Origin of the sequence: Spongiibacter taiwanensis, assembly GCF_023702635.1 — a bacterium.
GTDB lineage: Bacteria > Pseudomonadota > Gammaproteobacteria > Pseudomonadales > Spongiibacteraceae > Spongiibacter > Spongiibacter taiwanensis.
The window spans coordinates 1085414-1316099 of the sequence record NZ_CP098455.1 but is presented as its reverse complement, the minus strand read 5'-3'; the positions used below and the strand labels follow the sequence as shown (position 1 = coordinate 1316099).

The following is a 230686-nucleotide window of genomic DNA, read 5'->3' as shown; positions in this document are numbered from 1 at the left end:
GGCAAAGAAATACTGGCGGAAAAACTCGCCGAGATGTTCAAACAGGTAGCGAAAGCGACCGATGACCGGGTAGTTGCGGCGCACGGCATGCTGGGTTTGGGTAACGTCGCGGACATACAAGTAGGCGATGTAGGCGATACCCACGCCAAAGGCCACCAACAGACTGAGCGCGCTGTATTCGATAAAACCGCTGGCGATGCGTTGGAGGGTGTCCATTGTTCCGGTGTCCACGGTGTTCTCCCTGTCAGCTAAGGCGTCAGGTCAGTGTAGACCGCGCAGATACGCGGAGTTCAGCAGCATTAACGCGTACATGCAATACGATGTGGGGAAAAGCGTGAGGCGGCGGGAGCATGAGGCAGGGGGCAGCCCTGCCTCATGTAGATCAGTTGACCTCGTGGCGGTTGTGGCGCATCCGCAGCAAGTGTATCTGCCGGTTGTCGGCATTCACCACCTTGAATTCAAAGTCATCCAGGCGAGTGGTTTCATTGCGCGATGGCAGGTGCCCAAAGGCTTTGAGCAGCAGGCCACCAATGGTGTCGAACTCCTCATCGCTGAGCTGTGCCTTGAAGTACTCGTTGAAGTCTTCGATGGGTGTGAGGGCTTGCACCACGTAGTCGTTGTCGGCGATCTTGCGAATGGGCAGATCGTCGTCCTCGTCGTATTCGTCTTCGATGTCGCCGACGATCTGCTCGAGGATGTCCTCAATGGTGATCAGTCCCGCTGCGCCGCCGTACTCGTCGATGACCACCGCCATGTGGTTGCGCTTCTCCCGAAAATCCCGCAGCAGCACATTGAGTCGCTTGCTCTCGGGTACCAGGGTGGCGGGACGGATGATGGTGCTGAGGTCGATTTCTTCGCCCTTGTCTTTCTGCCACAGCAGCGGCAGCAGGTCTTTGGAGAGCAATATGCCGTGCACATCATCGAGGGTGTCGCCAATCACGGGGTAGCGGGAATGGCCGGTGTCGACAATGATTGGCAGCAGCTCGCTGAGGGGCTGATTGATTTTGACCACCACCATTTGCGGGCGGGGCACCATGATTTCCCGGGCCTGCATATCGCTGATATGCATGGCGCCCTCGACAATGCTTACCGCATCGTCGTCGATAACCTCGTTCTGCTTGGCCACGGCCAGCATTTCCAGCAGGTCTTCTCGGGTTTTGGGTTCAGATGAAAAAGCATGGGCAATTTTTTCGATCCAAGACTTTTCACTTGGATCGGTGCTAGATCGATCTTCACTCATGATTTTGGGTGCTGTCCTCACACAGTGGGGTATAGGGGTTGGCAATGTGCAGTTGGTCGAGCAGGCGAATTTCTAATCCTTCCATTTGCTCGGCCTCTGCGTCGTTAGTATGGTCGTAGCCGAGCAGGTGGAGTGTACCGTGAATCACCATGTGCGCCCAGTGGTGGTCCAGCGCTTTGCCCTGGGCTGAGGCTTCCCGCTCGACCACCTGCTTACAGATAACCAGATCACCCAGCAGCGGAATATCCAGCTCGTCTGGCAAGTCGGCTGGAAACGACAGCACATTGGTAGGGCCGGCTTTGCCCCGGTACTGACTGTTGAGCTCGGCGCTCTCGGCCTCGTCGACCAAGCGAATTGTCATTTCGGACTGGGGGCGATCGGCGGGCAGAGCCGCCAGCGCCCAGCGATAAAAATCGGCCTCGGCGGGCAAATTGTCCTCGGCGCAGGCCAGCTGCAGGTCCAGGTCCAGCGTCTGACCGGGGTGGGTGGGCTCAGGTGCGGGCATGTTGTTCGTCGAAGGCGGCGTAGGCTTCAACCACGCGCTGAACCAGTGGGTGGCGAACCACATCGCGGGATTCAAAGTAGTTGACGCTGATTCCCTCAATGTCCTTCAAGACCTGCATGACATGCAGCAAGCCTGATGGCGTGCCCCGGGGTAAATCGATCTGGGTTGCGTCGCCGGTAATGACGGCGGTCGAACCAAAGCCGATCCGGGTGAGGAACATTTTCATCTGCTCCCGGGTGGTGTTCTGGGCCTCATCGAGGATGATGAAGGAGTCGTTGAGGGTGCGGCCGCGCATGTATGCCAGTGGCGCAATTTCAATCACATTGCGCTCAATCAGCTTGGTTACCGTTTCAACGCCGATCATTTCATACAGAGCGTCGTACAGTGGCCGCAAATAGGGGTCTATTTTTTGGGCCAGATCACCCGGCAAAAAGCCGAGCTTCTCGCCGGCTTCCACCGCTGGGCGAACCAGCAGGATGCGCTGTACGCCGTGACCCAGCAAGGCTTCAACGGCGCATGCCACTGCCAAATAGGTTTTACCGGTGCCGGCAGGGCCGATGCCGAAATTGATATCGCATTCGCGAATCGCCCGCACATAGCGCTGCTGATTCCCGCCCCGGGGCTTGATGCTGCCCTTTTTGGTATGGATTACCACGGGGTTACCCGGGTCGCCCTGGCTGATTTGTTCCAGCCCGGCCTTTTGCAGGTGTAAGTGGACCGATTCCGGGCTGAGATGGGCGCCGCCCTGGACTTCGAGATACAGCTGCTTGATGAGCTGAACAGCATCGTCGACCGCGTCGTCGTCACCGCTGATTTGAAAGGTATTGGCCCGGGCGGCAATGCGCACGCTCAGTCGCTGCTCGATCAGCTTGAGGTGTTCGTCGAGCTGGCCGCACAGGTCAGCCAAAAGCTGGCTGTTGTTGGGCTCGAGGGTCAGGATGCGTTGTGCTGCCTGAGTTTGCGCAGTCAATGGATCACCAATCGCCAGGATTGCGGCGTAAGTCTAGGATGAACGGGGAGCATAACGCTATTGGGAAATTTCTCAAAATTCAATGGCGCTGCTGGCACAGGCTGCCGCGCAGGGAGTTGGGCAGGGCGTCATCGATGACCACGTTAACGAACTCGCCGATCAAGGCGTGATCGTCGCTGCGGAAATTCACCACTCGGTTGTTTTCGGTGCGGCCCTGCAGTTCGCCGGGGTCCTTTTTGGAAACACCGGTGACCAGAATGCGCTGTTCGGTGCCCACCATCTGGCGGCTGATCTGGGCGGCCTGGTTAAGGATGGTGTGTTGCAGGCGTTGCAGCCGGGCCTTTTTGACTTCTTCCGCGGTGTCATCGGCCAGCTGGGCGGCCGGCGTGCCGGGCCGGGCGCTGTAGATAAAGCTGAAAGAGTGATCAAAGCCGATATCAGTGATCAGTGTCATGGTGTCTTCGAAGTCGTCGTCGGTCTCGCCAGGGAAGCCGACAATGAAATCGGATGACAAACTGATGTTGGGGCGAATGGCCCGGAGTTTGTCGATTTTTGCCCGGTATTCGGCGTTGTTGTGGCCGCGCTTCATGGCGCTGAGAATGCGGTCGCTGCCGCTTTGTACCGGCAGGTGAAGGTGGTCTACCAGTTGCGGCACGTTGGCGTAGGCTTCTATCAGCGCATCGCTGAATTCCACTGGGTGGGAAGTGGTGTAGCGAATCCGCTCGATGCCGGGAATGCGGCCGACAAAGCCGAGCAATTCGGCGAAATCGACAATGTCGCCCTCGTGATTTTCGCCCCGGTAGGCGTTGACGTTTTGTCCCAGCAGATTGACCTCGCGCACGCCTTTGGCGGCCAGCTGGGCGATCTCGGCGATGACATCGTCAAAGGGGCGGCTGACTTCCTCGCCCCGGGTGTAGGGCACCACGCAGAAGGTACAGTATTTGGAGCAGCCTTCCATGATGGAAACGAAGGCGCTGGGGCCATCGACGCTGGGCTCGGGCAGGGAGTCGAATTTCTCGATTTCCGGGAAGGTCACGTCCACTACAATGGGGCCATCGACTTTTTTGCTGGTCAGCATATCCGGCACCCGGTGCAGGGTTTGGGGGCCAAAGACCACGTCGACATAGGGTGCCCGCTTACCGATATCGGCGCCTTCCTGACTGGCTACGCAGCCACCCACGCCGATTTTCAGATTAGGGTTTTTGTCCTTGAGCTTTTTCCAGCGGCCAAGCTGGTGGAACACCTTCTCCTGGGCCTTTTCCCGAATAGAGCAGGTGTTGAGCAGCAGGACGTCAGCCTCCTCCGGATTGTCGGTGGGCACCAGGCCATGACTCACCCCCAGCAAATCCTGAATACGGGCGGAGTCGTATTCGTTCATCTGGCAACCGTGGGTCTTGATGTACAGCTTTTTGGGTGTGTCTGACATAGTGGCTCTGGTATCGCTTCCGTCAAATTTGCAGTGTCGGACAAATGGCGGCGTATTATACCGATGTTGCCGCCTAAAACCCACAATTGCGGTGCAGATGGGGATTTTGTGCTATTATCCGGCGCCCCGATTTTCAGGGGGCGCAGCGCGGCGAAGCCCCCTCCGGAGAGTGTTGATGAGTATCGTAAAATCCCCCATCTATAAGGTGATTTTCCACAATAACAACAAGGTGTACGAATTGTATGCCCGGGCCATCTATCAAAGTGATATGTACGGCTTTATTGAGGTTGAGGAATTTGTCTTCGGAGAGCAGAGCCAGTTGGTGGTAAATCCGGGCGAGGAGAAGCTCAAGACCGAATTCAATGGCGTTACGCGCAGTTATATCCCCATGCACGCCATTGTCCGCATTGATGAGGTAGAAAAAGAAGGCGCGGGTAAAATTGTCGAATCGGAAGGCGGCAGCAATATTCGCAGTTTTCCCATTCCAGGCGGTCGGCCGGTCAGCAAGGGGCCCGACAGCGAGTAAGCGCTTAGCGCCAAATCCACATTGTCTGGCGGCCTGCGTTGCCAGCGAAACAAAAAAGCCCCGAACTCGGGGCTTTTTTGTTTTTGCGGGCTGGGTGCGTGGAGATTTAGGCTTGGGCCAGCTTTTGCCGCACCGATGCCAGCTTCACGCAATTGACGAACACCTTCATTGCCCGGTCGATTTCCTCTTGGGTCGGCACGCTGGGCGCAATACGGATATTGCGATTTTCCGGGTCTTTGCCATAAGGGAAGGTTGCGCCCGCTGGTGTGAGTTTTACCCCCGCTTCTGCCGCCAGGCGAACCACATCCTGGGCCAGCCCCGGAAGCGTATTCAGGGAAATAAAGTAACCGCCCTCGGGCGCGGTCCACTCCGCCATGCCGGTGCCGGCCAGGCTCGCTTCCAGATTCTGCAACACGATGTCAAAGCGGGGTTTGAGCACGGCGGCATGTTTGCGCATATGGGCGGTGAGGCCCTCGGCATCTTTGAGCAGGCGAACGTGGCGCAGCTGGTTGACCTTGTCCGGGCCAATCTGGGTCATGCCCAGGTGCTTGCTGAAGGCCTTTAGATTGGCCTTGGACATGCCCATAAAGGCCACGCCAGCACCGGCATAGGTGATCTTGGAGGTTGAACCAAACAGGTAGACGCTGTCTTCTGTGCCAAATTGTTTGCACTTGGCCATCAGGCTGGCAACGTCAGGGGCGCTATCGGTGAGGGCGTGAACGGCATAGGCATTGTCCCAGAACACCCGGAAATTGCTCCCGGCGATACTGCCGAGTTTGGCGATCCGCTCTACCACTGCATCGCTGTATACCGTGCCAGTGGGGTTGCTAAAACGGGGAACACACCAGATGCCCTTGATGCTGCTGTCGCCCTTGATCAGCGCTTCAACCTCATCCATGTCGGGGCCATCGTCATTGAGCGCGACCGGGATCATCTCGATACCCAGGTGTTCGCAGATGCTGAAGTGGCGGTCGTAACCAGGTACCGGGCACAGGAACTTGACGGTGTTGCCCTCGCTGAGCCAGCTCTTACCCAGTTCGCCAAAACCCTGGCTGTGAGCAAATAATACGGCAAAGTACATCAAGGTCAGGCTGCTATTGCCGCCAATCAGAATCTCGTCGGTGTTCACATCAAGCACGGGGGCAAACAGCGCCTTGCATTCGGCAATGCCGTCCAAACCGCCATAGTTGCGCAGGTCAATGTTGGCTTGATTGCTCAAGTCACCGCCAAGAATTTCAACAATCTCGTCGGAAAGTGAGAGCTGTTCGGCGCTGGGTTTACCGCGGGTCAGGTCCAGGTTGAGGCCGGATGCCTGGTAGCGCTGGTATTCTTCCGTCAGGGCCTTTTCCCAGTCGCGGAGTTGTTCATTTGACGCTTGATTAAGTTCCAAAATCATCACCTTGGGAGCGTTGCTGAATTGAGGGTGTTGCGAACCCGGGGCGGCTTGCCCGTCCGTAACCAGGGCGGGGCATGTGCCAGAGGCCCGAGTGCGCGGGGCTGCAAAGTATAACGGGTTCGGCGCGGAACGTCAGCTGAGGCGGGTGCTGATCCCGCCTGGATGGGAAGGGTGAGGGGCGCTCTGAGGCGCTTTAGCTCGCCGGCGCGGACTGACTGCTCACATTGCCTCGGGCGGTCAGGGCGGCAAGGCGACATTGATGCAGGTCGCCGATAATGTTGTTTGCGAGGTTGGCGGGCATATTGATACGCGCCATGCCTTCGAGCATGTCGTGCTCAATTTGGCTGGCCATGCCTTTGGCGCGGCGCAGGTCCCGCCAGTCACTGTGGGGAGTGATATACCAAATAATATCGTCGACAAAGTGCAGGCAGCGTTTTGCGGCGTCGCTGTCGCGGCCGTGGCGCAGCCAGTGGTACAACATTACCGAACTCCAGGGCCCGAGGAGCATCTCTTTGACGCTTTTGGGTAGGGCATGGCCGGCGGTTTTGCGCTCAATAAGCTGATGAATGCTGTCGCGAAGTTGGTCCAGGCGTTTGTTCTGGCTGGCGACCGCGCGTTTTTCGGTGCGCTGATCGTCGACAGCGTCGTTGAAGTGCCGACAGGCAAACTCCAGCTGGTCAGCGACACGGAGCAATTCTTTGGTGCTAATGCTGGGGCGTTGCTCCAGTGCGGCAGTGAACTTCTCTACGCCGACTTCAAGGGCGCGGCGTGCGGTGGTGGTGCCCCGGTCCCACTGGGCCAGGGTGGCCACCAGTTGACGGCATAAACGTCGGGCCGGATGCAGGGCGTTGGTGAACAGCCGCTGCTCACGAATGGCGGTATCTCGCAATTGCAGTTTCAGGCGCGCCAATTTGGCGTTCATGCCCGTTGACAGCTCCGGCAGTGGCGCTGTTGTGGCAAACATGCTGTCGGCAAGGGCGATCAGCTGTTGGCGGGTCAGGGTAACGCAGTTACCGCTGGCGCCGCGCAGCTGGCCAAGGCGTCGTTCCGCCAGCGCCCGCTTTTCAGCGCTGAGCTGATCGTTCACCAATTGGGACTCAATGTGGCGAATCCATTGCTGGGTTTCGTTGCCGACAACGGCCCGGGGGGCTTCCTCAATCAGTTGGCCATAGAGCTTATCGAGCTCACCCAGGACCAGAATGTTGAACAGGGTAACGGCCTGGTCGTAGTGGTCAGCGTGGATTTCCAGGGCGTCGCTCAGCTCTTTAAAGCCGGCAAATACGCTCATGGGAGAGATGGCGCGGCAGAGATCGTCGAGCTCACCGCGGCTGCGAAGGTTTTTGGCCAGTCGGTCCAGTTGCGGGTGGGTGCCGTCCTGGTAGGGCCGACCCTGGTCCAGTTGGTATTGAATATGCTCGGCAAATAGCGTGAGTGCCCGGCGATGGTGCTGATTAATCCGTTGGTGCTGGTCCAGCAAACTTTTAGCCTGGGCGATGGGGAGATTCTGGGCGCGTCGTTGAAGGTTGTCGGCCAGGCGAACGGTGTAGTGGCGACAGGCGCGGTGAAACCACAGTGTCACGCTTTCCTGTAATTGCTGGTCCAGCTGGCTTTTTTGCATGTTGGGCAATCCTTGCCGACGGCTGCGGTCTGTGAGGGCCGCTTGGTCGACGGCGTTCCAGTTGTTTTTATCTGGGGATTAATCTAACACATAAATTCAATGGTGTGTGCAAATATGGATGAAAAATGACCGTTTTTTTACAGAAAGTCAATTTCAGGGCGCTGTGGCAACGAAAGTGGCCCGGCGCGGTGCGGGATAGCCTTCAACGGTTAGCGCGGGATTCTCTGGGTGCAAAAAATCCGCCAGGGAATGGAATTGCATCCACTCAGTGCTGCGTTGCTCTGCCGTGGAGGTTTGGTTGATATCGACGAGCTTAACCTCCTTGAAGCCGCATTTTCGCAGCCAGGTCATCATGCTGGCCGGGCTGGGAATGAACCAGACGTTGCCCATTTTGCTGTAGCGCCCCTCGGGCACCAGTATTTCGCCCTCGTCGCCTTCGATTACCAGTGTTTCCAGCACCAGTTCTCCACCCGGGCGCAGACAATCGCGCAGGGCGTAGAGGTGGTCAATGGGGGAGCGCCGATGGTAGAGAATCCCCATGGAAAAAACCGTGTCGAAACATCGCAGGTTCTCGGGCACATGCTCGATGCCCAGCGGCAACACTGCCACCCGCGAGTCCTGAATGTATTTTTGCAGGGCAAAATATTGCACGACAAACAGGGGGGTGGGGTCGATGCCCACCACCAGATCTGCCCCGGCGCCACGCATACGCCAGCAGTGGTAGCCGCTGCCGCAGCCCACATCCAGGACCTTGCGGCCGCTCAGGGGGGAGATATGGTCTTCAAGGCGATCCCACTTCCAGTCTGAGCGCCACTCGGTGTCGATATGCACGCCGAACAATTCAAAGGGGCCTTTGCGCCAGGGGTGCAGTTTTTTGAGGGTGTCCGTTAGTTGCTGCTGGCCAGGGGTATCTAGGGGGCCGCTCACACCCACTCTGGATTGATTCAGGTTGACTGACTCAGCCCTTAATTCGGGGAGCTCTGCCAGCGCGGATTGCCAGCGCGGCAAGTCGCCGTAACGTTTGGGGTTCAGTCCTGCGGCAATCTGCTCGGGAAGGGCGGCCCGCCAGCGGGCAAACTCCTCTCCGTCCAGATGCTGGAGAAAGGTTTGGTAGTCCATCATTTAATGGCCACCATTGAGGCGAAGTTGAAACATTGGAACCACACGTCAACGCTGCTGAAGCCCGCTCCGTGAAGGCGCTGCTTGTGCTTGGCCAAGGTTTCCGGGACGAGGACGTTTTCCAGGGCGCTGCGCTTTTGGGCGACCTCCATCTCGCTGTAGCCGTTGGCTCGCTTGAAGGCGTGGTGCAAATCGGTGTTGAGTTGCTGGAGGTGGGGGTCGTCAAACTGGATCTTTTCGGACAGGACCAATACACCGCCAGGCAGCAGGGCATCAGCGATTTTGCGAATCAGCGCGTCTCGGGCGGGGGCGGGCACAAATTGCAGGGTGAAATTCAGCACCACCACCGAGGCGTTGCGAATATCGGTGTCCTCGATACTTTCGCAGCGTAAGGCGATGTCACATTGGGCCTTGCCAATGTGGCTGCGACAGCGTTCGATCATGGCAGGGGAGTTGTCCACCCCGATGATTTGGAACTCGCGGCTGGCCAGTTCCCGGTCCATCGCCAGCGAACTGGCGCCCAGCGAGCAGCCCAGGTCATAACAGTGACTGCCGGCCTGGGCGTACCGCCCGGCGATAACGCCGGTCATGGCGATGATCGTGGCATAGCCCGGGACAGAGCGTTGAATCATATCCGGAAACACGTCGACCACCTGCTCGTTAAAGGCAAATCGATCCAGGCGCTCGTGTTTGTCGGCGTAGTAGGTGTCGCGCTTGTGGTCCATCGCGGTGTCCGGGCTCAAAAGGAGCGGGATTTTACCACAGACCCCGGCGGGCGAGGATTTAGAAGCTCCAGCGCACACCGAGCTCGTAGGAGCTCAAGTCCAACTCGTCGTAGTCGCGCACCCGGAAGGTGAAACCAACACTGTCGAAGGGCTGGTAGAGGGCCTCGACGATAAAGGTCGTGTCGTCTTCCACAATCAGGTCGTGCTCACCGGCTTCCAGCGTCAGGCGCCACTGATCGTTGAGGTCGTGGCGAATACCCACTTTGTATTCGCCGCCGTCTTCGTCAGTTTCACTGGGTCGGCCGCCATAGCCGTCGAGCTCATGCTTGTCAAAGCCGAAGAAGACCGAGGTGGCGCCTGAAAGGTAATAGTGAAAGCCGATACCGTAGGTCAGCCAGCCGTCCTGGCGTTTTCCTTTGGGGAGGCGCGTGTCGCCGTTATTGTAGCGGGCATGGACGTGGATATATTCGTGAATTGAGGCGCTGGCCAACAGCGTAACGTTGTGCTCCTCCTCGAAGGGGCCCCAATCGGTGCTCTGGTAGGCATAGGCTGCTTCCAGATAGTTGTAGTGCTGGGGGACGTCGAGACTGTTGGCGTGGGCGCCAAGGGCGATGGCTGACAAGGCAGCGCCGAGGAGGGGTATTTTCGTTATCCGTGTCATGGTCAGTCCTGAAGTTACGGTAGGTTGGGGATCGCGATGCAATAATTATGCTGACTCGCCTTCCTGATGAAAGGGGAGCCAGCATGAGCGAGGGGCAACTACATTTAAGGGGTAACGGTTTGTACTACATCGGCAAAGTCCGATGAGATAACCCCTCTGGGCGTGGTGACCTTGACTGTGAAGGTCCCGTTCCCCGCTTCGTCGCCGGGCTTGACGCGGAAGAAGAAGGAGGACGGTCCCGCCGCGTTGGTCGACAGCTGGGTAAATGACGAATCCCCCTCAATAGAGCCCTGACTGGTGCTGACTTCGATAATGCTGCCCGCTGGTGGCACTTGACCTTGCGCGTCAACGACGTTGACGGTGACGTTGACGATGCCACCGTCCAGATCGATCAGGCCTGGCTGCGTGTCAATAAAAAAGCTCGAGCCGGACAGCACAATCACAATGTTTTGGCTGAGAGTTACGGTGGTCTGGTCCGGGTTGCATGAGCTGGGTCCTTTGCACAGCAGGCCTTCGTAGAGGCCACTGGCGGCGTCGTAGGTTTCATTAACGTCGTCGTCAAAATTGACATAGGGTTCATTGCTGTCGCGAACGCCATTTTCGTTGTCGTCCCGGAATGCTTCGGGCAGGTCGATAAAGGTTTCGGCGTCGTCAAAGCGTCCATTGGATGGGTTGCTATCGGTGAAACTTTCCTCACCAATGCCTGAGGCAAGCACGGTCACTCGACCGTCAGCAGGGCGGGGGCGTTGAGAGGTCAGCTCGACCGAGCAGGCACCCGCTGACGTGACGCAGCTGCCCTGCACCGACGCGCCTTCAGCCTGAAAAGCGATGGCGGTGCCATCGGGAACCGGGTTGTTGAATCGGTCAGCCGCGCGCAGTGTCAAGGTGGTGGTGATGCCGTCGTAATCATACCCTTCAATATTGAGGGTGGTTGCGCTGAGGGAGAAGCTGTCGTGGTCTGGAATGCCAGTGGTAATCGCCAGCGCGCTTGATTGGGCTGAGCTGGTGATGGCATCTCGGATCGCTGTCGCGGTAACTCGGACTGAAGTTGCTACGGTTCCCGAGGCGACCGTGGTGCTGGCAATACCGCTGGCATTGGAGGTGTCGGTGGTATTGCTTAAGGTGATGCCACCGCTGGTGTTGTTAAGGGTGAAGGTCACGTCCTGGTTGGGCACGGGGTTGCCAGTTGCGTCAGTAACCAAGAAAGAGACGACGGACTGTTCTGGTATGGCACCTGAACCCTTGATGCCGATGATGGCAGGTGTGGCAGAGGCAAAGCTGATCGAGCCGAGCGGAGCCGGTGTGGTCGTAATCTGAACGCTGGCGCCATAGGTTGTGCCGTCCAGCGCGGTCTGGGCGCTGATTGTATCCTGGCCGCTGCAACCGCGGGCAGTGTAAGTGACACTGACGGTGCCGGTGGTGTTGTTAATGATGGCGGGGGTGACTTCAGACAGGCCTGAGGCAATACAGGCAGAAGTAAAAAGGATGCTGGCATCGTCGGTGACCAGGTTGGTGTTTTGGTCGACGAAAGAAACGCTCAGCGTGGCGCTCTGTCCCGCTTCCAGAGCGGTTTTGTTGCTGGCGATTGCGCCTGCGGTAAAAGTGCCGCTAGTGAATGACCCAAAGCGGACCACCGTTTGCTGGGTAGAGCCATCGCCAGAGCCGCCGGTGTCACCGCCGGTTGAGCCGCCATCGGTGCTGCCGTTATCTTCTCCGGGACCGATGGTGGGGTCGCCGTCGCCGCCCCCTCCGCCGCAGGCCGTAAAGAATACCGCTGCCAGCAGTAGCAGCCATACGCGAAGAAACAGCTTCATACCCTCGTCCTCTTGTGTCATTGGTCTCGCCGGACCTTATAAAGGCTTAAGACTACAACGATCTTTAGGTCAGTGCAGTAAGTGACTAACAATTAAAGCATGTTTGTGTTGGAGAATTGTTGGGGCTGGGTGTTGGAGGGTGTTAGTTGGGGGCTGGTTGCTCAATAGTGGAGTGATTGAAGCGGGCTGATTGCTTTTAGGCGGATTGATCAAAACAGGCTAGGGCCTGTTTTGCCCCTTCGGGCGCCTCCGCGTTGCTGCGGCGTCTAAAAATGCTGGCGCATTTTTGTCGAACCGGGGGCGGTTCTCACCGAGCCTGACCACCAGATACCAAAAAGGCCACCCTTGTGGGGTGGCCTTTTTGGTATCTGGTAGCAAGGGGCGGATTCGAACCGCCGACCCCAACATTATGAGTGTTGTGCTCTAACCAACTGAGCTACCTTGCCAATGTGTTCTCGTTTTCGGGTGATCTCGAATTTGAGAAGGCGCGCATTTTCACGGCTAACGGGCGCCTTGTCAAGTCTCCTCGGTCAGCGCTAGACGTTGAAGCGGAAGTGGACGACGTCGCCGTCTTTGACGATGTAATCCTTGCCTTCAAGGCGCCATTTGCCGGCGTCTTTGGCGCCTTGTTCACCTTTGAGGGTGACGTAGTCGTCGTAGCCGATCACTTCGGCGCGAATAAAGCCTTTTTCAAAATCGGTGTGGATTTTGCCGGCGGCTTGCGGGGCGGTGGCGCCAACGGGGATGGTCCAGGCGCGCACTTCTTTCACTCCGGCGGTGAAATAAGTTTGCAGCCCCAGCAGGTCGTAGCCAGCGCGAATAACGCGGTCCAGGCCGGCCTCATCCATGCCCAGGTCGGCCAGAAATTCGCCTTTTTCTTCGTCGTCCAGTTCGGCGATTTCAGATTCGAGCTTATTGCAAATGGTCACTACAATCGCGTTTTCGTCGGCGGCTATCTGGCGAACCACGTCCAGGTAAGGGTTATCCTCAAAGCCGTCTTCGTTGACGTTGGCGATGTACATGGTTGGCTTGGTGGTCAGCAGGTGCAGCGAGTCGACCAGCTTTTGTTCTGCTTCATTCAGGCTCAAGCCGCGTACGGGTTTGCCCTGGTCGAGCTGGGTCTGCAATTTTTCTAGCACAGCCTTCATGGCGATGGCGTCTTTGTCGCCGCTCTTGGCAGTACGCGCCACTTTCTGCAGCTGCTTTTCGACGCTATCGAGGTCGGCCAGGGCCAGCTCGGTGTTGATGACGTCGATGTCGCTGGCCGGGTCAACCTTGTTGGCGACGTGGATGACATTGTCGTTGTCAAAGCAGCGCACCACGTGGGCGATAGCATCGGTTTCGCGGATATTTGCCAAAAACTTATTGCCCAGGCCCTCGCCCTTGGAGGCGCCGGCAACCAGGCCGGCGATATCGACAAACTCCATAGTGGCGGGGATGACTTTTTCCGGCTTGACGATGGCGGTCAGTGCAGCGAGTCGGGGGTCGGGAACCGCAACGATGCCGGAGTTGGGCTCGATGGTGCAGAAGGGGAAGTTCTCTGCGTCGATGCCCGCCTTGGTCAGGGCGTTAAATAGGGTGGATTTGCCTACGTTGGGGAGGCCAACAATGCCGCAATTAAAACCCATGACTTATCCTTGCTTATAACTGTGTAGTTGATTCATGGCCTTCGCCATATCGCCCTTGATGGCATCGGGAAGGCAGCGAATGGCCTCCTCAATGCAGGCATCGATGCTGACTCTGTCGTCGGCAGAGGGCTTGCCCAGAACGTAATTGGTGACTTGCGCTGCGCTGCCGGGGTGACCGATGCCAATGCGCAGGCGTTGGAAGTTACTGTTGTTGCCGAGTTGCGCAATGCTGTCCCGCAAGCCGTTGTGACCGCCGTGACCGCCGCCTTTTTTGAAGCGTGCGCTGCCCGGGGGTAAGTCCAATTCGTCGTGAACGATCAGGATGGCTTCTGGGGGAATTTTGAAGAAGTTGGCCATGGCGGCAATGGCCTGGCCGCTGCGATTCATAAAGGTGCTTGGAATCAGCAGTCGAAGATCGTGGCCGTAAAAGGTCAGTCGGGCGGTGTCGCCAAAAAAGCGGGCTTCGCCAGACAGCGAGACACTGTGCTGTCTGGCGAGCTCCTGAACCAGCCAGGCGCCGGCATTGTGACGGGTGTCCTGATATTGTTGGCCGGGGTTGGCCAGCCCTACAATCAGTTTTATCGTTTCCAATGCGCTACCTGCTGGCGCCGTGACGGCTTATCAGGATTCTTCGCTTTCGCCTTCTTCGGCAGCGCTGTCATCGTCGCTGCCGCCGCGTGGGGCCAGAACGCTGGCGATGGCCTGGTCGTGATCGGCACCCAGTGCCAGCGCAGTGGATTCAACACCGGCGGGCAGGGTCAGGTCGGAAATGTGCAGGGTCTGACCGGCATTCACGTCCTTCATGTCTACTTCGATGAACTCGGGCAGATCTTTAGGCAGACACGCTACTTCCAGTTCGGTTGCGGCGTGAGTGATTTTACCGCCCTGCATTTTCACGCCGACACAGCTCTCTTCGTTGAGGAAGTGCAGGGGAACATTCAGGGTGAGTTTGGTATCAGCGCTGACACGCATGAAGTCGGCGTGCAAAATTTGCGCTTTGGCCGGATGGCGGTGCAGGTCTTTCAGCACTACTGACTCGGCGGCGCCGTCGATGTTCAGGTTCAGAACAGAGGTAAAGAATGCCTCTTCACCCAAGAACCATACCAGGTCCTTGTGGGCCAGGCTGATCATTTGGGGCTCTTTGTCGCCACCGTAGACGATACCAGGCACTTGGCCTTCCAGACGACGCAGGCGGCGGCTCGCACCTTTCCCCACGTCTGCACGCGCTTTGGCGTTTACATTAAATTCGCTGGACATTTGTTGTCCTCCTATAAAAGCGAAAAACCGCCGCACTCGCGACCAGTGCAGCGGCAGGCTGTCTATCAGGGCTGGCTAGAAACTAGCGGAACAGCGCGCTGATGGACTCTTCATTGCTGACCCGTCGCATGGACTCGGCCAACAGATTAGCCAGGGTAAGCTGGCGAATTTTTCCTGAGTTTCGGGCGGCGTCAGACAGCGGGATGGTATCGGTCACCACCAGTTCGTCCAGCTCAGAGTTGCTCAGGTTGTCAATTGCGGGCCCGGATAATACAGGATGTGTACAGTAGGCCACAACCTTTGCCGCGCCGTGTTCTTTCAGTGCGGTGGCGGCTTTGCAGAGGGTGCCGGCGGTATCGACCATGTCGTCAACCAGCAGGCAGGTCTTGCCGCTGACTTCACCGATAATATGCATCACCTGGGCAACACCCGCCTGGGGGCGGCGCTTGTCGATAATGGCCAGGTCGGCATCATCGAGCTGTTTGGCAACGGCTCGGGCGCGAACCACGCCGCCGATATCGGGTGAAACCACAATCATGTTGTCGTAGTTCTGCCGGGAGATGTCGTCCAGCAGTACGGGTGAGCCGTAGATATTGTCCACGGGCACGTCAAAAAAGCCCTGAATCTGCTCGGCGTGAAGATCAACTGTCAGCACCCGGTCGATGCCAACGCCGCTGAGAATATCGGCTACCACTTTGGCGGAAATGGGCACCCGGGAAGAGCGCACCCGGCGATCCTGTCTGGCGTAGCCGAAGTAGGGCACAACTGCGGTAATGCGACCCGCTGATGCACGGCGCATGGCATCGGCCATGACCACCAGTTCCATCAGGTGATCATTGGTGGGGGCGCAGGTAGATTGCAGCAGGAACACGTCGGCGCCGCGAACGTTTTCGTTTACTTCAACGAAGACTTCGCCATCGCTAAACCGGCTGACGGTGGCATCGCCCAAGGGAATGCTGAGATTTTCGACAACTTTTTTTGCCAGTTCGCGGCTGGCGTTGCCGGTAAAGACCATCATTCTAGACACGGTGGGATCCTGCCTTGCTTTTCGGTTAACGGGTTGGCGAGATGTTTAGCCTGCCGAATGAGAAAGGGGGGGAGTTGCCCGGCCCATTTCAGTTTTCGGCAGTGTATCGCCAATCAATTCAGGGCTGGTGGGGGAGGCCGCGTAGTGCAGACGGTCTGTCGTCTGTTGGGCTTTACCCGGCCGCGTAGAAATGCGACGCCCAATTGCTGCGCTTTGGTCTAAGCTTTCGCTTCGACGCCTGCCGTGAAGGCGCGTGGCCTAACCCAGCGATAGCCGAAGAAACTGTCTTCGGTTCTTTTCTATCGTTGCTGGGGTGGGAGGGTTGAAAGCGCGACGCCTAAATGCTGCGCATTTATCGAACCTGGTTCGATCCTCCCGGTTCCGGCTGTCTCGCCTTTCCCAGCAGTAAACCGCCAAACTAATTAGCAGTTCTTTAATATGGCTGGGGTGGGAGGATTCGAACCTCCGAATGCTGGGATCAAAACCCAGTGCCTTGCCGCTTGGCGACACCCCAATAAACTTCAGTTTGATTGCAGCAATTGATGCACGGGTGAGTGCTGCAATCCCCGGGCGACAAATCCGCTCAGCGAGTCTGGTCGCTGGGCCAGGACCGCTTCTGCGCTGGCTTGGTCTGCGAAGCTTGCAAAGATGCAAGCGCCGGTTCCGGTTAGCTTGGCGGGGGCAAATTGATCCAGCCAAATCAAGGCTTTATCAACTTCTGGATACAGCTTTCGAACCAGTGGTTCGCAGCTGTTAGGGGACCCCCCCTCAAGAAAGGCCGCTATTTTGATGGGTGAGTCATGGCGTGTCAATTGCTGATGGGAAAAAATTTCCGCGGTGGAGACTTCGCATTCTGGCTTGATGACGACGTACCAGCGCGAGGGCATTTCCACTGGTTGCAGTGTCTCGCCAATTCCTTCCGCCCAGGCGGTTTCTCCGCGGACAAAGACGGGGATGTCGGCGCCTAATCCCAGGCCGAGTTCGCAAAGCGCGTCAATCGGCATGGCTGTTTGCCAAAGGTGATTCAGGCCGAGCAGGGTTGTGGCTGCATTGGAGCTGCCGCCACCGATTCCGCCGCCCATGGGCAGCCGCTTGTCGAGATGAATGTCGGCGCCGAGTTTGCACCCGCTGGCTGCCTGCAGGCCTCGAGCCGCCCGGACCACCAGATTATCCTGATCCGGAACGCCCGGCAGGGGGCTGAGCAGGCGAATCTGGCCATCATCTCGAACCGTCAGCGTGATCGAGTCACCATAGTCGAGTAGTTGGAAAAGGGTTTGCAGGGTGTGATAGCCATCGGCTCTGCGCCCGGTGATGCGCAGAAACAAGTTGATTTTGGCGGGGCAGGGCAGCGTGATTGATGCGCTCATGGCTGCTGGCAATACTCCGGCGCAGCGATCCATTCCCGTATCAGTAGCACGACCTTCTGATCTTCAGTGACCGCCTCAAGCCGATTGGGGAGCTGTTGGTTTTCCCCATAGTTGAAGTCAATCTCCCAGCCCAGTTGTTGAAGGTGGCGCAACTGTCCCTGGGGGCTGAGCTGGCTCTCTTGAGCGGAGGTGGGGGCGGCCATGCCGCGGACCCAAAAGCTCAACGCCGATACAGGAATAGGCCAGCCGGCCTCGAGCGCCAGCTGCTCCGCGCTGTCTGCCGTGCGGCTGTCGCCCCCCTGGCGCAGCGTGACCTGCCCTGGCTGCTGAACGATTTCGATCGCGCCGCTGCCGAGGGGGCCGCTCAGGCGGAGCCGGCCACTGGCTGGGCTGCAGTGTTGCCAAGTGATACTGGCGCTTTCCTGCTGGTCCCCCATCCACAGTCCGATTTTGCCGGACAACTGCCATTGGCTTGCCTGGCTGTCGGGAGGGGTGGCAGGGGTCATGGAGCAGGCGCTGGCAACAACGGCGAGCGCGAGCAGGGAGAGGCGGCGCAGTGCGCTATTCATTGACGTCATCTATCAGGTTCAATCGCTGTAGTGTGTCCAAAATAATTGGGCTGTCGGGGGTGTCCTGAAGTCCCTGCTGAAACACCTGCCTTGCGCGGTCCTTTTCCCCCAGCAGCCAGAGGGCTTCACCCAGGTGGGCGGCAATTTCGTGATCCTGTACTTTGCGAAAGGCGCGATCAAGGTGGGTGACGGCTTCTTCGATATTGCCCCGGCGAAATTGAATCCAGCCGTAGCTGTCGATAATGGCGGCGTCTTCGGGCTCTACCGCGAGAGCCTTTTTGACCAGGGCCTCGGCCTCATCGAGCCGATCGGTGTGATTTGCCAGGGTATAGCCCAAGGCATTCAGCGCTGCGGCATTGTCGGGTTCTTTGGCCAGGATGTAACGCAGGTCACTTTCAACCAATGACAGGTTGCCCAGTTGCTCGGCGAACAGGGAGCGACTGTAGCGCAGGTCGTTGCTGTCGGGCAGGGAGGTGATCGCACGATTGAGCAGCGCCATGCCTTCCTGGTACTGGGCGGTTTTGCGCAGCACCTCGGCGGCTAAGAGAGTGAGTTCCTCTGTGTGTTGGGGGTAGTGGTCGAGCATCTTGCGCAACCGGTTGAGGGTGGCTTCTTCGCCCTCAGTGGCCAGGCTGATAGCGGTGAGGCGGCGGGCGGCAATGGCGAATTCGGGGGCGCCAGTGACTTTGGCGTAGTGCCCAATGGCCTGTTGCCAGTCGCGGTCTTCTTCGGCGACCCGGCCGAGAATGTAATTCACCCGGCTGCTGTTATCGCTGTTGTTTTCCAACTTGGCCAACTGGGCGTCGGCTTCGTCGGCGTATTCGAGCTCGCGATTGATCAGCATCAACTCCAGCAGCAGGTCTTCATCCCCCGGGTTTTGTGAGACGAGCACTTCGTACTGGGCCTTGGCCTCGTAAACGTTGTCGCTGACCAGGTTGCGCGCCAGGTCATGACGCAGCCGCTTGTTATCCGGATTCTGGTCAACGGCATAACGAAGGCGTTCTCGCGCCTCTTTGTCGCGCCCCATTTGCGCCAGGGTGCGCGTTTCAATAAGCAGGGCGTGGGTATTATCTGGATCTTTGCTCAGCACTTTGCGCACCAGTGCCAGGGCCTGCTCCTCGCGCTCTTCGTATTGAAGTTTTAGTGCGGTGGCAATTTGAATAGAGCTTTCATCGGGATAGCGCTTGGCCACCCCGTCGAGCTCGGCAAAAAACGCATCGCGCTCGGCGGCGGGCAATGACAGGGCCGTTGCCGCCAGGGCGGCGAAGTTACTCTCGCCGCCGAGTGCCTGAACCTGGGTCATGTAAGGCAGCGCCTCCAGGGGGCGGTCTTGCTTTGCCAGTTGTGATGCCAGGGTAAAGAGGGCCTCAATATTATCGGGCTCCAGGGCAACCCACTGTTGGGCCAGGCTCAGGGTGCTATCGTCCCGGCCCATAAATTGGGCCAAACGGGTTGCAGTTGAGACCACACCCGGGTCTTGGGTTTGTTTTGCCTGGTAGGCGTAATTATCCAGTGCAGTGCCAAAGTCGTGCTGACGCATGGCGAACTCGGCTACCAGCAGGTCGAGAAAGGTGTCTTCGGGGAAGGCGCGTGCCGGTGCGGCTTCGTCACTGACCTGGGGCTGTGTGGGTGGGGTTTCCTCGGCCACGGGGGCGGTGCTGGCGCAGCCTGACAGGAGCGCCCAAGTAAGGGCAATGGAGGCAAAAACGAAGCGCATTGTGTCTCGGGTCCATCAATCGGAAAGTTATGGTAGCACGCCTTTCGTGACCGGCGGCAGAGGGAGGCTGTCGTCTGCCCGGCTTGACTCCGGTGGCAGAGCTCGGTGGCATTTTTCTGAATTCGATTGAGGTGGTCTCCGTGGGGGTTCGTGCTAATAAAATCCACTTTTCTACGGCAACTTGCTAGAATTGCCCGCTGTTTTTAACGTCCTGTGCAGGGCCAGCGGGTGGCTCGGGGTTTAATGAATCTGCTAGTGATCGGCATTAACCACAATTCGGCCTCGGTCGAAGTGCGCGAGCGCGTGGCTTTTGTGCCTGAGCAGATGGAGCTTGCCCTTCGGGACGCCCTGGGTCGCGCCGGGGTAAATGAAATGGCTATTCTGTCGACTTGTAATCGCACTGAGCTCTACGCGGTGGCAGGTGAGTCGGCGGAGGGTAGCGTTCAGCAGCTCACCCAATGGCTGGCAGACTATCACCACGTTCCCGCACCGGAGCTGGCCCAAAGCACCTACGGTTTTTCCGATAGGGCCGCCCTCGAACACATGATGCGGGTGGCCGCCGGGCTCGACTCCATGGTGTTGGGAGAGCCTCAAATTCTGGGGCAAATGAAGTCGGCCTACGCCCAGGCGGTGGAGGCGGGCACGGCTAACGGTGGCCTGCATCGGGTGTTTGCCCAGGTGTTCTCGGTTGCCAAGCGGGTGCGTACCGATACCGCCATTGGCGAAAACCCGGTGTCGGTGGCCTTTGCCGCGGTGAATCTGACCCAGCATGTGTTTGCCAAGCTCAGTCAGTGCAGCGCACTGTTGATCGGCGCGGGCGAGACCATTGAGCTGGTTGCTCGTCACCTGAAAGAGAAGGGCATCAAAAATATTGTGATTGCCAATCGCACCCTGGAGCGAGCCCGCCACCTGGCGGAGGAGCTGGGCGCAGAGGCGGTCATGCTGGCCGATATTCCCCAGTATCTGCCCCAGTCGGATATCGTGGTCGCCTCCACTGCCAGCCAGTTGCCCATTCTGGGCAAGGGTGCGGTGGAGTCAGCGCTGAAAAAACGCAAGCACCGGCCGATGGTGATGGTGGACATTGCTGTCCCTCGGGATATTGAGCCCCAGGTGGCCGAACTCTCGGATGTTTACCTGTACACCGTGGATGACCTGCGTCAGATTGTTGACGAGAACAAGCGCGCCCGCGAGAGTGAGGCGCTGAAAGCCGACGACATAATCGTCGCCGCGGCGGCCAGCTGGGATGCCCAGCTGCGAGCGATGGACGCGATCAGTACCGTCAAGGATTACCGCGCCAAAGCGGAACAGCTGCGCGATGCCGAGCTTGACCGGGCGCTGCGGCAGCTGGCCAAAGGCGACAGCGCGGAGGCCGTTCTCGAGCAACTGGCTCGGGGGCTTACCAATAAATTACTCCACAGTCCCACCACCCAGTTGAAGGAGGCGGGCGCCAAGGGGCGCAATGACCTGATTAGCTGGGCGCGAGAGCTATTTCAGTTGAAAGATCCAGAGTCTTAGGGCCTGTTCACACTAATTGGATTACGCCTGTTGTGGCTAAAAATTCGCCAATCTAGCGGACGCCGCGCGGGAATGAGGAGAGAGGTTTGGTTATTCCAAATGAACGAGGAATGACGACGAGTGGTGGATTTTTAGCCACAACCCGAAGGGCCGGGCGGCGTTCCGCTGGAGCCATTTTTGCCCCCAGCGTCGTTCTCGGTCGCTTATTTGGAATAACCAAACTGCGCTTCCTCCGCCTAGCTGGAGGCAAAAATGACCGCCAGCAGGTGCAATTCAATTAGTGTGAACAGACCCTGGCCCGTCGACCCAATTCCGGCAGGCATATATCACCCGAACACCCAGAAGATGAGAACTCTATGAAAGCATCGATTGTCAGCAAATTGGACAATTTGAGCGACCGTTACGAAGAGGTTTCTGCGTTGCTCAGCGACGCAGAAATCATTGCCGACCAGGAGCGTTTCCGCAGCTTGTCCAAGGAGTACGCTGAGCTTGAAGAGGTGGTCGGTGCCTACGGCCGCTACCGCCAGCTGAAGTCGGATATGGCCGAGGCGACGGCATTGCTCGACGAGGATGATCCGGATCTGCGCGCCATGGCGGCGGATGAGTTGGCTGAGTCCAAAGAGCGCCTGGCAGCCTTAGAACTGGAGTTGCAGACCCTGTTGCTGCCCAAAGACCCCAACGACTCCCACAACGTGTTTTTGGAAATTCGCGCCGGCACCGGGGGTGATGAGGCCGCTATCTTTGCCGGTGACCTGTTTCGCATGTACAGCCGCTACGCCGAAACCCGGGGCTGGAAAATCGAGGTGCTCAGTGAGCGCCACGGCGAGCACGGTGGCTATAAGGAAATCATCAGCCGGGTAGCTGGTCAGGATGTGTACGGCAACTTGAAGTTTGAGTCCGGCGCCCATCGCGTGCAGCGGGTTCCAGAGACCGAGTCCCAGGGGCGAATTCACACTTCTGCCTGTACCGTGGCGATCATGCCCGAGCCCGAGAACGAGGACGAGATTGAGATTAACAAAGCGGATCTGCGCATCGATACCTTTCGGGCCAGTGGCGCCGGTGGCCAGCACGTTAACAAAACCGACTCGGCGATTCGCATCACCCATATTCCCAGTGGTTTGGTGGTGGAGTGTCAGGATGAGCGCTCCCAGCACAAGAACCGCGCCCGGGCGATGTCGCTGCTGGCGGCCAGATTAAACGACGCCCGTCAGGCCGAGCAGCAACAGGTGCAGGCGGATCAACGGCGCAACCTGGTGGGCAGTGGTGATCGCTCCGAGCGCATCCGGACCTACAACTTTCCCCAGGGACGGGTGACAGATCACCGTATCAATTTGACCCTCTATAAGCTCGATGAGGTGGTTGCCGGGGACGTGGATCAAATTATCCAGCCCCTGCGACAGGAATATCAGGCCGATCTCTTGTCAGAGCTGTCCGCCGCCTCATGAGCAATGCCAGCTCACTGACAATTCACAGCGCCCTGGCCTGTCAGCAACAGCTGGCAGATGTCAGCGATTCGCCGCTAGTGGATGTGGCGCTGCTGCTTTGCCACTGCCTGGATAAACCGCGCAGCTATTTATATACCTGGCCGGAAAAGCTGCTGACCGAAGATCAACAGAGCGCCTTTTATGCCATGCTGGCCCGCCGAAAGACGGGCGAGCCAGTGGCTCACATTTTGGGGCAGCGGGAGTTCTGGTCACTGCCGCTCAAAGTCAGCCCGGTCAGCCTGATTCCCCGGCCAGATACCGAAACTCTGGTGGAACAGGCCCTTGCCTGGGCTGGCGAGCGCCCCAGTGGCCGGATTTTGGATCTGGGCACCGGCACGGGTGCCATCGCCCTTGCTCTGGCCTGCGAACTGCCCGATTGGAGCGTGCTGGGTTGCGACCGGGTGCCTGAGGCCGTGGCCCTGGCTGAAGAAAACCGCCAAACGCTGGAATTAGAGAATGTCCAGTTTGTGCAATCCCACTGGTTTAGTGCCGTCACCGGCCCATTCGATCTTGTCGTGAGCAATCCGCCTTATATCGAGGCTGATGACCCTCATCTGGAACAGGGCGATGTGCGCTTTGAGCCGCGCTCCGCCCTGGTGGCCGGGGCGGACGGTCTCGACGATATTCGGCAAATTATTGCCGAGGCGCCCGGTGTCCTGGTGCCTGGGGGCGTGCTAATGCTGGAGCACGGCTTTGCCCAGGGGGCTGCGGTTGCCGCCCTGCTTGCTCAGCACGGCTACGTTGATCTTGGTTGTTGCCAGGATATTGCCGGCCACGACCGGGTGAGCTGGGGAGTGTGGCCCAATGAATGATGAACAGCTGCTGCGCTACAGTCGGCATATTCTGCTGCCGGAAATCGATGTGGCGGGCCAGGAGAAGTTGCTGGCCAGCAAGGTCTTGATTGTCGGCCTTGGCGGGCTGGGCTCGCCGGTGGCGCTGTATCTTGCCGCAGCCGGGGTTGGCGAGCTCCATCTGGCCGACGACGATACGGTCGATCTGAGCAATCTACAGCGCCAAATTGCCCACCATACCGCTGCAATCGGTCAGGCCAAGACCGAATCGGCCGCCGAGCGGGTGGCGGCGTTAAACCCCGGTACCCGGGTTGTTGTTCTACCAGCGCGCCTCGAGGGGCAAACGCTCACGGCCGCAGTCTCTGCGGTGGATCTGGTGGTCGATGCCAGTGATAACCTCGCCACCCGGTTCGCGGTCAATCAGGCCTGTTTTGCGGCGGCCAAACCGCTGGTCTCTGGCGCGGCGATCCGCAGTGAAGGGCAGTTGAGCGTCTACGATTTTCGTCGTGCCGATTCGCCCTGTTACCGCTGCCTATACCACGATGCCGACGACAGTAACTTGAATTGTTCGGAGAGCGGGGTGCTGGCGCCGGTGGTGGGTGTCATCGGAAGTCTGCAGGCGCTGGAGGTAATCAAGTGCCTGACCCAGACCGGCCAGAGCCTGTGCGGCAGGCTGGTGCTGTTTGATGGCCTGGCTTGCCAGTTCCGTGAATTGGGTTTGAGTAAAGACCCGGACTGCCCCGTCTGCGGCAGGAGTGAATTGGTACGCTAGTTTACATTCACCCCTTTGCGTGGCATAACGTCCCTGCACCGCGCTTGCCCGCGGCCTAAAACAATAATGCAAATGGGGAATCACGATGGGGCTAATCTACCGGGCTTACTATTTCGTGCACGATGGCCTGTTCGGGCTGTTTGGTAAATTGAGTGGCCTGGCGCCACTGTTAATGCGGCTTTATCTGGCACCGGTCATGATTGTGGCTGGCATGCATAAACTGCAAAACCTCGATAGCATCATCAGCTGGTTCGATAAGGGTTTGGGTCTTCCCTACCCCGATGTAATGGCGGTGTTAGCCACTTACACCGAGCTGGTGGGCGGCTTTTTACTGCTGTTCGGCCTGGCGGTACGCTGGGCCAGCATCCCTTTGATGGTGACCATGCTGGTTGCCGCGATCACCGTACATTGGGAGCACGGCTGGTTTGCCATTGCGCCATCTGATCCGGCTACCAGTGCAGCCAAACCGCTGGCAGACATGGGGATTCCTGCGGCCAAAGAAAGTCTGAATAATTCTGTTGAGGTTGCCCGGCGGCTGGAGATGGGGCGGAGCATCCTCAAGGAACACGGCCACTACGACTGGTTAACTGAAAAGGGCAGTTTCGTTATTCTCAATAACGGCATCGAGTTCGCCGCGACCTACTTTATTATGCTGCTCAGCCTGTTTTTTACTGGCGCGGGGCGTTGGTTCAGTCTGGACTATTATCTGGATCGCCATGCGCGACGGGTTGCTGCCAGCAAACCCGAGACTGCCGAAGCGTAAGCCGGCGAACTTTGCGCTGGTAACCCCACCATGGGTTAGTGATAGAATGCGCGATTATTGATCAATTGAGTCGAGCTGAATTTTGCTAAGCAAGTCTGAGTCACAAGTGTCCAACCCATCAGAAAATGCCGCGCCCCAGGAGAACGGGGCGCCGGAAAATACTGCCAACTCAGGCAGAAAATCCTCCTCCCAGCGAAACCGTCGCGGTCGCGGCAACAAAGCCAGTGGCGGTGCGCCCTGGAGTGTCGCCCAGTTTGAGGTGCCTGAGGAGGCCGGCAAAACTCGCTTTCACGACCTGGACTTGGACGAGCGTCTGATGCACGGGATTGCCGACGCGGGCTTTAAATATTGCTCGCCTATTCAGGCTGCCTCCCTGCCGCACACCCTGCGGGGTAACGATGTGATCGGCAAAGCCCAGACCGGTACCGGTAAGACTGCCGCCTTTTTGATCACAATTTTTAACGACCTATTGGCCAACCCCATTGAAGAGGAGCGCTACGCGGGCGAGCCCCGGGCATTGATCATTGCGCCGACCCGGGAGCTGGTGGTGCAGATTGGCGACGACGCTCGCCAGCTGGGCAAACACTGTGGCCTGAATGTGGTGACCCTGATCGGCGGTATGGATTACCAGAAGCAGCTGGACCGACTCGCTTCAGACCTGGTGGATATTGTGGTTGCCACACCGGGGCGCCTGTTGGATTTTGAGAATCGCCGGGATATCTACCTGGATCAGGTTGAACTGTTGGTGATTGATGAGGCCGATCGGATGCTTGATATGGGCTTTATCCCCCAGGTGAAGCGCATCGTTCGTTCTACCCCGAAAAAGACCCATCGCCAAACCCTGCTGTTCAGTGCCACCTTTACCGAAGATATTATCCGCCTGACCGAGCAGTGGACCCTCGACCCGGTGCGGGTGGAAATCGAACCGGAATCTGTTGCCACCGATACCGTTGACCAGAAGGTTTATCTGGTTGAGTCCCAGGACAAATTCAAAGTGCTGCGCAACATCGTGCAGCAGAAGGATGCCAAGTCGGTGATCGTATTTGCTAACCGGCGTGATGAGACCCGGCGCCTGTTTGAGCGGCTGTGCAAATCCGGTATCAAGTGCGGCATTCTCTCGGGTGAAATCCCTCAGAACAAACGCAGCCGGACCTTGCAGCAATTCAAAGACGGCGAAATTGCGTGCCTGGTTGCCACCGACGTGGCGGGCCGGGGTATTCACGTGGACGGCGTTAGCCATGTGGTGAATTACACGCTGCCCGAAGAGCCCGAGGACTACGTTCACCGGATCGGTCGTACCGGGCGGGCCGGTGCGACGGGGACGTCCATCAGTTTTGCCTGCGAAGACGATGCTTTCTTACTGCCTGCCATTGAGGCGGAGCTGGGTATGAAGCTCAACTGCGAGCAACCCCCCGAAGAATTGCTGGGATAATGTTTGCCTGACGGCGTGGCGGTCGCCTGTCGCGCGACCGTTAGGGCGCGGTCAGGCGGTCACTCTTCATTCTTTCTACCCACATCTTGGTTCCGCCGCAGACAGCGGCGGGCATGATGATCAAATTCAGAATGGGCACCATGGTGCCCAGCATCACCACTGCACCGAAACTGAAGCTGGTCGCCCGCTGGCGGCCCAGTCTACGGCGGGCCTCGGCAAAGCTAAGCTTGTGGTTGTCCATCGGGTAGTCACCGTATTCCACTGCCATCATCCAGGCATTCAGGCAAAACCACAGCACGGGCGCCAGTGGCGAGATAATAAAGCTGGCAACTAAGGTCAGCACGGCAAACAACAGGTAGTACGCCAGTTTGTGGCATTCCCGGCCCAGGCTGCGGGGGAAGCTGGCCAGTGCTTGCAGCAAGGTTTCCCGACCGGCGACCTCTTCGCCGGTGAGGCGTTCTTCCACTTTCTCTGCGAGCAGGCCGTTAAAAGGCGCTGCGATGAAATTGGCGACGCTGCTGAAAATGTACATCACCACCGCCAGCACCAGGATCACCGCCAAAGGCCAGAGAATCCAACGCAAAAAATCCAGCCAAGTGGGCAGCCATAGCATGGCCTGATCGATCCAATCGGAGAATTTGCCCAGGGTAAAGGTCATGAAAAAGCCGAAGATCAAGATGTTGATCGACAACGGAATGAGCACAAACAAGCGCAGGCCGGGCTCCCGAATCAGCTTGAATCCTTCCATCAAGTAAGCGGGGCCAGCGTGTTTGGTTTGTGCCATGGGGGTAACTGCCTGTTAGTCTGGGAGGCTCAAGTTTACGTGGCGAGATTGCGGCTTCCAAGGGCGGTGGGGGCATCGTATGATCGGGTTCCCAATTGAACGTGTCGCTCACCAGGAGTGGTGCAAACCCCAGGGCATGAAAACATTAATTGCAGAGGATGCAGATGAAACAAGCGATAAAGATCACGGCGGCAAGCTTTTTAGCGGTTTTACTCACTAGCGTGGCAGCCCATGCCGATGATTTGGGCGATGAGGTCACCGCTCTGTGCGAAAAAATGAAGCAATGCACCCTCGACAGTATGGCTGAGGCGGAGATGGCGCCTGAGATGAAAATGATGATCACCCAGCAGCTCGATATGGCCTGCGTCGGTCTGCAGGCGCGCTTTGGCGCGGCGGCTCAGGCCCATTCGTTGTATCAGCCAGCGCTGGCTTGTGTGAAATCCATGCAGGCCATGAGCTGTCAGGAGATTGAAGAAAGCGATGACAGCATAACCCCTGAGTGCGACCGCTATCAGGAGCTGGCCGAGGGCTATTGATCCGGGTCGTTTGGTTGATCTGAATGACTTGCCTGGCTCGAATACTGGGTCGGTATTTCTGCGCCGCAGCGTGAGCAGAGGCAGCGGTCGCCCTCACCATGAAGGTGGGCCGCCTCTCTGGCGGCGGGGCTAATTGGGGTGTCCATGCACCAGCAGTTACCGGCGGGCAGTCCTGCGGCGATCGCGCAGTGGTTTTGCCCTTGGCACAGGGGGCAGTAAGCGTTTGGATTTTGCGGTTTCATCGGGGGATAATACCGGTTTTACGCGCTGGCGGGAGGGCTGAGATGAACCCCGAGGATGATTTGTTTGCCGCAGAGATGGCCGGGGTGAAACCCTTGGTCAACGACGTGCGCGTTGCCCTCAAGCGCGGCGAAATCAGCAAGCTCAGCGCTGAGGCCCGGCGCGATGCGGCTCAGGCCAAAAGTGGCCCCCAGCACGGTTTCAGCACCAGTGATATCCCGATCCTCGATCCCTACTACCTGTTGGAGTTCCGGCGGGACGGTTTGCAACACGGCGTATTTCGCAAGCTCAAGCAGGGGCGCTACGATATCGAGGCGCGGCTTGATTTACATAAAATGACCGTCGAGCAGGCCGGGCAACAGGTGTTCAATTTCATTCGTGATGCCATGGCCATGGACTTGCGGACGGTGATGATTGTTCACGGCCGGGGGTTTCACAATCGGGAAGGCGGTGCGGTGCTGAAATCCTACATTAATCACTGGCTGCCGGAGCTGGAAGCGGTGCAGGGGTTTTGCAGTGCTCAGCCCCAGCATGGCGGCGCCGGGGCGGTATATGTGCTGCTGCGCAAGAGTGAGCGCAAAAAGCAGGAGAATCGGGATCGATTTAGCCGGGGGCGGTCAACGGTCTGATTTCGGAAAGCGCTGGATGATTAACGCTGGACGGGAGACGGGAGACGCAAAGGCTTGACCCTGCCCGGCCGGCGGCAACACTAAGCTGCGTTCTGCGTTCTGCGTTCTGCGTCTCCCCATAGCCTTACGCGGCGCCGTTCTTTTCCAGCGCTGTCACAAAGTCGGCGGAGTTACGGTGCTCTTTGGCGTAGCTCAACACGCTGCGACCCGCTTTGTCGGTTGCGTTGATATCACCGCCCGACTCGAGAAACATGCCGATGAACAACTCGAAATCGTCGGCGCGCATGCTTTGATAGGCCTTGAGCAGTTTGTGAAAGTCGGGGTTGGTGCCGGCTTTGGCTTCCACGCTCAAAAACTCCCGAACCCGGTCTTCAGTCCAAACCTCGTCAAGTACCTTTTCTTTGTCTTTTGCCATTGCTGTAAAACCTTGTTGTATTCAGTGTGGCTGGATTAACCCAACAGCTTTTCGTTGAGCAGTTTGTTAACCATGCCTGGGTTGGCCTGGCCTTTGGAGACCTTCATTACCTGGCCGACAAAATAGCCAATCAGCTTTTTGCGCTTACCTTCGTCGGCGGCGCGGAATTGTTCCACCTGAGCGGGGCTGCTGGCAATGATCTCGTCGATCATGGCTTCCAGGGCGCCGGTATCCGAAACTTGCTTCAGGCCTTTCTTCTCGATTACCTCATCGGCGCTGGTGCCCTCGCCGGCCCACAGGGCGTCAAAGACCTGCTTGGCGATTTTGCCGGAAATGGTGTCGTCGATAATCCGTGCAATCAAGCCGCCGAGCTGCTCGGCGCTGACCGGGCTGGCCGATAAGTGCAGATCATCACGGTTGAGGGCGGCGGATAATTCAACATTGACCCAGTTGGCGGCCAGCTTCGCGTCGCCAGCCGCGGCGGCGACTTGCTCGAAATAGTCCGCCACCGCGCGCTCGCCGGTCAGCAGGGCGGCGTCGTAAGCCGACAGGCCGTACTGGCTTTCAAAGCGAGCGCGCTTGGCATCGGGCAGCTCGGGCATGTCACCGCGCAATTGTTTAATCAGCGCATCTTCAATATGAACCGGCAATAAGTCGGGGCAGGGGAAGTAGCGATAGTCGTTGGCTTCTTCCTTGCTGCGCATGGAGCGGGTTTCGTTCTTATCGCTGTCGTAGAGGCGGGTTTCCTGAACAACGGTGCCGCCGTCCTCAAGCAGATCAATTTGCCGCTGGGCCTCGACTTTGATCGCGCGTTCGACAAAGCGGAAGGAGTTGATGTTTTTCAGTTCGGCCCGAGTACCAAGTTTCTCCTCACCCTTGAGGCGCACCGAGACGTTGGCATCGCAGCGCATCGAACCTTGAGACATATCGCCATCAGAGATGCCCAGATAGGTAATGATGGAGTGAATCTTGCGGAGGTAGGCCACGGCTTCCTCGGCACTGCGCATATCGGGCTCCGAGACGATCTCGATGAGCGGGGTGCCGGCCCGGTTCAAATCGATTCCGCTCATGCCGGAGAAGTCTTCATGGAGTGATTTGCCGGCATCCTCTTCGAGGTGAGCGTGGTGGACGCGAATTTGCCGCTTGCTGCCGTCCTCCAGTGCGATCTCGACCACACCGGGCCCGACAATCGGGTGATCCATTTGGCTGGTCTGGTAGCCCTTGGGCAGGTCGGGATAGAAGTAATTCTTCCGCTCAAACACCGATGCGCGACAGATGTCAGCGTCGATGGCCAGGCCGAACAGAATGGCGTCTTTTACTGCTTGCTCATTGAGCACCGGCAGCGTGCCCGGCAGGGCGAGATCAACGGCGCTAGCCTGAGTGTTGGGCGCCGCGCCGAAGGCAGTGCTGGAGCCGGAAAAGATTTTTGATTTGGTGTTGAGCTGGACGTGAATTTCCAGGCCGATCACGGTTTCCCACTGCATGTTTATCCCTCCTGGCCCGGTTGCCGTGTGTGCCAATCGCTGCGCAGTTGATACTGGTGCGCGGCTGCCAGCAGGCGGCCCTCATCAAAGTCCTGGCCAATAAGCTGCAGGCCGACGGGCTTGCCATGGGTGAATCCTGCAGGCAGTGACATGGCGGGCAAGCCGGCGAGATTGACGGCAATGGTGTAAATGTCTTCCAGGTACATGGTCACTGGGTCGCCGGTTTTTTCGCCCAGGGCGAAGGCGGGGTTGGGTGTTGTCGGCCCCGCGATCAGGTCTACTTCTTTAAAGGCCTCGCTGAAATCCTGCTTGATCAGGCGGCGAATTTTCTGAGCCTTGCGGTAGTAGGCGTCGTAAAAACCGGCTGAAAGGGCATAGGTACCCACCAGGATGCGGCGTTGCACCTCTTCGCCAAAGCCTTCGGCCCGGCTGCGGCTGTAGAGATCATTCAGGTCTTTGGGGTTGTCACAGCGATAACCGTAGCGGACGCCATCGAAGCGGGACAGGTTGCTGGAGGCTTCTGCCGGAGCGATCACGTAGTAACAAGGCACGGCCAGCTCGGTGTGGGGTAGGCTGATTTCCTTTAGCGTGGCGCCCATGGCTTCGTACTCGCGCAGTGCGGTTTCGACGCTGGCCTGGATTTCCGGGTCGAGGCCTTTGCTGAAGTATTCTTTGGGGATGCCAATTCTGAGGCCGCTGAGATCTTGCGTCAGCGCACTGCGAAAATCGGGTACCGCCAAATCCATGCTGGTGCTGTCGCGTTGGTCGAAGCCCGCCATTGCCTGCAGAAGCAGGGCGCAGTCCTCGGCGGTTCTGGCCATTGGGCCCGCCTGGTCCAGGCTGGAGGCGAAGGCGATCATGCCGTAGCGGGAAACCCGGCCATAGGTGGGCTTCAGGCCGGTAATGCCGCACAGTGCCGCCGGTTGGCGGATGGAACCGCCGGTGTCGGTGCCGGTTGCCGCCGCTGCCAAGCCAGCCGCAACGGCGGCGGCAGAACCGCCCGAGCTGCCGCCGGGAACGCACTCGGTTTGCCAGGGGTTGCGCACCGGGCCGTAATAACTGGTTTCGTTGGATGAGCCCATGGCGAACTCGTCCAGATTGGTCTTGCCGAGCATCACCGCGCCCTGGGCGGCCATTTTGTCGACCAGGGTGGCGTTGTAGGGGGAGATGAAATTATCCAGCATTTTCGACGCGCAGCTGGTGCGAACGCCCTCGGTGCAGAAAATATCCTTGTGGGCCAGTGGAACACCGGTCAGTAGGCCGGTATTGCCTTTGCTGCGCGCCTCATCGGCGAGGCGGGCCTGAGCCAGCGCGCTGTCGGCGGTGACGGTAATGTAGCTGTTGATCAAGGGGTCGCGCTCGGCGATATCCTTCAGATACTGCTGGGTAAGCTCTTCGCTGGAGTAGGCCTTGTCGGCCAGTCCGGCAAGAATGTCGCTAACCGTGAAATGGGGCATGGGCTATCAAACTCATTATTCGGCGTGAACGGGGATGCGCTTGCGGCGGGTTACTCGATTACCTGGGGAACCAGATACAGGCCGTCTTCTGTTTGTGGGGCGATTGCCTGAAAACGATCCCGCTGGTTTTCTTCGGTCACCAGGTCCGGGCGCAGTCGCTGAGTGGCATCGTGGGGGTTGGCCATCGGCTCGATATTGTCGGTATTCACCGCCTGCATGGTGTCCACCATACTAAGAATGTCGCCGATGCGTTGGCTCAGTTCTGCGCTGTGATTTTCGGAAATATCGATGCGCGCCAGCCGGGCTAGCTTGGCAATATCGGATTGCTCAATAGTCATCTTTCACCTTGGGTCCATGTCCGTGGCAAATCACGGTTGGGCCTTTCTGTCTTTAACTTTGCTTGAACGTTAATTGTGACCGGCGGCGCATTGCAGGGAAGGGGCTGCCGGAGAGCAGCAGAATCGCCGCTTGCTTGTGCAAGCCGCTAAACTTATCACATTTGCGCCTTGCCCTAAATCCCTGCCATTGATAGAGTGGCAAAGTTTTTAATTCTGGGCCCTGCAGGTCAGTCGGAGGCCGCGAAAACGCTCGGGTTCAGCCAGCCTAGCCCTGCCCAGAACGGGGCTGTACAAGGTGATATTCGCTCATGCTTAAACGTATCAGGGGCATGTTCTCCAACGATCTGTCTATTGATCTGGGAACGGCAAACACACTTATTTATGTTCGCGGCCAGGGCATTGTCCTGGATGAGCCCTCGGTAGTGGCGATTCGCGTTCACAATGGTCAGAAAACCATCGAGGCGGTAGGTATCGAGGCCAAGCGGATGCTGGGTCGGACACCGGGCAATATCACCGCCATTCGTCCCCTTAAAGATGGTGTTATCGCCGACTTTCAGGTGACTGAAAAAATGCTTCAGCATTTTATTAAGCTGGTGCATCAGAACAGTTTTATTCGACCAAGCCCTCGGGTTTGGGTCAGTGTGCCCTGTAAGAGCACCCAGGTAGAACGTCGCGCGATTCGTGAGTCAGTGCTCAGCGCTGGCGCGCGGGAAGTGCGCCTGATTGAGGAACCCATGGCTGCTGCCATTGGTGCCGGGCTGAGAGTTGAAGAGGCGGCGGGTTCCATGGTGGTTGATATCGGCGGCGGTACCACCGAGATTGCCATCATTTCGCTTAATGGTGTGGTGTACTCCGATTCGGTGCGCGTGGGCGGTGATCGCTTTGACGAAGCCATTGTCACCCATGTTCGCCGCACCTATGGCAGCTTGATTGGCGATGCCACTGCCGAGCGAATCAAGCAGGAAATTGGTTGTGCCTACCCCGGCGCCGAGCTGCGCGAAATTGATGTACGGGGCCGCAACCTGGCCGAGGGGATTCCCCGTCGGTTCACGCTCAATAGTGATGAAATCCTCGAGGCATTGCAGGAGCCGCTGCAGGTGATCATTCAGGGCGTGAAACGCGCGCTGGAGCAATCACCACCGGAACTGGCAGCCGATATCGCCGAGACTGGCATTGTGCTGACGGGTGGTGGTGCGCTGTTGCGGGGAATCGATCAACTGTTGGCCGATGAAAGTGCCTTGCCAGTCATTATCGCCGAAGATCCGCTATCCTGTGTGGCAAGGGGCGGTGGTAAGGCGCTGGAAATGATTGATCGCCATCATCTCGATATACTGTCTGCTGAGTAAACGGGTGCAACCCAACGCTAGCGGAGGCCGCAATTAAACCGGTTTTCTCTAATCGGTCCTCCTCCTCGGTAGGATCGCGATTGCTGATATTCGGTGGCTTGGCGCTAGCCTTGATCCTGCTGGGTCATCGGCTGGAGATTTCTCAGCAACTGCGCGGTCAATTGTCGGTAGTGACCGCGCCCTTCTATTGGCTGGTAGACGTGCCCAGCCGCCTCAGTGAGCAATTCAGTGGCATGTTGAGCAGCCGCAGTGAATTGCTCGCTGAAAATGAGCGACTCAAAGCTGAGGCGCTGATCCTCAATGCCAAACTGCAAAAATTCGTTGAGCTGCGGGCGGAGAACGTGCGTCTGCGCGAGCTGATGAATTCGGCCGAGCGTCTCAGTGATACCGTGGTGGTCACCGAGGTAATCGGGGTCGCTACCGATCCCAACCGGCAAAAACTGGTGGTCGACAAGGGCAGCCGCGACGGTGCCTATGTCGGGCAGCCGGTGATTGATGCCCACGGCCTGGTCGGTCAGATAACCGAAGTTGGCGCCATGAGCAGCCGGGTTTTGCTGCTGACCGATAGTGCCCACGCGCTGCCGGTGCGGGTCAGTCGCAATGGCTTGCGGGCCATTGCCGAAGGCACGGGCCTGATCAATCAATTAACCCTGACCCATGTTGCTGCCACCACTGATATCCAGGTGGGAGACTTGCTGGTCAGTTCCGGTCTGGGTGGCCGTTTTCCTGCGGGCTATCCGGTGGGCGAAGTCACTTCCGTGTCGGTGGACCCAGGCAAACCCTTTGCCGAAGTCACTGCCAAACCTCTGGCTGAGTTAGACCGCAGCCGTAACGTGTTGCTGGTGTTTAGCGATCGTCAGAGCACCGATGGGGAATAGTGATGGATCCCCATGGCCACGGCACCTGGTTTATCATCCTGTCTCTGTTGGCAGCCCTGCTGCTGAGTATTGTCCCCCTCGATGGCGGTTTTGCCTGGGCGCGACCTGACTACCTGCTGGTTGTGCTGGCCTATTGGGTGCTGGTCTTGCCGGAGCGGGTGGGTGTGATTGTGGCCTGGCTGTGCGGTTTTCTGCTCGATATATTGATGGGTGACGTGCTTGGTCAGCATGCCTTTGCACTGGCGGTGATTGCCTACATTCTGCAGGTGTCTTATCAGCGCTTACGCATGTTCACCCTGGTCAAGCAGGCTGGCTTGATTGCGGGGCTCAGCCTGTTCCATGTGTTGATTAATCAATGGTCCCAAGGCTTGAACGGCGGGACACAGTTTCATTGGTTGGTATTTCTGCCAGTGCTCTCCACCGCCCTGGCCTGGCTGCTTGCCAGACCCGTTCTGGCCTGGTTTCAGCGGCTGGCGGGAGTGAATTGATCGTGTCATCTTCTCCTCGTTTGGTGTTGGCTTCCCAGTCGCCGCGGCGCTTGGCCTTGCTGGCGCAAATTGGGATTGACGCCGAACCGCGCCCGAGTCATGTCGATGAGACGCCTCTGGCCAATGAGGATGCGGCAGCGTACGTGCTGCGGGTCGCGCGGGAAAAGGCGCTGGCCTGTAACTCGGCCGGGCCCGATGACATCGTGCTGGCGGCGGATACCGCGGTGGTGGTCGATGGGCAGATTTTGGGTAAACCTGTAGACCGGATCGATGCGGCCAATATGCTGCGGCGTCTGGCGGGTCGTAGCCATCAGGTCATGACCGGGGTGGCGCTGGGCAAACAGGCGCGCAGTGAGCGCTTTCTGGTCACCACCGAGGTGACCTTTGGGCCGATTGGCGAAGCCCAGATTCAGGCCTACCTCGCCACCGGTGAGGCCGATGACAAGGCAGGCGCGTACGGAATTCAAGGTTGGGCCGCCCAGTTTGTCAGCGGGATATCAGGTAGTTACTCTTCGGTGGTCGGTTTGCCGCTGTATGAGGTAGCTGCCAAGCTGCGGGAGTGGGGGCTGATGGACCACGGGGCGAGACAAGAGTCGGGCGATGAGTGAAGAGATATTAATTAACGTGACTCCCGTGGAGACCCGGGTTGCCACCGTTGAAAACGGCGTGCTGCAAGAGGTGTATATCGAACGCAGTCGCTCCAAAGGCATAGTTGGCAATATCTACCAGGGCAAGGTGGTTCGGGTGTTGCCGGGGATGCAGGCCGCCTTTGTTGATATCGGCTTGGAGCGCACGGCCTTTATTCACGCGTCGGACGTCGCCGCCCTGGATACCGCCAGTGGCGAGCATGCAGATATTCGCAGCAAAGTGCGTGAAGGTCAGTTGCTGACCGTGCAGGTGACCAAAGACCCGATGGGGACAAAAGGGGCTCGCTTGACAACACGGTTGTCGGTTTCTTCCCGGTTTCTGGTCTTTATGCCGGGGGCTGCGCATATTGGCGTGTCTCATCGCATCGACGATGAGCAAGAACGTCTGCGCTTGCGCGCGCTGGTGGAAAACCTGGCGGGTCAGGGTGATGAAGGTGCGCCACTGAAAGATGGCTATATTATCCGCACCGTCGCCGAGGGAATTGGTGAAGACGAGCTGGCCTCGGATGTGGCATTTTTAAAGCGACTGTGGGCGGCGGTTGAGCGGCGGATGAAACGGGATCCGGCGCCGAGCATTATCTACGAAGACCTGCCGTTATTTATGCGCACCATGCGAGACCTGGTGCGCCCCGGTTTAGAAAAAATCCGCATCGACTCCCGGGAAAGCTTTCAGCGCGTCAGCCAATTTGCCCAGGACTACCTGCCAGAGATCAGCGCGGGCCTGGAGTACTACCCCGGCGAGCGGCCGATTTTCGACCTATACAGCGTTGAGGATGAAATTCAAAAGGCCCTGGGGCGCAAAGTCGAATTGAAGTCTGGCGGCTACCTGATCATTGACCAGACCGAAGCGATGACTACCATCGATATCAACACTGGGGCCTTTGTCGGGCATCGCAACCTGGAAGAAACCATCTTCAAAACCAACCTGGAAGCCGCGGCGGCCCTGGCCCGGCAACTGCGACTGCGCAACCTTGGCGGCATCATCATTATCGATTTCATCGATATGAAAGATGTAGAGCACCGTCGTCAGGTGTTGCGGGCCTTGGAAAAGGCCATGGAGAAGGACTACGCCAAAACCAGCATTACCGGTGTGTCAGAGCTGGGGCTGGTGGAAATGACCCGCAAGCGAACCCGGGAATCCCTGGAGCATATCCTCTGCGAAACCTGTCGTTACTGCCATGGCCGGGGCTCGCTGAAATCGCCTGAAACGGTGTGTTATGAAGTGTTCAGGGAGATTTTACGGGAAGCCAGAGCCTACGAAAGCAAGCGGCTGCTGGTGATGGCATCTCAGGAGGTGGTTGACCGGCTGCTGGATGAAGAGTCGGCCAATGTCGCCGATCTCGAGGAGTTCATCGGTGCCAGTATCCAGTTCCAGGTAGAGGCAATGTACACCCAGGAGCAGTTCGATGTGGTGCTCCTTTAAGGCTGGGGTGTCTGAGTTGCGATGAGGTTGGCCTTCCGTTCGCTTTACCGGATGACCTGGGCGCTGGCACTGATTGTGCTGGTGTTGCTGGCTTTGTACGCCAGTTTGGGACGGCAATACATCGGTCTGGTAGGCGAGTACCGGGGGTGGATTCTTGAGGAAATCCGGGCCCGCACCGGAGTGGAGGTCACTCTAGACAGCCTTGGGGCTCGCTGGTCTGGTCTGGCGCCGGTCATTGAGGTGGGTGATCTGAGCATTGGCAGCCAGGATGCGATTCACATTGACGCCGCCAGTATAGAGGCCAATGTGCTCAGCTCTTTGCTGCTGGGTCGCCCGCAATTCAACAAGATACGGCTTCGCCAGCTCCGCCTGGACTTGGTGCAGCACGATGACGGTACCTGGACGGTGCCCGGTTTGTCTTCGGGAGGTGACACGGCGCCCCCCAATTGGTTGATCGATACCGCGCTGGGCATCCAATCGGCCCACTTCGACCAGCTGTCCCTGAACCTGCTTTACGCCAGTGGCGTGAACAAATCGGTTGTGCTGGAGGGCTTCTCCCTGGAGGGGGATGGCGAGTTTCGACGTGTGTTCGCCAGCCTCAACACCCAGTCCAAGGGCGCAATTTACCTGTTGGCGGAGGCCTACGGTGACCCCAGAGATACCCGGGGTTTCTATGGCAACGGCTACATCAAAATTGATCAGAGTCGGTTTTCGGCCCTGACCCCACTGTTTCAGGAAGAAGCCCTGCTGGTCGACAGTGAGGTCAGTGGACAGCTCTGGCTGAGTTGGCGGCGGGGCCAGCGCCTGACGCTGCAAGGGGAGCTGAACTCCCCAGCGCTGCCGGTGGGGGCGCTGTGGAACGCACCGGACTACCGGCTGGAGCAGGTCAATATGCGCTTTGTCGGCAACCACGCCGACAATAACTGGCAGATCAGTTTTGCTGATTTTGATGCCCTGTGGCGGGGAAACACCCTGGACCTGGCGGGGCTCACGCTGTTTCACCCGGAGCCGGATCGCTGGGGGCTGAGCCTGCCGCAATTTTCGGTTGGCGCCTGGGCGGCATTGCTGAGCGAGGCGGAGCCCTTTCCCGGTCAGGAGGTACTGCTGGAGCTTGCGCCCAAGGGCGCATTGAAACGCATTCGGCTGGATTGGCAGCGACCGGAAACGCCAGAACAGCCGGTGGATTTTCGAATGCGGGCCGAGATGCATGCCGTCAGCGTGCAGCCCTGGCGGGGGGCACCCGGCGCTGAGGGTGTCGATGGCTATGTGGAGCTGACCGCAGACAGCGGGATGGTTGCGGTATTGTCCGAGCGGGCAACCTTGAGTTTTCCCGAGCTCTACGACAAGCCCTTTGAGCTGGCCGACGTGAATGCCGAGTTGCGTTGGCACATTGCGGATAAGCGTCTCGGGCTGCAGTCGGGTGCAATTCACGCCAAGCATCTGGGGCAGCCGATGACGGCGTCGCTGGCGCTGGATATTCCCCTGGAGCACGACGAGGCGAAGGGGCCGGCAATGACCCTGGCGATCGGCGCTAAGGATGCGGATGTTCGCCGCCATGCCTGGTACACCCCTAAAATTCTGAACGCCTCCTTACTTGAATGGCTGGACACGGGATTGCAGAGTGGTCGCGCCAGTGAGGCGGCGTTTTTGTACCACGGGTCGTTGCGCAAGGCAGAGGAGGATCGTCGGTCGATTCAGCTGGCGATCAACCTTGCCGCCGGGCAATTGCAATTCCTGTCGGAATGGCCGCAGCTGGTGGTGGGTGAGGCCCGCTTGCTGCTGGATAATCATCATTTCACCGCGACCACATCAGCTGCCAGCCTGCTGGATGCAAACGTTGACACGGCTCGGGTAGAGATTGATCAAGATGCGAAGGGCCGGCCTCGTTTGACAGTCGCTGCTGAGGCCAAGCTTAACTTTGCTGAGGGTAAGCGCCTGCTGTTGGATACTCCCATTCAGCGCCATATCGGCAGCTTTCTGGACGACTGGACCGGGCAGGGCCGCGCCGATGTGGCCTTCAACCTGCAGCAAATCCTGAGCGCCGGGCAGGCCCCCCAATTCGATGCTCGCGTGGGGCTTGAGCTTCCCCGGCTGCACCTGACTGATCAGCGCCTATCAGTATCGGGCGTTCAGGGGCGCCTGCATTACTCCTCCGAAACCGGGCTTGCCAGTGAGGGGCTGCGGGGGAGGGTATTTGACAAGGAGGTTAACCTGCTGGTGACCCAGCGGGGCAGAGAGGTGCTGGTGGATGGCCGAGCCCGGCTCAGCGCTGCAGATCTGCAGCGCTGGCAACCGCTGCAAATTCTGAACATTCTCGATGGCGAAACGGATCTGCATATGCGGATTACCGCCGGGGGTGACCAGCCGCAGCTGGTATTCACTTCTGAGTTGCAGGGGCTTGCCCTGATGTTGCCGCAACCCCTGTTTAAGGATGTCGATGAAAAACGTAAAACCCGGGTGACCATCCCTCTGGATAATCCGCCCGGTGAGACCACTATTCTGGTGGGTGTGGCGGACACGGGCAAACTTGGCGTGCGCCTGCGCGATGGCCAGCTGCTGGGCGGCCATTTGCGGCTCGGGGCGAATGCCGAAGTGGCTCCCGGGGCAAACGGCTTGGTGATTGACGGCCAGCTTCCCTTCGCTGCGCTGAGTCAGTGGCAAATGGCGATGGAACGTTATTTATCCGATGACCCGGCTCAAGCGGCATCTCCGGCTGGGCTGGAAGAGGTGCCATCGGCGCTCACGGTGAGCGTGAGCGGTTTGGCGGTGGCGTCACTGGAAGCGATGGGGCAGGTCTTTCAGGACGTGACCATCGACGCCGACATTGGCTCAGCGGGCAAAAACGTTCGGCTTGCGGGCCCCGACTTGGCTGGGAAAATCCACCTGCCAGCGGCGGCGGGTAGCCCCATTGTGCTGAACTTGGATCGCCTTGCGCTGGCCTCTCTCGCCGATGAACAGGGCGGTGAGAGTGGTGGTGGCCTGGCCGATCTCGACCCGCGTGACTTTCCCGCGATCAACCTGGATATAGCGGACCTTTCCGTTGCTGGAAAGCCCTGGGGCAGCGTTGGCTTTGACCTGCGCAGCGATGGTCGCGGCGCCCACTTTGATCGTCTTCGTGGCCGGATTCGAGGTATCAAGCTCGACGCCGGAGATCAGCCATCCCGCTTGGACTGGCTAAGGGACGAGCGCGGTGATCGCTCCTATCTCGATGGCCAGTTTGACCTTGGCGACTTGGGCGACGTGCTCGAGCAATGGGGGTATAGCCGAGCAATCGAGAGCAAGCAGGGTTCGATCGATGCCCGCCTCAGCTGGCCGGGGGCTCCCGATCAATGGCAGCTGTTATCAAGCGAGGGTGAGCTCAATTTTGATATCGAGGACGGTCGGTTTTTCCGGGTGTCGGACACGGCCAGCGGTGCCTTGCGGCTACTCAGTGTCTTTAATATGGCGAATATTGTCAGACGATTGAAATTTGATTTTCGGGATGTGTTTTCCAGTGGGATCGCCTTTGACAGCATGCGCGGCGCGCTGGTGCTGGATGATCGCCAGCTGATTTTTAGTAAGCCGATGGAGGTGAAGGGGCCCTCCAGTGCATTTCAGATGAGCGGTGATATCGACCTGGAGCGGGAAGTGCCGGATTTGCGTTTGGTTGCCACCCTGCCCATTGGTAGCAATTTGCCCTGGATCGCGGCATTGGTCGGCGGCTTGCCCGCGGCGGCAGGTGCCTATGTGGTAAGCAAGGTATTTGAAGAACAGGTCGACAGCTTCTCCAGCGCGGTCTACGACATCGACGGCACGCTGAGCAATCCTGAGCTGACCTTTCAGCAGATTTTTGACGTAGAGTCTGCCACTGGCGGTGACGATGCCAGTTCCCGCCGCAAGCAGGGGGTAACCCGGTGAGCGTAGTAGTGGTGGCGGCGTTGCAAATGGTGTCTACCGGGGAGGTGGCTGCCAATCTTGCCGAGGCGCGGCAGTTGGCCGAACAGGCGGTGGCCCAGGGGGCGCAGATGCTGGTGTTGCCAGAAAGCTTTGCGCTGTTTGCCGGGGGGGATGTGATGGCCCTTGCGCAGGCCGAAGCCGAGGGTGGTCGGCTGCGCCGATTTCTTGCTGAGTTAGCCGTTGATTTGAATGTCCTGGTGGTGGGGGGAACGCTGCCTCTGCCAGCCGCCGATGGCCGCGTGAGACCTTGCTGCCATGTGTATTCCCGCGCTGGGGAACTGCTGGGGGTATACCAAAAGACCCATTTGTTTGATGCCGACGTGGCCGATTCTCAACAGTGTTATCGTGAGTCGGACCAGTATGCACCGGGAAATTCAGCTTTGGTGGTGGACACCGAGTTTGGTCGACTGGGTGTGGCGGTATGTTACGACCTGCGCTTTCCCGAGTATTTTCGGGTGCTACAGGATCAGGGGGCGGAGATCGTTGCGGTGCCTTCGGCCTTTACCCGGCGCACTGGCTGGGCCCATTGGTCGCCGCTGATGCGCGCCCGGGCCATTGAGAACCAGACGCTGATGATCGGCGCCAATCAGGGTGGCATGCACAGCGCCACGCGCCTCTGCTCTGGTGGATCGATGGTGGTGGATGCCTGGGGCACCGTGCTTGCGGAGGCGGGGCTCGGCGCCGGGGTGGTGGTCGCCGCGTTTGATGCGGCGGCCCAACAGCGCATTCGCCAGCAAATGCCGGTCGCCAGTCACCGCCGCAATTTGCCTCGCTAGGGCTTATTCATTCTGGTGCTCGTGCAGGCTGCGCAGGTATTTAAATAACTTGCGCTTTGCTGCTGGCGGCTTATTGTTTGCGGCTTCCTTTCCCGCTTGCAGAATAAGTTGGCGCAGCTGCTGGCGATCCGCTTCGGGGTACTGCTCCACCACTTCCTCTACCGCACTGATACCCACTTCGACCAGGCGGTCCCGCATTTCCTCCAAGGCGTGAAACTGGCGGGCCAGCTCTTGATGGCCTCGCTGGCGCTCCGCTAAGGCTTCGCGAATGGGCTCAGGGTCGGTCAGGCGCATCAGCTTGCCAATATACTGCATCTGGCGGCGCAGGCCCTCGCGGCTCTTGATGCGCTTGGCTGTGGCGATGGCCTCAATCAGATCGTCGTCGCTGATTGGAATTTTGGCGAACTCGGCGTCACTGAGTTCGATGAGTTGCTTGCCCAGGTCCTGGAGCTCCAGCATTTCCTTTTTGAGGGCGGTTTTACTGGGTTTTTCGTTGGCGTCGTCGTTCACATTACATCCGGTTTACGCGTAAAAAAGGCTGGCCAAGCCAAGGAATGAAAGGAAGCCCACCACATCGGTGACCGTGGTTAACACCACACCACCGGCCAGGGCGGGATCGATATTCAGCGATTTCATTGCCAGGGGCAACAGCGCCCCGGCGAGGGCAGCGGTAATCAGATTGATGACAATGGCGGCGGCAATGATGACGCCGATCATCGGGTCGTCGAACCACAGGGTGGCCGCCAGCGCGATGACCAGCGCCCACACCAGTCCGTTCATGGCGCCGACAAGTAATTCTCTGCTCACCAGCCAGCGACTGTTGTTGCGGCTGATATGGCCAAGTGCCATGCCGCGAATCACCACGGTGAGGGTCTGGGTGCCGGCCACGCCGCCCATGCTGGCGACGATGGGCATCAGCACGGCAAGGGCCACGACTTTTTCGATGGTGCCCTCGAACATATTGATCACCCCGGAGGCGATAAAGGCGGTGATCAGGTTGATACCCAGCCATACGGCCCGGCGGGGGGCGGTGGTCAGCACCGCAGCAAAGGTGTCTTCATCTTCGTCCAGGCCCGCCATACTCATCAGGGAGTGGTCGGACTCTTCCCGAATAACATCGACCACATCGTCGATGGTGATACGGCCGAGCAGGTTGTGTTCGGCATCGACAACTGGTGCGGAGACCCAGTCGTGGCGCTGGAACAGGGTGGCCACCTGGGCGGCGGGGAGGTCGGCCGGAATGGGCTCTACCTCGGTGTCCATTACCTCCCGCACGGTGACGTTGGGATCAGACACTAGCAGTTTGCGCAGGGACAGCAGGCCGATGTACTGGTCGTTGCGGTTCACCACAATCAGGCTGTCAGTCATCTCCGGCAAATTGTCATGGCGGCGCAGATAACGCAGGGCAACGTCCAGGGTGATGTTAGGCCGCACCGTGATGGTGTCGGTGTTCATCAGACCGCCGGCGCTGTCCTCGTCGTAGGACAATACGTGTTCGATCCGCAGCCGGTCCTGCTGGTCCATGGAGTCCAGCACTTCCCGGATGACCCGGTCTGGCAGTTGCTGGAGGATGTCGGCGATATCGTCGGCCTCCAGCCCCTCGGTCATGGCGGCCACTTCTTCGGCGTCCATTTGCCGCAGGAACTGACTCTGCACCTCATCGTTGAGGTACTGGAGAATGTCCCCCTCGTTTTCGATATCCACTAGCTGCCAGAGCACCGCCCGGACTTTCTGCGGGGTGGATTCAATGAGGTGGGCGGCATCCGCGGGAGGCAAGCCGTTGATCATGCGGCGAATCTGCAGGAAACCGCCACCGCTCAGGGCCTGATTAATGGCCTCGAGTTGGGATTCGGTGTAGTGCTGTTCTGCGCTTGCCGCCATAGGGCTCTCTGAAAATCTTGGGGGAGGGGCGTCGCCGGTGCGCCGCAGTGCAGAATTATCCTTGAAAGGGGTGTCGACAACAATCGAATCGCGGACCGATTGCCGGCTTAAAGTAGCAGTGCTGAGTGCTTATTCGCCTTCGTCAAAGCGGTTGTTGATTATTTCCACTAGCGCAGCCAGGGCTTTCTGCTCATCGTCGCCTTCGCAGCGAAGGGTCATTTCGGTGCCTTTGGTGGCGGCGAGCATCATGACGGCCATGATGCTTTTGCCGTCCACGGTGCGGCCGTTTACCTCGGCTTCAATCCGGGCGCTGAAAGCGCCCGCCGTGCCGACAAACTTTGCCGCCGCGCGGGCGTGCAGACCAAGCTTATTTATGATTGTTATCTTGGTTTCAACCATGCCAGTTCATCTATTGTTGCAGTTCGCGATGGCGAACTTGAAGGCCGGGGTGCTTGGGGAGAAGAGCACTGGCCAGTTTTTCCGCCATGTATACTGACCGATGCTGTCCGCCCGTGCAACCAATGGCAACGGTGAAGTAACTCCGGTTGCTGGCCTCGATTTTGGGCAGCCAATGGCCCAGGTAGGCGAGGATGTCGGCGTACATCTGCTGCACGTCGTCTTGCGCATCGAGGAAGTCAGCCACGGGCTGGTCGCGGCCCGTAAGACCGCGCAGTGCTTCGTCCCAGTGGGGATTGGGCAGCATGCGCAAGTCGTATACCTGGTCGGCATCAATGGGCAGGCCGCGCTTGAAACCAAAGGATTTTAGTTGAATCGCCAGGGTTGCTGCCTCGGCACCCAGAATACGGTCGCGGATCGCGCCGCGCAGGTCGTGGACCGTCATGTCGCTGCTGTCGATGGTCAGGGAGGCTTCCATCACGATGGGCTCCAGCAGCAAGGCCTCAAGCTTGATCGCGTCGGCCAGCGGCAGCGCCGAGCTGGTCAGCGGGTGACGGCGGCGCGTTTCGCTGAACCGTTTAATCAGTTTGTCTTCGGCGGCATCGAGAAACACGATGCGCAGATCGGCGTACTGGCGAACCTGGTCGCACAGTGATCTGAAGCGCTGTAGCTCGGTTTCGGAGTTGCGGGCGTCGATACACACCGCCACTTTCTGGTGGGCCTTGATGGGCTTTTGGGACAGTTCTCTGACCAGCTCGGGCAACAGCGCAATGGGAAGATTGTCGATGGCGTAAAAGCCTTCGTCTTCCAGCTGGTGCAGTGCGGTACTTTTGCCCGATCCGGAGCGGCCGCTAATGATGGTCAGTTGCATAGGCTGGCGCCCTTGGGTCAGTGAGCGATAGCTGCCTTAAAAAGGGCGGCAGCGTCTTCTGCCTGGCGCAGGCTGCGACGAAAACTCTCTTCGTTGAAGGCGGAGGCGAGGGCACCCAGCACTTTAACGTGCTCGTCGTGGGCCTCTGCCGGTACGATCAGGGCAAACACCAGGTCGACCGGTTGATCGTCAATGGATTCAAATTCGATGGCCTTTTCAAGGCGTACCAACAGGCCGGTAATACTTTCACAGCGGCTGCTGCGGCAATGGGGAATGGCCACCCCGTGGCCGATGCCGGTGCTGCCAAGGCGCTCCCGGGCAAGCAGGTCATTGAACAGCTCGTCGGGATCGTAGTTGTGATCGTCCTCGCTGATGAACTTGGCAACTTGTTCAAGGAGGCGTTTTTTGCTGTTAACGGACGTACCACAATGGGTACGTCCTTGGCTGAGGATGGAGTCTAGGTTCATGGTTATCGCAATCTGGTAGCAAAGCTGGCGCTAGCGAGCCAGGTGCTTTTCCTTGTGTTTGATGAGTTGCCGATCGAGCTTGTCGGTGAGACTGTCGATGGCGGCGTACATATCCTGTGACTCGCAGGTGGCGAACAGATCTGCGCCGGCAACATGGACAGTGGCTTCTGCCTTCTGGATTAACTTTTCGACCGTCAGGGTGACGTCGGTATTGGTAATGTTGTCGAAATGTCGCTGCAGCTTGGAAAGCTTGTTGTTAACGTAGTCGCGGAGAGCGGGGGTAACTTCTACGTGATGACCACTAACAGTTATCTGCATATTTTTGCTCCTTCATCGCTGTAAGCAATCAGCGCCTCCCGGCGCGCAAGTGACGGTCGCGACCTGAGTCGCGGCCACTATACCAGCCGCTTCCGCTCGTTTGAGGGCGGAATGACCAGTGATTCCCGATATTTCGCAATGGTTCGCCGGGCCACTTGAATGCCCTGGTCAGCCAGCAGTTCGGTAATTTTGCTGTCGCTGAGGGGCTTTCTGGGATTTTCGGCCGCAACCAATTTCTTGATGAGCGCCCGAATGGCGGTGGATGAGCATTCCCCGCCGGTGTCGGTGGACACATGGCTGGAGAAAAAGAACTTCAGTTCGAAAATGCCGCGGGGGGTGTGCATGTATTTTTGGGTGGTGACCCGGGAAATGGTGGATTCGTGCATGCCTACGGCCTCGGCGATATCGTGCAGAACGAGAGGCTTCATTGCCTCCTCACCATATTCTAGAAATCCCCGCTGGTATTCAACAATCTTGCTGGCCACTTTCATCAGTGTTTCGTTGCGACTTTGCAGGCTTTTGATGAACCAGCGAGCCTCCTGCAGATTGTCGCGAATGTAGTCGTTGTCGTTGCTGTTGCTACTTTGCCGTGCCAGCGCCGCGTAATGGGAGTTGATCTGGATTTTGGGGGCGATGTCCGGGTTCAGCTCCACCAGCCAGCGGCCTTCCTTTTTGCTGACGAACACATCCGGGACCACATATTCCGTTTCGCTGCCACCGATGGCGTCGCCAGGAGTGGGGTTCAGCGACTGGATCAGCTTGAGGATTTCCTTGAGCTGATCTTCCTTGATGCGACAGCGGCGCATGATCTGGTTGTAATCCCGGTTGCCCAATTGGGCCATGTACTGGCCGACCACTAGCAGCGCTTCCTCCCGCCAGGGCGTTTCCGGGGGCAACTGGCGCAGCTGGATCAGCAGGCATTCCTGGAGGTCGCGGCCGCCGACCCCAGGGGGATCAAAATTCTGGATAAGGCGTAATACCGCCTGTACTTCTTCGGCTTCAATATCTTCATTGTCGAAGCTCTCGACCAGATCCTCCACCGACACGGTGAGCCGGCCCTTCTCGTCGATGGCATCAACAATAGCATCGGCGATCAACTGATCGATATCAGAGAGACGGCTGAGGTTCAGCTGCCAGCGCAAGTGGTCCTGCAGGGAGTCGGAGCTACCCTGGCGAAAGTCATTGCTGAACTCGCTGTCGTCGGCTGGCCCGAGGGAGGCGCTGCCGCTGCTTTGGTAAACATCATCCCACTGGCTGTCGACGGGCAGATCTTCCGGGATTTCGCTGCGCTCGGCCCAGCTGTCGTCGCTGCTGGCGGAGGTTTCTTTAGTCTCTTCTGTCTGGCTGCGTTCAGCGGTGGTGGATTCTGGCGCCGCGGCGGGGGTGTTCTGCTGGGCGGGTTCGCCTTCTGGGGTGTCATCCTCGCCGATTTCCAGTAGTGGATTGGAATCCAGAGCCGACTGAATTTCTTGCTGAAGATCGAGGGTGGAAAGTTGAAGTAAACGAATCGCCTGTTGCAGCTGCGGGGTCATGGTCAGCTGCTGGCCAACCTTGAGCTGGAGCGATTGTTTCATAAGCAGTGGCTTCTACAACATTAAGAAGGTAACGCGAGCACATTGTGCTCTACCAGAGGGCGGGATGCCCAAGCATTCTACGACGGGCAGTGCCCTCGAATGTCCAACTTGAGTGTAGACGCCTCTCTCGATCCCTGCAATAGCTGTGCCGAATCAAAAATCTGGCAGAAATTAAAGTGTAAATTTGTCGCCTAGGTAAATTTCCCGGACGATCTCGCTATTTAGCACGGTGTTCGCATCGCCTTCGGCGACGATTCTGCCTTCACCGACAATGTAGGCTTTTTCGCAGATGTGCAGGGTTTCCCGGACGTTGTGATCGGTGATCAGCACGCCGATACCCCGGGCCTGCAGGTGACGGATGATTTGCTGGATATCGTTGACGGAAATGGGGTCAACTCCGGCAAAGGGTTCGTCGAGCAGGATGAAGCTGGGCTCGGTGGCCAGGGCCCGGGCGATCTCGACCCGGCGACGTTCACCGCCAGACAGGGTCATGCCCTTGGATTTGCGGATATGGGTGATGTGAAATTCCTGCAGCAGCGCTTCGAGTTTTTCCTTGCGCTGGCTGCGATTCAGGTCTTTGCGTGTTTCGAGAATTGCCATGATGTTGTCGGCGACGCTCAATTTGCGAAAAATCGACGCTTCCTGAGGCAGGTAGCCTACGCCACATTGGGCCCGGCCATGGACGGACATGGGAGTAAGGTCGCGATCGTCCAACGTTATACGACCACGGTCGGCGTTCACAATCCCGACAATCATGTAAAAGCAGGTGGTTTTGCCCGCGCCATTGGGACCCAGCAAGCCGACAATTTCGCCGCTGCGGATGCTCAGCGAGACGTCCCGAATAATCTGCCGCCCTTTATAGGCCTTGGCGAGGTTGTGCGCGTTCAGAACCGGCATTAGGGCGAAGTCTCTCCGTCGTTGTCGTCATTGACCGGGGTGTTTTGTTTGCCACCCTGGGAGTTGACCTCGCCATTGCTCTGGGGTTGCAGGGTCATTCTCACCCGGCCGTTTTCTGCGGCACTGCCTCCGTCGGCGACAACGGTTTGTTTTTTGCCGCTATACACCACTCGATCACCGCTGATTTTTGAGCCCTGATGGGTGATGCTGGCATTTTGCTGAAGCAGAATTTCCTCGTCGGCCAGGCGGTATTCAATGGTGCCGGCGCTGGCAACCACTACGCCTTCACCGGCTCTGGGTTGTTGTTCGAATTTGGCCGGGTTGCCCTGAGCGATCACTTTTTCGACTTTGCGATCACTCTCGACAATGGTGAGTTTGTCGGCCTGAATTTTCAGGGTGCCCTGGGACATCTTCACGTTGCCACTGTAGATGCCCTGATTGTTTTCATAGGTGGCGCGATCTGAGCTGAGATTGATGGCCTGATTGCGGTCATCGGGCAAGGCGTGCAGGGGCGCAACGTTGAGCGTCGACATGGCTATCGCGGCGGCCAACAGTTTAGCGGGGCGCATAATGCCCCCTGACGTTATCAAGGAGTTCTACCCGCTCTTCTCGCAGCGACGCGTACATGCCGGTGGCTTTTGTGGTGCCGTTGGGCAGGAGCAGTGTGAGGGCTTGGTCGGTGCTGACTTCACTTTCTTGCAGGTCGATTTTCAACACGTTGGTTCTTATTTCAGCTTGTCTGATCAATTCGCGCACGACCACATCCTGGTTGAGCTGCAGGTGCTGGCCGCTACTGTTCAGGCGACCCTCTGTGGCGGTGGCAGTCCACGGGCGCTGCTCGGCGATATTCCCTAAATAAGAGGGTTCTTGCAAGCGCACAGAGCCATCTGAAATGTAACGTTCGGCGCTGACGGCCCGCCAACGGTAGGCCACGGCGCCATCTTCCCGGTATTTGATGCCCTCAATGCCTTCAAGGTAGGAATCCACATCCGGGGTGGGGTCAAAACGCTCGACAATGCTCAGCTTGCCGCTCTCGCTGAACTGCGTGAGGTAAAGGTAGGTACCCCCCAGCGCGGCCAGTGCCGAGAGCACTGACAATGCAGCGAAATTGAACCCCCGGCGCTTGGCCATTATAGAAACTGCTCCCAGGCGGCATTGAGTTTCCCTTGGGCTTTTAGCAGCAACTCGCAGACTTCCCGTATGGCGCCTTGTCCGCCTCTGGCATCGGTCTGCCAATCGGCGTGGCGGGCGACAAAGCTGTGACCATTGGCAACGGTGATCCCCAGACCAGCAGCAACAATGGCAGACAGGTCGGGCAAGTCGTCGCCCACATAGGCAATTTCGCTTAGCTCCAGGCCAAGATCGCTGCGCAATTCGGTCAGGGCTACCAGCTTGTCCTCGCGGCCCTGGTAGATCAGGTCGATTTTCAGTTCAGCGGCGCGCCGGGCCAGTAGCTGGGAGCTGCGGCCGGTGATGATTGCCGGTCGAATGCCGGCCTCTCTCACCAGTTTGATGCCCAACCCGTCCAGAATACTGAAGGCTTTGATTTCTTCACCGCTGTTGCCGAAGTACAGGCTGCCGTCGGTCAGGACGCCATCCACGTCCATGGCCAGCAGTTTAATGAGTTTGGCCTTTTCGATTACCGCGTGCACAGTCGGCTTCTCCGTTTAGGCAACGCCTGCTTTGAGCAGGTCATGGGTGTGAATGACGCCAACCGGGCGGCGCTGGTCATCGACGGCGACCAGTACAGTAATTTTGTGATCTTCCATAATGCGCAATGCCTCCGCGGCCATGGTGCCCGGCTTGATAGTGCGGCCGTTGCGGGTCATTACCTGTTCAATGGGAGCGTTGCGAATATCGCTGCCGCTATCAATGGCCCGGCGTAGGTCGCCGTCAGTGAAAATGCCCTGCAGCACGCCGTCATCGTCAACCACGGTGGTCATGCCAAGTGCTTTGCTGCTGATTTCCAGCAGGGCACCGCTGAGGGCTGTGCCGAGTTTTACCCTGGGAATAGCGTCGCCAGTGTGCATGATGCCGTCGATTTTCAGGAGCAGCCGCCGCCCCAGTGCACCGCCCGGGTGGGAGAAGGCGAAGTCGTCAGCGGTGAAGCCGCGTGCTTCGAGCAGAGCGATGGCCAGGGCATCGCCCATCACCAGACTGACCGTTGTGCTGGATGTGGGCGCCAGGTTCAGTGGGCAGGCTTCCTCTTTAACACCGACATTGAGGTGAACATCAGCGCTCTGCGCCAGCTCCGATGCGGGATTGCCGGTCATGGCGATCAGGGGAACGGCCAGCAGCTTGAGCAGCGGCAGAATGGTCACGATCTCGGCGGTGGTGCCCGAGTTTGACAGGGCAATCACCACGTCGCCGGCGGTGATCATTCCCATGTCGCCGTGGCTGGCTTCCCCAGGATGGACGAAGAAAGCCGGTGTGCCGGTGCTCGCCAGGGTGGCGGCGATCTTGTTGCCGATATGGCCGGATTTTCCCATTCCGGTCACCACCACTTTGCCGGTGCAATTGAGCAGTAATTGGCAGGCGCGGGTAAAGTCGTCGTCAATACGATCTGAGAGGGCCGCCACCGCGGCTCCCTCCATGCTGATGACCCGTTTCGCGGACTCAGTAAATGTCCTGGGCGTACTCGATGTTGCGCTGATGGTGCTAGCCCCCGGTTAAGCTGTTGCTAATCTTCCAACGATAATAATGAGGCCGCTCAGTGAGTGGAGGTTGGGCAGCTCTCGAAATGCCGGGGGCTATGATAATTTCCAATGTGAAAAAATAACAGGTTTTGCTGACCCGCAGCCTGGGGACGACTAACGTAGAATGGGGTCAAACAAAAAGTTCAGGTCCCGTGGCAGGCCGCATACGGTGAATTCGGGCTATCTGCGAAAGGAAATAGCGATATGTTGAAGAAGGCGATTTTTGCACTGTTGGTTTTTGTGGGCGCAAGTTCCAGCGCGTTCGCGACAGAAAAAGGGCCCTATGAAGTGGTGGCCGACACCACGCAAGCGCTTATGGCGGTTATCGAAGAGGCAAAAGGCTATGCCGATAAGGAGCCGGAGCGCTTTGAGCGCGAAGTGCGCGAACTGCTTGATGAGGTCGTCGATTTTCAAAGCTTCGCTCGGGGTGTCATGGGTAAATACGGTAGCCGTGGTTACTACCAGAGCTTGAAGACGGAAGAAGAGCGGGCCAAGTTTCGTAGCCAGGTCATCCGGTTCACCGAGAACTTCAAGGATGGGCTGATTAATACTTACTCCAAGGGGCTGCTGACCTTCAACGGAAACCGGATTGAGGTACTGCCCCTTGCCGAGGATGCAGACTTGTCTGGCAGTGTTGGCGTCGCCCAGCGGATTTACGGCGATCGCCCCCAGCCCTATCAGGTGTACTACACGCTGCGGAAAGGCGGCGACGGTAAGTGGAAAGTTCGCAATGTGATCATTGAGGGGCTCAATGTGGGCGAGCTGTATCAGAACCAGTTTGCTGCGGATGCCCGCACTTACCAAGGTGATATCGACAAGGTGATCGATAACTGGAGCGTGGTTCCTCAGGACGTTCTTGAAGGCAAAGCGGCTGAGCAGAAGTAAGGCTGCTCGGTCCCACAGTGCGAGATAGCCGCAGCCGTGGCGCTATCTCGCTATCCCCCCGGTAATTGCGTACAATTCCGCGCTTGAATTGAACAAGCAGGAATTGCATATCCCAATGATAGACGACATCAAATCCCGCCTCGCTGAGCACTTTCCTGACGGCCAAATTGAGGTCCAAAGCGACGGTAGTCACTACGCTGTGCAGATAGTAAGCAGTGCCTTTGACGGTTTGCGGCCGGTGCGACGTCAGCAGCTTGTCTATGCCGCCATCAACGATTGGATTCGGGAAGGGGCGCTGCATGCCGTTAACATCAAAGCGCTTACCCCTGACGAGCAATAATTTGCCCTGTCAAAGGCTGGCCGATGCCCTGACTCAGCGCGAGATCACGGCAGATCTGGAGATTTCATGGATAAGCTTTTAATACGTGGCGGCGGTCCGCTTAATGGTGAAATCAGGGTATCTGGTTCCAAAAACGCGGCGCTGCCGATACTGGCGGCAACACTGCTGGCAAAGGAACCGGTGTTGGTTCGCAATTTGCCCCATCTGCATGACATCACCACCATGATCGCCTTGCTGCGCAGTATGGGGACCGAGGTCGTTGTCGATGAACGCTTGGGTGTGGAGATTCATGGTGGTACCACCAATGAAACGACGGCGCCCTATGAGTTGGTCAAGACCATGCGCGCCTCGATTCTGGTGCTGGGGCCGCTGTTGGCGCGCTTCGGCCACGCTCGGGTATCCTTTCCGGGCGGTTGCGCGATTGGTTCGCGCCCCGTTGATCAGCACTTGCGTGGTCTCGAGGCCATGGGTGCGCACATTGAAGTGGAAGGGGGCTATATCACCGCGACCACACCAAATGGGCGGCTGAAAGGCGCCCATGTGCTGTTCGATATGGTGACAGTGGGCGGCACTGAGAACTTGCTGATGGCAGCGGCATTGGCCGACGGTCGAACGGTGTTGGAGAACGCCGCAAGGGAGCCTGAAATTGTTGACCTCGCCCATTTTCTGATTGCGATGGGCGCCAAGATTTCTGGCCACGGCACCGCCACAATTGTGGTGGAGGGTGTTGAGGGCTTGCGCGGTTGCGAATACTCGGTGATGCCGGACCGCATAGAGGCAGGCACCTATCTGGTTGCCGCCGCGGCCACCCGGGGCCGCATTCGGTTGCGGGAAATCTACCCCGATACGCTGGAGGCGGTGCTGGTAAAATTGCAGGAGGCCGGTGCCAAGATCGAGGTGGGTCCAGATTGGATCGACTTGGATATGGAAGGGCGGCGCCCAAAATCGGTGAGCGTAAAAACAGCACCGTATCCGGGGTTCCCGACCGATATGCAGGCCCAGTTTACCGCCATGAACACCGTGGCCGAGGGCATGGCCCATGTCACCGAGACCATTTTTGAAAACCGCCTGATACAAACCCACGAAATGAACCGGATGGGCGCGAAAATCAGTATAGAGGGCAATACAGCGTTGATTACGGGTACAGAGCGTCTGAAAGCCGCGCCGGTGATGGCCAGTGATTTGCGTGCCTCTGCCAGCCTGGTTATCGCTGGCCTGGTGGCCGATGGTGATACGGTGGTGGACCGGATTTACCATATTGATCGTGGCTACGAATGTATTGAAGAGAAGTTTCACTCGCTGGGTGCCGATATTCGTCGGTTGGCTAGCTGATAAATACGCGTTGAGTAAGTAACAGGACACTGCAGTGGATCAGCCGATCACCATCGCTCTAACCAAGGGCCGCATTCTCAAAGAAACCCTGCCGCTGCTGGCGGAGGCGGGGATCCATCCGCTGGAAGATATCGGCAGCAGTCGCAAGCTGATTTTTGAGACTAACCTGCCTCACGTGCGCTTGATTGTCATCCGGGGCACCGACGTGCCGACCTACGTGAAATTGGGGTCGGCCGATATGGGAATTTCGGGCAAGGACATGTTGCTGGAATTTGGCGCCGAGGATATGTACGAGCCACTGGATTTGGGCATTTCGCGTTGCCGCTTGATGACGGCAGGACGTGTCGGTGAGGCGCTGCCGTTGGGCCGGGTGCGGGTTGCGACCAAGTTTGTCAATGTCGCCCGGCGACATTTCGCCGAGCGCGGTATTCAGGTGGAGTTGATTAAACTCTACGGTGCGATGGAACTGGCACCACTGATGGATTTGGCCGATTTGATCGTCGATATCGTTGATACTGGCAACACTCTGCGGGCGAATGGAATGGAGCCCCGTGAATTGATCGCCGAGGTCAGTTCCCGGTTGGTGGTTAATAAAGCAGCGATGAAGCGTAAATATCAGAGTATTGATGCCATTGTAAGCAGCTTGGCGGCGGCGGTGCAGCGACGCTCAGGCGGGGAGGCCGTCAATGTCGGCTGAGCCCCTGTTGATTCGGCGGCTGAGTGCCGACGAGCCAGATTTTGATGGCCAGTTAGCTAAACTGTTGTCTTGGGATGAGGTGTCTAATCCCACGGTGGTGTCAGCGGTGACCGATATTCTCAGCGCACTGAGACGCGAGGGTGACGAGGCGCTGCTGAACTACACTCGGCAGTTTGATGGGGTTGCAGCGCAAAATGTCGCAGAGCTGGAGGTGCCCCTGGAGCGCTGCCGGCAAGCGCTGGCAAATATTCCTGCTGCATCCCGCCAGGCGCTTGAAGAAGCCGCTACCCGCATTCGCCAGTACCACGAACATCAGCGCCAGCAATCCTGGCAGTACGCGGAAGCTGATGGCACCGTGCTTGGCCAGAAAATTACGCCGATGGATCGCGTGGGCTTGTACGTTCCCGGGGGCAAGGCGACCTACCCCTCGTCGGTGTTGATGAATGCGATCCCGGCAAAGGTCGCCGGTGTGGGCGAGCTGATAATGGTGTCGCCAACCCCCAGAGGGTTTATGAATGAGATGGTGCTGGCTGCCGCGGCCATCGCCGGGGTTGATCGTGTGTTTGCTGTGGGTGGTGCTCAGGCCATTGGCGCCCTTGCTTTTGGCACCCAGCTGGTGCCCCGGGTAGACAAAATTGTTGGTCCCGGCAATATTTATGTGGCCACGGCCAAGCGCCAGGTGTTTGGGCTGGTTGGCCTCGATATGATTGCCGGTCCCTCCGAGATTCTGGTGATCTGCGATGGTCAGACTGATCCGGATTGGATCGCAATGGATCTTTTCTCCCAGGCCGAGCACGACGAAGACGCTCAATCTATTTTGATTAGCCCCGATAGTGCCTTTCTGGACCAGGTGGAGGAGAGTATTGCCCGCCTGCTTCCGGACGCGGATCGCCAGGAGATTATTCGGCAGTCATTGAAAGCCCGTGGCGCGTTGATTGAGGTCGGGAGTTTGCAAGAGGCGGTTGCGCTGAGCAATCGCATCGCCCCCGAGCATCTCGAATTGTCGGTGGCCGACCCCGACGCGCTGCTGCCGGATATCCGCCATGCCGGCGCGATATTTATGGGGCGACACACGCCTGAGGCCCTGGGTGATTATTGCGCCGGCCCCAACCACGTATTGCCAACCTCGGGTACGGCGCGGTTCTCCTCGCCCCTGGGGGTTTACGACTTCCAGAAGCGTTCTTCTATTATTCACTGCTCACCCGCCGGGGCCGCCGAATTGGCGAAAACGGCGTCGGTGCTGGCTCGAGGAGAATCCCTGACAGCCCACGCGATCAGTGCTGAGTATCGGATGAAGGGCGGCGCAGATGAGTAGGTTTTGGAGCCCCTTTGTTAAAGATCTGGTGCCCTATGTTCCTGGGGAGCAGCCCAAGGTCACTGATCTGGTCAAACTTAATACCAATGAAAACCCATACGGCCCCTCTCCTCGTGCGATAGAGGCCATCAGTGCGGCAGCGGACGATACCCTACGCTTGTATCCTGACCCGGACGGCGCTGCCCTAAAGGCGGTGATTGCCGAGTACTATCAGGTTGCTGCCGAGCAGGTGTTCGTCGGCAACGGCTCCGACGAGGTGCTGGCCCACGTATTTCATGGTTTGTTTGCCCGGGATAGCCAACATCCGCTGCTGTTTCCTGACATCACCTACAGTTTTTATCCGGTTTATTGTGGGCTCTACGGCATCCCCTATGAGGCGATTCCTCTGGCCGAAGATTTCCAGATACGGGTGGCAGACTTTAAAGGCATTAACGGCGGGATTATTTTCCCCAACCCCAATGCACCAACGGGCCGCTTTCTGCCGCTATCGGAGATTGAGCGATTGTTGTCGATCAACACCGAGACAGTGGTGGTGGTCGACGAGGCTTATGTCGATTTCGGTGGCGAGTCGGCAATAGCGCTGGTGGATAAATTCCCCAACTTACTGGTGACTCAAACTCTGTCGAAATCCCGGTCCCTGGCGGGCTTGAGAGTGGGTTTTGCCGTTGGATCGGCGGAATTGATCGAGGGCTTGGAGCGCATCAAGAACAGTTTTAACTCCTACCCGCTGGATCGGCTGGCGTTGGCAGGCGCAGTGGCGTCCTTTGAGGACGAGGCATATTTTCAACAAACCCGCGATGCAGTCATCGCAGAGCGTGAACGTTTGTCGGGGGCTTTGGTAGTGCTCGGGTTTGAGGTGCTGCCCTCTGCCGCCAACTTCCTGTTTTGTCGCCATCCCGAGTTTGATGCGGCGGCACTTGCTGCGGGCCTGAGAGAGCAGAAGGTCATTGTTCGGCACTTTAAACAGGCCCGGATAGAACAGTTCTTGCGGATCACGGTTGGAACCGCTAGCCAAAATAACCGGTTGCTCGAAGTGTTGGCGAGCTTGGTATCGGCAAAGACGTAATCAGGTATTTGGCCGGGCTGCGACGTCTGTTGTGACCGTCATTGGTGTGTCGTTGCGCAGAAAGCCAATTCTCACCGTCTCGCCGGGGCGAGTGTAGGTGATCAGCTTCATGCCTGCGTGACCATCGCCAACCAACTTCCCGTTAATATCTGTCAGAATATCGCCCACCCGCAGGCCCGCCTTGGCGGCCGGACCCTCAACGGCAAGCCCTGTGATGACCACGCCGTTGGTGCCGGTTGCCAGCGGTTGTACTTCCAGGCCCAGCCAGCCGCGCAGTGGTCGACCGTAGCGAATAAGATCGTTCATCGTGCGCAGGGCAAGATCGGTTGGAATGGCCAGGCCGATCCCGGTGGAGCCACCGCTTTGAGTGTAGATTGCGGTGTTAATACCGAGCAGCCGACCCTTGGTGTCAATCAGTGCGCCGCCGGAGTTGCCGGGGTTGATGGCGGCGTCGGTCTGAATAAAGTTTTCGTATTGACTCAGGCCAAGGCCGTAACGGCCGGTGGCGCTGACAATGCCCTGGGTTACTGTCTGACCAAAGCCGTAGGGGTTGCCGATGGCCAGAACAATGTTGCCCACGGTGACGGAGTCTGGCTCGGCAACCTTGATGCTAATCAAGTTCTCAAGATCGATTTTCAGCACGGCGAGGTCGGTGTCGGCGTCGCTGCCAATCACGCTGGCGAGTGCTTGGCGGCCGTCCTGGAGTAGCACCAGAATTTCATCGGCACCTTCAATTACGTGATAGTTGGTCAGCAAGTAGCCGTCATTGCTGACAATAACGCCGGAGCCCAGACTGCGCTCGAGCTGCTGTTTGGCGCGGCCGCTGCGGTTAAAAAAATGTTTGAACAGGGGGTCGTTCGCCAGCGGGTGACGCTGCTGCACAATTTTGGTGGTGTAAATGTTGGCAACTGCCGGGGCGGCTTTGGCGACGGCGTAGGAAAAATCCTGATTTTGCTTGGCGCCGAGGTACATCAGGATACACAGGCCCAGCAGCACACCGCAGACGGTTGGCCAAGCCAATTTTCTTGCAAAATCGAGTAGCAATGGGTTCCCCTCGCTGGCGGCGACTATGCCTGTCGCGCGTCTTTCCTTTAAGCTAGTTGAATTTGGGCTTTAAGCTAGGCCTTGAGAGGCAAAAGCCGGGCAGCGCCTGGAAAGCCCTTGATTTTGTTGTTGGCCAGGCAGCCGACCAATGATGTTTCCGGGGGTGCCCGCAATGGCGGGGCAGGCCGGATACTGTTGGCGGCGCGCCTGCGTGCACCAGCGCAAAAGAGCCATAGCGTAGCACGAATGAAACCAATTCCGAATTGCGGTGACCTTGAATGACGATATCCAACGCTGAATTTGCGAACGAACTCGACAATTTGTTGCGCATTGCCGAATTTAACGATTACTGCCCCAATGGCTTGCAGGTTGAGGGCAAGGAGCAGATTCGCTGTTTGGTGTCGGGTGTTACTGCCTCGCAGGCATTAATTGATGCCGCCATTCAGAAGGGGGCGGATGCACTGTTGGTACATCATGGCTTTTTCTGGCGGGGCGAGGAGCCTCGGGTTGTCGGAATGAAGCGGCGTCGGCTCGCCGCGCTATTGCGGCACGATATCAATTTGTTTGCCTACCACCTTCCCCTTGATGCGCACCCCACCTTGGGGAACAACGCCCAGCTTGCCGAGCGACTGGGGTTTATTTCAGAGGGTGGGATGGAGTCCGGGCCGTTGCCGGTGGGAAATGTTGGGCGCTTGGCTGAGCCGCTGTCTGCTGAAGCGCTGGCCGAGCATGTCGGTCGGCAATTGGGGCGTCCGGTGTTGTTAGAGGCGGTAGGCGACAAACCAGTATCGCGGATAGCCTGGTGTACCGGTGGTGCGCAGTCCTACATCGAGAAAGCTGCGGCCTTGGGCGTTGATGCCTATTTAACTGGAGAGGTGTCTGAGCCGACGATCCATGTTGCCCGTGAGCTGGGCATTCATTTTATCGCGGCCGGCCACCATGCCACAGAGCGGTATGGTGCTAAGGCGGTAGGCGAATACATGGCCCGGCGCCACGGCCTTGAACACCACTTTATCGATATCGACAATCCCGCCTGAGCGGGTCAGGCGTGGGGCGCCACCGGCGGCTCAACTTTCTTCTCTTCGCTTTCTTTATCCAGGCCAAACTCCTCGTGGAGGAGGCCTTTGCTGCCCGGTGATCTGGGGGCGTAGTCGAGAGGTTGCTGGGAAGGCGTCATGTGGGTGGGCTGGGTGTCCAGCACAGGGCGGCCTTCAGGCAGGGGTTGCAGCGGGCTGATGCCACTGGAGTGCAGGGTTTTGGCGCCTTCAACAATATGGTTGTGAACGCTGCGGTAGCTTTCAGCCAGCTCGTTGAGCAGCTCGGCGGTGTGGTCAAAGTGGTGGTTGACCTGCTGCTGATAGTCTTGCTGTTGCTTCTGAATGTCGTTGAACTGCTTTTCAATTGCCGTCCGGCTTTGCTGGCCCGGCTTCAATCGACCCAGCAGAAAGTAACCTAGTAGCGCGCCAGTAATCAGGCAGCTCACGGCGGTGATGATAACGGTGTTGATGTCGTACTCGTTCACAAAAAGTCTCCCTCAGGCAAAAACAAACTGCGGTGCCTTTCGGCAAGTATATCCGCATCCCCCTTTTCGGACAGCTATGACGGCTAAAAAATTGCCAATACGCGGTGGTGGCGGTAAAGTTGGCCCGGTTTTTTCGGCCTGTTAGCGCGAAACTCGGGACCAGGTCGCCCCATCAGGAACACGCTATGTCCACCCCTTTGCAACGATATCAGCAGGATCTTGAACAGCCTGATTTCAGCCGCGATGCGGCTCAGGAATACGCTGTGCAATGTTTGCAGCGCCTGTTTGATGAGTTGGTGGCAGCGCCGGAGTCGCCAAAAAGTGCGTTTGGGCGCTTCGCTGCCAAGATTGCCGGTCGAGCAAAAGATCGGCCTAAGATTCTCGGCCTCTATTTTTGGGGTGGTGTCGGACGCGGCAAAACCTACTTGATGGACACTTTCTTCGACACGTTGCCCTTTGAAAATAAAATGCGGGCGCATTTTCATCGCTTTATGCAGCGAGTGCATCGGGAGCTAAAGCAGCTCGAGGGGGAGAAGAATCCACTGGTACTGGTCGCCGATCGCATTGCCGACGAGGCAAGGGTGATTTGCTTTGACGAGTTCTTTGTTTCGGATATTACTGATGCGATGATTTTGGCAGGGCTGTTTCAGCGCCTGTTCGAACGCAACGTGGTGCTGGTTGCGACATCAAATATCGTCCCCGATGGGTTATATCAAGACGGCCTGCAGCGCGCCCGGTTTCTGCCTGCCATTGCCTTGATCAAAGAGAACGTTCAGGTGGTGAACGTGGACGGTGGTGTGGACTATCGCCTGCGGGCGCTGGAGAAAGCAGAGTTGTACCACAATCCGCTGGGCGCGGCAGCGGAGGAGAGTCTGGACAAGAGTTTTCGCAGCTTGGCCCCGGAGCCGGCCAAGGCTGACCAGCTGCTGGAAATTGAGGGGCGGCGCATTCGGGCGCGGTTTGTGGCCGATGATGTGGCCTGGTTCGAGTTTGATGAGCTCTGTGACGGACCTCGAAGCCAGTACGACTATATTGAAATTGCCCGGGTATTCCATGCGGTGGTGGTCAGCAATGTGCCCGTGTTGGGTGCTGGGCGGGACGATCAGGCGCGACGCTTCATTAATCTTGTTGATGAGTTTTACGACCGCAACGTCAAGCTGGTACTCTCTGCGGCCGCGCCGTTGGAGACGCTCTACAGCGGCGGGCGGCTGGACTTCGAATTTGAGCGAACCCAGAGCCGTTTGCTGGAGATGCAGTCCACCGACTACCTGACTCAGGAACACCGTCCATAACGGGTTACAGGTGGTTGGAAAAAGCTGAGAAATCCACTTGAAAAAGCGGGGGCGCTTATGTAGTATTCGCGCTCTTTGTTCGGTACGGGCCCCATAGGCGAGAAAATGAAAACCTTTAGTGCAAAACCCCAGGATGTGAAACACGACTGGTACGTGGTAGACGCCGCCGACAAAACATTGGGTCGTTTGGCCAGTGAGATTGCGCATCGCCTGCGCGGTAAGCATAAAGCCGAATACACACCACATGTTGATACCGGCGATTACATTGTTGTCGTTAACGCCGAAAAAGTGCGTGTCACTGGCAGCAAAACCACGGACAAAATGTATCACCACCACACCGGCTACCCCGGCGGTCTGAAGTCCATGAGCTTTGAGAAGCTGATCGACAAGGCCCCCGAGCGTGTTCTGCAGGGTGCGGTAAAAGGCATGTTGCCCAAGAACCCACTGGGTCGGGCCATGTTCAAAAAATTGAAAGTCTACGCTGGTACCGAGCATCCCCATGCTGCTCAACAGCCAGTCGAACTGAATATCTAACGGAAGCGTAATATGTCAGCTACCCAATATTACGGCACTGGCCGCCGTAAAACCTCATCAGCCCGGGTGTTCTTGAAGTCCGGGACTGGCAACATCACTGTGAATAACCGTGAGCTGGACAAGTACTTCGGTCGGGAAGTTGCGCGTATGATCGTGCGTCAACCGCTTGAGCTGGTTGAGATGACTGACAAGTTTGATGTCCTGGTAACCGTTAGCGGTGGTGGTAGCTTTGGACAAGCTGGCGCAATCCGCCACGGTATCAGTCGTGCACTGATGGAATATGATGAAGGCCTGCGTAGCGGTCTGCGCAAAGCCGGTTACGTGACCCGCGATGCGCGGGAAGTGGAGCGTAAGAAGGTCGGCCTGCGCAAAGCTCGTAAGAAGCCTCAGTTCTCCAAGCGTTAATCGCTTCAGCCTGGTGGCTGATGGAGAATGCCCTCGAAGGCTCTCGAAGAAAACGCCCACGACCTTACAATTGTGGGCGTTTTTTTTTGCCCGGCGAATAAGATGGCTTGAAACTTAGTGCGGCAATGATTGTCAGCGCGGGCCAAGTTAATTACTATTTGGGCCATTTGTGAATGTGAAGCGGGTTCCACTCTGTTCGAGCGGTGGCCGTTCTGTTTTCTGTGTGTAATGGGGGAATCGTCATGAGCAGTGACGGCGTGAATAAAGGGCGTCGGCGTTTTCTGACGGCAGCGACATCTGTCGTGGGCGCCGCGGGAGCGGTCGGTATCGCTACGCCTTTTGTGGGATCCTGGAATCCGAGTGCCAAAGCGAAAGCTGCCGGAGCACCTGTTAAAGCCGATATCAGTAAGTTGCAGGCTGGGCAGATGATCGTTGTGGAGTGGCGCGGTAAGCCAGTCTATGTGTTGAAACGCACGGAGCAGCAAGTCGAAGAGCTCGCTGAGATCGATCAGTACCTAAAAGATCCCGCTTCAAATAACGCCGATCAGCCTCAGTACATTGAAGGCGCTGCCAGGGCGATCAAGCCGGAGATTATGGTCTTCGTTGGTCTGTGCACGCACTTGGGGTGCGCGCCGAAATTCCGCCCAGAAGTGGGTACACCCGATCTGGGTGGCAAAGCCTGGGTAGGCGGTTTTTTCTGCCCCTGTCACGGTTCGCGCTTCGATCTTGCCGGCCGGGTGTATTCTGGTTCGCCCGCATCGCAGAACCTCATCGTGCCGCCATACTCCTTCGAGGGTGATAACGTGCTGGTAGTTGGTGTTGATCAGGGGGCTGCATAATGATTAAAACGTTGGTTGGACTGCGCGACTGGGTTGATGCCCGTCTGCCGATCATGCGTGCCTGGAACACCCATATGGGTAAGTACTACGCGCCTAAGAACTTCAACTTCTGGTATTTCTTCGGGGTTCTTTCCCTGGTTGTTCTGGTTAATCAGTTGCTGACCGGTATCTGGTTGACAATGAGTTACACCCCCAGCGCTGAAGAAGCGTTCCGCAGTGTGGAATACATCATGCGGGATGTGGAATTTGGCTGGATTATTCGTTACATGCACTCCACCGGCGCTTCGGCCTTCTTTGTGGTGGTGTATCTGCATATGTTCCGGGCGCTGCTTTATGGATCTTACCAAAAGCCCCGCGAGCTGATCTGGATCTTCGGTACGCTCATCTTCCTGGTGTTAATGGCAGAGGCCTTCGTGGGCTACGTACTGCCCTGGGGGCAGATGTCTTACTGGGGTGCTCAGGTTATTATTTCGTTGTTCGGTGCGATCCCGGTTGTTGGTGAAGACATCGTGCAATGGATTCGCGGTGACTTCCTGATTTCCGGTATTACCCTGAACCGCTTCTTCGCTCTGCACGTCATCGCGCTGCCGATTGTGCTGCTGGGCCTGGTGGTACTTCACCTGCTGGCGCTGCACGAAGTGGGCTCCAACAACCCCGATGGCGTAGAGATCAAAAAGCACAAAGACGAGAACGGCGTGCCACTGGATGGCATCGCTTTCCACCCGTACTACACCGTTCATGATCTGACGGCGATTGGTGTGTTCCTGTTTGTATTCTGCGCCATTATCTTTTTTGGTCCAGAGATGGGCGGCTACTTCCTGGAGTACGCCAACTTCGAAATTGCCAATGGCCTGAAAACTCCAGAGCACATTGCTCCGGTATGGTATTTCACGCCGTTCTACTCGGTATTGCGCGCGGTGCCGGATAAACTGCTCGGCTTCATCGCCTTTGGTGCCTCGGTCGCGATCATCTTCCTGCTGCCTTGGCTCGATCGCAGCCCGGTGAAGTCCTTCCGTTACAAAGGCCGTATCAGCAAGGTGATGCTGTTGCTGTTCACCGCATCCTTCCTGATCCTCGGTGTGCTGGGTGTGAAGGCGCCCACCGAAGCGCGGACGCTGCTGGCGCGTATTTGTTCGGTGATCTACTTCAGCTTCTTCCTCTTTATGCCGATTTGGACGCGTATTGAGGCGACCAAACCAGTACCTGATCGGGTGACTGATGGCGGTATGGGCTTCTGGAAGAGCATGCTGGTACTGGCAGTCGTAGCATTGCTGACCATCCTGCCGCTGAAAGCGGTGGGTGCGGAGTCGGCTTTCGACTGTGGCACTGTCGCCTGTGATGAAATGGAGCCTGATCTTTACGATCTGCCCTCCTTGCAGAGCGGTGCGCAAACCTACATGAACTACTGCATGGGCTGTCACTCCCTGCAGTATGGTCGCTACCAGCGGGTGGCGACCGACCTCGGTATTCCAGAGGATCTGTTTGAAGAACACCTGAAGTTTGATCAGTCGGCCAAAATTGGGGCGTTGATGACCAACGCCATGTCGGCAGAAGACGCCAAGAAATGGTTTGGTGCTGCGCCGCCGGACCTGACGCTGGTAGCCCGTGCCCGCAGCCCCGAGTGGCTGTACACCTATCTGCGGACCTTCTACAAGGATGATTCCCGTCCTTACGGAGTGAACAACAAAGTGTTCAAGGATGTGGGTATGCCCCATGTGCTTGCCGAGCTCCAGGGTGTGCCTGTCTGCGCTCCTGGCCCGGTCCACGCCGAAAACGGCGGGATTCTTCGGGATCCTCTGACCGGTGAAGATGTACTCTACGGCAAAGACGGCAAAGCACTGAACCCCTGTGGCAGTTTTGACTACCAGCCTGCTGGTTCCTTGAGCCCGGAAGAATATGACAAGGTGATCTACGACTTGGTAAACTTCCTGGAGTACATGGGTGAGCCTGTACAGGCCAAGCGGCAGCGAATTGGGATATATGTGCTGGCGTTTATCGTGTTGTTCTTCATTTTCGCTTTCTTGCTGAACCGCGAATACTGGAAAGACGTTCATTAATCCAGCGGTTCATCAACATGGCTTCAAGGCGGGCAGTCTGGTTAAGCGGACCGCCCGTTTGTTTTCTCTGAACAGTTAATTAGAGGTGCGAGCAATGGGCGTGGTTGCCAAACGTTCTACCATGACCTTCTTTTCTGATGCCGCCAGTCACTACAGTCATCGTGTAAGGATTGTGTTGGCTGAAAAGGGTGTCACTGTCGATATTATCGATGTTGATCCGAACGACCTTCCCGAGGAAGTGACGGAACTGAACCCATACAACACCTTGCCGACGCTGGTTGATCGCGATTTGGCACTCTATGAGTCCAAGGTGATGATGGAATATCTGGACGAGCGCTTCCCGCATCCGCCCTTGCTGCCGGTATATCCTGTTGCTCGTGGTGAAAGCCGTCAGTTCATCTATCGCATCGAGCGCGATTGGTGTCGGATGGTTGATGAGATCCTGAGCAACCCTGGCCAAAAAGAGCTGGATAAGGCGCGTAAGGATTTGCGGGACAGTCTGCTGACCATCGCGCCGATCTTTGCCGAAAAGCCGTTCTTCATGAACGATGAGTTCACACTGGTGGATTGTTGTCTCGCTCCCATTCTGTGGCGTCTGCCCCAGTTGGGTGTGGCCCTTCCCCAGACCCGGCAATCCAAACCGCTGCTCGATTATATGCAGCGTCTGTTCGAGCGCCCTTCCTTCCAGGAAAGTCTCACCGAAAAGGAACGCGAACTGCGGGATCAGGCGTCAGTCGCCTGAGGAGCCGATTGGGTATATGTCGATGACATCCAGCAGGCCCTATATGGTTAGGGCCGTTTACGAGTGGGTTTCGGACAACGACTGCACACCCTATATCTTGGTGAATGCTGAGATGGAGGGGGTGCAGGTGCCGGAGCAGTACATTCAGGATGGCCAGATTATCCTCAATATCTCATCGTCCGCGGTGGTCGGGTTGAACATCAGTAACGACTATCTTACGTTCAAAGGCCGTTTTGGCGGCGTTGCCCAAAGTATTTCCGTGCCGGTGGCCGCGGTATTGGGAATCTATGCCAGAGAAAATGGCCAGGGAATGTTATTTGATTCGGAAGATCCACCGCCGCCGATGCCACCCTCACCGGGTGGTGATGATGGTACGCCGCCTCGACCCAAGTTGAAAGTGGTCAAGTAATTAGTGTCGGCGGCTTTGCTGCCGACACTACCTCCACGCCATTCAGTAGTACTCAAACACCCGAACGACTTTTTGGACGCCGCTGGTCTGACTGGCGATCTGGGAGGCCTTCTCTGCCTCGGCGCTGGATACCAGGCCCATGAGGTAAACCACCCCGCTCTCGGTAACGACTTTTATCCGCGAGGCATCCAGGGTGTTGTCCAAGGAAAGTTTGCTTTTCACTTTGGTTGTAATCCAGGTGTCGTTGCCGCGCATGCCCATGGTCGAGTTGGGGCCCACGGTCACTTCGTTATGGACCTTGCGGACTTTCTTCACCGCAGCGGCAATTTCTTCGGCCTGCTGGCGTAGCGATTCGGTGGCGGTTTGCCCGGTAAGTAGCACAATGCCGTTGTGACTCACGGCGCTGAGGTGGCTCTCCTCCAGCTCGGGGCTGGTTTTGCGGATATTGACGATCACCTTGGTCTCGATAATTTCGTCATCAATGTAGCTACCGAGACTGCGGGTGCCGGGGTCATCCTGGACGGGCGACTCTGTGGTTGCCGTCATCACCTGGGTGCAGGCAGAAAGCGCCAGAGCGCAGCCGAGTAAAGCAATAGTGCGTTTCATCATGCTTGTTCCATTCCGAAAATTTGGGCGTCAATTAATTCGCTAAGACTGTGCACAGTGATCAGCTGCATTTCAATGACTCTGGGCCGATCTTCGACGGGGATGGCAATCTCGATATCGTCGGCAGAGAGAAGCGCACTGCCGTCACCGCCATTCATATTGTTGATGCTGATGACCCGCATTCCGCGTTCATGGGCCGCTTGAATGCAGCGCAGGATGCTGCTTGACCCGGCGCCCATGTAAAAGATCACCAGGCAGTCGCCCTCGTGTCCCAGCGCCCGAACCTGACTTGAAAAAATGTCGCTGAAGCCATTGTCGGCGGCAATGGCGGTGAGTGCGGCAGCATCGGTATTCAGCGCAATGGCCGGGAGAGAGGGTCGCTCCCGGCGATACCGGTTAATGAGGTTCCCTGACAGTTGCTGGGCGAGCAGGGCAAAGCTGCCCTCTCCGCAGCACAGCACCTTTCCGTCGCTCAGCATACTTTCTACGATATAGGCGCTGGCGGCGGCGACGTTGGGGCCGATAGCCTCCATCGTATACATGCAGCTTTCGATGTGGCGATGAAAGAGGTCAATGACGCTCTCGGAAAGATCCTCGGTCAAGCCCTACTCCTGAAATGCGTTTTTAAGCCAATTAAAATGCCATTGCCCCTGGGGGTCGGGTTGTGCCTCGATGACATCCATGCGGCAGGGGAGGTCGCTGCGCGGCTGCTTGGCGAGGTAGAGCTGCGCGGCGGCCAGAATGCGTTGTTGCTTGCTTCGGGTTACGGACTCTGCGGCCGAACCAAAGCGTGGGTTTTGCCGGCAGCGCACTTCGATAAATGCCAGCGTGCCGCCATCGCGGGCAATAATATCAATCTCTCCCAGTCGGCAGTGAAAATTTCGCGCCACCACCTCGCAGCCTTGCTGTTCAAGGTAGTGGGTGGCGTGCTGTTCGGCCTGTTTTCCACGCCGGCCTGATTGCCGACCTGCATCCCTGCGCCAGATCATCGCTATTCGCCAGCGTCGACATTTTCCGACATGGGAACGGTGATGGGTACACCATTTTGCATTTCTGCCAGGGACAGTTTGCGCTCAATTTGGCGCAGGTTGTTCAGGCGCAGCGTGCCGGTTTCGCCAAACAGCCGGCTGCTATCGGCGCTTTGGAGTTGGCCAAGTCGTAAATGCAGGCGGAAGCTGTCCACGCCGAGGGCGTACATACGCTGGTAATTGCTGCTTTGTGGCAGTTCGTTGGCGATGGCCCGATGGAGATTGCTGTCTTCGTTAAGAATCCAGGGGATATCGATAAAGTGCACGCCGTTCAGGTCCTGATCCTTGTCTGGGCTTTTTGTGCCCCGGTAGATATGGGACGTCGCGTAAACGGGGATGTCGCCGGCGTAGTGATAGGCGAGCAGTGGCTTGATCGCCCGCCCTTCATTGGGCCGGGCCACCAGGAAGATAAAGTCCACGTCGGTGCGCCGGTAGGGCTCAAACTGGGGGCGTTCGCCGATGATCTGCTGGAGCAGATTGCGACGCTTGATGCTGGCGTCGATCAGCAGGGCATCCTTGATTTTTTTCGAGTAGTTGTTGGCGCTGGCGTCAAAGTTGGTGCTGGCAACCACCAGTCCCCCTTGCTGTTGCCAGGCCTCGGAAAAGGCCTCAGCGACCTTGGTACCCCAACTCCCCTCGGGTGTGACAATCATGGCGCGTTTGTAGCCCTTTGCGGCAGCGATGCTGGCGATTTGCTGCGCTTCATCCTCTGGGTTTAAGCCAAACTGGAAGAGCCCATTAGGAAATCGCTGCCCCGGGACCCGGTTCAGGGCCAGCGTGGGCACTGGCATGGTGGCGCCTTGCTTGTCGATCAGCGCATCCAGGTCCTCCTTTTGCAGCGGCCCGATAACCATGCTGTTGCCTTCGTGCAGTGCTTGTTGGTACACCGCGTTAACGTCCCGGCTTTCGGTGTCGTATTGTTTCACCTGGGGAAGTGTGGCGCCTTGGCTGAGAGCGTCATAGTACGCAGCCAAAAAGCCGTCGCGAATGGCCTTGCCATAGGGGGCCAGTCGGCCGCTGACGGGCAGCAGCAGGGCGATTTTGTCGGGTCGTTCCACTACCAGTTGATCAAGTTTGCCAAGCCCGCCCGGCAGCGCGCCTTGGGCCGGATGGTTTGGCCAGCGGCGCAACCAGGCGTCCCGCTGGATGATCTGCTGATTGAGATTGCCCTGATAGTTCTTGGCCAGCGCAGCCAGCTCAAGCCAGCCAAGGTAGTCACGGTTGTCCGCCGTATCCATTTGGCTTGCCAGCTGCTTGTCGGGAATCTGCATCAAGGAGTCCCAGATTTGCGCGCGATTGTAGGTTTGCTGGCCGGGCGCCAGCAGCGGATCGATATAAATCCACTCCTGGGCGGCGCGAAGGTGGTCGCCTTCAATGGAGTACAGGCTCGCGCGCAGCTGACTGAACTGCAATTGGCGGGCGAGGGGGGCCTCGAGAATGCCTTCTTCAATAAGTGGATCTGATAATTGCTGCAGGGCTTCCTGGAACTGGGCGTGGCCCCTGAATACTCGCGCGCGGATCAGTGCCAAGCGCACCGCCTGGTCGGTTTCGAGCTCCGGCGCGACCAGCTCATGGACAATATCGTCTGCCCGATCCAGCTCGCCCTCGCGCAGTAGCACCTCGGCGGCTCTCAACAATAATTCGCTGGCCTCTTCTGGCGGCGCGAGTTCGGCGTCAGCAATCCATTGCTCTGCCATTTCGGCACTTGCGGTTGCGGCGTTGAATCCCAGCTCCGGTCGGTCGGTGATCAGTGGTGATGGCCGGCGAAAGACCTCCGATGTTGATGGCCGCGGTTGTTTCGGCGTATCAACGATTAACTTGGTGCGATCCGGGGAAGGGCTGGTAACTGGTCCGGCACAGGCCGCGAGGAGGCTGAGGCTGATAAGGCCTGCAAAAAGTCTTGTCTTCATTGATCCGCCGTTGTTAGTCTGCGCGGGCCGAATATAGTCAGAGGACCGCTGCTTTGGGTTCGTCCAGCCCCAGTCTTTATGTTGTTGCCACACCCATCGGGAACTTGGCCGATATGGTACCCCGAGCGACAGAGGTCCTACAATCAGTCTCGCTGGTGGCGGCGGAGGACACTCGCCGCACGCGTCAATTGCTCCAGCATTTTGGTATCTCCGTGAGGCTGCAGGCCTATCATGATCACAGCGGCGATGCCGAACTTGGTCAGATACTGGATGTGCTGCGTCGCGGGGAGAGCGTCGCCATGGTCTCGGATGCTGGCACGCCGCTGATCTCTGACCCGGGTTATCGTCTGGTAGACGCCGCGTTGGCCGAGTCCTTTCAAGTGGTGCCGATCCCGGGGCCCTGCGCAATGGTCGCTGCGCTGTCAGTGGCGGGGCTGCCCTCAGATCGCTTCATGTTTGAAGGGTTTCTCGCTGCAAAACCCCATGGTCGTCAGCAGCAGTTGCAGTTGCTCGCCAAAGAACCCCGCACGCTGATCTTTTATGAGGCCCCTCATCGACTGCAGGCCTGTCTAGAGGATATGGCACAGGTTTTCGGCCCTGACCGACGGGTCACTCTCGCCAGGGAACTGACCAAGCTGTTTGAGACGGTGCGGCGAATGACGCTGGTGGAGATGTGCGAGTTCGTGGCGGCCGACACCAATCAGCAGCGCGGTGAGTGTGTGCTGGTGGTAGAGGGGTGCCCGCCGCAAGCGCACAGCATGGACTCGGCCACCTTGCATGTATTGGATGTGCTTCGCGCAGAGCTACCGCTCAAGCAGGCGGCAGCGCTGGCAGCCCAGATTAGCGGTGAAAAGAAAAATGCGTTGTATAAATATGCGCTGGAAAATCCGCTTTAAGTCGCGGCTGGGCTTGCGCTAAAGAAAACTACTGGTTATTCTTACAGTTGAGTCGGCCAGACGACCGCGTGCAGCGCAAGCTGTGGGAGGAAAGTCCGGGCTCCATAGGGTAAAGCGCCAGGTAACGCCTGGGGGGCGAAAGCCTACGGAAAGTGCAACAGAAAGGAAACCGCCTAAGCAACGTTGTTGCCGGTAAGGTTGAAAAGGTGCGGTAAGAGCGCACCGCGTGACTGGCAACAGTTCACGGCGATGGTAAACCCCGCTCGGAGCAAGGCCAAATAGGAATCCGATACTGTGGCCCGCAGTGGATTCGGGTAGGCTGCTAGAGGTTTGCGGTGACGCAAGTCCCAGATGAATGGTCGTCCACGACAGAACCCGGCTTATCGGCCGACTCAATTTTCTTCTCTGTTCTTCCAATATCAATTTTCCCGCCTTGAACTTAAAGAATCACTTTAAGTGATTTTCGTATGCCTTTGTTTCGGCATATCTAACTGAATAAACCTCCCCCGTATTCCTCGCTGATGTCTGCAAGTTATTGTTGTTTTTGAGAAAAATCCCTGCAATTTGCCGCACGTTCGCCTTGACACCTCGCTGGGGCAGTTCCTATAGTGTCGTCTAGTGGATAAATGTGGGTATTAGTGGTTTTTTGCGGTTTAAATGACCTTCTGGGTGGGGAATCGTGTTTCTAGGCAGTCATGCAATCACAATGGATGCGAAGGGGCGTTTGGCTATTCCAGCCAAAATACGTGATGCCCTTGCGTCTCTGTGTGGCGGCCGTTTGGTGATCACCGCCCACACGGAAGAGCGTTGCCTGCTCGTCTATCCAGAGCCTCAATGGGCGGATTTGCTGCCAAAAATTGAGGCGCTGCCCAATATCAATCGCAAGGCCCGGATGGCTCAGCGCCTATTGCTGGGTTATGCCACGCCCTTAGAGATGGATGGCAATGGCCGCGTGCTGCTGCCGCCGACGCTGCGTGACTATGCCGGATTGGAGAAGAAGCTGCTGTTGGTTGGGCAGGGTAAAAAATTGGAGTTGTGGAGCGAATCCAGCTGGTTCGATTGGCTCAATACCGCCGGCGAAGATGACGACATGCCGGATGAAATGCTGACCTTGTCTCTCTGAGTGTGATCGGCCAATGAGCGAACATTTAACTGTGCTGAAGGCGCCAGCCGTTGAGGCGTTGCTCTGGGATCGCAGCGGTTTTTACGTTGACGGGACGTTTGGTCGTGGCGGCCACAGTCGCGCTATTCTGGCCGGCTTGGCCGACAAGGGCAGATTGCTGGGAATTGACAAGGATCCCCAGGCGATTGCCCAAGGGTTGGCGCTGATGGAAGAAGATTCGCGCTTTGCCATCGCCCAGGGGTCCTTTGCTGAGTTTTCGCGCCTGGTCGCAAGTTCACACCTGGAGCAGCCCGAGGGCTTGTCCGGGGTGTTGCTTGATCTCGGGGTGTCATCGCCCCAGTTGGATCAGGCCGAGCGCGGATTCAGTTTTTTGCGTGACGGCGCCCTCGATATGCGCATGGACACCACTTCCGGGCAAAGTGCTGCCCAGTGGTTGGCTGGGGCAAAGGCGGCAGAGATTGCCCAGGTGCTGAAGGAGTTCGGTGAGGAACGTTTCGCCAAGCGGATTGCCGGAGCGATTGTTAAAGCGCGGGAGGAGACGGAAATTGTGTCGACCCTGCAGTTGGCAAAAATTGTCAGTGAAGCCAATCCTGCCTGGGAAAAAAATAAGCACCCGGCGACACGCGCATTTCAAGCTATTCGGATTTTTATCAACAACGAATTAGGTGATCTGGAGCAGTTGCTCGATCAGGTTGTTGACGGTTTGGCCATTGGTGGTCGGCTGGTGGTGATCAGCTTTCACTCACTGGAGGACCGGCTGGTGAAACGGTTTATGCGCAAAGAGGCAAAGGGTGATCAGTTGCCCGCCTATTTGCCCGTGACCGAAGCGCAGCGAAATTGCCGCCTGCGGTTGGTCGGTAAAGCGATCAAGCCGGGGGATGACGAGATTGCGATCAACCCGCGGGCCCGCAGTGCAGTAATGCGGGTGGCGGAGCGGATTGCATGAGTGAGGGGAGAGCTCGTGCCCAGGCAGCAAAAGCCAGGGATGCGCAGGCGCTTCCGCCGTCGCCGTTGGGCGGGCTGCTGGTGCCGGTGATGCTGTTTTTGGTGTTGGCCTCCTGTATCGCGCTGGTTCAGACCTCCCATAAAGGTCGGCGAATGTTTAGCGAGCTGCAGGATTTGCGCCGCGAGGCAATGCAGTTGGAAGAAGAGTGGGGCCGGTTGTTGCTGGAGCAAAGTACGTGGGCTTCGCCTGATCGGGTCCAAAGTCTGGCAGAAAAAGATTTGGGAATGCAGGCGCCGGATATGCGCAAGGTAATTATGGTTAAGGGCTATGGCAAAGCAGACTAAAGCGCCAATATCACCCTGGCGTTTCCGCCTGGTGGCGGTGGCGCTGGCTGCCCTCGCCTTGGTTCTTGTCTGGCGGACGCTGACCCTGCAGGTGCTGGATGTCGACCGCGGGTATCGCTTCCTTCAGGGGCAGGGTAATGCCCGCACCAATCGCACCGAAGTGATTCCGGCCCACCGGGGCATGATTTCTGATCGCAACGGTGAACCGCTGGCGGTTAGCACGCCGGTGGCGTCAATTTGGGCAAACCCCCAGGAGCTCCTTCAAGCGCAGGGGCAGTGGAGTGTGCTGGCGCAGGCGCTGGGCATGAGCGTGGCCGAACTCAGTGCGCGCGTGAAGCGGTTTAGCGACAGTCAGTTTATGTACCTTCGTCGCCACTTGGCCCCCACTGAAGCCAAGGCGATCCTGGCGAAAAAAATTCCGGGGGTCTACTTGCAGCGCGAATACCGGCGCTTTTATCCGGCCGGTGAGGTGACCGCCCACATTCTCGGGTTTACCAATATTGACGACAAGGGCCAGGAGGGGCTGGAGCTGGCTTACGACGAGTGGCTTACCGGCCACCCGGGCAGAAAGCGGGTGCTCAAGGATCTCTACGGCAACATAATCCGGGAGATCGACGCCGGGGAGGCGGCCAAGCCGGGGAAAGAGCTCAAGTTGAGCATCGACCTTCGGCTTCAGTATCAGGCCTACAAGGAACTCAAGGCAGCACTCAAACGAACCGGCGCAAAAGCCGGTTCGGTGGTTATTGTCGATGGTCATACAGGCGAAGTGTTGGCCTTGGTTAACCAGCCCTCGTACAACCCAAACAATCGCAGCCAGATCAAACCGAGTGCCATGCGCAATCGCGCTGTGACCGATATGTTTGAACCCGGCTCGACCATGAAGCCGCTGACGCTGGTAGCGGCCCTGGAGAGTGGCAAGTACCAGCCGGATAGCCCGATCAATACCGCGCCCGGCTACATCAAGGTGGGTCCCAAGCTGCTAAAGGATCACCGCAATTATGGCGAGCTGACCGTTAGCGAGGTGCTGAAAAAATCGAGCCAGGTGGGCACCACCAAAATCGCGTTGTCGTTGGATGCTCAGGACGTCTGGGACGTGTTCAATCGTTTTGGTCTGGGTCGTTCAACCGGGTCGGGCTTTCCGGGGGAAAGTACGGGTGTGTTGCCCAATCACGGCAACTGGCGATCCATTGAGCGTGCGACCTTTGCTTTTGGATACGGTATGACCGTCACGCCCTTGCAGCTTGCCCAGGCCTATACCGTGTTTGCCAATCATGGTGTGTTTCAGCCGGTGTCCCTGTTGAAGCAGGAAGGGGAATTGGAAGGTCAGCAAGTGATCTCGGCAAAAGTTGCCCGTCAGTTGGTGGATATGATGGAGACCGTTACCCAGCCTGGTGGTACCGCCACTCGCGCGCGGGTGGATGCCTACCGGGTAGCAGGGAAAACCGGAACCTCCCACAAAGCTGAGGCCGGCGGGTACGCCGAGGACCGTTACTTCTCGATTTTTGCGGGATTGGCGCCAGCCAGTGTGCCCCGAGTAGTTGCCGTGGTCGCTATTGATGAGCCCCAGGGCGATTATTTTGGCGGCCTGGTCGCCGCGCCGGTGTTTTCAAAAGTGGTTGCCGATGCGCTACGGCTATTGAATGTGGCGCCGGACGATATTGAGCCGCCTGAGGCACCTCAAGTGGCTGGCAAGGGAGGTGCGGCGTGATGGCAATGGAACAGCAACCGTTTCCCAATGCGCCTCGCTTGCTGGGTGAGCTGTTGCCCAAGCTATCGCCAGAGGTGGCCGCAGTGCCTGTGGCAGGATTGTCCCTGGATAGTCGGCAGATCGGCCCAGGCGAGGTGTTTCTCGCAGTCAATGGCTATGTGAACGATGGTCGCGCCTATATCGAAAACGCCATCGCACGGGGTGCGGTGGCGGTGATTGCGGATGCACCGATCGAAAGTGATCGCTACTCCTTGCCGGTGGTCGAGGTTGAAAACCTTAATCTGAAACTCAGCGAAATCGCCGGGAATTTTTATCGCCATCCCTCGCGGGCGCTGCGCTTGATCGGTGTGACTGGCACAAACGGCAAGACCAGCTGCGCCTGGACCATTGCGCAACTGCTTGAGCAGCTCGCTGAGCCCTGCGGGCTGATCGGCACCCTGGGGAATGGCCGAATTGGCAATATGCGCACAGACAGTGTCAATACCACTCCCAACGCGGTCGTTATTCAATCGCTGCTGCGCGATTGGGTTGATGGGGGTGCCCGCTGGGCGGCAATGGAAGTTTCCTCCCACGGCATCGCCCAGTCTCGGGTGGCTGCTCTGGAGTTTGACGCGGCGATTTTCACCAACCTGAGTCAGGATCATCTGGACTTCCACGGCACGATGGAAGCCTATGGCGCAGAAAAGGCCAAGCTGTTTGACTGGCCAGGGCTGGCGTTGGCCGTCATCAATCGAGACGACTTTTTCGGTCGGAATTTGCTGGCCAAGTCACGGGCAAAGAGGGTGCTGGATTACAGTCTTAGCGACCCCAGGGCCGCCGTATTTGTGGATCAGATTCACTGCGATATCAATGGCAGCCGGGCGCGACTGAAAAGTGAGTTCGGCGAGGTGCAGCTGCAGTCCCAATTGCTGGGTAGCTTCAATCTGGCGAATCTGGTGGCCTCCTGCGCCGCGCTGCTGGGCATGGGAGTGGCGCCGGGTGATCTTGAGAATGCGGTGCCGAATCTGAGTCCGGTCCCCGGGCGAATGGAATGCCTCCGCGGCGCAAATAACCGCTTGTTCGTGGTGGATTACGCCCATACACCCGATGCCCTGGAAAAGGCCCTGTCGACGCTGCGGCCCCTCACCAGTGGCGCCCTGCACTGTGTGTTCGGTTGTGGCGGAGATCGGGACACCGGTAAGCGTGCTCTGATGGGAGAGGTTGCCAGCAGGTTGGCTGATGAGGTCATTGTGACCAGCGATAACCCACGCAGCGAAGCGCCGCAGGCGATCATTGACGACATATGCCGGGGGCTTAGCGGGGAGTATCGGATTGAAGTCAATCGGGCCAAGGCCATTGAACTGGCGGTTCGCCAGGCCGCGCCGGGTGATGTTGTGCTGGTCGCCGGTAAAGGTCATGAGAGTTACCAAGAGGTAGAAGGACGCCGCTACCCGTTTAGCGATATGGCCTGCTTGCAAGAGGCCCTGGCGACCCAGGAGGGCCAGTCGTGAATGCGCTGACACTCTCTAAGATTGCGGCCATCACGGGTGGACAACTTGTCGGTGCTGATGTGTCGGTATCTGCAGTGTGCACCGATACCCGTAAATTGCAGACCGGCGATCTGTTTGTTGCCCTGAAAGGCGAGCATTTCGATGGCAACACGTTTGTTGCCCAAGCGGCCGCCAGTGGCGCCGGCGCGGCCCTGGTGAATTCGCCGGTGGATAGTTTGCCTTGCGTTGTGGTGGCCGACAGTTATCGGGCGCTTGGCCTGGTTGCACGGGAGCATCGACGGCACTTCGCCGGGCCGGTAATGGCGATCACCGGCAGTAGCGGTAAGACCAGCACCAAAGAAATGTTGGCCAGCATTCTGCGCGAGTGCGGCGATACCTTTGCGACCAAGGGCAACTTGAATAATGAAGTCGGTGTGCCTCTGAGTTTGTTGTCGATGTCGACCCAAGAGCAGTTTGCGGTGATTGAAATGGGCGCGGCCAAGCGCGGTGATATCGCCTACCTCTGCGAGTTTGCCGAGCCCACCATTGCGCTGCTGACAAACGCGCAAGCGGCGCATATCCAAGGCTTTGGAAGCTTGCAGGGCGTGGCTGAGACCAAGGGCGAGATATTTCAGGCGCTGGGCGGAAAGGGGGTGGCAATCATCAATGCCGATGATCAATTTTCCTCCCTCTGGCAACAACTGGCGGGCGTCGCTGCGCAGGTTCGCTTTGGATTTAACCCCGCCACTGCCGATGTCTGGGCCGAGGATATTGTGCTCAGCCCCAACGGCGGTAGTGAGTTCCGGTTAGTCACCCCGGCTGGAAGCGCCGACGTTGTCCTCGCGTTGCCGGGCCGCCACATGATTGCCAATGCACTGGCGGCGGCCGCTGCAGCGCAAGCCGCGGGTGCTTCGCTGGCTCAAATTTCCGCTGGGCTGGGTTTGGTTCGTCCCTCGGATGGCCGCTTGAGTCGCCGTCAGGTAGGCGGCATTCAGATTATTGATGACAGCTACAACGCTAACCCAGGTTCAGTTCGCGCAGCGATTGATGTGCTGAGTGAGTGTGATGGTCGGCGGATACTGGTGTTGGGGGCAATGGCGGAGCTGGGCGATGAGGCCGAGCGCGGTCATCGAGAGGTCGCACAATATGCCGCCAGCAAGGGTATTGATGCCTTGTTTGTTACCGGTGAGTGGGCGCCGATGATGGCGGAAAAATTTGGCGCGAGTGCCAAGGCATTTGCCGACCGCGAAACACTGGCGTCGGCGCTGGTTCAATTTGTTGAGGGTGGAGATGCTGTGTTGATTAAAGGGTCCCGGAGTGCAGGGATGGAATTGGTGGTGAGCCGTCTGGCACAGCACCTTGACGGGAAGGGCTGCTGATATGTTGCTTTTGCTTGCCGAGTATTTGAGCCAATACATCAGCGGTTTCGCGGTTTTCCAGTACCTGACCTTTCGCGGCATCCTTGGGGTGCTTACCGCATTGGCGATTTCGCTGCTGGTCGGCCCTTACATGATTCGCCGTTTGAATTTCTATCAGATTGGCCAAGCGGTGCGTGACGACGGCCCTCAGTCCCACCTCAGTAAGTCCGGTACGCCGACCATGGGCGGTGCGCTGATATTGGTTGCGATTTTTACCAGCACCCTGCTGTGGGCGGATTTGCGCAACGCCTATGTGTGGACGGTGCTGATTGTCACCGCCATTTTTGGCGCGGTGGGCTGGGTAGATGACTATCGCAAGGTGATCCAGCGCAATTCTCGGGGGCTGCCCGCGCGCTGGAAGTACTTCTGGCAAAGTGTGGCCGGCTTGGGCGCGGCGATATTCCTGTATTGCATTGCCGACAGCCCAGTGGATACCCAGCTGTTTATCCCCTTCTTCAAAAACATCAGTTTGGAGATGGGCATTTTTTCAATCGTGGTTACGTATTTTGTGATTGTTGGTTCCAGCAATGCGGTGAACCTGACGGATGGCCTGGATGGCTTGGCAATTCTGCCGACAGTCATGGTGGGCAGTGCCCTGGGCCTGATTGCTTACCTGAGCGGCAATATCAAATTTGCCGATTATCTTCATATTGCCTATGTGGCCGGTGCCGGTGAATTGATTGTTATCTGCGGCGCCCTGGCGGGTGCGGGCTTGGGCTTTCTGTGGTTCAACACCTACCCGGCGCAAGTTTTCATGGGCGATGTGGGCGCGCTCGCTTTGGGTGCCACCCTGGGAACCATTGCGGTGATTACCCGGCATGAAATCGTCTTTTTCATTATGGGCGGTATTTTCGTGCTGGAAACGGTATCGGTCATTTTGCAGGTGGCGTCCTTCAAGTTAACCGGCCGACGCATCTTCCGGATGGCGCCCATACATCACCACTTTGAGCTCAAGGGCTGGCCGGAGCCCCGGGTGATCGTTCGATTCTGGATTATTACGGTGATGCTGGTCCTGCTGGGGCTGGCAACATTGAAACTGCGTTAGGAGACAGAGGTCCGTGGCATTGATTGCAACAGATAATGCGCGCTTGGTAGTCGGTCTGGGTCAGACCGGGCTATCTATCGCCCGTTATTTTGCGCGCTGCGGCCTGCCCTTCGCGATGGCGGATAATCGTCTGTCGCCGCCGGGGGCATCCTCTTTTGAGAAAGCGTTCCCCGAGGTGCAGGTGCATCTGGGGCCCTTTGATTCCGATTTGTTTTCCAGTGTGAGTGAGCTGGTCCTGAGCCCTGGCATCCCCCTGAGTGAGCCCGCGATTGTCGCCGCTCGGGAGGCGGGTGTGACGATCTCCGGTGATATCCACTACTTCAGCAAGGACGCCACTGCGCCGATTGTGGCGATCACCGGTTCTAACGGCAAAAGCACAGTCACGACGTTGGTGGGCGAGATGGCCAAGGACGCCAGCGTGGCGGTAGCCGTTGGCGGCAATTTGGGCACCCCGGCTCTCGACCTGCTTGATCCGGGTGTTGCGCTGTATGTGATGGAGCTGTCCTCCTTCCAGCTGGAGCGTTGCGATCACCTCGGTGCTGAGGTGGCCACGGTGCTGAATGTGTCGGAAGACCATCTCGACCATCACGGCAGTATGGTGGCCTACCACCAGGCAAAACACCGTATTTTCCGCGGCTGTCATAAAGTGGTGGTCAATCGGGATGAACCCTTGAGCTCTCCTCTGGTGCCCGACGAAGTCGAGCGCTGGGAGTATCGTTTGGGCCGCTCAGACTTCCGTTGTTTTGGCTTGTTGGAGCAGGACGGGCAAGAGTACATCGCCCTGGCCGGCAAGCCGTTGCTGGCGACTAACCAATTGTTAATTGCGGGTCGCCATAACTTGAGCAATGCCCTGGCAGCTTTGGCGTTGGGCAGTGCGGCGGGCTTGCCACTGGAGGCCATGCTGGCGACCCTCACCCGGTTTCGCGGCCTGGCCCATCGCTGCGAATTTGTGGCCGACATCGCCGGTGTGGGGTACTACAACGATTCCAAAGGCACCAATGTGGGCGCCTCAGAAGCCGCTATTCAGGGATTGGCTGGCGAAGGCAAGGTGGTTTTGATCGCTGGCGGCCTGGGTAAGGGAGCGAGTTTTAGCGCCCTGGGCGCCACGCTGGCGAAATACGGTCGCGGCGCGGTGTTGATTGGTGAGGCCGCCGACGATATCGACCGGGCGATTGCCGGTCGAGTAACGACTGCTCATGCTGCCACCATGGCTGAGGCGGTCAGAATGGCGGCCAAGATCAGTGCGCCAGGGGATCGAGTGCTCCTGTCTCCGGCCTGTGCCAGCTTCGACATGTTCGATGGCTACGAGCATCGCGGACGCATGTTTGTCGAGGCGGTGACGCAACTCAGCGAGGAGGGTGGCGATGAATAACCTTGCTGCTCACTCGCTGCAGGAAATTCGCAGTGTGGATCGCGTGCTGCAACTGCTGTTGGTGGCGCTATTGTTTGTTGGGTTTGTGGCGATGGTCTCGGCATCAGTTGAGCATGCCGCGGGTCGCTATGGGGACGCCTTCTTCTTTGCCAAGCGCTACTTCTTGCATTTCAGTATCGCCATTGGTGCTGGCCTGGTGATGTATCTGGTTCCCGTGGAAGTCTGGGAGCGCAGCAGCTGGCTGTGGTTGTTGATTGGCTTCGTTCTGTTGGCCTTGGTGCTGATTCCCGGTGTTGGCCGCGAAGTGAATGGCAGCCGTCGTTGGTTGGCCCTAGGGCCACTGACCTTGCAGGCCTCAGAGTTTGTGAAGTTATTTGTGATTTTCTATCTCGCCGGCTATCTGGTTCGTCGTCGTGACGAAGTGCAGCACCGCTGGTCTGGCTTTATCAAGCCAATGGCCGTGCTGTTTGCTGTGACTTTGTTGCTGATGCTGGAGCCGGATTTTGGGGCAACCGTGGTAACGGCGGGCTCTGCCTTTGTGATGATCTTTCTGGGCGGGGTGAAACTCGGTCAATTTATGCTGGTGATTTTGAGTTGTGCGGCCGGCGCAGTGGCAATGGTAATTTTCGAACCCTACCGGATGAAGCGTTTAACCGCTTTCACGGATCCCTGGGCTGATCAATTTAACTCCGGCTATCAGCTAACCCAGTCGCTGATCGCCTTTGGTCGGGGCGAGCTGACCGGGGTTGGCCTCGGCAATAGTGTGCAAAAACTGTTCTATTTGCCGGAGGCCCACACCGATTTTGTGTTTGCCATTTTTGCAGAAGAATTTGGCTTTCTCGGCAGCATGCTGATGGTGGGCCTGTTCGTGGGGCTGATTGCCCGCATTCTGCAAATTGGTCGCCACGCCGAAATGATCGGCCAGCTTTTTCATGCCTATGTGGCCTACGGCATTGCGGTGATGATCAGCGGCCAGGCCTTTATCAATATGGGGGTGAATATCGGTCTGCTACCAACAAAAGGGCTGACATTACCCTTTGTCAGCTATGGCGGCAGTAGTTTGATCGTGTGTATTGCCATGATGGGAATTGTCGCCCGCATTGAGCGTGAATGCAGGGGGAAGTATGGCCACTGAACGGCGAATTCTGATCATGGCGGGTGGCACCGGGGGTCACGTTTTTCCCGCATTGGCGGTGGCGAAAGAGCTGGCCGACCAAGGTGTGGACGTGCATTGGCTTGGAACTGATGCCGGAATTGAGGCGCGCCTGGTGCCGGAGGCTGGCTACCCCTTGCACAAACTCGATATGGCGGGTGTTCGTGGTAAAAACCCCCTGTTTCGCGTGCTCGCGTTGGCAAAGGCGGGGACGGCAGTGTTGTCGAGCATGGCCCTGATCCGCCGTCTCAAGCCTTTCTGTGTACTGGGCATGGGCGGCTACGCGTCTGGCCCAGGAGGCCTGGCGGCAAAACTGTTGGGTGTGCCGGTCTTGATCCAGGAACAAAATGCGGTGGCCGGTACAACCAATCGCCTGCTGGCCAAAATTGCCCGGGTATGCATGACCGGCTATCCCATTGCACTTGGTGGCAACAAAGCCTTGTATGTGGGCAATCCGGTACGCACGGTGATTGCCGACTTGCCCGCACCTGCTGCGCGTTGGCAGGTGCGTGATGGCGCGCTTCGTGTACTGGTGCTGGGCGGTAGCCTGGGCGCCAAGCCGATTAATGATGTGGTCATCGGCTGCTGGCAAGGCCTTGCTGAAGCACAACGTCCCGAGTTGTGGCACCAGACTGGCAAACTCCACGAGCAGCAGGTGCAAGAGGCCTACGCCAAGGCCGGAGTGAAGGCCAAAGCTGAGGCTTTTATTGGCGATATGGCAGCCGCCTACGCCTGGGCCGATGTGGTGTTGTGCCGCGCGGGAGCGCTGACTGTCGCCGAACTTGCTGCTGCGGGTGTGCCGGCGGTGCTGGTGCCCTTGCCCCACGCCATTGACGACCACCAGCGGGCCAATGCCGCCTGGTTTGCCGAAGGCGGTGGTGGCGATATTGTCGATCAATCCCAATTTACCGTGGCCTGGCTGAGTGATTACCTGCTCAACCTGGGTGGCGATCGCAGTCAATTGCTCGGTCGCGCCGAGGCCGCTCGCCGTCTGGCCAAACCGGAAGCAGCGTCGGTGGCCGCGGCCCAGTGTCTGGAGTTTGCTCATGGCTGATAAGCGTTCCTTTGTCGTGCCAGAAATGCGTCGAGTAAAGCGCATTCACTTCGTGGGTATTGGTGGTGCCGGGATGTGCGGTATTGCAGAGGTGTTGTTGAATCTGGGGTATCGCATCAGCGGCTCGGATTTGAAAGCGGGGCCGACGACGGCGCGCCTGCAGCAGTTGGGTGCCCGGATCGCCATCGGCCACAGCGGCGACAACATTGCCGATAGCGATGTGGTCGTGACGTCATCGGCAGTGAAAGACAGCAACCCTGAGGTTGAGGCGGCGCGCGCCAAGCGGGTGCCCATTGTCCGTCGTGCCGAAATGCTGGCTGAGCTGATGCGTTATCGCCATGGCATTGCGGTGGCGGGTACCCACGGCAAAACCACAACCACCAGCCTGATTACCTCGATTTTTGCCGAGGCTGGGCTAGACCCAACCTTTGTGATTGGTGGATTGGTGAACAGTGCGGGCACCAATGCCGCGCTCGGCGAGAGTCGCTATCTGGTTGCTGAGGCCGACGAAAGTGACGCGTCCTTCTTGCATTTGCAGCCCATGGTGTCGGTGGTGACCAACATCGAGGCGGACCACATGGCCACCTACAACGGCGATTTCTCCCAGTTGAAGCGCACGTTTATTGAATTTCTGCATAACCTGCCTTTCTACGGCGTGGCGGTGGTGTGCATTGATGACCCGGTAGTGCGGGAAATTCACGCGGATATTGGGCGTCAGACGCTGACCTATGGCTTTAGTGACGACGCAGATTTTCGTATCGAAAATCTGGTTAAACAGGGTCTGCAAAGCACCTTTGATGTGCGCCGACCCGACGGCAGTGTGCTGTCGTTATGTATTCACCAGCCTGGTGTGCACAACGTGCTCAATGCCACCGCGGCAGTGGCGGTAGCCACCGATGAAGGCTTGGAAGATGACGCCATTGCGAGGGGCATTGCCAATTTCCAGGGAGTGGGGCGCCGCTTCCAGCGCTATGGCGAATTAGCCCTGGCCGATGGCACGTTTATGTTGGTGGACGATTATGGCCACCACCCCACCGAAGTGGCCGCAACCATTGCTGCGTGTCGGCAGGCGTGGCCGGATCGGCGGGTGGTCATGCTGTATCAGCCCCACCGCTACAGCAGAACCAAAGACCTCTATGAAGACTTTGTGCGGGTGTTAGGCACAGTCGATAAGCTCTTGTTACTCGATGTGTATTCCGCCGGTGAGGATGCGATCCCCGGTGCAGACAGCCGCAGCCTGTGCCGCAGCATTCGACTGCAAGGCGGTATGGAGCCGGTGTTTATCGAGAGCATCGAGTCGGCTGAGCGGGCGTTGAAAAATGTATTGCAACCGGGCGACGTACTGATGACCCAGGGCGCTGGAAACATAGGTGCCCTGGCCCAACAGTTAGCGACCTACGAGTGGAGCAAAGAGCATGACTGATGTGGGCGCGGTGAGCCGGGCCATCGGCGGGAAAGTGGCAGTGCTGCTGGGGGGGAAATCCTCAGAGCGGGAGATCTCACTGAGAAGCGGCGCCGCAGTGATGGAGGCCTTCGGTCGGCTGGGTATTGAAGCTCTGGCAGTAGACGTCGCTCAAGTGGATTGGGCTGAGCAAATTGCCGAGTTCTCTCACGTGTTTATTGCCTTGCATGGCCCCGGCGGCGAAGACGGCACGGTACAGGGCGCGCTGGAGTGCATGGGTATTCGCTACACCGGCAGCGGAGTGATGGCCTCGGCCCTGGCGATGGACAAGTTGCGCTGCAAATTATTGTGGAAAGGGGCTGGGCTGCCCAGTGCACAGTTTGTGGAGCTGCGTGCTGACAGCAATTGGCAGGGCATTATTGATGAGCTGGGTCAGGTCATTGTCAAACCCGCCTGCGAGGGTTCCAGTATCGGCATGGCCCGGGCGAAGGATGCGGCCCAGCTTGAAGCCGCGTGGCGTCAGGCCAGTGCGTATGGCCGGGTATTTGTCGAGCAATGGATTAGTGGCGGCGAGTACACCGTGGCGGTGCTGAGTGGCAAACCCTTGCCGCCGATCAAGCTGGAGACCGACGCTGAATTTTATGATTTCAACGCCAAGTACTTGTCCAACGATACCCGGTACTTATGTCCCTGCGGCTTGAGCGATGCCCTGGTAGCGGAGTTGCAGCAACTCGCGCTGGACGCCTTTGACAGCTTGGGCTGTCGTGGCTGGGGGCGTGTTGATGTGATGCAAGATCAGTCCGGTGCCTTTTACCTGCTGGAGGTGAATACCGTGCCGGGAATGACGGATCACAGCCTGGTGCCAATGGCCGCTCGTCAAGCGGGTATGAGCTTTGATGAGCTAGTGCTGGCAATTCTGGCGGATTGCGCGATGGGAGCTGACTAGGCATGAGCGCCAAGCAGAACCGCTTTAAATCCTCCAAGCCGCGGGCCGAACGTCGCCCCTGGCCGTGGGGACGGGTTCTGAGCCGCTTGGTGTTGGTGCTGGTGGTGGTTGGCTTTCTTTATGGCGTAGAGCGCCTGGGTAGCCAGTTGGATGCAATACCGGTAGAGCGGGTGGTGTTTGCCGGTGACCTCCGCCATGTGAGCCGGGAGGTGTTGGTTGAGCGCGTCACCCGGCATCTGGCGGTGGGTTATATCGGCCTGGATTTGGAGGCCATCCAGCAAGAGCTGGAAGAGGAGGCCTGGGTGTACCGGGCAGAAGTCGAGCGGCTGTGGCCGCGAGAATTGAAAATCACCATCGTCGAAGAAACCCCGATTGCGATTTGGGGTGATGGCGGACTCCTCAACCACCGCGGCAAGATTTTTGTGCCGCTGAAAGGCCAGCGGGTAAACGCTGAGCTGCCGGTGCTAGAGGGCCCTGAAGGCAGTGCGATTGAGATCATGCGTCAGTACCGGCTGATGAGCCAGTTACTGGGTGATGAGCGTTTGCAGCTGGTGCGCTTGGAGATGAGTGCCAGGGGAAGCTGGCGGGCGACGCTGAACGGCGGCGCCGAATTGGTGATGGGGCGACAGGAGCCTCTGGAAAAATTGCGCCGTTTCTTGTGGGTTTACCGCAAGGAGCTGGCAAAGGATTTTGAGCGGGTGAAACGTGTGGATACCCGCTATGTCAACGGCCTCGCAGTGGCGTGGCGGGAACAACAGGCAAGCAAAAATGGTTAACACAACACAATGCCAGATGTATCGGCAGGCACTGAGGGAGAAACGCAATGCCTAACGCTAACTCGGGCAGAATGATCGTGGGACTGGATATCGGCACCTCCAAGGTGGTCGCGATCGTTGGCTCGGTCAACGATGAGGGCAAGCTGGATGTGGTGGGCATTGGCTCTCATCCGTCCCGTGGCCTGAAAAAGGGAGTGGTGGTCAATATCGAATCCACGGTCCACTCCATTCAGCGGGCGGTGGAGGAGGCCGAGTTGATGGCCGGCTGCGAAATCCACAGCGTGTATGTGGGGATCGCCGGTAATCACATTCGCAGCCTCAATTCCCACGGTATTGTCGCCATCCGCGACCGGGAAGTGTTCCAGCTCGATCTGGACCGGGTGATTGATGCCGCGCAGGCGGTGGCGATTCCGGCGGACCAGAAAGTGCTGCACATCCTGCCCCAGGAATTTGTGATTGATGACCAGGAGGGTATCAAGGAGCCGCTGGGAATGTCCGGTGTGCGTCTGGAGGCCAAGGTGCATCTGGTGACCTGCGCCGTGAATGCCGTGCAGAACATTGAAAAGTGTATTCGCCGCTGCGGTCTGGAAGTCGAAGACGTGATTCTGGAGCAATTGGCGTCGAGCTACTCGGTGCTGACCGACGACGAAAAAGAGCTGGGTGTGTGCATGGTTGATATCGGTGGCGGCACTACCGATATCGCGATCTTCACCGATGGCGCCATTCGCCACACCGGGGTGATTCCTATCGCCGGCGACCAGGTGACCAATGACATTGCCATGGCCCTGCGCACTCCAACCCAGTACGCCGAAGAAATCAAAATCAAATACGCCTGCGCCCTGACCCAGCTCGCCGGCGAGGGGGAAACCATCAAGGTACCCAGTGTTGGTGAGCGGGCGCCCCGGGAGCTGTCGCGGCAGTCGCTGGCTGAGGTGGTGGAGCCCCGTTACGACGAGCTGTTCACCCTGGTGCAAGCCGAGCTGCGCCGCAGTGGCTACGAAGACCTGTGTGCGGCCGGCATCGTGCTGACGGGCGGCACCTCAAAGATGGAAGGGGTGGTTGAGCTGGCCGAGGAGATTTTCCACATGCCGGTGCGCATTGGCGTACCCCAGGATGTGCGGGGGTTGACCGATATCGTGCGCAATCCGATTTATTCCACCAGCGTGGGGCTGCTGCAGTACGGCATGAAGCACCAGGCTGAGCATCAGGGACGCGGTGGCCGCGTCAAACGGGACGGATTTTTGTCCCGACTGAAGCAATGGGTACAAAACAATTTTTAAGTCTTTTTAACGATGTAGAGCCGGTCCCGTGTGGCCACGGGGCTGAAAATGCAAAAAGGGAGAGAAACCATGTTTGAACTAGTTGATAACGTTCCACAAAATGCAGTGATAAAAGTCGTTGGTGTTGGCGGTGGTGGCGGCAATGCCGTGAAACACATGATTGCCTGCGATGTTGAAGGTGTGGATTTCATCTGCGCCAACACCGATGCCCAAGCACTGACCGACGTGATGTCAAAAACCGTGTTGCAGCTGGGCACGTGCATTACCAAGGGGCTGGGTGCCGGTGCCAACCCCGAGGTGGGTCGTCAGGCCGCCATTGAGGATCGCGATCGCATCGCTGAAGCACTCGAAGGTGCTGATATGGTGTTCATCACCGCCGGCATGGGTGGTGGTACAGGCACCGGCGGCGCGCCGGTAGTGGCCGAAGTTGCCAAAGAGCTGGGCATTTTGACCGTGGCGGTGGTCACCAAGCCTTTCCCCTTCGAGGGCAAAAAGCGCATGGCCATTGCCGAGCAGGGCATGCGGGAGCTGCGCCAGCATGTAGATTCGCTGATCACCATCCCCAACGAGAAATTGCTGCCCGTTTTGGGCAAGGGTACTAGCCTGCTGGATGCCTTCAAAGCCGCCAACGACGTGCTTTTGGGCGCCGTTCAGGGTATCGCGGATCTGATCATTCGCCCCGGTATGATCAACGTCGACTTTGCCGACGTGCGTACCGTGATGTCTGAGATGGGTATGGCCATGATGGGCAGCGGTGTGGCCACTGGCGAGAACCGTGCTCGGGAGGCCGCAGAGGCCGCGATTCGCAGCCCGCTGCTGGAGGATGTGAACTTGCAGGGCGCCCGGGGCATTTTGGTTAATATTACCGCGGGTTTGGACCTTTCCCTAGGCGAGTTCAGTGAAGTGGGGGATACTATCGAGGAATTCGCATCTGAGAATGCAACGGTAGTAGTGGGTACGGTAATTGATCCCGAGATGAGCAACGAGCTCCGGGTGACTGTCGTAGCCACCGGCCTCGACGGCATCGGCCAGGAAGCGCCCCTGAAAGTGGTGGAAACCAAGGTTGTCGAGCCCCGCGGTACGGATTATCGCAAACTGGATCGCCCCACTGTTATGCGCAACCAACAGGCAGCGGTGGCCCGGGAGGCTGCTCCGGCACTGGAAGATCGGGATATGGAATACTTGGATATCCCCGCTTTCCTGCGTCGCCAAGCGGACTAGTTCAACCGGGTTTGGCAGTAGTTTGCGGCGGCGCGCCATGACAATGGCGCGCTAGGGTACGCTGCCCTCGCAATTTGATGCAGGCCCGATGACGGCGACTTGGCGCCCAGTAACGTAGAGTGAACGACATGATTAAACAGCGAACCTTGCGCAATACCATCCGGGCAACCGGCATTGGTTTGCACACCGGCGAAAAGGTCTACCTGACCTTGAAGCCTGCACCGGTCGATACGGGCGTGGTTTTCCGCCGCACCGATTTGAGCCCGGTTGTGGAGATTAAGGCTCACGCTGAAAATGTCGGAGACACTACCCTGTCCACAACGCTGGTCAACGGCGATGTGCGGGTATCTACCGTGGAGCACCTGTTGTCCGCCATGGCGGGTCTGGGCATTGATAATGCCTACGTAGAACTGAGTTCGTCAGAAGTGCCGATTATGGATGGCAGTGCCGGCCCCTTCGTGTTTCTGATTCAGTCTGCGGGTATTGAAGAGCAGAGCGCGCCGAAGAAATTCATTCGTATTAAAAAGCCGGTGACGGTGAAAGACGGTGACAAAGTAGCTAGCTTCCTCCCTTTTGATGGCTTCAAAGTCTCCTTCACCATCGATTTTGATCACCCTGTGTTCAAAGATCGCACCGGCCACGCCGAGCTGGATTTCTCCAGTACCTCCTTTGTGAAAGAGGTAAGCCGGGCGCGCACCTTTGGTTTCATGCATGAGATCGAATACCTGCGCTCCAAAGGGCTGGCCCAGGGTGGTAGCGTCGACAACGCCATTGTTGTTGATGAATACCGCATTCTCAACGAGGATGGCCTGCGATACGAAGACGAGTTTGTTAAGCACAAGGTGCTTGATGCCATTGGTGACCTCTACCTGCTGGGTACCAGTCTGGTGGGTGAGTTCCGGGCGTTCAAGTCTGGCCACGGCTTGAACAACGCCTCGCTGCGCAAACTGATCAAAGAAACCGACGCCTGGGAGTGGGTGACCTTTGAAGACCCCGCCGAAGCGCCGATTTCTTACATGGCCGCTGCTGCCAGCGCCTGATTTACCTCTCTTTCCTGCCCGGTGGCGGCGGTTGCCGGGCATGGTAATCTCTCCTTATCTATGCGATATTGCGGCTCGGATTTGCCCCTGTGGCGCGGCTGTCAAACACCGAGTTTTGCCCGGTTGATCGGTCGGCTTCCTGTGCATGAACGGGAAGGGTCAAACCCAAATTGCCCTGTCCGCCAGCCCGATACCCCGCGGGTGTCCTGAATTGGCAAGAGTCTGTTGCACCTCCGGTTTGCCAGTAACGGCGTCGCGATGCAGCGCATCGGGCGGGCTCAGAGTTAGTGCGCTTTGTCATGATGATGGCAACAGCCGAGACAATTCCTCGAATTGTTTTTCTGTTTCGCTATTGTCAGTGGTTGATTAAGGCCCAATATAGACTGGGCGGTAGTGCGGCGCTTGCCGGTTACCGTGTATCGAATCGAACCCTCACAAGAAGCAACGACGAAATACAATGATATCAGCAGTTTTCAAGAAGATTGTCGGCAGCAAAAACGACCGTGAACTCAAGCGCATGCGCAAAACGGTTGCCCTGATTAACCAGCTTGAAGAAGGTCTGTCCGGACTGAGCGATGCTGAGCTTCAGGGTAAAACCGCCGAGTTCAAACAGCGCCTGGCCGACGGCGAAACACTGGACCAGATTCTCCCTGAAGCCTTTGCCGTGGCTCGCGAAGCGGGCCGCCGGGTGATGGGCATGCGCCACTTCGACGTGCAGCTGATTGGCGGTATCTCGCTGCATGAAGGCACCATTGCCGAGATGCGTACCGGTGAAGGGAAAACCCTGGTGGCGACCCTGGCGGTGTACTTGAACGCCCTGGCCGACAAAGGCGTTTTTGTGGTGACGGTGAACGACTACCTCGCCCACCGGGACGCCAACTGGATGCGTCCGCTGTATGAGTTCTTGGGACTGTCGGTGGGTGTGATTCGCTCTGGTCAAGACAGCGCAGAAAAGCGCGCGGCTTATCGGGCCGATATTACCTATGGCACCAACAACGAATTCGGCTTTGATTACCTGCGGGATAACATGGCTTTTGCCATTGAAGACCGCTATCAGCGCGAGCTCAATTTCGCGATCATCGATGAGGTGGACTCGATCCTCATCGATGAAGCGCGCACCCCGCTGATTATCTCTGGTCCGGCAGAAGACAGCTCGGCCCTGTATCGGCAGATTAATCGTTTTATTCCCACCTTAAAGCCAGTTGTTGAGACCGGCGATGCCGGTGACGATGGCGAAGAGGCAGAAGGCCACTACACCGTTGACGAAAAGTTGCGTCAGGTTGAATTGAATGAGGCCGGTCACCAGCTGGTAGAAGAGTGGCTCACCAAGGAGGGCTTGCTGGAAGAAGGGGATTCGCTGTATTCCGCCAGTAACCTGAGCCTGCTCCATCATGTGAATTCCGCGCTGCGGGCCCACGTGCTGTTCCACAACAATATTGAATACATTGTGCAGAACGATCAGGTGATTTTGATCGACGAGCACACCGGGCGGACCATGCCGGGCCGTCGGCTGTCTGAGGGCCTTCATCAAGCCATCGAAGCCAAAGAAGGGGTGACCGTCCAGGCGGAAAGCCAGACGTATGCCTCCACCACCTTCCAGAACTATTTCCGCTTGTTCAACAAGCTGGCGGGCATGACCGGTACCGCCGACACCGAGGCCTTTGAGTTCAGGCAAATTTACGGCCTTGATGTGGTGGTGATTCCGACCAACAAGCCCAGTGCACGGCGCGATCTGAATGACCTGGTGTATCTGACCAAAGAAGAGAAGTACGACGCCATTGTTAAAGATGTCTGTGACATTGTGGCTACCGGGGCGCCGGTACTGGTGGGAACCGCGTCAATTGAGACTTCCGAGGAAATGTCCCAGCGCTTCAAGGCGGCGGGTGTGGCGCACAAAGTGTTGAACGCCAAATACCACGAGCAGGAAGCGGAAATTATCGCTCAGGCCGGTCGGCCGGGGGTGATTACCATTGCCACCAACATGGCGGGTCGCGGTACCGATATTGTCTTGGGCGGCAATGTGGATGTCGAAATCGCCAGTCTGGAAAATCCCTCTGAGGAGGTGGTGAACGAGTTGCGCGAAAGTTGGAAGATCCGCCACGAAAAAGTGATTCAGGCTGGCGGTCTGCACATTATCGGCACCGAGCGGCACGAGTCGCGGCGTATCGATAATCAGCTGCGCGGCCGTGCGGGTCGTCAAGGTGACCCCGGTGTGTCTCGCTTCTACCTGTCTCTCGAAGACAGCCTGATGCGGATTTTTGCCTCCGATCGGGTACGCGGCATTATGCAGGCCCTGGGCCTGGAAAAAGGCGAGGCGATTGAGCATCGAATGGTGTCCAACGCCATTGAAAAAGCCCAGCGCAAAGTGGAAGGCCGCAACTTCGATATCCGCAAACAGTTGCTGGAATACGATGACGTGGCCAACGACCAGCGGCAGATTATTTACCAGCAGCGCAACGAGCTGCTGGAAGCAGAAGACATCAGCGAAATGCTGGATGTGATTCGCCGGGATGTGATTGGCGACGTGGTGAGTGAATACATTCCGCCACAAAGTTTGGAAGAACAGTGGGATATTCCCGGGCTGGAGCGCCGAATCGAGGCGGAATTCACCGTCAACCTGCCGATTCAGCAGTGGCTGGATGAAGATAACTCGCTGCACGAAGACAACCTCGCCGAGCGTATTGTGGCCGAAGTCGAGCAGGCCTACCGGGACAAGTGCGAGCGGGTCGGCGCCGACATGCGCAAGATTGAGCGGCACATCATGCTGCAGGTGCTCGATACCTTGTGGAAGGAGCATCTCTCCACCATGGATCACCTGCGCCACGGCATTCATTTGCGCGCCTTTGCGCAAAAGAACCCCAAGCAGGAATACAAACGCGAGGCCTTTGCGCTGTTCCAGCAAATGCTCGAGAACCTTAAGCACGAAGTGATTCGCTTCCTTTCCCACCTGCAGTTGCAGGAAGACGAAAATGCGGCAGAGTTGCAGCGTCAGCGCCGTGAGGAAGAAGCCAAGCGGGCGATGAACTTTCAGCACGCAGAGAGTTCAGCCATTGCTGAAGAAGAACCGGAGAACGCCGAGCCGACAGCTGCAGCAACGCCTGAAACCTACGTCAGAGACGGTCGCAAAGTGGGGCGCAATGAGCCCTGCCCCTGCGGTTCGGGCAAAAAATACAAGCAGTGTCACGGCAGTTTAAGCTAAGCGGGTAGGTCAGTCATGGCAGTCGGTTCTGGGGATTTGGGAACGTTGCACCCGGTTAAGGGTGTGCGAATTGGTATCGGCAGTGCGGGCATCAAAAAGCCCGGTCGCAAAGATACCGTGGTTTTTGAGCTGGCCGAGGGCAGCCGGGTCGCCGGTACCTTTACGACCAATGCCTTCTGCGCTGCACCGGTGACGCTGGCCAAGCGACATTTGGCGCAGGGGCAGCCTCGGTACTTGCTGGTCAATACCGGCAACGCCAATGCGGGTACGGGCGACATCGGCATGCAGGACGCCGAAAGCAGCTGTGCTGCACTGGCGTCGTTGACCGGCGTTGCGCCTCAGGCCGTGTTGCCCTTTTCTACCGGTGTTATTGGTGAAAAGCTGCCGGTAGAGAAGCTCACTGCGGCCATGCCCCAGGCGCTGGCGGATCTCGACGCGAATCATTGGGAAGCGGCGGCGAGCGGTATTATGACTACCGATACCCGTCCCAAAGCCTGCTCCCGGCAAATCGTACTGGATGGCCGGACGATCACCATTACCGGTATCTCCAAAGGTGCGGGCATGATCAAACCCAATATGGCGACCATGCTGGGTTATGTCGCAACCGACGCGGCCATTGCCCCGGCGTTGTTGCAAACCCTGGTTAGCGACGCGACCGAAGCCTCTTTTAACCGCATTACCGTGGACGGCGACACCTCCACTAACGATGCCTGTGTGCTGGTGGCCACTGGTCAAGCCGGGCTCGAAGATATTGACTCAGCAGAGCATCCCCATTTTCCCGCGCTGGCTGAAGCGATCCGGGAGGTATTCATTCATCTCGCCCAGGCGATCGTGCGCGACGGTGAAGGTGCGACCAAGTTTGTCAGTGTGGTGGTTGATGGCGCTGGAACGACGGAAGAAGCGCTGAAAGTCGGCTATGCGGTTGCTGAGTCGCCCCTGGTCAAAACGGCCCTGTTTGCCAGCGATCCAAATTGGGGGCGCATTTTGGCGGCCATCGGGCGGGCGGGAGTTAGCGGCCTTGATGTGAGCCAGATTGATGTTCATCTGGGTGATGTCTTAATCGCCGAAAGGGGTGGTCGGGCAGCTTCCTACACCGAAGCGGCCGGCGCGGCAGTGATGAAGCAGGAAGAAATCGCGATCACAATTAATCTGCGGCGCGGCGATGTGCGAGAAACCATCTGGACCACCGATTTTTCCTACGACTACGTCAAAATTAATGCCGAGTACCGCAGCTAAAACTATTGAAGTAGCCGTTGGGGTGCTGCGCCGCCCCGGCGGCGATATCCTGATCGCCAAGCGGGCTGCATCAGCCCATCAAGGTGGGCTGTGGGAATTCCCGGGTGGCAAGCGAGAAGATGGCGAAGACATCCTCACCGCGCTCGTGCGGGAGTTTGATGAAGAGCTGGGGGTTGAAATTGATCACCAGGCCTGTCGCAGCATGATGAAAATCCACCACGATTATGGCGACAAGGCGGTCTGTCTGAATGTGTGGTGGATAGAGGGTTGCAAAGGCGAGCCCGAGGGCCGCGAAGGGCAGCCGCTGCGCTGGGTGACACCAGCGGCCTTAGCGAGCTACGCCTTTCCTGAGGCCAATCGCGCCATTGTCGATGGGATTTTGCAGGCGGCAGTTAGCGATTCCGGAACGGCTTCCTAGGCTGTTCTTTCGATGCCTGCTTGTTTCAAGTGGGTTCTCCAATACAGAGGCGGTTGGCGGGCAGCCTGACGCTTGCCTGGGCCCAATTTCTGCTAGTGATTTTCCAGATCACTGGAAAGGATGTCTTCATAGACCGGGCTGCCAGGAATGGCGTGGTCTTCGTTTGCCCAGGCAATAAAATCCTGATTCTTGCACTTTTCCGAGCAGAAGGGTTTTGCCGGGTTGGCGCTGTCCCAGACAATGCTGGTTTTGCAGCCTGGGCAGGCATAGACCCTGGCGGCAGGGTTGTTCTGGTCAGTCATTTCGCTTCGCCTTGCTTAAGAACTCCTGGTGAAGTGTGTCGACCTGTGCTGCTAGGTAGGCCAAGTCCCGGCTATTGTCGATGACATGGGTGGCTGCTGCAAGGCGAGTCTGGCGGTCCACCTGGCTGGCAAGAATTTTTTCGACGAGAGACCGCGGGTTGTTATCTCTGGCCATCGTGCGCTCAATTTGCACGGCTTCCGGCACATCCACCACCACAAGGTCCTTGCACATGGTCTGCTGGCCGCCATCGACCAGCAGGGGCGACACATAAATGACATAGGGTGATTGGGCGGCATCCAGCTGGCGCCGGGTCTCTGCGTGAATCAGCGGGTGCAGGAGGGCTTCCAGCCAGCGCTTTTCATCCTGATCGGCAAAGATACGCTGTCGTAGAGCCGCTCTGTCCAGCGCGCCATTTTCCTGCAAAATGTCATCACCGAAGTGGGCCGCAATGGCTTTTAATGCCGGTGTGCCAGGTTCGACTACTTCGCGGGCGACCACGTCAGCGTCAACGATGACCACGCCTTTGTCGGCAAAGGCGCGGGTGGCGGCGCTTTTGCCGCTGCCTATTCCCCCGGTTAAGCCAACGATATACATGACAGGCCCCGGGGCTATTTAAAGCCGGCAAACTGGAGGTAGCTGGAGACGATTTGATCGCCCCAGAACATGGCAATCCATCCCGCGGCGGCCAGGTAGGGGCCGAAGGGAATGGTCTGGCCGCGCCCCTTGCCCGCAAGGCTCAGGCTGATGGCGCCGAGCACCGCACCCACCAGCGAGGATAAAATAATAATCAGCGGCAACTGCTGCCAGCCGAGCCAGGCGCCGAGGGCCGCGAGCAACTTGAAGTCGCCGTAGCCCATGCCTTCTTTGCCGGTCAGCAACTTGAACAGCCAGTAAACAGACCACAGCACCAGGTAGCCAAAAATGGCGCCCCAAACCGCATCCGCCAAGGGCAAGGTGCCGGTGAATGCGTGGAAGGCCAGGCCGAGCCAGAGCAGGGGTAAAGTAAGTTGGTCGGGCAGCAGTTGGTGGTCCATATCGATCATCGACATGATCAGCAAAAGCCAACTGAACAGCACCACGGCAACCCCCTGGGGTGTGGCACCGAAATGGGCAATCGCGAACACTGCCAGCGCTGCGGTCGTCAACTCGATGGCGGGATAGCGCCAGCTGATCGCTGTCTTGCAGTTCCCACAGCGACCTTTCAGCATGAGGAAACTGACAATTGGGATGTTTTGCCAAACCTTAACGGGGCTTTTGCAGCTAGGGCAGTGGGAGTTGGGCTTGCTCAGGCTGAAGGGTTTTTCGTCCTGGGCTGGCAGCTCCAGTAGCAATCTACACTCTTGCTGCCAGCTTTGTTCCATGATTTTCGGCAGGCGGTAAATCACCACATTAAAAAAGCTGCCAAACATCAGCGCAAAAATGGCGACAATGGCCAGAAAGATAAAGGGCTGGCTGTCTGCCAGTTGCAGAATGGTCATAAGGTCTTGTTTGTCTCGCTAACGGCTGTGCTGTCTTTAAATCGCGGAACCCAGCATAAAGATCGGCAGGTACATGGCGATCATCAGGCCGCCGACCAATACCCCCAGAATCGACATAATGAAGGGCTCGAGTAGCGCGGTTAGCGTATCGACGGCGTTATCCACCGCCTCCTCAAAGTGAGTGGCCACTTTGTCGAGCATGTCGTCCAGAGAGCCGGATTCTTCACCGATGGAGACCATCTGCAGCAGCATGGTGGGAAAGAGATTGGTAAAGCGAATGGAGGAGTACAGGGTTTGACCGGTGGTCACGTCGTCCCGGATTTGAATAATGGCCTTGTAGTAGACGGCATTGCCTGCCGCGCCAGCGACGGAATTCAGCGCATCTACCAAGGGGACACCGGCCGCAAAGGTGGTTGCCAAGGTGCGCGAGAAGCGAGCAATAACCGAGTTGTAGATAATATCGCCGACCACGGGAATCTTGAGCGACATTTTATCGACCCAGTCGGAGAAGCGCTTCGAACGCCGTCGAGCCTCTTTAAATGAGAAGCCCGCGGCAATCATCACACCCAGAGCAATAAACCAGTTGGCTTGAGCCCACTCAGATAGGAAAACAACAAATTTGGTAAAGGCCGGCAGATCCGACCCAAAGCTTTGGAAGGTACTGGCAAATTGGGGAACGACTTTGATTAACAGGATTGCCGTAACGACAATCGCAACGACGATCACCGCTGCTGGATAAGTCAGGGCTTTCTTGATTTTCTTTTTGAGTGCTTCTGTCTTTTCTTTGTAAGTGGCAACCCGATCCAGCATCACCTCCAGGGTACCCGACTGTTCGCCGGACTCGACTAGGCTGCAAAAGAGGTCGTCAAAATATTTTGGGTGCTTGGCACAGGCGGCGGCAAATCCGCCCCCAGAGGCCACATCATTTTTAATTTCGTTGACCAAATCCTGCATCGTGGGATTGGCAGCGCCCTCGGCAACGATATCGAAGCTTTGCACCAACGGCACACCGGCTTTCAGCATGGTGGCCATCTGCCGGGTGAAGATCGCAATATCCTCCGGCTTGATGGCTTTCTTGCTACTGAATAAGGGCTTTGGCTTTCGCTTGACTTGCTTGGTGACAATGCCCTGCTTGCGCAGCTGCGCCTTGACGAGCGCGGCAGAGGGGGCGGTTAATTCTCCACGGGTTTTCCTACCCTGTTTGTCCACTCCATGCCATACAAAAACTTCCGTCTTTGACGCTGCGGTCGCCATGCCTTAATCCTTCGTTACCCGATTAACTTCTTCCAGACTGGTCACGCCTTGTGCGCATTTTTTTAATGCCGATTGGCGCAAATTGGCAAAGCCCTGTTCCTGCGCCTTTGCGGCGATTTCAAGCGAGTTGCCATTTTCCATAATAATGTGGGAGATCTCAGGGGTAATACGCACAACCTCGTAAATGCCCACCCGCCCCTTATAGCCATTGTTACATTTTTCACAGCCCACTGGGGCCATAATGCTCGCGCCGTCCAATAGCTCCGGTGTAAATCCCTCTTCCAGCAAGGTGTGCTGAGGAATATCCGCTGGTACAGCGCACTCCTTGCACAGTCGTCGTGCGAGTCGCTGGGCGATAATCAAGCTGACTGAGGTGGCAACGTTGAACGATGGCACACCCATATTCAACAGCCGCGTTAGTGTTTCGGCAGCGCTATTGGTGTGCAGGGTGGATAACACCAAGTGCCCGGTCTGGGCCGCTTTAATACCAATTTCTGCGGTCTCCAAGTCCCGAATCTCCCCCACCATAATGATGTCGGGGTCCTGGCGCAGGAAGGAGCGCAAGGCCTCGGCAAAGCCCAGGCCGACCTTTGGATTGACGTGGACCTGGTTGATGCCTTCGAGGTTGATTTCCACCGGGTCTTCAGCGGTGGAAATATTCAGCTCCGGCGTGTTAAGAATGTTCAGGCCGGTGTACAGCGACACCGTTTTACCGGACCCGGTCGGGCCCGTGACTAATATCATCCCCTGAGGCTGGCTCAAGGCCTTCATATAAAGGGCTTTCTGATCTTCCTCATAACCCAGCGCATCAATACCCATCTGTGCAGAGCTGGGGTCCAGAATCCGCAGCACCACTTTTTCGCCCCACAAGGTGGGCAGGGTGTTTACCCGGAAGTCGATGGAGCGGGTCTTGGACAGTTTCATCTTGATGCGACCATCCTGAGGAATGCGTCGTTCGGAGATGTCCATTTGTGACATGACTTTTAGTCGCGCTGCCAAACGGTAGCCTAGTGCCGCTGGCGGACGGGCGACCTCATGAAGAATACCGTCGGTACGGAAACGCACCCGGTAGATTTTCTCATAGGGCTCAAAGTGAACATCTGATGCGCCGCCGCGAATGGCATCCACCAATACCTTGTTAACGAACTTGACGACGGGCGCCTCGTCGGCGCCCTTTAGATCAACATCGCCATCGCCGTCCTCATCTACGGCTTCGATATCAAGATTCTCAAGGCCGATATCATCCATATCGCCCAGACTGTCTGCCAAAGACTCCTCCTGGGCAGAGAGGTATTTGTCGATCGCTGCGTTCAGCGCAGATTCTTCGACAATGATTGGCTCGGTGGTCAGGCCGGTATGGAATTTGATCTGATCAAGGGCGGCCAGATTCGTCGGATCGGAAACCCCAAGAAACAGGCGCTTGCCTCGTTTAAACAAGGGGAGGGCGTGCTGGGCGCGGACCAGCTTGCTGTCGACCAATTTTTGGGGGGCAAGCTCAGGGAGATACGCCCGCAGATCCAGAAAAGGGATGCCAAACTCATCGGCGGCAGCCTCGGCAATCTTGATGCCGTCAGCCAGATTCTTGCTGACCAGGTAAGCTACTAAGCTTTTTTTATCTTTTTGGGCGGCATCGATAGCTTTGCGTATTTCGGTCTCTTCTAAAAGGCCATCGTAAACCAAACGTCGGGGTAAGCCATTGAGAGGGGGTTGGGTACTGTTCATCAGCAATCACTAAATTTCAGTAGTTTTAGACCGAGTCTTTCGATCAGTTACTCTAGCATGTCGAAATATAGTCCGGTAATGATAAATGCTTGTCGCAAATAGGAAGTTTGCGAAGTAATGGGTGTGGGTGACAAAAAACGTCAGATGTGGTCACTCTAAGGTATGAGTGGCTTGCGGGAAGAGTAGTTGGCTGAGGGCTTTCGCCCAATATTTGATTGGTTCGCTTTGGCATATTTCGTGCTTCAAACCTTCCAGATTGGTTTCCTTCAATCTGCAAACGCATATTCTCGTTGGAGTTGGAGATTATTATGAAAAAAGTACAACAAGGTTTTACCCTGATCGAATTGATGATTGTAGTAGCAATCATCGGTATTTTGGCTGCAGTTGCACTGCCTGCTTACCAGGATTACGTTTCCCGCTCACAAGCGTCAGAAGCTGTCAACTTGGCGGGTGGTCTGAAAATTCAGGTTGCTGATGTTTATGCTGATACTGGTGATTTGAGTGGTATCGATAGCAACACTAACGGTCTTCCGGTTGCAACTAACGTCAAAGGTAAATACACGTCTCGAGTTGACGTTGCTGATGGTGTCATTACCGCTACTATTGGTGGCGATGCTTCCGCCACAGTCAATGGTTCTACCATCACTCTTTCTCCAGTTACAAACCTTGGGTCTCTTGAATGGGTATGCAAGCCGGGCGTAACGGGTACTGCTGTCGAAGACAAGTACTTGCCTTCTGCTTGCCGTTCATAAGTGTATCGGGCCTCACTTGGCTAGCTTATAGGTAGGTGTAGGTAGGGAACAGGAAGCCCGCTCTATGAGCGGGCTTTTTCTTATCCGGTCATTTCTGTAATTCACAGTAGATAAGGACATTTCACGTTGGCCACGCCCCAACAATTGTTACACGAGAGGCTCTTGGCGACTCTGCTTCTCGCTGCTGTATCAGCAGTCACGGTTCTAGTTTATTGGCCGGGATTAGCCGGTCCTTTTATATTCGATGATTTTGGCAACCTGGATAAGCTTGGCTTCTTGGGGGGAATCCGGGACTGGGACACATTCTGCGCCTTTGTGTTCGGCGGTCATGCTGGCCCGACAGGCAGACCGATTTCCCTGGTCAGCTTTGTGCTCAATGCCAGTGATTGGCCGGCCGACCCCTTTGTCTTCAAGGTAACAAATCTGCTGATTCATCTAGTTTGTGGCTGTCTTGTCTACGTCGTCTCACGCCAGATACTCGTTGCACTTGATGTCGCAGATCGCAAGCTCATCCTGATTGCGCCTCTTATAGCCACTTCCATCTGGTTGGTGCATCCATTTCTGATTTCCACGACGCTGTATGTTGTGCAAAGAATGGCGCAATTGGCGGCACTCTTCTGCTACTTGGGCATGGCAGTGTATCTGTATGGCCGCGCCAGGCTCGCTACCCAGCCCGGAATTTCATATGTTTGGATGTCCACGGGAATTGTTTTGGGCACTGCGCTGGCTGTATTTTCCAAAGAAAACGGTGCTTTGCTTCCGTTGCTTGTCCTGATTCTGGAATTCACCATTTTCTCCTCGGGCCATCAGCGACCGGATTGGCGTTGGATTGTCTGCTTTTTGATACTTCCCTCGCTGGCAATACTTGGTTATTTGGTTTGGCGGGCTGTGAGTGTGGATATGTTCCATGTTTCAAGCCACAGAGGGTTTAGTATTTACGAAAGGCTGTTAACCGAGGGCCGCATTGTTGCTGAGTATTTGCGGTTGTGGTTTGCGCCGAAAATATTTACCGCTGGGGTGTTTCAAGATGCTTATCCGAAATCGACAGGACTGTTAAATCCGGCAAGCACTTTATGGACGCTCGTCTTTCATGCGCTGGCAATCATGCTGCTGATCTGGTGCAGAAAAAAATATAAATTGATCGCGTTCTCCGGCTTGTTTTTCTACGGCAGTCATCTCATCGAGTCGACCACGGTTTCACTGGAACTCTATTTTGAGCACCGGAACTACCTAGGCACCGCGTTTCTCTTCCTTCCCATCGTAGTTTTTATCTATAAAAACGTATCGAGCAAAGTATTCGCGCTCTCCAGTGTGGTTTTTTTGGCGCTGCTAAGCGCAATGACCTTCCAGGCCTCCAGAGTATGGGCAAGCTACGACTCATTGGTGTTTTCCTGGGCGGAGGCCGCGCCAGAATCACCTAGAGCGCAGCAGCAGGCGGCGATGCAGCTATTGAATGCAGGACTGGAGAATGAGGCAAAAGCAGTCACGGATACGGCCGTCAGCCGGATTCCGGATGACCTTAACCTGATGATTTGGAAGCTTGTGGTGGACTGCAAAACAGATTCCGTTGCGTCATCAAGCGTCGAGACTGTCGTGTCTCTCGCATCCAGAACGGCTTACGACTTGCGCGCCCTGGCCTATTACCAAACCTTAATTGGTGTTGTGAAACATCCCGGATGCCGAAAACTGGGGTGGGAAGAGCTGAGCCAGGTTGTGGAGGCATTGCTCCGGGTTAGGGAAAACGCCAATGTTCGTTCTGCCAGGTATGCCCAAATTCAGTATTTATTGGGTATGATCGCTATAAATACTCACAGCGTTGCTGAGGCTGAAGTACACTTCCAACAATCGCTTCAATCCAGACCTTCGCCTGACGCTGCGATGAATATGGCGGCACAATTTGCCAGCGCAGCCAATTTTGAAAGCGCTTTAGTCTTTGCCGATAAGGCCGTTAAGTACATTGAAAATGGGCGGATTGGCAGTTCCGGGCGGAGCAAAGACGAGTACCTAAATCAAATCCGAGATTTTCAGCATACCGTGGCAGTGGATATGGCGGCGAATAAGTGACGATTACCTATGATAAGTATTGTGATTCCTGCAAAAAATGAAGCGGAAAGTCTTCGTATTCTTCTGCCGACGCTAAAAGAACGGCTTGATGATATTGGTAAAGACCACGAAATTATTGTCGTCAACGATGGCTCAACTGACGAGACAGGTCAGGTATGTAACGAAAATGACGTGATAGAGATTGCCCAGCCTTATAGCAAGGGTAACGGCGCCGCCATCAAGGCTGGTGCGCGAAAGGCGATGGGCGATGTGATTGTCTTTATGGACGGCGACGGTCAGCACAAGCCAGAAGATATACCTATGCTGCTGGAAAAACTTGACGAGGGTTATGATCTGGTAGTGGGTGCCAGGCTGAGCGGCTCGCAGGCTAGCCTGGGGCGCGCGACCGCAAATGGCTTTTATAACCTTTTGGCCAGCTATATGACGGGAAGAAAAGTGGAAGACTTAACGTCTGGCTTTCGCGCCGTGCGAGCGGAGAGGTTTAAAGAGTTTCTCTATCTGCTCCCCAATGGCTTTTCTTACCCGACCACCAGCACCATGGCCTTTTTCCGGGCTGGCTATTCTGTGTGCTATGTGCCAATTCATGCCGAAAAGCGGTTGGGCAAAAGCCATTTGCAGCCCATCAAGGATGGCGTACGCTTCCTCTTGATCATCTTCAAGATTGGCACGCTCTACTCGCCGCTCAAGTTATTTGCACCTGCGGCAATGCTATTCTTTCTACTTGGCTTGGGTTGGTATGGCTATACCCTGGTCACCATGAACCGCTTCACCAATATGAGTGCACTATTGTTTACCAGCAGCGTGATGATCTTTTTGATGGGGCTTATTTCAGAACAAATTACCTCGCTGATGTATAAAGAGCGTGGGTGATCCACATGAGCCGGGTATATTTAGCCAAGAAGATTTACGGGTCCAAAAGTACCTGCAGGAAAAGTGATGTACTTGTCGATTAAATCAGTATTCGCGCTTTTGAGCACAAAGCAACAGCGCGAATACTGGCTGGTGACCGTGTTGTTGAGCATTACTGCTATTGCCGCCGTTATTCCAGCCATTACGACCCTGATTGATTTTCAGAGTGCAGTAGAAAAAGGCTATCTGCATACCCTGTACCAGTGGCTTGGCAAGCCCGATAAACCGCTATTTTTAGCCTTGGTTACCGCGGGTGCCATCGGTTTTATCTGGGGTGGTGCACTACTAACCACGCTGGGCGTATTTGCCCGGCAACGCTTTACCCGGCGCATTAGCGCCGATATCTCGGCGAGAGCCTTTAACTACTACATGGCTCAACCGATAGAGCCGTTTTATGCCCGCCCCGGTTCGGAATTTTTGCGCAACGTGAATGGCATTAGTGAGCGTATTGCCACGGGCATCATAGACGCCAGCTTTGTCATCCTATCGAGGGCCGTGCAGCTTGCCGTGATTGCCGCTGTGTTAATGGTCTTTAATGTTCGGGTAACGCTTTTTATCCTGCTTATCATCGCCGGTGCTTATTTTCTGATCTACTCGCTGATCAAGCGCAACTTGAGGCGCATGAGTGCGGAAAATTTCGATTCGCAAAAGCAGTTAAACCAGATGATTTCCGGCAGCTATGCAGACTACCGAAATATTCATATTGACGGTCGGCTGAAAGACTATCTGCAACATTTTCGCTTGATCAAAAAAAGAACCTCCAAGAAAACGGCCAATATAGAAATACTAGGCACAATTCCCAGAAACTTTATTGAAGTTTTGGGGATGACGCTGTTGCTGGTCGCAGCGTATTACCTGGGTAAGACTGCTGAAAGCGCCCATCAATTGGTGACAACCATTTCGCTCTTCGCCATCGCCGCCTACAAAATACTGCCCGCCGCTCAGCAGATTTATCACGCGGTGAGTAAAGTGACTGGGGCGGCAGTGGTATTTGATAGAGTAAAGGCAGAATGGAAGACGCTTCCGCTTTCCCCTTCAGCACAATCAAATCCCCTAGCCAAGGTTAGTGACTATAAAAGGCTGAGCTTGAATAGTGTGTACTATGCTCACCAGGGGAAAGCGTGGGTAATACAAGAGTTGAATGCAGACGTTGAACTGAGAGGGGTGGTTCGAATAACCGGCCCCTCTGGTGCAGGCAAGACCACCCTGATTGAATTACTGGCTGGCCTGCGACAACCTACTTCGGGAACCATAAGCCTGGACCAAACTGACTTGCAGCACATTCCCCAGGCGCAGTGGTGGGCCTCTATTGCTTACGTCAACCAGAATGGATATCTGTTTGCTGGGACGCTGAGGGCTAATATTGTCGGCAGTGATAAGCAGGGTGATGAATCACTTTATCAACGTATTTCTGATATTTGTGGGTTACACACTTTGCCGAGCGATGTTGTCAATGAAGGCGCAACCAACCTTTCGGGTGGCCAGAAATGTCGGGTACTGATTGCCAGAGCACTATATAAGAAAGCACAGCTGCTCTTCCTGGATGAAAGCCTTTCCCCATTGGATGTGGATGCTGCAAAAACCATTTTGCGAGGCATTCAGCAAACCTATCCTGATTGCTGCATCTTTGTGATCAGCCATAGAAGCGAAGAGTTGGAGCCGGGCTATCAGGAGGTGGTGCTATCGACATCTGTATCAGATATGCCGTTGACACTCGATACCGGTGCTGGTAAGCCATGAAGGTGAACAAACGCAATCCATGGCACTGGCTATGGTTGGGGCTACTCACCGTTAATGCCGTCCTTGCGGTTATTCTCAGAAAATTTGTTGCCAGCAATAACCGGGTAATACTTTACGGGCACAAGCTGAACGGCAACCTGGGGGCGATATATCGGGAGAGCTTGAAGCACAAAGCGTTACGCTTGACCTATCTTACAATGGACTATCCCTATTACCGGAAGTTAAAGCAGCAAAAGGTAGATGTTGTATGGGCCGGTAGTCCGAGAGCCTTGTTACTGCTGACAACGGCCAAAGTATTAATTAGCGACCATGGACTTCATTCCTTGGTGTTGTTGCTGGATTATTCCAAGTTAAAATTTATCGATGTTTGGCATGGCATACCCTTCAAAGGGTTCGATAAGGACGATTTCAAAGTACAGCACCGCTACGACGAAGTCTGGGTAGCATCGGAATTTATGGCCGATCTGTATGAGAAAAAATTTGGCTTTAAGAAAGACAAACTAAAGGCGATTGGTTACGCCAGAACAGACGTATTGGTTAAGCCCGGAAAAATCGACCGAGCCGCGCTTATGCGGGAGTACGATATTCCTGCCTCAGATAGGACGGTCATTCTCTATGCGCCTACCTGGCAGCAGGATGATGCTGGCAGGAGTCTATACCCGTTCGGTATGGAAGAGGCTGAATTTCTTGATGAAATGAGCCGAATGGCAGAAAAGCTCAACTTTATATTCGTAGTACGTATGCACTTGAATGCTAGCAAAGGGTATAGAGCCCAATTCGAAAACGTATACGCCGTACCTGCTGACGACTATCCTGATACTGAGCGATTGCTCCTGCTGAGTGATATTCTGATATACGATTGGTCATCGATAGCCTTTGATTTCTTATTACTTGACCGCTCTGCGATATGCTTTGATGTGCCGCCGCCGTTCAAAAAGGGGCTTAGTTTGGATAAGAGCTATAGGAACGGCGAGGTGGTTGCGAATCTTGAGGAATTTAGGTCAGTGATAGCAAGTATGATGGAAAATAAAGACATGGCGCTACACTGTATCGACGAGCATCGTAATAAAATTAAGACAAGGATTTATGAACGCCTTGCCGACGGTTCATCATCAGCTAGAGCATGTCAGGAAATATCCAAAATCATATGAGCGACGATCATGAGCAAAGTAGTGATAACCTTTGGAACCTTTGATGTGTTTCATGTGGGACATTTGCGCATACTTGAAAAAGCAAGGGCATTAGGTAGCCGTCTTGTAGTTGGGGTCTCAACCGATGAATTAAGTTTCAAGAAAAAAAGGCGAGCTCCTGTCTATTCTCAAGATGAGAGGTATGAAATTGTTTCTGCATTAAAGTATGTGGATGAATGCTTCTTTGAGGAGCGCTTGGAGGATAAAGGGCTTTATATTTCCCGCTACAAGGCAGGGTTGTTGGTTATGGGCAATGATTGGCAGGGGAAGTTTGATAACTATCGTGAATTCTGCGAGGTGGTTTATTTACCAAGAACTGAAAGTATTTCCACAACAGCCATCATCGAAAAAATTCAGGGTTGATTGATGGCGAATTTTCCAAAAGTTTCAGTGCTGATTGCTTGTTTCAATAATGCTGAATATGTGGCAGGTGCCATACATAGCGTTTTAAGACAAGATTATCCTTTCTATGAGATTGTCATCATAGACGATTTTTCAGATGACAATTCCTTCAAAATAATTAAAGAATTCGAAAGCGATAAAGTAAAAATATTTAGAAACGAAAAAAATTTTGGAACCGGATATACAAAGCGTAGGTGCATAGAGGAGTCAAGCGGTGAAATATTTTGCTTTCTGGATTCCGATGATGAGCTCGCGAGCCACGCTTTATCATCAATGGTAAAGTGCCATTTGGAAGATCCTGAGTGCTCCCTAGTATTTTCAAATTATTACGATTGCAATTCTGATCTTAAAATAATCAAAAAAAACGTAAGACAGAATGCTGGGTCGTCCTTCTCTCATTTGGATACAGGGAAGATATCTCACCTCGTTACATGCAAGCGAATTTTTTACGATAGAACGGCGGGTATTAATCCCGCGTTTAAGCTAGCCCAAGATCACGACCTTTATTACAAAATGGAAGAAGTGGGGGTTGTCAAGTATATAAATGATTTTTTATATTTTTATAGAATGCATAGAAGAAGTGCTAGCCGGGCGTCTCTAGACGCTCGATTAAATTCCAGATTATGGCATTTTCGTGCTATTGAGGCGGCATATCATCGACGTGGTCTTGATCAATCTGACTTGGATCTTCGATTTCTAGTAATGATTAAAGACGCAATGAAAAAGCACTCATACCATAAGTTGTTGGCAAGGCGTGTGAGGGGGGTATTAGCATGGTGTCTAATGAAGTAGAGTGCTACGTAATAAATTTGGAGCGAGATCGACAAAAAAAAAGCTACATGGAGGAGCTTCTATCGAATCTTGGAGTTTCGGCGGTATTTTTCCATGCCATCGATGGAAGTTTGATTAAGCCAAGCCAGAAGGTTGACCTATATAGCTCCATAGGAAGTAGAGCAAAAATAGGGAGGGTACTTACTTCGGCTGAGATTGGTTGTGCTTTATCTCATATCGAAGTCTATAAAAAAATAATTCTACAAGACAAGAAATATGCATTAATTCTTGAGGATGACGTGATAATAGAGCCTGACTTTAAATCAGTCTGCGCTGCGGCCGTAGAGCGTATTGAAAATTCCGATATCATTTTTCTTGGATCTCACACCTCATCGAATCGCCATAAAGATGTTTTCTTGAAAATCAGGGGAAAGACTCAAATATCCCTTGGTCGCTACATAGGATACCCAGCAGAGCCTCCGTATGGTGCATATGCGTATTTGGTGTCTAGAGCCTCCGCAAAGAAGATGTTGGAAATTGTCGCCAATCTTAGTCTCCCAATTGACCATTACACTTCCAGTTCTGCGCTATTAGATATTAAAGTTATAAAGCCTTCCGTTATACGGGTGAATTCAAAGCTGGAAACTCTAAGTAACTTGAATGAAGATAGGTATAGATTACATCAGGCCAAATTGCGTATTTCAAAAAAAAATAGATTAAGAAAAAACATTATAATCGGTCTTGGTGTTTATCCGATCTACAAGGCCTTTTCAAAAAAAATACGAATTTTTTTCAATATTCTTAATCCAACATAGGTGCCCAGTAATGCAGGTGGATGTTGTCTACACGTGGGTTAATGACAAGGATCCAAAATGGATAAAAATGCACGAAGCTGAATCGGAGCGTTTAAGTTCCGATATCGCTTGGCACAGAAGCGTTAATTCAAGTGCTCGGTATTCAAACAGGTGGGAAATATTCTATTCGATACGTTCATTGAAGAAGTATGCCGACTGGATTGATAAAATATACATAGTGACCAACTGTGATGTACCGAAAAGAATTCTTGATCTTGGGGTGGTGGTTCCTCATGAAGATATTTTTCCAGACGTGAATTGTCTCCCGAGTTTTAATTCTCGAGCTATCGAAAGCTGTCTGCATAGAATTGATGGGTTGAGTGAGTATTTTTTATATCTAAATGATGATGTTTTTTTTGCATCACATTCAACGATTGGTGATTTTTACTCTAACGATGGCGTGGTGTCAGTCTTTCCATCTAAGCACGATATAAAATATGATGGAAATGGCCTCAGGCCTGTCGATTATGGTGCGATAAAGGCAGGGTTAGAGATTGAGAGGAGGTTTAATTTTAGACCTGTAAAGAAACTTCATCACGCACCCTTTGCTCTTAGGAAGTCTGTTCTTTTTGAAATTGAAAAAAATTATGGCGAAGAGGTGGAGGTTACTAGGCTAAATAAGTTTAAGCAAAAAGACGACTTTCCACTGGCGACTACTTTTTTTGCATATTATGCGATTGCTACTGATTTTGGTTGCGAAAAATCATGTTCATGTAGATATATCGATATTGGTGACGTTAAGTGCTTTGCTCTTCTGACTTATATATTTTTTCGCCTAAAAAGGTATCAATTTATCTGTTTAAACGAAGTTTTCCCGATGAAATTTTTCTCTAAAATTAGGGATTTGTATTTGTCGGTTTTCATGAGGCTTTACTTTTGATTTTTAAATTTGAATGGGCATGACTTTTTGAGGTCTTCTTGCAGTCGCTCAATTTTTTTTCTTTCTGGCAGAGTTGAGTGTTTCCTCAGTATCGAGGCGGCGTTTGCTATGCTTATTTTTTCAGAGAAAATTTCCGGCGTTGATATTTCTATTCCGACCGATTCAAAATAGTCAAAAAATTTTGAATCGTCGCCGTATAGGTTGTCAGAGAATTTTATCCATGCTGACGGTATATTGTAAGCGTGTGCGACTATAATTCCATGCAGCGATGAAGAAATTATTTTTTTGCATGACGCAATTTCTAGAGTTGTTTTTTCGATGTCATGAGTTTGTAGGTTTATTATTTTTATCGACGGGCTTGATATTTTTGCTTTAACTAGTTCAAAGTCCACATAATGTGGGATGATTCCGATTTCATATTTTTCGCCTTTTTCGGGCGCGCTAATAAAATTTGGCAATAGTAAAGCCGGGTCTCCGAAAATTTCTGGAACCTCATAACCAAGTGATAAGAGGTGATTCCTGGAGCGGGGGCCTCTCACGGCAAGAAATACACCCTTTTCTACTACGTCTTCTTCGCTGATTATTCCGCTTCCCCAAACTACCCAGTTTCTCTTAACCTGATTCAGGATGCTCCCAACCGTTACATAAACTTTTTTGTTAAATAGAAATTTTCTATTCTTTGCTGGGTGCCATCTAACTTTCCGTCCTGAAATTTTTTCGGATAGGTACGGGCCAATTAGATCTCCATAGTTTTCGTGATTGCCTGATTTTAATTTTATCGGGCTCCACCAGTATAAATTTATTTTCATTTTCAATTAAGAAATTGATTTCCAGCGGTTGAGTGTCCATCCGCTTTTGGCGGCGCGATGTTGGTGGTCTAGTAAAAATTTTTCATACCACTCATTGTTAATTTCGTCGGATTGAACCTTTGTTGTGGTTGCTTTATGTATTTTGTTTGTTGGTTCGGCTTGTCCTGTGAAGCGATAAATTTTATTTAAATTGCATTGAATGTTTGATATTAGATCGGAATATTCGATTTCAATATATTTTTGAGATCGTGTCTCAAGGAGATATTTCCAATTTGAGTTTTCGGAGTTTATCGATTTTAGATTTTGTAATATTTCTTCAAAGTCATAATTCAAAGTTTCTGATAATTTTTTTTGGCTCGCTATCCACTGACCAGTTTGCCTTGCAATGGATAGCGATATTGCTTGTTTTAGAAGTTCTTTTCTTCGTAATAAAACAAAATGTGGATTGGGGAAAAATTTTACTAAATTGTCAAAGCCGCCGAACTGTTTAATATGTGAGTAATGGATTTTGATGCCAAATACTCCATTTTTGGAGGTCCGTATTCGGAATAGCTCATGCATTAATTCCTCGAAATTAGCTTTCTTAGTTATCTCTTTCCATTTTTTAAGGTTTGCTGTATTTGCATACTCTAAAGGAAATCCAAAATCACGTGTTTCGTACAGTGTATGCCCTAGCATATGGCTTCCACTTCTGCCGGTAGAAGCTATTATTAATGTCTTGGTGGTTACCGTCTCTGGGAAGTTGTGTTTCTCAGAAAATTGATTTAAATACAGGTTCATATGCTAATCGCCTTTAGTTGAAAAGCAATTTTTTTACTTGGAGAGTGTGACGACGATAGTGGTAATTTATCATGCTGCTTGTAGTTATAAAAAAATGAGAGGACCACGTTTTCATTAAATTCACTGATAACGCAATTCTCGCCAAGCCCTTCTTGACGTTCGGTTGCCTTTCTTAGCAGTAAAGTAGGCTTTCCCAGATAGGCACATTCTTCCTGATTGCTTCCTCCATCGCTAATTACAAAGTCGCTGTGTTTGATTAACTTGATAAACTTGAAGTAATCGTAGCGTTGACGCAGTTCAATGTTTGAGTTTTCGGCTAGGCGGGCATATAAATGAAATTTTTTAAGCTTTATTTTCGTGGGATTATGAAGAATAAAAACCAGCTTGATATTTTGTTTCGCTAGTAGCTCAATCAGTTCAATTGCCCTTGTCAGAGCGCGTTCATTGCGAATGTTTTCAAATCGGTGAAGCGATACTACCGCGTATGCCTCTTGTGGAATGTTGACGTCGCTATTATCTATGTTTGTTTCAGCGAGGCGCAGTGCATCTAGCAGGGTGTTGGCACCTGTGTTGATTTTGGTGCCCCTGTAGGTTGATAGATTTGCTACCGCGTTCTCATCAGGGCAGAAGTAGTAGTCCGTCAGGCGGAAGACCATAACGCGGGTCAACTCCTCGGGAAAGGGATGGAACCAGTTGTGTGACCTTAAGCCGGATTCGATATGGCCAACTTTTAAGCGAGCGAACTTTCCCATTAGGGCGCCCAAAAGCGTTGAAAATGTGTCGCCATGGACAAGAACAATTCCTTTGCTGTATTCGCCAAAAATTTGCCGCTTTTTGAATAAGGTAGCTAACAGTATTCGACTTGCCCATATTGCCATACTGATAACGGAGGTTATATCTTTGCCAGAGTAAAGAGTGTAATCTGGTCCTCTTAGGCCGAAGTTTTCCAGAAGCTCGGTCATGGTATCGCGGTGTTGGCCAGTGGAGATGAACCGATACGGAATGCCCTGTGCATTCAGTTCAGTCATGACAGGCGCCATCTTGATAAGTTGTGCTTTGGTGCCAAGGATTATCTGAATCACTTGTAGTCCTTGTATCTCAGTATTCGGTAAGTGGCGCTTCTTGGGGCGCGTATGGATTTTGTTGAGCTTGTCCGGTGATCGAGCTGCTTATCTACGCAGAAATGATGTGTGCTTCACGTGGCAGACGATTCCGTGTATCGATCACCAATTTGCTATTTTGGGTGATCAGTGGGTAGTCAAAACTGTCGTGCTCAGTAATCAGGATTGCGCAGTCATATTTCCGAAGGTTTTCTGGCGTTATCTCAATTGATTGCATATCAAAGGCATAATCCCGCTTCTTAGGAAATGTCGGCACATGAGGATCACTGTATTCAACGATAGCGCCCTTGGCTTTTAGTTGGGCAATGATTTCCACAGCGGGAGATTCGCGGGTATCGCTGACGTTTTTTTTGTAGGCTAGGCCAAGCACCAGAATTTTGCTGCTTTTGATCGGCTTGCCGTGTTCATTCAGCGCGTCGGCCGTTTTTTGAATGACGTAGTCTGGCATGGCGCGATTGATTTCACCGGCCAGTTCAATAAAGCGGGTGTGAATGCCGTATTCCCGAGCTTTCCAGGTAAGGTAGAAGGGGTCGATGGGAATGCAGTGGCCGCCCAAGCCGGGACCGGGCGTGAATTTGGTGAAGCCGAAGGGTTTGGTCGCTGCGGCGTCGATGACTTCGTGAATGTTGATGCCCATTTTATCGGCCACCACTTTCATTTCGTTAACCAGGCCGATATTGACGGCGCGGTAGATGTTTTCCAGCAATTTTGCCATTTCGGCGGTTTTGGTATTGCTGACCGGAACGACCTGCTCAATCACGCTGCTATACAGTGCTATACCTGCCTGTAGGCAATTTTCAGTTTCGCCGCCGCATATCTTGGGTATGGTGCGGGTGTTGTATCGACTGTTGCCTGGGTCTTCCCGTTCGGGTGAGTAGATCAGGTAGAGGTCTTCGCCAATGTTAAACCCGCGCTGTTCAATGCGGGGTCTGAGAACTTCGCTGGTGGTGCCGGGGTAGGTAGTGCTCTCAAGGGAGACGATCTGGTGTTTTTTCAGAAAGGGGCAGATGCCGTTAATGGTGGCAGTGACAAAGCTCAGATCGGGTTCGCGGGTTTTATTCAGCGGTGTGGGTACGCATATGATGAGGGCGTCGAGGGTGGCGCTGGCTTCATAGTTGTTATGTACCTGAAAGCCATTTTTTACTGCAGCAGCGATCCGTTCTGCAGAGATGTGGTTCAGGTAGCTGCGATTGGTTGCGATGGCTTCGCCTTTTGCCGGGTCGGTGTCGAATCCGCTGACTCGGTAGCCTGCCTCGGAAAAGCTCAGTGCTAGGGGCAGGCCGACGTAGCCAAGGCCAAATACGCCGATGTGAGCGGTTTTGGAATGTAGTTTGGAGATTGTATCGTCGAGACTCATTCGTGCATTTATCCAGCGCGACTACATAGTTCGGTTTGGATGATAGCAGGAAGATGATTCATAGGCGCTAGGTAAGCAGTCGACTTGTTTAATTAACGAGGTAACTCTTCTGGATCCCCGCTTTTGCGCACTGCTGTCCGGAATCATTTTTATGTCGTCATGCTCGCGAACGCGGGCATCCAGAAACCCCGGCTATGTTAGCAAACATACTGGATACCCGCGTTCGCGGGTATGACGATATTTCGGTAACCCCGCTGGCCGGTCGTACATTCAGGCTTTGGTAAAGCAAGTCTCGCCCCCCTGCAGATGCGGTTTGCGCCCACGGTGTAAAGTCCTTGCAAGCCGTGGCTCAATTTATTCTGGATTGTAGTGCGCGTTCGCGGGTATGACGCACAGAGGCTAGCGACTGAGAGCAGGGTGTGTTTTGAGGCAGTCACCGCAGTTGAGCTAAAGTCAGTACTTGTTGGATGCTCTTATCCGGCGCGGTTCACCTTCTTCTCAGGCAATCTGCAGTCGCATCGAAAGATCAACGGCCTTGGCATGCTTGGTCAACGCCCCAATCGAAATATAATCCACTCCGGTTTCGGCGATGGGCACCAGCGTTTGGTTGTTTACATTGCCCGAGGCTTCCAGTTTTGCGCGACCACTGGTGATCTCTACTGCGCGGCGCATATCCTCAAGGCTGAAATTATCCAGCATAATAATGTCAGCACCGGCATTCAGTGCCTGGTTCAGCTCATCAAGGTTTTCCGTTTCCACTTCCACCGGCTTGTCCGGGGCGATCTGATGAGCGGCGGCAACGGCGGCGGCGATTCCCCCGCAGGCGGCGATATGGTTTTCCTTAATCAGGAAGGCGTCGTAAAGGCCAATGCGGTGGTTATGGCAGCCACCGCAGGTAACGGCATATTTTTGGGCGGTGCGCAGGCCGGGAATGGTTTTGCGGGTGTCGAGCAGCTGCACTTGGGTATGGGCGACTAACGCGGCGTATTCGCTGCACACGGTTGCGGTGCCGGACAGCAGTTGCAGAAAATTCAGCGCGGTTCGCTCGCCCGTGAGCAGGGCGCGGGCGGGGCCGCTGAGTTCAAATAGGAGTTGATCGGGGGCGACCTGGTCGCCATCGGCAACGTGCCATGTCAGCGCTACCCGGCTATCGACCTGTTGGAATACCTCGTTCACCCAGTCAACGCCGCAGATCACCGCGGCCTCGCGGGTGATAATTCTCGCCTTGGCGCTGTTGCCCTCGGGGATCAGCATGGCGGTGATATCGCCGCTGCCAATGTCCTCTTCCAGTGCAAATTTCACAGACTCGTAACGATCTTTATGTAGCATTGCTTCAATAATGGGCATTTTTCTCGTTCCGGGGGCTAGAAATCGATAGGAGCGGTGCGTATTCTAGACTGGTTATGGGTTTCATGGCTAAGTTTTTGATTGTGCAAGAATGTTCCGCGAGGCATGTGTTGCGGCGAGTCACAATCAACACAGGATTCGGCCGTTTGATCTGCTTGGGCGGGCTCAGATTTGTGATCTGTGCACGTAAACCTAAGTAGATTTAACACTGTCGCCGCAGGACGCGCTCATTGTACAAAGTATAACAATGAATGGGGTGTGTTTTTGCTGGGCGCGGGCCTACTTATTGCATCACTCCAAAAAAGACAAAATATGGGTTGGGGTATAGCTAAACCAGGTTGCGCGGAGTAGGGCGTAGTGGAAATTGCGTCCGGGTCTGCCAACGGGTTGGGCTGCGAAATTGTGAGAATGTATGAGTGAGAATCCCAAAGTCGTAAGCCTGCATGGCAACCGACAGTCCGGCGTGGGGCAGGACGCGGCATTACCGGCGGCCATCGAGGCATTGCGTCATAAGTGTCAGGCCGTGTTGGTCGGGCAATTTGCGCAGGCCCTGGACGAGCTGGACGACAATCTCTTCGAGCTGGCGGACGAAGCCAGCACGGCGAAAGAGCAGCAAACCTTTTTTGAAGCAATGCATGAACTTCGGGTTCGCCGTCAGGAGATGGAGGCGCGCTTTGAGGAGCATTTGCTGGGTGCCTATCAGCGCATGCTGAATGCTGCGCCCCAGTCTGCTACCGAGCGTGGTGAGGCGAAACTGAAGGTGTTGGAGTCCGACGCACTGGAGGAGCTGGTTGCCCTTGAGGGAATGTCCAAAAAGGCTGAGCGTCGTTTTTTGAAAGAGGTGTGGGTGTTGTGCACCGCCTGGCAGCACTGTGTTGGCGGTGAAGTGCCATCGGCGAGAGACTTGCCCATGGGGCCTGCGAGTATCTCCCGGGCACTGTCCATTGCGCTGGAAGGGGTAAAATTCGATATCAAGCCCAAGCTGGTGTTGCTCAAGCTATTTGAGCGTCGGGTGATGGAAGGCTTTGGGGACATGGTCGCCCAGTTGACGCCGATCCTTGAGGCCCACGGGCTGCCGTCGGATGCCACACCGCCAGTCGCCAAGGCCAAGCCCTCGGCAGCACCTCGCAGACCCGCTCAGGGCGGTGACGCTGGTGCCGAGCAGCATAACGAAGCCGCTACCCACCCCGCTGATGACCTGAGTTCGGAAGCCAATCACCTGGCTAATCGCTTGTTCGATACCCTGGAGCAGTTGCTGGGCGGAGAGGGCCATTCCGGTCGCAGTGAGGGGAGTGTGTTGTCAAAGCCATCGTTGATGGTGGCCTTGCAGGACATGCAGAACGAGCAATATGCGCAACTGAACTTGGGCGGTGTTCGCGGTGGTAACAACGGCGGCGCCAACCCAGATCTGGTGCAGCACCTCATTGGCCGCTTGCAGCAGGTCAACCGGGTATCGCCCGCCGATGCCTCTGCGCTTTCGGTGCAGCGGGATCGCGACACCATTCAATTTGTTGGCACTCTGTTTCAGTACATCCTGGAAGGGGATGGCCTGTCGGACGATTTGAAGGCGGTGATTGCCCGCTTGCAGATTCCGATTCTCAAAATGGCCATGCTCGACAAGAACTTCTTCAGTCATGACGAGCATCCCGCCCGCAAGTTACTCAGTGGTTTGCTCAGCGCCAGTATCGGCTGGGAGCCGACTGGTGCGCTGGAGAAAGACCCGCTTTACAAAAAAGTGGATGAAATTGTGATGCGGGTGCTGCGCGACTTTGGTGTGGACACGCAAATATTTGTCGACGCCTACGAGGAGTTCCTCTCCTTCAGCGAGCGGGATCGACGGCGGGCCGAATTGATGGCCAAGCGCGCGGTAGATGCGGCTGATGGCCGGGCCGTGGCTGAGCAGGCCCGGGGTTATATCTCTGCCTATCTCGATCAAAAATTGTCCCAGGGTCGATACCCGCCGGTCGTTGCCAATATTCTGAAAGAAGGCTGGAGCAAAGTGCTGTTTCTCAGTTTTGTGCAGCACGGCCGCGACAGCGAGGCGCTGGCGAGCGACCTGAAGATCGCCGAGCGTTTGTTGTGGAGCGTCGATGTGGTCACCACGCCGGAGCACCGGGCGGAGCTGATTGACGCCCTGCCGGGCCTGGTGGAGTCGCTGCGTGATGGCTTTAATCGGGCCTCGCTGAGCGCCTTTGAAACCAGTCAGTGGTTTGAGCAGCTCGAGCGCTTGCACCTGGCCAAACTCGCCAGACCCACGGAACCGGTACGGGCCGACGAAGTGCCCCCGTCGAGCGAGCAAACCGAACTGAGCGCCCTGGATGAGGGCCTCGCGGTGGGCCTGGGTGAGGTGCAGAGTCCGCCCGTTGCGATAGACGATGCTGATGAGGCGGACGCTGCTGATGCGGCAGATGTTGCCGTTGCGGTAAACGAAAACACCGACGAGGAAGTGCCGGCGCCGACTGAAACGGAGCCAACAGCCCCGGTGTCTGCGGCCGCTGATGAAGAGGTGCAGGGCAAAATTGCGGCCCTGCGCGTGGGAAACTGGGTCGATTTTCGTCAGTCGGATGGCAAGATGCTGCGGTGCCGTCTTGCGGCGGTGATCAACGGTATTGGCAAATATATCTTTGTGAATCGCGCCGGCATCAAAGTGGCCGAGTTTGATAAGGCGAATCTGGCGGAAGCCATTTCCCAGCAGCGTCTCTTTGTGATTGAGGATGGTCGCTTGTTTGATCGGGCGCTGGAGTCGGTTATCAGTAACCTGCGGGATATGAAAGACAAGCCCCATCACTAATGATCAGCGGTTCGCCTTCGGACTGCTGATCATTTGTCGGCGCTACGGCGCCTATGACCTGCGCGATATACCTCTGCTGCCACCTTATCCCCTTTCGCGGTATTGATGCCGCGTGTTAACGCTCGCGTTTCCCGAACCCGCTGCTACACTGGGGCTGTTTGCAATGTTTGGCGCCTCTATGTACTCGATTGATCAATCTTCCTGGCTGTCGGCGGCGCGGCAGTGTCCCTCGCCCAACCATAATGAGCGCCCGCCGGGCGAACAAATTGACTTGCTGGTCATCCACAATATCAGTTTACCTGCAGGCCATTTTGGCACTGGTAACGTTGAGGCGTTATTTTGTAACCAGCTCGATTGCGGCCTTCACCCGAGCTTTGCCGATCTTCGCGGCCTGACGGTCTCGGCCCACCTCTTTATTGATCGCCAGGGGAACATTACCCAGTTTGTGCCCTTCGATAAGCGCGCCTGGCATGCGGGTGAGTCGGTGTTTGACGGCCGCAAGAACTGCAACGATTTCAGCATCGGCATTGAGCTGGAAGGCACCGATACCTCGCCCTATACCGAGGCACAGTACCGTGAACTTTGTGCGGTGACAAAAACCCTGCAGTGCTATTATCCGGGGATTTCTGCAGCGAGAATTGTGGGGCATAGCGAGATTGCGCCCGGCAGAAAAACAGATCCAGGTCCTGCCTTTGACTGGGCCACCTACAAACAGTCGGTAGCATAAAACATGGAATTTCTGGCGATTTTGGTTGCATGGGCAGCCGTACAGTTTTGGGGAAGCGGCGGCAATATTCAGCAGGACGGCTGGTTGCGGCGGGTGTACGGTTTTTTTGCCTGGGCGCCCGGTCCCCAGTGGCAACTTGGTTTGACGGTGCTGGCGCCGGTATTGGGTGTGCTGCTCGTGCTCGGCCTGCTCGACGATTTTCTGTTTCATATTCCCGCCTTTGCGATCGCGGTGGCGGTACTGCTGTACAGCCTGGGTCGCGGCGACTTCCAGATACTGTTGCGCCTTTACCTGAACAGTTGGCAGCGGGGAGATCTTGAGGGTGCCTACCAGCATGCCCGGGGGTTCAGCTGTGAAGTGGGGGGAATGGAATCAGACAACGCCCTGCAGTTGCACAACAATGTGCGCAAGGCGGCAACCTATCAGGGCTTTGAGCGCTGGTTTGCGGTGGTTTTCTGGTTTGTTCTGGCGGGGCCGGCCCTGGCGCTGGGCTATCGTTTGCTTTTTATCCTGCTGCGCGAACCTTATCTTTCTCAAGCCGAGCGGGATACCTGCAACCGGGCGCTGTATTTCATGGAGTGGTTGCCCGCCCGCTTGCTGGCCCTGGCCTTTGTGCTGGTGGGTAACTTTGACCGCGGTGTTGCCGGCTTTAAGGCGGCGGCAGATATGGAAGGCAGTGCCGAGTTTTTAGATCAGGTTGCCGCTGCGTCGATTTCAGCGACAGTGCCCGAGGGGCAGGTCGATGGCGAACACTTTGTTGCCGCCGCGGCGGAACAGCTCGAGTGCGTGCAGCAACTCCTGTCCCGCAGCCTGCTGTGCTGGGTGTTTTTTATCGCGATGCTGCAGCTTGTCTAGCATGCCGGCAGCAATGCGCATTGGAATAGACCTGGGTGGGACCAAAATTGAAGGGGTGGTGCTCGATGCGGCCGGCGAAGTCTGTTGTCGCCATCGGGTAGCAACGCCCAAAGCCGCTGAGGCCGCAACGGCCACTACCAACGCATCTTATCTCGCCATCCTCAATGCCATCGCTGAGGTGGTGGCCGTACTCGAAGCCGAAGTGGGTGATCAATGCCCGGTGGGTATTGGTACACCCGGGGCGGAAAGTCGCCAGAGCGGCCTGATGAAAAACTGCAACACTACCTGTTTGAATGGCATGCCGCTGCGAGAAGATCTGTCCCGGCGGCTGGGTCGCCCGGTTGTTATTGCCAATGATGCCAATTGCATGGTGCTTTCGGAAGCGGTGGATGGCGCCGGCGCCGAATTTGAGAGCGTTTTTGGCGTGATACTGGGCACCGGTGTCGGCGGTGGCTGGGTGGTGGGTCGGCAGTTGCTGACGGGTGTAAACGCGATCGCCGGGGAGTGGGGTCACAACGTGTTACCCGGCGTGAATGAAGGCCGGCCCTGCTATTGCGGTCGCCAGGACTGTATCGAAACGTATCTGTCCGGGCCAGGGCTGCTGCGCAGCTTTCAGCTGGCCGGGGGACGCGCCGACAGTGCGGCAGGAGTCGCGCAGCTGGCCCGAGACGGCGACACTGTGGCCACCGCAGCGCTGGATCAATACTGTCAGCGCCTGGCACGGGCGCTGGCGCAGGTGATCAATATCGCCGATCCGGAGGTGATTGTGCTGGCCGGCGGCGTTTCAAATATTGCCGAGCTTTACCAGCAAGTGCCGGCCTACCTGAGCCAATGGGTGTTCTCCGACAGCTGTCTCACGCCCCTCCGACAAGCCAAACATGGCGATTCCAGCGGTGTGCGCGGGGCGGCTTGGCTGAACTGATCAGCGTTTGTCTGCTTGAACCCACAACACTTCTTGACCACCGTCGCGCCGGGCCAAGGCGCGCGCCAGCACAAACAGGAGGTCTGACAAGCGGTTGAGATACTGCCGGGCGCTCAGATTAATGTCTTCGTGTTTGCTTAAACTCACCAGGCAGCGTTCGCCCCGGCGACATACCACCCGGGCCAGGTGACACTGTGCGGCGGCTTTGCTGCCGCCGGGAAGAATAAAGTTTTTCAGCGGCGGCAGATCTTCGTTAAGGTTGTCCAATGAGGTTTCCAGCTCGGTCACTCGCTGCTCGCTAATCATGGTATAGCCCGGTACGGCCAGCTCGCCGCCGAGATCGAACAGGTCGTGTTGAATGCGTGACAGTAGTTCTTGAACGTCATCCTCCGGCGCCAGTTCTGCCCGCAACACCCCGATATGGGAGTTAATTTCGTCTACGGTGCCAATGGCCTCCATGCGCAGGTGGTCTTTGCTGATGCGCGAGCCGTCGCCAAGGCCGGTGGTACCATCGTCGCCAGTGCGGGTGTAAATTTTGGAAAGTCGGTGACCCATGTTGTCTGCAGTCCTCTTTTCAGTGGCCTCATAGCCAGTGGCGCCACATGGCGGGAAATGGTATTCCCGCCCCGGCCTCTAGTAGAATGCAGCCGGTACGCCACGGTGTGTCCGTTTGTGTTTTTGCTCCGCCAACGCCAGTCAGGACTAAGTCCTTGGGTCGTCGGGAGCGGCAGGAGCCAACTATACGTCAGAACAGCGGCCGCTTGCAGCGCCGCCACGGGGGAAAGCGTCGTTGCTTGAATTTTATCTGGGCGGGGCCCGCTCCGGCAAAAGTCGTTGCGCCGAGGCCAGGGCAATAAGCCTGAGTCAGCGGCGTACTTATATTGCCACTGCCACGGCGGGCGACCCGGAAATGGCCGCGCGGATTGCCCACCACCAGACCCAGCGGGCGGGGGATGGCTGGCGCACGGTGGATGCGCCAGAGGCCCTCACCGAGGCTTTGTCGCGAGAAGCCCAAGAGGGCGGTGTTATTTTGGTGGATTGCCTTACCCTGTGGCTCAGCAACTGGGTCTGCAAGGAGGATTCCGCTCAGTGGCAGGTCGTGCGCGAGGCATTCCTGGCGGCCCTGCAAGGGCTCCCCGGCGATGTGGTTCTGGTGAGCAATGAGGTGGGCTGCGGCATCGTGCCTATGGGGGAATTGAGTCGCCGCTTTGTGGATGAGGCGGGGCGGCTTCATCAGCAAATTGCGAATATCGCTGACCGGGTGGTGTTGGTCACGGCGGGAATAGAACAAGTCTTAAAAGGAAAGTGAAGTGACAGTTTGGTATGAAGTGGCTGCCCCGGAGGCAGATCCCGATATTCGACAGCAGGCGATTCAGCGACAGAACAACCTCACCAAACCCAAGGGCGCGTTGGGGCGGTTGGAAGACGTGGCCATTCAAATGTCGTCGCTGCAGAAAACCCTGAGCCCGAAAGCTGATACGGCCTTGATCGCGGTGTTCGCCGGTGACCACGGGGTGACCACCGAGGATATCTCGGCTTACCCGCAGACGGTCACCGCAGAAATGGTGCGCAATTTTGCCAATGGCGGTGCGGCGATTAGCGTGTTGGCGCGTTCGCTGGACATCCCCTTTAAGGTGGTTAACGTGGGTACCGTGTACGCGCTGGAGGACCTGCCCAACGTGGAAGATCACCGGGTTGGCGCTGGCACCCAAAACATGTGTGTGACCGAGGCGATGACCCTGGAGCAGTGCGAGGAGGCCTTTGCGGTAGGTCGCGATGTGATCGACCAGGCCGGCGACATTGACGTGTTTATCGGCGGCGAAATGGGTATCGGCAACAGCACTGCCGCTGCGGCATTGGCGGTCGCCCACACCCGGCTGTCAGCCACGGCGATGGTTGGGCGGGGCACCGGCATCAGCGATCAGGTGCTGGCCAAGAAGGCGGCGGTGGTGACCCGGGCGATGTCGCGGCACTTGCCCCACATGAAAAACGGCGTTGAAGTGCTGCGCCGTATTGGCGGTTATGAGATCAATGCGCTGGCTGGCGCCTATATCCGTGCAGCCCAGAAGGGCATTGCGGTGTTGGTCGACGGTTACATCTGCACGGCAGCGGCTATTTCGGCAGTAAAAATTAACCCCAGCATTCGGCCCTGGCTGTTTTTTTCCCACTGCTCGGCGGAGCCCGGCCATAAGCGGCTGCTCGCCAAGATGGAAGCGGCGCCCCTGTTGGAGCTGGATATGCGCCTGGGCGAGGGCAGCGGCGCGGCGCTGGCCTTTCCGATTTTGCAGGCGGCTTGTCGCCTGCAAAAGGAGATGGCCAGCTTTGACGAAGCTGGCGTCAGTCGGGGCAACGACTGATGGCCGAGGTGGTACGCACGCGGATCGACTTGCTGCGCCACGGCGCGTGTGAGGGCGGTGAAATCTTTCGCGGCAGCACCGATGTTGCCCTCAGCGAGTTAGGCTGGCAGCAAATGTCCGAGCGGGTTGCCCAACTGGATGGTAGCTGGCAACGAATCATCACCTCCCCCCTGCAGCGTTGCCGGCGATTTGCCGAGCGCGAAGCCGAGCAGCGCAGCCTGCCTGTCGATACTCGAGACGATTTTCGGGAAATGCACTTTGGTGACTGGGAAGGTCTGGCCCACGATGAAGCCCGCAAGCGCTTTCCTGACGAATGGCGCCAGTTCTGGCAGTCACCCGATATTGCCAGCCCCCCCAATGGTGAGGCGATGCCGGCGTTCTGCGAGCGGGTTACCCGCGCCCAGCGCGACTTGGTTGCTGAGGTAGAGGGAAAACACGTGTTGCTGGTCGCCCACGGCGCAGTGATTCGGGTGATGATTTGCCATTGGTTGGGTATGCCGATGGGTGCGATGACCCGCTTGTCAGTCCCCTACGCTGGACTGAGCCGGTTTGAGATTTTTCATCAGCCGGGACGACCGGATTGGGTGCAGTTGGTGAGTCACGGGTAGGTTTGCTTGGTGGGAGACGCAGGACGGGAGACGGGAGACGGGAGACGGGAGACGGGAGACGGGAGACGCGAGATGCGAGATGCGAGATGCGAGATGCGAGATGCGAGATGCGAGATGCGAGATGCGAGATGCGAGATGCGAGATGCGAGATGCGAGATGCGAGATGCGAGATGCGAGATGCGAGGCGCAAGACGCGAGATGCAGGATGCAGGATGCAGGACGCGAGGCGGGCTGCCGTTGCTCCGACGGCTTGGGCGGAGGTTGACCGGGATGGCAACGAAATACAGTGTCGTTCCGGACGCGCTGTTTGCGAGCCGGAACCCAGTGGGGTTGGACTTTTACGCAGCTGGACCCCGGCCCGGGGGGCACTACTGTCCGGAATCATTTTTATGTCGTCATGCTCGCGAACGCGGGCATCTGTAGACTCAGCTACGTAAGCAATGTACTAGATACCCGCGTTCGCGGGTATGGCGATATTTCGGTAACCCCTGGTCGGCCAGAGGGGGTACTGAGGGTGCAATTGTCGAAAGTATGTGCCATCAGACAAGGGCTCGGGTAGGCTTTTTCCCCCCTTGAACTCGCCGAGCATCGCTGAGATCCAAAGGGAGGCTTTTAGTCAGGACTGTTTGAGCCGCAGGCCGTTTGGCTTTTGCTCCGTTGCCCGCAACTACTTGTTTCGCTTTTTATCGCTCAACCTGCCTGTGCACTGCGGTTGATTCGGGTTTGCGACCCTTAGCCTTCGGGCGGCTCGAGGCGTCCAAGTGTCAGGCCTTTGCCGGGGACGAAAGTCGGTTGTTGTCTTTGCGTCTCCCGTCTCCCGTCAAGCATCTCCCCGTCCCTTAGGGTTTGCGAACGTCCGGTGCGGCAATTGCCTGACTACCGGTCACCATCCACTTACCGCTGCGATTTTCAAACTGATAGCGGGCGTGGTGTACCTGGGTTTCTCCCGCTTCAAATTTGCCAAAGCTGCTCTTGTATTGCAGGTACTCGATATTAAAGGGTTCCAGCTTGCGCAGCTCGACAACGGTGTCGAAATCCTCTGGAAAGTACAGCTCGACATCTACCGTCGCGGTGCCCGACGCGCCATCGCTCTGTTTGCTGTTTACCAGCACGCTTTTGACCTCGAATATCGCCGGCTCGGCCAACTTGCCCAGGTTTTCCCGCAGCAAATTTTCGACCAGATAATCTGTGAAGGGGATTTGCTTATTCCCGCATCCGCTGAGAACGAGACAAGAAAAAACGATAAATGTGCCGAACTTCCGCAATGATGCCATTAATGCTGCACGCCTTAATAAAAATGTCATGGCCGGCACGTATTCTCGTGCACTTAGCCACCAAAGTGAGAGTTTGTGTTCCGTGCAGCGACGTCATTTCTTGCAGTACTTCAGCACCGCCGCCGTTGCGGTCCCCATACTGACAGCCTGTGGGGGTGGCGGCAACTCCTCCGGAAGTGCCGGTAGCAGTGAGCCTGGATTGAATCGCGCCGACCTCGGACAAACCACACCCAATTTGCGTTTTCTTCATGGCGTGGCCAGCGGTGACCCCCTCGATGATCGGGTCATTCTCTGGACCCGCGTTACCCCTGAGCGCGACGATCTCAGTTCGGCCGCGGTAGTGTGTGAGATTGCCGAAGACGCCGACTTCAGCAGCCTCGTGTTATCGGAGGTTCTCACCACCGGGCCAGAGCGGGACTTTACGGTGAAATTCGATGCCGCTGGCCTGGCGCCAGATCGGCGCTATTGGTTCCGATTTATGGCGGGCGACAGCGTGTCTCTGGTAGGGCGTACCCGCACTTTGCCGCAACCGGGGCAGCCCGCCGAGCGCCTGCGCTTTGCTGTTTGTTCCTGCAGCAGCTATCCCCACGGCTATTTTTCGGTGTACCGGATGATTGCCGATCGCCGCGATCTCGATTTTGTCATGCATCTGGGCGATTACATCTACGAGTACGGCGACGGGCAGTACGGTGACCACCCCGAGCGGCCCCTTGATCCTCCCCACGAAATTATCGTGTTGGCTGACTACCGTCGCCGCTATGCCCTTTACCGGCAAGATGAGGATTTGCAGGCCGCCCACGTGATGCATCCTTTTGTCACGGTGTGGGATGACCACGAGTCGACCAACGATTCCTACCGTGATGGGGCAGAAAACCATAACCCGGGTGAGGGCGACTGGTTTGAACGCAAGGCCCAGGCCATTCAGGCCTATTTTGAATGGATGCCGATCCGCCCGCCGACCGAGGCCGAAGACAGTATTTATCGCGCCTTTCAATATGGCGACCTGGCTGACTTTATGATGCTGGACACTCGCCTGGAAGGCCGTGAACAACAGTTATCCAACCCGCTGGACCCAGCGCGCAGCTCACCCCGGAATCTGCTTGGGCAGACCCAAAAGGACTGGTTTAAACACAAGCTGGCCACCGCCCAGGGGCAGTGGAAGTTTGTCGGCCAGCAGGTGATGTTTGCCCAGTTGCAGATACTGGAATTGCAGCGCTTGCTCCCGGGGGTGCCCACCAACGAGTTCAGTCCCTTGATTGCCATCAACATGGATCAGTGGGACGGCTACCCCACCGAGCGGGAAGAGATTCTCGATTTTGTCGGCGATGAAGGCATCGACAATCTGGTGATACTGACGGGGGACATTCACAGCAGCTGGGCCAGCGAGTTGTATCAAAATCCGGCGGTGCTGACGGCCGGTGTGCTCAATTCACCGCTGGGGGTAGAGTTTGTTGCGCCCAGTGTGACGTCTCCCGGCTTTCCCGACGGCGCTGCTGAGCTGGTGTCGGCACTGTTACCGGTAGTGAACCCTCACATCAAATATACCGATCTGAAAAACCACGGCTTTATTTTGATTGATGTCGACCGCCAGCGAACCCAGGCGGAATACTACTACGCCGCCAGCATCGACGACGCGGCCCAACGCGGCATCGCAATGAGCAAGGTCAAAACCCTGGCGGTCTCTTCAGGTAGCGCGCGGCTGCGCGAAGATACGCCCGTCTCCCGTCCCAAATCGACTCTCTAGAGGTAGTTTCATGTTGTCCCTCACGGTGTTGTTAAGAAGTGTTCTGTTGACCAGCCTGCTGGTGCTTACCGCCTGCGGTGGCTCCTCCGGTGGTGGCAATGACAACGGCAATCAGAATGAACAGCCCGATGATGGCTCGGGCGGCGATGGCTCGGGCGGGGACGGTTCAGGTGGTGATGGTTCAGGTGGTGACGGCTCCGGTGGTGACGGTTCAGGTGGTGATGGCTTGGGTGGCGATGGTTCGGGTGGCGACGGTTCAGGTGGTGATGGCTCGGGTGGCGATGGTTCAGGTGGCGATGGCTCCGGTGATGATGGCTCTGGTGGGGACGGCTCTGGTGGGGACGGCTCTGGTGGGGACGGTTCAGGTGGTGATGGCTCGGGCGGCGATGGCGAGCCCCCGGTTGCCAGCCTCGGGATTGTGCTGATCGGCGATAGCGGCAGTGGCAGTCAGGGCGCCTATGCGGTGGGTGAGGCGGTACGCCGGGTGTGTCAGGTTCGTCGCTGCGATCTGGTGTTGGGGCTCGGCGATAATATTTACGAGTCTGGGGTCAGCTCCGCCTTCGACCCCCAGTTCGAAGAAAAATTTGAGTTGCCCTTTGCGCCAATTGAGTTGCCCTTTTATATGGTGCTGGGCAATCACGACAACAGCGAGTTTTTTGGTGGTGATGGTGCCGGTAACGCCAATGGCGATTTCCAGGTGGACTACCACTACCGCCGTAGCGATGACGAAAGTGAAGCCCGTCAGACGGAGCGCTGGCAAATGCCTGCGCGTTACTACCGCTTTACCGAGGGCGAGCTAGATGGCCGCCCACTGGTGGAGTTTTTCGCTATCGACTCTAACCAGGTTGCTGGCGGCTTCCCCGACAGTGACGAAAACTACTCCTATAACAACTATGGTCTGGTTCAAGCAGAGTGGCTGAAAGCGGCGATGGCCAGCAGTACCGCCAAATGGAAGTTCGCTTTTGCCCACCACCCCTATCTGTCTAATGGTACTCACGGCAACGCGGGCAATTATGACGGGGTGCCCAGTTTTATCGCGCCGGTATTGGCCGGTGAGCGTTATAAGGCGTTTCTTGAAGAGACCATTTGCGACAAGGCGGATTTCCTGTTCGCCGGTCACGACCACGACCTGCAGTGGCTGATGCCCACCGCCGATTGCGGCAAGACGGGTTTTATTGTGTCGGGCGCCGCCAGCAAACAGCGTTCGCTGGAGCGACGGGATAACAACCCGGTGTACTACGAAAAAGGCGATACCTACGGCTTTATCTGGCTGGAGGTGAGCGGTGACACCCTGAAAGGGGAGGTGTTTGAGGTTGATCCCAACCGCGCCGACCTTGGTCTGGGCGATCTGGAAGACCCTCAACCCACCTTTGTGCGGGAGATGACCCAGCGCGCGCCGGTTGGCTTGCCAGAAAATGACGGCTTTACCAGCCCGCTTACCCCGGAGCCAGGCTATGACCTCAACGCCCAGGAGGGCAACCTCGACCCGGTGCAAAGCCAGTTGCAAGATGGTCTAACCTTACTGGCTGAGGCGCTGCCTGAGGAAAATTCTGCCGCGCTGATCAGCGCGATTGCGCTGTCCAGCGCAGCCCTACTGGAAGTCGCCGATGCGCTGCTAAGTGGTGCCCAGAATGCCGCCACAGAACAGAACCCAGAGTTGGCCGTGGCCGGTTCTGCCCGGGCCTACCAGTCGTTATTGTTCGCCCTGCAAAGCCTTCGCGAAGGGATTCCAGCCGGAGAGGGCGGGGACATTCCCGCGCCCTTCGACCAGCTTGCCGCCGCTTTGGATGAGGTGCTGGAAAGCAGTGGTGACAGCGAGTCAGGTGATCTAAGTCAGCTCACCGCCCCCCTCAATGCCCTGGTACTCAATCTGCATAATGTGGTTGACGCGATTGAAGAGGAAGGCCAAGTGGTGCCGGTGGTCGGCCCGGCCCTGTCGATGTTGTCCGAGCTGGTGTTTGACGTCACCCGACTCATTGATGCCGTTGGCAATGTCGACAGCAGCGAGGTTGGCCAGGTACTGGTCTCGACCATCGATGACCTGCTGGCCAATCTGCTATTGAAGGTTGTCCCCATTGAAGACAACGCGCCGGGGGAAGTGAGCGAGACCATCGGCCTCGGCCCACAATTTATCAGCAGCGGGCTATTGGCCGTGGTGCGGGAAGTGACCTTTATACTGGATGGTACTGTACTCAGTGCCTTGCAAGGGCTGCTCGGGCTGTTGCCGCCGGATCTGGTCGATAGCCTCGTTGATGGATTGATTGCCGAGTAGAGTGGTGGTGTTCAACAGGGTGAAAGTGACGAAGGCCACTGCTAATCGGGTCTGATTAACAGAGGCCCGATTAGCAGTGGCCTGATTAAAAGGGCCTGATCGGATTGCTCGGTGCTCTCAGGAGTCAGGGATCAGCCAGTAGTCGCGATCAAAACTATCGCCTGCGCCCTTATAAATAGACAGCGTGGTCCGCCGATCGAGTTCGAAGAATCGATACTCCTGCGTCTCCAGGGTCATGGCGTTTTCTCTCCTTCGAGCAAATAGGGTATCGCTGCTGGGGAGCCACACCAAATCCATCACTTCACTTGGTGACGTTTCAACAATCGCTGGAGTCAGGTCTGTATCGCCGCTGCCGTCAGCATTCGCGGCCAGGAAATGCTGATTGTTGATTTCGTAAAGTAGATAGTTGCCGCTGTTGGACCACTTGAAATTGAAATCGATGAAGTCCTCACTGTCGTTGTTGCGACTGACTTTCCTGAAACATTTCTTGGCAGTGTTGGCGATATAAATGCTGCCCTGGGTGTCGCTGGGGTCAGCATGAAATGCCAATCTTGTCCCATCGGGCGACCAGTAAAACTCTCTGATATCGCGAGCCGGTGGCAGATAGGGAGATACCTTTTGCGGGACTTTACTGGAATCTGAAAAGTTAACGATCTCAAGCTTTTCTTCTGCATCTGAGTTTGATGTGGAAAAAGCGAGGATGGGTTGAGCTGGCGACCAGGCATATTCCATTACGCCGACACCCTTCGTTGAAACCACCGCTATGCTCTCCTCGGCAGTGACATCGTAGACGGATAGATGGAAGCTGTCATAGGTGTCGAAAAAGCGGGTGACCTGAAATGCGAGTAGGTTGGCGGCGGGTGACCATTGCAGCTGAGCTGGCTCTTTGATTTCGGATGCGCCGACTTCGGTCGATAATTCGGTGTCGAAGTCGTAGATGAAATTAATGTGCCGAGGCCCCTCTATGAAGAGATCTTTTTGGTAGGCGACGTAACGTCCGTCATATGAAAATGCGATTGATGAAGTAACAAAGTACGGACTGGTTTGCCCCTCATCGGGCAGCGAAAATTCAACCAGTTTTTCTCCCGTGGTGGAAAATACGGTAATCAAATAGCGCGTTACGACTGCCAGCTTTGCGCTGTCAGGAGACCAAACAACCTCCGGATAACTGTTGGAATTGAGCGGTGTGATAGCGCCGCTGTGTCGATCAATCAAACGACTACCACTTTGCCCTCCGTCAATAATGTAGCGGTCGTTCGGTGACCAACTGCGAATACTGGAAAGTGAGGGGCTCGAGGGTATTGGTGCCGCTTCGCCGGTGAGCAGGTCAAAAATTTCGAGGTCATTTTCCTTGCCGAATTCCCATGCAGCTGCAAATCGTCGACTTGGCGAAACGCTATATGAGAGATCGTTTGGCCTGCTGATCAATTCTTGTTCGGTGCCGGACGCCAAGTGATTGAGCAATAGCGCGTTGCCATTTGCATAAAGTATCGCGCCGTTAATTGCCCTGAAACTTTCTTGACCTGACAGCGTCCCTGCCAGACAGCTGGTATTGGTACCACTTTCCTCGACGAATGTATTGTTCTGTCCTGTCGAGCCTCCGCTTCCATTCCCACCTCCGCCCCCACCGCACGCGGCAAGCATTAGGGTCAGCAAAACAGAAAAATAGCGGAGGTAAGAGGGGATAAGGATTTCTATTGGTTCAGCGTGGCGAGATGGGACTGGCATAGGTGAGTCTCTGGTCTTCCTGAATTTGATATGGCCGATCAACAGGGGGTTGAATCTGCCGCCTTCCGATAGCGAGTATTGCCCACAAATTGAAATTATCTGGCGAAGTATAGTGGGGGAATTTATTTTTTGTCAGTCTATTTCCAGCCGGGAGAGATCGATATGTTGCTCCAGACAGTCGGCTAGCCGATTGAGGTTGGACTCAATCTGGCCGTCGTAATCCATTTCGGTGATGGCTTCGGCGCCGGCCCAGGTCAGCAAGGCGCCTCGGGCCTCGCTGTGGTCAAAAATGCCGTGTAAATAGCTGCCCAGAATCTGGCCATCGGCCGAAACCGCGCCGTCCTTGTGACCCCCCAAATCGATAAGCGGGGTTTCCAGTGCGGGGCCGCGGCTGCGGCCGGCATGGATCTCATAGCCTTTAACGGCATCGGTGTTTTGGCTGACCCGGCTGTCGCAGAAGTGCCCCGCTACCTGGCGCAGGATTTTCTCGGCGGCCAACGTGGTGTCAAAGTCCAGATAACCCAGCCCTGGTGTTGTGCCGGCCGGACCTTCAATGCCCTCGGGATCATGGACGGCGGTGCCCAGCATTTGAAAGCCGCCGCAGATTCCCATCAATTTGCCGCCATAGCGCAGGTGGCGCTGTATATCGCTATCCCAGCCATTCTCCCGCACAAAATCCAGATCGCGTCGGGTCGATTTACTGCCGGGCAGAATGATCAAATCGCAGGGGGGCAGGGCCTGGCCCTTGCCGACAAACTGCAGATTAACCTCTTCAGATAAACGCAGGGCGTCAAAGTCGGTGTGATTGCTGATTCGCGACAGCACGGGTACCACCACATTCAAGGTGTTAATGCCCCGCCGCTGTTGGGTGCTGATGGCGTCCTCGGCTTCAAGGTGGAGGTCGTGCAGGTAGGGCACCACGCCGATCACCGGTTTACCGGTGCGCGCCTCCAGCCAGTCCAGGCCCGATTGCAGCAGGGCGATGTCGCCGCGAAAGCGGTTGATAATAAATCCCTTTACCCGCGCCTGTTCGGAAGGGGATAGCAGTTCCAGTGTGCCAACCAGGTGGGCGAAGACGCCGCCCCGGTCGATATCCGCAACCAACACTACCGGGCAATCCACCGCCTCGGCAAAGCCCATATTGGCGATGTCGTTTTCGCGCAGGTTAATTTCAGCCGGGCTGCCCGCACCTTCTACAACCACCCATTCGAATTGCTCGCGGAGCCGGGTGTGGGATTCCAACACGGCATTCATGGCGCGTTTTTTGTAACCGTGATAAGCCGCCGCTTCCATATTGCTGAGCGCTTTGCCGTGGATAATTACCTGGGCGCCAGTGTCGCTGTTGGGCTTGAGCAACATCGGGTTAAAGTCGATGTGAGGCGCCAGGCCGCAGGCTCTGGCTTGCACGGCCTGGGCGCGACCAATCTCGCCGCCGTCGGCAGTAACCGCACTGTTCAGCGCCATATTCTGAGGTTTGAACGGCGCGACTTTGTAGCCCTTGCGTTGCAAGACTCGGCACAGACCCGCCACCATGACGCTTTTACCGGCGTCGGAGGTGGTGCCTTGGATCATCAGGGTTTTGGACATGGGACTTGCTCTTGCTCCGGTGTTAATAGTCGCTATTTTTGCGTGTTGTGGTACTGGGCCCCGGCTCGGTGGCCGGGGCGACGATGTTCTGAGAGGGACGCTCCCCTTTGAGCCTGCCAGTTTGCGCTCCCGTCCTTCATACCACCACCGTCATCCCGGACTTGATCCGGCATCTCATACCACGGTGTTCAAATCTGACCACCTCGAGCCGGGTTACTGCTCGGTTTTGCCAGGCCGGGCCCACTGCTCAATTTGTTGATGGGCGCTATTTTTGCGTGTTGTGGTACTGGGCCCCGGCTCGGTGGCCGGGGTGACGATGCTCTGAGAGGGACTCTCTCCTGAGAGCCTGACAGCTTGCGGTCCAATCCTTCACACCGCCACTGTCATCCCGGACTTGATCCGGCATCTCATACCACGGTGTTCAAATCTGACCACCTCGAGCTGGGTTACTGCTCGGTTTTGCCAGGCAGGCCGTTCTCCATCACCAGTTCATCCCGCGGACAGGCCGGGCCCGCTGCTCAATCTGTTGATGGGCGCTATTTATGCGTGTTGTGGTACTGGGCCCCGGCTCGGTGGCCGGGGTGACGATGCTCTGAGAGGGACGCCCCCTAAGACCCTGACAGCTTGCGGTCCCATCCTTCACACCTCCACCGTCATCCCGGACTTGATCCGGGATCTCATACCACGGTGTTCAAATCTGACCACCTCGAGCTGGGTTACTGCTCGGTTTGGTCAGACCAGCCGTTCTCCATCACCAGTTCATCCAGCGGACAGCGCTGGGCCCATTGCTCTATTTCCAGCATGGGTTTGTCGTAAAACTCCGCCACCGGTCCCAAGCACAGAATGCCGATGGGGTGGCTGCCCTCTGGCATGCCCAGCAACGCTTTCAGGTCGTCTGGCTCAAACAGTGATACCCAACCCATGCCCAGGTTTTCTGCCCTGGCGGCCAACCACAGATTTTGAATGGCGCAGGCGGCGGAGGCTAGGTCCATTTCCGGCAGGGTGCGGCGCCCAAAGATATGCTGCTCGCGCTGGTCCTTGAGGGCGACCACCAGCAGTTCGGCGCAGTCCTTAATGCCCTCCACCTTGAGCCGCAGAAATTCTGACTCCCGCTCACCGAGGGCTTCGGCGGTGCGTTGGCGTTCCTGTTGGACCAGTGTGTAGAGCTGCTCACGCAATATGGATTGGGTGATGCGCACAAAACGCCAGGGCTGCATCAGACCCACACTGGGTGCCTGGTGGGCGGCCAGCAGCAATCGGCGCAGGGTGCTTGCTGGCACCTGGCCGCCGCAGAAATGGCGCATGTCCCGACGCTGGGCGATGACCCGGTAGATGGCGTCGATGTCGGCGGCGCTAAAGTCACTCATCGGGGGTTTCCATCGGCAAGAAGGCGCGATAGCCATCCTGTTCAATCAGCCGTAGTGGCTGATTGTAAAGGCGTTCAAGGGCGGGGGTAACTAACATGGTGGCGGCGTCGCCCCAGCAGGCCTCGCCGCTGGGGTAGAGCAACAGCAGTTTGTCGCAGTAGCGCGCGGCCAGATTGAGGTCGTGCATGCACATCAAAATTGCGCAGCCCTGGGCAGCCTGCTGACGCAGAATGCGCATGGCTTTAACCTGATGGTGAAGGTCAAGGTGGTTGCTTGGTTCATCGGCCAATAACACGCTCGGGGTCTGACACAGGGCCGTGGCAATCGCCAGTCGCTGACGCTCGCCGCCGGAGAGGGTGTTGACCAATCGGTGGGCCATGCCCTCAAGCTCCACCTGGGCGAGGGCACGTTGGGCGAGGGCCAGATCCTCGGCGGTTTCCATATCCCAGGGCGAAAGATAGGGATGGCGGCCGATCATGACCGTCTCCATCACGGTGCCGGGAAAGCCGTCATGCCGTTCCTGGAAGACCACGGCCAACTGGCGGGCAATCTGGCGGCGGCGCAATTGCTGCAGCGGCGTCTGGTCCAGACAAATTTGCCCAGACCGAGCCTGGCGCAGGCCTGCCAGGCTGTGTAGCAAGGTTGTCTTGCCCGCGCCATTGGGTCCGAGTACCCCCCAGACCTCGCCCTCGGCAAGGGTAAAATTCAGCGCGGTGCCATCGGCCCGGCCCGGGATATCGATAATCAGGTTCTCTACCGACAAGGCTGTCATCAGCGGCTCCGATGCAGCAGATAGAGAAAGGTGGGCACCCCGAGCATGGCGGTGATCACCCCGGCGGGCAGTTGTTGGGGGGCGATGATGCTGCGCGCCAGAGTGTCGGCCAGGGTAAGCAGGCTGCCACCGGCCAGGGCGGAGGCGGGCAGGATCAGGCGTTGATCATTGCCCAGCATCAGCCGCAGCATATGAGGCACGATCAGGCCGACAAAACCAATACTGCCGGCGGTGGTCACCGCAAAGGCGGTAAGCAGGCTGGCGAGCACGTACACCGACCATTCCATGGGTTTGACTGCAATCCCCAGGGCGGCCGCCTGAAGCGGGCCCCGGGCCAGGACATTCAAACTGCGGCCCAGTGGCAATAGCAGCAGGCAGGTGAGCACCAGCACCGACATGGCCGGCCAGGGGGTGGTGGAGTAGGCCAGGTCGCCCATCAGCCAGAACAGCATGCCCGGCAATTTGTCGGCGGGGCTCACTGCCAGCATAAAGGTGACCAGCGCGGTCCAGCCGGAGGAAATAATCACCCCGGTGAGCAGCAGCCGGGTGGGTGTCCAGCTACCGCCGCCGTTGGCTAGCGTGAACACCAGAGTGGCGGAGATCAATGCCCCGGTGAAGGCAGCCCCGGAGACCAGGATGCCGGTCACCCCCAGTAACATCGCCAGCAGCGCGCCCACCGCGCTGCCGCTGGAGAGTCCGAGAATATAGGGGTCGGCCAGCGGGTTGCGCAGCAGTACCTGCATCAGGGCACCCGCCACTGCGAGCAGGCCGCCGGTGGCAAAGGCGGCCAGCGCCCGGGGCAGACGCAGCTCCAAAATCAGGGTCTGGTGGAGCGCGGAGCCGCCGCCACTTAAGACCTGCCACAATTCATTCAACGGAATGGCGACACTGCCGACACGGATGGCGAGGATCAGCGATACCAGTGCCAGCCCCAACAGGGTGAGCAGGGGCAGCGGGCGAAAGGGGTGGGGCGCCTCAGCGACGGCCACGGGCGGTGTCCAGATGCTGGCAGAGCAGACGTGCGCCATCTAACAGCCGTGGCGTGGGGCGCTGCAGGGTGGAGGGCGGTACAAAGAACAGGTTGTTGCGGCCCACCGCGGTCAGGCCGCCAAATTGCTTCCAGTCCTCCAGCCAGCCCGGATTTTCTTCGCCCATGCCGCCAGCGATAATGGCTTCGGGATCGGCCGACAGCACCGCTTCCAAATCGATCCGCGGTGACAGTTGCGACAGGTCAGCGAAGATGTTTTGACCGCCACACAGCCGGGTCGCCTTGCTGATCAGGTGGTCTTTATTCACGGTCATCAGCGGGTTTTTCCAGATCTGCTGAAACACCCGAACCTTGGGGGCGCTGGCGTAGCGTGTCTGCAGTTCATTGATGCCAGCCAAAAACGTATCGGCGGTGGCGCTGGCCTCAGCGGCAGTGCCAGCCAGCACACCAATGCGCTTTATGGTGCTGGCAATGTCGGCAAAGTCGAAGGGCTCGCTGTAGTAGATACTCAAGCCCAGAGCTTCGAGCTGGGCCAGTTGCTCGGCGGGATTGCCCTCACTCCAACCAATCAGCAGGTCAGGCTGCAGGGCAACAATGGCCTCCATATCAAAGCGGCTGTAGCCGCCAATGCGAGGCAGGGCCTTGGCGGCCTCGGGGTAGTCACTGAAGCTGACGGCGGCGACAAGGTTGCGACCGGCGCCGGCGGCAAACACTTGTTCGGTAATGCCCGGCGACAGGGCGATAATGCGCTGGGCGGGTTGGTCGAGGCAGACTTCGCGCTGGCGATCATCCACCACGCAGACCTCGGCCTGGGCGATTACGCCCAACGTTAACAGGAGGACGGCGCTCAGCAGGCGCATTACCAGTCGATTCCGCGGCGCGCTTTGATGCCTGCCCGAAAGGCGTGTTTCTCATCGCCCACTTCGGCCACGGTATCGGCCATGTCCCGCAGGGCGGCGGACGCGGCCCGGCCAGTGACAATCACGCTCATTTCGGCGGGGCGATTTTGCAGGGCGGAAAAAATGCGCTCCTGGCTGATCCAGCCGTACTTGAGTACATAGGTCAGTTCGTCCAGCAGCACCAGGTGCAGGCTGTCGTCCTGCAAGAGTTCTTCGGCTTTTTCCCAGGCCTGCTCGGCAGCAGCGATATCCCGGTCCCGGTCCTGAGTTTCCCAGGTAAAGCCGCTGCCCATCACGTGGTAGGGCACCTCCGGGCAGCGCTGCTCGATAAAGTTGCGTTCACCGCAATCCCAGGTGCCTTTAATAAATTGCACAATGCCGGCCTTGTAGCCGTGGCCCAGGCAGCGCACCACCGAGCCAAAGCCGGAGCTGGATTTGCCTTTGCCGTTGCCGGTCAGGACGATCAGGATGCCCCGCTCTTCAGTGGCCTGCGCGACTTTTTCGTCCACCAGGGCCTTGCGGCGTTCCATGGCTTTCTTGTGGCGCTGATTGCGCTCTTCTGACATCGCATTGTCTCCTGAATTAGTGGCTTTCACGGGGCCGTCGCAGAGTCCTTCGTTGCGGCAGGCCCCGGCGCAGCGCTATTGAGGTGCGTAGGTTATGGTAAACATCGCTTCTCTGCCCAGGGATTGATAGTCCCCAAAGCTGAAACTACGCGCACTGACGTAGTCCTTGTCCAGTGCGTTCTTGACCGCCAGCTGTAATTTTATGGATTCGCTCAGCTGATAGGAAACGCCAAAGTCTAACAGAGCGTAGCCTGCCAGGCGGTCGGTATTGCTGGTGTTCTCAAAGCGACTGCCGACGGCGCGAAGGCCCAGGTTGACTCCCCAGCGTTGCCACTGCCGGTCCACATCGATATTGAACTGACGCCGGGCCCGGCGGCGCAGATCCAGGCCGCTGCGGCTATCGGTGGGCTCAAGATAGCTGGCGTTGGCGTCGATGTTCCAGCCGGCCAGTTCGGTCGAGACGACCAGCTCGTAGCCATTGATTTGCGCAGACTCGATTTGATCCGGGCCGCCAGTGGCAGGGTTGTATTGGATCAGATTGTCGACGTCGTTGCGGAAGTGGTTCAGGCTCCAGCGGCCCCAGCTGGTGTCCCCTTTCAGGGATAGCTCCCGGTTTTTGGATGACTCTGGTGCCAGGTTCGGGTTGCCGTAGTCGGGGTAATACAGATCATTGAAGGTGGGTGCGTTAAAGCCTTCGCCGTAGGAGGCAACAAACCGCAGGCCCTCTACCAGCTCTACACCGGCGGAGGCGTTGCGGGTATCGGTGCTGCCAAACTGCTCATTGTTGTCGTTGCGCCATCCCAACGCGGCATTGACCGGGCCCATCTCACCCTGCCATTGCAGGTAGACACCTTCATTATCGCGCTCGTCATCGCCGTAACTTAGGGAGCTGTCCACTTTGTCGTGAAGTTGCTCGGCGCCGAGGGTGAGCAAATGATGTTCGCTGATCTGAAAGTCGTTTTGGAGACCGATAATATCGCGGGTGGTTTCAAATACATCGCCGGTGACGCCGACTGCTGCGGGGTCGAGGTAACTGTATTTCGTTTCGCTTTCGTCGGTTGAGCGGCCCACGGCGGCCGTCAGCGTCCAGAACGAGGCCAGCTGAAATTCGCCGCGCAAGTTGGCGACGGTAACCCGGCTGTCGGTATAGGGTGCGCAATCGAATTTCGCGAAGCCGGTGCCGTAGCAGTTGGTGTCGTAATCGCTTTCGCTGTCGCTCTGCTGAATAAAGGCAAACACTTCGGCGGTGCGGCTGAAACGGTGGCTGGCGCTCAGGTTAAACGCCTGCTGCTCAAAGGCGTCGTCATCGCCATGGGGCGCGGTGTTGTTCGCGGTATTATCGATGCCGTCGGTTTCTTCAGCCATGGCAGTCAGGTTGAATTGGGTTTGCGCATTGCCCCCGCTGATGGCGGCTACACCTTCAATACTACCCTGGGTGCCGGCACCCAATTGCAGGTAGGGTTTGATGCCGTCAGTGTTGTGAAACTTGCGGGTAATGATATTGATAACACCGCCAATGGCATCAGAGCCATACAGGGTGGAGCGTGGGCCGCGCACAATTTCCACGCGCTCGATTAACTCCGGGGGGAGGTTGGTGATGGAGGCGCTGCCCAGGGTGGCTGAGCCAATGCGAACACCGTCGATCAGCACCAGCGTATGGTTGCTCTGGTTGCCGCGCAAAAACAGGCTTGCGCTGGCGCCGCGACCCCCGTTGCGAACGAAGCTCACGCCAACGGCCCGGGACAATAGTTCCTGCAGGTCCCGGGGGGCGATACGTTCGATATCCGCCCGCTCAAATACCGTCACCGGGGCGAGCGCCTCGGTCAGGGTTTGCTCGGTGCGACTGGCCGTCACAATGGTGGTTTCAATATGTTGCTCGGCTGCCTGAGCGGTGCCGGCGACGGAAATCAGGCCAACAAGGCTTGTTAATACACGTGGGTTCATAGAGACCTCAATGCTTTAAAGGGAAGCAATGAGGGAGGGGTAGGGGTGATATGACCTGGCAACAGGTATATGACCGCTGATGGAGCCCTCCGCTTCATCGGGTTATCTGTCTAAGGCCGGTTCCGGGCTGACGTGGTTGCTGAGGCAAACACGATCACCGTTGCGGGGGCAGCGTTGGTTTTGGTCAGGCCGATGTTCGACACAACCGCACCACTCTTCCCGTTTAACCCGTGCGTACTCACTTTCTTGCAGGGCACCTTGAACAGCCCGCGCACTCTACGTCTGCATCTGGGCTTTGTCAAATTGCGCTTTAGCCGCGCGGCGAGCGCGGTTGGCGGCCATGCTCTGGGGCAGTGGGCCCAGGTGTTTGCCGCAATCCCTTGGAATCTGTCCCCTTTTGAAAGCGTTCTTTTTTTGTCAGTGTTGCGGTCGATGGCAGTGCAAGGCATACCCCAGTTCAGGGGCTTGCTCTGCTTGCCGAGTGACCGAAGAAATGAGAACGCTTCTTGACCAGGCGCAATAAGCCGGTATGATCGCCCCTGTTTCAGGTGCTCGGGCTGTTTAAAGCCTGGGTTAAACGGGAAACAGGTGCGCCTCATTTATTGTAATGACGCAAGGCCTGTGCTGCCCCCGCAACGGTAAGCAGAAGTAGATCGGCATGGCCACTGTCTTGGTGTCAGCAGACCCCGGGATGGGAAGGCGCCGATCACTTGGGTTGATCCTTCTTCTGTGAGCCCGGAGACCGGCCTGGACGTAATGCGTAGTTGCGGCGGGCGACGGAGCAGGGTGTCTCTCCCCTCTCATCTCTTCCCCTTTCCAACGTTGCGCTTTTCAAACCTCATGCGGGTGAGCATGCGGATGCGGCCTGGTGATTGCTGATTTATCTGACCTCTAATCACCAGTGCCTTTGCCTGTCGTCGAGCGCGTCTGTTCTGCCTTGTCTGCTCCTTGTGGAGTCAAGATGAAAAATCGTTTGATTCACGGCTTGCTGGCCAATGTTGCTGTTGCTTTTTCCCTAACGGCCGTGCCGGTATACGCCGGTGGTGTTCATGGTGAAATTGAAGAAATGCTGGTAACCGACCATGTTGCCAATCGCCAGCAGGGCGAGGCCGAGGCCGCTTCGGTCGGCACGGTGTTGTCAGAGCAAATTGAGCACCGCCCGATGTTGCGCCCCGCCGAGGTGCTGGAGACGGTGCCGGGGATGGTGATCACTCAGCACAGCGGCGGTGGCAAGGCCAACCAGTATTTTCTGCGTGGTTTTAATCTGGACCACAGCACGGATTTTGCCAATTACTTTGAGGGCGCGCCGGTCAATATGGTCACCCATGGTCATGGCCAGGGTTACAGCGATCTCAATTTTCTCACCCCGGAGCTGATCGATAAGCTGGTCTACAAGAAAGGCCCCTATCATGCCAGTGGCGGTGACTTTTCATCGGCAGGCTCTGCAAGAATCTCCTACTTTAAGCAGCTTCAGACCCAAACGTTGAAAGTCAGTGGTGGGGAGGACGGCTATCGTCGCGCGCTACTGCTGGGCGGCGGTGAATCGGCAGGTGGGCACTGGGTATACAGCGTTGCCAAAATGGTGGACGACGGCCCCTGGACGATCCCCGATGAGCTTGAGCGCGACAACATTTTTATCAAGCACAGCCGCGGCGATGCCCACTCGGGGTTGTCGATTTCGGCCCTGTATTTTGACTCCACCTGGAATGGTACCGATCAGATTCCCCAGCGGGAGGTTGATGCCGGCAATCTGAGTCGTTACGACAGCCTAGATGACAGCACCGGTGGCGAGACCCACCGCTACCAACTCAGCATGCAGCAGTGGCACGCGCTCAGTGAGCGTCAACGCATTACCTCTACGGCCTATGTTGTGGACTATGGACTGGAGCTGTCCGGTAACTTTACCTACTTTGCTAACGACCCGCTGCTGGGTGATCAGGTGACGCAGTTTGATGACCGTGTTCTGTTCGGTGGGGAGCTCGGCTATGAGTGGGATCTGAATGCGGTTCACGCACTGGACCTTGGTCTGGGCCTGCGCGTTGACGATATCCGCGATGTGGGTGTTGGCAAAAGTGTCAACCGGCAGATTTATGCGATGGACAGCCGGGCCAGCGTGGAGGAGGTCGCCTACAGCGCCCATGCCAGCGTGAATTCCCAGTGGTCGGAGAAATTTGCCACGGTGGTCGGTCTGCGCTACGACCAGTTTAGTGTGGAGGTTGACGACAAGCTGAATGCCGCCAACGATGGCGACGAACAGGATCAAGTACTCAGCCCGAAACTGAGTGTCCGTTTTGGGCCCTTTGCCGACACAACATTTTTCGTCAATTTTGGTCAGGGCTATCACTCCAACGACGCCCGTGGAGTGGTGGGCGGCGGTGTGCCCCTGTTGTCGGAGTCGGAGGGTTATGAGCTGGGTTTGATCAACACCTCCCTTGACGGCTTGCAGCTGAGTTTGGTGGTGTTCAAGCTGGATCTGGACTCCGAGCTGGTGTTTGTCGGTGATGACGGCACAACTGAGGCGAAGGACGCGACAACCCGCACCGGGCTTGAACTAAGCCTTTACTACCGCCCCACGGACTGGCTGGTACTGGACGTGGACTACACCACCTCAGATGCCGAATTCTCTGAGGGCGAATTTGATGGCGACAACGTGCCAGACAGTATCGACGACGTGGTGTCTGCCGGACTGAGTATTGAAAGTGGAAAGGGCTACTACGGCGGTTTGCGCTTGCGCTATTTCGGTCCTCGTTATCTGACCGAAGATGGCGAACGACAATCCAAATCCACCCTGGTGGTCAATGCCAATGTGGGTGTTGAGTTAAGCGATGCGATGTCGCTATCACTTGAGGTGCTCAATGTCTTCGATCGCGAGGATGACGACATTACCTACTGGTATGAGTCCCGGCCTACGCCCGGTGCGGCGTTGGTCGAGGATTATCACTCCCACCCCATGATTCCCCGCACGCTGCGGGTGTCGGTGACGTATCAATTCTGATTTTTGGTAAACGTTGTTTAGCGCGCCGAAAATTGCAGCCAAGGGAACAGGAAGATGTTCAACATGCTAATCCAGCAGGGACGATTCAAACTCGTTGTGAGTGCATTGCTGATGTTCTTGTCATCGGCGCTGTGGGCTGACACTGACAGCAGCCTGGTGATCGTGTCAGATCGCTCAGCACCCACCTTGGTGGCAGGGGCGCACCGCTACCTGGAAGCTCATCCCAAAGCTCGTATTGCGATTCGCAGCGTCAGTCAGGTTGAGGCGCTGGATGAAGCGTCCCTGCAGCGTTTACTGCTCAGTCATCAGTCGTTGCTGCTGGCAGGGGTATTTGGTGACACCGTGGAGCGCCTGCTGGCGATGCGTTTTGCCGAGGGGCAACGGCGGTTTGTATTGCACAGTGATAACCGCTTGATGGCCCTGCAGCGCGATGCCCGGGGGCGTGCATTCTCGCCCGAGGTCAGTCGACAGTTTGTTGGTAGTGAGGGCTTGGCCCTTGATGCGGCTTCGCTGGCAGACAGCAAGGAGCAGTACCCCGACTACCGCGACTGGCTGCAGGCCCGGGCCTACTGGATTCATCGTTCGGTGGCTAATGCGCAGTCCCTCATTGCCCTGCTGGCCGGGGGTAGGCCCGCGCCGCTGATCGAACAAGCGCGGCTGCGCGTGGCGCTGCACAGCGCAAAGGGCGAGCGTTGGTTAGACCGGGCCGGACTCGATAAAGCACTGAGTGCGAAGCGGCCGATTCTCTGGGTGCTGGATCACGATACCGGTGACCTCAATGGTGAGTGGAGCTTGCATCGCCAAATCTGCGCCGGTGGGGACTGGCAATGCGTGTCCTTATTGGCGGCCTGGGGCGAGCCCAGCGTTGCGGCGGTGAATACCATTGCGCATTTAATGAAGGGCAAGCGCGCCGCGACCCCGGCGGCGATTCTCTCCCTGCAGGATTTTGTGATCGGTGGCGGCGAGGGTCGCGAGGCGGTTCTGCAAGCCTTGCAAGCCCTCAATCTGCCGGTGCTCAAAGGCCTGCGTATTATGGATTGGGGTTACAGTGACTGGCAGCTTTCTGCCCAGGGCTTGCCGCCGGATTCGGTGCACTATCGTTTGGCTATGCCGGAGTTGCAGGGGGTTTCGCAGGCGCAGATTTTGTCAGTCGCATCGGATTCCGGCATAGATCCAGCCACCGGGGCTGCGCTGCGCCGCAGCGAAATAATCGACGCTGAGTTGAAGCGTCAGTTGCGCCGGGTTGATAACTGGCTGACTTTGCAATCAAAGCGCAACGCCGATAAGCGCGTTGCTATTGTGTACTACAACCACCCGCCGGGGCGCCACAATATCGGTGCTGACAACCTCAATGTGCCGGACAGTCTGCTGGAAATACTGCGGGGTTTAAAAGCGGCGGGATATCACACCGGCGAACTGCCAGCCACATCGGAAGCCCTGCTGAGTTTGCTGCAAGCGCGGGGCGTGAATCTGCCGGAAGATCGTGATGCGCTGGCGGCGATGTCGCAGCGGGTGGCCAGTGTCAGCGGCGCCGACTATGGTCAGTGGTTTGCCACACTGCCAAAGGTCGTGCAGAAAGAAATGGTTGCCGGCCCCCTGGGCGAATTACACCAGCGCATGCTTGGCCAACTGACGCGATTGCAGGGGCTTGAGGATCTTCGTCTGCGCCAGACTCGCCTGGTGCTGCTGTCAGAGAGCATGCACAACACGGTAACCAACTTGCACCACGCCCTGGATGGTGTGCGCCAGCGCAGTCGTCATCGGGCCCTGGATTTACTTGCCCAGCTGGAGCGGGAATACCAGCAGCAGATCGACTCCGTGACGGAGGGTGGCCAGCCGGACTGGCGCGCTGCGGAGCAGCGGGTGGCAGCGCTGGTGGCGCTGGGCATTGAGGGTATTCGCGGCTGGGGCGAGCCCCCGGGTAAGGTGATGGTCTGGGACAAAAAGCTGCTGGTGCCCGGACTGCGCTTTGGCAATGTCTTCCTCGGTCCGCAACCGCCCCGGGGCTGGGAGTTGAATGAGGAGTTGCTGCACGCCAATTTGAGCTTTCCGCCACCCCACCAGTACCTGGCCTTCTACCACTATTTGCAAGAAGACTTTAAGGCTGATGCGCTGGTGCATGTTGGCCGCCATTCCACCTATGAATTTTTGCCTCGGCGTGGTGTGGGTCTCGGTGAAGACGACTATCCCAGTATCATCGCTGGTGACCTGCCGGGGGTGTATCCCTATATTGTTGATGGTGTTGGCGAGGGCATTCAGGCTAAACGCCGCGGTCTGGCGGTGATGGTTGATCATTTGACCCCGCCACTGGCCGCGACGGCGCTCTACGATGAACTGCTGGAAGTGCGCCAGCTCGTGGAGAGTGCCGAGGCCGCCAGCGACCCCGTGACCCGGAGCAACGCGCTGGCGAGATTGCGGGAAAAAATCGACGAATACGGCCTGCGCGATGAGCTGGAAGCCTCGATGGATGAGGAGCTGAAAGTGCGCGGCATTGGCTTTGAGGAAATCGACGAAGAACTCTTTCTTCACGAAGTCGGTCACTACCTGACCCATGTGCAGGAAGATTTTATGCCCCTGGGGCTGCATGTATTTGGTCGCGACTGGAGCAACACCGGTATTGATACCATGTTGACCTCGATGGCTGATGGCGGTGCCAGTGAGTCTGAAAAAGCCGAGTGGCGGCATAATTTGCGCATCTCGCCCAAGGCGGAAATGAACGCGCTGCTCAATGGCCTGAATGGTCGTTTCATCCAGCCCGGAAAGGGTAACGATCCAATACGCACCCCGGAGGCGCTGCCCACCGGGCGCAACTTCCACGCCCTGGATGGCGGCCTTATTCCCAGCCAGCTCGGTTACGAGGTCGGCCGTCAGTTGGCCGAGCAGGTTCTCTCCGGCGAGCATCCCGAGGATGAGTTGCTACGGGAAAATCGGCAACGGGTGGCAGCGAAATACGGTAATGGGCTTGCTCAATCCGATGTGCTGGCCAATAAGCAAGGGGTGATTCTGTGGGCCTCGGACGCGGTGCGCGACGAAGGTGCGATGATTGCCTTTGGCCTCAAATTACTGGGCCTGAAGCCGGTGTGGAATAGCCGGGGAATTGTCAAAGGACTGGAGCGCATTGCGCTCGGCGAGGACCAGCCCCGGCGCATGGATGTGCTGTTTACCGCCTCTGGTCTGTTCCGGGATTTGTACGGGCGCCATATGGAAATGCTGGATCGGGCGGTGTTGCTGGCCCTGGACGCCAGCCGGGACAGCATTGCGGAGTCCTTCCCCAATTTGCGCCCGGCCTTGCGGGAGGCCCTGAGCTTGATCGGCGAGGAGTCGTTGGGCGGGCGTGAGCCCCTGAGCCAGAACCAGGTGGCGGCGAACTGGGTGGCGGAGGCGCGGGCGCTGCTGGCTGCCCAGCCCGGAATGGCGCCTGCTGAGCTCGGTCGACAGGCCAGCCTGCGCGTCTTCGGTATTGCGCCCGGCGGTTACGGCGCGGGGATCAATCGGATGGTTGAACGCTCTGGTTCCTGGCAGGATCGCGGTGAGCTGGGCGAGGTGTATCTCAAGCGGATGGGCCACGCCTACGGGCTTGGCTTGCAGGGCGAGGCGGCACAGCAGGTGTTTCGCAATCAGCTGGCGGGGGTTTCCAAAACCTTCCTCGGCCGGGCCAGCAATCTCTATGGGCTGATCGATAACAATGATGCCTTTGACTATCTGGGCGGCTTGAATCTGGCGGTGGAAACGGTCACCGGCAGCCAGCCTGACAGTGCCGTGATCAATCATGCCCGCAGCGATAAGCTGCGCATGGACAGCCTCCAGCAGACCCTGGCCACCGAGCTGCGCGGTCGCTTCTTTAACCCCCAGTGGATCGAACCGCTGATGGAGGAGGGTTACGCAGGCGCCCGCACCATGGGCAGCGAATTTGTGGAATACCTGTGGGGCTGGGAGGTGACCAGCCCTGAGCTGATCAGCGATGCCATGTGGCAGGAGCTCAAAGAGGTTTATCTCGACGACAGTCGCGAGCTAGGTCTGGACGCGTTCTTGAGCGATGGTGACAATCGTTATGTGCAGACCAATATTCTGGCCGTAATGCTGGTGGCCATCGACAAAGGGTTTTGGGAAGCTGGTGAGCAGACCACCGCCGAGCTGGCCCGGCGCTTTGCCGACAATATTATTGAACATGGCAACCCCGGCAGCGGCCATACTCATGCAAATCACCCCATGTACGATCTGGTTAAGGCCCAGCTTAGCGCCGAGCGCGCTGCTGAGCTTGAGGCGGTGTTGGCACGCAGCCGCATGGCCCCGGCGCAGTCCTCGTCCCAGCCCAGTACGATTCGCGAAGTCCAGCTGGAGAATGAGCTGACGGAGCGGGACACGGAGACGGCGCAGGGGCAGGCCACCGCGGCTGCGACCCCGGCTGCCGGTCAGGCAAAAAGCGCGTTTTCTCTGGCCTGGTATCTGGTGCTTGGGCTGCTAATCGTGGTGTTTGGTTTGGGAGTGCGCCGCGGCTTGCGCGGCAGCACGTAGCGCCGGAAGGCGACACGGAAGACCTTGAGGAATCGTTTATGTTTTCGAGTTTATCGCTGGATGTGCTTCACCAGATATCACGCCTTCTGTTGGAGCCGGTGGTGTGGGCGCTGTTGGTGATGCTGGCCATGGCCGTGTTTGAGTGCGGCCTCGCTCTGGGGGAGCGCTTTGGCGGAGTCGCCCGAATGGGGCGAGAGACGCTGCTCGTTACCGGCCGCCGCCGCATTGAGCGCGCGGATTTTGTCACCCGCCTGTCGCCCATGCTGGGCTTGATGGGCACCTTGATTCCCCTCGGGCCGGGTTTGGCCGCTCTGGGTGAAGGCGATCTGCAGGTGCTGACCACCGCGATGATGACAGCCTTTGATACCACGGTGATTGGCCTGCTGGCCGGTATGGTCGGCTTTGTGCTGGGACGTTTGCGGCGCCGCTGGTACGACGGCGCGCTGCTAGCACTGGATAAGGCGGAGTAGGCGGCAATGGACGATTGGCGGCGCAGCCACTTTTTTGATCACGACGAAGACCCGCTGGGGCCGATGGCCAACCTGGTCGACATTATTCTGGTGTTTGCCTGCGGACTGATTGCCGCGCTGGTGGCGTACAGCCCTGACCTGCAACAGCACTTTGACCAGGGTCGCCAGCTACGGGATTTGTCCCTGGGTGAGGAGATGCCCGAGGCGCCGGAAAGCCTCAAATCCCGCGTCGAGGGGGGCAGTGGCTACGAGTCACTGGGGCAGGTTTATCGCGACCCCAAAACGGGCAAGCTTATTTTGATTGGCCCGGAGGCGAATTGAAGTTGGCGCAGCCGGTCGCTATCAGCTCGTCCGGTTGTGATCCATGGCCACTGAACAAGCTGCTCGGCTGAAAAAGGGCTGTGCTCCCTCACGCCTCACGAACTAGCGTCAACAGGCTTTGGTTGCGGGGCAGGCTCAGCCCGAGTTCGGTGCCGAGGCGACACAGGTAGCCGGTAATAAACTCGATCTCTGTTTCCCGCCCGGCCTCAATATCCTGCAACATCGACGAGCGGTTCAGGGCTGTTTTGCTGGCCACTTGGCGCACCCGGCCGAGTAATTCGGTTTCGTTGTCGCGGTAGCCCAGGGCGTGGTTCACCTTGGCAATCTCGTTGACGATGTCCCCCAGCTCCTGCAGTGCAAGTGGGTTGTCCAGTAATTCGCCGTTGCGGCACCGGTATTTCACGGTCAGGGGATTGATGGCGCAGTTCACCAGAAGTTTCTGCCAAAGTACGGTATCGATATCTGCTACAGGTGTAACCTGCAATGGGCCGACACTGAGTTGGCGGGCGATGCCGGCGATGAATTCCTCTCCCATCGGCGGTAGGGTCAGGGCCGTCGATTGGCCCAGCAAGGTCTGCCCGCGACCGGCGTGAACGATGGAAAAGGGGCCGTTGCGAAACACGCCCTCGGTGGTCGAGGCCTGGAGCAGGCGCAGTGAGGGCTTGTGTTGCATTAACGGCGCGGCGGTACCGAGGCCATTTTGCAGCAACACCACCACGGCGTCGTCACTAAGATGTGCGGCAATGGCTGCCACCGCGGCTTGGGTCTGCTGTGCTTTGGCGCAGATCAGTAGGTGGGTAATTGGCTCGCCAAGCTGGCTCGGGCAAGTGGCTTTGAGTGGCAGGTGTTGGGCGCTGCCGCCAAGATTTGCGGTTATACCCCGGGCGCTCTGGTAGTCGGCCAGGCGCTGGGCATCACGCAGTATCAGCGTAAACGGGTGGCCGTGAAGATGGCCGTGGCTGGCCCACAGGCTGCCAATGGCGCCAGCGCCGAGAATATGCCAGTTGGGTTCTGCTGTTGTCGTCATAGCGGGCCAGAGTAGGGCAAATTTGCGGGCCTCGCCAGAGCCGGGTTGTCGAACCCCCGCAGAGGCGGTGCTACAATGCGGGCAAATTTTGTTTTCGAGCCCAGCACGCCCATGCCCTCCTTTGATATTGTCTCTGAAGTGGATCTGCACACCTTTACCAATGCCCTGGACCAGGCCAATCGGATTATTGATACCCGCTTTGACTTTAAAGGCGTGGATGCCAAGTTCGATCGGGATGGCCTGAATGCCGTGCTCTATGCCGATGCCGAATTTCAGTTGACCCAGATGGAAGACATGCTTCGGGCGGCATTGATCAAAAACAAGATCGACCCCCTGGCCATGAACATGGGCGAGGTTGAAACCTCTGGTAAGCAGGTTAAGCAAAGCGTGACCATGCAAAATGGCTTGGAGTCGGAGTTGGCGCGCAAGATCGTAAAGATCATCAAGGACAGCAAACTGAAAGTACAAAGCCAGATTCAGGGTGACCAGGTGCGAGTGACCGGCAAAAAGCGGGATGATCTGCAACAGGTAATCGCGTTGCTGCGTGACCAGGAGCTGGATCAGCCGCTGCAATTCAATAACTTTCGGGATTAATCCGCGTTGCCCGATACGGCGGAGAGCAAACTGATCTGGTGGCGGGAGAAACCCGTCTGGATCATCTTGTTGCTGGGCTTTTCTGCCGGTGTTCCCCTGTTGCTGATTTTCTCCAGCCTGTCCCTGTGGTTGCGCGAGGCGGGTGTCAGCAAATCCGAAGTAACTTATTTTAGCTGGGCTGCCCTGGGGTATTCCTTCAAATTTGTGTGGGCGCCGCTGGTGGATAAATTGCCGCTGCCGGTGTTGAGTCGGCTGTTTGGTCGCCGGCGTGGCTGGTTGTTGCTGGCGCAGTTGGCGGTGATGGCGTCCATCGCCTTGATGGCGATGACCAATCCCCAGGGCAATTTGACCATGATGGCCGTGGCCGCAGTGATGCTGGGTTTTTCGGCAGCAACCCAGGATGTGGTCATTGATGCCTACCGGATTGAGTCCGCTGACGAGCGGCTTCAGGCGCTGTTGTCGTCGAGTTACATTGCCGGATACCGAGTCGGCATGATCGCAGCGGGTGCCGGTGCGCTGTATCTGGCCCAGGGCTTTGGCAGTACTGCCGAGGTCTACAGTTATACCGCTTGGCGCAACACCTACCTGTGCATGGCGGGAGTCATGTTAGTCGGGTTGATCACGACCTTACTGATCAGCGAGCCGACTGCCAGAGGAAATAACAGCTATCCCTATTCTGCCAAGGCCTATTCACGCTTTTTTATCGCTTTCTTGTTGGCCATTTCTGCCTTTGTCCTGGTGCTGCTAGAAGCACCAGCTGCGCCGGTGGCTTTTGCCGGCGTGAGCCAGCATGTGGTGGCCTTCTTCTATCAGGCGCTGGTGCTTGTGGTTGGCGGCGTGGCGGCGCTGGTAGTTTTCAGTGGCTTGCTGCGGGCGGGCCTGGTTGACCGGGAGCTGCTGGCGGAAAGCTATACCCAGCCGATCATGGATTTTATTCGGCGCTACGGCCGGGTCGCCCTTTGGGTGTTGTTGCTCATCGGTTTCTACCGGGTGTCCGATATTGTCCTGGGCGTTATTGCCAATGTGTTCTATCAGGATATGGGCTACAGCAAGGACGAGATCGCCAGTGTCACCAAAATCTTTGGCGTGCTAATGACCATTGCCGGGAGTTTTTTGGGTGGTTTGCTCACCCTGAAATATGGGGTGATGCGCATGCTGATGGCAGGTGCCGTGTCGGTGTCGCTGGCCAACCTTGCCTTTATGTGGCTGGCGGGTATTGAGGCTAATCTGTCTGCCCTTATCGTGGTGATTGCCGCCGACAACCTCAGTGGTGGCCTGGCGGTGGCCGCCTTTGTGGCCTGGTTGTCTTCGCTCACAAACGTGTCGTTTACCGCCACCCAATACGCAGTGTTCAGCTCACTGATGACCTTATTCCCCAAGCTGCTGGGCGGCTACTCTGGAGTGGTGGTGGAAACGGTGGGATACAGCAATTTCTTTCTACTGGCGAGCCTGCTTGGTGTGCCGGTAATGGTATTGATTGCTTTTGTGGCCCGCCGGCTGAAGTAGACCGAATGAGCGGCCGTGGCGGGGCACCTTGCGAGCTGCGATAATCACATAATATTGCCGTTAGGCACTGTGAGGCGCTTCCCGGTGAGTTGGTCAGCTTGTTGCTGATCGCGGGCAGTTTGCGTGGCAACGCTACTATGCCCCGGGTGATGACCACCCCGAATTAGGGGAGGCTACAGACCGGGCGATGCCCAAGCCCCTGGCTAGCCTGTGTGTTCTCCCTCATGCATTCACTGCGGTGCAACATCATCGCCTGTCAGATTCCCAGAGGTGGTATTGATCTGAGCCGTCTCTCTGCTCGGTGTGGGCCCGTTACCATTGAATGACCGGCCAGGCGGCGGTCTCGGTTTTCTCACTCATGCTCGAATCCGGGTTAGTTTCGGCTGGAAGCCTCCCCCCCTAACACCCATGTTGATCCCCCGGTCTTGGGGATAGCGGTAGATTGCACAACGACGAATACTCCTCGCCGGAAATTTCGGTGCTTGCGTCTGAGAGCGCCGTTATGTGATTGCACAGTGGGAGAATGTCATGCAATTTTTATCCTGGAAGCACCTGCCGGTTCTGGCATTGGCAGTCAGTCTGGCTGCCTGTAACGACGATCATAAATACCCCCAGGGAAGCCGCTCCGAGTCGATGATGGTGTCGCCGTCGTTGGGACTGGTGAGTTCGTCGGAGGTGCGGGTGTATCAGGGGGACGGCCTGACCTTGATTGGTAGCGGAACCACTGCCGCTGACGGCAGCGTGGTGGTTGATTACGGAAGCTATTCCGGTCCGGTGGTGATTGAGGTCGTGGGTAGTAGCGATGCCAGTTACTACGATGAAGCGGCAAAGGCAGTGCTGGGTTTTCCTGCAGGTGAGCATCTTCGGGCAATGGCAATTGCACCCACTGCTGCTTTGGGTGTGACACCATTGACCAACTTAGCCTATGAAATTGCCCTCGCCAGAGGCATTTCGCCGCTGACGGAAGCTGAGATCACCAGCATTAATGAAGAGGTGAGGGCGGCCATTGCACCTGGGATCAGCAATCTATTGAGCGTGCCCAGCCTGGTGTCTGCTGCGACGCCAGCAAACAGCCTGGAAGATACCGAAGCGGGTCGTTATGCCCTGTTGCTGGCGGCCTTTGCGGAAATGGCCAGCGGCGAAAGTTCGCCGGCCATTACCACCATGAAGGCGCTGGTGGCCGACGGTAGGGACAGCGTCCTGGACGGTATGGCGGAGGGATCATCCGTTGCCGTTCCCTACGACGATTTTGTTGCCGACCTGACCGCCGCCATCGCGAATCAGGCTGCACTGTTGGCGGATGCGTCTTTGCAAACTAACACCGCCGCGTTGGCGCCCACCTCTGGTGAAATCGGTGATCAAGGTGAGACCGGTGGCGAAACTGGCGGTGAGACCGGCGGTGAAACTGGTGGTGAGACCGGCGGTGAGACCGGTGGTGAGACTGGCGGTGAGACCGGCGGTGAAACTGGTGGTGAGACCGGCGGTGAGACCGGTGGTGAGACTGGCGGTGAGACCGGTGGCGAGACTGGCGGTGAAACAGGCGGTGAGACCGGTGGCGAGACTGGTGGTGAAACAGGCGGTGAAACTGGTGGTGAGACCGGTGGTGAGACCGGTGGTGAAACAGGCGGTGAAACTGGTGGTGAAACAGGCGGTGAGACCGGTGGTGAGACTGGTGGTGAAACAGGCGGTGAAACCGGTGGCGGTGGTGTAGCGGGTGAATTAGATCACCCGGTCTATGACTCGCTCAATGGCAACAATGGTGCTTACCTCCGGTTTGTCGAGAACGATTACCGCTACCTGATGGACTTTGCCAGTGTGTACACGACCTTGGGCGGTGTGCGTCAGCTCCAGTTCAACGTCGATACCCGCAAAGAGTTTGATACCACCGCCTACGAGGGACTCCTGCCAGCCTATATGTTATTGCACATCCCCAGCCAGCTGGGCGAGCAGGAGTGCGATGATACGTTGAAAATCGTGTTATCCATGAACCATACCGGTTCACCGGACGGCAGCCAAGGTCAGTACAACTCCTCCAGTTGTCGCGTGCGGCTGGACTATGCCAGCGAGCTGGGCGGCATACAGGGGGTTATTCTGGCGGCCACCTTGGAAAAGGGAGAGTTCGACATTCATCTGGAGAACGTTCCGTTCCGGGTCTATCGCCATGTGGGTGAGGCCGGTGAACTGACAGGTGATTTGCCACTGGAATACTTCGCTAGCATTGAACTGGCCGATAACCCCAGCTATGAGCTTGGAGCGAACCAGTACTTCCTGCTGGATAACCCCTTTGCCATCGGCGGCACTAGCCCTGATGATGGCACCCCACCCTTTACCGGTAATGCCTCTGACATTATCAGCCTGAATGCGGCGCCCCAGCCCAATGGCGGTTTTGTGGGTGACACCACCTATGTCTGTGGCACCGAATACCGCAACCGTTTTGGTCCATTGCAGATGACCGTGGAAGTGGGCACCTATTTGCTGGAGCAGCGCTATACGACGGCCGAGGCGGGTGGCGCCTGTGAAATCGTTACGGTTTCTCGGGGTGGCAAGTTCTACGACGCCACCTACACCGCGACCTTATATGCTCTGGATGGTCTGCTGGCCGGGGATGATCGACTGCTGCAGATTGAGGGCTCCTTCCGCAACTACGCCGTTGTGTTAACCCGTCCTGAGGCTGAAGACGGCGACGAAGGTGGACTGGAACCGGGTGAGGTTGGCATTACCATGCAAATCGAAGACGGTAGTGGTCACTGGCAAACTGGCGACCGTTTCAAGTTTCTCTACGATGCGCACGATCTGCTCTACAGCTACGAGCCTTCCTATAACCAGTATGGTTATCGCACTCTCGATCGCAGCAAGCGGTTGGCGCTGGATGTGATCAACACGCCGAGAGATATTGGGGTGTATGAATGCGCGACTATCAATGCTGCTGACAGTCGGGCGGTGCAGGTGAATCTCCAGGCTATCGGTGCTCGCTATCAAACGACACAATACAGCCGCGATGCAAAAGCAGAGCTCACTCTGCCCGGTGCTGCCTGCCAGATTGAAATCCTCACTAACGACAATGGCTATGTGACCGGCAACTACTCGGCAACGGCGCTGATTCTCGACGGCGAGCAGATGATGCCCGGCGGCGACAATGTGGTTCGTATCTCCGGTGAATTCCGGCGCAAGCTGGAAGTATCGGAGTAAGGTGTTCAATGGTTAGCGGACCCAGCGTGGTCCGCAGAATTTAAAAAGGCCGGCGGGAAACCCGCCGGCCTTTTTTGTTGGTCATGTGCACTGCGCCGTTGTGAGCTGGGCCAGCTCACGATGGCCAGCGGTATTGCCGCCAGTGAATTTTGCCAGAGGGCTCGGCGCTGCCCTCGGCGATCAATAGCGCGAGTTGGCGTTGGTAGGCAGCGCTGTGAGCGGGAAAACTGATTTTACCCTGCGCACTAATTACCCTGAACCAGGGCAGACGACTGTCGCTGGGCAGCTGGCTGAGTGTACGGCCCACCCAGCGGGCGCGGCCCGGCAGGCCCGCTAGTTTGGCAACTTCGCCGTAGCTGCACAGGCGGCCTTTGGGGATGCTGGCGATCACCTGGTAGATTTTTTCTTGCTCGTTCATGGGGGGAGTGGGGTTGCGATGTCCTCTGCTGAGGCTAATGGCGTGAGGGTTTAATCGCAAGGGGGCTGATTTTTTGGTTCTGGGGGCAAGTGTCTTGTTTGGGGGATTTCCACTTGCTTTGTATATTGTCGATTGCTTTTTCCGGCGGAAGGCAGCTGTTTCGCCCAGCTGGGCGACTTACTTCTTTTTATGTGAAAAAGAAGTAAGCAAGAAAAGCACACCTGTATGATTCAGATACATGGGTAACACATTATTTCAAATACATGGGTTACACTTTTATCGTCCAATAGGGGAAGGCTTTACCGCCAATATTGCGCTGGTTAAAGCCACCCAACCTAATGGGTCCAAAGTAGATATCCCAAATTCCATCGTCAACCTGCTCAAGTCCCACACGCTCACCTTTGAGGGAATGGGACACATAGACCTGCCCGCCGCCCCAATAGATTGTGCCGCTGCGCTGCACCTTCATTACAGAGTAGTAACTGGGGTACTCCAGCTCCGGAAGTCGCTCGGGATAATGCCGCTGCGAAGCGCTGTAACACGCCTGAGGTACGCTAAGCGCCAGTGATTCGTGTGGGCGCTGCTCATTGTAGTCTCGCCGAAAGATATCCATACAATGCTGCTGAGCTGCCATCGTGTCAGCGACGGGCTTGGTGACGACCTGCTTCATGGTCCGATGCATCCGTTCATGGCGCCCATTTTGTTGGGGCATTCCCGGTTTGATGCGCTCGGGCACAATGCCCAGCCGCACCCACCAGACCGACAAAGCAGAAAGGCCCCCTGGCGCTTTGCTGGCGAAGGGAACCCCATTGTCACTGCGAATTCGTCGAGGCAGCCCATACTCTTTGAATAGCTGCTCAAAGACTTGCTTAGCCGCCTTTGTTTCGGTTCCCTCAAGCCCCTGACAGCCCAATAGAAATCGGCTGTGATGATCCATCACCGTCAGCGGAAAGCACCACGGCCCGTGGCCAAGCTTGAACTGCCCCTTAAAATCCACACTCCACAAATCATTGGGGGCAGCGACCGGCGCAAAGGGCTCACGATAAGGACTGACCCGTCGCCTGGGTTGGCGGGCCTCAATCAAGCCGTGTCGCTTAAGAATGTTGTGAATGCTAGTGATCGACGGCACCGGTGTATCAGGAAACTGCTCTCGGAGCTTTTGCTGGATCTTCTTCGGGCCCAACGTCATACGACCGATACAACGAGACGCCACCACCGCCTGCTCAATGGCGTAGGGGATCGCCGCTGGGTGATGAAGAGGCCGGCGGCTTCGCTCTTGGAGGCCCTCAATGCCGGAGGCTTGGTATCGCTCGACCCACTTGTAGCCGGTCTTACGGCTGATGCCGTAGTAGCGGCATAGCTCAGCAAAATAGCGCCGACCACCGCGAAGATAATCGCTAATAAATAACACTCGTTCGTCCATCGGTTTCACATCTCGCCAAGGCATGAGCACCTCCTATCCGGTGCTCACTATTTAACCAATGTGTTACCTATGTATTTGAAACAAACTGTTACCTATGTTGTTGAACCCTACACACCCCGGCTGCGCTGCCGATGGCGAAAAGATGCCATCGGTTCCCTGCGCTCCTCATCCATCGCGGCGCAAAACAAACTCGCTACGCTCAAACAGTGTTTTGCTTATTTCCGCGATGGACTCCGGTGCTCGGCAGCTCCACAAGGGGGAAAGGCCGCAGCATCGAATCTGGTTGGATTTTAATGCTTCTACAAAATCAACAGGCACCGCCGAAGTCGAAAGAAAAACGTATCCCGTTCAAGGTGCGGGGGTTAATCCCCCTTTGAGCTCGGTGAGCATCGCAGGAATTTGAAGGGAGTCTTTTAGCGAGGACTGTTTGAGCCGCAGGCGAGTTCCGCAGCGTTCCCTTCAAATTCTGAGAAGCGCAACGCACCCGAAGGGCGAGCGATGGGGCGCCCTTTTTCTTGCCTATTTCTTTTTTGGCGCAAAAAAGAAGTAGGTCGCCCAGCAGGGCGAAACAGCTGCCTTCCGCCAAGAATAAAATTCGACAGGGTAAGGCCCTGTTAGGCCCGGGTAAAAAGCGATGCCCCGCCGGGAAAGGGATACCCCAGTAAACCAAAAAAGCAGCGGGAGGAGCCTTACTCCTCCCCAGCCAACTGCCGGGTGCGCTCCCAGTAATCCTCATAGAAGAAGTCGACTTCCCCAGTCTCCAGGGAGTACTCGGCACCCACTACCAGAAGCTTGCCCTCACTGATCAAGCTCTCCAGAATCGGTGAGCCACTGCTCAAATGCTCCACGGAGCTGCGCACGTTTGCACGCACGGACTGTTTCACCAGTTCGGGGTAGTTGTTGCGCAAGTCGGTAGCCAGCATGGATTCCACCGCGGGGCGCACCCGCTTCACAATGGAGTGAAGGTTCTGGGTCGGCACCCGGCTGTTGCCGGTCAGGGCATCCACTGTGGCTTTTACTGCTCCGCAATTGGAGTGGCCCAACACCACCACCAGCGGTGTGCCAAAGTTGAGGGCGGCGAACTCGACGCTGCCGATGCCGGAGGGGGCGACAATATTGCCGGCAACCCGGATCACAAACAGGTCGCCCAGACCCTGATCAAACACCAGCTCTGCCGGCACCCGGGCGTCTGAACAACCCAGCACGATGGCCATGGGGTTTTGAATTTCAACCAGCTCGGGCTGTTTGGCCTGCACCATGCCATCACTACTGGTATTGAGCTTTTCAACAAACCGCTTGTTGCCGTCTTTGAGTCGCTGTAATGCTTCGTGGCCTGTGATCATGATGGTTTCCTGTTTTATTGCGCTGTTGTTAAGAGCGGTTACAGCCAGTCGCTGATCAGCACGCCAATGCCGATGCTTTCGACGGCATTGTCATACTCGACCAGGCTTTCGCCGTAGCCGTTGAAGTATTTTATATAGGCCTTTACCCGTGAGTTGAGCGGAAAGCTCCAGCCCAGTTCCACGGCACCCTTATTGTTACCCCGCAGATTGTTGCGCAGCATAATACTGAGGGTGCGATTGTGCCATTGGTACCAGCCCATCCACTCGAAATGTCCCAAGTATTTCTCAATATCGGGGTTGTCGTCGTCATCGCCGTGCTCCTTGAAGCGGTACCAGGGCTTGAAGGCCATGGCAAAGCGATCCCGTTCAAACACCATGTTGAACATCAGTCGGTTCCAGCTGCGGGACAGGGGTTCGCCGCGGCCGTTGGACTGGTGATTGAAAATGACCTCGTTGGCAACGTTGCGAATGCCCATCCACTCCCAGTCATTGGCAAAGCTGAGAATCAGCTCGGGCTCGTGGTTGGTCTCCCGAAATGGTGCTGAGGCATCGCTGTTGTAGGCCTGCCAAAAGGAGCGATTGGTGTAGGCAACGCTCAGGTAGCCGTTGTCGTCGAAGATTTCCTCCCAGACCAGCACTTTGATGCTGAACTGGAACTCCATCTCGGTGTGGTCGATTTTGTCGGGGGCTTCCGGGAGTTGGTCGCGGAAATCGGAAATATCATCCCGGTAAGACACGGGCAAAACATAGTTGCTACGGTGGGGTGTCAGTACGAAGGGGTTTTCGTGGCTGTAACGCTCCAGTTGGGCGCGCTTCTCGACGATGCCGGTGCTGAGAATTTCTGGGCTGTCTTGCTCTGCCAATCGCTGCTGACACAGCTGGCGCAATTCGCCGACCGTGGTGCTGTCTGAGGCCGACAGGGCTGCCAATTGCAGGCATTGCGCCATGTCCTGCTGGGCCTGCAGAGCGGTGCTGACCGTCAATGCGGCGATAAAGGTGAGGGCTTTGCGTATCACGATGTGCGTATCACTGGCGCTGCGAATCCGGGTTTTGAGCGCCGTCAGTGTACCGCAAACGGAAGAATGTTGAGCGCTTCCTTGATTTCGGGGTCGAAACCCCAAGATACAAAGGAAGAGAGAAACAGAGAACGCTATGCGTATTTTATTTGGCTTGTTCATTGTACTGCCGGTACTGGAAATGTGGCTGCTGATTAAAGTCGGCGGCGTGATCGGTGCCCTGCCCACGGTCGGCCTGGTGCTGTTGACGGCGGTGATTGGTGCCAACCTGCTGCGGAGCCAAGGCTTTTCCACATTGACCCGGGCACAGCAGCGCCTTAACAGCGGTGAGCTGCCGGCAACCGAAATGCTGGAGGGCATATTTCTGGCGGTCGGCGGCGCGCTGCTCCTGACCCCCGGGTTTGTCACCGACGCCATCGGCTTCTGTTGTCTGTTGCCTGCACTGCGCCGAGGCCTGATCGGTGCCATGTTGAAGCGGGGCATGGTCCAGATGAGTGGCGGGATGTATTCTCAGGGCGGTTTTGGCGGCGGGTCGACGGCCCAGCGCCAGAATGATGCCTCCCCCGGCGGCAATGGCCCGGTGACCATTGAAGGCGAGTACAAAAAAGAAGAATAAATTTTTAGGTCGGGGTCTTGAAATGCAGTTGCGCAGCCCCATTTACCTGAACAGCCCAGAGCGGTGCTGGCCCCGTTAACGACGTGGCAGCACGTTTGGGAAACAAAAAGAACCCGTATTCCAGCCTGGGCAGGGCGTCGGCCAGAGTCACGTCAATGGACTTAGACGGCAGCTGCCCAACTGGTTAGATAAACTCAAATCATTGATTTAATGGAGATTTGTCAGATGAAAATTCGTCCGTTGTACGACCGCGTGGTGGTTCGTCGCAAAGAAGAGGAGCAAACAAGCGCAGGCGGTATCGTGCTGCCCGGGTCGGCCAAAGAGAAGCCGAACCAGGGTGAAGTTATCGCTGTGGGCGAAGGCAAATTGTTGGAGAGCGGTGAGCTGCGCCCTGTGGGTGTGAAGGCTGGCGACGTTGTTATTTTCGGCCAGTATTCCGGCAGCACCGTGAAAGTGGACGGCGAAGAGCTGATCGTGCTTAACGAGTCCGAAATTTTCGGCGTGGTAGAAGCGTAAATTTCCCTCGAACAAATTCATTAAAATCAACGAATTAGTGAAAAGGTAGACAAATCATGGCAGCAAAAGACGTAGTTTTTGGCAATGAAGCCCGCCAGCGCATGGTGGCCGGTGTCAATATCCTGGCCAATGCCGTTAAGGTGACTCTGGGTCCCAAAGGCCGCAACGTGGTTCTGGACAAGTCCTTCGGTGCTCCCACCGTGACCAAAGACGGTGTGTCTGTGGCCAAGGAAATCGAGCTGGAAGACAAGCTGGAGAACATGGGCGCCCAGATGGTGAAAGAGGTTGCCTCTAAAGCTTCTGACGACGCCGGTGACGGTACCACTACAGCCACCGTTCTGGCGCAAGCCATTGTAAACGAAGGCCTGAAAGCCGTTGCCGCCGGCATGAACCCGATGGACCTGAAGCGCGGTATCGACAAAGCCGTTGCCGCCGCTGTTGCCCAGGTACAAAGCCTGTCCATCCCCTGCGCCGACAGCAAAGCCATCGCTCAGGTAGGTACCATCTCTGCCAACAGCGACAGCCACGTTGGCCAGATCATCGCTGAAGCGATGGAGAAAGTAGGTAAAGAAGGCGTGATCACCGTTGAGGAAGGTCAAGGCCTGGAGAACGCCCTGGAAGTGGTTGAAGGTATGCAGTTTGACCGCGGCTACCTGTCTCCCTACTTCATCAACAACTCTGAAAACATGAGTGTTGAGCACGACAGCCCCTTCATTCTGCTGGTCGACAAGAAAATCTCCAACATCCGCGAGCTGCTTCCCCTACTGGAGCAAGTGGCCAAGTCCAGCCGTCCGCTGATCATCGTTGCTGAAGACGTTGAAGGCGAAGCCCTGGCAACCCTGGTGGTGAACACCATGCGCGGCATCGTGAAGGTTGCGGCCTGTAAAGCGCCTGGCTTCGGCGATCGCCGCAAGGCCATGCTGCAGGACATCGCCGTGCTGACTGGCGGTACTGTGATCTCTGAAGAAGTGGGTCTGGACCTGGAGCAAGCGACTCTGGAGCACCTGGGTACCGCCAAGCGCGTGACCATGGATAAAGAGAATACCGTCATTGTTGACGGTGCTGGCGATGCTTCTGCCATCCAGGCTCGCGTCGGCGAGATTCGCACTCAGATCGAGAACACCAGCTCTGATTACGATCGCGAAAAACTGCAAGAGCGCGTGGCCAAACTGGCTGGCGGTGTTGCGGTAATCAAGGTTGGCGCAGCCACCGAGATCGAAATGAAAGAGAAGAAAGCGCGCGTAGAAGACGCCCTGCACGCCACTCGCGCCGCAGTAGAAGAGGGTGTGGTACCTGGCGGCGGTGTGGCCCTGGTGCGCGCTATCTCTACCATCGGTGAGCTGACTGGCGACAACGACGACCAGACCGCTGGCATTAACGCCGCGCTGCGTGCCATGGAAGCGCCTCTGCGTCAGATCGTGGCTAACGCCGGTGCTGAAGCCTCTGTGGTACTGGACAAAGTGCGCAACGGCGAAGGTAACTTCGGTTACAACGCCGGTAACGGCGAGTACGGCGACATGATGGAGATGGGTATTATCGACCCTGCCAAAGTGACGCGTACCGCGCTGCAAGCTGCTGGCTCCGTAGCCGGTCTGATCATCACCACTGAGTGCATGATTGCAGACGCACCAAAGGAAGACGCCCCCGCCATGCCTGACATGGGCGGCATGGGCGGAATGGGTGGCATGGGCGGCATGATGTAAGCCAGCCCCGGCATTCCATGGAGAGCCCCGCTAACTGCGGGGCTTTTTTTTGCCTGGAGAAAGGCGCAGGACGGGAGACGCAAAAGCTTGACCCTGCCAGTCTAGCAGCAACACTAATCTGCGTTCTGCGTTCTGCGTTCTGCGTTCTGCGTTCTGCGTTCTGCGTTCTGCGTTCTGCGTTCTGCGTTCTGCGTTCTGCGTTCTGCGTTCTGCGTTCTGCGTTCTGCGTTCTGCGTTCTGCGTTCTGCGTTCTGCGTTCTGCGTTCTGCGTTCTGCGTTCTGCGTTCTGCGTTCTGCGTTCTGCGTTCTGCGTCCAGCGTCTCCCGTCTCCCCTATGACGCCTTTGCTATGTCTTGTGTTTTTTTGGCTTTAATGTTTTAGTAGTCAACATTGTCATCGAAGCGTCATATCCGACGCGTTGATCAATGCAAGTCTCCCATAAAGATAATAAAAGCAGCAGGTGTCAGTATGTGGGTCAAACGTTTCCTTTTCCCTTGGGTGGTTGCCGTGTTGGTGGCCTGTGGTGGCGGTTCAGGTAGTGGCGGCAACGGCAGCGAGAGTGCTGGCCAGCTGGTCGATTCTCTGTTGAGGGGGGTGGCTTACGCGCCATCGCTCAATGAAGCCAGCTCAAGCAATGCCCGTCTTACCAATGCCCAGGGGGAGTTCTTGTACCGCCCCGGTTCGGTGGTGCACTTTGCCTTGGGGCAGCTTCCTCTCGGCAACAGTCCCGGCGCCCGGTTTATCACCCTGCGGGACCTGGTTGTGTCAGACACGGCGGCGATCAATATGGCCCGCTTTCTGTTGACCCTCGATGCCGATGGCAACCCGGATAACGGCATTGAGCTAGTGCCCGCGGTGGCCTTGCTAACCGCCGAAGCGACGCTTAACCCCCAAGATTTCGCCTTGAGTGGGGCGGAGTTTGCCACCAGCGATCTGGCGGACTTTGCTCGCACCGCCAACGGCGGCCCAACGAGAGCGCTGGTGTCGGCGGAGTTCGCGCAAAATCACCTGCTGGAATCCGAGGCCGATATTGCCGACGGTAGCTTTGATAACGACGGTGGTGGCGACACGGATGGCGATGGGGTCAGCGATGTGCTCGATCAATGTCCCGCCACCGCAAGCGGTGCCCAGGTTGATGATCAGGGCTGCGCCGTAACCTCTCCGCCGGGGCCGGTAGAGCCCGACGCGGATGCTGATGGCATCGCCGACAGTGAAGACAACTGCCCGCAACTAGCCAATGCGGATCAGGCCGACTTTGACGAAGATGGTCAGGGCGATGCCTGCGATAGCGATGACGATAACGACAATGTGGCAGACATTGATGATGCCTTTCCCTTCGATCCTGCCGAATCTTCAGATACCGATGGTGATGGCATCGGCAATAACGCCGACCCGGATGACGACAACGACGGAATCAATGACGACGCGGATAACCAGCCCCTGCAGAAAGACGATGAAGACAACGACGGGGTTGGTGATGGCTTTGATAACTGTGTGGCAGTGGCCAACCCCGATCAGGTGGATGTCGATAATGACGGCATCGGTGATGCCTGCGATCCGCTCATTGATAGCGACAGTGACGGGTTTTCCGACGATCAGGATAACTGTCCTGCCCAGGCCAACCCCGACCAGATAGATGTCGACGGGGATGACATTGGCGATGCCTGTGATCCGCTGATTGATAGCGATGGCGACCAGGTAGCTGATAGTGAAGACAACTGTCCGGCCCTGGTGAACAGCGATCAACGCGATACCGATGGTGACGGGGAGGGTGATGCCTGTGACGAGACCGATGATCGCGATAGCGACGGTGACGGCCTCGGCAATGAAGATGACCGCTGCGCCAATACCCCGGAAGGGGTGGCCATTGATGAGTTAGGTTGTGGCCCCGAGCAGCGCTCCGCATCCTGCGGGGACAGTCTGGCGACTATTCCCGCCGGTCAGCACTATCAGGTGTTACTGGACTCCGGTAGCGGCGAGCGCATCAGTTTTGAGGTGTTCGAGCCCGCTGAGATCAACTGTGGTCAGCGCGGCGCCGGTGCCCATCCGCTGGTTGTGCACAGCCACGGCTTTGGCGGCGCCAGAGAGGTCGACCCGACGGCGGGTATTATCGCGCCGCTGTTAGCCAGCCAGTACGCGGTCATCAGCATCGATCAACGCGGTTTTGGCGACAGCAGCGGCACCGTGCGCATTATGGACCCGGATTTTGAAGGTGAAGATCAGCTGCAGATATTGGATTGGGTGGAGCAGAACCTCGATTACCTGGCCTACCGTGACGAGAGCACTGGCGAGCTGGCAGCGCGCCCCCTCAGCGGCGAAAGCCAAGCCGGTGGCATTAACCTGCTGGCGGGTTCCATTGGCGGCAGTTACGGTGGTGGCTATCAGCTGATGATTCACGCCGTCGATACAAAAGACCGCTTCGATGCGATGGTCCCGGACATTACCTGGCATCACCTGCCTTACAGTCTGAACCCCGGTGATGTGATCAAATCGGCCTGGGCCTTGTTGCTGGTGGCGGGAGGGGAGTCCGGCAGCTACTTCCCCGGCCTCGAAAACCAGGATTCGCCTTTGGCCCGGGGGCTGGACCCCTTTGTGATGGAGACCTTGGTACGGGGCTTGTCGTTGAACCAGATCCCCCGGGATGCGGTCACCTGGTTCGGTTATCACAGCCCTCGCTACTGGTGTGACCTTAATAACCAGGCGACCATGCCCTACGAGGTGCTGCCCAGCGAGTTGAACAATAATCTGACCGGCTTTAACGAAAGCCCCGGTGGGAATACTCGCACCGGGCAGCCTGGCGCCGATGTGTTGCTGACCCAGGGCATTCGCGACACCCTGTTTAACTTCAACGAGTCCTGGTGGAACTATCAGTGCTTGAGAGAGCGCAATGCTGACTCTGACAAACAGTTGCGTCTGTTTACCCATGAGAGCGGGCATATCATCTCTGGTTTTATTGGTGAAACCGAAGAGCCCCTTTACTTTCAGGCGCCGGGTGGCAATTTTGCCTGCGGTGCGGTGTCCCAGCGCGATGCGCAACTGGCATTCCTGAATACCTCCCTGCGCGGCGCGGCGGAGCCCGACTATCTGAGCGATGATCGACTGTGCCTGTCACTGGCTGACGACGACGCGGTGCGCATTCCCGCCGAGCAATTTAAAGCCCGGCGCGGCGAGGGCTCTTCCTTGCCCGCAATTACCTTTACGGAAGTCGCTAATCTACAGGCAGAATCGGTGCTCAATGGCGTTGCGGCCCAGACGGCACATCTCGCTGGCCAGGCGGTACAGGTAATCCCTGCGCTGGTCGTTGACGATGACAATGGCGCAGTGCTGGCGGGGATTCCCCAGCTTGATATCACGGTGAGCAATGCCAACCCCTTGTTGGCGCCGGCCTGCTTGGAAGGCGGCCTGCCCGTCATCGGCACCGGGTGCGACAGTATTGTGTATGTGGGTGTTGCCGTGAGATCTGCGGGGCAGGACCAATGGCGCCTGGTGGATGATCAGATCATGCCGGTGAGAGGGCTGGGCCTGCACGAGGATATTGATCTGGTCGGGGTTGCCGAGCGCCTCAATCCGGGGGATGAACTCGGGCTGTGGCTGAGTGGTTACCATCCCCAGTACCTTGAGTCCTTCTCTCGAGACCTTAGCATCGTGAATGTGGCTGTTCAGGCGACGGTGCGATTGCCGCTTTACGAGGTTGGCAGTGATGGCCAACCGTTGCTGGAGTCTGCCCGGTAACACTTTTCAATGAGTGTTAGCAGGCTCTAGGCTAAATCCTGGGGTAAATACAGCGTCGTCGGTCCGGGATAGGGTCGGCGTCGCTGGCCCACGTTGCCAGCCCTTTGGCATTCAAGCCGTTCGGCTATGTCCCTAGCAATATTTGCCCTTAATTTGCCCTGAGCCCTATGCGGTTGGTGGGGCATTTTGTACATTGAACGTCCCTCTTTTCTGACTGGCCGCAACAGGACGTTAACGATGCTCGACGCTCAATCGCTGGATATTACCAGTGACTGCATAACCCTCACGGATACTACAGCGCTATATGGAAGTGAGGTTGGCTTGCCCTGTTTGAGTGTGCGCACACCAACCTTCCGCGCGGTGGTCGCGCTACAAGGTGCTCAGGTCCTTTCCTTTCAGCCCGAGGGTGAAGAGGAGTGGTTGTGGCTGAGCCCGCTGGCTCGCTTTATTCCGGGGGAGGCGATTCGCGGTGGTATCCCCATTTGTGCGCCCTGGTTTGGGGTCAATCGGCGCGAACCGACCTTGCCAAAGCATGGTTTTCTGCGCAATCGCGACTGGCAACTGGCCGGTGCTGATGAGCTGATGAATCACACGGTGCGCCTGCGGTTTACCTGTGCATCAACCCCGGAAGACCTGGCACAATTTGCCTGGCCCTTTACCGCAGAGCTGGACATTTATTTCTCTGATCAAATTCTGATGGCGCTGCGCATCACGAATCACGGCGAGTCGCCAATGCCCCTGAGTTTTGCCTTCCACAGCTATTTTCGGGTGGCCGATGTGGCTGAGGTTAGCGTGGCTGAGCTGGCGGGTAAGCGTTATTTAGACAATACCGACAAGCTGCAGGAGAAGGTCGAACTCGGCCCGTTGTGTTTCTCCGGAGAGGTGGACCGGGTTTATCCTGGGGTAGGCGGGGTGCAGACAATGATACTGGGCGGCAAGCAACTACATGTGGACGGCTACCACACCGACACCGCCATTCTGTGGAATCCCGGGGCCGAGCTTGCTGCGGGGATGGCGGATGTCGGCGAGCACTATCGCGACTATGTCTGTCTGGAGCGGGGCATGGCTTTTGACGATGAAGTGCAGGTGCCGGCAGGCAGCAGCTATCGCGGGGTGATGGCCATTGGTCGTCGACTGAACGAAACCCTCAACACGATATTCTCGGGCTAAGCTGAACGGAGTGGTTAAGCCAAGGTTAATGGGGACGACTTAAAATGCGGTGGTGTTTAAGTATCTCCCAGTGACTTGACTGGGTCGCGTCGAAACCATTTTGAGGAGTGATTATGCGTTTACCCATTTTATTTGTTGCGTTGTTGTCTCTCGGCCTGGCGGCCTGTAGCAGCAGCACCGCTTATCAGGCTGCGGACAAGCGCGGCGGATATGGTTACACCGAAACCGCGCTGGGTAAGGATCGCTATCGCATTACCTTCAACGGCAACTCTGCGACCGATAAGGAAACCGTCAATGATTACGCGCTGTTGCGTGCAGCCGAGCTGACCCTTCAGGAAGGCTACGACTGGTTCCACCTGGTGAACCGGGATAGTGAAAGCAAAAGCCGCAACAGCACTTCCGTCTCTGGTGGTACCGGATTTGGTGGTGGCACGTCGGTCTATCAGCGCTGTGGTTTGATCAGCTGTGACACGGTGGTCTATGACTCGCCGACGCGCTACAGCGGCGGGGTTGCCTCAACGACCACTCGCACGTCTTACTCCGCTGCTCTGGAGATCAAGATGGGCAAAGGTCCCATGCCCGACGACGCTGAGGCCTACAATGCCCAGGAGCTGGCTTCTACGCTGCGCCGCTGGATGAATACTGGCAATCGCTAAGGTATTCTTGGCGTCAGCAGCGCCATCACCGATAAGCCGGGCAATGCCCGGCTTTTTTTGTGGGCGGCGTGCGTTTCGGAATGGATCGGATGGCAGAGCATGGCAGAAAATGTGGCAGTATTGGGCGCCAGCCCTAAAGCAGAGCGGTACTCCTATCAGGCAACAGTGATGTTGACGAACTACGGCCATCGCGCGTTGCCCGTCAACCCTTACCACGCTGAAGTCGCCGGCAAGCCCTGTGTTCGATCCTTATCGGACATCACTGAGCCTGTCGACACCGTCACCTTGTACCTCAATCCCGCCCAATTGGCGGAGCACGAAGCGGCGCTGATTGCGCTGGCGCCCAAACGCGTGATTTTTAATCCGGGCACTGAATCCCCCGAGCTTGAGTCGCGCCTGGTTGCTGCCGGTATTCAGGTAGAGGAGGCCTGCACCCTGGTGCTGCTACGCACGGGCCAGTTTTGATGTGCTGAACGGTGAGCTCGGCCTGCGCTTGAAGTGATGCGAGCGAGACGGCTGAAGGACAAACCAAAAGCGGCGAATCATGACGATTCGCCGCTTTTGGTTACACCATATTATATTGAGTGCGTTGCCGGGTTTACACGAATTGCAGCAGGGCCAGCATGACGGCGGCCAAGGCGATGCTGCAGTGAATCACCCCTTTGACTGTGGTCATCGGACCGGTCTTGCCAAAAATCGCGTTGATTTCCAGCAGAATGATAATGGCGATGCAGGCCAGCAAACCGTTGCTGAGATTCACGCCGCCACTGCCCAGGGCCGCATTGGCTGCCTGGCCTGAACCGTGGAAGGAGCCCATCATGCCGATCAGCATAGGCGCCGAGAACAGGGTATTGGTGCGCGAGGCCAGGCCGGCTTTGGGCGCCGCTTTTGAGGCGTCACCGGCTTTGATGCCGCAGACAATCTTTTGATTTGGCCAGATAATCAACCACACGTTGAGGAACATCAGGGTGCCCATCAGCGCACCGATAATGATGTAAGCATTCAAGCCACGCTGGGCGACAAAGTGCAGCAGTGCAACGCCGGTAAGGAAGGTAAACATGGCGCCCCAGCGGAACCACCAGAGTGCCCGTGGTGCGAGTTTACGTACTGCATCGGCCTTGGCGTTGGCCTCCGCTTCCTTGAAATACTCTGTCTGCACAAAGTTAAAGTAGTACAACAGGCCGATCCAGGTAACGCCAAACAGCACATGCAGCCAGCGCAACAGCAAATCCACCGAAATATATGCTTCCATCCTGCTCCCCTCACTTTTCATTGGAATTGTGCGCCCCGCGCCGCCGTCGTTGATCACGGCGGGACGGGGCTGCGCGAAGTATAGCAAAGGCGGCGCAGGCGGAGCGTAATCCTTGTGGTTTATTGCAGCGGGGCAAGTATTTGCGATGGCGCCGCTTTGCCAGGTGTGGGGGCAATGTCATAATGCCCGCCAATTTTCCTTTATCGTGAACATGGGTTATTCATTGTGAGCAGCGAAAGACAGGAACCGGGCATTTCCCTCAACTTGGATGATGAGGACATTATCGAGCGAGCACCTGCGGCCAAGCGGGGTAAGTCGGCACCGCCGCCACCGCCCCCGGGCAAAGCCGCCAGTGGCGGTGGCAGTGGCTTTCTGGTGTTTCTCGGTACCGTGCTCATTCTGGGCCTTGCTGGCGTGTCGTACTATCTGTTCGACCAATTGCAGGCCACCCAGGCACTGCTGGCGCAGAGTCAAAGCCGGCTGGACAATCTGGAGCAACGGTTGTCGGTCACTGATGACAGCGTCACCGAGTCCAGCGCGTCGATGAAAGTCAAGCTGACGGAGCTGGACAGCGAAGTGCGCAAGCTGTGGGACAACGTCTGGAAAAAGCAAAAAGAAGAACTGGGCAAGCACGACACGGAGATCGATAAATTGCAAAAATCCCTGGCGTCGATGGAGTCCAAGGTCAAGAGCAGTCAGGCGGAGCTGGCCACGGCGATGAAAACCTTCTCGGCGGACAAGTCCCGGTTGACCGAGCTGTCTGGTCGGCTGGATAAAGCGGCCGCCCAGGCCGAGGTGAATCGCAAACAGCTGCTGGAGTACGGTAAACAGCTGACCGCCGGCGGCAGTCTGGACGCCCGGGTGAGCAGTGTTGAGCGCCAGCTCCAGCAAAACCAGGATTGGTTGGATTCGATCAATGCCTTCCGCCGTCAGGTGAACCGGGATATTGAATCCCTGCGCACCACCGTTAGTCAGTACCACTCCTCCAGCCCGCCGGTTCGCTAATCGGCGGGGCTCGCGCCCGCCTTGCTACACCGACGCAGGTCGCTGTTGTATACTCGCCTGCGTCTTTTGCGTCAGCTCAGGGGGAGCGGGGCGCCAACGACATGGCTTCGGCACGGTTATTCCTGGCTCGGGGCGATCCAAACCCAATGACAACCATTCAAAGGACTGGCGGCCGCCGGGGAGACAGCGGCAGTCAGCGCCAATTATTCGGCTCCAGGAGTCCCTGATGACTGTTATCCGTCAAGACGACCTTATTCAGAGCGTGGCTGATGCGCTGCAATACATTTCCTACTACCACCCAGTGGACTTTATCCAGGCGGTGAATCAGGCCTATGAGAAGGAGCAGAACCCGGCGGCCAAAGATGCCATGGCCCAGATTCTGATCAACTCCCGTATGTGCGCCATGGGGCATCGGCCAATCTGTCAGGACACCGGGATCGTGACCGTGTTTTTGCATGTCGGCATGAATGTGCAGTGGGAAGCGGATATGTCGGTTACCGACATGGTCAACGAAGGGGTGCGCCGGGCTTACAACCTGCCAGACAACGTCCTGCGTGCGTCGATTCTGGCCGACCCTGACGGCGCCCGCAGCAATACCAAGGACAACACCCCGGCCGTTATTCACTATGAAATCGTGCCTGGCGACAAGGTAGAGGTGCATGTGGCAGCCAAGGGCGGCGGCTCTGAAGCGAAATCCAAATTTGCCATGCTTAACCCCTCCGATTCCGTTGTGGATTGGGTGCTGAAAATGGTCCCCACCATGGGGGCTGGCTGGTGTCCGCCCGGCATGTTGGGTATCGGTATTGGCGGCACCGCCGAGAAGGCGATGATTCTGGCCAAGGAGGCGCTGCTCGACCCCATTGATATTCAGGAGCTGCAACAGCGCGGCGCCAGCAACCGGGCTGAAGAGCTGCGCCTGGAGCTGCACGAGAAAGTGAATCAGCTGGGTATTGGTGCCCAGGGCCTGGGTGGCCTGACCACTGTGCTGGACGTGAAAGTCAAAGACTTCCCCAGCCACGCAGCCAACAAAGCCGTGGCGTTGATCCCCAACTGTGCGGCGACTCGTCACGCTCACTTCACTCTCGATGGCAGCGGCCCCGCGGCCCTCAAACCCCCGTCGCTGGAAGAGTGGCCCGAGGTGACTCGCCAGGGTGGCGGCGATGTGAAACGCGTTAACCTGGACACCGTCACCGCCGAGGAAATCAAAACCTGGAAGCCCGGCGATACCCTGCTGTTGAACGGCAAAATGTTGACTGGCCGGGACGCCGCCCACAAGAAAATGACCGACATGCTGGCCAAGGGCGAGAAACTGCCGGTGGATCTGAAAGGCCGCTTTATTTACTACGTGGGCCCGGTTGATCCGGTGCGCGACGAAGTGGTGGGTCCGGCTGGCCCAACTACTGCCACCCGGATGGACAAGTTTACCCGCACCATGCTGGCCGAAACCGGCCTGATGGGCATGATCGGTAAATCCGAGCGGGGCGATGGCGCCATTGACGCGATCAAGGAATTCGAAGCGGTGTACCTGATGGCCACTGGCGGTGCGGCCTACCTGGTTGCCCAGGCGATCAAGAAATCGGAAGTGGTGGCCTTCCCCGAACTGGGAATGGAAGCGATCTACGAGTTCACCGTGGAGGATATGCCGGTCACGGTGGCGGTGAGCACTGACGGCGAGTCTGTGCACAAGATTGGCCCCCAGATCTGGAAGGCCAAGATCGAAGCCGAAGCGATTAACGTCGCTTAGCGGCCGGTCAGACGTCTGACGCTGGAAGTCTGACGCAGTGTGAAGCACTGCCTCGGCATTTAGCGTCCGACGTCAGACTTCTGACTTCAGACCCATGAATACCTTCTACTGGCACGACTACGAAACCTGGGGCGCCAATCCCGCTGTGGATCGGCCGGTGCAGTTTGCCGGTGTGCGTACCGACATGGACCTGAATATCGTCGGCGACCCGCTGATGATATTCAGTCGCCCCAGCCCCGATTTTTTACCCCATCCCGATGCCTGCCTGATCACCGGGATTACTCCCCAGCAAGCCCTGGAAGAAGGGGTGTGCGAGGCGGAATTTATTGCTGCTATCCACCGGGAGCTGGCTCGGCCCGGCACCTGCGGGGCTGGCTATAACAGCATTCGCTTTGACGACGAAGTCACCCGCTACACTCTCTACCGCAACTTTTATGACCCCTACGCCCGGGAGTGGCAGAACGGCAATTCCCGCTGGGACCTGATCGACGTGGTGCGTTTGTGCGGCGCCCTGCGGCCGGAGGGTATTCACTGGCCGGTTCGAGAAGACGGCAGCCCCAGCTACAAGCTGGAAACCCTCAGTGCGGCCAACGGCCTGTTACACGAGGCCGCTCACGATGCGCTGTCTGATGTGTATGCCACCATTGAGTTGGCGAAGTTACTCAAGCAGCGCCAGCCCAAGCTGTTTGATTACGCCCTGACCCTGCGCGATAAAAAGGTGGTGGCGAGCCTGCTCGATTGCCAGGCCCAGGTGCCGGTGTTTCATGTGTCTGGTCGCCTGCCTGCAGCGCGCTACTGTTCGGCGCTGGTAATGCCACTGGCGCCGCACCCGAGCAACAAGAACAGCGTGATAGTGTACGACCTGAGTGTGGACCCAGGGCCGATGCTGGCCATGTCAGCCGAGGAGGTCAGTCAGCGGGTGTTCACTGCTGCCGACGACCTGCCGGAGGGAGAGGAGCGTATCCCGCTGAAGGAAATCCATATTAATCGCTCACCCGTCGTCGCCACCGCCCGGCTGCTGGATGAACAAAGCAGCGCCCGGGTGGGCATCGATCTCGATCAGTGCCGAACGCACTGGAAACAGATCCGCCGCACCGAAGGGCTCACCGCCAAGGTACAGAAGGTGTTCGCCGGACGCCGATTTGATGGCGCCAATGACCCCGATAGCGATCTTTATGGCGGCTTTTTTAGCGACAGCGATCGCAAGTTGATGGACGCGCTGCGCCGGGAGAGCCCCGATGCCCTGGCCCGCAAGGCCTTTGATTTTCATGATGCCCGCCTGCCGGAGCTGTTTTGGCGTTACCGGGCGCGCAATTTTCCGGAAACCCTCGGCGCCGAGGAGCTGGCCCAATGGCGGGAGTTCTGTCGCCAGCGCCTGCGCCACCCGGAGGGCGGGCAGCTGGGTTTCGACGGCTTTCGGGCTCGGCTGTTTGAGCTGTCCTCCGCATCGCTCAGCGATCATCAGCGTCACATCCTCGACGAGCTCAACGACTACGCTGAGGCCCTGGAGCTGGAAGGGCTGTGAGCCAGTGGTGGGTGTATATGGTGCGCTGTCAGAGCGGGCGACTGTACACCGGCATCACCACTGACCCCGAGCGCCGCTTTCGGGAGCATTGTGGCGAGGGCGGCAGAGGTGCCCGGTTTTTTCGCAGTGACCCGGCCGAGGCGATGGTCTATCGGGAATCTGCTGCCGATCGCAGCGCCGCCAGTCGCCGGGAGGCGCAAATCAAAAAGCTGCCCCGCGTTCGCAAACTGGCGCTGGTGGCCGAGGCCTCAGGAGGCTGAGCCCTGTACTCGCCGTACCAGCCCGGGACCCGGCTATCCAGGAATCTTACCCCTTCCAATAGGTGGCGGACTTTCACTGTTCTGGCAATAGCGCGATAATGCCCGCCGAATTGAGGGGCGGTGATGACTGAACAGGGTAGCGAACGGGAAAAAAGCAGCAATATCCGGGTGCTGGGCGCCATGCTGCGATTTTTGCGTCCCTACCGCTGGCAGGCTGGCCTGGCCAGTGTCGCCCTGGTGTGCACCGCAGGGATCACCCTGTCGATCGGGCAAGGTCTGCGCCTGCTGATTGATAACGGCTTTGCCGAGGGGGCATCTCCCGCCGAATTAAATCGCGCCCTGTTGTTTTTTATGGCCATGGTGCTGCTGTTGGCGGCGGGGACTTTCACCCGATTTTACTTTGTCTCCTGGATTGGCGAGCGGGTCAGCGCCGATCTGCGCAAAAGCGTCTTCGACCATATTCTCACCCTTCACCCCGGCTTTTTTGAAACCAATGTCAGCGGTGAAATTCAATCCCGAATCACCACCGATACCAGCCTGATTCAGACCGTGATCGGCAGTTCGGTGTCGATTGCCCTGCGCAATCTGTTGATGTTTGTCGGCGGCCTGGTGCTGCTGTTTGTGACCAACCCCAAGCTCACGGCCATGGTGATGCTCAGTGTGCCCTTGGTGGTCGCGCCGATTCTGATTTTTGGCCGCCGGGTGCGCAAACTGTCACGGGACAGTCAGGACCGTATCGCCAGTGTGGGCAGCTTTGTGGGCGAGGCAATTAAAAATATCAAGCTGGTGCAGGCCTTTAATCACCAGGCCGCCGACAGCGCTCGACTGGGCGAGCACGTCGAGGCGGCCTTCGCCGTGGCACGGGGACGGATACAACAACGCGCCTGGTTGTCTACCGCCGTCATTGTACTGGTGCTTGGCGCGGTCAGCGCCATGCTGTGGGTGGGCGGTCACGATGTGCTGGCCGGGCGAATCAGCGGTGGTGAGCTGGCCGCATTTATCTTTTACGCCGTCATGGTGGCGGCTTCGGTGGGGGCCATCTCAGAGGTGTTTGGTGATTTGCAGCGCGCGGCGGGTGCCAGTGAGCGGCTGTTGGAACTGCTGGCCGCTCAAAGCCTAGTGGCCCCGCCAGCCGATCCAATGACCCTGCCAGAGCCGGCCGGTGGGCGCCTGAGCCTGGACAATATCAGTTTCCACTACCCTTCGCGCCCAGATACCTGGGCGATTGATCAGCTCAGCCTGACCCTGGCTCCGGGCGCAAGCCTCGCCCTGGTGGGGAGCTCCGGCGCCGGCAAGTCGACGCTGATTGATTTGATTCTGCGGTTCTACGACGTGCAAAAAGGGGCGATCTGCTTCGAGGGTGTCGACATTCGTCAGCTTGACCCCCAGGTGTTGCGTCAGCATATCGCCATGGTGCCCCAGCAGCCGGTATTGTTTACCGGCACGGTGGCGGACAATATTCGCTACGGCAAACCCGGTGCCAGCGATGAAGCCCTGGTTAACGCCGCGCGGGCAGCCTACGCCCACGACTTTATCGCGGCCCTGCCCGAGGGTTACCACAGTTTTGTAGGCGAGGGTGGGATTCGGCTCTCGGGCGGGCAGCGCCAGCGCATCGCCATTGCCCGGGCGATTCTGGCGGACCCAAAATTGCTGTTGCTGGATGAAGCCACCAGCGCTCTGGACGCGGAGAGCGAGTATCAGGTGCAAAAGGCCCTGGAGACGCTGATGCAGGGGCGCACGTCAATCGTGATTGCCCATCGACTGGCCACGGTGGTGAATGTCGATACCATCGCCGTGCTCGACGGCGGTCGCCTGGTTGCCACCGGCAGTCACAGCGAACTGCTGCAGCGCAGTGAATTGTACGCCCGTTGGGCCAGTCTACAGTTTGACGATGCCCACAGTGCGGCCAGCGTCGCCGGGTAGCGCAATCGATTTATTGTCAGTACCGGCTGGCCCGTTGAGGCTGGCCCCAAATCGGAGATATCACAGTGAAATTTGCCGGTAGTCACATACTCTCCATCGAGCAGTTCGAGCGGCAGGACATTGAACGCATCTTCGATGTTGCTGACATGATGATTCCCTACGCCCATCGCGAGCGGGTAACCAAGGTCCTCGACGGCGCCATTCTGGGCAATATGTTCTTCGAGCCTTCCACCCGGACCCGGGTCAGTTTTGGCTGCGCCTTCAACCTGCTCGGCGGCGAAGTGCGCGAAACCACCGGCTTTGAAAGCTCGGCGATTGCCAAGGGCGAGTCGCTCTACGACACCGCTCGGGTGCTCAGCGGCTACAGCGATGTGATCGTCATGCGCCACCCCGCTTCGGGCTCGGTGGCAGAATTTGCCGCGGCCAGCCGGGTGCCGGTACTCAACGGCGGCGATGGCGCCAACGAGCACCCCAGCCAGGCCCTGCTGGATTTGTACACCATTCGCAAGGAACTCCAGCACCAGGGGCGCAATGATCTGGACGGTCTGCGCATTGCCATGATTGGCGATTTGAAATACGGGCGCACCGTGCACTCGCTGTGCAAGTTGCTGTGCTTGTTCGAGCGGGTCAGTGTGACCCTGATTTCACCACCGGAGTTGGCCATGCCCCAGGACCTGGTTGAGCGCCTGCGCGAGGCGGGCCACAGTGTCTTCCAGTCGAATGTCATGGAAGACAGCCTGGCCCACATCGATATTTGTTACTCGACTCGAATTCAGGAAGAGCGCTTTGCCGACCGGGCCGAGGCGGACATGTATCGCGGGCGCTACCGCCTGAATCAGGCGATTTACACTGCCTACTGCGAGCCTAACACGGTGATTATGCACCCCCTGCCGCGGGATTCACGGGTAGAGGCCAATGAGCTCGATAACGACCTGAACGACAACCCCAACCTGGCGATCTTCCGTCAGGCTGACAATGGCGTGTTGGTGCGGATGGCCCTGTTTGCCATGGTGCTGGATGTGGTCGATCAGGTCGACAAGAACGCCCGGGATGTTAACTGGTATACCGAGCGACGATTTTGATGAGCAAGTTCAAGCGCGATGATGTTGAGGTCATTGACGACCAGCTGAGCTGGAAGGGCTTTTTCAGCCTGCGCAGTTTGCGCTTGCGCCACCGGCTGTTTGGCGGTGGCTGGGGGGCGCCCATTAATCGCGAGCTGATGGTGCGCGGCGCAGCAGTGGGGGTCTTGCCCTATGATCCCGAGCGCGATGAAGTGCTGTTGATTGAGCAGTTTCGGGTAGGTGCGTTGCAGCGCGAAGGTGGTCCCTGGTTGAAAGAACTGGTGGCGGGCTTGATCGACAAAGACGAGAGCCCCGAACAGGTGGCTCGCCGGGAGGCGGTGGAGGAGGCCGGGGTAAGCCTGGACGAGCTCGCGCCAATCGGACGGTATTTTTCCTCGCCTGGCGGCAGCGACGAATATTTTTATCTCTTCTGCGGCCGCTGCCATCTGGCGGGGGCGGGCGGCCATTTTGGGCTGCCTGAGGAGGGCGAGGATATCCGCGCCAGCGTTTATTCCTTTGCAGAGGCATTGGCGATGATGGCGCGCGGTGAGGTGGATAACGCTCACACGATCATTGCGCTGCAGTGGCTGGCGTTGAATCGCGACGGTGTGCGCAAGGGTTGGCTGTCTGAATGAGCGGCGCGTTGGCTGGGGAGAAAAAGGCAGCGGGCCTGCTGCGCTCGAGTGCGCTGGTCAGCGTGATGACCTTTTTGTCGCGAATTCTCGGTCTGATTCGCGACGTGGTGATTGCCGCCTTTCTCGGCGCCACGGCCAATGCCGACTGTTTCTTTGTCGCCTTTAAAATCCCCAACTTTTTGCGCCGTCTGTTTGCCGAGGGGGCTTTTTCCCAGGCCTTTGTGCCGGTGTTGTCGGAGTACCGGGAGCGGGGGGATCACGCCAGTGTGAAGGCGCTGGTGGATCGGGTATCCGGGGTGCTCGGCGGCATCCTGACAGTGGTCACTGCCCTGGCGGTGGTGGGTGCGCCGGTGGTGACGATGATTTTTGCCCCGGGATTTCGCGATGATCCGACCAAGTTCGCCCTGACCAGCGACATGATCCGCATTACCTTCCCCTACCTGCTGCTCATTTCCATGACCGGCTTCGCCGGGGCGGTGCTCAACAGCTTTGGTCGCTTTGCCATTCCCGCCTTCACACCGGTGCTGCTCAACGTCTGTCTGATTGCGGCGGCCGTGTTGATGTCCCCCTATTTTGCCGAACCCGCCATGGCCCTGGCCTGGGGGGTGCTGATGGCCGGGGTGGTGCAGCTGACCTTCCAGTTACCCTTTTTGCAGCGTATCCACATGCTGCCCTGTCCCCGCTGGGGTTGGAAAGATGATGGGGTGCAGCGGGTGGTGCAGCTTATGATTCCCGCCCTGTTTGGGGTGTCGGTGAGTCAGATCAACCTGCTGCTGGATACGGTGTTGGCGTCATTTCTGCCCACCGGCAGTATTTCCTGGCTGTATTACTCGGACCGTCTGGTGGAGCTGCCGCTGGGGGTCTTCGCCATCGCCATCGCCACGGTGATTCTGCCGAAGCTGTCGCGGCTGAAAGCGGGGGGCGACGAGGTCGCCTTTGCCAAAACCCTGGATTGGGGGCTGCGCGGCGTGCTGTTGATTGCGGTGCCGGCGGCAGTGGCCCTGGCACTGCTGGCGGAAACCATTCTCACCACGCTGTTTCAGTACGGCGAGCTGGGCAGTCGGGATGTGGGCATGGCGGCGCTGAGTTTGCAGGCCTATACCGCTGGCTTGATTGCCTTCATGTTGATCAAGGTGCTGGCGCCAGGATTTTACGCTCGCCAGGATACCAAAACCCCGGTTCGTATTGGCATTATCGCCATGGTAGCCAATATGGTTTTTAACATCGCACTGGTCATTCCCTTGCACCTGTACTGGCAAATTGGCCACGTTGGCCTGGCGCTGGCCACCTCCATCTCCGCCTGGATCAACGCCGGCCTGCTGTACCGGGGGCTGCGCCGCAACGAGGCCTACCGGCCATCACCCGGGTGGTGGCCCTTTTTGGCGCGGGTGATGTTGGCCACCCTAACGATGGCGGTGGTGCTCTGGTGGGGTAACTCCCTGTTAGACCAACTGCTGCAATGGCCCTGGTGGCAGCGTGGCCTGGCGATGTTGGGGCTGTGTCTGGCGGGCGCGCTCAGTTATCTGATCATGTTGGTCGCCGCCGGCCAGCGCCTGGCCGAATTTCGCGGCCATTGATTGCGCTATCAGTCGTTTAAGTCGAGGCCGTGACTGGGCTATAATCACGCGCTTTGCTTGGCTTACAGAACGGGCTTCCATGGAGCTGATTCGCGGATTTCACAATTTTCGATCTCGTCATCGGGGCACTGTTGCCACGATTGGCGCCTTCGATGGTGTGCATCTGGGACATCAGGCGGTTTTGCAGCAGCTAATCAGCAAGGGCAAAGAGCTGGGGCTGCCCAGTGCAGTCATCCTGTTTGAGCCGCTGCCCCGGGAGTTTTTGGCGCCGGGCAAAGCCCCGGCCAGATTGATGAGCTTTCGCGAAAAGTTTTTGGCGCTGGCAAAACTCGGCGTGGATCGGGTGGTGCGGATTCGCTTCACCAATGAGCTGCGCAACATGGATGCGGAGGAGTTTATCCGCCGCCTGTTTGTTGACTGCCTGGACGCAAAATACATTGTGGTGGGCGACGATCTGCGCTTTGGCCGCAACCGCAGCGGCGACTTTAATCTGCTGCGCGAATACGGTTTGAAGGACGGCTTTGAGGTGGAGGATACCTCCACATTGAAAATCTCCGGCGAGCGGGTGAGCAGCACGCGCATTCGCGAGGTGCTGGCGCAAAGCGACTTTGCCCTGGCCGAGCGGCTGCTCGGCCGCCCGTACAGTATTTCCGGTCGGGTGGTGATGGGAAAGCAGCTCGGCCGCACCATCAATGCGCCCACCGCCAACCTCCAGTTGCGGCGGCTGCGCTCCCCCCTTTCTGGTGTGTTTGCGGTTGAGGTGTCCGGGCTGGGGGAAGCGCCGCTGCAGGGTGTTGCCAATGTCGGCGTGCGGCCCACGGTCGGCGACTTGTCCGAGGCCATCCTTGAGGTTCACTTGCTCGATTTTGATCGCACCATTTACGGCAAGACGCTAACGGTGACGTTCCGGAAAAAACTCCGGGAAGAAATGAAATTTGATGGTATCCCCGCGCTTCAGGCGCAGATTGCCGAGGATATCGACGAGGCACGGCGCTACTTCGCGCACTAGCGAAGGGGCACTCCACAGCAACAGCCAATGACCCATTTCGGCCTACGACTGACGATTATTTATGAGTGATTACAAACACACCCTGAACCTGCCCAGCACGGACTTTGCCATGAAGGCAAATTTGGCCCAGCGGGAGCCCCAGATGTTGAAGCAATGGGCTGAACAGGATGTTTACAGCGAGATTCGCGAGGCGCGTAGCGGGCGGGAGAAGTTTATTCTTCACGACGGACCGCCCTACGCCAACGGCGATATTCATATCGGTCATGCGGTAAACAAGATCATCAAAGACATGATCGTTAAATCGAAAACCATGAGCGGTTTCGACGCGCCCTATGTGCCGGGCTGGGACTGCCACGGTTTGCCCATTGAGCTGAATGTTGAAAAGAAAATCGGCAAGCCGGGCCAAAAGGTAGATGCGGCCACCTTCCGTGAAGAATGCCGCAAGTACGCCATGAAGCAGGTGAACGGCCAGCGGGAAGACTTCAAGCGTCTCGGTGTGTTTGGCGATTGGGACAATCCCTACCTGACCATGAGCTTCGACGTGGAAGCCAATATCATCCGCGCGCTGGGCAAGATCGCCGAGAATGGCCACCTGCAAAAGGGCTTCAAGCCCGTGCACTGGTGTTTGGACTGCCGCTCAGCCCTGGCCGAAGCCGAGGTGGAGTATCAGGACAAAACGTCACCAGCCATCGACGTTGCCTTTGCCCTGGTTGATCAGGCATCGGCTCGGGAGCGCTGCGGCCTTAATGCGGCAGAGGGTGAACTCAACCTGGTGATCTGGACGACCACCCCCTGGACACTGCCCGCCAATATGGCGGTGGCGCTGCACCCGGAGCTGGATTATCTGTGGCTGCAATTCGAGCAGCAGGGGCGTGCCTATGTGGTGTTGTTGGCTGAAGCCCTCTACGAGAAAGCGCTGGCGCGCTACGGTGTGGAGCAGTTTGCGGTGGCCGGGCGGTGCAAGGGCGCCGATCTGGAAAACCTGCAGCTGCAGCATCCCTTCTACGACCGCCAGGTGCCGGTGATTCTCGGCGATCACGTCACCACTGATGCCGGTACCGGCGCGGTGCACACCGCGCCTGCCCACGGTCAGGACGACTTTATTGTGGGCAATAAGTACGGCTTGGAAGTCAGTAACCCGGTGGCGGCCAATGGCACTTTTATTGAGGGCACACCGCTGTTTGCCGGCGAGCACGTATTCAAAGCCAATGACAGCGTGCTGGCGGTACTTGAAGAACGCGGGCGTCTGCTGGCCAGCAAGAAGCTGGAGCACAGCTACCCCCATTGCTGGCGGCACAAAACGCCGATTATTTTCCGGGCGACCCCCCAGTGGTTTGTCAGCATGCACAAGAACGGCTTGCTCGATACGGCGCTGGACGCGGTTAAAGGTGTGAACTGGACGCCGTCCTGGGGGCAGGCGCGGATTGAGTCGATGCTGCAGGAGCGGCCCGACTGGTGTATCTCCCGGCAGCGCACCTGGGGTGTGCCCATCGCGTTGTTTGTGCACAAGGACACCGCCGAACTGCACCCCAATACCCCGGAGCTGATCGAAGCCGTCGCCCAGCGGGTTGAGCAGGGCGGTATTCAGGCCTGGTTTGATCTGTCGCCCGATGAGCTGCTGGGCGATGAGGCCGAGCAGTACGACAAGGTAAGCGACACCCTGGATGTGTGGTTTGACTCCGGCGTGACTCACTACGCCGTGCTGAAGCAGAACGACAAGCTGGCCTTCCCGGCAGACCTTTATCTGGAGGGCTCTGATCAGCATCGGGGCTGGTTCCAGTCGTCTCTGCTCACTGGCCTGGCCACGGCCGGGGTGGCACCCTACAAAGGCGTGCTCACCCACGGTTTCACCGTGGATGCCCAGGGCCGCAAAATGTCCAAATCGGTGGGCAATGTGGTGGCGCCCCAACAGGTTATGAAAACCCTCGGCGCCGATATTCTGCGGCTGTGGGTGGCGGCGACCGATTACCGCAATGAAATGACGGTGTCGGATGAGATCTTTAAGCGCACTGCTGACTCCTATCGTCGTATCCGCAACACGGCCCGCTTTCTGCTGGCTAATATGGCTGGCTTTGACCCGGCCGAACACAGCGTGGCAGAAGAAGACATGCTGGCCCTGGACCGCTGGGCGGTCGAGCGGGCCGGGGTGTTGCAGGCCGAAATCATCAAGGCCTACGACAATTACCAGTTCCACGTCATTTATCAGAAGCTGCACAATTTCTGTGTGGTGGAGCTGGGTGGTTTCTATCTCGACATCATCAAGGATCGTCAGTACACCACCCAGGCAGACAGCCTGCCCCGGCGCAGCGCCCAAACCGCGCTGTATCACATTGCCGAGGCACTGACTCGCTGGATTGCGCCGATTCTCAGCTTTACCGCCGACGAACTGTGGCAGCATCTGCCCGGTGAGCGCAAAGGTAGTGTATTTGCGGCGGAGTGGTACCAGGGGGTGAATCGCATTCACGCCGACCGGCAGATGAACGACGACTTCTGGCAGCAGGTTCAAGCAGTGAAAACGGCAGTGAACCGAGTGCTGGAGCAATGCCGTAAAGACGGTATTGTTGGCGGCAGTCTGCAGGCAGAGGTGACGCTGTTTTGCGATGAAGCACTGATGAACACTCTGACGGCGCTGCAAGATGAGCTGCGCTTTGTGCTGATTACCTCGGCAGCCAAGCTGGCGCCCCTCTCGGCAGCCAATGCGGCGGCGGAAACCGAGCTGCCCGGTTTGCAGATTCGCGTCACCGCCAGTGAGGGCGAAAAGTGCGAGCGCTGCTGGCATTATCGCGAGGACGTGGGCCAGGATGTGAAGCATCCGACCCTGTGCTTCCGCTGCATCGATAATGTTGATGGGCACGGTGAGCACCGCAACTATGCCTGAATTTGGTGATCCGGCCGAGGTCGCGGCGCAGCGTCGGCATCGGTTGAAGTGGTTTGGCTTGGCGGTGCTGGCGATAGTGGTCGATCAGCTGACCAAATACCTGGCGGACACCTCACTGCAATACGCCCAACCCAATGAAGTGCTGCCGGTATTGAATATCACCCTGCACTACAACCCGGGCGCCGCCTTCAGCTTTCTCAGCGATGCCGGGGGCTGGCAGCGCTGGTTCTTCTCGGCGATTGCCACCGGGGTGAGTGTGTATCTGGCCATCTGGTTGTACCGCTTGCCGCGTAAACAGTCGCTGTTGGCGTTGGGATTGGCGCTGGTACTTGGCGGCGCCGTCGGCAATCTGATCGACCGGGTAATTTACGGTCATGTGATCGATTTTATTTCGGTGCACTGGCAGGACAGTTACTTTCCCACCTTCAATATTGCCGATGCGGCAATTTCGGTGGGCGCATTTTTTCTGGTGCTGGATATGTTGATTCACCCCCAGCCCAAAAACGAGAGGCAAGGTTAGCGGTATGAGTGAGCAGACAACTGTTACCGAACAGAGCAGCATCACCCTGCATTTTGCGCTGATGCTGGAAGACGGCCAGATTGTTGATTCGACCTTTGAGCGCAAGCCGGCGACCTTTGTCTTTGGTGACGGCAGCCTGCTGCCCAGTGTTGAACGCAAGTTGCTGGGCATGTCGGCGGGGCAGGCCGAGACCTTCAAGCTGCCCCCGGAAGAGGCCTTTGGCCAGCGCAACCCGGCCAACCTGCAGCGCTTTCCCCGCAGCCAGTTCAGCGCCGAAATGGAGCTCTATGAAGGGCTGGTGATCTCCTTTGCCGATGCAGCCCGGGCGGAGCTGCCCGGCGTGGTTGCCAGCTTCTCGGACGAGCAGGTAGAGGTAGACTTTAATCACCCGCTCGCGGGTCGCTCTTTGCTGTTCAAGGTTGAAATCATTGCCGTGCAGGCGCAGGGTGAAGCCCCATGAGTGACGTGACCAACGACATGCAGATTGTGATGGCCAACCCCCGGGGTTTTTGTGCCGGTGTGGACCGGGCCATTGAGATCGTAAACCGGGCGCTGGACGTGTTCGGACGGCCAATTTACGTTCGTCATGAAGTGGTCCACAACAAGTTTGTGGTGGAAAATTTGCGTCAGCGCGGCGCGGTGTTTGTCGACGAGCTCGATGAAGTGCCGGATGATCGCATTGTGATTTTCAGTGCCCACGGAGTATCCCGGGCCGTGCGCGACGAGGCGGATCGTCGCGGGCTCAAGGTGTTCGACGCTACCTGCCCGTTAGTGACCAAGGTCCATATGGAGGTGTTGAACTTCAGCACTCAGGGGCGCGAGTGCGTGCTGATCGGCCACAAAGGTCATCCCGAGGTTGAAGGCACCATGGGCCAGTACCGCAATGAAAATGGTGGCCAGATTTACCTGGTAGAGGACGTGGCCCAGGCCCAGGCGTTGGAGGTTAATGATCCTGAGCACCTGTCTTTTGTTACCCAGACGACCCTGTCGATGGACGATACTGCCGCGGTGATTGATGCCCTGCGTGCGCGCTTTCCCGCCATTGAGGGGCCGCGCAAGGACGATATTTGCTACGCCACCCAAAATCGCCAGGACGCTGTTAAAACCCTGTCCGCCCAGGTGGATTTGGTGTTGGTTGTGGGCTCTCCCAATTCCTCCAACTCCAACCGCTTGCGGGAGCTGGCCGAGCGCAACGGCTGCAAGGCCTACCTCATCGACAGTGAGGCCGATATTCAACCCGAGTGGTTGCAGGATCAGCCCCGCATCGGCATCACTGCCGGTGCCTCGGCGCCAGAGGTGCTGGTGGCAGCGGTAGTAAGCCGCTTGCAGGAGCTGGGCGCCAAGCCCCCCTTGGAGCTGGATGGTCGGCCGGAAAATATCACCTTTTCTCTCCCCAAAGAGCTGCGCCTGGTCGAAATTGACTAGCCCGGACAGGGCTTGTCTGACGATGTCAGCCGCACTCTGCCGCCAACGCTGATGACCAGCCCGTAGCTGGTGGACAGTTCCGGGTGGCAGATTGTCACCGTACCAATCTGAAAAGCGCCGGAGATCGCCCGGGCACTGCCATCCGGTGTAAAGCTGATGTATTCCTTCACCCAGTAGTTCCCCTCAATTCTCACTCCCTGATGGGCTGGCACCTGACGGAGCAATTCTTCGCCGGTATCCCGCTCGCCACTGGCGTTGCTGTCAACAAAGATCTCGGCGCCGCCGTGCCAATCCCCGGAAGGGGCGCTGAGGGTGACGCGGCGGTCGCGCATGATCGCGCTGGCCCTGGCCGTATTGATGCTGTGAAACAGATCCCAGGCCGCAGTGCGCAGTCGGTATTTTTGAACCATACTGACTGATGAGGGAAGGACGAGGCCGCCAAGAATGCCGGCAACACTCAGCGTGGTGAGCAACTCAATTAGGGTATAGCCTGCGAGTTTCATCCTGGACTCCTTTCCGTGAGATGAATGCGTCTATGATTGAGGATAGGTGATTTTCAGTAGGTAGGCTGGGGGAATTACCGATTCTGACTCTATGTTTCAGAAATTAATGTGCAGTAGTGACATCAATATTGCGCGAAATTCTGATTTTTGACGACCGTTCAGGCTCACTTTGCGTACAGTGTCTTACAAATAATACTGATCGTTATTATGATCAGCCATCAACGGCGCTAGACAGGAATACGTGTGGTTTCGATTGTTCGACGACAGTCAGGATTTACTTTGATCGAGATATTGGTCGCTCTTGCCGTTGCTGCCATTCTGGCGACGGTGGCAGTGCCGCGGTTTTCAGATGCCCTGGCTAACGCCCGGGCCCGTGCCGACGTAAAATCCTTCGCTCAGTCGTTGAATACGGCCCGCTCCGAGGCTGTGGCGAGGGCCTCAACGGTTTTTGTTTCGGCGTCATCGAGCGCCTGGGCGGCGGGCTGGCAAAGCTGGCAGGACGTTGACGGCGACGGAGTGCGCGATAACGGGGAAACATTGAAGGAATATGCCGGGTTTGGCAGCGACGCCGCGCTGACCGGCGACCAGGGCGGCTCGGCGGTGACCACCCTGAGTTTTACCGCCAATGGCTTTCTCAATGCTGCGGCCCCCGTCGATTTCGCCTACCGCACCAGCCCGGCAGTGTGCAGCCGTGATAAAAATATTCGCGTCAGCCTGACTGGACAACTCACTGTCTCCCAGAGGGTTTGCCCATGAGCCTCGTTCGCTCCCCAGGAGTCCGCCGCCAGCGCGGTGTCACATTAATTGAAGTGTTGATAGCGGTGCTGATCACAGCGACAGGTGTGCTGGGGGCTGCCGCCTTGCAGCTGAATTCAGTCAAGTTTAATCAAGTGGCCAATTTTCGCTCCACGGCGGTCTTTCTCGCCAACGATATCACCGACCGTATGCGCGCCAACCGGGCCCTCGCACTGACCGGGCAATACGATCTTGCTATGGATGCTGACGCGCCCACGGGCAGCGCAATTCAGCAAATCGATTTGCAGGAGTGGCTGGCAGAGATTATCCAGCGCCTGCCGGCTGGGGACGGCGCGGTGGTAAGAAATGGCACCACCTTTACCGTTACTGTGGCGTGGGACGAAGGCCGCCTGAGCCAAACCCGGGAAGCCGGTGGCGGTGATACCCAGCAGTTTGTGTTTACCACGGAGCTGTGAGCATGGAGCGCAAGGGACAACAGGGTTTTGGCTTGGTCGAGCTGATGATTGCCATCACGCTGGGCCTGCTGTTGAGTGCGGCGGTGATACAGGTATTTCTGGCCAGCAACAGCAGCTCCAAGCTGCAGGAGTCCCTGGCCCAGGTGCAGGAAAACGCCCGTTTTGCGATGCGCTTTCTGGGTGAGGAAGTTCGCATGGCGGGGTATATGGGCTGTAATTCCATTGGCAATATTGCGGCCAATGTTATCGCCGTGCCCGCAGCAACGGTGGATTTTGGCCCGGCCACGGCGCTGGTGGGCGAGGACAATGTGGTGGCTGGCAATGCCCTGTCAGCAGTGGTGGGCAGCGATGTGCTCCATTTGAAACGCGCTTCCGATGATCCTATCCGGCTGACTGGCAACCTGGCGCCGAGTAACGCCAATATCCAGATTGAGGACAATAGCCTGGGCTTTGTCCAGGGGGACTATGTGATGGTCAGCGACTGCCTCAATGCCGACGTGTTTCGCATCACCAATAACCCGAAAACGACAGGCAAAGGTAATACCACGCTGACCCATGCAAACGGTCAGACCAACTCCGACAACCGGCTCAGCAAAATCTACGGACCCGATGCGGAAGTGTTTGGCTTCCAGAATCTGGATTTTTTTGTGCGTGACACCGGTCGCGACACCCCGGCCGGTAACCCCATTCATGGACTGTATATGCAGCGGTTGATGCAGGGTAGCGGCGGCGTGACCGCGGCGGCCATTGAATTGGTTGAAGGGGTTGAGACCATGCAGATCACCTATGGCGTGGACAATGATGGCGATCGTGGGGTTGACCAGTACCAGGCTGCCGGGGCGGTCGCCGATTGGAGTCGGGTGCTGAGTGTGCGCATTTCGCTGCAAATGGTCGGGCCAGAGGAGAACATTGTTGGAAAAAGCGGTAGCGCGACCGCCCAGGAGGTGCGCGATGCGAATGGCAACATGGTGGCCAACAACGATGGCCGGCTGCGGCAGGTGTTCACCAATGTGTTTGCGATCAGGAATAAGCTGCCATGAGAGTGTCCCATCGGGTTCATGCCTCCCAGCGCGGCGCGGCGTTGATTGTCAGCCTGGTGTTCATGCTGATCATCACCATTATCAGTGTGGCGTCGATGCAGTCAGCGACCCTGCAGGAACGAATGGCCGGGAATGCCAAAGATGAAAAGCTGGCCTTTCAGGCCGCAGAAGCGGCGTTGCGGGAGGCCGAGAGCCAGCTGTCCCAGGTGTCGGTTGGCCCTTTTACCGGGGCCAAGGGGCTTTATCGCAGTTGTCCGGATCCCGCCGATACCAGCACTGCCTGCAGTGAGCCCGATTGGCGGGTGAAGACATCGGTGGGCTGGCAGGTGCTGGCAAACGCCATCCCCGATGCCAGCCGGCAACCGGAATACATCATCGAAGAAATGACCAGCATCGCCGATGCTGACGCCGCCATTGATTCCGACCGGCCGGTATCGCTGGAGGGCTTTTATCGGGTGACCGCGCGGGGCTTTGGTGCCAGTGATCGCAGCATGGTGGTATTGAGCACAACCTTTAAGCGGGATGGTAACTAGTGCCCTGTTTCAATGAGTGCAACGCTGTCCACGAGGCCCGCGGGAGACGCCCGGCGTCAGGCTGCTGGGTTGCAGTCCTTGCCGATAGACCCACGATAGCCTGCGGACTGCGCCTTGTTTCGGGCCTGACTGTACATTCTGAATGCCAACGAACTTATGTTAAGGGACACTAGTGATGGCTGCCGTAGCGACGTTGAGACAAGGGTTGTTTTTGCCACTGACCCTGCTGCTTTTGGTGGGCCTTTTGCCCGGCATGGCTCTGGCCCAGGATTGCCTGACCACCGTCACCCGCACGGAAAAGATGGGTGACAAAAAGAAAGTCAGCACCGAGACATTTTCTAGCTTGCGCAACATCACTGGGGTCAAAGCCTACACCGTGCGCAAGAAAGCGAACTGCTCGGCTTCGTCGTTCATCTATTCGAGCAATAGCAATATCCTGACCATCGTCGCGGGTTGTCGTATCAGTAGCGTGGTGGTTGAGGGTAACAAGAAGGACTGCTCGGTCGACGAGGAAGATGAAAGCGGCATTGCCCAGGCGCCATTGTTTCTCACCCAATCGGCAACGCCAAACGTAATGTATATTCTCGATGACTCTGGGTCGATGCAGTTTGAGCTGATGCCTGACAGTATTATTCAGGCCAGCGCCCGATACGTGTTCCCGCGTGCAAGCGGGGTGTACGGCGGCGGGGATTATGACAACTATGTGCCCACGGTTGATGACGGCAGCTCCGACAGTGAGGATGCCCGGGCATTTAACGCCCGCAGCCGGTCGCCGCAGATTAATGCGGTTTACTATAATCCAAGCAAGACCTATCGCCCCTGGGTAAAGGCGGATGGCAGCAGTTATCCCAATGCCAATCCCAGTTGCGCCTTGCACAACCCTGAGCGCACAACCAACTCCTTTGATGCGTCTAAATGCCGTAACCTGACGGTGTCCAACAGCAATTACAACAGCAACCGCTGGTATACCTGTAACAGCAGTAATAGTTGCTCCTATACCACCAGTACCAAGAATTTCTGGCCCGCCACCTATTTTTGGTACAACGGCACCGGCGATAAGTGGAAGCGCTCCAGCTATGACAAGAAAGAGATTCGTCTGACCGGAACGTTTGTCGGTCAGGGGCGTGAAGACCGCGATGATTGCATCGCCTCTGACTTGGCAGTCTGCACCTATGCCGAGGAGATTCAGAATTTTGCCAACTGGTATACCTACTACCGCTCAAGAGTGCTGACGGCCCGCGCAGGAAGCGGCTTCGCCTTTGCCACTCAGGGGGCAGGACTGCGAGTGGGTTTCGGCAGTATCAACCAGGATAGCAGTACGGTGGATGGCACCAGCACAAAGGTGATTGTAAAAGGGGTGAGGTCGTTCACCGGTACCGATCGAAGCGACTTTTTCAAATCCTTATACGAGCGAACCATTCCCAATGAAGGAACCCCGTTGCGTCGGGCGCTAGAGGCGGCGGGCACCTACTATTCGCGCACGGACAACAAGGGACCATGGGGAAATACCCCCGGCACCGATGATAAAACGGAGCAGCTTGCCTGCCGCCGCAACTACACGGTACTGACAACGGACGGCTACTGGTCTGGTGACAGCGCCAGCGGTGACCGGGCCAAAAACAATGATGGCACCGATGGGCCCAGCCACTCCCGGCCTGCGGGCAGCGGTTACACCTACAAAGCGAAATCGCCCTTCACCGACAGTCGCAGTGACACCCTGGCTGATGTCGCCATGTATTACTGGAAAACCGATTTGCGCACTGATTTGGCGAATTTGGTGCCGGAGACCAAAACGAATCCGGCCTTCTGGCAGCACATGGTGACCTACGGTGTTGGCATTGGGGTCGGCGGCACGATCGACCCGGACACCGCCTTCAAGGCGATTGATAGTGGCGCGACCATTACCTGGCCAAACCCGACCAGTGCTGAGGTGAACAAGATTGACGACCTGGTGCACGCTGCGGTGAACGGCCGGGGCGGGTATTTCAGTGCGGCGGACCCGGATGAGTTTGCCAACGAGCTGTTCAAGGTCTTGCAGACCATTGCTGAGGAAAGCAAATCGTCGGCCTCGTCGGTGGCGGCAAACTCGACGCGACTCGACTCTGGTACCCTGGTATATCAGGCCAGCTTCAATAGTCTGGATTGGTCTGGTCGTATCCAGGCCTACTCACTAAATAACGACGGCAGCCTGAAAAACGTTGAGTGGGATACCAATAAAAATGGCATTCCAGCCGCCGGGTTGCGAAATATTTTTACCGGCGTGGGTGATGGCGAGAGCATCACCAAAGTTGCGAAAGACTTCAGTTTAGCTAACTGGAGCGCGCTGGATGCAAGTCAGCGAAGCGCTTTGCAAGATGGCGATAACGTGGATACCGGCAAGAATCGGCTGCAATGGTTGCGCGGTAATCAGTCGCTGGAGGGTGGCCAATTTCGCAAGCGTGTCGAGATACTGGGCGACATTGTTAACTCTGACCCCTTCTTTGTGGGTAATGTCGAGGACTTTGGTTATAAGAAATTACCCGGCACTGAAGGAAGTACGTACCTCACTTACTTGACTACCAAATCCAGCCGAACGCCGATGATTTATGTGGGCGCCAATGACGGTATGCTGCACGGCTTCGACGCTTCAACCGGTCAGGAAAAAATGGCCTACTTGCCCGCCGGGGTGTATGACAGTCTTGCGTCATTGACCGAGCCGGATTACGAGCATCAGTACTTTGTCGATGGCTCGCCTCGTGCGTTAGATGCTTACCTGGGTGGGGCGTGGAAGACCGTGCTGGTTGGCGCGACTGGCGCGGGTGGCCGTTCGGTATTCGCCTTGGACGTTACCAAGCCCTCGACAACGGGCGCCAGCTCATTGCTGTGGGAGTTTGCCACTGCCAGCAATGCCAGTAATAAATTAGGTGTCGCGATGAGCCAGCCGGTAATTGCTCGATTGTTGGCCGACGACAAATGGGTGGCGATTTTTGGCAATGGTTATGACTCGGGTGACACCGTGAAGTTGTTTGTGGTGGACCTGGCCAGCGGCACCTTGTTAAAGGCCATCGATACCGGGCTGACGGGTGAGGGCAATGGCCTGGGTACCCCGGTGCCTGTTGATGTCGATAACGACCGTATTACTGACTATATTTATGCCGGGGATTTGAAGGGCAACCTGTGGAAGTTTGACCTCACCGGCAAGACCCAGTCCAGCTGGAGCGTGGCATTTAAACAGGGAACGACACCGAAACCCTTGTATACCGTAGTTGATAGTGCGGGCAAGGGTCAGCCAATAACGTCGCGGCCGACGGTGGGTTTGCATCCGGCGGGTGGCTACATGGTGTATTTCGGGACCGGAAAATATTTTGAGACCGGTGATGCGGTGGTCCCTGCGAACCCGCCAATTCGTGATTTTTATGGTATTCGCGACAACGGCGCAGCTTTTACCGGGCGGGACAAGTTGCTGACTCAGACAGTGATTTTCGAGGGCAGTACCACCACCAAGAATGGTAGCACCAGTGCTGCACCTATTCGCGTAGTGAGCAACAATGGCGCTGGCGCGCCGCCGGACTACGGGTGGCATCTGGTGCTGTTACCCCCAAACAAAGTGGCCACCGGTGAGCGGGTGGTGTCGCAGCCCATTCTTCGTAACGGTCGCATCATCTTTGCCAGCATTATTCCCTCGAGCAATGTCTGCGGTTATGGTGGTAGCAGTTGGCTTATGGAACTGGATGCGATCAACGGCGGACGTCTTGCCGATCCGGTGCTGGACATCAACAACGACGGTAAAGTGGATTATCTCGATTTAGGCGCGGTCGGCAGCGACTATTGGCCAGCCAGCGGTGTAGGCAGTGAAGAGATGATCAAAACCCCGGGCATCGTTGGCGCGGGGGAGCTGGAATACAAATACACCTCGGGAAGCAGCGGGTCCATCGGGGTGATTACAGAAAGTGCAGGTGGCGAAGATGTGGCGGGGAGACAATCCTGGAGACAACTGCAGTGAGAGCCTGGTTGTGAGAGGCGGGCAACAAGGCATGAGTGCACGCGGCTTTACCCTGATGGAGCTGATGATCACCGTGGCCATTGTGGGCATTCTGGCTGGCATCGCCTACCCCAGTTACCTGGCACAGGTGGCTAAGGCCCGACGCAATGAAGCTACCAGTGCCTTGCTTGCCGGTGCCCAGGCGCTGGAGCGCTACTATTCCACCAACGGCCGTTATACCACCACCGCTGCCGGGAATACCCTGCCGTCGGTGTACCCCACCCAGGTGCCAGAGAGCGGCTCCGCCTATTACACCATTGCTCCCTCGGGCACACCCACCGCGAATACTTTCACCCTTCAGGCGACCCGGGCCGGCGCGATGAGTGGCGACGACTGCGGTAATTTCGCTTTGGATGAAACCGGGGCAATGTCCTTGAAAGGCAAGCCTGGCGGGTCGAGCAAGACCTTGGCAGACTGCTGGCGTCGCTGAGCACTTGCCTCTCTCCCTCCTGAATTGAGTAATAGTCTGCCGCTGGTCGGCTTAATGTGCCGTTAGTCGTAAACGCCGTGCTCGACTGCGCGGCCTCTGTATGCTGTCCGTAGCGAGTTTTTGCACAGGCAGAGGGCTGCATGAGACGTTCCAGCACGGGGTTTACCCTGATTGAAGTGATGATTACGGTGGCAATCATTGCCATTTTAATTGCCGTGGCAATGCCGGCCTATCGGGATCACGTGGTGCGCAGTAATCGCTCTGCGGCCGCCGCTTATGTGATGGAAGTTGCCGCGTTGCAGGAGCGCAACTTTCTCGACGAGCGGGCTTACGCAACGTCAATGAGTGATCTTGGCGCCTCGGTGCCGCCGGAAGTTAGTGCTCACTACACCATCACGACCTCTGCCAACAATGGCGCGACCCCTCCTAGCTACACCGTTTCTGCCGCGCCTTCTGGCAGTCAGGCCACCGATGATGATTGTGGCACCCTGACCCTCAATAGTCAGGGGGTGAAAGGGTATGCTTCGGGGGCGACCCGATGTTGGGATTGAGGCAGCGATCATCCACATCGGGCTACACCCTGCTGGAGTTGATGGTGACATTGGCTATTGTGGCCATTCTGGCGTCGGTTGCGGTGCCCTCCTTTACTGATTTTGTCCGATCCCAGCGTCTGCGCAGCGTGGCTGTCGATCTGAATTCCAGCTTGCAGCTTGCTCGCAGCGAAGCGGTCAAGCGAAACACAAATGTGACCGTTGCGCGTGGGGGAAGCAGCTGGGTCGACGGCTGGACTGTAGCGGTGGGCGGCACGACCTTGCGCAGCCAAGGCGCTGTCTCGGGCGTCAATATTACTGGCAGTGCGAATAGCTTTAATTTCCGTAGCAATGGTCGAATCGATAACACGGTTAACTTTGCGCTGGTGAGTGACGGCAACGCCAGCCTGGCGAAATGTTTGCGCGTTTCGCTCAGCGGCAGCAGCGTGGTAGACGATGGGGGTTGTTAATGACTAACAGAAATATTCAGTCAGGTTTCACCCTCATTGAAATTCTGGTCGCGCTAGTGGTCCTGCTAGTGGGAATGATGGGCGCTGCGGGTTTGATGGTCAGAACGGTGCAGCAGGAAGCGGAGGCCTATCAGCGTCTGCAGGCGCTCAATTTGTTGCAGGACATGGTTGATCGGATTAATGCAAACCGCGGTGTCGCCGCCTGCTATTCCTACGAGGCAAATGGTTCAACGTTGGGTTACGGCGTAACGTCCTTAACGAGCTGCACGCTCGGCGATGCGGCGCAGCAGAGTATTGCCAATACCGATCTTGCCGAGTGGAATGACCTTTTGCAGGGGAATTCTGAACAAATCGGCTCGGCAAAGGTGGGGGCGATGGTAGGGGCGAGAGGCTGCGTCAGGCAGATTAGCGCCGCTGACCAAACTTACCGCATTACGGTAGCCTGGCAGGGAATGGGCGAAACGGTAACGGCACCGGCGGCTAATCTGTGCGGAAAAGATTTGTATGGCGATGAGAAATTAAGACGCATTGTCAGTGCGGTAATTCGAATCGGAGACCTGTCGTGATGCGGTCGGAAGCGCTCAAGCGTCAGCGGGGCTTGTCTCTGCTCGAGTTGTTGGTCGCCATGTCATTGGGCGCATTTATGCTGCTCGGCATTATCAGCCTCGTTGCATCGGTGAGTTCAACTCGCACCGAGCTGGCCAATACCTCCGATCAAATCGAAAACGGCCGCTACGCCATTGAGGTATTTAATGAAGATGTGTCCTTGGCCGGTTTCTATGGCAATTATCATCCTGGTTTAGGCGCCGTCACCTACACCCAGCCTGATCCCTGCGTTACTACGGTCGCCAACCTGGGCTTTAATAGTGTGGCGGTCCCGGTGCAAATGCCGCTACCGGTCAACGGCTTTCCCTATGACAGTGCTACCTCAGCACCCGGCTTGACGGTCCCCACGTGCTTCAGTGCGCAGTGGAAGGATAAGTCTGAGATATTGATTGTGCGCCATGTTGACCCTAACTCGGTGGCAGTCACTGCAGCAAATATTCCGGCCGCTAATACGACTCCCTACTTACAAATATCCGGCTGTAATTTGGACTCGGTCAGTTTCCGTTTCAGCACGGACAGAACCGCGCTGGACATGCGTGAAAATGGCTGTACCACGTCTGCAGCGACGCTGTCGGAGGCTTGGCCTTATACCGTCCGGGCCTATTTCATCTCGCCGTGCAACGACTGCTCTGGTGGTGGCGACGGCATCGATAGCCTCAAGGTATATGAATACGCCGGCGGCAGTGGTGCCACACGTACTTTGGTGGAAAATGTTGAGGATATCCATTTTGAGTACGGCCTGGATTTGAATGGGGATGGGGGGCCGGATTGCTATGTGGCGAATCCGACGGTGGACACCAAGCCTGCCGCCTGCCCGGCGGGTGCCAGTTACGAGTGGGAGGCAACCGACAGCCTGAATTGGCAAAACGTGGTGTCGGTGCAAGTGAAAATGCTGGTGACGGGTGGTCAGTCCTCCGGGGTGAATGTCAACAACAAGACCTACAACCTCGGTCGCGAGGTGCTAGGCCCCTACAGCGACGGTATTCGGCGGCAGGTTTATTCCACCGTGATCATGTTGCCGAATGTCTCGGGAGTCAGAGAATGAACAGCGTTATGGGTAGCCGTCAGCAAGGGGTCGTGCTGATCGTCGTGCTGATCATGCTGGGGATCTTTAGCGTGATTGTGGCCAGCATGCTGACCTCATCCAATATCAATTTCAAAATTGCGGGCAATCAGCAGTACCGAGTGGAAGCCAAGTTTGCGGCCAGAAATGCGCTGGAAACGTATATTTCCAACCCGGCAAACTTCTCCCTGCCACTGCCGACGACCAACTCGAATATTCAAAGTGATTTTGATGGCGACGGAGTAGCCGATATGGTTGCGGTGGTCCCACCGCCAACCTGCTTGCGCATCGCACCCGTGCTGCGCTCTGAGTTGAGTTATCCAAAGGACAAAGAATGTATTCGGACAGCACAAGAAATTGATCCCAATATCTTTCGGGATGATGAAGGGACCGCGTCTGTAACAAACTCCGGCTGCGTCAAGATGACCTGGGACGTACAAGCCAATGTGACCGATTCTGTGACCGGGGCAAATCTCGAAATGCATCAGGGGGTGTATGTGAGAGCCGCCCTGGGAACAACCTGCATCTGAATGTAATGCGAACAGCGAAAACGCGCGCGAGGCAGATATGAGCACCTGTAGTCGAATTCTTAAAACAATCGCGATGGGCATCAGCTTTCTCGCGCTCACGAGCACGACGTCCTTTGCGGAGGATATCGACCTGTTTGTGGGTAACTCCCCCTCGGCCGAGACGCAAACCGTGCTTTTTGCCTGGCACACCAGCGGTAACGTCAACGCCAATGCGGTGCATGGTTGCGTCTATAGTGATAACGGCGGCGTTCCTTCCCTTGGGGCGACAACGGTGGGAGGTATGGAGCAATGTGCAATGGTCAATGCGCTGCTCTCGTTGAAGAACGACATAGATACGCTTGGTGCGTTGAAAGTGGGTTTGATGGTGTTCAACAAGAACAACCTGGATAACTACTTTCCCAATGGCACTAGTCTGGGAAATGGCAATAACGGTTGTGGTTACCTGATTATACCGCCGACTGAGCTGACCTCTACGGGTATCGATGCCTTTGTCGCAAAACTTAAAGCCATTGATAGTCGAGTGACGGCGAATGCCTCTGAAATGGGCGACATGATTTCCGAAAGCTGGGCGGCGTTGAACGGATTAGGGGCTTCTGCGTCTTGTTCAGGTGTCGATTACAGTAGCCTTGCCACACCAGGCGGATCGTGTCGTGATGCGGTAATGGTGTACATTGGCAACGCGACAGCAGCCAACGCCAGTGTAAAAGACGGTAACAACAACCCGAGTGGTGTGCTGTTTAACCAGTTAACCAGTGCCTTCGGCTATAGCGCCGGTTCGCAGAAGTACAATCACTACGCCGCTATTCGTAATATCACTGGCTTCAATAAGAATCCCGCCAACGATTACTGGGGTGATGAATGGGCTTACTTCATGCACAACGTGGATGTGGATGACAGCCCCCAGGCTGATCGTAATGTGACCACGTACTCTATCGCCGTTTACGACCCATCAGTGCAATCACAAGTAGCCGAGGAGCTGGTCTTTCTTGGTGAAATAGCCGATGTCGGTGGTGGTCGCCCCTTTCAAGTGACCGCATCAGATCATGCCAACCTCACCTCGATATTTCGTGAAATTTTTAATGAAGTGTTGGATGTAAACAGTGTTTTCTCTTCTGCCACGTTGCCGGTCAGTGCAAATACCCAGGGAACCTTCGAAAACCAGATTTATATCGCCATGTTTCGACCAAATCCATCGGGTGGTCCCCGTTGGCTGGGTAACGTCAAGCAGTTTCAGTTTGGAGTTGATAGCACTGGCGGGATTGTTCTGACCGATGCATTAAATCCCACGATAAATTCGCAATCAGTAGTCAACCCGATTACGGGTGGCCTTGTGGATAGCTCCCAAAGCTTCTGGACAACCAATTCGCCGACGAATCAAGCCCAATGGCCTGTGCAAGGATTCTGGAAGAATAGTCCTGAGGGTGACGGTTTCACCTTTGACGCGCCAGACGGTGATCTGGTGCAAAAGGGTGGGGTCGCACAGATGTTGCGGGTGGACTACCTGGCCAGTCAGTCTGCACGGCGCGTGTACACTTGCCCCTCTTCGGGTTGTGTGTCTAATGCCGCATTGAGTGAATTCAAAACCAGTAATAGCAATTTGGTGAGCGCCTTTGATGCGATCATCTCTTCAAGCTCCAGCGGGACGATGTCGACTATCACTGCAGGGAAACAGGCGCAAATTTCCGGTACGGCAGTGTGTAGTGGCAACGGTGGGAATCGGGCTTGCACCTATACCTACGGGTCTGGTTCTCCCACATTTACGTTTTCGACTTCGGAGGACAAGGTGATTCTTGGAAGCGGGATTGTTGGTAGTGGTAAATGCACCTCCTCCTCCCCTTGCTCAATCGAGTCAGCGAATGCCTCGAGCTTTACCGTAAAAATTGGTAACTCGGTGAGCCAGGGCACGACCACGTTCAGCAATGTGACGGTGACCAGGATTTCCAGTCGCATTAACGTGGCGAGTATTTCGCACGGTCTGACAACAGCCCAAGCTCTGCAAAATTGCTCGGTAAATGGTACCAACAGTGTTGCGACGTTATACAACGCATCATTGATCACCGGCACTTCGGTACCCACAAGCAGCTTTGTAAATGTCGATGCGAATAACTACACCGCTAGCCTTGGTACAGGTAAATACGTTTATGCCAGTTCGGCGGCGAATGTGCAGTGCTCGACCTCGACAAGTACCTTGAACAGCGCCAGTGTTATTAACTGGGTTCGCGGCCAGGATAACGCCGCCAACGAACAAATGCCGGGGCCGTGCTCCGATGGTAGCTGCTCGCTGAATGTTCGCGGCTCCATTCATGGCGACGTGCTGCATTCACGTCCTGCGGTCGTCAATTACGGTGGTAGCACCGGCGTAGTGGTTTTTTACGGCTCCAACGATGGCCTGTTCCGGGCTGTGAACGGTAATCGGACTGCAAATATCTCCAACACTGCCAATACTGTCTCTGTGCGGCCTGGCGGTGAGATGTGGAGTTTCGTGGCGCCGGAGTTCTTTTCCCAGTTTCCGCGGTTGTTTAATGACAGCCCCGCTATTCGTTTCCCGAACACGCCGGCCTCCTCAAGTGCCGAATATCGGAAGTATTTCTTCGACGGTACCACAACCTTCTTCCAGGATAGTCGCACTACCGGGGCAACGGCGGGTGATGTGTATCTTTACATGTCAGCCCGTCGAGGAGGCCGTTTACTCTATGCCATGGATGTCAGTGACCCGATGGCGCCCACAGTGATGTGGAAATTCACCACGGCTGAGTTACCAGAGCTGGGTTTCACCTGGTCTCAGCCGAAAGTGACCAAAATTGGAGGCCGTACTCGTCCGGTATTAATTTTTGGCGCCGGGTATTCGCCTGAGGAAGATGCTGACCCTGTGACGGCCAGTAATAGCATGGGGCGGGGCATTGTCATTCTGGATGGGATTACCGGCAAGATTGTCTGGGCTGCCCTGAACAGTTGTTCGTCGGTTCCCAGTGGCAGCTTCAGCACCTTGGCTAATGAGGGTGTGACGGGTACCTGCGTTAGTAACAGTGGCCTGACCAAGGCTTTCCCGGCCGATATCACCTTGCTTGACCGGGACGGAGATGGCTTTACCGACCGCCTGTATGCCGCTGATATCGGTGCCAATATATGGCGGGTGGATTTGGATCCGCTGAACAGCACCAATGCTTATTCGTCGCCGATGGCGACAACGCCGGCATCGCAGATCATTCTCACAAAATTCGCCACCTTGGGCGGCAGTGGCAACAATGCAAGGAAAATGCTGTATCCGCCGGATGTGGTGCCGACTGAGACCTTTGATATTGTGGTGGCGTCCACAGGTGACCGGGAGCACCCGCTGTTTAATTCATCGGCCACGGCAGGCACGGCGCACAACGTGCAGAACCGGTTTTACATGCTGCTGGACCCCAATGAAGGCGATTCCGCATCGGGCTTTACCGCTATTACCGAGGCGAATCTTCTGGACCAGACCACGCCCCAATGCTTTAACAACAGCGACCTCACCGGGAATGCGGTCAGTTGCGACAGCACTAACAGTACAACCTATTACTTCAATGGTAGCTTGTCCCCTTATATGGGCTATTACCTGAATTTCTCGACGTCTGAAAAGGGGGTTAATGCGCCGTTGACCGAGACGGGGATTGTGTACTTTGCGACCAACAAGCCCGACTCACCAGCTCCCGGTGCTTGTAGTAATGGTTTGGGTAGAGCCTTCGCATATAAGGTGGATATTCTGACCGGAACGGTCAACAAGACGGAGTATGCAGGTGGAGGCTTACCGCCGACTGCCATATCGGGGCTGGTAAAGCTTAATGGTGAGATTCGATACTTCTTGCTTGGGGGCGATGGCGAGTCGATCTTCAAGCCCAGTGAGGGTAGCCCGGTGACCAGCGGTCGCAAGCGGATGTTCTGGTATTACAAGTAGCTGGGATTTTGGGGCGCCTTCAGGCGCCCTTTTTCTTAGTCCAATTCGTATTTTTTCAACTTGTAGCGGAACTGCCGAAAGGTCACGCCTAGCGCATGGGCCGACTCGGTTTTATTCCACCGGTATTTCTCCAGGGCTTCGCTGATTATTTCTTTTTCGATCTCGGCCATATACTCCTCCAACCTGCCCAGCGCATTTTGCAGGTGGGGCTCGTTTACGGCGTCCTGGTTTGCTACCAGCGGTCTGGTATCGCTGGGTAGAGACAGGTCTTCGGCGGAGATGCTGCCGCCCTCACACAGCGTAGCGGCACGTTCGATAATATTTTCCAGCTCCCGCACGTTGCCGGGGAAGGGATAGCGCTCCAGCGCTTTTAGTGCTGACTCGCTCAGCACTGGCGCCTCCATTCCCCATTCGCGGCTGATTTTTTCCAAAATAAATTCGGACAGAATCGGGATGTCTGGTGTTCGATCTCGAAGGCTGGGAACCTGCAATTCAATCACGTTAATGCGGTAGAACAGATCGCTGCGAAAATGCTCGGCGGCCACTGCCCGGCTAAGGTCTTTGTGGGTGGCGCTAAGAATTCGCACATCCACGGGGATTTCCTGATTGGAGCCCACCCGGCGAATGGCCTTTTCCTGAATCGCCCGTAGCAGCTTAACCTGCATGTTGAGAGGGAGGTCGGCAACTTCGTCGAGGAACAGTGTGCCACCGTTCGCCGCTTCAAAAAGCCCTTCTTTGTGGTCATAGGCACCGGTAAAGCTGCCTTTGACGTGACCAAAAAACTCGCTTTCCACCAGTTCGCCCGGAATGGCGCCGCAGTTCACCGGCACAAAAGGCGCATCGCTCCGTGGGCCATTGGCGTGAATCAGGCGGGCGACCACTTCTTTGCCGCTACCGGATTCGCCACTGATATACACCGGTGCTTGGCTGCGGGCTAACTTGCCGATTTGATCGCGCAGGGTTTTGATGGCTTGGGTTTCGCCAAGCAGGCGCATTTGGTTGCCGGCATCAACAGCGCTCCGGCGGCTTTCCAGGCGCAGGGCCGATTTCACCAGGTTGCGCAGCTGTTCAACCGAAACGGGTTTATTGATGAAGTCGAAGGCGCCGCATTTAAGTGCCTCCACAGCCAGCTCCATGCTGCCAAAGGCCGTGAGCACCGCCACCGGCGCGGGGTTTTCGCAGGTTTGAATAAACTTAACGATGTCCATACCCGAGCCGTCGGGGAGCTTAATGTCGGTGAGACACAGACTGATATTTCCCTGCTGCAGCCGCTCCAGTGCCTCTGCTACGCTTGAGGCGGTAAGGGTGTGCAGCCCCATGCGACTGATGGTGATATCCAGAAGCTCCCGAATATCGGGTTCATCGTCAATAATCAAAACCTGAGTAGCGTGTTTATTCATTGTGTTTAGCTCGGCAGACCACTGCGTGACGGGTGGGAGAATTGCAGCCGAAAACAGCTGTCGGAGCCGCTGTCGCGGCGATAGTGAATGCTGATTTGATTCGCCAGACAAAGCTCCCTTGAAAGATAAAGGCCCAGTCCGGTACCTTTGCTTTCAGTGGTGAAAAAGGGTTCAAAAATCATATCCTCTTGCTCCGGCGCAATGCCGGGACCATTGTCAATAATATCTAGTACCACGGCATCGGAGCCGGGGTTATTACTAACGACAAAATTGAGCTCTGCTCTGCCGTGAAGTTGAGCGCCGTAGCGCGCCCCATTTTCGACGATGTTGGTGATGATTTGGCGGAGCTGGCTGGGGTCGACATTCACGTGATCATGACGGCATTTGTCGAGAATGTTGAGGCTCACTGACTCGCCATTGGTCGGCCGCCAGTCCGCGATAAAATCTGTGATCCACGCTTTGATACTGAACACCTCCGGTTGCGGAGCCTTGCCCCGCGACATTTCCAGTATGTTTTGAATGATGGCGTCCATACGGTGCGCGTTGGATTCGATGATGCGGGTAAAGCGGCGGTCGCCATCGTTCAATGCCTCGCTTTCGCCCAGCAGCTGAGCCGCGTGGCTGATGGCGCTGAGCGGGTTGCGGATCTCGTGGGCAATACTGGCGGTGAAGCGGCCGAGGGAGGCCAGCTTCATATTCTGGGCTCGCTGGCTGATTTTGCTGATGTTTTCAAGATACACCAGGTGATCGCTCTCAAGGTCGCGCATCGGGGCTACATTGGCGAAGACCTCCACTTTCCCTTCTCCCGCATTGAATAACATGCTGCCCTGGGATTCGGACTGCACGAGTGCGATCAGCTCCGGTGGGGCCAACTCGCCGGGCGACAGATGTGTGCTTTGGCGTCCGAGGAGTTCGGCCGCCGCCGCATTTAACAGCTTAATTTCTCCTTCACTCGATAGCAGCATGACGCCGGTTTGCATGCGCTGCACGATCATTTGATTGAGTTTCGATAGCCTTTCCAGGTCGTCCCGGCGCCGGTCAGCGAGGCTTTGGGTGCTCACAATTCTTACGCTGAGGTAGCGGATGGCCAGCGCGGTTGAGAAATAGGCAATGCCGGTGAGGCCCGCCACAACAAACTGTTGGGCGGGGACAGGGACTGCAAGGCTGTGAACGGCGACCTCGCCGAGGGCGGCGATGCTGGCCAGCGCGGCCAGTGCCAGGCTGAGCCGACCCGGCAGGGTGGCGCTGCTGACGCTAATGGTGACGAATATCAGCAGCTGAAGTCCGGAGTCAGAGCTGCCCGACGCGTAGGCGAGCAAGACCAGCGCAGCCACGTCGCACAGAAGCTCGGCAAAGACCTCGGTATAGCTGTAGTGTCGCGCAAAAAGGCTGTGGTAGACGGTAAGCGCAACGGAAACGGCCAGATAAACGGGCGATACCCAGGTGAAGAGCGCAGGTTCTGAGCTGCCTAGAATGGTGCCCTCAGGGGCGAAAAAAAACACCAGACACAGTGCGCTGGCAAGTATTTGCCGGTACCCGGCGTGAAAGCGCATCACTGCACGACGTTGGGCGATGTCCTGGTGGGGTGTGGAATCGCTGCTCATGATGATGTAGCGCGCCTTTGCATTATTGGTCTGATGGGCCGGTTTCAGTGGGACACTAGTGTATCTCGCAGATTAGGGGGATGCACCCGGCCATATTTGCTAGAATGGGCGATTCTGCTGATCCGGTACCCTGCCGGGCAGCGCGGTGGCAGGCGCAGCTTTTCACCTCCCAGATTGTAAACGGATAGTTAGCCGATGACTTCGCTTCGTATCGTAATGGCCCAGGTCAATCCGACGGTGGGTGATATTGCTGGAAATACAGACAAAATTATTGCTGCGGTAGAAAGCAGCCTTTCTCAATACTCGCCCGACCTGATTATGTTTCCCGAGCTGGTGGTTACTGGCTACCCGCCCGAGGACCTCCTGCTGCGCTCGAGTATCGCCCACCGCGTCGAGCGGGCGCTGCAGCGTATCGCTCCCCATTCGCAACACTGCTACCTGGTACTGGGCTACCCGCGTTATATCGATGGCAAACTCTACAACGCGGCGGGTGTGTTTTATGGCGGCCGCTTGGTCAATGAGTATTTTAAACAGTGTCTGCCAAACTACCGGGTATTCGACGAAAAACGCTATTTCCAGGAGGGTAAAGAGACCCTGGTGATGGATATTTGCGGCGTGCCGACGGCGATCAGTATCTGTGAGGATGTGTGGGAAGACGCGCCCACAAGTAAGGCCCGGGCAAAGGGCGCGCAACTGATGTTGAACCTCAGCGCCTCGCCATTCCACGCCGGCAAGCAAATTGAACGCGAGGCCTTGTTAGCCCAACGCGCCTGGCAGGGGCGTATGCCCGTGGTGTATTGCAATCTGGTGGGCGGCCAGGATGAACTTGTCTTTGATGGCGCCTCCATGGTGGTGTCTGCCGAGGGGGAATTGATTGCCCGCAGTCCAGCCTACGAAGAGAGTCTGCAGTGTGTCACGGCCCATTGGGATGGTGAACGGCTGCGCTTTGACGAGGGGCAGGTCACTGACTTGAAGCCGGTGATGGAGGATATTTACCAGACCCTCGTGTTAGGGGTTCGGGACTATGTCAATAAGAACGGTTTCAAGGGGGTTGTCTTAGGCCTGTCCGGTGGCATTGACTCCGGATTAACCCTGGCGATCGCCGTGGACGCTTTGGGTGCGGATCGAGTGGAAGCGGTCATGATGCCATTCCGCTATACCTCGTCGATGAGTATTGAGGATGCGGCTGCTCAGGCCAAGCTACTGGGGGTGGAGTACAAGGTGATGCCCATTGAGAGCATCTACGACAGCTTTATGGCTACCTTGAGCGATGAGTTTGCCGGGCTCCCGGTCGACAAAACCGAAGAGAACCTGCAGGCTCGGTGTCGCGGTGTGCTGTTGATGGCCATCTCTAACAAGAAAGGTTATCTGGTGTTAACCACCGGCAATAAGAGCGAAGTGGCGGTGGGTTATTCGACGCTGTACGGCGATATGGCCGGCGGCTTTGATGTACTGAAAGACGTGAGCAAGGTGCGGGTGTTTGAGCTGGCTCGCTACCGCAATACCTTGTCGCCAGCGATTCCCGAGCGGGTGATTACCCGGCCGCCTTCGGCGGAACTGGCGCCGGATCAGAAAGACGAAGACAGCTTGCCACCCTACAGCGTATTGGACCAGATTCTGGAGCGCTACATCGAGCGGGATGAAAGCGCTGAGACGATTATCGCTGCCGGATATCATCGGGAGACGGTGTACCACGTGCTGCGACTTGTTGATCTTAACGAGTATAAGCGTCGGCAGGCGCCGATAGGTACGCGTATCACCGAACGGGGCTTTGGCCGGGATCGGCGGTATCCGATTACGCAGAAATGGCCGATTGGCGATTGAGCTCTTGAACCTCAGGGGGTTGCTGGTGGGTATTGGTGCCTGCAGGGCCAGGCTCAGCATGCCCGAGTAAAGCACGTGCTTGCAGCCACTTCCGCAAGCCACTTCCGCAAACTGGGCAATGCTCGGAGCGACCAGGGCGCAGTAAACTCCGTCAACCAACAAAACCCGCCCCCAAAACGAAAAGTGGGCCTAACGGCCCACTTATTCGAGATTATTCTAATACTCTGCAATCACTCCTGATTGCGATTATCAAACCGCGGTGGCTCATAGCGGTCAATCAACCCCAGGGTCGCTTTGTTGATGATCGAACGCTCACCATCCAGCCCCACCTGGCTGACAAAGTTGCCGTTCTTGTCCAGGGACGGGTGGTCGGGGAAGTTTTGCCGCAACACCATCAGGGGCTGTTCGGCCAGATCCTTCATGCCCAGTAACAGGTAGGCCTGCACCATCACCGCCAGGGCGTCGGGCACGGCTTTGGTCTGGGGCATATTTTCGACTACGTAGCGGCCGCGGTTGGCGGCGGCGAGGTAGGCTTTGCGCTTGAAGTAGTAGTTGGCCACATTGATTTCATAGCGGGCCAGGCGGTTGCGCAGGTGGATCATCCGCGCCCGGGCATCGTCGGCGTAGGCGCTGTTGGGGAAGCGCTGCAGCAGTTGGCGGAAATCGTCAAAGGATTCGGTGGCGGCGCCGGGGTCGCGGGAGGTGGTGTCGGTGGTCAGGAAACGATCCAACAGGCCTTCGCCCTGGGTGTAGTTGGCCAGGCCGCGCATGTAGTAGGCGTAGTCGACGCTCTCATGGCGGGGGTGGAGGCGAATAAAACGGTCGGCGGCGGCGACGGCAGCTTCGTTGTCACCGCTGCGGTAGTGGGCATAAATGATTTCCAGCTGGGCCTGTTCGGCATAGGGGCCGAAAGGGAAGCGGCTTTCCAGCAATTGCAGGTTTTGCACAGCCAGTGAAAAGTTTTTGCTTTTGATGTAGCCTTGCGCCGTTTCGTAAAGCTCCCGCTCAGAACTCTCGGGCTTTTCCTGTTCGCCTGCGCAGCCAGCGACAATGGCGCTGAGCAGGAGAAGTGCGATGACCTTGAATACTGCTTTCATTTATTGTTTCCAAATAGCGGATGTGAACCCGGTACCCCGAGGGCCTGCTATTTAACCACAGCGACGGGGTGGTATAAAGAAGCCTATGGCGGATAACATTCAGCGGCAAGAGATCGTGCCCCCCACCCTGAGCGGCGCCCGTTTTGACCAGGCGGCCAGTGACTTGTTCCCGGAGTATTCCCGCTCTCGCCTCCAGTCTTGGATCAAGAGCGGTGAGCTGACGCTCAACGGCGGTTCCGCCCGGCCCAAGGACAAGGTGGCACCGGGAGATGAGCTGGGGCTGGACGCGACGCTCAAGCCCGAGGGCGACTGGCTGGCGGAATCGATCCCCCTCGATATCGTCTTTGAAGACGACGATATTCTGGTGCTCAACAAGCCCGCGGGCCTGGTGGTTCACCCCGGTGCGGGTAATCCGGCTGGCACCCTGCTTAATGCCCTATTGGCCCACAATCCGGGCCAGGAAAACCTGCCCCGGGCGGGCATCGTTCACCGCCTGGATCGGGAGACCAGCGGTCTGATGGTGGTGGCTAAGTCGTTGACTGCACACAGTAATCTGGTCGCTCAGCTGCAGGCCCGGGACGTTCACCGGGAATACGATGCCGTGGTGCTGGGGGTGCCCACCGGTGGCGGTACCGTCGATGAGCCCATCGGCCGTCATCCGCGCCAGCGAGTCAAAATGGCGGTGGCCCAGATTGGCGGCAAAGAGGCAATTACCCATTACCGGATGGTGAAGCGTTTTGCTCATCACTGTCACATACGCTGCTTCCTGGAAACCGGCCGCACCCACCAGATTCGGGTGCATATGGCCCATATCAATTACCCGCTGATTGGCGATCCACTGTATGCAGGCCGGCCCAAGCTGCCAAAAGGCGCCAGCGAGCGCCTGATTTCTGCGTTGCGCGAATTTCCCCGGCAGGCCCTGCATGCCCGCAAGCTGGAGCTCGAGCATCCAGTCACTGGCGATACCCTGAGTTGGGAGGTGCCGCTGCCCGATGACATGAAAGCACTACTGGCAATTCTGGCCGAAGAGGACCGGGGCTAGTGTTTCTCCACCCGGATTGGCCGGCACCTGGCAACATTAGGGCGGTATCCAGCCTGCGTTTGCCGCCTGGCGGGCAACCCGGTGTCGGCAGTGCGGGCTTTGGCGGATTTAATCTCGCCCAGCATGTGGGGGATGATTCTGCGGTGGTTGAGGACAATCGTCGCCAACTGCTGGCAGCCTGCGACGGTCTGAGGGACATTGCCTGGCTGAAGCAAGTGCACAGCACCCGCGTGATCGAGGTTGGCGCCATGGCCTGGCAGGAAACCGAGGCCGACGCCGCGGTCACCCAGCGGCCGGGTGTTGCATGCGCGATTATGACTGCAGACTGCCTGCCGGTGCTGCTGTGTAGTGTTGATGGCGATTGGGTTGGCGCTGCCCATGCGGGTTGGCGGGGTCTTTGTGAGGGTGTGCTCGCCAATACCGTCACGGCATTTTCGGGAGCGCCTGGGCAGCTGATGGCCTGGATCGGTCCCGGCATTTCCCAGCCCCATTTTGAAGTCGGCGCTGAGGTCCGCGAGGCGTTCTTGAACCGATTTGCCGGGCTGTCCGCCTCGGAAATGAGTCGGTATTTTCTTCCCTCTCCCCATCGCGATGGGCACTTTCTTGCTGACCTGTCGGGGTTGGCTGGCGCGCAGCTTCGTGCCCTGGGCCTGACCTGGGTCGGCGCAAGTGACTACTGCACCTTTCGCGATGACAAAATGCTGTATTCCTTCCGGCGAGACCATCGCTGCGGCCGTCAGGCAAGCTTGATTTACATCAAAGACTGATCAGTACAAGCCCCTATGCTGGTCGTGTCCTCTTGAAAACAACCGCCGAGCCCCCATTTTTAACAGCAAGATAAGGGCGGCGAGTGAGGCCTGCCCACGCGACACATTGGGGAGAAAATCCGATGCGAGTTGATCGTTTTACCAATTCCTTGCAGTCCGTCATCGCGGACGCCCAGAGCCTGGCGCTAGGCAAGGATCACCAGTACATAGAGCCTCAACACCTGCTGTTTGCCATGCTGAAGCAGCAGGGCGGCAGTGTTAAACCCTTGCTCAGTCAGGCCGCCGTTAACCTTCCCCTGCTGGAACAGCAATTGGCTGAAGCTCTGGACAAGCTGCCAACGGTGCAGGGCGCCAGCGGTGATGTTCACCTCTCCCAGAATTTGGGACGGGTATTCAACGTGGCTGACAAATTATCCCAGCAGCGCCAGGACAGCTATATTTCCAGCGAACTGGTCTTATTGGCCATGCTGGAGGTCGGTGGTGATCTTGGTGCTCTTTTGAAGCAGGCCGGGTTGGATAAGAAGCGCCTGGAAGCGGCAATCGAGAAAGTGCGCGGCGGTCAAAAGGTGCAAGACGCCGGTGCCGAGGAGGCCCGGCAAGCTTTGGAAAAATACACCATCGATCTTACCGAGCGGGCCGAGAGCGGCAAGCTCGACCCAGTGATTGGCCGGGACGACGAAATCCGTCGGACCATACAGGTGTTGCAGCGGCGCACCAAGAACAACCCGGTCCTGATCGGTGAGCCCGGGGTGGGTAAAACCGCGATTGTTGAGGGTCTGGCCCAGCGAATTATTAACGGTGAAGTGCCAGAGGGCCTGAAGGATAAGCGGGTATTATCCCTTGATTTAGGCGCCTTGCTCGCCGGCGCCAAATTCCGCGGCGATTTTGAAGAGCGCTTGAAGTCGGTTCTCAACGAGCTAGCCAAAGAAGAGGGCCGGGTCATCCTGTTTATCGACGAGCTGCATACCATGGTTGGTGCGGGAAAGGCAGACGGCGCGATGGATGCCGGCAATATGCTTAAGCCCGCCCTGGCTCGGGGTGAGCTCCACTGTGTGGGCGCGACCACCCTCGATGAGTACCGGCAGTACATTGAAAAGGATGCCGCCCTGGAGCGCCGCTTTCAAAAAGTGTTGGTGGATGAACCCTCCGAGGAAGATACCATCGCCATTTTGCGGGGCTTGAAAGAGCGCTACGAGGTCCATCATGGGGTCGATATTACGGACTCGGCGATTATCGCTGCTACCAAACTCTCCCAGCGCTATATCACCGATCGCCAGCTGCCGGATAAGGCCATCGACCTGATCGATGAGGCGGCCAGCCGGATACGGATGGAAATTGACTCTAAGCCCGAGGTCATGGACCGGCTGGAGCGCCGCCTTATTCAATTGAAAATCCAGCGTGAGGCGGTGAAGAAAGACGAAGACGAAAGCGCCAAAAAGCAGCTGGAAAAACTCAATAGCGATATTGAGAAAGTTGAGCGCGAGTATGCCGATCTGGAAGAGGTATGGAAGGCTGAAAAGGCGGCCTTGCAGGGCAGTGCCCAGATCAAAATTGAGTTGGAGCAGGCCAAGCTGGATCTGGATGCCGCCCGTCGGGCGGGTGATCTCACACGCATGTCTGAGCTGCAATATGGTGTGATCCCGGACCTGGAGAAGCGCCTGGCCTCCGCCGACGCAGCAGATCAGCCGGCACAGGCCCAGTTACTGCGCAATAAAGTGTCGGACGAGGAAGTGGCGGAAGTGGTGTCCCGCTGGACCGGGATTCCGATCAGCAAAATGCTCGAAGGCGAAAAGGACAAGCTGCTGCGCATGGAAGAGGCGCTTCACCAGCGTGTGGTGGGGCAAAACGAGGCGGTTGATGCCGTCTCCAATGCCGTGCGCCGCAGTCGTGCGGGGCTGAGCGACCCGAATCGTCCCAATGGCTCCTTCCTGTTTTTGGGGCCAACCGGTGTGGGCAAGACTGAGCTTTGCAAAGCACTCGCCATGTTCCTGTACGACAGCGAAGAGGCCATGGTGCGGATCGATATGTCCGAGTTTATGGAGAAGCACTCCGTTGCCCGGCTGATCGGCGCGCCTCCAGGGTATGTGGGTTATGAGGAGGGCGGTTATCTGACCGAGGCGGTTCGCCGCCGGCCATACTCTCTGTTGTTGCTGGACGAAGTCGAGAAAGCCCATCCGGATGTCTTCAACATTCTGTTGCAGGTGCTTGATGACGGCCGGCTCACTGATGGCCAGGGCCGCACCGTCGATTTCCGCAATACGGTGATTGTGATGACGTCCAACCTGGGGTCGGATGTCATTCAGGACATGACCCGAACTGGCAGCGAGTACACGGCGATTCGCGGCGCGGTGCTGGATGTGGTCTCAAGTCATTTCCGCCCGGAATTTATTAACCGGGTGGATGAGCTGGTGGTATTCGAGCCCCTGGGTAAAGATGCGGTGAAGGAAATTGCCGGTATTCAGTTGGCCATTCTCAACGGGCGATTGGCCGAGCGGGACTTGCGCTTGGAGGTGACCGAGGGCGCGTTGGCCCGTCTTGCCGAGGTGGGATTTGACCCGGTGTTTGGTGCGCGTCCGTTAAAACGGGCCATTCAGCAGCAATTTGAGAACCCGCTGGCGCAGAAAATTCTGCGGGGCGAGTTTCCGCCGGGAGCGACCATATCGGCGGAGGTCGACGGCGAAGGGCTCCGTTTCGCCCCCGTAACTCTGCAGTAATTTTCCTTCCTTTCGTCCCGGCGGCCCTCGCCGGGACATTTCCTCTCTTTTTTCTGATCTGTTCTCCGTCACTCGGTCGTAGCACTGGGAAGTTTGGTGCTGCGCCTGCCCTGTGCCGCATGCGACTTTTTGACCGTTGCATGATTGTCGGGGCTGGAAATTAACAATAAGCGGTAGCGCGGGTATCAAAACTGGCTCGAAATTTTTGTCGCAGGATCGGTGTGCTCTCTTCCCATTGTGGATGCACTAGGCTTGCCGACGCTCACAACTCGTTAGGGGGTTATATGGTTCCGTCTCGTCCGTTTTCGCCGCGGTCTCTGGCCGCTGCTTTGGTTACTGTTTCTGTCGCCGGTGGGGCTGTCAATGCGCTTGCCTCGAGTCATCGGGAGGCGCCATTTATTGCTGGCTCACCGAAAGTGGATGGCACCGACTTTTACATGTTTAGAAGCTACGAGCAGAATCGTGAAGGCTTTGTCACGATCATTGCTAACTACCAGCCACTTCAGGACGCCTACGGCGGACCGAACTATTTCACCCTCGATCCCAATGCCTTGTACGAAATTCATATCGACAACGACGGTGATGCGGAAGAAGACCTCACCTTTCAATTTCAATTCGACAACCAGTACGGGCAGGCGACGGCAGCCGGTTTGATCACTAACGGCGAGGTCGATACCGGGAATGGCGGCGTGCAGGTTCCTTTGGCGGCCGTGGGGCCAGGTTCAGGTAGCACTCCCGGCCTGCTCAACGTGGTCGAGACCTTCTCGGTGGCGCTGGTGACGGGTGATCGGCGCAGTGGGCAAAGCGCAGCGGTCACGGAAACTGGCTCGGGAGAGTCGACGTTCACCAAGCCGGTGGACAATATGGGTGAGAAGACCATTCCAGATTATGCGGGCTACGCCTCGCAGTTTGTCTACGACATCGACGTGCCTGGGTGTCAGGCATCCGGTGCAAGGATGTTTGTTGGTCAGCGTCGCGAAGGCTTTGTGGTAAACCTTGGCGAAGTGTTTGACCAAATCAACCTCAATCCCCTTGGCGCGCGGAATTCTCGCAGCAATACCATTGGCGACAAGAACGTGACGTCCCTCGCGCTTGAGCTGCCGATAAGCTGCCTGACCAGCGGCGACGATCCCGTGATTGGCGCATGGACAACCGCTAGCAAGCCACAGGGACGTATTTTAAATCCTGCTCCGGCGGGCGCCACGGCGAATGCCAATGGCAAAGGCCCTTCAGTAGAGCTGGGTGCCTGGACGCAGGTGTCGCGACTGGGCAACCCGCTGGTGAATGAAGTCGTCATTGGGATCACCGATAAAGACAAGTTCAACGCTTCTGAGCCCAAGGATGACGTCGGCAATTTTGCCCCCTACGTGCTGTATCCCACCCTGCCCGTGCTGGTAGAGGTGTTGTTTGATGTGCCGGCGCCCATGCCCGAAGGCGGCAGGACAGATCTGCTGGCCGTGTTTGTCACGGGTGTCACTACCGCAGAGACAGACACCCCAGCCAGTTTCAAATTTACCGCTCCGGCAAACCTGACCACGCCTGGCGAAATGCTGCGGCTGAACACGGCGATCGACCCTGTTCTGCCCGGCGGTGCAGGCTATAGCGATCTCGGATTTATCGGCTGTGATCTGGCGGGCTTCCCCAACGGGCGTCGAGTGACCGACGATGTCGTGGATATCGCGTTGACGGTTGCCGAGGGCGCACTGCTGGGAGAAAACGGTGTACAGACATGCAGTCTGGCGGGGTCTGAGCCCCAGGTGGTTAATCCCGGCGTGGTCGTGAATGATGGTGCGCTGCCCAACTTGGCCGACTTCCAAACCACGTTCCCCTATCTTGCGACACCCGTGCCAGGCTCACCGAATGAGTCTGCCGCAGCGGCCGTCACTGTATCGTCGAATTGAGAGGGGGAGGTATGCGCTCATTATCCAAGAGCTTGATCGTGGTCAGCGCGGCGCTGCTGTTAACAGCCTGCAACAATGACAGCAAATACGATGGTGGTAACCGGGGTGGCGAGGAATCGTCGGTTGCCGGTGGGGCGTTGTTAAATCAAGTCATTGCTCAAAGCCCCAACGATGACCCTGTCGCCATTAACGACCTGGAAATCCGCTCCGGTGGCGAAGACGACGCAGCCGATGCTGCGTTGAATTAGCACGTGGATTCGCGGCCCTTGTTGCGCTGGACTGTTTATCGTCGCACCGTAGAACTGCAGCATACCCGGCCGAGACTTGGGCGCTTGGGTTGCTGCCTTCTTTGGGGTGTATTGGTGAGCAGTCTCAGTGCTGCCCAACCGCCGATATCCCGCCCCGCCGACAGGGAGGTGGTGGTTATTCGCGTCGAGCAGGCCGAGGTTGTGCCTGGCTCAACTGCCTCCGCTTCTGCTCTCTTGGCCGCGTCGCGACGGGCGCTGGCGTCCTATCGCGAGTCGGCTGATCTGCGATATCTTGGGGATGCCCAGCGCTCCCTGCTTGCGATCTCAGCGGAGGAGCGCGATGGGTTTTTCTTCCTTTATCGCGCAGCGGTGCGACAGAGTTTGCATCAGTTTTCCTCGGCAGAAGAAGACTTGCGAAAAGCGGCGGCTTCGCCTGAGACCCGGCGTCAGGCGCGGTTGATGCAGTTTAATATTGCCTTCGTGCAGGGTCATTATGGCTCGGCAAGGGCGGCCTGCGACAGGCTCAGTACTGATACAGATCTTTACTCAGCAAGCTGTCACGCTCATCTTCGGGCGATAAATGACGGTGAGGGTGCTGCCGCCTTCAAGGATTTGAAGCAGGCCCTGGCCGGTGCGGGGCTGACGAAGCTGGATGATTCCCGCCAGTGGGCGGTGGCAACGTTGGCCGATATTGCCGAGCGCCACCAAGATTTGGCTGCGGCGGAAACCTACTGGCAATTGGCGCTCAATCTGGAGCCTGGGAATGTTTATAGCGCCAGCCGGTTGTGCGAGGTGCTGGTGCTTCGCAGCAAAGACGAGGCGGTGTTAGCGTTAACGGAGGGCAGGTTGTCCGTGGATAATATAGCTCTGTGCCGCGCAAAGGTGTTGTCCGGTCCGGAAGGTGCTGACTTGCTTGCAACCCTTGGCGATCGATTTGAAGAGGCGCGGTGGCGAGGAGAATTTTTGAACAAACGCGGCTACGCTGACTATCTATTGTTGGCAGATAAGAATCATGCCACTGCCCTGAAAATGGCCAGGGAAAATTGGCAATCTCAGCGGGAGCTTCCCGATGCCCGAGTGTTGCGCCGGGCCGAGGCGGCCAGGCCTTGATTAAATTCGTTGTCGTCGTACTGCTGCTCTGGTGCCAGTTCGGTTGGGCGCACAAGGCCAGCGACAGTTACCTCTATTTTGACGGAAGCTCACTGCGCCTGGATATTGCGCTGGTAGACATGCTGCGCCTGCAGAACATGGACCTGGATGGCGACGGTGCGCTGCGTTGGGGGGAGCTCACTGCCAGTCAGGCGGAATTTGCAGCGCGAGTTGAATCTGCTCTGTCACTTCGTTCTTCCCAATCTGGAGCGTGCGCGTTAGTCGCAGGGCTGAGCGGGATCAGTGAACACAGTGATGGCCCCTACAGCAGTTGGCGCCTGAGTTCCCCCTGCTTTGCGTCCCCCGGTGGCACGCTGCTACTGGAATATAACCTGCTGTTCGAACGCGACCCGCTGCACCGTCTGCTGTATAAACTGGCCGATGCCGAGGGGGAGCGTATCGGGGTATTGTCGCCGGAGCAGAACACGGTGTTCTTAACGGGTGGCGATCACTCCCTTTGGGCGACGGCGGGCAACTTTTTCTGGCAAGGGGTTATTCACCTCGTTGGTGGTTTCGACCATGTGCTGTTTCTGTTGGTACTGGTGCTGCCTGCCCTGAGCCGCAGCAGCGGCTTGCACACGCTGGGCCACACCATGAGGGAACTGGCATGGGTGGTCAGTGCCTTTACCCTGGCGCACAGTATTACGCTGGTAATGGCATCCATGGGCTGGGTCCGGTTTCCTATCGCTGTGGTGGAAACGGTCATTGCGATTTCCATCAGTATTGCGGCGGCATTAGCGTTCTGGCCCGCTCAGCATGTGCAGCGGTATTTGGCGTTCGGGTTTGGCTTGATCCACGGTTTTGGCTTTGCCAGTGTATTGGCGGATTTGCTGGCAGCGAGTAGTTTGCGGGTGGTTGCCCTGGCCAGTTTCAATATTGGTATTGAGGTGGGCCAGCTGGTTTTGGTGGCCTTGGCGCTTGCGCTGTTGTTCCCCCTGCGTGAGCAAAGCTGGTTTCAGCGTCTGTTGCCGGTGCAGCTGGTGTTAGCGGCCGGGGTGGGCGTAATGTGGGCCGTTGAGCGGGCAGGGGATTGGCTTTAAGCGCAGTGAATGCCGATGGCTTCTTGTGCCCGTTGTTTCTGCTCTGCCACTTCCTTCTCGTCGAGAAGACGTGCGGTGCCGTCGGGGTCGGTCACGCGAATGCGGGCGCCATTTTTCTGTAAGGTCAGTAAGTTGCTCTTCGCCTGGCTGCAAATGGCAGGGTCTTTCGGGGGCAGCACTTCCATCCGTTGTGGCGCGGCGTCGGCTTTGGCACCGTCGTCATTGCCAGCGCTGTCACCGCTGGAGGGATCGCTGACCACACTGGCGCCGCCGCGGGTTTCAATAAACTGGTATTGCCGTCCCAGCGGAGGTTGCTGGGTAAAGTGGGTTTCACCTGCGTCGTCCTTCCACCGGTAGTAGCCCTCTTTGCCAGCCAGGCTGCTCGGTGTCAAAAGCACCGTCGCACAAACAAACAGGCACAGAGTAGCAAAACTGCGGAAATGTGGGCGTTTCATATCGGTGAGGCTCTTCCAGGCTGTGGTCGGATTATGGCAGATTCGTCGCGCCGTTGAGAATGGTGGATATTACCGGGTTCGCGGCGCATCGTGGCATTTTCCTCGGGATTTTGTGTTGACATCTTGGGGCTCAGGCTAAAAAATAGCCGGTCTTCCCCAAGGGGGAAGCAATGGCTGTGTTCCGCGCCGTTTACCTACGGCCTCGTACAGAGTTCGGCACATCTCGTCGAACTGCTACTTAACGTAGTTCCATTCACTCTGCAGACACATGACCTGTGTTGCGAGATTGCCCGCTTCGCCTATCCCGCGAAGCAAAAGAAACGCCGCATGGCGGCATTTTTGGCATTTCGCCCGAGCTCCGGCCTCTGCCTGCTCGGTGGTAATGTGTTTCGTATCTTGTAGTGCCCAGCAGGCGCTCAGACCATGTCGGGTTCTGGCTGCGGTGTGCTTACAGATTTTTTTCGCAAAATGACTGAGGGACTTTCAGTGGAGTTGTTATCTGGCGGCGAAATGATCGCGCGCGCTCTGGAAGACGAAGGTGTTGAATTCATCTTCGGCTATCCGGGTGGGGCGGTTTTGCATATTTATGATGCCTTGTTTAATAAGTGCAAGGTGCCGCATATTCTCGTCCGTCACGAGCAGGCGGCCACCCATGCGGCAGATGGTTACGCTCGTGCTACCGGCAAGCCGGGTGTGGTGCTGGTGACCTCCGGCCCTGGTGCCACCAATGCCATTACCGGTATTGCCACGGCTTACATGGATTCCATTCCCATGGTGGTGCTGTCTGGCCAGGTCATGAGTCACCTGATCGGTGAGGATGCCTTCCAGGAAACCGACATGATGGGGATTTCGCGTCCCATCGTGAAACACAGCTTCCAGGTGAAGACCACCGCTGAGATTCCTGAAATCATCAAGAAGGCCTTCTATATTGCCAGCTCCGGTCGGCCCGGCCCGGTGGTAGTCGATCTGCCGAAAGATCTGACTAACCCCCACGACAAATTCGAGTACCACTACCCGAAGAAAGTCAAAATGCGGTCCTACACACCGGCTGCGAGAGGGCATTCGGGTCAGATTAAAAAGGCAGCGAGTTTGCTGCTGTCTGCCCGCCGTCCAGTGATTTATGCCGGTGGCGGCGTCATTCAGGGTAACGCTGCCAAGCAGTTGACCGACCTGGCCCGCACGCTGAACTTCCCGGTAACCAATACGCTGATGGGATTGGGGGCATACCCCGGCGATGACCGCCAGTTTTTGGGCATGTTGGGGATGCACGGTTTTTATGAGGCCAACAATGCCATGCATCACAGCGATGTGATTCTGGCAGTGGGGGCGCGGTTTGATGACCGGGTGACCAATACCACCTCGAAATTCTGTCCCGGTGCCAAGATCATTCATATTGATATCGATCCCGCGTCGATCTCCAAAACCATCGCGGCGGACGTGCCCATTGTCGGGCCGGTTGATGCTGTTCTGACAGATTTGATCAGTGTGGTGGCTGAGCTCCGCGCTCAGGACAGCTCGCTGCCAGACCAGGAAGCGTTATCCCACTGGTGGACACAAATTGATGAGTGGCGTGATCACCACGGCCTGTGGACCAAGCCGCGCTACGATCTGGATACCCCCCATATCAAACCGCAGCAGGTTATTGAGTCATTGTGGCGGGTGACCAAGGGCGAGGCCTACGTGACCTCGGACGTGGGTCAACACCAGATGTTTGCTGCCCAGTACTATCGCTTTAACCATCCACGTCGTTGGATTAACTCCGGTGGCCTGGGCACGATGGGCTTTGGTCTGCCGGCGGCAATGGGGGTCAAGCTGGCCTTCCCGGATGCGGACGTTGCCTGTGTGACGGGTGAAGGCAGTATCCAGATGAATATTCAGGAGCTGTCCACCTGCGCCCAGTACAAGATTCCGGTGAAAATTCTGAATCTGTACAACGGCTACTTGGGGATGGTGAAACAGTGGCAGGACATGCAGTACGAAGGTCGCTATTCCCAGAGCGTGTATGAAGATTCGCTGCCAGATTTCATCAAACTGACCGAAGCCTATCACCACGTTGGCATCAAGGTGACCCAGCTGTCTGATCTGGACGAAGCGATGAAAGAAGCCTTTGCCCGCAAGGACGAGTTGGTGTTCATGGATATCCATGTCGATCCCCATGAGCATGTGTATCCCATGCAGATTGCCCCTAACGGCAGCATGCGGGATATGTGGTTGAGCAAGACGGAGCGGACCTGATGCGGCGTATTATTTCGGTATTGTTGGAAAATGAACCCGGCGCCTTGTCTCGGGTGGTTGGCTTGTTCTCCCAGCGCGGGTACAACATCGAGACCTTGAATGTGGCGCCTACCGAGGACAAAACCCTGTCCCGGTTAACCCTGACCACTGTGGGTGACGATCACAAGATTGAGCAGATCACCAAGCACCTCAACCGGCTGGTCGATGTGGTGAAGTTGGTCGACCTGTCGGAAGGCGCCCACATTGAGCGGGAGCTGATGCTGGTGAAAGTGCGTGCGACCGGTGCCCAGCGGGCAGAGATCAAGCGCTGCACGGATATTTTTCGCGGCCAGATCGTGGATGTTGGCCCCAGCGTTTATACCATTCAGGTGACTGGTGCTGCCGACAAGCTGGACTCCTTTCTGGAGGCGGTTGGTGAAGCGGCCATTATGGAAGTGGTGCGCAGCGGGGTTTCCGGTATTGCCCGCGGGGAGAAGGTGCTCAGCTTGTAAGCTGAGCGTTTAATCTGCAATGGATTTATAGGGGCCTTTCGGCCCCTTTTTGTTGTTTGTGGGCTTGGGGCAGAGGTGCATTGTTTGGGCGTTTCTTGTTCCGATAGTCATTATTTCGCCCAGCTGGGCGAAACCGTTGCTATCACTAGACAAGCATTCCTGGCGGCCGTCAGCGCCAATCAACCAGGAAGCCAAAGAAAAAGAGGCCAAAAGCCCCTTTTAGAGAAAATCAAAATCGTCGCCGCAACAGCGGCACAAAACCTACCGGGTGCCGTATACCACCATTGTCTTACCCTTAACCTGCACCAGACCCTGCTCTTCAAGGGTCTTGAGCACCCGGCCAACCATCTCCCGCGAGCAGCCCACAATGCGGCCAATTTCCTGCCGGGTAATCTTGATCTGCATGCCGTCGGGGTGGGTCATTGCATCAGGCTGTTTGCACAGGTCGAGAAGTGTGCGAGCCACCCGGCCAGTCACGTCCAGAAAAGCGAGGTCGCCAACCTTGCGGGTGGTCAGACGCAGGCGCTTGGCCATTTGCCGACCCAGGGCGGCGAGGATGTCGGGGTATTGATCGCGCAGTTCGCGGAACTTGCTGTAGCTGATTTCGGCAATTTCGCATTCGGTGCGGCTTTTAACCCAGGCACTGCGGGTGGCGGGAATTTCCTCATCAAACACCCCCATCTCGCCGAAGAAATCGCCTTTGTTGAGATAGGCAACGATCATTTCGCGGCCTTCGTCATCTTCAATGATGACGGTCACGGAGCCGTCAATAATGTAGTAAAGCGCGTCGCTGTCATCGCCTGCGTAAATCAGGGTGCTTTTACTTGGATACCGACGCCGGTGGCACTGCTTCAGGAAATTGTCGAGATTAGGAATGTCGCGATTCAAAGTGTTGAACACAGGCGGTGTCTCTATGGCTAGCGAATTGTGTCGTTGTTATCCCTTCAAGTATGCCGTGCTTCGCCGGTAATGGCGAGCTTGAATACCGGTGCTGTGATAAGCTGCCCATTTTGTTACAGCATCTCGGGGACGTAATGAAGGCTACAGTGAAGTGGGTTGATGGGGCAATGTTTCTGGGCGAGTCAGGCAGCGGCCATGCTGTTGTGATGGATGGTCCAGAAGACCACGGCGGTCGTAATATGGGTATTCGGCCGATGGAAATGTTGCTGATTGGGATGGGCGGCTGCGCCTCCTTTGATGTGATGAGCATGCTGAAAAAGTCCCGCCAGGAGGTGGTGGATTGTCGCTGCGAGCTGGCCGCAACCCGCGCCGATGCCGTGCCCGCTGTGTTCACGGAAATTCATCTCACCTTTGTGGTAACTGGCAAAGCCCTGAAAGAAAATCATGTGAAGCGGGCGGTGGAGCTGTCTGCCGAGAAGTACTGCTCCGCTTCGATCATGATGGAAAAGGCCGGTGTTAAAGTCAGTCATAGTTTCGAGATTGTTGAGGTGGTGTAAATGAGTTCTCCTCGCCCCCCGGCCCACGGTGGTATGCGTCATGTGGCACTCTTTGTTGCGGAGTTCGACAAGACGCTGTGGTTTTATCGCGATCTGATGGGGATGGCGGTGGAATGGCAGCCGGATGAGGACAATGTCTATTTGTGTTCCGGCAGCGATAATCTGGCCTTGCACCGCTACCGCGGCGAGGCCCGGCCCATTGCGGGTCAGCGTCTCGACCACATTGGTTTTGTGTTAAAAGCAGCGGCAGATGTCGATGCGTGGCACGATTTTTTGCTGGCGCACGATGTTGAGGTGACGGCGGCGCCACGTACTCATCGCGATGGCGCGCGCAGTTTTTACTGCCTGGACCCCGACGGCAATATGGTGCAATTAATCCACCATCCGCCGATTGCCGATAAATTCTGAGGGGTCACCCGCCCGAATTCAGATTCGGTAGGTGGTGCTGGTCATCACCTTCGACATCAAGGTCATCACCCGTTTAACCGGTCTGGGAAAGACCTGTCCGCCCGCCGCCAGGGCCTTGCCCGCATGGTCTGCTTCGTCTTCCAACATCTGGCTCAGAATTGCGCGGCTTTTCTCGTCGTCCGCTGGAATTTCCTCCAGGTGCTCTCGCAAGTGTTGGCACACCTGATCTTCAGTGGCGGCAACAAATCCCAGGCTAATGCGGTCGCCAGCGGCGCCTGCGACGGCGCCAATGGTGAAGGAGGCCGCGTAAAACAGCGGGTTGAGGACGCTAGTATTGGCGCCTAATTCGTGCAGCCGGGTTTCGCACCAGGCCAGGTGATCAACTTCCTCGACGGCGGACTGGGCCATGGCCTGTTTGACGTCGGGTGATCTGGCGGTCAGCGCCTGACCCTGATAGAGCGCTTGGGCACATACCTCGCCGGTGTGGTTGATGCGCATCAGGCCAGCGATATGGCGCCGTTGCTGTTGATCGGCGGTTGATTCCCGGCCGGAAGGGGTCGCTCTGGCGGCTCTGGCGCTGCCTTTGATTAAGGTTTTCAGGCTGCGGTCGGCGCCGATTAGCGCCTGATCCAAGAATGAAAATTGTCTGCTCATAACTCCTCCCGTCAGCCGGTCCAGTATAACCGATCAGGGAGTGTCCAGTTCGATATCTGTCCAGCGATTTATCGCCTCCTCCAGCTCCCACATGCGCAGTGGCTTGATCAAGTGAAGGTCCATCCCGGCTTGCAGATAAATATCGCGTTGCTCGTCCAGCGCATTTGCGGTCAGGCCAAAGATCGGGGTGTGGATGGTGCGTTGGTCTCGCTCAAAGCCGCGAATGAGCCGAGTGGCTTCTACGCCATCCATGATCGGCATTTCGATATCCATAAACACCAGATCGAAGTCCTTGCGCATATAGGTGCTGACGGCTTGCTGACCATTATCGACCAGGGTCACCTCAATGCCGAGCTTGGCGAGCATCCCGGTCAGTACCTGGGCGTTGGTGGGGTTGTCCTCTGCAACCAGACACTGCAACTTGGCGCCCCGCTTGGGCTGGGGTTTGTTCAGGTGCTTGCTCGCGTCAAAGTGCAGCTCTGTCGACAGGGCACTACGCAGGGCGGTACCGCTAACGGGTTTGGCCAGCACCCGACGAACCCCGGCATTTGCCAGCGCACTCTTTTCCAGGTGGATATTGCTGTGGGCCAACAGCATGATCAGTGGCAGTTGATTGGCGTCCAGTTCGTTGGAGAGGCGCTGGGCAAAGGTCAGGCCGTCGGCACTGGCCAGGTTGTAATCCAGCAGCAAAATATCAATGGGTTGGTGAATGACGATCTGGTTCCGGATTTGGGCCAGTGCCGCCTGAGCAGACTGGGCCGCGAAGACCTCCATGCCCCAGTGCTGGCAATGTTTGCAGATAACGTCGCAAAAGGTCTGATTGTTGTCGACCACCAGAATCCGTCTGTTTTGCAGCTCCGGCAGGCGGCTAGTGCTTGCTTTGGTCTCCGGGGCAAGGCCCAGAAACAGGCTGAAATACAGGCTGTTCACCCCCTGGGTGCTGGATCTGGCGTTGACCCGGCCGCCCATCAGCTGAACCAGCTGACCGATAATGGCGAAGCGGGGGTTGATGCGGCTGTCTTCACCAGTATTACTGTGGTTGAGCACATTGCGTTCTTTTTGGGTGAAGGGGCGGCCGAGGTGGCTTATTTCAAAGTCGATCTGTTCGATGCTGGTTTCCCCGGGGCTCACGCGCAGCAAAATGTGGCCCGACTCACTGTGGTCCAGGGCGCTGTTCATGGCATGGCTGATCAGCTGTTTAATCCGGGAGGGGTCGCCTAATACCCGTTCGCGTAGTTCGGGGGCGATATCGCAAATAAGATCGAGGCTGCGTTCCGCGGCGATATTCTTGAAGCCCGACAGTGTCTCGTCGATCAATTCGGGAAGGTGAATAACCTGTTGCTTGAGCTCGACATCGTTTTCATTAAAGCGGGCGCTCTGACCCGCCTCTTCGAGCAACTGAACCAACTCCTGACTGGCGCGCTGCAGGGTGTGGAGGTAGTCCCGCTGATTGTCACTGATCTGGGTCTCTTCCAGCAGCTCTGACGCGCCGAGCATCGCGCTGACCGGGGTGCGAATATCGTGGGTAATACGCGCGACAATATCGGTTTTTGCCCGGCTTACTTCCCCGAGAACGGCAATCCGCTGGGTTTCTTCAGACTGCTGACGTTGGCGTTCCCGGTGTCGGGCTAGCACCAGCGCGGTGTGCACCAGGGCGGCTCCCGTGGCGCTGGCCATGAGGAAAAAATTGATGGTATCGAGACTGACGAGCTCACCCCGGTAAGCTAGCAGGCCAATGACGTATACCAGGGTGATGGCGACCCGGGTGGCCAGGTAGCAGAGGGTCATGCGGCTGTAGCTGACCAAAAAGCTGGTCAGTGCGGTTAATGCCAGGCTGATGGCGGTGATAGGAAGAACGGTGATGACAACCAGGTTGGCAATGCGCCCACCGAGCAGCAGGAGCGCAGCCAGGGCCACCAGGTTCAAGCCGATCAGGCCGTGCAGCAGCTGCGGCCATCGGCTGGGGCGGTCCTGTCGGTACAAGGGGAAAAGCAGGGCGTAGCTGATTTCGCAGAGGGCCAGCAACAAACACAGCAAGGTCATGCTGGTGTCTTGCCAGGGCGGCAGCAGGCCTTGGGCCTCGCCGATGTACCCCCAGGCCAGGCAGTGGTAAAGGATGAGCAGTAAACAGTGGGCGCTTAACGCGGCGAACAGGCCATCGCGAAAAAGCAGTGTTCTAACACCGGTGAAAACAATAACCGCCAGCAAAATGCCCATGAAAATCGCCGTGGTAATTTCCTGGTTGCTCACCTTGCTGATCAGGCTGGCGTAATCGTAAAGCTTGATGGCAAATTGCTGTTCTACCGGGCTGCTGAGGCGAAGATGAAAGGTGGCTGTTTCGCCGGCGGAGGTCTTCAGGGTGTACAAGCGCAGGCTGCGCTTTACCTGCCGGCCCGGCAGCTCGGTTTGCGGAAGCTGCTGGCCGTCGCGATAGAGTTCGGTGTCCGATAATCCGGCCGGGAGAATTTGCAGAATATGCAGTGCGGGTTCGGCGCTGCGATTGTGAAGTGTAAAACGCAGCCACAACACATTGCCGGGCTTGGTGAGGGTGAGGTCGCCCTGCTCGGCGGGACGAAAACGACCGGCTATCGGTGGGCGGACAACCTGGTTAATGCCGAGTTCGTGATTTGGGTCGTTGAGAATATCGGTGAAGTCGGTGAGTGAACGATCCTCATAGCCCTCGTCCAAGATGAATACCGGGGCGGCCTGAGCGGCAACCGACATCAACAGAATAACCAGGGCGCTTAGCCACAGTCGCCAGCGCCCTGCCGCAGGGTTATTCCCTGGCAATGGCGCGGTAAGCGATGTCGGTGCGGTAGAAGGCATCGCGCCACTTTATCTGCTCGACAATCTGATAGGCAAGCTGTTGTGCGCCCGAGACAGTGTCGCCCATCGCGGTGGCGCACAACACGCGGCCGCCGTTGGTACACAGCTTGCCGTCATCGAGGGAGGTGCCAGCGTGAAACACCTTGCTGTCGGCGGTCTCGGTCGGGATGCCCGTAATTTCATCACCTTTGCGATAGCTGCCTGGATAGCCGCCGGCCGCCAAGACCACACCGACTGCGGGGCGCGGATCCCACTGGGCATTCGCGCTGTCCAGCTTACCTTGCAGGGCCGCCTGGCACAGTTCGACCAGATCGGACTGCAGTCGCAGCATGATCGGCTGGGTTTCCGGGTCACCAAAACGACAGTTGTACTCAATGACCTTCGGCGCGCCACTGTCGTCGATCATCAGCCCGGCATAGAGAAAGCCGGTGTAGTCGTTGCCTTCCGCGGCCATGCCTTCGACGGTGGGTTTGATGACCTCATCCATGACCCGCTGATGGACGGCATCAGTCACCACCGGTGCGGGGGAGTAGGCGCCCATGCCACCGGTGTTGGGGCCGGTGTCGCCATCGCCGACCCGTTTGTGGTCCTGGCTGGTCGCCATTGGCAGAATGTTTTTGCCATCCACCATGACGATAAAGCTGGCTTCTTCGCCGGTCAGGAACTCTTCAATCACCACCCGACATCCGGCGTCACCAAAGGCGTTGCCAGAGAGCATATCGCGCACGGCGTCTTCAGCCTGCGCCAGTGTTTCGGCGACGATGACGCCTTTACCCGCTGCCAGACCGTCGGCCTTTACCACAATGGGGGCGCCTTGCTCGCGCAGGTAGGCAAGGGCAGGCTCCACCTCGGTGAAGTTTTGATAGGCCGCGGTGGGAATCTGATGACGCGCAAGAAAATCCTTGGTGAAGGCCTTCGAACCCTCCAGCTGAGCCGCGCCCTTGCTGGGGCCGAAGCAGGGCAGGTTGCGCGCCTGGAAGAAGTCGACCACACCCTCAACCAACGGCGCCTCCGGGCCAACAATGGTTAGGCCGACGTTGTTGTTCTCGGCAAAATCCGCCAACGCATTGAAATCGTTCACCGCGATGGCGACATTTTCGATGCTAGCGTCCAGCGCCGTGCCCGCGTTGCCGGGTGCGACAAATACGGTGTCGACTTGTGGCGATTGGGCGGCTTTCCAGGCCAGGGCGTGCTCGCGGCCGCCGTTTCCGATGATGAGGATATTCATAGTGATGCTAGACGCGGGACGGGAGACGGGAGACGCAAGGGCGGTCTCAAGGTTCCAGCATTGGCGTCTTTAAGCTCCTTTACTGTGTGTCGGTCGAGATGGGAAAGGAGCACACAGGAAAAGCGTCTCCCGTCTCCCGTCCAGCCTCTTGCGTATTAATGTCTAAAATGCCGCATGCCGGTGAAGACCATCGCCATGCCGTGCTCGTCGGCGGCGGCGATCACCTCTTCGTCCCGGATCGAACCGCCGGGTTGAATCACGCAGCTAATGCCATTTTTGGCGGCGTTGTCGATACCGTCGCGGAAGGGGAAGAAGGCGTCGGAGGCCATCACTGCGCCCTCTACCTGCAGACCCGCGTGTTCTGCCTTGATAGCGGCGATACGGGCGGAGTTCACGCGGCTCATCTGGCCGGCGCCCACGCCGATGGTCTGGCGATTTTTGGCGTAGACAATGGCGTTGGATTTCACAAACTTGGCCACTTTCCAGGCAAACACCAGGTCGTTGATTTCATCTTCGGTGGGTTGGCGTTTGGTAACCACTTTCAGGTCGCCTGCGGTGATCATGCCCAGATCACGGTCCTGTACCAATAGACCGCCATTGACCCGTTTGTAGTCCAGGGCGGGCAGGCTTTGGTCCCACTGACCGCAGGCCAGCAAGCGCACGTTCTTTTTCTCGGCGACCACGGCCTGGGCCTCGGCGCTGACGGTGGGCGCAATGATCACTTCAACAAACTGGCGGTCGCAGATGGCCTTGGCGGTATCGGCGTCTAACTCTCTGTTGAAGGCGATAATGCCGCCGAAAGCAGACTCGGTGTCAGTGGCAAAGGCCAGGTCGTAGGCTTCGCGAATGCCGTTCAGTGACACAGCAACGCCGCAGGGGTTGGCGTGCTTGACGATGACGCAGGCGGGTTTAACGAAGGATTTCACACATTCCAGCGCCGCATCGGTATCGGCGATGTTGTTGTAGGACAGCTCCTTGCCCTGCAGCTGGGTGGCGGTGGCAATAGACGCCTCGGCGGGGTGGCGCTCCACATAGAATGCGGAATCCTGGTGGGGGTTCTCGCCGTAGCGCATTTCCTGCGCCTTGACGAACTGGCTGTTGAAGGTGCGCGGAAACTTGTCGCTGCCGCCGGGCACCAGGCGACCAAAGTAATTGGCGATGGCGCCATCGTAGGCCGCGGTGTGCTCGTAGGCCTTGATCGCCAGATCAAAGCGGGTGGCATGGCTGGTGCTGCCATTGTTGCTGCGCATTTCGTCGAGAATACGGGGGTAGTCATCGGCATTGACGACAATGGCCACGTCACGGTGGTTCTTGGCGGCGGCCCGCACCATGGTAGGACCGCCGATGTCGATATTCTCAATCGCGTCTTCCAGGCGGCAGTTTTCCTTGGCAACAGTGGCCTCGAAGGGGTAGAGGTTAACAACCACCATATCGATGGCGTCGATGCCGTGCTCGCCCATGATGGCATCGTCGGTGCCGCGACGGCCGAGGATGCCGCCGTGCACTTTCGGGTGCAGGGTTTTGACCCGGCCGTCCATCATTTCCGGGAAGCCGGTGTAGTCAGAGACTTCGGTGACCGGCACGCTGTTTTCCTGCAGCAGGCGGAAGGTGCCACCGGTAGAAAGGAGGGCGACACCCATTTCGGTCAGTTCCCGGGCAAAGTCGACGATGCCGGATTTATCTGACACGCTGATGAGGGCGCGTTTTACTGGACGGGCTGATTGCTCGGTAGTCATGCCTTGATGCTTTTCCCTTTAAATTGAGAGGTCAAAATCCGCCGACGAGGGATTTAGAGGAGGTCGTATTGCTTGAGCTTCTTGCGCAGTGTGCCCCGGTTCAAGCCCAGTAATTGGGAGGCTCGGGTCTGGTTGTTGCGCGTGTATTTCATCACTTCTTCAAGCAAGGGGGCTTCCACCTCGCTGAGAACCATGTTGTAGACGTCGCAAACGTCCTGACCGTCGAGGCTGGACAAGTAAGTGTTCAGGGCAATGGCGACGCTATCGCGAAGCGTTTTTGCCTTGGCTAGATCATCGTTACCGGAGTCGGGGCTGGCGCCGTTAACCACAGTTTCAATGGCGTTCAAATTCATGCTGCTGCTTCCTGTAAGGTTTGCGCGTGCTGTTCAAAAAACTGTTGCACAGCATCTCGTTGTCCATGGGCGGAGTCTAAGGTGTTAAACAGACTTCTAAATTCGGCGTAGTCGCCGAGGTGCTGCAGATACCAGGCGCAGTGTTTGCGCGCTATCCGCAGGCCCTGATATTCACCATAAAACTGGTGGAGTTCGCTGAGGTGTCTCAGCAATGTGCGTTCTACTTCTTCGAGGCTAACGTGGGTCGAGACGGCGCCCGTCGCTAGATACTCGTTGATTTCCCTGAACAGCCAGGGGCGCCCCTGGGCACCACGACCGATCATCACCCCATCGGCACCGGTTTGGGCCAACACCTGGGCGGCCTTTTGCGGTGAATCGATGTCCCCGTTGGCCAGCACAGGAATGCTGACGGCCTGCTTTATTGTGGCGATGGTGTCGTATTCAGCGCTGCCTTTGAAACGGCAGGCCCGGGTGCGGCCATGTACTGCCAGTGACGCGATGCCACAGTCCTGGGCGAGTTTTGCAATTTCCACGCCGTTTCGCTGGTCTGGTGACGCGCCAGTGCGGATTTTCAGGGTCACCGGCACGTTAACCGCTGACACCACCGCACGCAAAATCTGCTCCACCAGCTCGGGGTCTTGCAGCAGGGCGGATCCCGCTGCCTTTTTACACACTTTCTTTGCCGGGCATCCCATATTGATATCAATGATATCGGCACCCAGCGACTCACAGCCGCGGGCGGCGTCTGCCATCATCTCGGGGTCGGCACCGGCAATTTGCACTGCATTGATGTCACCTTTGGCCTGGGCCAGGCGCAGATGACTTTTGCGGGTGTGCCACAGCTGGCGGTCACTGATTAACATCTCGGCGACGGCCAAACCCGCACCAAACTCACGACACAACTGACGAAAGGGGAGATCCGTGGTGCCCGCCATCGGCGCCAAAACGGCGACAGAGGGCAAGCTGTAGGGACCAATTTTGATCATGGATCAATGCCCTGTGCAGTTCGGTGAGTGGAAAAAAGCGGGTCGCTATAATACTTGTTCAGCGTCGACTTCGGAAGACTTGCGCTCAGAAAATAACCAGTTATCGGGCGCGATTTTGGCCCTTGCCGGGGAGGAGGTCGAGCTGGTAATTCACCGCCTGGGGCCCGGGGTCGCGGATCTCCATCACCACATGAATGGGCTGGTGGGCGGCGAGGTTGCTGAGGCGGCCAAGTTCGCCGGTCAGGTATTCCCTGGGTTGAAATATACGGCTGGCCAGGGTGCGACCGCCGAGATCGCTAAAGCGCAGGTAGAGGGCGGGAAATTCGCTGCTGGTCTCGCTGTTGTTCACCAGTAGCGTATCAATGACCAGGGCTCCGTCCCGCTCCGGGTGCTTTCGCACCACCAGCTTGTTGGCGCTGATGGCGCCCAGCTGGCTGCCCTCGGCGGCGTTGGCTGCCCGGCACTCCATCTGCCAGCGCTCACAGAAAGTCAGCACTTGTTTGGCAAACGGGCCGCCGAGCAGCGCGGGCATTTGCCACCAGGCAATTTGCCAGAGCAGCAAGGCAACAGGAAACAGGCAGGCGAAAATCCAGGGCCAGCGGCGAGGTTTGGTGGGGGGAAGGTGATGCTCAAAGTCGTGGCCGACGGTGCTGAGTGAGTCCAGCAGGCTGAGCGGGTCGCGCTCTTCTACCTCGTCCTGCTGGTTTGCCGCTTGGGTGTCGGTGAAGTGGAAGCTGCCCTGCTCACCCGTGTCGGGGGCAGGGGCAAAGTCGGTTTCGGTCAGGGGCTCGCCGTCAAGGGCATTGAAAATCTGCCGGCAACGGCCGCATTGCACAATCGCACTGGCGGCCTGTAGCTGTGCTTCGCTCACCCGAAATCGGGTTGCGCAGGCGGGGCATTGGGCGGTGGTGGCGTTGGTCATATCAGGCGATGGTCTGATGCAGGATCAATGGGCGACTTTGGTGCCGGTAATCCTAACCCATTCCTCGCGAGTGGTCAGTTGCATCTGCTCAAACCAGCTGGCGTAGTGCTGCTGGAGGCTGTCGCCCTGACTGTCGAGAATGCCGGATAAACAGATCTGTGCGCCTGGTTTCACCAGCCCTGCGAGACGCGGTGCCAGCTGCAGCAGTGGTGCGGCGAGAATATTGGCCAACAACACGTCGGCATGAACGCTGTTGTCGAATTGTTCGGGCAGAAGGCAGCGCAAACGCGCGGGATCGATGCCGTTGCGCTGGGCGTTATCGGCGGTGGCCGACAGGGCTTGGGGGTCGTTGTCGATGGCGATGAGGCTATCAGCGCCCAGCAGTAATGCGGCGATGCCCAGAATGCCGGAACCGCAGCCGTAATCGATGACGGTTTTGCCTGTGAGGTCCTGGCTGTCGAGCCATTGCAGGCAGAGCCAAGTGGTGGGGTGGGTGCCGGTGCCAAAGGCCAGTCCGGGGTCGAGCAGAATATTCACCGCATTGGCGTCAACGGGCTCCCGCCAGCTCGGGCAGACCCATAGGCGCTCACCGCACTGGAGGGGGTGATAGCTGTCCATCCATTCGCGAATCCAATCCCGGTCCTCCAGAATCTCTACCCGGTGCGTGGGCAGTGCGTTGCCGTAGAAGGCTTCTAGTGCCGGGAGCAGTGCTGCGATGTCGGTGTCGGCAGGGAAAAGGCCGGTCACCCGGGTATGGGTCCATACCGGTGTCTCCCCTCTTGGGGGTTCGTACAGGGGTTGGTCGGCATCGTCTTCCATGGTAACCGCCGAGGCGCCAATTTCCATCAATGCGTCTTCCAGTGCGGTGGCGGAGTCGGGGTCGGCGTCGAGGCGCAGCTGTAACCAGGTCATGGCGCGATCCTAAAGTCGGGGTAGGGTGCTGAAAAAAAGAGGGGGCTCGATGGCCCCCTTATCCTCGCGAAACTAGAGTTTCAGCTTCTTCTCGAGGTAGTGAATGCTGACGCCACCCTTGCTGAAGGCGGCGTCTCGCACCAGATCCTTTTGCAGGTCGGTGTTGGTGCGGATGCCGTCCACAATCAACTCGTCGAGGGCGTTGCGCATTCTGGCCAGGGCGATGTCGCGATTGTCGCCCCAGGTGATGACCTTGGCGATCATCGAGTCGTAGTTGGGCGGTACCGAGTAGCCGCTGTAAAGGTGGGAGTCGACCCGCACACCGAGGCCACCGGGGGCGTGGTAGTGCTTGACCTTACCCGGGCAGGGCATAAAGGTCTTGGGGTCTTCGGCGTTGATCCGGCACTCGAAGGCGTGGCCCTTGATCTTGATGTCGTCCTGGGTCAGAGACAGCTTTTCGCCGCCGGCGATTTTCAGCTGTTCCTTAATCAGATCGACACCGGTCACCATCTCGCTGACTGGGTGTTCTACCTGAATCCGGGTGTTCATCTCGATAAAGAAGAACTGGCCGTTCTCGTAAAGAAACTCGAAGGTACCGGCGCCGCGGTAATTGATTTTTTTACAGGCTTCCACACAGGACATGGCAACATCCTGGCGAATATCGTCGGGGATGCCTGGTGCGGGCGCCTCTTCCAGCACCTTTTGGTGGCGGCGCTGCAGGGAGCAGTCCCGGTCACCCAGGTGGATGGCGTTGCCTTGTCCGTCAGCCAGTACCTGAATTTCAACGTGGCGGGGGTTTTCCAGGAATTTTTCAATGTACACGGTATCGTCGCCGAAGGCGGCCTTGGCCTCGGACTGGGTGACGTAGACCGCATTGAGCAGAGCCGCTTCGCTGTGGACAACCCGCATGCCCCGGCCACCGCCACCGGCAGCCGCCTTGATGATCACCGGGTAGCCGATGCGCTTGGCAATCGCCAGAGTGCGGTCATTATCGGTGGTAATCGGGCCGTCGGAGCCGGGCACGGTCGGTACGCCGGCTTCTTTCATGGCTTTAATGGCCGACACCTTGTCACCCATCATGCGAATTACGTCAGGGTTGGGGCCAATAAAGACAAAGCCGCTTTTTTCCACCTGCTCGGCAAAGGCAGCGTTTTCCGCCAGGAAGCCATAGCCGGGGTGGATGCCCACGGCATCGGTCACCTCGGCAGCGCTGATGATGGCGGGAATGTTGAGGTAACTCTGTGGCGACGGGGCGGGGCCAATGCAGACGGACTCGTCGGCCAGGCGCACATGCATCAGTTCCCGGTCGGCAGTGGAGTGCACTGCCACGGTTTTAATGCCGAGCTCTTTGCAGGCCCGCAGCACCCGCAGCGCAATCTCGCCGCGGTTTGCGATAACAACTTTTTTCAGCATGTTGGATCTTTCCCTTTTATTCAGTCAGTCGCGGTGAGCAGGGCTTACACGATGGTGATGAGGGGTTGATCAAACTCTACCGGCTCGGCGTCGTCGACAAGAATGGCTTCAATCACGCCAGTCTTGTCGGCTTCGATCTGGTTCATCATTTTCATGGCTTCAACGATACAGATAACGTCGCCGGCTTTAACATGCTGGCCGACTTCGGCAAAGACCGGGGAGCCGGGCGACGGCGCGCGGTAGAAGGTGCCTACCATGGGGGATTTCACCACGTGGCCGCTGACTGGTTTTTCAGCGGGGGCTTCTGCCGCAGCGGGGGCTGGCGCGCTGGCAGCGGGAGCCGGTGCCGCGGCTGGTGCGGGTTGTGCATAGTATTGAGGGGCAGGCATGGACACACTGCCGCTGTTGCGACTGATGCGCACAGACTCTTCGCCTTCTTTGATCTCCAACTCGTCGATGTTGGATTCTTCAAGCAATTCAATCAGCTTTTTGACTTTTCTGATGTCCATAGTGGCTCTCTTAGTTTTTTTAAGGTCAGTTTGGAAGTTTTTGCATGGCGGCGCGCAGGGCCATTTCATAGCCCATTGCGCCCAGGCCACAGATCACCGCCTCGGCGATGTCTGAAAAATAGGAGTGGTGCCGGAAGCTGTCCCGCTTGTGGACATTGGACAGGTGCACTTCGATAAACGGGATGTTCACCCCGAGCAGGGCGTCGCGCAGGGCGATGCTGGTGTGGGTGAAGGCTGCCGGGTTGAAGATAATAAAGTTGATGCCTTCAGGGCGGGCCTGATGGATACGCTCGATCAGCTCGTATTCGGCGTTGCTCTGCAGGCTTTGCAGGTGGTGGCCATTCTCGACGGCGATTTGCTGCAAGTGGCTGTCGATGTCGGCGAGGGTGTCGCTGCCGTACACCTCTGGCTCGCGACTGCCGAGCAGGTTCAAATTGGGGCCATGTAATACTAAAAACGAAGCCATCACTGTGCCGTTTGGGTGCAGAGGTTAAGTCTGGGCGGATTGTGCCTGATTTGTTTTCGGGAGTCCAACAGGTGAAGGTGAAAATTTAAAGATGGCCACCTGTTTACTGCAAGTTTGCAGGAGATGGCCGTATTTTTACCAAGGGCAGTGTTTTCGGTGATAACACTGTGGGCCGCTGGATTAGTCCTGCCAGAGCTTCAAAACCACGGCCTTCGTGAGAATTTGCGGCAGAATCGCGGGGGCGGCGTTGAGGTCGGACGGATAGTAGACATACAGCGGAATGCCGTTGCGCTGGAAGTCGGCCAGCAGGGCGGTAATGGCCGGATCATAGCGGGTCCAGTCGGCGACCAGGTAATGGGTGTTGTTGCGGGCGAAGGCTTGCTGAATTTCGTCGGTATTGAGTACAAGGCGCTCATTGGCAGCGCAGGTAATGCACCAGTCTGCGGTTACGTCCAAAAAGACATTTTGGCCGCTGGCACGCAGCTCGCGGATGCTTGCCGGGTCAAAGGCCGTCGTGGACTGCGACGGCTGGGGTGAAGCCTGGCCGCCTTGCCAGGCCAGATATCCCGCGCACAGTGCACTGATAACACCTAGCAACCGGGCGCTGCCCCGCAGTTTCCACAGCCAGATCGCCAGACCGATCAACAGCCAGGCTAGCAACAAGGTGGCCATGCTGTTGGCGCCTAACTGGCGGCCATACACCCATAGCAGCCAGATGGCTGAGGCAAGCAGGGGAAACGATAAAAATTGCCGCAGGCGCTCCATCCACATGCCGGGCTTGGGCAGGTAGCGCAGCCAGGCGGGAAATAAACTGAGGATCATCACCGGCAGTGCCATCCCCATGCCGAGGCTGGCAAACACCAGTAGCGCAGTGGCTGGCGGCTGGGAAGCGGCGTAGCCCAGAGCGCTGCCCATGAACGGGGCGGTGCAGGGACTGGCCACCAGGGTTGCCAGAACGCCGGTAAAAAAGCTGCCGCTATAATTGCCCTGTTGGCTCAGACCGCTGCCAGCATTCATCCACCGCCCGGCAAACTCAAACACCCCGAGCAGGTTCAGTGACATCAGAAAGAACAGGGTGGCCATGGCGGCAACAAAGCCCGGTTGTTGCAGCTGAAACCCCCAGCCCACTGCCTGGCCTGCCTGCTGAAGCACGATAAGCAGCCCGGCCACTGCCACAAAGCTCACCACCACACCCAAGCCGTAGACCGCGCCGTGGGAGGCGGTTTGACCGTGGTGGGCATTGGCAAAGCTGAGCACTTTGAGGCTGAGCACCGGAAACACGCAGGGCATCAGGTTCAGGATGGCACCGCCAAGCAGGGCCAGCAAAATCACAAAGGGCAGGCTGCTCGGGCCAGGGGCCTCAGAAAAGCCGACTGTTGTGGTTGGGGCGGGCGCCTGGTTGCTGGCTGGCGTGTCGGTCAGTAGGGTGAAGTCCTGGGACGTTGGCTGATATTGGTAGCGTTGGGTTTGCGGCGGGTAACACAAACCGGCATCGGCGCAGCCCTGCGAGCGAATGCTAAGAATAAATGGGGCGTCTTTCGGCAAGCCGGTCACGGCCAGGGCGGTGTTGAAGTAGTAAACCTCGGTGGTGCCGAAGAAGGGGTCGTCTTTTACCTTGCCGGGTTCGAAGGCGGTTTGCGTGGGCAGGGCTTCCCCGTCGATTTGTGCGCTGACCGCAAAACGCTGTTGGTAGAGGTAGTAGCCATCGGCAATGGACCATTCAATGAGCAGGGTGTCCTCGTCCCAGGCGAGCAGGGATTGGTAGGCCTTTTCAACCGGCAGAAAGTCATCCTGGGCCGCCGCAGTGAAGGGATCGCTGGTCCCGGTGAGGCTATTGCCGAAAGGATCGCCGCTGCGACCTGGCTGGTCGGCAAAACTCACACTGGCCCATAAGAGTAATACGCTGGATAAAAAGAACTTCATCAATACCATCACCACTTTGCTGGCGTTATCATGGGGCAGGTCTTCCCCAGGTAAAATTCACCGGCCAGTATACGTGGATCGCGGGCGAATCGGGGAGGCCGGTTTACCGCTGTCGCGCGTGCGGCAACGGTAGACGTGTCGGAGGTAAAAATCATGTTGAGGTGTAGTTCCCCCATGCATATCGGTTTCAGTGGGTGGCGGTCATTTTCCGTTAGATGCGGCCGGGCCCTGCTTATTACAACAATGTTGAATCTGGTGGTGAGTTTGGCCCAGGCCGAGCTGATTGTCAGTGACGCTTACGTCAGGGGATTGCCGCCGACGCAAAAAAATACGGCGGCATTTTTCGAAGTGCTCAACACCGGTGAGGCCCCGGTTACCCTTACAGCGGGTGTTAGCGATGTGGCGGCGTCATTGGAAATTCATGCCCACGAACATCGCCAGGGCATGATGGCAATGCGCAAGCAAAGTGCGCTAACGATTGAGGCGGGCGCCCGAGTGAGTTTCGCCCCAGGCGGTTTGCATTTAATGCTGCTCAATCTGCAGCAGGCGCTAAGTGATGGTGATATGGTGACCTTTTCCTTGCGGGTTGACGGCGTCCCGAAGGAGGTTCGTGCGCCGGTGGTGAGTGTGTTGAAGTCGCCGCCGTCGTCAGGACATCACTGAGTGATTGCCATCTTCAGTTGAACGTTGATTTTCAACCGGTGGGTGATTCCGATTGGGTGCTTACCCCCGGGCAATAACTAACGGAGCATTCATGGCATTAGAAAAGATCAAGGGCGTGCTTGGCGGATTAAAGGAAAGCGTTAGCGAGCGCTTTGGCCCGGCACTTCCCAAGATAATTGGTGTGGCGCTGGCGCTGTACCTGGTGTTTATCTCGGTGCTTGGCATTTACTGGAGCGCAACCCCGGATTTGCCCGAAACCAGTTACTACGCCGAGTCTGCCAGTGATCGCATTGTGGGCACGGCGACCACCTCTGCCTTAGTCGATGTGGCGGAAACCCTATTGGACAAGCCCGGCGGGTTTATCAGTAACGACATTACGCCGCCCGGTGTGTTTATGGACAATATGCCCGCCTGGGAATACGGCGTATTGATTCAGGTGCGCGACCTAAGCCGGGCTATGAGGGAGAGTTTTAGCCGCTCCCAATCCCAGTCCCAAGAGGACGTCGATCTGGCCAAGGCCGAGCCGCGCTTCAACTTTTCCAACAACAGTTGGGCGATTCCCGCCTCGGAATCCGAATACCGTCAGGCGATTAAGCATGTGAAGTCCTTCCGGGATCGCTTGAATGACAGCCGCGAGGGAGATGCCCAGTTTTACGCCCGGGCAGATAATCTGCGCTACTGGCTGACCGTAGTTGAGTCGCGCATGGGGAGTTTGTCTCAGCGCTTGAGCGCCAGCGTTGGCCGCCCCCGCTTGAATACTGACCTGGCCAATGACCCCACGGCGCGGCAATCTACGCCGACCTCGACCGAAAAGCAGGTCAAAACTCCCTGGTTGAAGATCGATGATGTTTTCTATGAGGCCCGGGGCAGCGCCTGGGCACTGATTCATTTTCTGCGCGCGGTTGAAGTGGATTTCGCCGACGTATTGGCCAACAAAAACGCCACGGTAAGCCTGCGTCAGATCATTCGCGAGCTGGAGGGAACCCAGCAGACAATTTATAGCCCAATGGTATTAAATGGCACCGGCTTTGGATTTCTCGCCAATCACTCTCTGGTGATGGGCTCTTACATTTCTCGGGCCAACGCCGCGATCATTGATCTGCGCGATCTGCTCTCCCAAGGTTAATTTACTTCAAGGAACCATCATGAACTGCCAGCGTTTACTTCAAGGATTTGTAGCAAGCATCGTAATTCTGCTGACGGCCTGTGCCCAGAGCCCTCAGAAAATCACCGTTGACCCCATGTTTCCTCCGACCACCAGTCGTCCCGGTAACGGCGAGCCTTTGCACGTGCGGGTGAGTGATCAGCGCGCCAATAAAGTGCTGGGTAGCCGCGGCGGGGTGTATCGCGAAACTGCAACCTTCTCTATCGCCAATGA

Annotated in this window: 208 protein-coding genes, 2 tRNA genes, 1 other RNA gene and 2 riboswitches (2 of these 213 cut by a window edge); of the genes, 123 read left to right on the top strand and 88 right to left on the bottom strand. The window is 57.2% G+C overall.

The features are described from left to right. From NCG89_RS06145 to miaB, 5 genes are all read right to left on the bottom strand, one after another. Positions 1-216: the beginning of an FMN-binding glutamate synthase family protein gene (locus NCG89_RS06145; protein ID WP_251089349.1), read on the bottom strand. The gene continues 1341 nt to the left of window position 1, outside the view; the window shows 216 of its 1557 coding nt (coding positions 1-216); the start codon lies at positions 214-216; the stop codon falls past the left edge of the window. Positions 217-382: 166 nt separating this feature from the next. Then, the gene (locus NCG89_RS06140) at positions 383-1240 is read right to left on the bottom strand and encodes a CorC family transporter (RefSeq protein ID WP_251088884.1); all 858 of its coding nucleotides are present in this window, start codon (positions 1238-1240) and stop codon (positions 383-385) included. Further along, positions 1233-1745 carry an rRNA maturation RNase YbeY gene (gene ybeY, locus NCG89_RS06135; protein ID WP_251088883.1) on the bottom strand — a complete coding sequence of 171 codons (513 nt, stop codon included), beginning with the start codon at positions 1743-1745 and terminating at the stop codon, positions 1233-1235. The genes NCG89_RS06140 and ybeY overlap by 8 nt, the downstream gene beginning before the upstream one ends. Then, on the bottom strand, positions 1732-2715 hold the full coding sequence (locus NCG89_RS06130) for a PhoH family protein (RefSeq protein ID WP_251088882.1): 984 nt from the start codon (positions 2713-2715) through the stop codon (positions 1732-1734). The genes ybeY and NCG89_RS06130 overlap by 14 nt, the downstream gene beginning before the upstream one ends. 79 nt (positions 2716-2794) lie before the next feature. Further along, complete coding sequence (gene miaB, locus NCG89_RS06125; RefSeq protein ID WP_251088881.1) at positions 2795-4141, bottom strand: tRNA (N6-isopentenyl adenosine(37)-C2)-methylthiotransferase MiaB; 1347 nt, start codon at positions 4139-4141, stop codon at positions 2795-2797. 175 nt (positions 4142-4316) lie between these two features. On the opposite strand from miaB, the gene NCG89_RS06120 reads away from it, so the two are divergent. Then, positions 4317-4667, top strand: coding sequence for a DUF1820 family protein (locus NCG89_RS06120; RefSeq protein ID WP_251088880.1), 351 nt, complete (start codon positions 4317-4319; stop codon positions 4665-4667). A 106-nt stretch (positions 4668-4773) separates the two neighbouring features. Here the strand turns inward: NCG89_RS06120 and NCG89_RS06115 are convergent, their stop codons facing one another. The 15 genes from NCG89_RS06115 to NCG89_RS06045 form a co-directional block, all read right to left on the bottom strand. Next, positions 4774-6057: an aspartate aminotransferase type Ic gene (locus NCG89_RS06115; protein WP_251088879.1), complete on the bottom strand. Its 1284-nt coding sequence runs from the start codon at positions 6055-6057 to the stop codon at positions 4774-4776. Between the two features lie 199 nt (positions 6058-6256). Next, positions 6257-7681, bottom strand: coding sequence for a DUF1631 family protein (locus NCG89_RS06110; protein ID WP_251088878.1), 1425 nt, complete (start codon positions 7679-7681; stop codon positions 6257-6259). Between the two features lie 153 nt (positions 7682-7834). After that, positions 7835-8803 (bottom strand): tRNA 5-methoxyuridine(34)/uridine 5-oxyacetic acid(34) synthase CmoB, encoded by a 969-nt coding sequence (gene cmoB / locus NCG89_RS06105; protein WP_251088877.1) that lies wholly within the window; start codon positions 8801-8803, stop codon positions 7835-7837. Further along, on the bottom strand, positions 8800-9525 hold the full coding sequence (gene cmoA, locus NCG89_RS06100; protein WP_251088876.1) for a carboxy-S-adenosyl-L-methionine synthase CmoA: 726 nt from the start codon (positions 9523-9525) through the stop codon (positions 8800-8802). Before cmoA ends, cmoB begins: the two co-directional genes overlap by 4 nt. 58 nt (positions 9526-9583) lie before the next feature. Further along, on the bottom strand, positions 9584-10186 hold the full coding sequence (locus NCG89_RS06095) for a porin family protein (RefSeq protein ID WP_251088875.1): 603 nt from the start codon (positions 10184-10186) through the stop codon (positions 9584-9586). A 104-nt stretch (positions 10187-10290) separates the two neighbouring features. After that, positions 10291-12021: an Ig-like domain-containing protein gene (locus tag NCG89_RS06090; RefSeq protein ID WP_251088874.1), complete on the bottom strand. Its 1731-nt coding sequence runs from the start codon at positions 12019-12021 to the stop codon at positions 10291-10293. 348 nt (positions 12022-12369) lie between these two features. Further along, a tRNA-Met gene (locus NCG89_RS06085) sits at positions 12370-12446 on the bottom strand. 90 nt (positions 12447-12536) lie between these two features. Beyond that, on the bottom strand, positions 12537-13628 hold the full coding sequence (gene ychF, locus NCG89_RS06080; RefSeq protein WP_251088873.1) for a redox-regulated ATPase YchF: 1092 nt from the start codon (positions 13626-13628) through the stop codon (positions 12537-12539). A 3-nt stretch (positions 13629-13631) separates the two neighbouring features. Then, positions 13632-14219: an aminoacyl-tRNA hydrolase gene (gene pth / locus NCG89_RS06075; RefSeq protein ID WP_251088872.1), complete on the bottom strand. Its 588-nt coding sequence runs from the start codon at positions 14217-14219 to the stop codon at positions 13632-13634. A 30-nt stretch (positions 14220-14249) separates the two neighbouring features. Continuing rightward, complete coding sequence (locus NCG89_RS06070; protein WP_251088871.1) at positions 14250-14885, bottom strand: 50S ribosomal protein L25/general stress protein Ctc; 636 nt, start codon at positions 14883-14885, stop codon at positions 14250-14252. 82 nt (positions 14886-14967) lie between these two features. Next, positions 14968-15900 (bottom strand): ribose-phosphate pyrophosphokinase, encoded by a 933-nt coding sequence (locus NCG89_RS06065; RefSeq protein ID WP_285236400.1) that lies wholly within the window; start codon positions 15898-15900, stop codon positions 14968-14970. 451 nt (positions 15901-16351) lie between these two features. Further along, positions 16352-16426: transfer RNA gene (locus NCG89_RS06060), tRNA-Gln, on the bottom strand. Between the two features lie 7 nt (positions 16427-16433). Then, positions 16434-17279 carry a 4-(cytidine 5'-diphospho)-2-C-methyl-D-erythritol kinase gene (gene ispE / locus NCG89_RS06055; protein ID WP_251088869.1) on the bottom strand — a complete coding sequence of 282 codons (846 nt, stop codon included), beginning with the start codon at positions 17277-17279 and terminating at the stop codon, positions 16434-16436. After that, positions 17276-17848, bottom strand: coding sequence for a lipoprotein insertase outer membrane protein LolB (gene lolB, locus NCG89_RS06050; protein WP_251088868.1), 573 nt, complete (start codon positions 17846-17848; stop codon positions 17276-17278). Before lolB ends, ispE begins: the two co-directional genes overlap by 4 nt. Then, positions 17841-19565 carry a tetratricopeptide repeat protein gene (locus NCG89_RS06045; protein WP_251088867.1) on the bottom strand — a complete coding sequence of 575 codons (1725 nt, stop codon included), beginning with the start codon at positions 19563-19565 and terminating at the stop codon, positions 17841-17843. The genes lolB and NCG89_RS06045 overlap by 8 nt, the downstream gene beginning before the upstream one ends. A 243-nt stretch (positions 19566-19808) precedes the next feature. On the opposite strand from NCG89_RS06045, the gene hemA reads away from it, so the two are divergent. From hemA to rhlB, 6 genes are all read left to right on the top strand, one after another. After that, the gene (gene hemA, locus NCG89_RS06040; protein ID WP_251088866.1) at positions 19809-21080 is read left to right on the top strand and encodes a glutamyl-tRNA reductase; all 1272 of its coding nucleotides are present in this window, start codon (positions 19809-19811) and stop codon (positions 21078-21080) included. A 356-nt stretch (positions 21081-21436) separates the two neighbouring features. Continuing rightward, positions 21437-22525, top strand: coding sequence for a peptide chain release factor 1 (gene prfA / locus NCG89_RS06035; RefSeq protein WP_251088865.1), 1089 nt, complete (start codon positions 21437-21439; stop codon positions 22523-22525). Beyond that, entirely contained in the window at positions 22522-23376 is an 855-nt protein-coding gene (gene prmC, locus NCG89_RS06030; protein ID WP_251088864.1) for a peptide chain release factor N(5)-glutamine methyltransferase, read from the top strand. The genes prfA and prmC overlap by 4 nt, the downstream gene beginning before the upstream one ends. Further along, positions 23369-24127: a molybdopterin-synthase adenylyltransferase MoeB gene (locus NCG89_RS06025; RefSeq protein WP_251088863.1), complete on the top strand. Its 759-nt coding sequence runs from the start codon at positions 23369-23371 to the stop codon at positions 24125-24127. The genes prmC and NCG89_RS06025 overlap by 8 nt, the downstream gene beginning before the upstream one ends. A gap of 85 nt (positions 24128-24212) precedes the next feature. After that, positions 24213-24890: an HvfX family Cu-binding RiPP maturation protein gene (locus tag NCG89_RS06020; protein ID WP_251088862.1), complete on the top strand. Its 678-nt coding sequence runs from the start codon at positions 24213-24215 to the stop codon at positions 24888-24890. 106 nt (positions 24891-24996) lie between these two features. Then, on the top strand, positions 24997-26322 hold the full coding sequence (rhlB, locus tag NCG89_RS06015) for an ATP-dependent RNA helicase RhlB (RefSeq protein WP_251088861.1): 1326 nt from the start codon (positions 24997-24999) through the stop codon (positions 26320-26322). Positions 26323-26362: 40 nt separating this feature from the next. Here the strand turns inward: rhlB and cysZ are convergent, their stop codons facing one another. Further along, positions 26363-27106 carry a sulfate transporter CysZ gene (gene cysZ / locus NCG89_RS06010; RefSeq protein ID WP_251088860.1) on the bottom strand — a complete coding sequence of 248 codons (744 nt, stop codon included), beginning with the start codon at positions 27104-27106 and terminating at the stop codon, positions 26363-26365. Positions 27107-27270: 164 nt separating this feature from the next. Between cysZ and NCG89_RS06005 the strand changes: the two genes are divergently transcribed. Beyond that, positions 27271-27642 carry a hypothetical protein gene (locus tag NCG89_RS06005; RefSeq protein WP_251088859.1) on the top strand — a complete coding sequence of 124 codons (372 nt, stop codon included), beginning with the start codon at positions 27271-27273 and terminating at the stop codon, positions 27640-27642. On the opposite strand, the gene NCG89_RS16925 is transcribed toward NCG89_RS06005, so the two are convergent. After that, positions 27636-27884 carry a cysteine-rich CWC family protein gene (locus NCG89_RS16925; protein ID WP_432757884.1) on the bottom strand — a complete coding sequence of 83 codons (249 nt, stop codon included), beginning with the start codon at positions 27882-27884 and terminating at the stop codon, positions 27636-27638. The two genes, NCG89_RS06005 and NCG89_RS16925, sit on opposite strands and share 7 nt — an antisense overlap. Positions 27885-27926: 42 nt before the next feature. On the opposite strand from NCG89_RS16925, the gene smrA reads away from it, so the two are divergent. Further along, entirely contained in the window at positions 27927-28511 is a 585-nt protein-coding gene (gene smrA, locus NCG89_RS06000; protein WP_251088858.1) for a DNA endonuclease SmrA, read from the top strand. A gap of 124 nt (positions 28512-28635) precedes the next feature. Here smrA and NCG89_RS05995 read toward each other — a convergent pair whose 3' ends face one another. Genes NCG89_RS05995 through gatC form a run of 4 tightly spaced genes read right to left on the bottom strand, consistent with a single transcriptional unit; the run spans position 28636 to position 32205 of the window. Further along, on the bottom strand, positions 28636-28926 hold the full coding sequence (locus NCG89_RS05995; protein ID WP_251088857.1) for a PA4642 family protein: 291 nt from the start codon (positions 28924-28926) through the stop codon (positions 28636-28638). A gap of 35 nt (positions 28927-28961) precedes the next feature. Further along, positions 28962-30410, bottom strand: a complete 1449-nt coding sequence (gatB, locus tag NCG89_RS05990; RefSeq protein ID WP_251088856.1) for an Asp-tRNA(Asn)/Glu-tRNA(Gln) amidotransferase subunit GatB — start codon at positions 30408-30410, stop codon at positions 28962-28964. A gap of 2 nt (positions 30411-30412) precedes the next feature. After that, a complete protein-coding gene (gene gatA, locus NCG89_RS05985) occupies positions 30413-31867 on the bottom strand; it encodes an Asp-tRNA(Asn)/Glu-tRNA(Gln) amidotransferase subunit GatA (RefSeq protein WP_251088855.1) in 1455 nt (484 codons plus the stop codon). A gap of 50 nt (positions 31868-31917) precedes the next feature. Continuing rightward, positions 31918-32205 (bottom strand): Asp-tRNA(Asn)/Glu-tRNA(Gln) amidotransferase subunit GatC, encoded by a 288-nt coding sequence (gene gatC, locus NCG89_RS05980; protein ID WP_251088854.1) that lies wholly within the window; start codon positions 32203-32205, stop codon positions 31918-31920. A gap of 308 nt (positions 32206-32513) precedes the next feature. Between gatC and NCG89_RS05975 the strand changes: the two genes are divergently transcribed. The 7 genes from NCG89_RS05975 (at position 32514) to NCG89_RS05945 (ending at position 41699) form a co-directional block, all read left to right on the top strand. Then, positions 32514-33551 carry a rod shape-determining protein gene (locus NCG89_RS05975; RefSeq protein WP_251088853.1) on the top strand — a complete coding sequence of 346 codons (1038 nt, stop codon included), beginning with the start codon at positions 32514-32516 and terminating at the stop codon, positions 33549-33551. An 80-nt stretch (positions 33552-33631) separates the two neighbouring features. Then, positions 33632-34429: a rod shape-determining protein MreC gene (gene mreC, locus NCG89_RS05970; protein WP_251088852.1), complete on the top strand. Its 798-nt coding sequence runs from the start codon at positions 33632-33634 to the stop codon at positions 34427-34429. Positions 34430-34431: 2 nt separating this feature from the next. After that, positions 34432-34917 carry a rod shape-determining protein MreD gene (mreD, locus tag NCG89_RS05965; RefSeq protein WP_251088851.1) on the top strand — a complete coding sequence of 162 codons (486 nt, stop codon included), beginning with the start codon at positions 34432-34434 and terminating at the stop codon, positions 34915-34917. A gap of 2 nt (positions 34918-34919) precedes the next feature. Beyond that, positions 34920-35525: a Maf family protein gene (locus tag NCG89_RS05960; protein ID WP_251088850.1), complete on the top strand. Its 606-nt coding sequence runs from the start codon at positions 34920-34922 to the stop codon at positions 35523-35525. Further along, positions 35518-36987 carry a ribonuclease G gene (rng, locus tag NCG89_RS05955; protein WP_251088849.1) on the top strand — a complete coding sequence of 490 codons (1470 nt, stop codon included), beginning with the start codon at positions 35518-35520 and terminating at the stop codon, positions 36985-36987. The genes NCG89_RS05960 and rng overlap by 8 nt, the downstream gene beginning before the upstream one ends. 21 nt (positions 36988-37008) lie before the next feature. After that, positions 37009-40884, top strand: a complete 3876-nt coding sequence (locus tag NCG89_RS05950) for a YhdP family protein (RefSeq protein WP_251088848.1) — start codon at positions 37009-37011, stop codon at positions 40882-40884. After that, positions 40881-41699, top strand: a complete 819-nt coding sequence (locus NCG89_RS05945; RefSeq protein ID WP_251088847.1) for a carbon-nitrogen hydrolase family protein — start codon at positions 40881-40883, stop codon at positions 41697-41699. The genes NCG89_RS05950 and NCG89_RS05945 overlap by 4 nt, the downstream gene beginning before the upstream one ends. Positions 41700-41702: 3 nt before the next feature. Here NCG89_RS05945 and yjgA read toward each other — a convergent pair whose 3' ends face one another. The 12 genes from yjgA to NCG89_RS05885 all read right to left on the bottom strand — a co-directional run bounded on the left by yjgA (position 41703) and on the right by NCG89_RS05885 (position 50697). Then, on the bottom strand, positions 41703-42209 hold the full coding sequence (gene yjgA, locus NCG89_RS05940) for a ribosome biogenesis factor YjgA (protein ID WP_251088846.1): 507 nt from the start codon (positions 42207-42209) through the stop codon (positions 41703-41705). A 12-nt stretch (positions 42210-42221) separates the two neighbouring features. After that, positions 42222-43580 (bottom strand): magnesium transporter, encoded by a 1359-nt coding sequence (gene mgtE, locus NCG89_RS05935; RefSeq protein WP_251088845.1) that lies wholly within the window; start codon positions 43578-43580, stop codon positions 42222-42224. A 129-nt stretch (positions 43581-43709) separates the two neighbouring features. Beyond that, a complete protein-coding gene (locus tag NCG89_RS05930) occupies positions 43710-43979 on the bottom strand; it encodes an HPr family phosphocarrier protein (RefSeq protein WP_251088844.1) in 270 nt (89 codons plus the stop codon). Between the two features lie 10 nt (positions 43980-43989). Further along, entirely contained in the window at positions 43990-44847 is an 858-nt protein-coding gene (rapZ, locus tag NCG89_RS05925) for an RNase adapter RapZ (protein ID WP_251088843.1), read from the bottom strand. A gap of 17 nt (positions 44848-44864) precedes the next feature. Further along, entirely contained in the window at positions 44865-45314 is a 450-nt protein-coding gene (locus NCG89_RS05920; RefSeq protein ID WP_251088842.1) for a PTS sugar transporter subunit IIA, read from the bottom strand. 30 nt (positions 45315-45344) lie between these two features. Further along, positions 45345-45632, bottom strand: a complete 288-nt coding sequence (gene hpf / locus NCG89_RS05915) for a ribosome hibernation-promoting factor, HPF/YfiA family (protein WP_251088841.1) — start codon at positions 45630-45632, stop codon at positions 45345-45347. A 77-nt stretch (positions 45633-45709) separates the two neighbouring features. Continuing rightward, positions 45710-47206: an RNA polymerase factor sigma-54 gene (locus NCG89_RS05910; protein ID WP_251088840.1), complete on the bottom strand. Its 1497-nt coding sequence runs from the start codon at positions 47204-47206 to the stop codon at positions 45710-45712. Between the two features lie 171 nt (positions 47207-47377). Further along, the gene (gene lptB / locus NCG89_RS05905; protein WP_251088839.1) at positions 47378-48103 is read right to left on the bottom strand and encodes an LPS export ABC transporter ATP-binding protein; all 726 of its coding nucleotides are present in this window, start codon (positions 48101-48103) and stop codon (positions 47378-47380) included. After that, positions 48103-48672, bottom strand: coding sequence for a lipopolysaccharide transport periplasmic protein LptA (gene lptA / locus NCG89_RS05900; RefSeq protein ID WP_251088838.1), 570 nt, complete (start codon positions 48670-48672; stop codon positions 48103-48105). Before lptA ends, lptB begins: the two co-directional genes overlap by 1 nt. Beyond that, positions 48659-49234: an LPS export ABC transporter periplasmic protein LptC gene (gene lptC, locus NCG89_RS05895; RefSeq protein ID WP_251088837.1), complete on the bottom strand. Its 576-nt coding sequence runs from the start codon at positions 49232-49234 to the stop codon at positions 48659-48661. The genes lptA and lptC overlap by 14 nt, the downstream gene beginning before the upstream one ends. Next, positions 49234-49755: a KdsC family phosphatase gene (locus tag NCG89_RS05890; RefSeq protein ID WP_251088836.1), complete on the bottom strand. Its 522-nt coding sequence runs from the start codon at positions 49753-49755 to the stop codon at positions 49234-49236. Before NCG89_RS05890 ends, lptC begins: the two co-directional genes overlap by 1 nt. Positions 49756-49770: 15 nt before the next feature. Then, the gene (locus tag NCG89_RS05885) at positions 49771-50697 is read right to left on the bottom strand and encodes a KpsF/GutQ family sugar-phosphate isomerase (protein ID WP_251088835.1); all 927 of its coding nucleotides are present in this window, start codon (positions 50695-50697) and stop codon (positions 49771-49773) included. Between the two features lie 306 nt (positions 50698-51003). On the opposite strand from NCG89_RS05885, the gene NCG89_RS05880 reads away from it, so the two are divergent. From NCG89_RS05880 to hisC, 6 genes are all read left to right on the top strand, one after another. Then, entirely contained in the window at positions 51004-51684 is a 681-nt protein-coding gene (locus NCG89_RS05880; protein WP_251088834.1) for an MlaC/ttg2D family ABC transporter substrate-binding protein, read from the top strand. 115 nt (positions 51685-51799) lie between these two features. Then, positions 51800-52024 (top strand): BolA family protein, encoded by a 225-nt coding sequence (locus tag NCG89_RS05875; protein ID WP_251088833.1) that lies wholly within the window; start codon positions 51800-51802, stop codon positions 52022-52024. A gap of 66 nt (positions 52025-52090) precedes the next feature. Then, positions 52091-53356 (top strand): UDP-N-acetylglucosamine 1-carboxyvinyltransferase, encoded by a 1266-nt coding sequence (gene murA, locus NCG89_RS05870; RefSeq protein WP_251088832.1) that lies wholly within the window; start codon positions 52091-52093, stop codon positions 53354-53356. Positions 53357-53390: 34 nt separating this feature from the next. After that, positions 53391-54053, top strand: a complete 663-nt coding sequence (gene hisG, locus NCG89_RS05865) for an ATP phosphoribosyltransferase (protein WP_251088831.1) — start codon at positions 53391-53393, stop codon at positions 54051-54053. After that, on the top strand, positions 54043-55368 hold the full coding sequence (hisD, locus tag NCG89_RS05860; RefSeq protein WP_251088830.1) for a histidinol dehydrogenase: 1326 nt from the start codon (positions 54043-54045) through the stop codon (positions 55366-55368). Before hisG ends, hisD begins: the two co-directional genes overlap by 11 nt. Next, complete coding sequence (gene hisC / locus NCG89_RS05855) at positions 55361-56434, top strand: histidinol-phosphate transaminase (RefSeq protein WP_251088829.1); 1074 nt, start codon at positions 55361-55363, stop codon at positions 56432-56434. The genes hisD and hisC overlap by 8 nt, the downstream gene beginning before the upstream one ends. On the opposite strand, the gene NCG89_RS05850 is transcribed toward hisC, so the two are convergent. Next, positions 56435-57478, bottom strand: coding sequence for a S1C family serine protease (locus NCG89_RS05850; RefSeq protein ID WP_251088828.1), 1044 nt, complete (start codon positions 57476-57478; stop codon positions 56435-56437). 278 nt (positions 57479-57756) lie between these two features. On the opposite strand from NCG89_RS05850, the gene NCG89_RS05845 reads away from it, so the two are divergent. Continuing rightward, a complete protein-coding gene (locus NCG89_RS05845) occupies positions 57757-58515 on the top strand; it encodes a Nif3-like dinuclear metal center hexameric protein (RefSeq protein WP_251088827.1) in 759 nt (252 codons plus the stop codon). A 5-nt stretch (positions 58516-58520) separates the two neighbouring features. Here the strand turns inward: NCG89_RS05845 and NCG89_RS05840 are convergent, their stop codons facing one another. Further along, the gene (locus NCG89_RS05840) at positions 58521-59000 is read right to left on the bottom strand and encodes a Z-ring associated ZapG family protein (RefSeq protein WP_251088826.1); all 480 of its coding nucleotides are present in this window, start codon (positions 58998-59000) and stop codon (positions 58521-58523) included. Positions 59001-59185: 185 nt separating this feature from the next. Here NCG89_RS05840 and zapE point away from each other — a divergent pair, with 185 nt between their 5' ends. The 7 genes from zapE to NCG89_RS05805 all read left to right on the top strand — a co-directional run bounded on the left by zapE (position 59186) and on the right by NCG89_RS05805 (position 65278). Continuing rightward, on the top strand, positions 59186-60292 hold the full coding sequence (gene zapE / locus NCG89_RS05835; RefSeq protein ID WP_251088825.1) for a cell division protein ZapE: 1107 nt from the start codon (positions 59186-59188) through the stop codon (positions 60290-60292). 105 nt (positions 60293-60397) lie between these two features. After that, a complete protein-coding gene (gene rplM / locus NCG89_RS05830; protein WP_251088824.1) occupies positions 60398-60826 on the top strand; it encodes a 50S ribosomal protein L13 in 429 nt (142 codons plus the stop codon). Between the two features lie 12 nt (positions 60827-60838). Next, positions 60839-61231: a 30S ribosomal protein S9 gene (gene rpsI, locus NCG89_RS05825; RefSeq protein WP_251088823.1), complete on the top strand. Its 393-nt coding sequence runs from the start codon at positions 60839-60841 to the stop codon at positions 61229-61231. Positions 61232-61473: 242 nt separating this feature from the next. Then, positions 61474-62070, top strand: coding sequence for a ubiquinol-cytochrome c reductase iron-sulfur subunit (gene petA, locus NCG89_RS05820; RefSeq protein WP_251088822.1), 597 nt, complete (start codon positions 61474-61476; stop codon positions 62068-62070). Continuing rightward, positions 62070-64127, top strand: coding sequence for a ubiquinol-cytochrome c reductase (locus tag NCG89_RS05815; RefSeq protein WP_251088821.1), 2058 nt, complete (start codon positions 62070-62072; stop codon positions 64125-64127). The genes petA and NCG89_RS05815 overlap by 1 nt, the downstream gene beginning before the upstream one ends. A gap of 94 nt (positions 64128-64221) precedes the next feature. Further along, positions 64222-64869: a stringent starvation protein SspA gene (gene sspA, locus NCG89_RS05810; RefSeq protein WP_251088820.1), complete on the top strand. Its 648-nt coding sequence runs from the start codon at positions 64222-64224 to the stop codon at positions 64867-64869. Positions 64870-64885: 16 nt separating this feature from the next. After that, entirely contained in the window at positions 64886-65278 is a 393-nt protein-coding gene (locus NCG89_RS05805; protein WP_251088819.1) for a ClpXP protease specificity-enhancing factor, read from the top strand. A gap of 42 nt (positions 65279-65320) precedes the next feature. Here NCG89_RS05805 and NCG89_RS05800 read toward each other — a convergent pair whose 3' ends face one another. Genes NCG89_RS05800 through NCG89_RS05785 form a run of 4 tightly spaced genes read right to left on the bottom strand, consistent with a single transcriptional unit; the run spans position 65321 to position 68822 of the window. Next, on the bottom strand, positions 65321-65887 hold the full coding sequence (locus NCG89_RS05800) for a BON domain-containing protein (protein WP_251088818.1): 567 nt from the start codon (positions 65885-65887) through the stop codon (positions 65321-65323). Beyond that, positions 65884-66486 (bottom strand): D-sedoheptulose-7-phosphate isomerase, encoded by a 603-nt coding sequence (locus NCG89_RS05795; RefSeq protein ID WP_251088817.1) that lies wholly within the window; start codon positions 66484-66486, stop codon positions 65884-65886. The genes NCG89_RS05800 and NCG89_RS05795 overlap by 4 nt, the downstream gene beginning before the upstream one ends. Before the next feature lie 3 nt (positions 66487-66489). Then, a complete protein-coding gene (locus NCG89_RS05790; protein ID WP_251088816.1) occupies positions 66490-66873 on the bottom strand; it encodes a YraN family protein in 384 nt (127 codons plus the stop codon). Positions 66874-66875: 2 nt separating this feature from the next. Continuing rightward, positions 66876-68822, bottom strand: a complete 1947-nt coding sequence (locus NCG89_RS05785; RefSeq protein WP_251088815.1) for a penicillin-binding protein activator — start codon at positions 68820-68822, stop codon at positions 66876-66878. A 113-nt stretch (positions 68823-68935) separates the two neighbouring features. Between NCG89_RS05785 and rsmI the strand changes: the two genes are divergently transcribed. The 21 genes from rsmI (at position 68936) to mutT (ending at position 92868) form a co-directional block, all read left to right on the top strand. Then, complete coding sequence (rsmI, locus tag NCG89_RS05780; protein ID WP_251089348.1) at positions 68936-69718, top strand: 16S rRNA (cytidine(1402)-2'-O)-methyltransferase; 783 nt, start codon at positions 68936-68938, stop codon at positions 69716-69718. 48 nt (positions 69719-69766) lie between these two features. Then, an RNA gene (gene rnpB / locus NCG89_RS05775) (RNase P RNA component class A) lies at positions 69767-70117 on the top strand. Between the two features lie 280 nt (positions 70118-70397). Then, a complete protein-coding gene (gene mraZ, locus NCG89_RS05770) occupies positions 70398-70841 on the top strand; it encodes a division/cell wall cluster transcriptional repressor MraZ (RefSeq protein ID WP_251088814.1) in 444 nt (147 codons plus the stop codon). A 13-nt stretch (positions 70842-70854) separates the two neighbouring features. After that, positions 70855-71787: a 16S rRNA (cytosine(1402)-N(4))-methyltransferase RsmH gene (gene rsmH / locus NCG89_RS05765; RefSeq protein WP_251088813.1), complete on the top strand. Its 933-nt coding sequence runs from the start codon at positions 70855-70857 to the stop codon at positions 71785-71787. Next, positions 71784-72131: a cell division protein FtsL gene (ftsL, locus tag NCG89_RS05760; RefSeq protein ID WP_251088812.1), complete on the top strand. Its 348-nt coding sequence runs from the start codon at positions 71784-71786 to the stop codon at positions 72129-72131. Before rsmH ends, ftsL begins: the two co-directional genes overlap by 4 nt. Then, a complete protein-coding gene (locus NCG89_RS05755) occupies positions 72115-73839 on the top strand; it encodes a peptidoglycan D,D-transpeptidase FtsI family protein (RefSeq protein WP_251088811.1) in 1725 nt (574 codons plus the stop codon). Before ftsL ends, NCG89_RS05755 begins: the two co-directional genes overlap by 17 nt. 5 nt (positions 73840-73844) lie before the next feature. Then, on the top strand, positions 73845-75329 hold the full coding sequence (locus tag NCG89_RS05750; protein WP_251088810.1) for a UDP-N-acetylmuramoyl-L-alanyl-D-glutamate--2,6-diaminopimelate ligase: 1485 nt from the start codon (positions 73845-73847) through the stop codon (positions 75327-75329). After that, a complete protein-coding gene (locus NCG89_RS05745) occupies positions 75326-76687 on the top strand; it encodes a UDP-N-acetylmuramoyl-tripeptide--D-alanyl-D-alanine ligase (RefSeq protein ID WP_251088809.1) in 1362 nt (453 codons plus the stop codon). Before NCG89_RS05750 ends, NCG89_RS05745 begins: the two co-directional genes overlap by 4 nt. Position 76688: 1 nt before the next feature. Next, entirely contained in the window at positions 76689-77771 is a 1083-nt protein-coding gene (gene mraY, locus NCG89_RS05740; RefSeq protein WP_251088808.1) for a phospho-N-acetylmuramoyl-pentapeptide-transferase, read from the top strand. A gap of 13 nt (positions 77772-77784) precedes the next feature. Next, positions 77785-79143: a UDP-N-acetylmuramoyl-L-alanine--D-glutamate ligase gene (gene murD / locus NCG89_RS05735; protein WP_251088807.1), complete on the top strand. Its 1359-nt coding sequence runs from the start codon at positions 77785-77787 to the stop codon at positions 79141-79143. Next, the gene (gene ftsW, locus NCG89_RS05730; protein WP_251088806.1) at positions 79136-80278 is read left to right on the top strand and encodes a putative lipid II flippase FtsW; all 1143 of its coding nucleotides are present in this window, start codon (positions 79136-79138) and stop codon (positions 80276-80278) included. The genes murD and ftsW overlap by 8 nt, the downstream gene beginning before the upstream one ends. Next, positions 80268-81350 carry an undecaprenyldiphospho-muramoylpentapeptide beta-N-acetylglucosaminyltransferase gene (gene murG, locus NCG89_RS05725; protein WP_251088805.1) on the top strand — a complete coding sequence of 361 codons (1083 nt, stop codon included), beginning with the start codon at positions 80268-80270 and terminating at the stop codon, positions 81348-81350. Before ftsW ends, murG begins: the two co-directional genes overlap by 11 nt. Next, positions 81343-82773 carry a UDP-N-acetylmuramate--L-alanine ligase gene (gene murC / locus NCG89_RS05720; RefSeq protein ID WP_251088804.1) on the top strand — a complete coding sequence of 477 codons (1431 nt, stop codon included), beginning with the start codon at positions 81343-81345 and terminating at the stop codon, positions 82771-82773. Before murG ends, murC begins: the two co-directional genes overlap by 8 nt. Continuing rightward, positions 82766-83698 carry a D-alanine--D-alanine ligase gene (locus tag NCG89_RS05715; protein ID WP_285236396.1) on the top strand — a complete coding sequence of 311 codons (933 nt, stop codon included), beginning with the start codon at positions 82766-82768 and terminating at the stop codon, positions 83696-83698. The genes murC and NCG89_RS05715 overlap by 8 nt, the downstream gene beginning before the upstream one ends. A 2-nt stretch (positions 83699-83700) precedes the next feature. Continuing rightward, positions 83701-84474, top strand: a complete 774-nt coding sequence (locus NCG89_RS05710) for a cell division protein FtsQ/DivIB (protein WP_251088803.1) — start codon at positions 83701-83703, stop codon at positions 84472-84474. Positions 84475-84521: 47 nt separating this feature from the next. Beyond that, positions 84522-85754 (top strand): cell division protein FtsA, encoded by a 1233-nt coding sequence (ftsA, locus tag NCG89_RS05705; RefSeq protein ID WP_251088802.1) that lies wholly within the window; start codon positions 84522-84524, stop codon positions 85752-85754. Between the two features lie 69 nt (positions 85755-85823). Further along, positions 85824-86975 carry a cell division protein FtsZ gene (ftsZ, locus tag NCG89_RS05700; protein ID WP_251088801.1) on the top strand — a complete coding sequence of 384 codons (1152 nt, stop codon included), beginning with the start codon at positions 85824-85826 and terminating at the stop codon, positions 86973-86975. 128 nt (positions 86976-87103) lie between these two features. Beyond that, positions 87104-88015, top strand: a complete 912-nt coding sequence (lpxC, locus tag NCG89_RS05695; RefSeq protein ID WP_251088800.1) for a UDP-3-O-acyl-N-acetylglucosamine deacetylase — start codon at positions 87104-87106, stop codon at positions 88013-88015. Positions 88016-88472: 457 nt separating this feature from the next. Beyond that, positions 88473-91214, top strand: a complete 2742-nt coding sequence (secA, locus tag NCG89_RS05690) for a preprotein translocase subunit SecA (protein ID WP_251088799.1) — start codon at positions 88473-88475, stop codon at positions 91212-91214. 15 nt (positions 91215-91229) lie between these two features. Next, positions 91230-92450: a bifunctional glutamate N-acetyltransferase/amino-acid acetyltransferase ArgJ gene (gene argJ / locus NCG89_RS05685; RefSeq protein ID WP_251088798.1), complete on the top strand. Its 1221-nt coding sequence runs from the start codon at positions 91230-91232 to the stop codon at positions 92448-92450. Beyond that, the gene (mutT, locus tag NCG89_RS05680; RefSeq protein WP_251088797.1) at positions 92431-92868 is read left to right on the top strand and encodes an 8-oxo-dGTP diphosphatase MutT; all 438 of its coding nucleotides are present in this window, start codon (positions 92431-92433) and stop codon (positions 92866-92868) included. Before argJ ends, mutT begins: the two co-directional genes overlap by 20 nt. A 92-nt stretch (positions 92869-92960) precedes the next feature. On the opposite strand, the gene NCG89_RS05675 is transcribed toward mutT, so the two are convergent. From NCG89_RS05675 to pilB, 5 genes are read right to left on the bottom strand one after another with little or no spacing between them, the layout of a single operon-like run. Further along, complete coding sequence (locus tag NCG89_RS05675) at positions 92961-93170, bottom strand: DNA gyrase inhibitor YacG (protein WP_251088796.1); 210 nt, start codon at positions 93168-93170, stop codon at positions 92961-92963. Next, positions 93163-93765: a dephospho-CoA kinase gene (gene coaE, locus NCG89_RS05670; RefSeq protein WP_251088795.1), complete on the bottom strand. Its 603-nt coding sequence runs from the start codon at positions 93763-93765 to the stop codon at positions 93163-93165. The genes NCG89_RS05675 and coaE overlap by 8 nt, the downstream gene beginning before the upstream one ends. 14 nt (positions 93766-93779) lie before the next feature. Continuing rightward, entirely contained in the window at positions 93780-94649 is an 870-nt protein-coding gene (locus tag NCG89_RS05665) for a prepilin peptidase (protein ID WP_285236395.1), read from the bottom strand. 36 nt (positions 94650-94685) lie between these two features. Then, positions 94686-95903, bottom strand: a complete 1218-nt coding sequence (locus tag NCG89_RS05660) for a type II secretion system F family protein (RefSeq protein WP_251088794.1) — start codon at positions 95901-95903, stop codon at positions 94686-94688. A 3-nt stretch (positions 95904-95906) separates the two neighbouring features. Next, positions 95907-97625 (bottom strand): type IV-A pilus assembly ATPase PilB, encoded by a 1719-nt coding sequence (gene pilB / locus NCG89_RS05655; RefSeq protein ID WP_251088793.1) that lies wholly within the window; start codon positions 97623-97625, stop codon positions 95907-95909. 308 nt (positions 97626-97933) lie between these two features. On the opposite strand from pilB, the gene NCG89_RS05645 reads away from it, so the two are divergent. The 9 genes from NCG89_RS05645 to NCG89_RS05610 all read left to right on the top strand — a co-directional run bounded on the left by NCG89_RS05645 (position 97934) and on the right by NCG89_RS05610 (position 107187). Next, the gene (locus tag NCG89_RS05645; RefSeq protein WP_285236394.1) at positions 97934-98377 is read left to right on the top strand and encodes a pilin; all 444 of its coding nucleotides are present in this window, start codon (positions 97934-97936) and stop codon (positions 98375-98377) included. A gap of 162 nt (positions 98378-98539) precedes the next feature. Beyond that, the gene (locus tag NCG89_RS05640) at positions 98540-100441 is read left to right on the top strand and encodes a tetratricopeptide repeat protein (protein WP_251088792.1); all 1902 of its coding nucleotides are present in this window, start codon (positions 98540-98542) and stop codon (positions 100439-100441) included. Between the two features lie 9 nt (positions 100442-100450). Continuing rightward, positions 100451-101311, top strand: coding sequence for a glycosyltransferase family 2 protein (locus tag NCG89_RS05635; protein ID WP_251088791.1), 861 nt, complete (start codon positions 100451-100453; stop codon positions 101309-101311). Positions 101312-101377: 66 nt separating this feature from the next. Further along, positions 101378-103090 carry an ATP-binding cassette domain-containing protein gene (locus NCG89_RS05630; protein WP_251088790.1) on the top strand — a complete coding sequence of 571 codons (1713 nt, stop codon included), beginning with the start codon at positions 101378-101380 and terminating at the stop codon, positions 103088-103090. Beyond that, complete coding sequence (locus tag NCG89_RS05625; RefSeq protein ID WP_251088789.1) at positions 103087-104241, top strand: CDP-glycerol glycerophosphotransferase family protein; 1155 nt, start codon at positions 103087-103089, stop codon at positions 104239-104241. Before NCG89_RS05630 ends, NCG89_RS05625 begins: the two co-directional genes overlap by 4 nt. Positions 104242-104250: 9 nt before the next feature. Then, positions 104251-104643: an FAD synthase family protein gene (locus tag NCG89_RS05620; RefSeq protein WP_251088788.1), complete on the top strand. Its 393-nt coding sequence runs from the start codon at positions 104251-104253 to the stop codon at positions 104641-104643. A 3-nt stretch (positions 104644-104646) separates the two neighbouring features. Continuing rightward, on the top strand, positions 104647-105474 hold the full coding sequence (locus NCG89_RS16920) for a glycosyltransferase family 2 protein (RefSeq protein ID WP_432757883.1): 828 nt from the start codon (positions 104647-104649) through the stop codon (positions 105472-105474). Continuing rightward, on the top strand, positions 105456-106268 hold the full coding sequence (locus NCG89_RS05615; RefSeq protein ID WP_251088787.1) for a glycosyltransferase family 25 protein: 813 nt from the start codon (positions 105456-105458) through the stop codon (positions 106266-106268). The genes NCG89_RS16920 and NCG89_RS05615 overlap by 19 nt, the downstream gene beginning before the upstream one ends. Positions 106269-106278: 10 nt before the next feature. Beyond that, positions 106279-107187, top strand: a complete 909-nt coding sequence (locus tag NCG89_RS05610) for a stealth conserved region 3 domain-containing protein (protein WP_251088786.1) — start codon at positions 106279-106281, stop codon at positions 107185-107187. Here the strand turns inward: NCG89_RS05610 and NCG89_RS05605 are convergent. The 5 genes from NCG89_RS05605 to nadC form a co-directional block, all read right to left on the bottom strand. Then, positions 107178-107996: a polysaccharide pyruvyl transferase family protein gene (locus tag NCG89_RS05605; protein ID WP_251089344.1), complete on the bottom strand. Its 819-nt coding sequence runs from the start codon at positions 107994-107996 to the stop codon at positions 107178-107180. The genes NCG89_RS05610 and NCG89_RS05605 overlap by 10 nt on opposite strands. Positions 107997-108002: 6 nt before the next feature. Continuing rightward, entirely contained in the window at positions 108003-108776 is a 774-nt protein-coding gene (locus tag NCG89_RS05600) for a Stf0 family sulfotransferase (protein ID WP_251088785.1), read from the bottom strand. Next, complete coding sequence (locus NCG89_RS05595; protein ID WP_251088784.1) at positions 108773-109858, bottom strand: UDP-N-acetyl glucosamine 2-epimerase; 1086 nt, start codon at positions 109856-109858, stop codon at positions 108773-108775. Before NCG89_RS05595 ends, NCG89_RS05600 begins: the two co-directional genes overlap by 4 nt. A gap of 91 nt (positions 109859-109949) precedes the next feature. After that, positions 109950-111254 carry a nucleotide sugar dehydrogenase gene (locus tag NCG89_RS05590; protein ID WP_251088783.1) on the bottom strand — a complete coding sequence of 435 codons (1305 nt, stop codon included), beginning with the start codon at positions 111252-111254 and terminating at the stop codon, positions 109950-109952. Positions 111255-111752: 498 nt separating this feature from the next. After that, positions 111753-112601 carry a carboxylating nicotinate-nucleotide diphosphorylase gene (nadC, locus tag NCG89_RS05585; protein WP_251088782.1) on the bottom strand — a complete coding sequence of 283 codons (849 nt, stop codon included), beginning with the start codon at positions 112599-112601 and terminating at the stop codon, positions 111753-111755. Between the two features lie 412 nt (positions 112602-113013). Between nadC and NCG89_RS05580 the strand changes: the two genes are divergently transcribed. The 4 genes from NCG89_RS05580 (at position 113014) to NCG89_RS05565 (ending at position 117896) form a co-directional block, all read left to right on the top strand. After that, complete coding sequence (locus NCG89_RS05580; RefSeq protein WP_251088781.1) at positions 113014-115392, top strand: DUF1631 domain-containing protein; 2379 nt, start codon at positions 113014-113016, stop codon at positions 115390-115392. Between the two features lie 178 nt (positions 115393-115570). Then, positions 115571-116119: a 1,6-anhydro-N-acetylmuramyl-L-alanine amidase AmpD gene (gene ampD, locus NCG89_RS05575; protein ID WP_251088780.1), complete on the top strand. Its 549-nt coding sequence runs from the start codon at positions 115571-115573 to the stop codon at positions 116117-116119. 3 nt (positions 116120-116122) lie between these two features. Then, positions 116123-116974: a regulatory signaling modulator protein AmpE gene (gene ampE / locus NCG89_RS05570; RefSeq protein ID WP_251088779.1), complete on the top strand. Its 852-nt coding sequence runs from the start codon at positions 116123-116125 to the stop codon at positions 116972-116974. A 13-nt stretch (positions 116975-116987) separates the two neighbouring features. Beyond that, complete coding sequence (locus tag NCG89_RS05565) at positions 116988-117896, top strand: ROK family protein (protein ID WP_251088778.1); 909 nt, start codon at positions 116988-116990, stop codon at positions 117894-117896. Here NCG89_RS05565 and NCG89_RS05560 read toward each other — a convergent pair whose 3' ends face one another. Continuing rightward, positions 117897-118451, bottom strand: a complete 555-nt coding sequence (locus tag NCG89_RS05560; RefSeq protein ID WP_251088777.1) for a cob(I)yrinic acid a,c-diamide adenosyltransferase — start codon at positions 118449-118451, stop codon at positions 117897-117899. A 235-nt stretch (positions 118452-118686) separates the two neighbouring features. On the opposite strand from NCG89_RS05560, the gene cobU reads away from it, so the two are divergent. Genes cobU through cobC form a run of 3 tightly spaced genes read left to right on the top strand, consistent with a single transcriptional unit; the run spans position 118687 to position 120861 of the window. Further along, a complete protein-coding gene (gene cobU, locus NCG89_RS05555) occupies positions 118687-119205 on the top strand; it encodes a bifunctional adenosylcobinamide kinase/adenosylcobinamide-phosphate guanylyltransferase (RefSeq protein ID WP_251088776.1) in 519 nt (172 codons plus the stop codon). A 1-nt stretch (position 119206) separates the two neighbouring features. Continuing rightward, positions 119207-120253: a nicotinate-nucleotide--dimethylbenzimidazole phosphoribosyltransferase gene (cobT, locus tag NCG89_RS05550; RefSeq protein ID WP_251088775.1), complete on the top strand. Its 1047-nt coding sequence runs from the start codon at positions 119207-119209 to the stop codon at positions 120251-120253. Next, a complete protein-coding gene (gene cobC, locus NCG89_RS05545) occupies positions 120253-120861 on the top strand; it encodes an alpha-ribazole phosphatase (protein WP_251088774.1) in 609 nt (202 codons plus the stop codon). Before cobT ends, cobC begins: the two co-directional genes overlap by 1 nt. A gap of 839 nt (positions 120862-121700) precedes the next feature. Here the strand turns inward: cobC and NCG89_RS05540 are convergent. Next, the gene (locus NCG89_RS05540; protein ID WP_251088773.1) at positions 121701-122030 is read right to left on the bottom strand and encodes a hypothetical protein; all 330 of its coding nucleotides are present in this window, start codon (positions 122028-122030) and stop codon (positions 121701-121703) included. A 187-nt stretch (positions 122031-122217) separates the two neighbouring features. On the opposite strand from NCG89_RS05540, the gene NCG89_RS05535 reads away from it, so the two are divergent. After that, complete coding sequence (locus NCG89_RS05535; RefSeq protein ID WP_251088772.1) at positions 122218-123879, top strand: alkaline phosphatase D family protein; 1662 nt, start codon at positions 122218-122220, stop codon at positions 123877-123879. Positions 123880-123889: 10 nt separating this feature from the next. Beyond that, the gene (locus NCG89_RS05530; protein ID WP_251088771.1) at positions 123890-126151 is read left to right on the top strand and encodes a metallophosphoesterase; all 2262 of its coding nucleotides are present in this window, start codon (positions 123890-123892) and stop codon (positions 126149-126151) included. Between the two features lie 117 nt (positions 126152-126268). On the opposite strand, the gene NCG89_RS05525 is transcribed toward NCG89_RS05530, so the two are convergent. From NCG89_RS05525 to NCG89_RS05490, 8 genes are all read right to left on the bottom strand, one after another. Further along, positions 126269-127879 (bottom strand): eIF2A family protein, encoded by a 1611-nt coding sequence (locus NCG89_RS05525; RefSeq protein ID WP_251088770.1) that lies wholly within the window; start codon positions 127877-127879, stop codon positions 126269-126271. 132 nt (positions 127880-128011) lie between these two features. Continuing rightward, complete coding sequence (locus tag NCG89_RS05520; protein WP_251088769.1) at positions 128012-129466, bottom strand: cobyric acid synthase; 1455 nt, start codon at positions 129464-129466, stop codon at positions 128012-128014. 716 nt (positions 129467-130182) lie between these two features. Next, entirely contained in the window at positions 130183-130833 is a 651-nt protein-coding gene (gene bluB / locus NCG89_RS05515) for a 5,6-dimethylbenzimidazole synthase (protein ID WP_251088768.1), read from the bottom strand. After that, entirely contained in the window at positions 130826-131605 is a 780-nt protein-coding gene (locus tag NCG89_RS05510) for an ABC transporter ATP-binding protein (protein WP_251088767.1), read from the bottom strand. The genes bluB and NCG89_RS05510 overlap by 8 nt, the downstream gene beginning before the upstream one ends. Next, entirely contained in the window at positions 131605-132594 is a 990-nt protein-coding gene (locus tag NCG89_RS05505) for a FecCD family ABC transporter permease (RefSeq protein WP_251088766.1), read from the bottom strand. The genes NCG89_RS05510 and NCG89_RS05505 overlap by 1 nt, the downstream gene beginning before the upstream one ends. Beyond that, entirely contained in the window at positions 132581-133453 is an 873-nt protein-coding gene (locus NCG89_RS05500) for a cobalamin-binding protein (RefSeq protein ID WP_251088765.1), read from the bottom strand. The genes NCG89_RS05505 and NCG89_RS05500 overlap by 14 nt, the downstream gene beginning before the upstream one ends. Continuing rightward, a complete protein-coding gene (gene cobO, locus NCG89_RS05495; protein WP_251088764.1) occupies positions 133453-134058 on the bottom strand; it encodes a cob(I)yrinic acid a,c-diamide adenosyltransferase in 606 nt (201 codons plus the stop codon). The genes NCG89_RS05500 and cobO overlap by 1 nt, the downstream gene beginning before the upstream one ends. A gap of 75 nt (positions 134059-134133) precedes the next feature. Further along, on the bottom strand, positions 134134-136002 hold the full coding sequence (locus NCG89_RS05490; protein ID WP_251088763.1) for a TonB-dependent receptor domain-containing protein: 1869 nt from the start codon (positions 136000-136002) through the stop codon (positions 134134-134136). Positions 136003-136099: 97 nt separating this feature from the next. Then, positions 136100-136278, bottom strand: a riboswitch (cobalamin riboswitch). 253 nt (positions 136279-136531) lie between these two features. Beyond that, positions 136532-136767, top strand: a riboswitch (cobalamin riboswitch). 196 nt (positions 136768-136963) lie between these two features. Here NCG89_RS05490 and NCG89_RS05485 point away from each other — a divergent pair. From NCG89_RS05485 to NCG89_RS05470, 4 genes are read left to right on the top strand one after another with little or no spacing between them, the layout of a single operon-like run. Further along, a complete protein-coding gene (locus NCG89_RS05485) occupies positions 136964-138997 on the top strand; it encodes a TonB-dependent receptor (protein ID WP_251088762.1) in 2034 nt (677 codons plus the stop codon). A 54-nt stretch (positions 138998-139051) separates the two neighbouring features. After that, positions 139052-143512: a cobaltochelatase subunit CobN gene (locus NCG89_RS05480; protein ID WP_251088761.1), complete on the top strand. Its 4461-nt coding sequence runs from the start codon at positions 139052-139054 to the stop codon at positions 143510-143512. Positions 143513-143550: 38 nt separating this feature from the next. Further along, complete coding sequence (locus NCG89_RS05475; protein ID WP_251088760.1) at positions 143551-143982, top strand: MotA/TolQ/ExbB proton channel family protein; 432 nt, start codon at positions 143551-143553, stop codon at positions 143980-143982. Between the two features lie 6 nt (positions 143983-143988). Next, the gene (locus NCG89_RS05470; RefSeq protein ID WP_251088759.1) at positions 143989-144303 is read left to right on the top strand and encodes a DUF2149 domain-containing protein; all 315 of its coding nucleotides are present in this window, start codon (positions 143989-143991) and stop codon (positions 144301-144303) included. An 88-nt stretch (positions 144304-144391) separates the two neighbouring features. On the opposite strand, the gene NCG89_RS05465 is transcribed toward NCG89_RS05470, so the two are convergent. After that, a complete protein-coding gene (locus tag NCG89_RS05465; RefSeq protein ID WP_251088758.1) occupies positions 144392-145330 on the bottom strand; it encodes a 2-dehydropantoate 2-reductase in 939 nt (312 codons plus the stop codon). A 111-nt stretch (positions 145331-145441) separates the two neighbouring features. Between NCG89_RS05465 and NCG89_RS05460 the strand changes: the two genes are divergently transcribed. The 3 genes from NCG89_RS05460 to NCG89_RS05450 all read left to right on the top strand — a co-directional run bounded on the left by NCG89_RS05460 (position 145442) and on the right by NCG89_RS05450 (position 150619). Beyond that, a complete protein-coding gene (locus NCG89_RS05460; RefSeq protein ID WP_251089343.1) occupies positions 145442-145924 on the top strand; it encodes a YajQ family cyclic di-GMP-binding protein in 483 nt (160 codons plus the stop codon). 6 nt (positions 145925-145930) lie between these two features. Beyond that, a complete protein-coding gene (locus NCG89_RS05455; protein ID WP_251088757.1) occupies positions 145931-147430 on the top strand; it encodes an AmpG family muropeptide MFS transporter in 1500 nt (499 codons plus the stop codon). A gap of 528 nt (positions 147431-147958) precedes the next feature. Beyond that, positions 147959-150619: a hypothetical protein gene (locus NCG89_RS05450; RefSeq protein WP_251088756.1), complete on the top strand. Its 2661-nt coding sequence runs from the start codon at positions 147959-147961 to the stop codon at positions 150617-150619. A gap of 115 nt (positions 150620-150734) precedes the next feature. Here the strand turns inward: NCG89_RS05450 and NCG89_RS05445 are convergent, their stop codons facing one another. From NCG89_RS05445 to NCG89_RS05430, 4 genes are all read right to left on the bottom strand, one after another. Continuing rightward, the gene (locus NCG89_RS05445) at positions 150735-151037 is read right to left on the bottom strand and encodes an MGMT family protein (RefSeq protein WP_251088755.1); all 303 of its coding nucleotides are present in this window, start codon (positions 151035-151037) and stop codon (positions 150735-150737) included. 268 nt (positions 151038-151305) lie between these two features. Further along, positions 151306-152484 carry an integrase core domain-containing protein gene (locus NCG89_RS05440; protein WP_251088688.1) on the bottom strand — a complete coding sequence of 393 codons (1179 nt, stop codon included), beginning with the start codon at positions 152482-152484 and terminating at the stop codon, positions 151306-151308. Between the two features lie 665 nt (positions 152485-153149). Next, positions 153150-153803, bottom strand: coding sequence for a carbonic anhydrase (locus NCG89_RS05435; protein ID WP_251088754.1), 654 nt, complete (start codon positions 153801-153803; stop codon positions 153150-153152). A gap of 38 nt (positions 153804-153841) precedes the next feature. Next, on the bottom strand, positions 153842-154819 hold the full coding sequence (locus tag NCG89_RS05430) for a phospholipase A (RefSeq protein WP_251088753.1): 978 nt from the start codon (positions 154817-154819) through the stop codon (positions 153842-153844). Positions 154820-154955: 136 nt separating this feature from the next. Between NCG89_RS05430 and NCG89_RS05425 the strand changes: the two genes are divergently transcribed. From NCG89_RS05425 to NCG89_RS05395, 7 genes are all read left to right on the top strand, one after another. Then, a complete protein-coding gene (locus NCG89_RS05425) occupies positions 154956-155435 on the top strand; it encodes an FxsA family protein (RefSeq protein ID WP_251088752.1) in 480 nt (159 codons plus the stop codon). A gap of 225 nt (positions 155436-155660) precedes the next feature. After that, positions 155661-155951: a co-chaperone GroES gene (locus NCG89_RS05420; RefSeq protein ID WP_251088751.1), complete on the top strand. Its 291-nt coding sequence runs from the start codon at positions 155661-155663 to the stop codon at positions 155949-155951. Between the two features lie 56 nt (positions 155952-156007). After that, positions 156008-157654, top strand: a complete 1647-nt coding sequence (gene groL, locus NCG89_RS05415) for a chaperonin GroEL (protein ID WP_251088750.1) — start codon at positions 156008-156010, stop codon at positions 157652-157654. 468 nt (positions 157655-158122) lie between these two features. Then, positions 158123-161386, top strand: coding sequence for an alpha/beta fold hydrolase (locus NCG89_RS05410; protein ID WP_251088749.1), 3264 nt, complete (start codon positions 158123-158125; stop codon positions 161384-161386). Between the two features lie 237 nt (positions 161387-161623). Continuing rightward, positions 161624-162556, top strand: a complete 933-nt coding sequence (locus NCG89_RS05405; RefSeq protein ID WP_251088748.1) for a D-hexose-6-phosphate mutarotase — start codon at positions 161624-161626, stop codon at positions 162554-162556. Positions 162557-162669: 113 nt separating this feature from the next. Beyond that, entirely contained in the window at positions 162670-163212 is a 543-nt protein-coding gene (locus tag NCG89_RS05400; protein WP_251088747.1) for a CC0125/CC1285 family lipoprotein, read from the top strand. Between the two features lie 99 nt (positions 163213-163311). Further along, positions 163312-163677 (top strand): CoA-binding protein, encoded by a 366-nt coding sequence (locus NCG89_RS05395; RefSeq protein WP_251088746.1) that lies wholly within the window; start codon positions 163312-163314, stop codon positions 163675-163677. 133 nt (positions 163678-163810) lie between these two features. On the opposite strand, the gene NCG89_RS05390 is transcribed toward NCG89_RS05395, so the two are convergent. Continuing rightward, positions 163811-164464 (bottom strand): urate hydroxylase PuuD, encoded by a 654-nt coding sequence (locus NCG89_RS05390; RefSeq protein ID WP_251088745.1) that lies wholly within the window; start codon positions 164462-164464, stop codon positions 163811-163813. A gap of 225 nt (positions 164465-164689) precedes the next feature. On the opposite strand from NCG89_RS05390, the gene NCG89_RS05385 reads away from it, so the two are divergent. From NCG89_RS05385 to ispH, 13 genes are all read left to right on the top strand, one after another. Continuing rightward, positions 164690-165469 carry a hypothetical protein gene (locus NCG89_RS05385; RefSeq protein WP_251088744.1) on the top strand — a complete coding sequence of 260 codons (780 nt, stop codon included), beginning with the start codon at positions 164690-164692 and terminating at the stop codon, positions 165467-165469. Positions 165470-165695: 226 nt separating this feature from the next. Beyond that, on the top strand, positions 165696-167213 hold the full coding sequence (locus tag NCG89_RS05380; RefSeq protein ID WP_251088743.1) for a fumarate hydratase: 1518 nt from the start codon (positions 165696-165698) through the stop codon (positions 167211-167213). 94 nt (positions 167214-167307) lie between these two features. Beyond that, positions 167308-168738 carry an exodeoxyribonuclease I gene (gene sbcB / locus NCG89_RS05375; protein WP_251088742.1) on the top strand — a complete coding sequence of 477 codons (1431 nt, stop codon included), beginning with the start codon at positions 167308-167310 and terminating at the stop codon, positions 168736-168738. Continuing rightward, positions 168735-168998, top strand: coding sequence for a GIY-YIG nuclease family protein (locus NCG89_RS05370; RefSeq protein WP_432757882.1), 264 nt, complete (start codon positions 168735-168737; stop codon positions 168996-168998). The genes sbcB and NCG89_RS05370 overlap by 4 nt, the downstream gene beginning before the upstream one ends. 123 nt (positions 168999-169121) lie before the next feature. Further along, a complete protein-coding gene (locus NCG89_RS05365; protein WP_251088741.1) occupies positions 169122-170921 on the top strand; it encodes an ABC transporter transmembrane domain-containing protein in 1800 nt (599 codons plus the stop codon). A gap of 65 nt (positions 170922-170986) precedes the next feature. Then, positions 170987-172003 carry an aspartate carbamoyltransferase gene (locus tag NCG89_RS05360; protein ID WP_251088740.1) on the top strand — a complete coding sequence of 339 codons (1017 nt, stop codon included), beginning with the start codon at positions 170987-170989 and terminating at the stop codon, positions 172001-172003. Continuing rightward, positions 172003-172617 (top strand): NUDIX domain-containing protein, encoded by a 615-nt coding sequence (locus tag NCG89_RS05355; RefSeq protein WP_251088739.1) that lies wholly within the window; start codon positions 172003-172005, stop codon positions 172615-172617. The genes NCG89_RS05360 and NCG89_RS05355 overlap by 1 nt, the downstream gene beginning before the upstream one ends. After that, positions 172614-174194: a murein biosynthesis integral membrane protein MurJ gene (gene murJ, locus NCG89_RS05350; RefSeq protein WP_251088738.1), complete on the top strand. Its 1581-nt coding sequence runs from the start codon at positions 172614-172616 to the stop codon at positions 174192-174194. Before NCG89_RS05355 ends, murJ begins: the two co-directional genes overlap by 4 nt. A 79-nt stretch (positions 174195-174273) precedes the next feature. Next, a complete protein-coding gene (gene ribF / locus NCG89_RS05345; RefSeq protein ID WP_251088737.1) occupies positions 174274-175203 on the top strand; it encodes a bifunctional riboflavin kinase/FAD synthetase in 930 nt (309 codons plus the stop codon). A gap of 61 nt (positions 175204-175264) precedes the next feature. Beyond that, positions 175265-178081: an isoleucine--tRNA ligase gene (ileS, locus tag NCG89_RS05340; RefSeq protein WP_251088736.1), complete on the top strand. Its 2817-nt coding sequence runs from the start codon at positions 175265-175267 to the stop codon at positions 178079-178081. After that, entirely contained in the window at positions 178074-178601 is a 528-nt protein-coding gene (gene lspA, locus NCG89_RS05335; RefSeq protein ID WP_251088735.1) for a signal peptidase II, read from the top strand. Before ileS ends, lspA begins: the two co-directional genes overlap by 8 nt. A 4-nt stretch (positions 178602-178605) precedes the next feature. Continuing rightward, positions 178606-179061, top strand: a complete 456-nt coding sequence (gene fkpB, locus NCG89_RS05330) for an FKBP-type peptidyl-prolyl cis-trans isomerase (RefSeq protein WP_251088734.1) — start codon at positions 178606-178608, stop codon at positions 179059-179061. A 17-nt stretch (positions 179062-179078) separates the two neighbouring features. Then, a complete protein-coding gene (gene ispH, locus NCG89_RS05325; RefSeq protein ID WP_251089341.1) occupies positions 179079-180026 on the top strand; it encodes a 4-hydroxy-3-methylbut-2-enyl diphosphate reductase in 948 nt (315 codons plus the stop codon). On the opposite strand, the gene NCG89_RS05320 is transcribed toward ispH, so the two are convergent. Then, positions 180023-180529, bottom strand: coding sequence for a GspH/FimT family pseudopilin (locus NCG89_RS05320; RefSeq protein WP_251088733.1), 507 nt, complete (start codon positions 180527-180529; stop codon positions 180023-180025). The two genes, ispH and NCG89_RS05320, sit on opposite strands and share 4 nt — an antisense overlap. A gap of 279 nt (positions 180530-180808) precedes the next feature. Here NCG89_RS05320 and NCG89_RS05315 point away from each other — a divergent pair, with 279 nt between their 5' ends. From NCG89_RS05315 to NCG89_RS05255, 12 genes are all read left to right on the top strand, one after another. Further along, complete coding sequence (locus tag NCG89_RS05315) at positions 180809-181285, top strand: GspH/FimT family protein (RefSeq protein ID WP_251088732.1); 477 nt, start codon at positions 180809-180811, stop codon at positions 181283-181285. After that, the gene (gene pilV, locus NCG89_RS05310; RefSeq protein ID WP_251088731.1) at positions 181282-181740 is read left to right on the top strand and encodes a type IV pilus modification protein PilV; all 459 of its coding nucleotides are present in this window, start codon (positions 181282-181284) and stop codon (positions 181738-181740) included. The genes NCG89_RS05315 and pilV (NCG89_RS05310) overlap by 4 nt, the downstream gene beginning before the upstream one ends. Positions 181741-181742: 2 nt before the next feature. Further along, positions 181743-182780, top strand: a complete 1038-nt coding sequence (locus NCG89_RS05305; protein ID WP_251088730.1) for a PilW family protein — start codon at positions 181743-181745, stop codon at positions 182778-182780. Further along, positions 182777-183313: a pilus assembly PilX family protein gene (locus tag NCG89_RS05300; RefSeq protein WP_251088729.1), complete on the top strand. Its 537-nt coding sequence runs from the start codon at positions 182777-182779 to the stop codon at positions 183311-183313. The genes NCG89_RS05305 and NCG89_RS05300 overlap by 4 nt, the downstream gene beginning before the upstream one ends. 175 nt (positions 183314-183488) lie before the next feature. Next, positions 183489-187295 (top strand): pilus assembly protein, encoded by a 3807-nt coding sequence (locus NCG89_RS05295; RefSeq protein WP_251088728.1) that lies wholly within the window; start codon positions 183489-183491, stop codon positions 187293-187295. A 31-nt stretch (positions 187296-187326) separates the two neighbouring features. Beyond that, positions 187327-187764, top strand: a complete 438-nt coding sequence (locus tag NCG89_RS05290; protein ID WP_251088727.1) for a type IV pilin protein — start codon at positions 187327-187329, stop codon at positions 187762-187764. 140 nt (positions 187765-187904) lie between these two features. Further along, positions 187905-188315 (top strand): type IV pilin protein, encoded by a 411-nt coding sequence (locus tag NCG89_RS05280; protein ID WP_285236393.1) that lies wholly within the window; start codon positions 187905-187907, stop codon positions 188313-188315. Continuing rightward, positions 188303-188764: a GspH/FimT family pseudopilin gene (locus NCG89_RS05275; protein ID WP_251088726.1), complete on the top strand. Its 462-nt coding sequence runs from the start codon at positions 188303-188305 to the stop codon at positions 188762-188764. Before NCG89_RS05280 ends, NCG89_RS05275 begins: the two co-directional genes overlap by 13 nt. Continuing rightward, a complete protein-coding gene (gene pilV, locus NCG89_RS05270) occupies positions 188764-189330 on the top strand; it encodes a type IV pilus modification protein PilV (RefSeq protein ID WP_251088725.1) in 567 nt (188 codons plus the stop codon). Before NCG89_RS05275 ends, pilV (NCG89_RS05270) begins: the two co-directional genes overlap by 1 nt. Beyond that, positions 189330-190415: a PilW family protein gene (locus NCG89_RS05265; RefSeq protein ID WP_251089339.1), complete on the top strand. Its 1086-nt coding sequence runs from the start codon at positions 189330-189332 to the stop codon at positions 190413-190415. Before pilV (NCG89_RS05270) ends, NCG89_RS05265 begins: the two co-directional genes overlap by 1 nt. After that, on the top strand, positions 190412-190963 hold the full coding sequence (locus tag NCG89_RS05260; RefSeq protein WP_251088724.1) for a PilX N-terminal domain-containing pilus assembly protein: 552 nt from the start codon (positions 190412-190414) through the stop codon (positions 190961-190963). The genes NCG89_RS05265 and NCG89_RS05260 overlap by 4 nt, the downstream gene beginning before the upstream one ends. A gap of 37 nt (positions 190964-191000) precedes the next feature. After that, positions 191001-194885, top strand: a complete 3885-nt coding sequence (locus NCG89_RS05255) for a pilus assembly protein (RefSeq protein WP_251088723.1) — start codon at positions 191001-191003, stop codon at positions 194883-194885. A 35-nt stretch (positions 194886-194920) separates the two neighbouring features. Here NCG89_RS05255 and NCG89_RS05250 read toward each other — a convergent pair whose 3' ends face one another. Both NCG89_RS05250 and NCG89_RS05245 read right to left on the bottom strand, forming a co-directional pair. Continuing rightward, positions 194921-196285, bottom strand: coding sequence for a sigma-54-dependent transcriptional regulator (locus tag NCG89_RS05250; RefSeq protein ID WP_251088722.1), 1365 nt, complete (start codon positions 196283-196285; stop codon positions 194921-194923). Between the two features lie 5 nt (positions 196286-196290). Next, the gene (locus NCG89_RS05245; RefSeq protein WP_251088721.1) at positions 196291-197889 is read right to left on the bottom strand and encodes a sensor histidine kinase; all 1599 of its coding nucleotides are present in this window, start codon (positions 197887-197889) and stop codon (positions 196291-196293) included. A gap of 195 nt (positions 197890-198084) precedes the next feature. Here NCG89_RS05245 and NCG89_RS05240 point away from each other — a divergent pair, with 195 nt between their 5' ends. Next, positions 198085-199713, top strand: a complete 1629-nt coding sequence (locus NCG89_RS05240; RefSeq protein ID WP_251088720.1) for an NAD+ synthase — start codon at positions 198085-198087, stop codon at positions 199711-199713. Positions 199714-199943: 230 nt separating this feature from the next. On the opposite strand, the gene NCG89_RS05235 is transcribed toward NCG89_RS05240, so the two are convergent. Beyond that, positions 199944-200810, bottom strand: coding sequence for an outer membrane protein assembly factor BamD (locus tag NCG89_RS05235; RefSeq protein WP_251088719.1), 867 nt, complete (start codon positions 200808-200810; stop codon positions 199944-199946). 85 nt (positions 200811-200895) lie between these two features. Between NCG89_RS05235 and rluD the strand changes: the two genes are divergently transcribed. The 7 genes from rluD to NCG89_RS05200 all read left to right on the top strand — a co-directional run bounded on the left by rluD (position 200896) and on the right by NCG89_RS05200 (position 209671). Then, positions 200896-201852 carry a 23S rRNA pseudouridine(1911/1915/1917) synthase RluD gene (rluD, locus tag NCG89_RS05230; RefSeq protein ID WP_251088718.1) on the top strand — a complete coding sequence of 319 codons (957 nt, stop codon included), beginning with the start codon at positions 200896-200898 and terminating at the stop codon, positions 201850-201852. Further along, positions 201852-202619 (top strand): peptidoglycan editing factor PgeF, encoded by a 768-nt coding sequence (gene pgeF, locus NCG89_RS05225; RefSeq protein ID WP_251088717.1) that lies wholly within the window; start codon positions 201852-201854, stop codon positions 202617-202619. The genes rluD and pgeF overlap by 1 nt, the downstream gene beginning before the upstream one ends. Before the next feature lie 122 nt (positions 202620-202741). Further along, entirely contained in the window at positions 202742-205333 is a 2592-nt protein-coding gene (clpB, locus tag NCG89_RS05220) for an ATP-dependent chaperone ClpB (protein WP_251088716.1), read from the top strand. Positions 205334-205617: 284 nt separating this feature from the next. Next, entirely contained in the window at positions 205618-207234 is a 1617-nt protein-coding gene (locus tag NCG89_RS05215; RefSeq protein WP_251088715.1) for a DUF4331 domain-containing protein, read from the top strand. An 11-nt stretch (positions 207235-207245) separates the two neighbouring features. Next, a complete protein-coding gene (locus tag NCG89_RS05210) occupies positions 207246-207482 on the top strand; it encodes a hypothetical protein (protein ID WP_251088714.1) in 237 nt (78 codons plus the stop codon). Positions 207483-207596: 114 nt separating this feature from the next. Next, complete coding sequence (locus tag NCG89_RS05205; RefSeq protein ID WP_251088713.1) at positions 207597-208592, top strand: hypothetical protein; 996 nt, start codon at positions 207597-207599, stop codon at positions 208590-208592. Continuing rightward, entirely contained in the window at positions 208589-209671 is a 1083-nt protein-coding gene (locus NCG89_RS05200; RefSeq protein WP_251088712.1) for a HupE/UreJ family protein, read from the top strand. Before NCG89_RS05205 ends, NCG89_RS05200 begins: the two co-directional genes overlap by 4 nt. Here NCG89_RS05200 and NCG89_RS05195 read toward each other — a convergent pair. Then, a complete protein-coding gene (locus NCG89_RS05195; protein ID WP_251088711.1) occupies positions 209668-210126 on the bottom strand; it encodes a DUF4124 domain-containing protein in 459 nt (152 codons plus the stop codon). The genes NCG89_RS05200 and NCG89_RS05195 overlap by 4 nt on opposite strands. Before the next feature lie 486 nt (positions 210127-210612). Between NCG89_RS05195 and NCG89_RS05190 the strand changes: the two genes are divergently transcribed. Together NCG89_RS05190 and ilvN are read left to right on the top strand one after the other, a co-directional pair. After that, a complete protein-coding gene (locus NCG89_RS05190; RefSeq protein WP_251089338.1) occupies positions 210613-212361 on the top strand; it encodes an acetolactate synthase 3 large subunit in 1749 nt (582 codons plus the stop codon). Next, the gene (gene ilvN, locus NCG89_RS05185; RefSeq protein ID WP_251088710.1) at positions 212361-212852 is read left to right on the top strand and encodes an acetolactate synthase small subunit; all 492 of its coding nucleotides are present in this window, start codon (positions 212361-212363) and stop codon (positions 212850-212852) included. The genes NCG89_RS05190 and ilvN overlap by 1 nt, the downstream gene beginning before the upstream one ends. A 261-nt stretch (positions 212853-213113) precedes the next feature. Here the strand turns inward: ilvN and crp are convergent, their stop codons facing one another. Continuing rightward, positions 213114-213752, bottom strand: a complete 639-nt coding sequence (gene crp, locus NCG89_RS05180; protein ID WP_251088709.1) for a cAMP-activated global transcriptional regulator CRP — start codon at positions 213750-213752, stop codon at positions 213114-213116. A gap of 134 nt (positions 213753-213886) precedes the next feature. On the opposite strand from crp, the gene NCG89_RS05175 reads away from it, so the two are divergent. Both NCG89_RS05175 and NCG89_RS05170 read left to right on the top strand, forming a co-directional pair. Beyond that, the gene (locus NCG89_RS05175) at positions 213887-214309 is read left to right on the top strand and encodes an OsmC family protein (protein WP_251088708.1); all 423 of its coding nucleotides are present in this window, start codon (positions 213887-213889) and stop codon (positions 214307-214309) included. Next, entirely contained in the window at positions 214310-214717 is a 408-nt protein-coding gene (locus NCG89_RS05170; protein ID WP_251088707.1) for a VOC family protein, read from the top strand. 18 nt (positions 214718-214735) lie between these two features. On the opposite strand, the gene coq7 is transcribed toward NCG89_RS05170, so the two are convergent. From coq7 to NCG89_RS05110, 12 genes are all read right to left on the bottom strand, one after another. Then, positions 214736-215371: a 2-polyprenyl-3-methyl-6-methoxy-1,4-benzoquinone monooxygenase gene (gene coq7, locus NCG89_RS05165; protein ID WP_251088706.1), complete on the bottom strand. Its 636-nt coding sequence runs from the start codon at positions 215369-215371 to the stop codon at positions 214736-214738. Between the two features lie 33 nt (positions 215372-215404). Next, on the bottom strand, positions 215405-218197 hold the full coding sequence (locus NCG89_RS05160) for a response regulator (RefSeq protein WP_251088705.1): 2793 nt from the start codon (positions 218195-218197) through the stop codon (positions 215405-215407). Then, on the bottom strand, positions 218148-219425 hold the full coding sequence (purD, locus tag NCG89_RS05155; RefSeq protein WP_251088704.1) for a phosphoribosylamine--glycine ligase: 1278 nt from the start codon (positions 219423-219425) through the stop codon (positions 218148-218150). Before purD ends, NCG89_RS05160 begins: the two co-directional genes overlap by 50 nt. A 155-nt stretch (positions 219426-219580) precedes the next feature. Continuing rightward, complete coding sequence (purH, locus tag NCG89_RS05150; protein WP_251088703.1) at positions 219581-221161, bottom strand: bifunctional phosphoribosylaminoimidazolecarboxamide formyltransferase/IMP cyclohydrolase; 1581 nt, start codon at positions 221159-221161, stop codon at positions 219581-219583. Between the two features lie 53 nt (positions 221162-221214). Next, complete coding sequence (gene fis, locus NCG89_RS05145) at positions 221215-221514, bottom strand: DNA-binding transcriptional regulator Fis (protein WP_251088702.1); 300 nt, start codon at positions 221512-221514, stop codon at positions 221215-221217. After that, on the bottom strand, positions 221511-222500 hold the full coding sequence (dusB, locus tag NCG89_RS05140; RefSeq protein WP_251088701.1) for a tRNA dihydrouridine synthase DusB: 990 nt from the start codon (positions 222498-222500) through the stop codon (positions 221511-221513). The genes fis and dusB overlap by 4 nt, the downstream gene beginning before the upstream one ends. A 100-nt stretch (positions 222501-222600) precedes the next feature. Next, on the bottom strand, positions 222601-223422 hold the full coding sequence (locus NCG89_RS05135) for a zinc-ribbon and DUF3426 domain-containing protein (protein WP_251088700.1): 822 nt from the start codon (positions 223420-223422) through the stop codon (positions 222601-222603). Between the two features lie 24 nt (positions 223423-223446). Next, positions 223447-224334 carry a 50S ribosomal protein L11 methyltransferase gene (prmA, locus tag NCG89_RS05130; protein WP_251088699.1) on the bottom strand — a complete coding sequence of 296 codons (888 nt, stop codon included), beginning with the start codon at positions 224332-224334 and terminating at the stop codon, positions 223447-223449. A gap of 72 nt (positions 224335-224406) precedes the next feature. Continuing rightward, on the bottom strand, positions 224407-225747 hold the full coding sequence (gene accC, locus NCG89_RS05125) for an acetyl-CoA carboxylase biotin carboxylase subunit (protein ID WP_251088698.1): 1341 nt from the start codon (positions 225745-225747) through the stop codon (positions 224407-224409). Positions 225748-225791: 44 nt separating this feature from the next. Further along, entirely contained in the window at positions 225792-226256 is a 465-nt protein-coding gene (gene accB, locus NCG89_RS05120) for an acetyl-CoA carboxylase biotin carboxyl carrier protein (RefSeq protein WP_251088697.1), read from the bottom strand. A gap of 25 nt (positions 226257-226281) precedes the next feature. Beyond that, positions 226282-226722, bottom strand: coding sequence for a type II 3-dehydroquinate dehydratase (gene aroQ, locus NCG89_RS05115; RefSeq protein ID WP_251088696.1), 441 nt, complete (start codon positions 226720-226722; stop codon positions 226282-226284). 180 nt (positions 226723-226902) lie between these two features. Beyond that, the gene (locus NCG89_RS05110) at positions 226903-228645 is read right to left on the bottom strand and encodes a protein-disulfide reductase DsbD family protein (protein WP_251088695.1); all 1743 of its coding nucleotides are present in this window, start codon (positions 228643-228645) and stop codon (positions 226903-226905) included. 243 nt (positions 228646-228888) lie between these two features. Between NCG89_RS05110 and NCG89_RS05105 the strand changes: the two genes are divergently transcribed. From NCG89_RS05105 to NCG89_RS05095, 3 genes are all read left to right on the top strand, one after another. Continuing rightward, positions 228889-229308 carry a copper chaperone PCu(A)C gene (locus NCG89_RS05105; RefSeq protein WP_251088694.1) on the top strand — a complete coding sequence of 140 codons (420 nt, stop codon included), beginning with the start codon at positions 228889-228891 and terminating at the stop codon, positions 229306-229308. A gap of 91 nt (positions 229309-229399) precedes the next feature. Continuing rightward, complete coding sequence (locus NCG89_RS05100) at positions 229400-230434, top strand: DUF2333 family protein (protein ID WP_251088693.1); 1035 nt, start codon at positions 229400-229402, stop codon at positions 230432-230434. A 19-nt stretch (positions 230435-230453) separates the two neighbouring features. After that, positions 230454-230686: the start of a YajG family lipoprotein gene (locus NCG89_RS05095; RefSeq protein WP_251088692.1), read on the top strand. It continues 358 nt past the right edge of the window; the window shows 233 of its 591 coding nt (coding positions 1-233); it begins with the start codon at positions 230454-230456; its stop codon lies off the right edge, out of view.

Coding starts and splice junctions, on each gene's coding strand:
- NCG89_RS06140 (WP_251088884.1), bottom strand. CDS start 1,240: ATGAGTGAAGATCGATCTAGCACCGATCCAAGTGAAAAGTCTTGGATC.
- ybeY (WP_251088883.1), bottom strand. CDS start 1,745: ATGCCCGCACCTGAGCCCACCCACCCCGGTCAGACGCTGGACCTGGAC.
- miaB (WP_251088881.1), bottom strand. CDS start 4,141: ATGTCAGACACACCCAAAAAGCTGTACATCAAGACCCACGGTTGCCAG.
- NCG89_RS06120 (WP_251088880.1), top strand. CDS start 4,317: ATGAGTATCGTAAAATCCCCCATCTATAAGGTGATTTTCCACAATAAC.
- NCG89_RS06110 (WP_251088878.1), bottom strand. CDS start 7,681: ATGCAAAAAAGCCAGCTGGACCAGCAATTACAGGAAAGCGTGACACTG.
- cmoB (WP_251088877.1), bottom strand. CDS start 8,803: ATGATGGACTACCAAACCTTTCTCCAGCATCTGGACGGAGAGGAGTTT.
- cmoA (WP_251088876.1), bottom strand. CDS start 9,525: ATGGACCACAAGCGCGACACCTACTACGCCGACAAACACGAGCGCCTG.
- NCG89_RS06095 (WP_251088875.1), bottom strand. CDS start 10,186: ATGACACGGATAACGAAAATACCCCTCCTCGGCGCTGCCTTGTCAGCC.
- NCG89_RS06090 (WP_251088874.1), bottom strand. CDS start 12,021: ATGACACAAGAGGACGAGGGTATGAAGCTGTTTCTTCGCGTATGGCTG.
- ychF (WP_251088873.1), bottom strand. CDS start 13,628: ATGGGTTTTAATTGCGGCATTGTTGGCCTCCCCAACGTAGGCAAATCC.
- NCG89_RS06070 (WP_251088871.1), bottom strand. CDS start 14,885: ATGTCCAGCGAATTTAATGTAAACGCCAAAGCGCGTGCAGACGTGGGG.
- NCG89_RS06065 (WP_285236400.1), bottom strand. CDS start 15,900: ATGGTCTTTACCGGCAACGCCAGCCGCGAACTGGCAAAAAAAGTTGTC.
- ispE (WP_251088869.1), bottom strand. CDS start 17,279: ATGAGCGCATCAATCACGCTGCCCTGCCCCGCCAAAATCAACTTGTTT.
- lolB (WP_251088868.1), bottom strand. CDS start 17,848: ATGAATAGCGCACTGCGCCGCCTCTCCCTGCTCGCGCTCGCCGTTGTT.
- NCG89_RS06045 (WP_251088867.1), bottom strand. CDS start 19,565: ATGCGCTTCGTTTTTGCCTCCATTGCCCTTACTTGGGCGCTCCTGTCA.
- hemA (WP_251088866.1), top strand. CDS start 19,809: ATGAATCTGCTAGTGATCGGCATTAACCACAATTCGGCCTCGGTCGAA.
- prfA (WP_251088865.1), top strand. CDS start 21,437: ATGAAAGCATCGATTGTCAGCAAATTGGACAATTTGAGCGACCGTTAC.
- prmC (WP_251088864.1), top strand. CDS start 22,522: ATGAGCAATGCCAGCTCACTGACAATTCACAGCGCCCTGGCCTGTCAG.
- NCG89_RS06025 (WP_251088863.1), top strand. CDS start 23,369: ATGAATGATGAACAGCTGCTGCGCTACAGTCGGCATATTCTGCTGCCG.
- NCG89_RS06020 (WP_251088862.1), top strand. CDS start 24,213: ATGGGGCTAATCTACCGGGCTTACTATTTCGTGCACGATGGCCTGTTC.
- cysZ (WP_251088860.1), bottom strand. CDS start 27,106: ATGGCACAAACCAAACACGCTGGCCCCGCTTACTTGATGGAAGGATTC.
- NCG89_RS06005 (WP_251088859.1), top strand. CDS start 27,271: ATGAAACAAGCGATAAAGATCACGGCGGCAAGCTTTTTAGCGGTTTTA.
- NCG89_RS16925 (WP_432757884.1), bottom strand. CDS start 27,884: ATGAAACCGCAAAATCCAAACGCTTACTGCCCCCTGTGCCAAGGGCAA.
- smrA (WP_251088858.1), top strand. CDS start 27,927: ATGAACCCCGAGGATGATTTGTTTGCCGCAGAGATGGCCGGGGTGAAA.
- NCG89_RS05995 (WP_251088857.1), bottom strand. CDS start 28,926: ATGGCAAAAGACAAAGAAAAGGTACTTGACGAGGTTTGGACTGAAGAC.
- gatB (WP_251088856.1), bottom strand. CDS start 30,410: ATGCAGTGGGAAACCGTGATCGGCCTGGAAATTCACGTCCAGCTCAAC.
- gatA (WP_251088855.1), bottom strand. CDS start 31,867: ATGCCCCATTTCACGGTTAGCGACATTCTTGCCGGACTGGCCGACAAG.
- gatC (WP_251088854.1), bottom strand. CDS start 32,205: ATGACTATTGAGCAATCCGATATTGCCAAGCTAGCCCGGCTGGCGCGC.
- NCG89_RS05975 (WP_251088853.1), top strand. CDS start 32,514: ATGCTTAAACGTATCAGGGGCATGTTCTCCAACGATCTGTCTATTGAT.
- mreD (WP_251088851.1), top strand. CDS start 34,432: ATGGATCCCCATGGCCACGGCACCTGGTTTATCATCCTGTCTCTGTTG.
- rng (WP_251088849.1), top strand. CDS start 35,518: ATGAGTGAAGAGATATTAATTAACGTGACTCCCGTGGAGACCCGGGTT.
- NCG89_RS05950 (WP_251088848.1), top strand. CDS start 37,009: ATGAGGTTGGCCTTCCGTTCGCTTTACCGGATGACCTGGGCGCTGGCA.
- mgtE (WP_251088845.1), bottom strand. CDS start 43,580: ATGGCGGCAAGCGCAGAACAGCACTACACCGAATCCCAACTCGAGGCC.
- NCG89_RS05930 (WP_251088844.1), bottom strand. CDS start 43,979: ATGGTTGAAACCAAGATAACAATCATAAATAAGCTTGGTCTGCACGCC.
- rapZ (WP_251088843.1), bottom strand. CDS start 44,847: ATGCAACTGACCATCATTAGCGGCCGCTCCGGATCGGGCAAAAGTACC.
- NCG89_RS05920 (WP_251088842.1), bottom strand. CDS start 45,314: ATGAACCTAGACTCCATCCTCAGCCAAGGACGTACCCATTGTGGTACG.
- hpf (WP_251088841.1), bottom strand. CDS start 45,632: ATGCAGATAACTGTTAGTGGTCATCACGTAGAAGTTACCCCCGCTCTC.
- NCG89_RS05910 (WP_251088840.1), bottom strand. CDS start 47,206: ATGAAACAATCGCTCCAGCTCAAGGTTGGCCAGCAGCTGACCATGACC.
- lptB (WP_251088839.1), bottom strand. CDS start 48,103: ATGCCGGTTCTGAACGCGCACAACCTCGCCAAGGCCTATAAAGGGCGG.
- lptA (WP_251088838.1), bottom strand. CDS start 48,672: ATGCGCCCCGCTAAACTGTTGGCCGCCGCGATAGCCATGTCGACGCTC.
- lptC (WP_251088837.1), bottom strand. CDS start 49,234: ATGGCCAAGCGCCGGGGGTTCAATTTCGCTGCATTGTCAGTGCTCTCG.
- NCG89_RS05885 (WP_251088835.1), bottom strand. CDS start 50,697: ATGGAGGGAGCCGCGGTGGCGGCCCTCTCAGATCGTATTGACGACGAC.
- NCG89_RS05880 (WP_251088834.1), top strand. CDS start 51,004: ATGTTGAAGAAGGCGATTTTTGCACTGTTGGTTTTTGTGGGCGCAAGT.
- NCG89_RS05875 (WP_251088833.1), top strand. CDS start 51,800: ATGATAGACGACATCAAATCCCGCCTCGCTGAGCACTTTCCTGACGGC.
- murA (WP_251088832.1), top strand. CDS start 52,091: ATGGATAAGCTTTTAATACGTGGCGGCGGTCCGCTTAATGGTGAAATC.
- hisD (WP_251088830.1), top strand. CDS start 54,043: ATGTCGGCTGAGCCCCTGTTGATTCGGCGGCTGAGTGCCGACGAGCCA.
- hisC (WP_251088829.1), top strand. CDS start 55,361: ATGAGTAGGTTTTGGAGCCCCTTTGTTAAAGATCTGGTGCCCTATGTT.
- NCG89_RS05845 (WP_251088827.1), top strand. CDS start 57,757: ATGACGATATCCAACGCTGAATTTGCGAACGAACTCGACAATTTGTTG.
- zapE (WP_251088825.1), top strand. CDS start 59,186: ATGTCCACCCCTTTGCAACGATATCAGCAGGATCTTGAACAGCCTGAT.
- rplM (WP_251088824.1), top strand. CDS start 60,398: ATGAAAACCTTTAGTGCAAAACCCCAGGATGTGAAACACGACTGGTAC.
- rpsI (WP_251088823.1), top strand. CDS start 60,839: ATGTCAGCTACCCAATATTACGGCACTGGCCGCCGTAAAACCTCATCA.
- petA (WP_251088822.1), top strand. CDS start 61,474: ATGAGCAGTGACGGCGTGAATAAAGGGCGTCGGCGTTTTCTGACGGCA.
- NCG89_RS05815 (WP_251088821.1), top strand. CDS start 62,070: ATGATTAAAACGTTGGTTGGACTGCGCGACTGGGTTGATGCCCGTCTG.
- sspA (WP_251088820.1), top strand. CDS start 64,222: ATGGGCGTGGTTGCCAAACGTTCTACCATGACCTTCTTTTCTGATGCC.
- NCG89_RS05805 (WP_251088819.1), top strand. CDS start 64,886: ATGTCGATGACATCCAGCAGGCCCTATATGGTTAGGGCCGTTTACGAG.
- NCG89_RS05800 (WP_251088818.1), bottom strand. CDS start 65,887: ATGATGAAACGCACTATTGCTTTACTCGGCTGCGCTCTGGCGCTTTCT.
- NCG89_RS05790 (WP_251088816.1), bottom strand. CDS start 66,873: ATGATCTGGCGCAGGGATGCAGGTCGGCAATCAGGCCGGCGTGGAAAA.
- NCG89_RS05785 (WP_251088815.1), bottom strand. CDS start 68,822: ATGAAGACAAGACTTTTTGCAGGCCTTATCAGCCTCAGCCTCCTCGCG.
- rsmI (WP_251089348.1), top strand. CDS start 68,936: ATGGTACCCCGAGCGACAGAGGTCCTACAATCAGTCTCGCTGGTGGCG.
- rsmH (WP_251088813.1), top strand. CDS start 70,855: ATGAGCGAACATTTAACTGTGCTGAAGGCGCCAGCCGTTGAGGCGTTG.
- ftsL (WP_251088812.1), top strand. CDS start 71,784: ATGAGTGAGGGGAGAGCTCGTGCCCAGGCAGCAAAAGCCAGGGATGCG.
- NCG89_RS05755 (WP_251088811.1), top strand. CDS start 72,115: ATGGCAAAGCAGACTAAAGCGCCAATATCACCCTGGCGTTTCCGCCTG.
- NCG89_RS05750 (WP_251088810.1), top strand. CDS start 73,845: ATGGAACAGCAACCGTTTCCCAATGCGCCTCGCTTGCTGGGTGAGCTG.
- mraY (WP_251088808.1), top strand. CDS start 76,689: ATGTTGCTTTTGCTTGCCGAGTATTTGAGCCAATACATCAGCGGTTTC.
- ftsW (WP_251088806.1), top strand. CDS start 79,136: ATGAATAACCTTGCTGCTCACTCGCTGCAGGAAATTCGCAGTGTGGAT.
- murG (WP_251088805.1), top strand. CDS start 80,268: ATGGCCACTGAACGGCGAATTCTGATCATGGCGGGTGGCACCGGGGGT.
- murC (WP_251088804.1), top strand. CDS start 81,343: ATGGCTGATAAGCGTTCCTTTGTCGTGCCAGAAATGCGTCGAGTAAAG.
- NCG89_RS05715 (WP_285236396.1), top strand. CDS start 82,766: ATGACTGATGTGGGCGCGGTGAGCCGGGCCATCGGCGGGAAAGTGGCA.
- NCG89_RS05710 (WP_251088803.1), top strand. CDS start 83,701: ATGAGCGCCAAGCAGAACCGCTTTAAATCCTCCAAGCCGCGGGCCGAA.
- ftsA (WP_251088802.1), top strand. CDS start 84,522: ATGCCTAACGCTAACTCGGGCAGAATGATCGTGGGACTGGATATCGGC.
- ftsZ (WP_251088801.1), top strand. CDS start 85,824: ATGTTTGAACTAGTTGATAACGTTCCACAAAATGCAGTGATAAAAGTC.
- lpxC (WP_251088800.1), top strand. CDS start 87,104: ATGATTAAACAGCGAACCTTGCGCAATACCATCCGGGCAACCGGCATT.
- secA (WP_251088799.1), top strand. CDS start 88,473: ATGATATCAGCAGTTTTCAAGAAGATTGTCGGCAGCAAAAACGACCGT.
- argJ (WP_251088798.1), top strand. CDS start 91,230: ATGGCAGTCGGTTCTGGGGATTTGGGAACGTTGCACCCGGTTAAGGGT.
- mutT (WP_251088797.1), top strand. CDS start 92,431: ATGCCGAGTACCGCAGCTAAAACTATTGAAGTAGCCGTTGGGGTGCTG.
- NCG89_RS05675 (WP_251088796.1), bottom strand. CDS start 93,170: ATGACTGACCAGAACAACCCTGCCGCCAGGGTCTATGCCTGCCCAGGC.
- coaE (WP_251088795.1), bottom strand. CDS start 93,765: ATGTATATCGTTGGCTTAACCGGGGGAATAGGCAGCGGCAAAAGCGCC.
- NCG89_RS05665 (WP_285236395.1), bottom strand. CDS start 94,649: ATGACCATTCTGCAACTGGCAGACAGCCAGCCCTTTATCTTTCTGGCC.
- NCG89_RS05660 (WP_251088794.1), bottom strand. CDS start 95,903: ATGGCGACCGCAGCGTCAAAGACGGAAGTTTTTGTATGGCATGGAGTG.
- pilB (WP_251088793.1), bottom strand. CDS start 97,625: ATGAACAGTACCCAACCCCCTCTCAATGGCTTACCCCGACGTTTGGTT.
- NCG89_RS05645 (WP_285236394.1), top strand. CDS start 97,934: ATGAAAAAAGTACAACAAGGTTTTACCCTGATCGAATTGATGATTGTA.
- NCG89_RS05635 (WP_251088791.1), top strand. CDS start 100,451: ATGATAAGTATTGTGATTCCTGCAAAAAATGAAGCGGAAAGTCTTCGT.
- NCG89_RS05630 (WP_251088790.1), top strand. CDS start 101,378: ATGTACTTGTCGATTAAATCAGTATTCGCGCTTTTGAGCACAAAGCAA.
- NCG89_RS05625 (WP_251088789.1), top strand. CDS start 103,087: ATGAAGGTGAACAAACGCAATCCATGGCACTGGCTATGGTTGGGGCTA.
- NCG89_RS05620 (WP_251088788.1), top strand. CDS start 104,251: ATGAGCAAAGTAGTGATAACCTTTGGAACCTTTGATGTGTTTCATGTG.
- NCG89_RS16920 (WP_432757883.1), top strand. CDS start 104,647: ATGGCGAATTTTCCAAAAGTTTCAGTGCTGATTGCTTGTTTCAATAAT.
- NCG89_RS05615 (WP_251088787.1), top strand. CDS start 105,456: ATGGTGTCTAATGAAGTAGAGTGCTACGTAATAAATTTGGAGCGAGAT.
- NCG89_RS05610 (WP_251088786.1), top strand. CDS start 106,279: ATGCAGGTGGATGTTGTCTACACGTGGGTTAATGACAAGGATCCAAAA.
- NCG89_RS05605 (WP_251089344.1), bottom strand. CDS start 107,996: ATGAAAATAAATTTATACTGGTGGAGCCCGATAAAATTAAAATCAGGC.
- NCG89_RS05600 (WP_251088785.1), bottom strand. CDS start 108,776: ATGAACCTGTATTTAAATCAATTTTCTGAGAAACACAACTTCCCAGAG.
- NCG89_RS05590 (WP_251088783.1), bottom strand. CDS start 111,254: ATGAGTCTCGACGATACAATCTCCAAACTACATTCCAAAACCGCTCAC.
- nadC (WP_251088782.1), bottom strand. CDS start 112,601: ATGCCCATTATTGAAGCAATGCTACATAAAGATCGTTACGAGTCTGTG.
- NCG89_RS05580 (WP_251088781.1), top strand. CDS start 113,014: ATGAGTGAGAATCCCAAAGTCGTAAGCCTGCATGGCAACCGACAGTCC.
- ampD (WP_251088780.1), top strand. CDS start 115,571: ATGTACTCGATTGATCAATCTTCCTGGCTGTCGGCGGCGCGGCAGTGT.
- ampE (WP_251088779.1), top strand. CDS start 116,123: ATGGAATTTCTGGCGATTTTGGTTGCATGGGCAGCCGTACAGTTTTGG.
- NCG89_RS05565 (WP_251088778.1), top strand. CDS start 116,988: ATGCGCATTGGAATAGACCTGGGTGGGACCAAAATTGAAGGGGTGGTG.
- NCG89_RS05560 (WP_251088777.1), bottom strand. CDS start 118,451: ATGGGTCACCGACTTTCCAAAATTTACACCCGCACTGGCGACGATGGT.
- cobC (WP_251088774.1), top strand. CDS start 120,253: ATGGCCGAGGTGGTACGCACGCGGATCGACTTGCTGCGCCACGGCGCG.
- NCG89_RS05530 (WP_251088771.1), top strand. CDS start 123,890: ATGTTGTCCCTCACGGTGTTGTTAAGAAGTGTTCTGTTGACCAGCCTG.
- NCG89_RS05525 (WP_251088770.1), bottom strand. CDS start 127,879: ATGCCAGTCCCATCTCGCCACGCTGAACCAATAGAAATCCTTATCCCC.
- NCG89_RS05520 (WP_251088769.1), bottom strand. CDS start 129,466: ATGTCCAAAACCCTGATGATCCAAGGCACCACCTCCGACGCCGGTAAA.
- bluB (WP_251088768.1), bottom strand. CDS start 130,833: ATGAGTGACTTTAGCGCCGCCGACATCGACGCCATCTACCGGGTCATC.
- NCG89_RS05510 (WP_251088767.1), bottom strand. CDS start 131,605: ATGACAGCCTTGTCGGTAGAGAACCTGATTATCGATATCCCGGGCCGG.
- NCG89_RS05500 (WP_251088765.1), bottom strand. CDS start 133,453: ATGCGCCTGCTGAGCGCCGTCCTCCTGTTAACGTTGGGCGTAATCGCC.
- cobO (WP_251088764.1), bottom strand. CDS start 134,058: ATGTCAGAAGAGCGCAATCAGCGCCACAAGAAAGCCATGGAACGCCGC.
- NCG89_RS05490 (WP_251088763.1), bottom strand. CDS start 136,002: ATGAACCCACGTGTATTAACAAGCCTTGTTGGCCTGATTTCCGTCGCC.
- NCG89_RS05485 (WP_251088762.1), top strand. CDS start 136,964: ATGAAAAATCGTTTGATTCACGGCTTGCTGGCCAATGTTGCTGTTGCT.
- NCG89_RS05480 (WP_251088761.1), top strand. CDS start 139,052: ATGTTCAACATGCTAATCCAGCAGGGACGATTCAAACTCGTTGTGAGT.
- NCG89_RS05475 (WP_251088760.1), top strand. CDS start 143,551: ATGTTTTCGAGTTTATCGCTGGATGTGCTTCACCAGATATCACGCCTT.
- NCG89_RS05470 (WP_251088759.1), top strand. CDS start 143,989: ATGGACGATTGGCGGCGCAGCCACTTTTTTGATCACGACGAAGACCCG.
- NCG89_RS05465 (WP_251088758.1), bottom strand. CDS start 145,330: ATGACGACAACAGCAGAACCCAACTGGCATATTCTCGGCGCTGGCGCC.
- NCG89_RS05460 (WP_251089343.1), top strand. CDS start 145,442: ATGCCCTCCTTTGATATTGTCTCTGAAGTGGATCTGCACACCTTTACC.
- NCG89_RS05450 (WP_251088756.1), top strand. CDS start 147,959: ATGCAATTTTTATCCTGGAAGCACCTGCCGGTTCTGGCATTGGCAGTC.
- NCG89_RS05445 (WP_251088755.1), bottom strand. CDS start 151,037: ATGAACGAGCAAGAAAAAATCTACCAGGTGATCGCCAGCATCCCCAAA.
- NCG89_RS05440 (WP_251088688.1), bottom strand. CDS start 152,484: ATGCCTTGGCGAGATGTGAAACCGATGGACGAACGAGTGTTATTTATT.
- NCG89_RS05435 (WP_251088754.1), bottom strand. CDS start 153,803: ATGATCACAGGCCACGAAGCATTACAGCGACTCAAAGACGGCAACAAG.
- NCG89_RS05425 (WP_251088752.1), top strand. CDS start 154,956: ATGCGTATTTTATTTGGCTTGTTCATTGTACTGCCGGTACTGGAAATG.
- NCG89_RS05420 (WP_251088751.1), top strand. CDS start 155,661: ATGAAAATTCGTCCGTTGTACGACCGCGTGGTGGTTCGTCGCAAAGAA.
- groL (WP_251088750.1), top strand. CDS start 156,008: ATGGCAGCAAAAGACGTAGTTTTTGGCAATGAAGCCCGCCAGCGCATG.
- NCG89_RS05410 (WP_251088749.1), top strand. CDS start 158,123: ATGTGGGTCAAACGTTTCCTTTTCCCTTGGGTGGTTGCCGTGTTGGTG.
- NCG89_RS05405 (WP_251088748.1), top strand. CDS start 161,624: ATGCTCGACGCTCAATCGCTGGATATTACCAGTGACTGCATAACCCTC.
- NCG89_RS05400 (WP_251088747.1), top strand. CDS start 162,670: ATGCGTTTACCCATTTTATTTGTTGCGTTGTTGTCTCTCGGCCTGGCG.
- NCG89_RS05395 (WP_251088746.1), top strand. CDS start 163,312: ATGGCAGAAAATGTGGCAGTATTGGGCGCCAGCCCTAAAGCAGAGCGG.
- NCG89_RS05390 (WP_251088745.1), bottom strand. CDS start 164,464: ATGGAAGCATATATTTCGGTGGATTTGCTGTTGCGCTGGCTGCATGTG.
- NCG89_RS05380 (WP_251088743.1), top strand. CDS start 165,696: ATGACTGTTATCCGTCAAGACGACCTTATTCAGAGCGTGGCTGATGCG.
- sbcB (WP_251088742.1), top strand. CDS start 167,308: ATGAATACCTTCTACTGGCACGACTACGAAACCTGGGGCGCCAATCCC.
- NCG89_RS05365 (WP_251088741.1), top strand. CDS start 169,122: ATGACTGAACAGGGTAGCGAACGGGAAAAAAGCAGCAATATCCGGGTG.
- NCG89_RS05355 (WP_251088739.1), top strand. CDS start 172,003: ATGAGCAAGTTCAAGCGCGATGATGTTGAGGTCATTGACGACCAGCTG.
- murJ (WP_251088738.1), top strand. CDS start 172,614: ATGAGCGGCGCGTTGGCTGGGGAGAAAAAGGCAGCGGGCCTGCTGCGC.
- ribF (WP_251088737.1), top strand. CDS start 174,274: ATGGAGCTGATTCGCGGATTTCACAATTTTCGATCTCGTCATCGGGGC.
- ileS (WP_251088736.1), top strand. CDS start 175,265: ATGAGTGATTACAAACACACCCTGAACCTGCCCAGCACGGACTTTGCC.
- lspA (WP_251088735.1), top strand. CDS start 178,074: ATGCCTGAATTTGGTGATCCGGCCGAGGTCGCGGCGCAGCGTCGGCAT.
- fkpB (WP_251088734.1), top strand. CDS start 178,606: ATGAGTGAGCAGACAACTGTTACCGAACAGAGCAGCATCACCCTGCAT.
- ispH (WP_251089341.1), top strand. CDS start 179,079: ATGCAGATTGTGATGGCCAACCCCCGGGGTTTTTGTGCCGGTGTGGAC.
- NCG89_RS05320 (WP_251088733.1), bottom strand. CDS start 180,529: ATGAAACTCGCAGGCTATACCCTAATTGAGTTGCTCACCACGCTGAGT.
- pilV (WP_251088731.1), top strand. CDS start 181,282: ATGAGCCTCGTTCGCTCCCCAGGAGTCCGCCGCCAGCGCGGTGTCACA.
- NCG89_RS05305 (WP_251088730.1), top strand. CDS start 181,743: ATGGAGCGCAAGGGACAACAGGGTTTTGGCTTGGTCGAGCTGATGATT.
- NCG89_RS05300 (WP_251088729.1), top strand. CDS start 182,777: ATGAGAGTGTCCCATCGGGTTCATGCCTCCCAGCGCGGCGCGGCGTTG.
- NCG89_RS05295 (WP_251088728.1), top strand. CDS start 183,489: ATGGCTGCCGTAGCGACGTTGAGACAAGGGTTGTTTTTGCCACTGACC.
- NCG89_RS05290 (WP_251088727.1), top strand. CDS start 187,327: ATGAGTGCACGCGGCTTTACCCTGATGGAGCTGATGATCACCGTGGCC.
- NCG89_RS05280 (WP_285236393.1), top strand. CDS start 187,905: ATGAGACGTTCCAGCACGGGGTTTACCCTGATTGAAGTGATGATTACG.
- NCG89_RS05275 (WP_251088726.1), top strand. CDS start 188,303: ATGTTGGGATTGAGGCAGCGATCATCCACATCGGGCTACACCCTGCTG.
- pilV (WP_251088725.1), top strand. CDS start 188,764: ATGACTAACAGAAATATTCAGTCAGGTTTCACCCTCATTGAAATTCTG.
- NCG89_RS05265 (WP_251089339.1), top strand. CDS start 189,330: ATGCGGTCGGAAGCGCTCAAGCGTCAGCGGGGCTTGTCTCTGCTCGAG.
- NCG89_RS05260 (WP_251088724.1), top strand. CDS start 190,412: ATGAACAGCGTTATGGGTAGCCGTCAGCAAGGGGTCGTGCTGATCGTC.
- NCG89_RS05255 (WP_251088723.1), top strand. CDS start 191,001: ATGAGCACCTGTAGTCGAATTCTTAAAACAATCGCGATGGGCATCAGC.
- NCG89_RS05250 (WP_251088722.1), bottom strand. CDS start 196,285: ATGAATAAACACGCTACTCAGGTTTTGATTATTGACGATGAACCCGAT.
- NCG89_RS05245 (WP_251088721.1), bottom strand. CDS start 197,889: ATGAGCAGCGATTCCACACCCCACCAGGACATCGCCCAACGTCGTGCA.
- NCG89_RS05240 (WP_251088720.1), top strand. CDS start 198,085: ATGACTTCGCTTCGTATCGTAATGGCCCAGGTCAATCCGACGGTGGGT.
- NCG89_RS05235 (WP_251088719.1), bottom strand. CDS start 200,810: ATGAAAGCAGTATTCAAGGTCATCGCACTTCTCCTGCTCAGCGCCATT.
- rluD (WP_251088718.1), top strand. CDS start 200,896: ATGGCGGATAACATTCAGCGGCAAGAGATCGTGCCCCCCACCCTGAGC.
- clpB (WP_251088716.1), top strand. CDS start 202,742: ATGCGAGTTGATCGTTTTACCAATTCCTTGCAGTCCGTCATCGCGGAC.
- NCG89_RS05215 (WP_251088715.1), top strand. CDS start 205,618: ATGGTTCCGTCTCGTCCGTTTTCGCCGCGGTCTCTGGCCGCTGCTTTG.
- NCG89_RS05210 (WP_251088714.1), top strand. CDS start 207,246: ATGCGCTCATTATCCAAGAGCTTGATCGTGGTCAGCGCGGCGCTGCTG.
- NCG89_RS05195 (WP_251088711.1), bottom strand. CDS start 210,126: ATGAAACGCCCACATTTCCGCAGTTTTGCTACTCTGTGCCTGTTTGTT.
- ilvN (WP_251088710.1), top strand. CDS start 212,361: ATGCGGCGTATTATTTCGGTATTGTTGGAAAATGAACCCGGCGCCTTG.
- NCG89_RS05175 (WP_251088708.1), top strand. CDS start 213,887: ATGAAGGCTACAGTGAAGTGGGTTGATGGGGCAATGTTTCTGGGCGAG.
- NCG89_RS05170 (WP_251088707.1), top strand. CDS start 214,310: ATGAGTTCTCCTCGCCCCCCGGCCCACGGTGGTATGCGTCATGTGGCA.
- coq7 (WP_251088706.1), bottom strand. CDS start 215,371: ATGAGCAGACAATTTTCATTCTTGGATCAGGCGCTAATCGGCGCCGAC.
- NCG89_RS05160 (WP_251088705.1), bottom strand. CDS start 218,197: ATGCCTTCTACCGCACCGACATCGCTTACCGCGCCATTGCCAGGGAAT.
- purD (WP_251088704.1), bottom strand. CDS start 219,425: ATGAATATCCTCATCATCGGAAACGGCGGCCGCGAGCACGCCCTGGCC.
- purH (WP_251088703.1), bottom strand. CDS start 221,161: ATGACTACCGAGCAATCAGCCCGTCCAGTAAAACGCGCCCTCATCAGC.
- fis (WP_251088702.1), bottom strand. CDS start 221,514: ATGAATTTGAACGCCATTGAAACTGTGGTTAACGGCGCCAGCCCCGAC.
- dusB (WP_251088701.1), bottom strand. CDS start 222,500: ATGATCAAAATTGGTCCCTACAGCTTGCCCTCTGTCGCCGTTTTGGCG.
- NCG89_RS05135 (WP_251088700.1), bottom strand. CDS start 223,422: ATGACCAACGCCACCACCGCCCAATGCCCCGCCTGCGCAACCCGATTT.
- prmA (WP_251088699.1), bottom strand. CDS start 224,334: ATGACCTGGTTACAGCTGCGCCTCGACGCCGACCCCGACTCCGCCACC.
- accC (WP_251088698.1), bottom strand. CDS start 225,747: ATGCTGAAAAAAGTTGTTATCGCAAACCGCGGCGAGATTGCGCTGCGG.
- accB (WP_251088697.1), bottom strand. CDS start 226,256: ATGGACATCAGAAAAGTCAAAAAGCTGATTGAATTGCTTGAAGAATCC.
- aroQ (WP_251088696.1), bottom strand. CDS start 226,722: ATGGCTTCGTTTTTAGTATTACATGGCCCCAATTTGAACCTGCTCGGC.
- NCG89_RS05110 (WP_251088695.1), bottom strand. CDS start 228,645: ATGAAGTTCTTTTTATCCAGCGTATTACTCTTATGGGCCAGTGTGAGT.
- NCG89_RS05105 (WP_251088694.1), top strand. CDS start 228,889: ATGTTGAATCTGGTGGTGAGTTTGGCCCAGGCCGAGCTGATTGTCAGT.
- NCG89_RS05100 (WP_251088693.1), top strand. CDS start 229,400: ATGGCATTAGAAAAGATCAAGGGCGTGCTTGGCGGATTAAAGGAAAGC.